The organism is Shewanella sp. OMA3-2, from assembly GCF_021513195.1.
Lineage (GTDB): Bacteria > Pseudomonadota > Gammaproteobacteria > Enterobacterales > Shewanellaceae > Shewanella.
Map to the genome: position 1 here is coordinate 2451510 of NZ_CP090974.1, position 230686 is coordinate 2682195.

General features: G+C 40.1%; 185 protein-coding genes, 6 tRNA genes and 9 pseudogenes (2 of these 200 only partly in view). 97 read left to right on the forward strand and 103 right to left on the reverse strand.

Annotated features, from left to right (window positions below):
• The 4 genes and pseudogenes from L0B17_RS10915 to L0B17_RS10930 all read left to right on the forward strand — a co-directional run.
• Nucleotides 1-433 (forward strand): annotated as a pseudogene (locus L0B17_RS10915) (tRNA-uridine aminocarboxypropyltransferase); it begins 328 nt to the left of the window's first position.
• 83 nt (nucleotides 434-516) lie between these two features.
• Complete coding sequence (locus tag L0B17_RS10920) at nucleotides 517-885, forward strand: hypothetical protein (RefSeq protein ID WP_235084766.1); 369 nt, start codon at nucleotides 517-519, stop codon at nucleotides 883-885.
• Between the two features lie 24 nt (nucleotides 886-909).
• Nucleotides 910-2868 carry a RecQ family ATP-dependent DNA helicase gene (locus tag L0B17_RS10925; RefSeq protein WP_235084768.1) on the forward strand — a complete coding sequence of 653 codons (1959 nt, stop codon included), beginning with the start codon at nucleotides 910-912 and terminating at the stop codon, nucleotides 2866-2868.
• Nucleotides 2865-3140 carry a hypothetical protein gene (locus tag L0B17_RS10930; RefSeq protein WP_235084771.1) on the forward strand — a complete coding sequence of 92 codons (276 nt, stop codon included), beginning with the start codon at nucleotides 2865-2867 and terminating at the stop codon, nucleotides 3138-3140. Before L0B17_RS10925 ends, L0B17_RS10930 begins: the two co-directional genes overlap by 4 nt.
• Before the next feature lie 180 nt (nucleotides 3141-3320).
• Here the strand turns inward: L0B17_RS10930 and eco are convergent, their stop codons facing one another.
• Nucleotides 3321-3869, reverse strand: a complete 549-nt coding sequence (eco, locus tag L0B17_RS10935) for a serine protease inhibitor ecotin (RefSeq protein WP_235084774.1) — start codon at nucleotides 3867-3869, stop codon at nucleotides 3321-3323.
• Nucleotides 3870-4106: 237 nt separating this feature from the next.
• Between eco and L0B17_RS10940 the strand changes: the two genes are divergently transcribed.
• A complete protein-coding gene (locus tag L0B17_RS10940; RefSeq protein ID WP_235084777.1) occupies nucleotides 4107-5141 on the forward strand; it encodes a GGDEF domain-containing protein in 1035 nt (344 codons plus the stop codon).
• A gap of 7 nt (nucleotides 5142-5148) precedes the next feature.
• Here the strand turns inward: L0B17_RS10940 and L0B17_RS10945 are convergent, their stop codons facing one another.
• On the reverse strand, nucleotides 5149-6123 hold the full coding sequence (locus L0B17_RS10945; RefSeq protein WP_235084779.1) for a GGDEF domain-containing protein: 975 nt from the start codon (nucleotides 6121-6123) through the stop codon (nucleotides 5149-5151).
• 292 nt (nucleotides 6124-6415) lie between these two features.
• Between L0B17_RS10945 and L0B17_RS10950 the strand changes: the two genes are divergently transcribed.
• Nucleotides 6416-7072: a glutathione S-transferase gene (locus L0B17_RS10950; protein ID WP_235084781.1), complete on the forward strand. Its 657-nt coding sequence runs from the start codon at nucleotides 6416-6418 to the stop codon at nucleotides 7070-7072.
• A 237-nt stretch (nucleotides 7073-7309) separates the two neighbouring features.
• A complete protein-coding gene (locus tag L0B17_RS10955) occupies nucleotides 7310-8734 on the forward strand; it encodes a LysM peptidoglycan-binding domain-containing protein (RefSeq protein ID WP_235084783.1) in 1425 nt (474 codons plus the stop codon).
• Between the two features lie 102 nt (nucleotides 8735-8836).
• Here L0B17_RS10955 and L0B17_RS10960 read toward each other — a convergent pair whose 3' ends face one another.
• Nucleotides 8837-9280, reverse strand: a complete 444-nt coding sequence (locus L0B17_RS10960; protein ID WP_235084784.1) for a SirB2 family protein — start codon at nucleotides 9278-9280, stop codon at nucleotides 8837-8839.
• Between the two features lie 516 nt (nucleotides 9281-9796).
• On the opposite strand from L0B17_RS10960, the gene hsdR reads away from it, so the two are divergent.
• Nucleotides 9797-12259 (forward strand): EcoAI/FtnUII family type I restriction enzme subunit R, encoded by a 2463-nt coding sequence (gene hsdR / locus L0B17_RS10965; RefSeq protein WP_235084785.1) that lies wholly within the window; start codon nucleotides 9797-9799, stop codon nucleotides 12257-12259.
• 67 nt (nucleotides 12260-12326) lie between these two features.
• On the opposite strand, the gene L0B17_RS10970 is transcribed toward hsdR, so the two are convergent.
• Nucleotides 12327-12659 (reverse strand): hypothetical protein, encoded by a 333-nt coding sequence (locus L0B17_RS10970; protein ID WP_235084788.1) that lies wholly within the window; start codon nucleotides 12657-12659, stop codon nucleotides 12327-12329.
• A 79-nt stretch (nucleotides 12660-12738) separates the two neighbouring features.
• Between L0B17_RS10970 and L0B17_RS10975 the strand changes: the two genes are divergently transcribed.
• Entirely contained in the window at nucleotides 12739-12888 is a 150-nt protein-coding gene (locus tag L0B17_RS10975; protein ID WP_235084791.1) for a hypothetical protein, read from the forward strand.
• Between the two features lie 10 nt (nucleotides 12889-12898).
• Entirely contained in the window at nucleotides 12899-13024 is a 126-nt protein-coding gene (locus tag L0B17_RS18115; RefSeq protein ID WP_259397000.1) for a hypothetical protein, read from the forward strand.
• Nucleotides 13025-13088: 64 nt separating this feature from the next.
• On the opposite strand, the gene L0B17_RS10980 is transcribed toward L0B17_RS18115, so the two are convergent.
• On the reverse strand, nucleotides 13089-13496 hold the full coding sequence (locus tag L0B17_RS10980) for a hypothetical protein (protein WP_235084793.1): 408 nt from the start codon (nucleotides 13494-13496) through the stop codon (nucleotides 13089-13091).
• Nucleotides 13497-13748: 252 nt separating this feature from the next.
• On the opposite strand from L0B17_RS10980, the gene L0B17_RS10985 reads away from it, so the two are divergent.
• The 5 genes from L0B17_RS10985 to L0B17_RS11005 are packed head-to-tail and all read left to right on the forward strand — an operon-like array spanning nucleotide 13749 to nucleotide 19886.
• Nucleotides 13749-15254, forward strand: a complete 1506-nt coding sequence (locus L0B17_RS10985; protein ID WP_235084794.1) for an N-6 DNA methylase — start codon at nucleotides 13749-13751, stop codon at nucleotides 15252-15254.
• On the forward strand, nucleotides 15254-17149 hold the full coding sequence (locus L0B17_RS10990) for a restriction endonuclease subunit S (protein ID WP_235084796.1): 1896 nt from the start codon (nucleotides 15254-15256) through the stop codon (nucleotides 17147-17149). The genes L0B17_RS10985 and L0B17_RS10990 overlap by 1 nt, the downstream gene beginning before the upstream one ends.
• 32 nt (nucleotides 17150-17181) lie before the next feature.
• Nucleotides 17182-18798 (forward strand): deoxycytidylate deaminase, encoded by a 1617-nt coding sequence (locus tag L0B17_RS10995; RefSeq protein WP_235084799.1) that lies wholly within the window; start codon nucleotides 17182-17184, stop codon nucleotides 18796-18798.
• A 52-nt stretch (nucleotides 18799-18850) separates the two neighbouring features.
• Nucleotides 18851-19402 (forward strand): type II toxin-antitoxin system antitoxin DNA ADP-ribosyl glycohydrolase DarG, encoded by a 552-nt coding sequence (gene darG / locus L0B17_RS11000; protein ID WP_235084801.1) that lies wholly within the window; start codon nucleotides 18851-18853, stop codon nucleotides 19400-19402.
• A 31-nt stretch (nucleotides 19403-19433) separates the two neighbouring features.
• Nucleotides 19434-19886, forward strand: coding sequence for a hypothetical protein (locus L0B17_RS11005; protein ID WP_235084803.1), 453 nt, complete (start codon nucleotides 19434-19436; stop codon nucleotides 19884-19886).
• A 518-nt stretch (nucleotides 19887-20404) separates the two neighbouring features.
• Here L0B17_RS11005 and L0B17_RS11010 read toward each other — a convergent pair.
• Nucleotides 20405-21703, reverse strand: coding sequence for a tyrosine-type recombinase/integrase (locus L0B17_RS11010; RefSeq protein ID WP_235084806.1), 1299 nt, complete (start codon nucleotides 21701-21703; stop codon nucleotides 20405-20407).
• 704 nt (nucleotides 21704-22407) lie between these two features.
• Nucleotides 22408-22860, reverse strand: coding sequence for a hypothetical protein (locus tag L0B17_RS11020; RefSeq protein ID WP_235084808.1), 453 nt, complete (start codon nucleotides 22858-22860; stop codon nucleotides 22408-22410).
• 269 nt (nucleotides 22861-23129) lie between these two features.
• Between L0B17_RS11020 and ccoN the strand changes: the two genes are divergently transcribed.
• From ccoN to ttcA, 11 genes are all read left to right on the forward strand, one after another.
• On the forward strand, nucleotides 23130-24563 hold the full coding sequence (ccoN, locus tag L0B17_RS11025; protein WP_235084809.1) for a cytochrome-c oxidase, cbb3-type subunit I: 1434 nt from the start codon (nucleotides 23130-23132) through the stop codon (nucleotides 24561-24563).
• A 12-nt stretch (nucleotides 24564-24575) separates the two neighbouring features.
• Nucleotides 24576-25190: a cytochrome-c oxidase, cbb3-type subunit II gene (ccoO, locus tag L0B17_RS11030; RefSeq protein WP_235084811.1), complete on the forward strand. Its 615-nt coding sequence runs from the start codon at nucleotides 24576-24578 to the stop codon at nucleotides 25188-25190.
• Between the two features lie 9 nt (nucleotides 25191-25199).
• Nucleotides 25200-25376, forward strand: coding sequence for a cbb3-type cytochrome oxidase subunit 3 (locus tag L0B17_RS11035; protein WP_235089761.1), 177 nt, complete (start codon nucleotides 25200-25202; stop codon nucleotides 25374-25376).
• A 5-nt stretch (nucleotides 25377-25381) separates the two neighbouring features.
• Nucleotides 25382-26350 (forward strand): cytochrome-c oxidase, cbb3-type subunit III, encoded by a 969-nt coding sequence (ccoP, locus tag L0B17_RS11040; protein WP_235084812.1) that lies wholly within the window; start codon nucleotides 25382-25384, stop codon nucleotides 26348-26350.
• Nucleotides 26351-26466: 116 nt separating this feature from the next.
• Nucleotides 26467-26946, forward strand: coding sequence for a FixH family protein (locus L0B17_RS11045; protein ID WP_235084814.1), 480 nt, complete (start codon nucleotides 26467-26469; stop codon nucleotides 26944-26946).
• Between the two features lie 15 nt (nucleotides 26947-26961).
• Nucleotides 26962-29358, forward strand: coding sequence for a heavy metal translocating P-type ATPase (locus tag L0B17_RS11050; protein WP_235084815.1), 2397 nt, complete (start codon nucleotides 26962-26964; stop codon nucleotides 29356-29358).
• Complete coding sequence (gene ccoS, locus L0B17_RS11055) at nucleotides 29355-29576, forward strand: cbb3-type cytochrome oxidase assembly protein CcoS (RefSeq protein WP_235084817.1); 222 nt, start codon at nucleotides 29355-29357, stop codon at nucleotides 29574-29576. Before L0B17_RS11050 ends, ccoS begins: the two co-directional genes overlap by 4 nt.
• The gene (locus tag L0B17_RS11060; RefSeq protein ID WP_235084819.1) at nucleotides 29573-30259 is read left to right on the forward strand and encodes a sulfite exporter TauE/SafE family protein; all 687 of its coding nucleotides are present in this window, start codon (nucleotides 29573-29575) and stop codon (nucleotides 30257-30259) included. The genes ccoS and L0B17_RS11060 overlap by 4 nt, the downstream gene beginning before the upstream one ends.
• Nucleotides 30260-30296: 37 nt before the next feature.
• Nucleotides 30297-31049 carry an electron transport transcriptional regulator EtrA gene (etrA, locus tag L0B17_RS11065; protein ID WP_235084820.1) on the forward strand — a complete coding sequence of 251 codons (753 nt, stop codon included), beginning with the start codon at nucleotides 30297-30299 and terminating at the stop codon, nucleotides 31047-31049.
• A 99-nt stretch (nucleotides 31050-31148) separates the two neighbouring features.
• A complete protein-coding gene (gene uspE / locus L0B17_RS11070) occupies nucleotides 31149-32078 on the forward strand; it encodes a universal stress protein UspE (protein ID WP_235084821.1) in 930 nt (309 codons plus the stop codon).
• A gap of 89 nt (nucleotides 32079-32167) precedes the next feature.
• A complete protein-coding gene (ttcA, locus tag L0B17_RS11075) occupies nucleotides 32168-33112 on the forward strand; it encodes a tRNA 2-thiocytidine(32) synthetase TtcA (RefSeq protein ID WP_235084822.1) in 945 nt (314 codons plus the stop codon).
• 138 nt (nucleotides 33113-33250) lie between these two features.
• On the opposite strand, the gene L0B17_RS11080 is transcribed toward ttcA, so the two are convergent.
• The gene (locus L0B17_RS11080; RefSeq protein ID WP_235084824.1) at nucleotides 33251-33886 is read right to left on the reverse strand and encodes a DUF2987 domain-containing protein; all 636 of its coding nucleotides are present in this window, start codon (nucleotides 33884-33886) and stop codon (nucleotides 33251-33253) included.
• Nucleotides 33887-34040: 154 nt separating this feature from the next.
• Between L0B17_RS11080 and yvcK the strand changes: the two genes are divergently transcribed.
• A complete protein-coding gene (yvcK, locus tag L0B17_RS11085) occupies nucleotides 34041-34982 on the forward strand; it encodes a uridine diphosphate-N-acetylglucosamine-binding protein YvcK (RefSeq protein WP_235084825.1) in 942 nt (313 codons plus the stop codon).
• Nucleotides 34983-35021: 39 nt separating this feature from the next.
• Here yvcK and L0B17_RS11090 read toward each other — a convergent pair whose 3' ends face one another.
• The 4 genes from L0B17_RS11090 to dnaQ all read right to left on the reverse strand — a co-directional run bounded on the left by L0B17_RS11090 (nucleotide 35022) and on the right by dnaQ (nucleotide 38795).
• Nucleotides 35022-36215 carry an amino acid aminotransferase gene (locus L0B17_RS11090; RefSeq protein WP_235084827.1) on the reverse strand — a complete coding sequence of 398 codons (1194 nt, stop codon included), beginning with the start codon at nucleotides 36213-36215 and terminating at the stop codon, nucleotides 35022-35024.
• A 303-nt stretch (nucleotides 36216-36518) separates the two neighbouring features.
• Nucleotides 36519-36595: transfer RNA gene (locus tag L0B17_RS11095), tRNA-Asp, on the reverse strand.
• Between the two features lie 98 nt (nucleotides 36596-36693).
• Nucleotides 36694-38058, reverse strand: a complete 1365-nt coding sequence (locus tag L0B17_RS11100) for a TIGR03503 family protein (protein ID WP_235084828.1) — start codon at nucleotides 38056-38058, stop codon at nucleotides 36694-36696.
• An 8-nt stretch (nucleotides 38059-38066) separates the two neighbouring features.
• Entirely contained in the window at nucleotides 38067-38795 is a 729-nt protein-coding gene (gene dnaQ / locus L0B17_RS11105) for a DNA polymerase III subunit epsilon (RefSeq protein WP_235084830.1), read from the reverse strand.
• Nucleotides 38796-38866: 71 nt separating this feature from the next.
• Between dnaQ and rnhA the strand changes: the two are divergent.
• A pseudogene (rnhA, locus tag L0B17_RS11110) lies at nucleotides 38867-39339 on the forward strand (ribonuclease HI).
• Nucleotides 39340-39349: 10 nt separating this feature from the next.
• Here the strand turns inward: rnhA and L0B17_RS11115 are convergent.
• The gene (locus tag L0B17_RS11115) at nucleotides 39350-40045 is read right to left on the reverse strand and encodes a class I SAM-dependent methyltransferase (protein ID WP_235089769.1); all 696 of its coding nucleotides are present in this window, start codon (nucleotides 40043-40045) and stop codon (nucleotides 39350-39352) included.
• 126 nt (nucleotides 40046-40171) lie between these two features.
• Here L0B17_RS11115 and gloB point away from each other — a divergent pair, with 126 nt between their 5' ends.
• Together gloB and L0B17_RS11125 are read left to right on the forward strand one after the other, a co-directional pair.
• Nucleotides 40172-40957: a hydroxyacylglutathione hydrolase gene (gene gloB / locus L0B17_RS11120; RefSeq protein ID WP_235089777.1), complete on the forward strand. Its 786-nt coding sequence runs from the start codon at nucleotides 40172-40174 to the stop codon at nucleotides 40955-40957.
• Nucleotides 40958-41111: 154 nt separating this feature from the next.
• Nucleotides 41112-42665, forward strand: coding sequence for a LysM peptidoglycan-binding domain-containing protein (locus L0B17_RS11125; RefSeq protein WP_235084831.1), 1554 nt, complete (start codon nucleotides 41112-41114; stop codon nucleotides 42663-42665).
• A 71-nt stretch (nucleotides 42666-42736) separates the two neighbouring features.
• On the opposite strand, the gene L0B17_RS11130 is transcribed toward L0B17_RS11125, so the two are convergent.
• The 3 genes from L0B17_RS11130 to L0B17_RS11140 are packed head-to-tail and all read right to left on the reverse strand — an operon-like array spanning nucleotide 42737 to nucleotide 45609.
• Nucleotides 42737-43267, reverse strand: coding sequence for a BsuPI-related putative proteinase inhibitor (locus L0B17_RS11130; RefSeq protein WP_235084833.1), 531 nt, complete (start codon nucleotides 43265-43267; stop codon nucleotides 42737-42739).
• Nucleotides 43267-45075 carry an AsmA family protein gene (locus L0B17_RS11135; protein ID WP_235084835.1) on the reverse strand — a complete coding sequence of 603 codons (1809 nt, stop codon included), beginning with the start codon at nucleotides 45073-45075 and terminating at the stop codon, nucleotides 43267-43269. The genes L0B17_RS11130 and L0B17_RS11135 overlap by 1 nt, the downstream gene beginning before the upstream one ends.
• 51 nt (nucleotides 45076-45126) lie before the next feature.
• Complete coding sequence (locus tag L0B17_RS11140; RefSeq protein ID WP_235084836.1) at nucleotides 45127-45609, reverse strand: putative 4-hydroxy-4-methyl-2-oxoglutarate aldolase; 483 nt, start codon at nucleotides 45607-45609, stop codon at nucleotides 45127-45129.
• A 242-nt stretch (nucleotides 45610-45851) separates the two neighbouring features.
• On the opposite strand from L0B17_RS11140, the gene L0B17_RS11145 reads away from it, so the two are divergent.
• Nucleotides 45852-46175 carry a hypothetical protein gene (locus L0B17_RS11145; RefSeq protein WP_235084838.1) on the forward strand — a complete coding sequence of 108 codons (324 nt, stop codon included), beginning with the start codon at nucleotides 45852-45854 and terminating at the stop codon, nucleotides 46173-46175.
• A 380-nt stretch (nucleotides 46176-46555) separates the two neighbouring features.
• Here L0B17_RS11145 and pgm read toward each other — a convergent pair.
• Both pgm and seqA read right to left on the reverse strand, forming a co-directional pair.
• Nucleotides 46556-48210: pseudogene (gene pgm / locus L0B17_RS11150) on the reverse strand (phosphoglucomutase (alpha-D-glucose-1,6-bisphosphate-dependent)).
• A gap of 22 nt (nucleotides 48211-48232) precedes the next feature.
• The gene (seqA, locus tag L0B17_RS11155) at nucleotides 48233-48949 is read right to left on the reverse strand and encodes a replication initiation negative regulator SeqA (protein WP_235084840.1); all 717 of its coding nucleotides are present in this window, start codon (nucleotides 48947-48949) and stop codon (nucleotides 48233-48235) included.
• A 307-nt stretch (nucleotides 48950-49256) separates the two neighbouring features.
• Between seqA and L0B17_RS11160 the strand changes: the two genes are divergently transcribed.
• The 9 genes from L0B17_RS11160 to L0B17_RS11200 all read left to right on the forward strand — a co-directional run bounded on the left by L0B17_RS11160 (nucleotide 49257) and on the right by L0B17_RS11200 (nucleotide 57188).
• Entirely contained in the window at nucleotides 49257-50021 is a 765-nt protein-coding gene (locus tag L0B17_RS11160) for an alpha/beta fold hydrolase (RefSeq protein ID WP_235084842.1), read from the forward strand.
• 109 nt (nucleotides 50022-50130) lie between these two features.
• Nucleotides 50131-50352: a DUF2788 domain-containing protein gene (locus L0B17_RS11165; protein WP_235084844.1), complete on the forward strand. Its 222-nt coding sequence runs from the start codon at nucleotides 50131-50133 to the stop codon at nucleotides 50350-50352.
• An 8-nt stretch (nucleotides 50353-50360) separates the two neighbouring features.
• On the forward strand, nucleotides 50361-50633 hold the full coding sequence (gene ybfE, locus L0B17_RS11170; protein ID WP_226415722.1) for a LexA regulated protein: 273 nt from the start codon (nucleotides 50361-50363) through the stop codon (nucleotides 50631-50633).
• A 51-nt stretch (nucleotides 50634-50684) separates the two neighbouring features.
• Nucleotides 50685-51212, forward strand: a complete 528-nt coding sequence (gene fldA / locus L0B17_RS11175) for a flavodoxin FldA (RefSeq protein WP_235084846.1) — start codon at nucleotides 50685-50687, stop codon at nucleotides 51210-51212.
• A 154-nt stretch (nucleotides 51213-51366) separates the two neighbouring features.
• Nucleotides 51367-52275, forward strand: a complete 909-nt coding sequence (locus L0B17_RS11180) for a hypothetical protein (protein WP_235084848.1) — start codon at nucleotides 51367-51369, stop codon at nucleotides 52273-52275.
• 59 nt (nucleotides 52276-52334) lie between these two features.
• Nucleotides 52335-53501 carry an elongation factor P maturation arginine rhamnosyltransferase EarP gene (earP, locus tag L0B17_RS11185; RefSeq protein WP_235089787.1) on the forward strand — a complete coding sequence of 389 codons (1167 nt, stop codon included), beginning with the start codon at nucleotides 52335-52337 and terminating at the stop codon, nucleotides 53499-53501.
• 46 nt (nucleotides 53502-53547) lie between these two features.
• Nucleotides 53548-54108 (forward strand): elongation factor P, encoded by a 561-nt coding sequence (gene efp / locus L0B17_RS11190; protein WP_235084850.1) that lies wholly within the window; start codon nucleotides 53548-53550, stop codon nucleotides 54106-54108.
• Nucleotides 54109-54345: 237 nt separating this feature from the next.
• Nucleotides 54346-55560, forward strand: a complete 1215-nt coding sequence (locus L0B17_RS11195; protein ID WP_235084851.1) for a pyridoxal phosphate-dependent aminotransferase — start codon at nucleotides 54346-54348, stop codon at nucleotides 55558-55560.
• A 206-nt stretch (nucleotides 55561-55766) separates the two neighbouring features.
• Nucleotides 55767-57188 (forward strand): TonB-dependent receptor, encoded by a 1422-nt coding sequence (locus L0B17_RS11200; protein WP_235084853.1) that lies wholly within the window; start codon nucleotides 55767-55769, stop codon nucleotides 57186-57188.
• A 1447-nt stretch (nucleotides 57189-58635) separates the two neighbouring features.
• Here the strand turns inward: L0B17_RS11200 and L0B17_RS11205 are convergent.
• Nucleotides 58636-59133 carry a hypothetical protein gene (locus tag L0B17_RS11205; protein ID WP_235084855.1) on the reverse strand — a complete coding sequence of 166 codons (498 nt, stop codon included), beginning with the start codon at nucleotides 59131-59133 and terminating at the stop codon, nucleotides 58636-58638.
• A gap of 20 nt (nucleotides 59134-59153) precedes the next feature.
• Nucleotides 59154-59567 (reverse strand): hypothetical protein, encoded by a 414-nt coding sequence (locus L0B17_RS11210; RefSeq protein WP_235084857.1) that lies wholly within the window; start codon nucleotides 59565-59567, stop codon nucleotides 59154-59156.
• Nucleotides 59568-60229: 662 nt separating this feature from the next.
• Here L0B17_RS11210 and ltrA (L0B17_RS11215) point away from each other — a divergent pair.
• Nucleotides 60230-61579: a group II intron reverse transcriptase/maturase gene (gene ltrA, locus L0B17_RS11215; RefSeq protein ID WP_235084858.1), complete on the forward strand. Its 1350-nt coding sequence runs from the start codon at nucleotides 60230-60232 to the stop codon at nucleotides 61577-61579.
• A 90-nt stretch (nucleotides 61580-61669) separates the two neighbouring features.
• Here the strand turns inward: ltrA (L0B17_RS11215) and L0B17_RS11220 are convergent, their stop codons facing one another.
• The 4 genes from L0B17_RS11220 to L0B17_RS11235 form a co-directional block, all read right to left on the reverse strand.
• Nucleotides 61670-62116 (reverse strand): SMI1/KNR4 family protein, encoded by a 447-nt coding sequence (locus L0B17_RS11220; protein ID WP_235084860.1) that lies wholly within the window; start codon nucleotides 62114-62116, stop codon nucleotides 61670-61672.
• Nucleotides 62117-63161: 1045 nt separating this feature from the next.
• Nucleotides 63162-63491, reverse strand: coding sequence for a DMT family transporter (locus tag L0B17_RS11225; RefSeq protein ID WP_235084861.1), 330 nt, complete (start codon nucleotides 63489-63491; stop codon nucleotides 63162-63164).
• A gap of 199 nt (nucleotides 63492-63690) precedes the next feature.
• Complete coding sequence (locus tag L0B17_RS11230; RefSeq protein ID WP_235089789.1) at nucleotides 63691-63990, reverse strand: 2OG-Fe(II) oxygenase; 300 nt, start codon at nucleotides 63988-63990, stop codon at nucleotides 63691-63693.
• Nucleotides 63991-64967: 977 nt separating this feature from the next.
• On the reverse strand, nucleotides 64968-66983 hold the full coding sequence (locus L0B17_RS11235) for an NADPH-dependent 2,4-dienoyl-CoA reductase (protein ID WP_235084863.1): 2016 nt from the start codon (nucleotides 66981-66983) through the stop codon (nucleotides 64968-64970).
• A gap of 163 nt (nucleotides 66984-67146) precedes the next feature.
• Between L0B17_RS11235 and sppA the strand changes: the two genes are divergently transcribed.
• Together sppA and ansA are read left to right on the forward strand one after the other, a co-directional pair.
• The gene (gene sppA, locus L0B17_RS11240) at nucleotides 67147-68988 is read left to right on the forward strand and encodes a signal peptide peptidase SppA (protein WP_235084865.1); all 1842 of its coding nucleotides are present in this window, start codon (nucleotides 67147-67149) and stop codon (nucleotides 68986-68988) included.
• A 124-nt stretch (nucleotides 68989-69112) separates the two neighbouring features.
• Nucleotides 69113-70126, forward strand: a complete 1014-nt coding sequence (gene ansA / locus L0B17_RS11245; RefSeq protein WP_235084867.1) for an asparaginase — start codon at nucleotides 69113-69115, stop codon at nucleotides 70124-70126.
• Nucleotides 70127-70460: 334 nt separating this feature from the next.
• Here ansA and ruvB read toward each other — a convergent pair whose 3' ends face one another.
• The 6 genes from ruvB to L0B17_RS11275 all read right to left on the reverse strand — a co-directional run bounded on the left by ruvB (nucleotide 70461) and on the right by L0B17_RS11275 (nucleotide 78539).
• Nucleotides 70461-71465, reverse strand: coding sequence for a Holliday junction branch migration DNA helicase RuvB (gene ruvB / locus L0B17_RS11250; RefSeq protein ID WP_235084869.1), 1005 nt, complete (start codon nucleotides 71463-71465; stop codon nucleotides 70461-70463).
• A 20-nt stretch (nucleotides 71466-71485) separates the two neighbouring features.
• Entirely contained in the window at nucleotides 71486-72103 is a 618-nt protein-coding gene (gene ruvA, locus L0B17_RS11255) for a Holliday junction branch migration protein RuvA (RefSeq protein ID WP_235084871.1), read from the reverse strand.
• Nucleotides 72100-72621 carry a crossover junction endodeoxyribonuclease RuvC gene (ruvC, locus tag L0B17_RS11260; RefSeq protein WP_235084873.1) on the reverse strand — a complete coding sequence of 174 codons (522 nt, stop codon included), beginning with the start codon at nucleotides 72619-72621 and terminating at the stop codon, nucleotides 72100-72102. The genes ruvA and ruvC overlap by 4 nt, the downstream gene beginning before the upstream one ends.
• A gap of 8 nt (nucleotides 72622-72629) precedes the next feature.
• Nucleotides 72630-73376: a YebC/PmpR family DNA-binding transcriptional regulator gene (locus L0B17_RS11265; protein WP_235084875.1), complete on the reverse strand. Its 747-nt coding sequence runs from the start codon at nucleotides 73374-73376 to the stop codon at nucleotides 72630-72632.
• 157 nt (nucleotides 73377-73533) lie between these two features.
• Complete coding sequence (aspS, locus tag L0B17_RS11270; RefSeq protein WP_235084876.1) at nucleotides 73534-75312, reverse strand: aspartate--tRNA ligase; 1779 nt, start codon at nucleotides 75310-75312, stop codon at nucleotides 73534-73536.
• A 398-nt stretch (nucleotides 75313-75710) separates the two neighbouring features.
• Complete coding sequence (locus L0B17_RS11275) at nucleotides 75711-78539, reverse strand: transporter substrate-binding domain-containing protein (protein ID WP_235084878.1); 2829 nt, start codon at nucleotides 78537-78539, stop codon at nucleotides 75711-75713.
• Nucleotides 78540-78844: 305 nt separating this feature from the next.
• Here L0B17_RS11275 and cmoA point away from each other — a divergent pair, with 305 nt between their 5' ends.
• The 8 genes and pseudogenes from cmoA (at nucleotide 78845) to L0B17_RS11315 (ending at nucleotide 86683) form a co-directional block, all read left to right on the forward strand.
• Nucleotides 78845-79576 carry a carboxy-S-adenosyl-L-methionine synthase CmoA gene (gene cmoA / locus L0B17_RS11280; protein WP_235084880.1) on the forward strand — a complete coding sequence of 244 codons (732 nt, stop codon included), beginning with the start codon at nucleotides 78845-78847 and terminating at the stop codon, nucleotides 79574-79576.
• Entirely contained in the window at nucleotides 79573-80565 is a 993-nt protein-coding gene (gene cmoB, locus L0B17_RS11285) for a tRNA 5-methoxyuridine(34)/uridine 5-oxyacetic acid(34) synthase CmoB (RefSeq protein WP_235084881.1), read from the forward strand. Before cmoA ends, cmoB begins: the two co-directional genes overlap by 4 nt.
• A 25-nt stretch (nucleotides 80566-80590) precedes the next feature.
• A complete protein-coding gene (locus tag L0B17_RS11290) occupies nucleotides 80591-81367 on the forward strand; it encodes an ATP-dependent zinc protease family protein (protein ID WP_235084883.1) in 777 nt (258 codons plus the stop codon).
• Between the two features lie 8 nt (nucleotides 81368-81375).
• Nucleotides 81376-82879, forward strand: a pseudogene (locus L0B17_RS11295) (inactive transglutaminase family protein).
• On the forward strand, nucleotides 82879-83835 hold the full coding sequence (locus tag L0B17_RS11300; protein WP_235084884.1) for an alpha-L-glutamate ligase-like protein: 957 nt from the start codon (nucleotides 82879-82881) through the stop codon (nucleotides 83833-83835). Before L0B17_RS11295 ends, L0B17_RS11300 begins: the two are co-directional and overlap by 1 nt.
• Nucleotides 83798-84844 carry a hypothetical protein gene (locus L0B17_RS11305; RefSeq protein ID WP_235084886.1) on the forward strand — a complete coding sequence of 349 codons (1047 nt, stop codon included), beginning with the start codon at nucleotides 83798-83800 and terminating at the stop codon, nucleotides 84842-84844. Before L0B17_RS11300 ends, L0B17_RS11305 begins: the two co-directional genes overlap by 38 nt.
• Complete coding sequence (locus L0B17_RS11310; RefSeq protein WP_235084888.1) at nucleotides 84838-85584, forward strand: hypothetical protein; 747 nt, start codon at nucleotides 84838-84840, stop codon at nucleotides 85582-85584. The genes L0B17_RS11305 and L0B17_RS11310 overlap by 7 nt, the downstream gene beginning before the upstream one ends.
• Nucleotides 85568-86683, forward strand: a complete 1116-nt coding sequence (locus tag L0B17_RS11315) for a DUF3541 domain-containing protein (protein ID WP_235084890.1) — start codon at nucleotides 85568-85570, stop codon at nucleotides 86681-86683. The genes L0B17_RS11310 and L0B17_RS11315 overlap by 17 nt, the downstream gene beginning before the upstream one ends.
• A gap of 89 nt (nucleotides 86684-86772) precedes the next feature.
• Here the strand turns inward: L0B17_RS11315 and grxD are convergent, their stop codons facing one another.
• Nucleotides 86773-87114: a Grx4 family monothiol glutaredoxin gene (gene grxD / locus L0B17_RS11320; protein WP_235084892.1), complete on the reverse strand. Its 342-nt coding sequence runs from the start codon at nucleotides 87112-87114 to the stop codon at nucleotides 86773-86775.
• A 242-nt stretch (nucleotides 87115-87356) separates the two neighbouring features.
• Between grxD and sodB the strand changes: the two genes are divergently transcribed.
• The 8 genes and pseudogenes from sodB (at nucleotide 87357) to L0B17_RS11360 (ending at nucleotide 101778) form a co-directional block, all read left to right on the forward strand.
• The gene (gene sodB / locus L0B17_RS11325) at nucleotides 87357-87938 is read left to right on the forward strand and encodes a superoxide dismutase [Fe] (RefSeq protein WP_235084893.1); all 582 of its coding nucleotides are present in this window, start codon (nucleotides 87357-87359) and stop codon (nucleotides 87936-87938) included.
• Between the two features lie 296 nt (nucleotides 87939-88234).
• Nucleotides 88235-90168, forward strand: a pseudogene (locus L0B17_RS11330) (PrkA family serine protein kinase).
• Between the two features lie 65 nt (nucleotides 90169-90233).
• Entirely contained in the window at nucleotides 90234-91502 is a 1269-nt protein-coding gene (locus L0B17_RS11335) for a YeaH/YhbH family protein (RefSeq protein ID WP_235084895.1), read from the forward strand.
• A gap of 10 nt (nucleotides 91503-91512) precedes the next feature.
• Nucleotides 91513-93036 carry a SpoVR family protein gene (locus tag L0B17_RS11340; protein ID WP_235084896.1) on the forward strand — a complete coding sequence of 508 codons (1524 nt, stop codon included), beginning with the start codon at nucleotides 91513-91515 and terminating at the stop codon, nucleotides 93034-93036.
• Nucleotides 93037-93434: 398 nt separating this feature from the next.
• Nucleotides 93435-94502, forward strand: coding sequence for an efflux RND transporter periplasmic adaptor subunit (locus L0B17_RS11345; RefSeq protein WP_235084898.1), 1068 nt, complete (start codon nucleotides 93435-93437; stop codon nucleotides 94500-94502).
• 12 nt (nucleotides 94503-94514) lie between these two features.
• A complete protein-coding gene (locus tag L0B17_RS11350; RefSeq protein ID WP_235084900.1) occupies nucleotides 94515-97772 on the forward strand; it encodes an efflux RND transporter permease subunit in 3258 nt (1085 codons plus the stop codon).
• A complete protein-coding gene (locus L0B17_RS11355; RefSeq protein ID WP_235084901.1) occupies nucleotides 97769-100834 on the forward strand; it encodes an efflux RND transporter permease subunit in 3066 nt (1021 codons plus the stop codon). Before L0B17_RS11350 ends, L0B17_RS11355 begins: the two co-directional genes overlap by 4 nt.
• A gap of 47 nt (nucleotides 100835-100881) precedes the next feature.
• Complete coding sequence (locus L0B17_RS11360; protein WP_235084903.1) at nucleotides 100882-101778, forward strand: MBL fold metallo-hydrolase; 897 nt, start codon at nucleotides 100882-100884, stop codon at nucleotides 101776-101778.
• Between the two features lie 258 nt (nucleotides 101779-102036).
• Here L0B17_RS11360 and L0B17_RS11365 read toward each other — a convergent pair.
• The 3 genes from L0B17_RS11365 to L0B17_RS11375 all read right to left on the reverse strand — a co-directional run bounded on the left by L0B17_RS11365 (nucleotide 102037) and on the right by L0B17_RS11375 (nucleotide 103960).
• Nucleotides 102037-102122, reverse strand: a tRNA-Leu gene (locus L0B17_RS11365).
• A gap of 42 nt (nucleotides 102123-102164) precedes the next feature.
• A tRNA-Gly gene (locus L0B17_RS11370) sits at nucleotides 102165-102240 on the reverse strand.
• Between the two features lie 280 nt (nucleotides 102241-102520).
• On the reverse strand, nucleotides 102521-103960 hold the full coding sequence (locus L0B17_RS11375; RefSeq protein ID WP_235084905.1) for a glyceraldehyde-3-phosphate dehydrogenase: 1440 nt from the start codon (nucleotides 103958-103960) through the stop codon (nucleotides 102521-102523).
• Nucleotides 103961-104163: 203 nt separating this feature from the next.
• On the opposite strand from L0B17_RS11375, the gene L0B17_RS11380 reads away from it, so the two are divergent.
• Together L0B17_RS11380 and gap are read left to right on the forward strand one after the other, a co-directional pair.
• Nucleotides 104164-105000 carry a DUF2989 domain-containing protein gene (locus tag L0B17_RS11380; protein WP_235084906.1) on the forward strand — a complete coding sequence of 279 codons (837 nt, stop codon included), beginning with the start codon at nucleotides 104164-104166 and terminating at the stop codon, nucleotides 104998-105000.
• A 192-nt stretch (nucleotides 105001-105192) separates the two neighbouring features.
• Nucleotides 105193-106203 carry a type I glyceraldehyde-3-phosphate dehydrogenase gene (gene gap, locus L0B17_RS11385; protein WP_235084908.1) on the forward strand — a complete coding sequence of 337 codons (1011 nt, stop codon included), beginning with the start codon at nucleotides 105193-105195 and terminating at the stop codon, nucleotides 106201-106203.
• Nucleotides 106204-106440: 237 nt separating this feature from the next.
• Here gap and dauA read toward each other — a convergent pair whose 3' ends face one another.
• The 7 genes and pseudogenes from dauA to astE form a co-directional block, all read right to left on the reverse strand.
• Complete coding sequence (gene dauA / locus L0B17_RS11390) at nucleotides 106441-108162, reverse strand: C4-dicarboxylic acid transporter DauA (RefSeq protein WP_235084910.1); 1722 nt, start codon at nucleotides 108160-108162, stop codon at nucleotides 106441-106443.
• Between the two features lie 301 nt (nucleotides 108163-108463).
• A complete protein-coding gene (gene nadA / locus L0B17_RS11395) occupies nucleotides 108464-109531 on the reverse strand; it encodes a quinolinate synthase NadA (RefSeq protein WP_235084912.1) in 1068 nt (355 codons plus the stop codon).
• Nucleotides 109532-109644: 113 nt separating this feature from the next.
• Nucleotides 109645-110349: pseudogene (locus L0B17_RS18280) on the reverse strand (2-oxo acid dehydrogenase subunit E2); the annotation flags it as partial.
• Between the two features lie 116 nt (nucleotides 110350-110465).
• Complete coding sequence (locus tag L0B17_RS18285; protein ID WP_443019887.1) at nucleotides 110466-111239, reverse strand: biotin/lipoyl-containing protein; 774 nt, start codon at nucleotides 111237-111239, stop codon at nucleotides 110466-110468.
• Nucleotides 111240-111247: 8 nt separating this feature from the next.
• Complete coding sequence (locus tag L0B17_RS11405) at nucleotides 111248-112225, reverse strand: alpha-ketoacid dehydrogenase subunit beta (RefSeq protein ID WP_235084914.1); 978 nt, start codon at nucleotides 112223-112225, stop codon at nucleotides 111248-111250.
• Nucleotides 112226-112228: 3 nt separating this feature from the next.
• A pseudogene (locus L0B17_RS11410) lies at nucleotides 112229-113406 on the reverse strand (thiamine pyrophosphate-dependent dehydrogenase E1 component subunit alpha).
• A gap of 166 nt (nucleotides 113407-113572) precedes the next feature.
• Nucleotides 113573-114616 (reverse strand): succinylglutamate desuccinylase, encoded by a 1044-nt coding sequence (astE, locus tag L0B17_RS11415; RefSeq protein WP_235084916.1) that lies wholly within the window; start codon nucleotides 114614-114616, stop codon nucleotides 113573-113575.
• A 204-nt stretch (nucleotides 114617-114820) separates the two neighbouring features.
• Between astE and msrA the strand changes: the two genes are divergently transcribed.
• Together msrA and trxB are read left to right on the forward strand one after the other, a co-directional pair.
• Nucleotides 114821-115300: a peptide-methionine (S)-S-oxide reductase MsrA gene (gene msrA, locus L0B17_RS11420; protein ID WP_235084917.1), complete on the forward strand. Its 480-nt coding sequence runs from the start codon at nucleotides 114821-114823 to the stop codon at nucleotides 115298-115300.
• 202 nt (nucleotides 115301-115502) lie between these two features.
• Complete coding sequence (gene trxB, locus L0B17_RS11425) at nucleotides 115503-116456, forward strand: thioredoxin-disulfide reductase (RefSeq protein ID WP_235084919.1); 954 nt, start codon at nucleotides 115503-115505, stop codon at nucleotides 116454-116456.
• A 99-nt stretch (nucleotides 116457-116555) separates the two neighbouring features.
• Here the strand turns inward: trxB and L0B17_RS11430 are convergent, their stop codons facing one another.
• The gene (locus tag L0B17_RS11430; protein ID WP_235084921.1) at nucleotides 116556-117182 is read right to left on the reverse strand and encodes a GNAT family N-acetyltransferase; all 627 of its coding nucleotides are present in this window, start codon (nucleotides 117180-117182) and stop codon (nucleotides 116556-116558) included.
• A 166-nt stretch (nucleotides 117183-117348) separates the two neighbouring features.
• On the opposite strand from L0B17_RS11430, the gene L0B17_RS11435 reads away from it, so the two are divergent.
• The 5 genes from L0B17_RS11435 (at nucleotide 117349) to L0B17_RS11455 (ending at nucleotide 126092) form a co-directional block, all read left to right on the forward strand.
• On the forward strand, nucleotides 117349-118545 hold the full coding sequence (locus tag L0B17_RS11435) for an efflux RND transporter periplasmic adaptor subunit (protein ID WP_235084923.1): 1197 nt from the start codon (nucleotides 117349-117351) through the stop codon (nucleotides 118543-118545).
• 2 nt (nucleotides 118546-118547) lie between these two features.
• On the forward strand, nucleotides 118548-121724 hold the full coding sequence (locus tag L0B17_RS11440; RefSeq protein ID WP_235084924.1) for an efflux RND transporter permease subunit: 3177 nt from the start codon (nucleotides 118548-118550) through the stop codon (nucleotides 121722-121724).
• Nucleotides 121725-122051: 327 nt separating this feature from the next.
• Nucleotides 122052-124754: a bifunctional acetate--CoA ligase family protein/GNAT family N-acetyltransferase gene (locus tag L0B17_RS11445; RefSeq protein ID WP_235084926.1), complete on the forward strand. Its 2703-nt coding sequence runs from the start codon at nucleotides 122052-122054 to the stop codon at nucleotides 124752-124754.
• A gap of 64 nt (nucleotides 124755-124818) precedes the next feature.
• Nucleotides 124819-125418, forward strand: a complete 600-nt coding sequence (locus L0B17_RS11450; RefSeq protein WP_235084928.1) for a pentapeptide repeat-containing protein — start codon at nucleotides 124819-124821, stop codon at nucleotides 125416-125418.
• Nucleotides 125419-125570: 152 nt separating this feature from the next.
• Nucleotides 125571-126092 (forward strand): DUF1993 domain-containing protein, encoded by a 522-nt coding sequence (locus tag L0B17_RS11455; protein ID WP_235084929.1) that lies wholly within the window; start codon nucleotides 125571-125573, stop codon nucleotides 126090-126092.
• Nucleotides 126093-126184: 92 nt separating this feature from the next.
• Here L0B17_RS11455 and L0B17_RS11460 read toward each other — a convergent pair whose 3' ends face one another.
• The 7 genes and pseudogenes from L0B17_RS11460 to L0B17_RS11485 all read right to left on the reverse strand — a co-directional run bounded on the left by L0B17_RS11460 (nucleotide 126185) and on the right by L0B17_RS11485 (nucleotide 132132).
• Nucleotides 126185-127510, reverse strand: a complete 1326-nt coding sequence (locus L0B17_RS11460; RefSeq protein WP_235084930.1) for an IS4 family transposase — start codon at nucleotides 127508-127510, stop codon at nucleotides 126185-126187.
• A gap of 147 nt (nucleotides 127511-127657) precedes the next feature.
• Nucleotides 127658-127939: a YeaC family protein gene (locus L0B17_RS11465; protein ID WP_226409982.1), complete on the reverse strand. Its 282-nt coding sequence runs from the start codon at nucleotides 127937-127939 to the stop codon at nucleotides 127658-127660.
• Nucleotides 127936-128253 (reverse strand): zinc ribbon domain-containing protein, encoded by a 318-nt coding sequence (locus tag L0B17_RS11470; protein ID WP_235084932.1) that lies wholly within the window; start codon nucleotides 128251-128253, stop codon nucleotides 127936-127938. Before L0B17_RS11470 ends, L0B17_RS11465 begins: the two co-directional genes overlap by 4 nt.
• Before the next feature lie 24 nt (nucleotides 128254-128277).
• Entirely contained in the window at nucleotides 128278-129402 is a 1125-nt protein-coding gene (locus L0B17_RS11475) for a M14 family metallopeptidase (RefSeq protein WP_235084934.1), read from the reverse strand.
• Nucleotides 129403-129560: 158 nt separating this feature from the next.
• Nucleotides 129561-129689 (reverse strand): hypothetical protein, encoded by a 129-nt coding sequence (locus L0B17_RS18290; RefSeq protein ID WP_443019888.1) that lies wholly within the window; start codon nucleotides 129687-129689, stop codon nucleotides 129561-129563.
• Entirely contained in the window at nucleotides 129683-130165 is a 483-nt protein-coding gene (locus tag L0B17_RS11480; RefSeq protein WP_235084935.1) for a response regulator transcription factor, read from the reverse strand. The genes L0B17_RS18290 and L0B17_RS11480 overlap by 7 nt, the downstream gene beginning before the upstream one ends.
• A 177-nt stretch (nucleotides 130166-130342) precedes the next feature.
• A pseudogene (locus L0B17_RS11485) lies at nucleotides 130343-132132 on the reverse strand (DUF885 domain-containing protein).
• 511 nt (nucleotides 132133-132643) lie between these two features.
• Between L0B17_RS11485 and L0B17_RS11490 the strand changes: the two are divergent.
• Nucleotides 132644-133315: a Crp/Fnr family transcriptional regulator gene (locus L0B17_RS11490; RefSeq protein WP_235084937.1), complete on the forward strand. Its 672-nt coding sequence runs from the start codon at nucleotides 132644-132646 to the stop codon at nucleotides 133313-133315.
• 325 nt (nucleotides 133316-133640) lie between these two features.
• Here L0B17_RS11490 and tsgA read toward each other — a convergent pair whose 3' ends face one another.
• From tsgA to L0B17_RS11530, 8 genes are all read right to left on the reverse strand, one after another.
• Complete coding sequence (tsgA, locus tag L0B17_RS11495; protein WP_235084939.1) at nucleotides 133641-134810, reverse strand: MFS transporter TsgA; 1170 nt, start codon at nucleotides 134808-134810, stop codon at nucleotides 133641-133643.
• A 77-nt stretch (nucleotides 134811-134887) separates the two neighbouring features.
• Nucleotides 134888-135595 carry a purine-nucleoside phosphorylase gene (gene deoD / locus L0B17_RS11500; RefSeq protein ID WP_235084940.1) on the reverse strand — a complete coding sequence of 236 codons (708 nt, stop codon included), beginning with the start codon at nucleotides 135593-135595 and terminating at the stop codon, nucleotides 134888-134890.
• Nucleotides 135596-136351: 756 nt separating this feature from the next.
• On the reverse strand, nucleotides 136352-138178 hold the full coding sequence (locus L0B17_RS11505; protein ID WP_235084941.1) for a PKD domain-containing protein: 1827 nt from the start codon (nucleotides 138176-138178) through the stop codon (nucleotides 136352-136354).
• 754 nt (nucleotides 138179-138932) lie between these two features.
• On the reverse strand, nucleotides 138933-139298 hold the full coding sequence (locus L0B17_RS11510; RefSeq protein ID WP_235084943.1) for an MliC family protein: 366 nt from the start codon (nucleotides 139296-139298) through the stop codon (nucleotides 138933-138935).
• Nucleotides 139299-139322: 24 nt separating this feature from the next.
• Nucleotides 139323-140051: a sulfite exporter TauE/SafE family protein gene (locus L0B17_RS11515; RefSeq protein WP_235084945.1), complete on the reverse strand. Its 729-nt coding sequence runs from the start codon at nucleotides 140049-140051 to the stop codon at nucleotides 139323-139325.
• Nucleotides 140052-140111: 60 nt separating this feature from the next.
• Nucleotides 140112-140804 carry a pirin family protein gene (locus tag L0B17_RS11520; RefSeq protein WP_235084947.1) on the reverse strand — a complete coding sequence of 231 codons (693 nt, stop codon included), beginning with the start codon at nucleotides 140802-140804 and terminating at the stop codon, nucleotides 140112-140114.
• Between the two features lie 140 nt (nucleotides 140805-140944).
• Nucleotides 140945-141847, reverse strand: a complete 903-nt coding sequence (locus L0B17_RS11525) for a LysR family transcriptional regulator (RefSeq protein ID WP_235084948.1) — start codon at nucleotides 141845-141847, stop codon at nucleotides 140945-140947.
• 446 nt (nucleotides 141848-142293) lie between these two features.
• A complete protein-coding gene (locus L0B17_RS11530; protein ID WP_235084950.1) occupies nucleotides 142294-143166 on the reverse strand; it encodes a pirin family protein in 873 nt (290 codons plus the stop codon).
• Between the two features lie 282 nt (nucleotides 143167-143448).
• On the opposite strand from L0B17_RS11530, the gene L0B17_RS11535 reads away from it, so the two are divergent.
• Both L0B17_RS11535 and L0B17_RS11540 read left to right on the forward strand, forming a co-directional pair.
• Nucleotides 143449-143892, forward strand: a complete 444-nt coding sequence (locus L0B17_RS11535; protein ID WP_235084951.1) for a DoxX family protein — start codon at nucleotides 143449-143451, stop codon at nucleotides 143890-143892.
• A 140-nt stretch (nucleotides 143893-144032) separates the two neighbouring features.
• Nucleotides 144033-145201 (forward strand): IS3 family transposase gene (locus tag L0B17_RS11540; RefSeq protein WP_235084953.1). Its coding sequence is split into 2 segments (ribosomal slippage): nucleotides 144033-144279 and nucleotides 144279-145201, totalling 1170 coding nucleotides; the frame shifts between segments, so codons are not numbered across the junction.
• A gap of 570 nt (nucleotides 145202-145771) precedes the next feature.
• Here L0B17_RS11540 and L0B17_RS11545 read toward each other — a convergent pair.
• The 6 genes from L0B17_RS11545 to L0B17_RS11570 all read right to left on the reverse strand — a co-directional run bounded on the left by L0B17_RS11545 (nucleotide 145772) and on the right by L0B17_RS11570 (nucleotide 151352).
• The gene (locus L0B17_RS11545; protein ID WP_235084955.1) at nucleotides 145772-146533 is read right to left on the reverse strand and encodes a hypothetical protein; all 762 of its coding nucleotides are present in this window, start codon (nucleotides 146531-146533) and stop codon (nucleotides 145772-145774) included.
• A 24-nt stretch (nucleotides 146534-146557) separates the two neighbouring features.
• Complete coding sequence (gene tnpC / locus L0B17_RS11550) at nucleotides 146558-148132, reverse strand: IS66 family transposase (protein WP_235084956.1); 1575 nt, start codon at nucleotides 148130-148132, stop codon at nucleotides 146558-146560.
• Nucleotides 148133-148215: 83 nt separating this feature from the next.
• On the reverse strand, nucleotides 148216-148515 hold the full coding sequence (gene tnpB, locus L0B17_RS11555; protein ID WP_235084957.1) for an IS66 family insertion sequence element accessory protein TnpB: 300 nt from the start codon (nucleotides 148513-148515) through the stop codon (nucleotides 148216-148218).
• Nucleotides 148516-148556: 41 nt separating this feature from the next.
• Entirely contained in the window at nucleotides 148557-148880 is a 324-nt protein-coding gene (tnpA, locus tag L0B17_RS11560; RefSeq protein ID WP_235084959.1) for an IS66 family insertion sequence element accessory protein TnpA, read from the reverse strand.
• Nucleotides 148881-149053: 173 nt separating this feature from the next.
• The gene (locus L0B17_RS11565; RefSeq protein WP_235084960.1) at nucleotides 149054-150553 is read right to left on the reverse strand and encodes an AAA family ATPase; all 1500 of its coding nucleotides are present in this window, start codon (nucleotides 150551-150553) and stop codon (nucleotides 149054-149056) included.
• Between the two features lie 115 nt (nucleotides 150554-150668).
• Nucleotides 150669-151352, reverse strand: a complete 684-nt coding sequence (locus L0B17_RS11570; RefSeq protein WP_235084962.1) for a hypothetical protein — start codon at nucleotides 151350-151352, stop codon at nucleotides 150669-150671.
• Between the two features lie 1906 nt (nucleotides 151353-153258).
• Between L0B17_RS11570 and ltrA (L0B17_RS11575) the strand changes: the two genes are divergently transcribed.
• Nucleotides 153259-154614 carry a group II intron reverse transcriptase/maturase gene (ltrA, locus tag L0B17_RS11575; protein ID WP_235084963.1) on the forward strand — a complete coding sequence of 452 codons (1356 nt, stop codon included), beginning with the start codon at nucleotides 153259-153261 and terminating at the stop codon, nucleotides 154612-154614.
• Nucleotides 154615-154706: 92 nt separating this feature from the next.
• On the opposite strand, the gene L0B17_RS11580 is transcribed toward ltrA (L0B17_RS11575), so the two are convergent.
• The 5 genes from L0B17_RS11580 to punC form a co-directional block, all read right to left on the reverse strand.
• Nucleotides 154707-155177 (reverse strand): hypothetical protein, encoded by a 471-nt coding sequence (locus L0B17_RS11580; RefSeq protein ID WP_235084965.1) that lies wholly within the window; start codon nucleotides 155175-155177, stop codon nucleotides 154707-154709.
• 3 nt (nucleotides 155178-155180) lie between these two features.
• Nucleotides 155181-155783: an SHOCT domain-containing protein gene (locus L0B17_RS11585; protein ID WP_235084967.1), complete on the reverse strand. Its 603-nt coding sequence runs from the start codon at nucleotides 155781-155783 to the stop codon at nucleotides 155181-155183.
• Between the two features lie 830 nt (nucleotides 155784-156613).
• Nucleotides 156614-158029, reverse strand: a complete 1416-nt coding sequence (locus L0B17_RS11590) for a site-specific integrase (RefSeq protein ID WP_235084968.1) — start codon at nucleotides 158027-158029, stop codon at nucleotides 156614-156616.
• A gap of 98 nt (nucleotides 158030-158127) precedes the next feature.
• Nucleotides 158128-158217 (reverse strand) — tRNA-Ser (locus L0B17_RS11595).
• 88 nt (nucleotides 158218-158305) lie between these two features.
• The gene (punC, locus tag L0B17_RS11600) at nucleotides 158306-159574 is read right to left on the reverse strand and encodes a purine nucleoside transporter PunC (RefSeq protein ID WP_235084970.1); all 1269 of its coding nucleotides are present in this window, start codon (nucleotides 159572-159574) and stop codon (nucleotides 158306-158308) included.
• A gap of 113 nt (nucleotides 159575-159687) precedes the next feature.
• Between punC and punR the strand changes: the two are divergent.
• The 6 genes and pseudogenes from punR to L0B17_RS11630 all read left to right on the forward strand — a co-directional run bounded on the left by punR (nucleotide 159688) and on the right by L0B17_RS11630 (nucleotide 163106).
• Nucleotides 159688-160591, forward strand: a pseudogene (gene punR / locus L0B17_RS11605) (DNA-binding transcriptional activator PunR).
• A gap of 396 nt (nucleotides 160592-160987) precedes the next feature.
• Nucleotides 160988-161647, forward strand: coding sequence for a Bax inhibitor-1/YccA family protein (locus L0B17_RS11610; protein ID WP_235084971.1), 660 nt, complete (start codon nucleotides 160988-160990; stop codon nucleotides 161645-161647).
• 58 nt (nucleotides 161648-161705) lie between these two features.
• Entirely contained in the window at nucleotides 161706-162095 is a 390-nt protein-coding gene (gene tusD, locus L0B17_RS11615; RefSeq protein ID WP_235084973.1) for a sulfurtransferase complex subunit TusD, read from the forward strand.
• Between the two features lie 14 nt (nucleotides 162096-162109).
• On the forward strand, nucleotides 162110-162466 hold the full coding sequence (gene tusC, locus L0B17_RS11620; RefSeq protein ID WP_235084975.1) for a sulfurtransferase complex subunit TusC: 357 nt from the start codon (nucleotides 162110-162112) through the stop codon (nucleotides 162464-162466).
• On the forward strand, nucleotides 162463-162759 hold the full coding sequence (tusB, locus tag L0B17_RS11625; RefSeq protein ID WP_235084976.1) for a sulfurtransferase complex subunit TusB: 297 nt from the start codon (nucleotides 162463-162465) through the stop codon (nucleotides 162757-162759). The genes tusC and tusB overlap by 4 nt, the downstream gene beginning before the upstream one ends.
• Nucleotides 162760-162776: 17 nt before the next feature.
• The gene (locus L0B17_RS11630) at nucleotides 162777-163106 is read left to right on the forward strand and encodes a TusE/DsrC/DsvC family sulfur relay protein (protein WP_235089790.1); all 330 of its coding nucleotides are present in this window, start codon (nucleotides 162777-162779) and stop codon (nucleotides 163104-163106) included.
• Between the two features lie 95 nt (nucleotides 163107-163201).
• On the opposite strand, the gene lolE is transcribed toward L0B17_RS11630, so the two are convergent.
• Genes lolE through L0B17_RS11645 form a run of 3 tightly spaced genes read right to left on the reverse strand, consistent with a single transcriptional unit; the run spans nucleotide 163202 to nucleotide 166402 of the window.
• On the reverse strand, nucleotides 163202-164443 hold the full coding sequence (gene lolE / locus L0B17_RS11635) for a lipoprotein-releasing ABC transporter permease subunit LolE (protein ID WP_235084977.1): 1242 nt from the start codon (nucleotides 164441-164443) through the stop codon (nucleotides 163202-163204).
• Complete coding sequence (gene lolD / locus L0B17_RS11640) at nucleotides 164436-165158, reverse strand: lipoprotein-releasing ABC transporter ATP-binding protein LolD (protein WP_235084978.1); 723 nt, start codon at nucleotides 165156-165158, stop codon at nucleotides 164436-164438. Before lolD ends, lolE begins: the two co-directional genes overlap by 8 nt.
• Nucleotides 165158-166402: a lipoprotein-releasing ABC transporter permease subunit gene (locus tag L0B17_RS11645; protein WP_235084980.1), complete on the reverse strand. Its 1245-nt coding sequence runs from the start codon at nucleotides 166400-166402 to the stop codon at nucleotides 165158-165160. The genes lolD and L0B17_RS11645 overlap by 1 nt, the downstream gene beginning before the upstream one ends.
• 156 nt (nucleotides 166403-166558) lie before the next feature.
• Here L0B17_RS11645 and L0B17_RS11650 point away from each other — a divergent pair, with 156 nt between their 5' ends.
• Genes L0B17_RS11650 through L0B17_RS11660 form a run of 3 tightly spaced genes read left to right on the forward strand, consistent with a single transcriptional unit; the run spans nucleotide 166559 to nucleotide 171802 of the window.
• On the forward strand, nucleotides 166559-167179 hold the full coding sequence (locus L0B17_RS11650) for a hypothetical protein (protein ID WP_235084981.1): 621 nt from the start codon (nucleotides 166559-166561) through the stop codon (nucleotides 167177-167179).
• 28 nt (nucleotides 167180-167207) lie between these two features.
• A complete protein-coding gene (gene mfd, locus L0B17_RS11655) occupies nucleotides 167208-170717 on the forward strand; it encodes a transcription-repair coupling factor (protein ID WP_235084983.1) in 3510 nt (1169 codons plus the stop codon).
• A 47-nt stretch (nucleotides 170718-170764) separates the two neighbouring features.
• Nucleotides 170765-171802: a peptidoglycan binding protein CsiV gene (locus L0B17_RS11660; protein WP_235084985.1), complete on the forward strand. Its 1038-nt coding sequence runs from the start codon at nucleotides 170765-170767 to the stop codon at nucleotides 171800-171802.
• 459 nt (nucleotides 171803-172261) lie between these two features.
• On the opposite strand, the gene L0B17_RS11665 is transcribed toward L0B17_RS11660, so the two are convergent.
• Complete coding sequence (locus tag L0B17_RS11665; protein WP_235084986.1) at nucleotides 172262-172954, reverse strand: hypothetical protein; 693 nt, start codon at nucleotides 172952-172954, stop codon at nucleotides 172262-172264.
• A 361-nt stretch (nucleotides 172955-173315) separates the two neighbouring features.
• Between L0B17_RS11665 and L0B17_RS11670 the strand changes: the two genes are divergently transcribed.
• The 3 genes from L0B17_RS11670 to L0B17_RS11675 all read left to right on the forward strand — a co-directional run bounded on the left by L0B17_RS11670 (nucleotide 173316) and on the right by L0B17_RS11675 (nucleotide 175477).
• The gene (locus tag L0B17_RS11670) at nucleotides 173316-174173 is read left to right on the forward strand and encodes a cupin domain-containing protein (RefSeq protein ID WP_235084988.1); all 858 of its coding nucleotides are present in this window, start codon (nucleotides 173316-173318) and stop codon (nucleotides 174171-174173) included.
• Nucleotides 174130-174243, forward strand: coding sequence for a hypothetical protein (locus L0B17_RS18295; RefSeq protein ID WP_443019889.1), 114 nt, complete (start codon nucleotides 174130-174132; stop codon nucleotides 174241-174243). Before L0B17_RS11670 ends, L0B17_RS18295 begins: the two co-directional genes overlap by 44 nt.
• A gap of 343 nt (nucleotides 174244-174586) precedes the next feature.
• A complete protein-coding gene (locus L0B17_RS11675) occupies nucleotides 174587-175477 on the forward strand; it encodes a hypothetical protein (RefSeq protein WP_235084990.1) in 891 nt (296 codons plus the stop codon).
• A gap of 24 nt (nucleotides 175478-175501) precedes the next feature.
• Here L0B17_RS11675 and L0B17_RS11680 read toward each other — a convergent pair whose 3' ends face one another.
• The 4 genes from L0B17_RS11680 to L0B17_RS11695 form a co-directional block, all read right to left on the reverse strand.
• A complete protein-coding gene (locus tag L0B17_RS11680; protein WP_235084992.1) occupies nucleotides 175502-175681 on the reverse strand; it encodes a hypothetical protein in 180 nt (59 codons plus the stop codon).
• Nucleotides 175671-176498 (reverse strand): MDR family NADP-dependent oxidoreductase, encoded by an 828-nt coding sequence (locus L0B17_RS11685; protein WP_235084994.1) that lies wholly within the window; start codon nucleotides 176496-176498, stop codon nucleotides 175671-175673. Before L0B17_RS11685 ends, L0B17_RS11680 begins: the two co-directional genes overlap by 11 nt.
• The gene (locus L0B17_RS11690) at nucleotides 176495-177166 is read right to left on the reverse strand and encodes a glutathione S-transferase family protein (RefSeq protein ID WP_235084996.1); all 672 of its coding nucleotides are present in this window, start codon (nucleotides 177164-177166) and stop codon (nucleotides 176495-176497) included. The genes L0B17_RS11685 and L0B17_RS11690 overlap by 4 nt, the downstream gene beginning before the upstream one ends.
• Nucleotides 177167-177294: 128 nt before the next feature.
• Nucleotides 177295-178227, reverse strand: a complete 933-nt coding sequence (locus tag L0B17_RS11695; protein WP_235084997.1) for a hydroxymethylglutaryl-CoA lyase — start codon at nucleotides 178225-178227, stop codon at nucleotides 177295-177297.
• A gap of 216 nt (nucleotides 178228-178443) precedes the next feature.
• Here L0B17_RS11695 and L0B17_RS11700 point away from each other — a divergent pair, with 216 nt between their 5' ends.
• Both L0B17_RS11700 and L0B17_RS11705 read left to right on the forward strand, forming a co-directional pair.
• Nucleotides 178444-179628: a CaiB/BaiF CoA transferase family protein gene (locus L0B17_RS11700; RefSeq protein WP_235084999.1), complete on the forward strand. Its 1185-nt coding sequence runs from the start codon at nucleotides 178444-178446 to the stop codon at nucleotides 179626-179628.
• Nucleotides 179629-180107: 479 nt separating this feature from the next.
• The gene (locus L0B17_RS11705) at nucleotides 180108-180905 is read left to right on the forward strand and encodes a sulfite exporter TauE/SafE family protein (RefSeq protein WP_235085001.1); all 798 of its coding nucleotides are present in this window, start codon (nucleotides 180108-180110) and stop codon (nucleotides 180903-180905) included.
• Between the two features lie 335 nt (nucleotides 180906-181240).
• Here L0B17_RS11705 and leuD read toward each other — a convergent pair whose 3' ends face one another.
• Nucleotides 181241-181759 carry a 3-isopropylmalate dehydratase small subunit gene (gene leuD, locus L0B17_RS11710; protein ID WP_235085003.1) on the reverse strand — a complete coding sequence of 173 codons (519 nt, stop codon included), beginning with the start codon at nucleotides 181757-181759 and terminating at the stop codon, nucleotides 181241-181243.
• Nucleotides 181759-183162 carry a 3-isopropylmalate dehydratase large subunit gene (gene leuC, locus L0B17_RS11715; RefSeq protein ID WP_235085005.1) on the reverse strand — a complete coding sequence of 468 codons (1404 nt, stop codon included), beginning with the start codon at nucleotides 183160-183162 and terminating at the stop codon, nucleotides 181759-181761. Before leuC ends, leuD begins: the two co-directional genes overlap by 1 nt.
• Before the next feature lie 680 nt (nucleotides 183163-183842).
• On the opposite strand from leuC, the gene L0B17_RS11720 reads away from it, so the two are divergent.
• Nucleotides 183843-184604: a GntR family transcriptional regulator gene (locus L0B17_RS11720; RefSeq protein ID WP_235085007.1), complete on the forward strand. Its 762-nt coding sequence runs from the start codon at nucleotides 183843-183845 to the stop codon at nucleotides 184602-184604.
• A gap of 229 nt (nucleotides 184605-184833) precedes the next feature.
• Here the strand turns inward: L0B17_RS11720 and L0B17_RS11725 are convergent, their stop codons facing one another.
• From L0B17_RS11725 to L0B17_RS11750, 6 genes are all read right to left on the reverse strand, one after another.
• The gene (locus tag L0B17_RS11725; protein WP_235085008.1) at nucleotides 184834-186138 is read right to left on the reverse strand and encodes an FAD-dependent oxidoreductase; all 1305 of its coding nucleotides are present in this window, start codon (nucleotides 186136-186138) and stop codon (nucleotides 184834-184836) included.
• Complete coding sequence (locus L0B17_RS11730) at nucleotides 186135-186641, reverse strand: FAD-dependent oxidoreductase (RefSeq protein WP_235085010.1); 507 nt, start codon at nucleotides 186639-186641, stop codon at nucleotides 186135-186137. Before L0B17_RS11730 ends, L0B17_RS11725 begins: the two co-directional genes overlap by 4 nt.
• Nucleotides 186642-186908: 267 nt before the next feature.
• Nucleotides 186909-187640, reverse strand: a complete 732-nt coding sequence (locus L0B17_RS11735; protein ID WP_235085011.1) for a GntR family transcriptional regulator — start codon at nucleotides 187638-187640, stop codon at nucleotides 186909-186911.
• Entirely contained in the window at nucleotides 187641-189038 is a 1398-nt protein-coding gene (locus tag L0B17_RS11740) for an aldehyde dehydrogenase family protein (RefSeq protein ID WP_235085012.1), read from the reverse strand.
• A 2-nt stretch (nucleotides 189039-189040) separates the two neighbouring features.
• Nucleotides 189041-190120 carry a nitrilase-related carbon-nitrogen hydrolase gene (locus L0B17_RS11745; protein ID WP_235085014.1) on the reverse strand — a complete coding sequence of 360 codons (1080 nt, stop codon included), beginning with the start codon at nucleotides 190118-190120 and terminating at the stop codon, nucleotides 189041-189043.
• A 2-nt stretch (nucleotides 190121-190122) separates the two neighbouring features.
• On the reverse strand, nucleotides 190123-190416 hold the full coding sequence (locus L0B17_RS11750) for a DUF1330 domain-containing protein (protein ID WP_235085015.1): 294 nt from the start codon (nucleotides 190414-190416) through the stop codon (nucleotides 190123-190125).
• Between the two features lie 1009 nt (nucleotides 190417-191425).
• On the opposite strand from L0B17_RS11750, the gene L0B17_RS11755 reads away from it, so the two are divergent.
• From L0B17_RS11755 to L0B17_RS11765, 3 genes are read left to right on the forward strand one after another with little or no spacing between them, the layout of a single operon-like run.
• The gene (locus L0B17_RS11755; RefSeq protein WP_235085017.1) at nucleotides 191426-191935 is read left to right on the forward strand and encodes a DUF3598 family protein; all 510 of its coding nucleotides are present in this window, start codon (nucleotides 191426-191428) and stop codon (nucleotides 191933-191935) included.
• 20 nt (nucleotides 191936-191955) lie between these two features.
• Entirely contained in the window at nucleotides 191956-192921 is a 966-nt protein-coding gene (locus L0B17_RS11760; protein WP_235085018.1) for a VOC family protein, read from the forward strand.
• 12 nt (nucleotides 192922-192933) lie between these two features.
• On the forward strand, nucleotides 192934-194514 hold the full coding sequence (locus tag L0B17_RS11765) for an FAD-binding oxidoreductase (protein ID WP_235085019.1): 1581 nt from the start codon (nucleotides 192934-192936) through the stop codon (nucleotides 194512-194514).
• 230 nt (nucleotides 194515-194744) lie between these two features.
• Here the strand turns inward: L0B17_RS11765 and L0B17_RS11770 are convergent, their stop codons facing one another.
• The 9 genes from L0B17_RS11770 to L0B17_RS11810 form a co-directional block, all read right to left on the reverse strand.
• Nucleotides 194745-195923 carry a Bcr/CflA family efflux MFS transporter gene (locus tag L0B17_RS11770; protein WP_235085021.1) on the reverse strand — a complete coding sequence of 393 codons (1179 nt, stop codon included), beginning with the start codon at nucleotides 195921-195923 and terminating at the stop codon, nucleotides 194745-194747.
• A 5-nt stretch (nucleotides 195924-195928) separates the two neighbouring features.
• Nucleotides 195929-196762, reverse strand: coding sequence for an MFS transporter (locus L0B17_RS11775; protein WP_336246502.1), 834 nt, complete (start codon nucleotides 196760-196762; stop codon nucleotides 195929-195931).
• A complete protein-coding gene (locus tag L0B17_RS11780) occupies nucleotides 196690-197172 on the reverse strand; it encodes an MFS transporter (RefSeq protein WP_235085023.1) in 483 nt (160 codons plus the stop codon). The genes L0B17_RS11775 and L0B17_RS11780 overlap by 73 nt, the downstream gene beginning before the upstream one ends.
• A gap of 691 nt (nucleotides 197173-197863) precedes the next feature.
• A tRNA-Val gene (locus tag L0B17_RS11785) sits at nucleotides 197864-197940 on the reverse strand.
• Between the two features lie 27 nt (nucleotides 197941-197967).
• A tRNA-Val gene (locus L0B17_RS11790) sits at nucleotides 197968-198044 on the reverse strand.
• Between the two features lie 253 nt (nucleotides 198045-198297).
• Nucleotides 198298-198477, reverse strand: a complete 180-nt coding sequence (locus tag L0B17_RS11795; protein ID WP_235085025.1) for a Trm112 family protein — start codon at nucleotides 198475-198477, stop codon at nucleotides 198298-198300.
• Nucleotides 198478-199521 (reverse strand): tetraacyldisaccharide 4'-kinase, encoded by a 1044-nt coding sequence (gene lpxK, locus L0B17_RS11800; protein WP_235085026.1) that lies wholly within the window; start codon nucleotides 199519-199521, stop codon nucleotides 198478-198480.
• 12 nt (nucleotides 199522-199533) lie between these two features.
• Nucleotides 199534-201336, reverse strand: a complete 1803-nt coding sequence (gene msbA / locus L0B17_RS11805) for a lipid A export permease/ATP-binding protein MsbA (RefSeq protein ID WP_235085028.1) — start codon at nucleotides 201334-201336, stop codon at nucleotides 199534-199536.
• 36 nt (nucleotides 201337-201372) lie between these two features.
• Nucleotides 201373-203991, reverse strand: a complete 2619-nt coding sequence (locus tag L0B17_RS11810) for a DNA internalization-related competence protein ComEC/Rec2 (RefSeq protein ID WP_235085030.1) — start codon at nucleotides 203989-203991, stop codon at nucleotides 201373-201375.
• 31 nt (nucleotides 203992-204022) lie between these two features.
• Between L0B17_RS11810 and L0B17_RS11815 the strand changes: the two genes are divergently transcribed.
• Nucleotides 204023-204526, forward strand: a complete 504-nt coding sequence (locus L0B17_RS11815) for a DUF2062 domain-containing protein (RefSeq protein ID WP_235085031.1) — start codon at nucleotides 204023-204025, stop codon at nucleotides 204524-204526.
• Nucleotides 204527-204797: 271 nt separating this feature from the next.
• Here the strand turns inward: L0B17_RS11815 and L0B17_RS11820 are convergent, their stop codons facing one another.
• Complete coding sequence (locus L0B17_RS11820; protein WP_443019948.1) at nucleotides 204798-205304, reverse strand: GNAT family N-acetyltransferase; 507 nt, start codon at nucleotides 205302-205304, stop codon at nucleotides 204798-204800.
• Nucleotides 205305-205737: 433 nt separating this feature from the next.
• Between L0B17_RS11820 and L0B17_RS11825 the strand changes: the two genes are divergently transcribed.
• Nucleotides 205738-207327, forward strand: coding sequence for an ABC-F family ATPase (locus L0B17_RS11825; RefSeq protein WP_235085034.1), 1590 nt, complete (start codon nucleotides 205738-205740; stop codon nucleotides 207325-207327).
• A 285-nt stretch (nucleotides 207328-207612) separates the two neighbouring features.
• Nucleotides 207613-209853, forward strand: a complete 2241-nt coding sequence (locus L0B17_RS11830; RefSeq protein ID WP_235085036.1) for a peptidase U32 family protein — start codon at nucleotides 207613-207615, stop codon at nucleotides 209851-209853.
• 184 nt (nucleotides 209854-210037) lie between these two features.
• On the opposite strand, the gene L0B17_RS11835 is transcribed toward L0B17_RS11830, so the two are convergent.
• Together L0B17_RS11835 and L0B17_RS11840 are read right to left on the reverse strand one after the other, a co-directional pair.
• The gene (locus L0B17_RS11835; protein ID WP_235085038.1) at nucleotides 210038-210724 is read right to left on the reverse strand and encodes a pseudouridine synthase; all 687 of its coding nucleotides are present in this window, start codon (nucleotides 210722-210724) and stop codon (nucleotides 210038-210040) included.
• Nucleotides 210725-210855: 131 nt separating this feature from the next.
• Nucleotides 210856-211734: an alpha/beta fold hydrolase gene (locus L0B17_RS11840; protein ID WP_235085039.1), complete on the reverse strand. Its 879-nt coding sequence runs from the start codon at nucleotides 211732-211734 to the stop codon at nucleotides 210856-210858.
• Between the two features lie 291 nt (nucleotides 211735-212025).
• On the opposite strand from L0B17_RS11840, the gene L0B17_RS11845 reads away from it, so the two are divergent.
• Nucleotides 212026-212814 (forward strand): substrate-binding periplasmic protein, encoded by a 789-nt coding sequence (locus tag L0B17_RS11845; protein WP_235085041.1) that lies wholly within the window; start codon nucleotides 212026-212028, stop codon nucleotides 212812-212814.
• A 286-nt stretch (nucleotides 212815-213100) separates the two neighbouring features.
• Here the strand turns inward: L0B17_RS11845 and L0B17_RS11850 are convergent, their stop codons facing one another.
• Both L0B17_RS11850 and acnA read right to left on the reverse strand, forming a co-directional pair.
• Nucleotides 213101-216517, reverse strand: a complete 3417-nt coding sequence (locus L0B17_RS11850; RefSeq protein WP_235085043.1) for an EAL domain-containing protein — start codon at nucleotides 216515-216517, stop codon at nucleotides 213101-213103.
• 302 nt (nucleotides 216518-216819) lie between these two features.
• Nucleotides 216820-219540, reverse strand: a complete 2721-nt coding sequence (gene acnA, locus L0B17_RS11855) for an aconitate hydratase AcnA (RefSeq protein WP_235085045.1) — start codon at nucleotides 219538-219540, stop codon at nucleotides 216820-216822.
• A gap of 84 nt (nucleotides 219541-219624) precedes the next feature.
• Here acnA and L0B17_RS11860 point away from each other — a divergent pair, with 84 nt between their 5' ends.
• Nucleotides 219625-221001, forward strand: a complete 1377-nt coding sequence (locus L0B17_RS11860) for a lyase family protein (RefSeq protein ID WP_235085046.1) — start codon at nucleotides 219625-219627, stop codon at nucleotides 220999-221001.
• A gap of 236 nt (nucleotides 221002-221237) precedes the next feature.
• Here L0B17_RS11860 and L0B17_RS11865 read toward each other — a convergent pair whose 3' ends face one another.
• Together L0B17_RS11865 and L0B17_RS11870 are read right to left on the reverse strand one after the other, a co-directional pair.
• Nucleotides 221238-221618, reverse strand: coding sequence for a VOC family protein (locus tag L0B17_RS11865; protein WP_235085048.1), 381 nt, complete (start codon nucleotides 221616-221618; stop codon nucleotides 221238-221240).
• 116 nt (nucleotides 221619-221734) lie between these two features.
• Complete coding sequence (locus tag L0B17_RS11870) at nucleotides 221735-222145, reverse strand: SRPBCC family protein (protein WP_235085049.1); 411 nt, start codon at nucleotides 222143-222145, stop codon at nucleotides 221735-221737.
• 695 nt (nucleotides 222146-222840) lie between these two features.
• On the opposite strand from L0B17_RS11870, the gene L0B17_RS11875 reads away from it, so the two are divergent.
• Entirely contained in the window at nucleotides 222841-223815 is a 975-nt protein-coding gene (locus L0B17_RS11875) for a DUF1852 domain-containing protein (RefSeq protein WP_235085051.1), read from the forward strand.
• Nucleotides 223816-223889: 74 nt separating this feature from the next.
• Complete coding sequence (locus L0B17_RS11880) at nucleotides 223890-224942, forward strand: methionine synthase (protein ID WP_235085053.1); 1053 nt, start codon at nucleotides 223890-223892, stop codon at nucleotides 224940-224942.
• Nucleotides 224943-225133: 191 nt separating this feature from the next.
• Here the strand turns inward: L0B17_RS11880 and L0B17_RS11885 are convergent, their stop codons facing one another.
• The 3 genes from L0B17_RS11885 to L0B17_RS11895 all read right to left on the reverse strand — a co-directional run.
• Nucleotides 225134-227074 carry a sensor histidine kinase gene (locus L0B17_RS11885; protein ID WP_235085054.1) on the reverse strand — a complete coding sequence of 647 codons (1941 nt, stop codon included), beginning with the start codon at nucleotides 227072-227074 and terminating at the stop codon, nucleotides 225134-225136.
• 14 nt (nucleotides 227075-227088) lie between these two features.
• Nucleotides 227089-229317, reverse strand: coding sequence for an EAL domain-containing response regulator (locus L0B17_RS11890; protein WP_235085055.1), 2229 nt, complete (start codon nucleotides 229315-229317; stop codon nucleotides 227089-227091).
• A 320-nt stretch (nucleotides 229318-229637) separates the two neighbouring features.
• Nucleotides 229638-230686, reverse strand: partial view of an amidase gene (locus L0B17_RS11895; RefSeq protein WP_235085057.1) — the 3' portion only. 658 nt of this gene lie beyond the right edge of the window; 1049 of the gene's 1707 nt are visible here — the last part of the coding sequence; its start codon lies beyond the right edge, outside the window; the stop codon is at nucleotides 229638-229640.

Consider the following 230686-nt stretch of genomic DNA (forward strand, 5'->3'; position numbering starts at 1 on the left):
ATCAGCCTTATTTGATTTTTCCCCAACAGTACATTGAAAGTCATCAGCCGGTTATTAATCACGTTAACACACAGCAATTAGCCGACAAGCGCCCTTTGTTGGTCATGCTTGATGGCAGTTGGCGTGAAGCGATAAAAATGTACCGTAAAAGCACTTACCTTCACACTATGCCAGTATTGTCTTTCTCTCCTGAAATACTGGCAACTTATGCACTTCGCAAAGGCAGTCATGACTTCCAGTTAGGCACCGCAGAAGTGGCAGCATTAGCACTTGAAGCTGCCAGGAGCCTTTAAATGGTACTGTGCTGCAGAAATGGTTCGATTTATTTGTTGAATCATCATTACTTGGTAGAAATCGACGCGCAAAAGACACATTAACGCCAATTAATGATTATCAACAGCAGTATATAAATGCTTTACATGCAGCTAAATAATGCTCATTTTATTCGCGATCTATATTGATAACCAGTAAGATTATACAACTGGGTCAATACAGGTATATTAAGGATATGTCTCAATGAGTGATGGTGTTACTGAACATAGTCAAAGCATAGTCAATAGTAAAATGGTGATACTGTATCGTTTAGAGCCAGGTTGCTTAGGACCAGACGGTGTGGATCATATTGAAATATTTTGCTCTATTGCAGCGCGAGCATTACAGTCACTCAATGCCGATATCTGTCAATGGCAACTCACCCCCAGATTTGATAAAAGTTTAGATGAATTACAGTACAGCCTAGCGGGAAAAACACTGACAAAAGAGAAAGCCGCTAAATATGTCTTGGCCTGTGACGCTGATTTAGCCCAACTTGAAGAGTTTTTTGAAGATAAGTTAACTCAGCTGATTAATAAGTATATTGCCAGGAAACTTCCCGCAGAAAAATAGCATCACAACGCTAGGAACATATCGATGACCGACCCTCATAGTGAACCATATTTGTATCATCAATTAAAACAACAATTCGGTTTTGATACTTTTAGAGATGGTCAGTTAGAGGCTATACAGCAGGTTATACAAGGGCAGTCTACGTTAGCGATATTTCCAACCGGATCGGGTAAGTCGCTTTGTTATCAACTCAGTGCAATTAATCTACCTCATCTTACTTTAGTTATCTCCCCTCTACTTGCGCTAATACAAGACCAATTAATTTTTCTAAAATCAAAAGGCATTAATGCAGCAAGTATTGATTCAAGCCTTAATCAACAAGATATTCAATCTGTCATGCACTCGGTAAAGCAGGGTGAATGTAAAATTCTAATGGTGTCGGTTGAACGGTTTAAAAATGAAAGATTCAGGCAGTTCCTTGCACAAGTAACTATTTCTCAACTTGTGGTAGATGAAGCCCATTGTATTTCAGAATGGGGTCACAATTTCAGACCTGACTATCTTAAAATACCGCAAATATGCCAAACGTTTTCTATTCCACAAGTATTGTTGTTAACCGCGACAGCAACTAAGAAAGTTAAACTGGACATGTGTGACCGCTTTCGTATTGAGGCCCAGCATGTCATTCAAACTGGATTTTATCGCCATAACCTTAATTTACAGGTTGTTCCCGTTGCTAAGACGGTTAAAGATCGACAATTAACCTCTCAAATACAAGCCTTATCAGGCAGTGGTATTGTATACGTGACATTGCAACAAACCGCGGAGCAAGTGGCGAATACGCTAGTCAGTAATGGTATCAATGCGCGGGCCTATCATGCAGGTATGGATACACAGACTAGGCAGTCAATCCAACAACAGTTTATGGGCAACCAAATTCAAGTTATTGTTGCCACTATTGCATTTGGTATGGGCATAGATAAATCTGATATCCGTTTTGTTATTCACTATGATTTACCCAAATCAATCGAAAACTATAGTCAAGAAATAGGCCGTGCGGGTCGAGATGGGCAAGCATCGACCTGTATCACGTTAGCCAATTTAGATGGTTTAAATACCATTGAAAATTTTGTTTATGCTGATACGCCAGATTTGCAAGATATTGAAAAACTACTCACTATTATCAAAACAGAAACCGATGACACGGGTAAATGGGAGATGCAAGAGCTGGCATTATCCAAGGCTTGTAATATTAAAACACTCCTTTTAAAAACGCTATTGGTTCAACTTGAGCTGCAAGGCATTATCCAACCTACATTTGCTTATTTTGCAGATTTTAAATACCAACTTTTAATTGACAAACAGGCTTTACTCGCTCGTTTTGACCCATCAAGAGCCGCTTTTATACAAAAGATACTTGACCATACGCAGTTCAAAAAAATCTGGGGACAACTTGATTTTGATACATTATATCAAGCCACAAATGAGCCCAGAACAAGAGTTGTTGCCGCGCTTGAGTACTTAGCCGAACAAGAATTAATTATTTTAGAAACAAAGAAAATGACACAGGTCTTTTATGTTAATATGACAGCTATTGTCGCGCATTCTATTGCTCCACAAATGCATTCATATTTTAAAGATAAAGAGACTAAAGAAATATTGCGTATTGCCCAGTTAGTCCGTTTCTTTGAGTTAGGTAAGTGTTTGTCACGAAACTTAGCCTGCTACTTTGATGATATGAACGCGCCAATTGAATGCCATCATTGCAGTGTGTGTGATGGTAGAGTGGCAAAGTTACCCGTCACACTAACAAGTCAAAAGATTGAACAACACCAACTTGCTCAATTTATAACAGAATTAAAACAGCAAGTTAAAATTAAAAATATTACTATCACTCATTCTACGTTAATTAAGTTTCTTGCGGGTATGAGTGTGCCAATTCTGGCCAGATTAAAAGTAAAAAATCTTGCTGGCTATGGTGCATTAAGTGAATGGCGCTATCAAGATATCGTAAATGTTGTAAACACTTTGGAGGATAAATGACTACTGACAGTGATGAACTACTCAAAAAACATTCCAACTTAATCCACAGTGAAGGTGTGAAGGTTGAGTCGCATACTCAGCGAGAGCAGGGTGAATGGGTGTTACAAACCTTAATGATTGAAGGTTATGATGTTCCTTTTAAATATCGCCGTAATAAAAAATTTAAAAGCTTGGCTGGTCAAAAAGTAAATTTAACTTATTATCCACGAGAGCAGACTATTGCGGGCTTTAAAGTTGAAACAATGCAAGTTGTTCGAGTAAGACGATATTAGCAATTTAAAAGCAGGAACGTAATGGATTTTAATGCTCGGCTATTATTCAATGTAAGCTAATGCCTGTTAATATGTGCACAACAATTAATACAATACTAGTATTGTCATACATTGTAACAACCGAGCTTAATTTTAACGTTAGGTTAAAATTTTATTATTTAAATACAATATACTGCAAGATTATTGACCACTAAAGTTAAAAGGGGTTTCTGCGCGCCAAACACGGTATCTCAACTGTGTATCGTGTGGTAAATAATATATTTTTGGTAAACGGCTATCATAATTTTCTTTTATACTTTCCCCTAACATAACAAACTGAGTCGTTTTAGGTTCAGTACACATCATCATAGTGCTTGGCCCAGTCATTATTTTATCTACTTGAAAATACTCGTACCCCCAGCCTTCCACCGTTTTTTGCACAATCTCACCCATGAGTTTATGTCGATTACAATCGACTAATTTATTCTGGCCAATCTGGATCTCGAGCATATACTCATCTTCATTTGATAGCGACGGCAGCGTTATAATATGCTGTTTCATATTTTCATCAGGCATAGGAAACATCTTAATTTGATCTGAAGATACATAATCACTTGCATTAAACACATCAGTTTTTACTGGTAGGGTATTGAGCTGTTGTTGCGCAACGGGACTTGTCGCCATCGCATTAGCTGAAATGGATAGACCAACAGACAAAAGTGCAACCGATAAGCGTGATACATGATTCATAATAACCTCTTTGACGTCCAATTAATTAACTAGCATATCAGTGTAAACGGAGCGAGATAAAAAAAGGGTTAAAAATATAATTAAATTTAATCTTTAACATAATACTAAAAATGACAGATGTGACCAGTAACAAATTAACACCGATTTGGATGTAAATAATTGTTTTTCTGCAACAAGTGTGACATAACATAAAGGTAATTATTAACACTTATCATAATGTCATTAGGGTAGTCGTAGATGATACAGCATAACCAAAATATAGAGCAAACCGCAGATATTCTTAGACTTGCCGTACCTAAAATGACAGCGCTTAATATTCCAGTGACGCCTGAAAACTATGCAATTTGGTATGAATACTTTGCCGAATCGAACCTTAATTTAAAAAGAGCCATCGATGGTTTAATTGCAAACAAAGTCGTTTTCACCCCCAGTGTTACTTCTGGCCTTTATAATCGTTTCATTGAAGAGCGCAGTCCTGAAATTATTGAAAATGTGCAGATTGAAACCCATATACTAATCAAAAGTTTATTTAATAAAATTGATCATATGACCGAAGGCACCACCTCATTTGGTGAGAATTTAACTCAGTTTGGTGATCAGTTGCAACAAAACCCTTCGCCAGAAATGTTGACCGATTTAGTGCTCAATATTGCCGCAGAAGTAGAGCAGGTTGTCGCTGATAATAATAGAATGAAGTCAGATCTTGTCACTCTAGCTGAGGAACTGCTTAACTTAAAAGGTGAAATGGATAATTTAAGTAAAGTGGCTATGACAGATGAATTAACCTCATTAAATAATCGTCGCGCGTATGAAGCTTTTGCATTAGAACAACTAGCCTCTTTTCAAGAAACGCAAACAGGCTGCTGTTTATTATTGATCGATATCGATAACTTTAAAGTCTTCAATGATACTTATGGTCATCTTATCGGTGATAAAGTATTGGCTTATGTCGCCTTAGCCTTGAAAAATGCCGTTAAAGGTGATGATTTTGTTGCTCGTTATGGTGGTGAAGAATTTATTATTATGTTGCCCGACACCAAAATAAGTGATGCTGTCATAGTGGCAGAAAAATTAAGAGCGCGAATATCAGCTAAGCAGTTAACGATTGGTAAAGAAACTAAGCAAAATCTAGGTCATGTGACAGTATCTATAGGTATTTCGACCTTTAAAACGGGAGATGATGTTGAAACATTACTTGCACGGGCCGATAGACAACTTGACCTCGCAAAATCGGATGGTAAAAACTGCGTCAAATATTATATACAAGATTGATGCTGTGTTAATTTAGGGGGACAGGAATAGAGCGGTTACGGCCTAACTTTTTAGCCTCATAAAGATATCTGTCAGCGTGATTAATTAACTGATCTAAAGTGAGTTGAGAATGGTATTCTTCTATTCCAATACTTATTGTTATGCGAATGTCTTCTTCCTCTAGACTAAAAAGATGTTGCGCTACGGCACATCGAATTCTTTCCGCAACATCAAAAGCTGTTATTTTATTCGTATTATCTAATATAAATAAAAACTCCTCTCCTCCCCAACGTGCGACATAATCCAAATCTCTTAGGTTACTATTAAAGACCGCTGCGATTTCAACTAATACCTTATCCCCCACATTGTGACCATATTTATCATTGACCAGCTTAAAGTAGTCAATATCGCATAATAATACCGAAAAAGGCGACGAATCGTCCGCATTTTTTATGTGTTGTTTTAGTACCTCTTGAGCATTTCTGCGATTATGTAAATCTGTCAGTTCATCGAAATGGGCAAGGTGATGTAATTTAGCGTTAAGCTCTAATGCATTGTTATACAATTCATTTCTAGAAAACTCATATAAGGCTGATAAAAAAGTAATTGTTAGAAATGAATACAATAATCTCAGTTTAAACTCAATGGGATAAACAGCGTTGGAGTCAAAACTTTGTGGCCAAAACATGATGAGAAAGCTTATCACCACAAAAATGAAAATGTTAATTAAGCCAAGCCTGAGACCATGGATATACAGAGACACAGAAGGAACAATAAAAATCCACAATGGCCCTGTTAAAGCAACACCACCAGAGTAAACTAAATAAAACATCAATAAGTAAAGGGAATAAATAATAATGTATGAACTTAACTTAACATGCTTTTTCCAAATAACCAGATAATAAGCAGAAGCGTAAACGCCACTAGAAAACAGTAAGGTTAAAGACAGTGTTAAGTTATTACTAATGATGGCAAAAATCGCCATGACAAAAGTAATTGACATGCCGATCAGGGAAAATAAAGCAATAACACGAGTTTGCTGTAACTCGCCAAAGCTTTTAAGTGTATTGTTGGTGTTATTTATAAAATATTATCCTTTTTTGATTAAAAATAATCCCAATTAAATAATAACACCACAAGTGATATACGCAAGAAATCTAATTTAACGGCATTTACTGAATCTAGAAATACAATAATGAGGCATGAGGCTGGGCAGCGTTGGTTGCTTTCAGGGGTAGTTTAACCAATGTGCTACAATGAGTTTTATATAAATATGTTACTGATGAAATAATTTCATGTCATTACCTGTTCTTTATTCTTTAAGAAATTGTCCTTACGCCATTCGGGCTAGATTAGCGATTTATGCCTCTGGTCAGAAGGTGTATTTACGCGATTTAGTATTGAGTAACAAACCCGCGGAAATGCTTGCTGTATCGCCTAAAGGGACAGTTCCTGTGTTAGTCACACTTGATAATGCGGTGATTGATGAAAGCGTATCGATTATGCAGTGGGCATTCTCACAAACCGACCCTGGTGACTATCGCCATAACTCAGCACCCAATGCCTTAGCTGAAATGTTATTTCTGATTGAAAGGTATGATAATGAATTTAAGGGATATTTAGAGAAATACCGCTGTGCTAAACGTTACCATGAGACTTCACTTATTAATGACAGGCAAAAGTGCGAACCTTATCTAGCAGAACTTGAAATGCGACTCAGTCAGCATCAATATTTAATGTCAGATAAACCCAGCCTGGCAGATTTAGCGTTAATGCCGTTTGTACGTCAGTTTGCTAGGGTAGAGCGGCAATGGTACTTGCAATCTCCATATCCCAAGTTGCGGCAGTGGCTTAATTGTTATTTACAAAGCAAAATGTTTAGCAAGGTAATGAGCCAACATTCAATGTGGTTAGACTTAAAAGAAGATGTTGTTTTTGGCCGCAGCGTTTAGGTTTAGTGACGATAGGGAAGTCATACTTAATTAACTCAATCTTGTTTTCTATTAGCAACGTCTTTGTAAGACTGATTTATTCAGTATTCATTTGAACTTAATATCGTTTATGCACAAGAGAATGTTAAACATATGGATAGAAAAATAAAACTAAATTACAATGCCAGACTTTTTGTTTAAAAAACTTGCGATCTGATAACTAAAACATCGAACGCCATTGCCAAGGAACATCTTTAATTGAGAGCATCAATTTTTGTTATTACTGCAGGTCTTACCCTGTTAAGTGGTTGCCAAACCGTTACGGTTAAAGATGTCGAAACAGAAAAAATCACTCGCCATGCTAATAAAACCACATTAACAAAGGTGCCCAAGTCTTTAGCCCGTCGCCAATATCAAGACAGTGGTGATGTGTGGGAGCGTATCCGTTTTTCAATGGATATACCTATTCCAGACGAACAGTTAGTTAATCAATATCGACAATGGTATATCAACAACCCACAGCATCTTGAACGTATTTCACAACGCGCTAAACCATTTTTATATTTAATTGTTGAAGAGTTTAATGATAGAGACTTACCCATTGAGCTAGCGTTATTACCTATGGTAGAAAGCTCTTTCAATCCCTTTGCTTATTCCAGTGCTGATGCATCAGGCTTGTGGCAGTTTACTTCTCCCATGGCCAGCCATTTTGGCTTAGAAATGAATTGGTGGTATGACGGCAGAAGAGATGTGCCCGCAGCGACAACGGCAGCATTAGATATGTTGGAATACTTGTATAGAAAAACGGATAACTGGTTATATGCATTAGCCGCATACAATGCCGGTGAAGGGCGGTTGCGTGAGGCAATTAGATACAATGAAGCCAGAGGCTTAAGCACTGACTTTTGGTCGTTACCTTTACCTAAAGAAACTCGTCAATATGTGCCGCAATTACTGGCTATAGCTGATGTTATAAAACATTCCAAACGCTATGGCATCAATCTTGAGTCAATTCCTAACAAACCGTTAGTTGAAGTTATTAATATTGGAAGTCAAATTGATATCGCTGTTGCAGCCGATCTGGCTAATATTCCAATTACCCGATTACAAGAGTTAAACCCTGGGTTTAATCGCTGGGCAACCTCACCTGATGGGCCACATCAACTGATTGTGCCAATAAATAAAGTAAAGCAATTTAAAAAAGCACTTGAAGACACCGACATCAGCGAAAGAGTTAAATGGTTTAAGTATCAAATAAAACCAGGTGACAATATCAGTTCTATTGCTAAACGTCATCAAACCAGTGTGTCTAAAATTCAACAAATGAATGACATCAGTGGTGATAAAATTACGGCGGGTAAAATACTTTATATGCCACATACAGCATCACAAGTGATATTAGATGTTGAGTTGGCGGCTGCTAAGTCAGCTCAAGCATTATCGCAAAAACCAACAGTGACGAACACGGTAAGATTGCCAGTCACCATGCCGACAGATAAACCAGCGGTTAACACTAATCATACAGTGCAGTACGGCGACACACTTTGGAGTATCGCTAGGGTGTATAAAGTAAGCGTCGAGCAAATCACTCGCTGGAATAATATGACCGATAAAGACAGATTAAGTGTTGGTAAAACGCTGACGTTCTACCATCAGCCATATAGCAAACAACAAACCCAGTAATAAATAGATAACAAGCAGCATAAAAGCTTATACAGAATTGTTGCAATACAGATATTAAATAGCTGCATCACTCGTTGTGCAGCTATTTAATATAATATCCAGCTAAGCGATTGCAGCAAGCATCGACTGACTTAAATCCAAATAACCACTGGTATTGTCAACAACACCTTTAGTCTTAAGATGATCTGCAAAACCTAATCGAGCAGTCATCAGCAACCAAAATATCGCACTCACTAAACCCGCTATACGCCATAAGGTTGATTTTGCCCACTTAAGAGCAAGCGTAATAGACAATACATAAAATACAAAGCCTGCAAGTTTAGATGATGCCCAGCCGTTTACGAATGGGTATAAGCTCAGTGGGTTAACCACAACAAGATAGATAAAGCTACAGATAAACAGTGTGTATAAGACATGTGGGCCCACTTTTAGTAACTTATTGTTGACCTTGTCAGAACCTCTCATGGTTAACACAAAACTGATGAGAAACAATATAAACGTCAAAGCAATTATTGTCAGATGAGTGTGTTTAACTATCATGTACATGGTGTTATTCCCTAAAAAGTAATGTTGATTAAAACTTATGTTATCAATGTATCATTAAAAGCAAAGTTAACTTAACGTTCAAAAGATATGACAACAAAAATCAATCTTAACAATAAGTCCTTTTTTCAATATTAATAAAGCACTGCTAGGTACATTTTGGCCACATCTTTTCAATGTCGATTAAGTAACAATGTCTATTTATGATGCTTATGTCAGCCAATTTTTATTAAATGCCTTAAAAAGCTAGCGTTTAAATGGCTTTCATTTAGTGGTAGATGAAGCAGATAAAATATTGATAAAACACTCCACTCAGTTAATTAACGAAACAAAAGTTGATGACATAATTCTATTACCACTACATTTATAAACTATTGGAAACTAGAGGCCCTATTGACTATATGACCAATAGAGCCAATCTTTATTGTATCTGCATGTAATCATTGGTGATTGAAGTCCTTTGTGGCAAACTAATCCCAATTGCAGTTTGTTGTTGTGCTAGAAGGACCTAAATCTCAAATGAGCATCAATAAAGCCAAGCTTTCCGAAACCGATATCATTAGCAAATTCATCATGCCAGCCATTAAAAGTGCGGGCTGGAATGATATGTCACAAATTCGCCAGGAGGTGAAATTACGTGACGGTAAAGTGATTGTTCGTGGCCAATTAGGCGTGCGTAAAACGGTTAAATCTGCTGATATTGTGCTGTATCACAAACCCAGTATGCCACTTGCGGTAATTGAGGCTAAAGCCAATAAACACGAAGTCGGTAAGGGAATGCAACAGGCGCTTGATTATGCTCGTTTGCTCGATGTACCTTTTATCTTTGCCTCTAACGGTGATGGTTTTATCTTTCATGATAAAACCAAGCTCGGAACTAGCGAAGCACACCAACTCGAAACAGAAATCCGTTTAGAAGATTTTCCAACGCCAAAAGAGCTTTGGACTAAATACTGTATTTGGAAAGGTTACACCGAGGCTCAGTTACCGATTATCAATCAAGAATATCATGATGATGGCACGGGTAAGCATCCGCGCTATTATCAACTTCAAGCTATCAATAAAACCATCGAAGCCATTTCATCTGGCAAAGACAGGGTATTACTTGTGATGGCGACCGGTACGGGTAAAACCTACACCGCATTTCAAATTATTTACCGCTTATGGAAGTCCCGCGCCAAGAAGCGCATCTTGTTTTTAGCCGACCGTAATATCCTGGTTGATCAAACTAAGACTGGTGATTTTCAACCTTTTGGCTCTGCAATGACCAAAATTACTGGGCGCACGGTTGATCCTGCATTTGAAATTCATTTAGCGCTTTATCAAGCATTAACCGGTCCAGAAGAGCACCAAAAAGCCTTTAAACAAGTCGACCCAGACTTTTTCGACTTAATCATTATCGACGAGTGTCATCGTGGTAGTGCTTCTGAAGACAGTGCCTGGCGCGAAATTCTTGAGTACTTTAAAAGCGCCGCCCAGGTTGGACTTACTGCAACGCCCAAAGAAACCGATGAAGTCTCTAACACAGATTATTTTGGTGAGCCGGTTTATACCTATTCCCTTAAAGAAGGCATTGAAGATGGCTTTTTAGCACCCTATAAAGTGGTGCGTGTCGATATCGATGTTGATTTACAAGGCTGGCGACCCACAAAAGGCCAAATAGATAATAACGGCGAAGTGATTGAAGACAGGATCTACAACCAAAAAGATTTCGACCGTACCATGGTGATTGATGAGCGCACTCAGCTTGTGGCCGAGACAATCACTAACTACCTAAAACGTACCGATCCTATGGCCAAAACCATAGTGTTTTGTAACGACATCGATCATGCAGACCGTATGCGCCGTGCACTGGCTAATCTCAACCCTGAGCAGATGGCTAAAAACGAAAAGTACGTGATGAAAATCACCGGTGATGATGAACTAGGTAAAGCCCAGCTTGATAATTTCATCAATCCTAAAAAAGCCTATCCGGTAATCGCCACTACGTCAGAGTTGATGTCCACCGGCGTAGACGCTAAAACCTGTAAGTTAGTGGTGCTGGATCAAAACATTCAGTCGATGACCAAGTTTAAACAGATTATTGGCCGTGGAACCCGCATCGATGACAGATACGGCAAACTGTGGTTCACCATTTTAGATTTTAAAAAAGCCACCGAACTGTTTGCCGATGAACGCTTTGACGGTACACCAGAAAAAATAATCAAAGTTACACCCGAAGATATCGAAGATGAGAATATCGATATTGATGCGGATGATGATGAATTTGCTGGTGCTGATGGGGCAGATATTCAAGGCCAACATCCAGATGAAGATGATAGTAATCAAACTGACACCATCAATGAGCCTCAAGGTGATGGCAGCTTTAGCGACGGTGAATGGGATGATGGCGAAACCCGTAAAATAAATAAGTATCGCGTATCTGGCGTCACCGTCAGTAAAGTGGCTGAGCGAGTGCAGTATTACGACAGTGACGGCAAGTTAGTCACCGAATCATTTAAAGATTACACCCGTAAAACCATGGCCAAACAATTCAGCTCACTCGACGAGTTTGTTAAACGCTGGAACGACTCCGATCGTAAACAAGCCATTATCGATGAGCTCGCACTAGAGGGTATTATTTGGTCGGCACTAGAAGATGAAGTTGGTAAAGACATGGACCCATTCGACATGATTTGCCATGTGGTTTACGACCAGCCTCCACTCACTCGTGCCGAACGGGTAAATAACGTGCAAAAGCGCAATTACTTCACTAAATATTCCGCTACTGCACAAGCAGTACTGCAAAATTTACTGGTAAAATATGCCGATGTCGGCGTGCAAGAAATCGAAAACATGCAAGTGCTTAAAGTCGCGCCATTTACCGACTACGGTAATTTGAGTGAAATCGTTAAAAAAGGCTTTGGCGGCAAGCAAGAATACGAGCAGGCCATTAGTGATCTAGAAGCGCAAATTTATCAAATACATCAGCAATCAGCCTAGTAGAAATAACAAAAGTATGCTGTCCACCGACTAGCTAGTAAAATTGGTCGTTAGAATAGTTGTTTAGCTAGTTGTCTAGTTCAGCTGATAGCGACCTGAGACTCATTGTAATGTCATCATTTAAGCAGCTATGACCAACATATTGGCTGCGAACTTTATCAAGGTTGAGGGCTTGATAACTGGGTAGTTCAACCAATATATCAAGGTATGAATCTAACACTTCCTCTTTGGTTGTTTTTCGCTGTAACTGTTTCTTAATGTTCTCTGCAAGCTTTTTCTCTGCTTCATCATCATTGTCATCATAAAGAGCTTCATAAACTAAGCCTGCAAATTTGTTAATACTAAGATTTAGCTTTTGCAGTAACTCTTTTATTTGTTTCTGTTTTATTTCTGTCCCCATAAGTCCCCACCCCTTATGTCATTCTGTGCCTGTCTTAGCGAAGACACTAATTAAATTAATCAGAAAAAAGGAATTAAACATGACTAAAAGTAAAACTCCAATGACACCAGAAGCCGCTGCTCGTATTCAGTCTTCTGAAGCAATTAAAAATGGTGGCAAAGTCGAAAAAGGTACTTTTGCACCCCGAGTGCAGCGCGCCTCAGAAACTAACCAAAAGTCAGGCAAATAAGGAGACTACCTTGAGTAAATCAACACCTACTTCAAAAGCACCAGCAACACCACGTCCAAGTAACAATCCCAATTACCCAAGCACGACGGGTAAACCTTCTGGTAATGGGCGAGGTAACGTTCCAAAGAGTAAATAAAATAATTTAACGTTAAATTCGGCGAAAGCGGTCCCTGAAAGTGACCGCTTTTTTACGTATGAAATTATCGACAGTTGTTAGTAGCATACTGACGAAAAATAGGAACAAATCCTTTCACATCATTTTTATAATCAGAGTAGGGATAATCTTCTTGCGCTCCTTTAAGAGCACATAAGCAAACATCACGCTTACTTCGATAAAGGTTTTCAGAAATAGAATTATTACTTCCATTAATACAACTGTCTAACAATGCATATTCAACAGCAATCGGGTAACGATCACCGTAGCCTTTCAACTCGTCGCGATAGGTATGAACACCAATATAGGTTAAAAGCGCGAGGGCAGTTCCTGTTATCATTTTTCGTTTGGAAAACTCATAACCTTTGTAATCTTTCTCGCATTTTTTACAGCGTATATTTTCAGCATATTCAATTTTATTATCTTCGCTGCAATGGGGACATTCAATAATCATGGGGCACCACTAATATTCATCCTTGCTAATTAGTTGTAATAAAAAATATTTAACCATAAATATGCACATTTTGCATAACCAATTTCAACATAGTTAGATAAATATTAACCATTTAAATTCTAATATTAAACTTAACAGGTTCAGCAAACAGTATTTTGTTTGGCATTCTAGATAATTATGGATTTATATCAGTGTATTAACATAATGATTTTGCTACTATCAACGCAATATTTTTGTTTTGAGAATCAGTTTATGTCTATCAGTTCAGCAATCAAATCCATCCAAGATATTATGCGTAAAGATGCCGGCGTTGACGGTGATGCTCAGCGATTAGGGCAAATGTCTTGGTTACTCTTTCTTAAAGTGTTTGATGCACAAGAAGAAGAGTTGGAGCTTGAACTAGACGATTACCGCGAGCCAATTCCTACAGAGTTTTTATGGCGCAACTGGGCAGCTGATAACGAAGGTATTACCGGCGATGAGCTGCTTGAGTTTGTAAATGATGAGCTATTTCCTCAGCTTAAAAACTTAACCGCACCAATCGATAAAAATCCACGTGGCTTTGTGGTAAAAGCGGCATTTTCAGATGCGTTTAACTACATGAAAAACGGCACGCTACTGCGCCAGGTGATCAACAAGCTTAATGAGATTGATTTTACCGACTCAAACGAGCGACATTTGTTTGGTGACTTGTACGAGCAAATCTTAAAAGACTTACAAAGTGCGGGTAATGCAGGCGAATTTTACACTCCGAGAGCGATTACTAAATTTATTGTGGCGGTCACTAATCCACAACTTGGTGAATCTATCATGGACCCAGCCTGCGGAACCGGCGGCTTTTTAGCGTGCGCATTTGACCATGTTAAAGCCAATTCCGTTAAAACCAGTGACGACCACCAAACCCTACAACTGCAAATACATGGCGTTGAAAAAAAGCAGCTACCGCATTTATTGTGTACCACCAACATGATGCTGCACGGTATTGAAGTCCTGGTACAAATCAAACACGGCAATACGCTGAACAAGCCGCTTTCAAGTTGGGATGAAGAAATTGATGTCATCATCACCAATCCGCCCTTTGGCGGCACCGAAGAAGACGGTATTGAAAAGAACTTCCCCAGCGAGTTTCAAACCCGTGAAACTGCCGACTTGTTCTTGCAGCTCATTATTGAGGTGCTGGCAGAGCCTTCAGCCGGTAAAGAGGGCGGGCGCGCAGCAGTGGTATTGCCAGACGGCACCTTATTTGGTGAAGGCGTTAAAACCAAAATCAAAAAGATGTTAATGGACGAATGTAACCTCCACACCATAGTGCGTTTACCTAATGGGGTGTTTAACCCCTACACTGGCATTAAAACCAACATACTGTTTTTCACTAAAGGCACGCCGACCAAAGAGGTGTGGTTTTACGAGCATCCATACCCAGTAGGGGTTAAAAACTACAACAAAACTAAGCCAATGAAGTTTGAAGAGTTTGAGACAGAACTTGCCTGGTGGGGCAACGAAGCTGATGGTTTTGCATCACGAGTAGAAAACGAGCAAGCCTGGAAAGTGTCAATCGATGACATTATTGCCCGCAACTACAACCTCGACATTAAAAACCCCCATGTCGGCGAGGTTATTAGCCACGATCCACTCGAATTGTTAACTGATTACGCCAAGCAACAAGCAGATATTCAAGCGATACGCGATCAGCTAAAAGGCATTCTCGCCGCTGCACTTGCTCCAACACCTTCAGCAAAGCGTGAAGGTGACAAGTAATGGCTAAATCTCTTGAGTTGAAAACAAACGTAAACGCAGAAAGCCTTAGCTCTGAGCAATTAATAACAGGCCACATTGATATTTGGACCTCAGCCATTGAGCAAAAGTCGTCAGCAGGCCGTGGCACATCGAACAAGTTTTCGTTATACGGCATCAAAAAACTGCGTGAACTGATTTTAGAATTGGCCGTGCGTGGCAAGTTAGTGCCGCAGGATCCAAACGACGAAGCTGCGTCAGTATTGCTTGAGCGAATTGCAGCTGAAAAAGCGCAGTTAGTTAAAGAAGGTAAGCTTAAAAAACAAAAGCCGTTGCCTGAGATTGATGAAGATGAAAAGCCGTTTGAATTGCCGGAAAGGTGGGAATGGAGCAAGTTAGGTTCCTTATCAAGTGATATACACTATGGGTATACTGCTTCTGCGATGCACAACAGTGAAGGACTTCGGCTTCTTAGGATTACCGATATTCAAAATGATAAAGTAAATTGGTCTACAGTTCCTGCTTGTGATATCTCCCTCGAAAAAGCTAAAAACTACTTACTTGAAAACGATGATATTTTATTAGCTCGTACTGGTGGGACAATTGGAAAATCGTATCTTGTAGAAAATATTAATGTAGAAGCTATTTTTGCTTCTTATTTAATCAGAGTCCGTAGAATTGAATCTATGTATGCTTCCTATATAAAAGTCTATTTAGGTAGTCAACTTTATTGGCGGCAGCTCTATGATAATGCGGCAGGAACAGGTCAACCTAATGTTAACGCAACAGCATTAAAAAGCTTATTGTTTCCTATTCCTCCCAAAGAAGAACAACACCGAATCGTAGCCAAAGTCGATGAGTTAATGCTCTTGTGTGATGCCCTTGAAGCGCAAACCGAAGCCAGTATTTCGGCGCACCAAACCTTAGTCGAAACCTTGCTCAATGCACTACTACTGCCTAATACAACCCCACAAGCGCCGACAAATGCGAGCAACACTTTAGCTGACAGCCTAGAACCAGCTTTCGACAATAGTGATGCAAACAGCCCTGAGCCATCTTTGGCAAACAGCTTTGAAAAGGCCTGGCTACGCATAGCCGAACATTTCGACACGCTATTCACCACAGCAGCCAGCATCGACACCCTAAAACAAACCATCCTCCAACTCGCCGTCATGGGCAAACTCGTACCACAAAATGTGAACGACGAACCAGCCGCCAAACTACTCGAACGCATCGCAGCCGAAAAATCTCAGCTGATTGCAGATAAAAAAATCAAAAAGCAGAAACCACTAGTTGATTTTGAAGGACTTGGTGAAATGAAGAAGCCTCTACCAAATAGCTGGGAATGGATTCGATTAGCTGATACTGCAGACTTAGTTCGAGGCGGTTCACCGAGACCCGCGGGTGACCCACGGTTTTATGGCGGTGATATTCCATTTTTAAAAGTAGGGGATATCACTCGAAAAAGCTCGAAATTTGTAGAAGGGTTTAATTCCACGATTACTGAAGCAGGCCTTCATAAAACAAGACTCATTGAAACAAGAACTGTTCTTCTTTCAAATAGTGGCGCAACACTTGGTATTCCTGCAATTTGCACATTCCCTGCCACTTTTAATGATGGTGTTGCTGCGTTTGTAGAAAGATCACAATTTATTTTTGATGAGTATCTATATTTATATTTATCCACACTAAGCAAATGGTTTTTAGACATAGCCTCTCGAGGTCAGGGTCAGCCTAACTTAAATACTGACATAATCAAAGCAACTTGGTTTGCTCTTCCTCCACACGAAGAGCAACATCGCATCGTCGCCAAAGCCGATGAACTAATGGTACTTTGTGACCAACTCAAAGCCCGTTTAAGCGACGCCCAAACCAACAAACTTCACCTCACCGACGCCATCGTCGAACAGGCTATTTAACAACTAACTAGATAATTTAAAAGAGAGCTTACATGGACGAACCTCAAAATATTATGAAAGAATTACTCAGTCAAAGAAGTGATTTTATTCTTCTTGGATTAACTGGCCGAACAGGAAGTGGCTGTACAACAACGGCGAATATTCTCTCGAGTAAATCGCCAGAGTTTCCAGAAATTAAAGACCTTAGTAATGATGATGCTCAATTTTTTAAAGGGATGGATGCTCATCGTTATGAAATCGTTAAAAAATATGCTAATGAAAAATTCCCTCAGTTTTACGCTATAAAAGTTAGTGACTTTATCTCTGCTAGCTTCATGCGGACTCCAGAAGATGATTGTATAAACTTTTTTATGAAGATTTTAGGTGTTGAAAAAGACAAGGCAGATACATTTTTTAAAGAATTTGATCTTTCATCATGGACTTCAAATTTGAAAAGATATAATGAAGTTATAGGTTACATTTTTGATCAAGAACTGAATAATATCCCAAGTGTTGATGAGGCTGAGTTTCGTGCTTTACTGTTAAAGTACAGTACATTTTCTAAAAAATTCAAGGAGCTGATTGATAAGCACTTCGGAGTAGGTTCATATGTAAAGCTCTATCAAGCAGCAGGTAATTCAATCAGAAGGACTGGTGAAATATCTATTGGGTTTGAGAGCAAGGCATTCAAGATTAAATTTCTTCATTACCTACCAGAAATAATAAATAGAGTGGTAAAAGTTCTTCGACGGTCACAAAAAAAGACAAATAAATCTACGTGCATCGTCATTGATGCTATCAGAAATCAATATGAAGCAAAGTATTTTCAAGATCGATATGCTTCATTTTATTTAGTTTCAGTGAATGCGCCAAATGAAGACCGTACTAATTATTTAAGAAAAATACATAAATTTACTGATGATGAAATTAAAAGTATAGATAGCAAAGAGTCTGGTGATCTAGGAAAAGGACCCGTGTCAAAGTGTGGTGAATGTGGCTCTAAAGCTAAAACAGCTACAAATGAAGTAGAAAAACTATTTACTCAAAACGTCAAAGCATGTTTAGAGATATCCGATATTCATCTATTCAATCCAAGAAAAGAACCTCAAAATAATAATATTTTAAGGGCGCAATTGGCTTGGTATATCAGTTTAATGCAGCATCCTGGCATTGTTACTCCGACATCTACAGAGCGAGTAATGCAAATTGCTTATTCGGCAAAATTAAATTCAGGTTGTATCTCTAGACAAGTAGGTGCAGCAGTTACAGATTCTGACTTTTCAATAAAATCTATAGGTTGGAATGATGTTGCTGATGGCCAAGTACCTTGCAATTTGAGGTCTTTAAATGGCTTAAAGTCTAACTTTAACCCTACTATTTATAGTAAATATGAAAGAACCGATGAAACGTTTAGAACTATTGCGTTACAAAAGCATAGTGATTTTGAGAAAAGCCTGGCTAAAAGTGGTAATGCATTAAAAGGTTACAATTTATCATATTGTTTTAAAAGTATTCAAAATGAAGTTGAAGGTGAGAAGAATCAGGTTCATACACGATCACTGCATGCGGAAGAAAATGCATTTTTACAATTAGCAAAAAATGGCAGCATGGGCATTAAAGGCGGTAAATTATTTACAACAGCAAGTTCATGCTATTTTGCAGCAGAATAAGATAAACTTACCCGTAGTGATAATGAAAAACTGGTACTTTTAGGACAATAACATGGCGATTAAATCAGTAGAAGGTGACTTACTACTGCAACAAGATGTTGATGCCATTGTTAATACAGTTAACTGTGTTGGCGTAATGGGAAAAGGTATTGCGCTGCAGTTTAAGAAAAAGTGGCCCGCAAATTTCAAGGCTTATGCAACCGCTTGTAAGGCGGGTGAAGTCAAATTAGGACAAATGTTTACCTTTGAGCTAGGCGCGATGGCGTTACCTAGATTTATCATTAATTTCCCTACAAAAGGTCACTGGCGCAGTGCTTCACGACTTCAGGATGTAGAAAGCGGGCTTAAGGATTTGGCTAAACAGATCAAACTACACGATATTCGTTCAATTGCTATTCCGCCATTAGGCTGTGGTAATGGTGGCCTTGATTGGGCTGAGGTTAAACCGCTGGTTATTCAATATTTATCGACGATAGAGTCACTTGATGTTCGTATATTTGAACCCACAGATCTAATCAAAGCAACATCTTTAGTGACTAATAGCTCAAGGCCAAAAATGACACCCGGGCAGGGCAGCCATACTTGCACTGCTAGAAACCTATAAAAGTGTTGATTATGGTTTATCCAAAATTGAAGTGCAAAAGCTCGCCTATTTTCTTCAAGTTGCTGGACAAGATTTAAAACTCAATTTTGTTAAACATCACTATGGTCCTTATGCAGATTCATTAAGGCATGCGCTAGAACGTATGGACGGCCACTATATTCAAGGTGTTGGAGATGGTGTTGTTGAGGCTGAAATAGCGCCTGTAGATGAAGCCTTAATTGAAGCTAAGCTGTTTTTAGGCAAAGCAGATTCGACGATAAATTCACAAATTCAAAGTGTGGCTGATTTAATTGAAGGCTATCAATCACCTTATGGAGTGGAGTTATTGTCCACAGTGCATTGGGTTGCTAAAAATGAAGGCGCAAATACGCAAGAGCAAGCTTTCGAATTAATTCAACATTGGAATGACCGTAAGAAACAGTTGATGACAATGCAACATGTCGAATCTGCGTGGGTACGATTAAAGCAACAATCTTGGATTTAATAACTGTATATTTACGTGCTGAGGCTGAATGACAAATGTGGTTCAGTTCAGTTCAGTAGCAGTAGTTGATCATATGAGGTTCCTGATATTAAATTATGCTGATACAAGTTTCTAAGTCTAAGTCATTTAAAAGTATCTTTGTCTTTGAAATTCTTAATTCTAAGACTTTTTGACTTTAAATGTATTTTTCTCAAACATACTGCCTTTAAATGTTCAGTTTACTGATAGGTAGTTAAACTATAAACAGACACTGGCTAAAAACAGCAATTTAGCCAAAACTCATTTGGCATGAGAAACCACAAAAGGCGGCAAGTTAGTTAGATTACACAAATACTCTATTTAACATAATATACATTGTACGCAGTTGTGTTTATATGTGACTGATGCATACATTCGGCATTATGTTCCATATTCGCTTGTCTAGTATGCTAATTTATTTATGCATATAGAGGTCAAAGCTGTATTTAATATCGTACTGAGATTGCATGCTTTTACTTTTTACGGTCAATGCCTGCCAATTATTTAATCTCAGCAAGATGATTTAATGGTTTGTTGAATGCACTTTGATGAAGCTCTGTTTGCGTGGTGTGTAAATACTGTGATGTGGTATCGATACTTTCATGGCCTGCATCAGCTTGTACATGTGATAACGGTCGACGGTTAATATTGATGTCGTGTGTTATTCCGGTGTGGCGAATATTGTGCGCGCTAAGTTTTCGCATAAGTTGGCTGTCATGTTCAAAGCCATCTTTGGCTGCATTGTCTGCAGCTAAGTTAATCAGCTTATCTATTTCATCACGGATTTGCCGAATACCAAGATTGGCGTTAATGACACCAGATTCACGTCCATGGGCTGCGGCTTTGTGACGGACAAATATAGGATGTTGATCGTTGATGTTGGGTAAATCACTGAGACGCAAATAACGTCGATAATCAACTAGTCCAGCCAGCAAAGCTTTAGAAATAGCGACATTACGTGCTTTGCCACTTTTAGAATATGGCACGTGAAAATACCAAACACCTGAATGTGGGTTTTGTCTGAATTGACTCATAATGGGCGCGTAACCTGCGCGCGCACTGATTTCAGAGATACGTAAGTAGCAGCTATATAATAGCGTGATTAAAAATAAGCTGCGTTGATGTTGTTCAGGTTGCTGCTGTGCTAATTGCTCGACAGTGCTGACAACATAGGACCATTGCAGCTCGGTAAAAGCATGATGATTGTTGTCTTCATCTAACGTAAATTTACGTTTAACCGCAAACCGGCTGTGCTTAAGCCATAACTGTGCAGGATTACGCTCTGTGTATTCTTCGCTAATTAAATAACCATAAAATGATGATAATATTGCTATTTTAGTCTTCAGCGCATTGTCACTTAATTGATATGGTAAACATTTACCAAGTTGCTTTTTACCGATAAATGGCCGCCATTGCACATTGGGTATTCGTTCGCCACTGGCTTTGTCCAGTTTAAACTGGGCGACATTAAAATAACCTATCAAGTGTTGTGGCGGCGATTGGCAATAGTCGATGAATTTAGCAATGTCTTTGCGTGTGACAGCAATTGGTGATAATGACACAACATCAAAACACCAATGTAAATATGTGGTTAGCTCGCTGCGATAGGCTTTATAGTTGTTTTCTGACTGTTTTTGTTCAAATAACCAATCAGCACAGTGTTCTATTACTAAACCTGCATCGGTAACTTTATCGATTGAAATACGAGTAATGTGATTATTTATAAATGCATTACCTTGCAATACATATTCTGCTGCATCAAAAAGAGGCAAAACTGGAGGGAGTTGATCTGTTGTCATTGCGATTGGCATATAATTCAGACTATTGATTATATGGGTATTATAGCTGTTTTATGCTTAATGCCGATAACGTTATTTATCGGCACCAATATATGAGGTTAATTGGTACAATGATATACAGATTGTGTATGGCGAATGCTTTTGTCATATATTGTTTGCTGAGTTGACCTCTGTTGGCTAGATAAATTACACGCTTGCTGACATTGTGCTTTTTGACAACCGATGCGGTTTTGACAACTTAACAGGCATAATTGCCATAAGGTTTGTTTACTTTCCCTGGTCTAAGCACTGTAAATCTGCTGCACATAAGTGCCCTGCTTTTATCAGTTGTGCCACTTTGCTACTCTCAATAGCGACATTGACTTTGGCCATATAGCCTCCTTGTACACTTCAATATACCTATATTACATTGTTGAGAATGATTATCAATTAGATTGTGAGCTGCGAGAAATTAATAGTCACTAAATCAGCCATCTGCCGTTTATTAGCTCTCTCCCCTATTGTTACATCGTTTACTTACAGTGAAGTACGCGTGTTTAAAGTGACCAAAAATCACTTATCAGTTCCCCTCTACGATTTGTGCTTTCAGAGTGACTACAATAATGCTGGGTTAATGCACCAATCTCCTATCTTGTCGGTTAAGCATCATTAAAGGTTATTTTCGAATAACCAGAAAAATACCTCTCCATCCACTGTTTAACGTTTTACTGTCCAGGGTTATCTGCCAAAAAATCATAAATCAGTGTGCGCGGTTGATTGTTATAATCGAATGTGACGAATGCACGCCATACCATATAATTGCTACTGCAGGATCCAAATATAAGTGTGCCATTGGCTTCATTATCTTCCACAGAAGACAATGAAACCGGTATTACCCCCATAAACATATCCCGCCCTTCTATTCGCATTGAAATATTAGTGATTGCTTGTGATGATGTGAGCGTAATATTAAGCGGTTTTTCACTTGGTGTATGAACTGGATTTATCATCAATTTGACCGTTAAGTCAGCAACTTTTTTATGACATTCCCCCGCTGAAAACTGACATAATGTTGGATCGGTTGGAAGTGTAGTTTTTTCGGTTGTTTTTGGATTATCACAGGCCACTAAAAACGTTGAAGAAATTACTAAAATAGTTATTTTGATTATTTTATGCACTAGGATTAACCTTTACCGTTCAATTGATAACATTATTTTGGAGTGCTTGATCTAGATCAACTTTGATGCATGTTGTGAAGTATCTTTTTTGACTCAGCTCAAGTATCATTACACCGCCTCGTGTTAGAGACAACAAAAACGAGGTAACACCTTGAGAAATAGTTGTAAAAATAACCTTTCGGGTTCATTTTATAACCATTTGTCAACTTAACAGGTAAAGCTCGCTTTACTAAATATTAAAAGTCTAAGTAATAAGCCGTGGAAGCATTATGATGAACCATTCCCAGTCTACAGGCGCTGATTACAATTACACTATTGTCCGCCAATTTGCCTTAACCACAGTGTTGTGGGGTATTTTTGGTATGTCAGTGGGTGTATTGATTGCTGCTCAGTTAATCTGGCCGCAACTGAACTTCGACACGCCTTGGTTAACGTATAGTCGTTTACGACCACTACACACCAATGCCGTAATTTTCGCGTTCGGTACTTCAGCTCTTTTCGCTACATCCTACTATGTTGTACAACGTACCTGTCAAACCCGTTTATTTGCGCCTAAATTAGCCGCATTTACTTTTTGGGGTTGGCAACTTGTTATTATAGCCGCTGCTATATCTCTACCATTGGGGATGACCCAAGGTAAAGAGTATGCGGAATTAGAATGGCCGATAGACATTGCTATTGCTGTGATTTGGATAAGCTATGCAATTGTTTTCTTCGGTACTATTGCTAAACGAACCACATCCCATATTTACGTGGCGAACTGGTTCTTTGGTGGTTTTATTCTGACAGTTGCTGTATTGCACATTGTGAATTCAATGGTTGTACCTGTGAGTTTGACTAAGTCATACCCTATTTATTCTGGTGCTGTAGATGCAATGGTTCAGTGGTGGTATGGTCATAATGCAGTGGGCTTCTTACTGACAGCAGGCTTCTTAGGAATGATGTACTATTTCGTGCCTAAGCAAGCAGGTCGTCCTGTTTATTCATACCGCTTATCTATCGTGCACTTTTGGTCTTTGATTGCACTATATATATGGGCTGGCCCTCATCATTTGCATTACACCGCTTTACCTGACTGGACTCAGTCTTTAGGTATGGTGATGTCGTTAATTTTGTTTGCACCATCTTGGGGCGGAATGATTAACGGTATTATGACGTTATCAGGCGCATGGCATAAACTGCGTACTGACCCAGTGCTTCGTTTCCTTGTTGTGTCATTGTCTTTCTATGGTATGTCTACCTTCGAAGGTCCAATGATGGCAATTAAAACCGTCAATGCTTTATCTCATTATACCGATTGGACTGTTGGCCATGTTCATTCTGGTGCCTTGGGTTGGGTTGCTATGGTTTCTATTGGTTCTTTGTATCATTTAATCCCTGTGTTATTTAACCAAGGCCGCATGTACAGCACTAATTTAGTGAACGTGCATTTCTGGTTAGCAACTATTGGTACTGTGCTATATATCGTGTCTATGTGGATTTCTGGTGTGATGCAAGGTTTGATGTGGCGTGCAGTTAACTCTGACGGTACATTGACCTATAGCTTTGTTGAAAGCTTAGAAGCATCTTATCCTTTCTACTTTGTTCGCTTTATTGGTGGTGTATTCTTCTTAACAGGTATGTTTATCATGGCATACAACGTGATACGCACTGTTAAAGCACCTAAAGATTCATTGCCAGCACTCGCTGAAGCAAAAGCATAAGGAGCAGATACGATGAAATTTAGTCATGAGTTAATTGAAAAAAATGTCGGTTTGCTCGGTATATTCACAGTTATCGCCATTAGTTTTGGTGGTTTAGTGCAAATTACCCCGCTTATCTTTCAAAAAGATACCACTGAGCCAGTAGAAGGATTAATTCCTTATACGGCTTTGCAGATTGAAGGTCGCGATATCTACGTACGTGAAGGTTGTTATAACTGTCACAGCCAAATGATCCGTCCTTTACGTGCTGAAACCGAACGTTACGGTCACTATTCTGTTGCTGGTGAGTCTGTTTGGGATCACCCTTTTCAATGGGGTTCTAAACGTACAGGACCTGATCTTGCACGTGTTGGTGGTCGCTATAGTGACAAATGGCATGAAGTGCATTTAATTGATCCTCGTGCTGTCGTGCCTCAATCCAATATGCCTGGTTTTCCTTGGCTTATGGACAATATCTTAGACGGTAAGTTGACCCAGAAAAAAATGGAGATTTTAAGTAATTTCCATCCAGACGATCATCTTTATACCGATGAAGAACTGGCCGGTGCTCAAAAAGCAGTTGAAGGCAAAACAGAAATGGATGCACTAATCGCATACTTACAATCTTTGGGTCATGCACTCAAGTAGGAGGTAATGATGGATTACGGCACTTTTCAAGGTATTTTAACCATTATTGTAATGGTGACTTTTGTAGGTATTTTTTTCTGGGCATACAGTAAGCACAGCAAGTCAAAATTTGATGAAGCGGCAAACTTAGTATTCGCAGATGATGAAAAAACTACAAGGTCGCAAGACTCAGGAGAGCAGAAGTAATGATTATGAGTAACTTCTGGAGTATTTGGATTACCGTACTCACACTAATCGTGATTGCTGGTTGTTTTTTCATCCTTCGTAAAATGTCGCAAAATAATACTGGCATTGAAGAAGGTGAATCAATGGGCCATAGTTTCGATGGTATTGAAGAACTAAATAACCCGCTGCCTAAGTGGTGGTCTTATATGTACTACATTACCATTGTATTCAGCCTTATTTACTTAGCAATGTACCCAGGTCTTGGTAACTACAAAGGCTTATTTGGCTGGACGAGTTCTAACCAAAGCATTGGTACTGATCAAGGTATAAAAATTGATTCTGCCGCAGCGTTAGAAGCTGCAAAAGCTGAAAACCGCTTGTCTCAGTATGACCGCGAAGTGGCACATGCTGACGACAAATATGGTCCGATCTTTGATGCTTATTTAGCAACACCTTTGGAAGAGCTAGTAAAAAATAAAGAAGCACTGAAAGTGGGTGGTCGATTATTTTTACAAAACTGTGCGCAATGCCATGGTTCTGATGCACGTGGTTCAAAGGGCTTCCCTAACCTCACGGATAAAGACTGGTTATATGGCGGTGAATTAACCGACATTAAGACGACATTGATGAATGGCCGTAACGGCATGATGCCTCCTAAAGGTGGTTTACCCATTGAAGAAAGCGAGTTTAAAGGCTTAGCTGAATATGTGGTTAAATTGTCTGGTGGTGAACATGATGCAGCACTTGCAGCACAAGGCCAAGGTTCATTTATGAAGGGCTGTTTTGCTTGCCATGGCATGGATGCTACCGGTAATAAATTCATGGGTGCACCAAATTTAACTGATGATATTTGGTTATATGGTAGTAGCCGCGGTTCAATTATTGAAACGATACAATACGGCCGTGCGGGTGTAATGCCAGCATGGAAAGATATATTAGGTGAAGAGAAAGTTCACGTAATTGCAGCATACGTATATAGTTTATCAAACAAATAGTTACATAACCGTAATAGTAAAGGCCTCGTGTTAAACGAGGCCTTTTTTTTAAGTGATAATTAAGCTGTTAACCTGTAAAATAACGCGATAGAAATAAGACAACCTTAGGAATCCCCATGTCAGATATTCAACCCTGGTATAAACAATTTTGGCCTTGGTTTTTAATCATACTGCCACTATGTGCGGTTGTTGCCAGTATTAACTTATTGCTTATTGCTTTAGATACTTCTGACTCATTAGTGGCAGAAGAGTATTACAAAGAAGGTAAAGCCATTAACCAGGATTTACGTAAGATAAATCATGCTAAAAAAATTGGCATGCAATACTTGGCCAAAATTGATGGCAGTATGATTGAGATCACTCAACATGGTGGCCCCGCCTATACAGCGGCTTTAAATATCAATTTTTATCACAGAACACTTAAAGCACTAGACATTGATTTAAAAGTCACTGCCGATGGTTCAGGTATTTATCGTATCCCCTTGGATGAATCGATTAGAGGTCCTTGGGAAATTCGTATTGAAGGTTTTGATGCCGAATGGCGCATTCAACAACGTATAGATATTACCGATAATGTTGAGTATTGGCTAAATTAACCTGGGCTGTGCCTAATGACATCATGTTTTCATTGTAATGAACCCGTTTTAACCGCTGATAAATTTACCACAATCATCGACGGGCAAGCACAATTGATGTGTTGCCCTGGTTGTCAGGCCGTTTCTCAAGCGATTATCGATGCAGGATTAATTAACTATTATCGCTTTAGAAGCGAGCCTGGTAATAAGCAAAGTGCACTGATCCCCGATGGATTAAATCAGTTTAGTGCTTATGATTTACCTGAAGTACAGCAAGATTTAGTACACCAACAAGGTACGCTTAAAAGCTTGTCTTTATCTATTGATGGTATAACGTGCGCCGCGTGTGCCTGGTTAATTGAGCATAAAGTTAAAACTTTATCAGGTGTTGCCAGCATTAATGTTAACTCAACGACTCAACGTGCCATTGTCGCTTGGCATTCTGATGATGTAGCGTTAAGTCAAATATTAAAACAAATCAGTGATATTGGTTATCAAGCCGCGCCTTATCAAGTAGATGACCAAGAAAAACTCAGTAAAGCTGAAAGCAGAAAGTTTTTACTGCGTTTAGGTTTAGCGGGTTTTGCTACCATGCAGGTCATGATGTTTGCCCTCGCCTTATATTCAGGCTATTTTTCCGCTTTAGACATAGAACTTAGAGACTATTTCAGATGGGTAAGCATGATATTCGCCGCACCAGTAGTGTTTTATTCTGCGCAACCTTTTTATTTTAGCGCTATTCGCAGCCTACTTTTAGGTAAGTTGAATATGGACTTATCTGTGTCGATTGCCATTGCAGGTGCTTATATAGCGAGTTGTATTGCAACGGTTAATGGCAATGGCGAAGTCTATTTTGAATCTGTTTCTATGTTTACTTTCTTTTTGTTATTGGGGCGCTACTTCGAGCAGCAAGCAAAACAAAAAGCCTCTGTGAGTTCAAGTAACTTACATAAGCTGGTTCCTGTTACTGCACATATTATGCAAGACGGACAAGCCATAGAAGTTGCCGCTAAAAGGCTAAAAATAGGTGATATTATTTTAGTTCGCCCTGGTGATATAGTTGCAGCAGATGGCATAGTTATCAAAGGTTTATCAAGTCTTAATGAATCTATGCTCACTGGTGAGCAAATGCCAGTGCTGAAGCAAACTAATCAAGCAGTTTATGCAGGAACAATTAATGTCGACCAACCACTTGAAGTAGAAGTCACCGCTTTAGGCCAAGATCAATTAGTTGCTGAAATTATCCGCTTACAAGAATTTGCTTCAAATAATAAGCCCAATATAGCTTTATTAGCCGATAGATTAGCCCGTTATTTCTCTGCCACTATTTTAACTATTGCTACCCTCACCTATTTTATTTGGCTACAAATTTCCCCTGAAGATGCATTTTGGGTCACTCTATCAGTTTTAGTTGCTACCTGCCCATGTGCCCTTGCACTAGCCACTCCAACAGCGGTGACGTGCGCCACAGCCATTTTCACTAAATTAGGTATTATTACTCGAAAGTCAGGCGTGTTTGAAAAGCTGCCTAACATCAATCATGTGGTATTTGACAAAACAGGCACATTGACATGCGGTAAGTTGTCATTGGGCACAGTACAATTATTTGCAGATATTGATCAAAGCACCGCTTTATCTTTAGCCGCTAATTTAGAGCAAGGTTCATTGCACCCTATTGCGCAGGTGTTTATTCCTTACCATGATCTCAATCAAGCCATCGATGATGTACGTCATGAAGTGAGCCAAGGGGTTCAAGGGTATTTTAAAGGTAAAATCATTAAGCTAGGGTCACTAGCTTTTTGTTTGCAGCAATCTGAACGTCTGTCTAAACATAAAAATATTGAGCATCAACATGTTTATTTAAGCATTGCTAATGTGTTGGTCGCTTCATTTGAATTGATTGATGACATTAGACCTGACAGTCAAACAGTGATCCAAACTTTAAGAAATCAATCAATAGGCGTCAGTATGGCGACAGGTGACAGTTCTGGTCATGCTAACTTCTTAGCCCAACGGCTTAATATTACTGATGTGCACTCAGGCTTAAGTCCACAATCAAAGCTAGACCTGATAAACCAGTTACAGCAAACCAAACAAGTTGCCATGTTTGGTGATGGTGTAAACGATGCACCTGTGCTAGCGGGTGCGAATATTTCGGTCGCTATGGGGAGCGGCAGTGCTATAGCTAAAAACAGTGCCGATCTTATTTTACTTGGTGATCATCTTTCGCGCTTCAATGATGCGATTACAGTATCCAAATATGCTAATAGAATTATTAAACAAAACTTAGCTTGGGCTTTTGGATATAATGTGATTATTTTACCGCTAGCGGTAACCGGACATGTCGTGCCTTACATAGCTGCCATTGGCATGTCGGTAAGTTCTATCATTGTTGTCAGTAACAGTTTACGACTGCTAAGGCTTAAATTATGAGTATTATTTACGTATTAATTCCAATCGCGATGTTATTTGTATTAATCGCAGTCATTGTATTTTTCTGGGCTGTTAAAAGTGAGCAATTCGATGACTTGGACAGACAAAGCGTGTCGATTCTATTTGACGATGATAGCCAACAACAGGCTAAATCATTATCGAGCTCAGGTGATGCAAAGTGTACCAGCAGTGATAAAAAGTCTGAGACACCTTTGTGATTGAATTTAACTTTGTCGGTGCTTTTCTAGTCGGCTTGATGGGCGCAGCACATTGTTTTGGCATGTGTGGTGGCTTGATAGGCGCATTTTCCGCTAACCTTCCTAATCGTGCAGGGAATCAGCTTGCGCATCAATTAAGTTTTTTACTCAGTTATAATCTTGGTCGCATAACAAGCTACACCCTTGCAGGATGTATCGTTGGCGGTAGCACTGCGGCACTTGGGGCTATGTTTGCTGTAGATGACTATCTTTTATATTTACGTTTTTTTGCCGGCATTATGATGATCATCACCGGTTTATACATTGCTCAAATTTGGTTTGGGATTGTTTATATTGAAAGAATAGGTAAAGGTTTATGGAAACTAATACAACCTTTAACGAAACGTATTTTACCGATTCAACACCCTAGTCAAGCCATTCTTGCCGGTATGGTGTGGGGCTGGTTACCTTGTGGCTTGGTTTACAGTACGCTTACTTGGTCTGTCGCTTCAGGTAGCGCACTTCAAGGTGGGCTAATTATGCTATCCTTTGGCTTAGGTACCCTACCGGCATTGTTAATGGCAGGACTCGCGGCAAAAAAATTAGCCACTTGGGTACAGAAAAAGTCGGTCAGAATAATAAGTGGCTTATTACTGATTAGTTTTGGTTTACAGACTATCTATGTGGCTATTTATCAACTTTAGTTTACCATGATAATACTGATATGATTTAGGAACAATTATGCCAAGTGAGCAACACAAAGTTAGCCGTCCAAATACGGGCGGGAATGCGATTCATTGCCATGACTGTAGCATGTCGACACTTTGTATTCCTTTCACATTGAATGATGCTGAACTTGATAAACTTGATAATATTATCGAGCGAAAAAAACCGGTTCAAAAAGGCGATCAAATATTTAAATCCGGTGACAGCCTACGTTCGTTATACGCTATTCGCTCTGGCACAGTTAAAAGCTATACTATTACCGAACAAGGTGATGAGCAAATAACCGGGTTTCATCTAGCGGGTGACGTCATTGGTTTTGATGGCATCCACTCGCTAATTCATCAAAGCTTTGCTCAAGCATTAGAAACATCTATGGTATGCGAAATCCCCTACGATACTTTAGATGAATTGTCTGGAAGTATGCCAAGATTACGTCAACAAATTATGCGTTTAATGAGCAGTGAAATCATGGGCGATCAAGAGATGATTTTACTGTTATCAAAGAAAAATGCTGAGGAACGCTTGGCGGCCTTTATTAATAATTTAGGCAATCGTTTTGGTAGTCGAGGCTTCTCACCTAAAGAGTTTAGACTCACCATGACGCGTGGCGATATTGGTAATTATCTTGGTTTAACTGTTGAAACCATAAGCCGTTTATTAGGCCGTTTCCAAAAATCAGGTCTTATTGAAGTTAATGGTAAATACATTTCAATCGTTGATCATCAAGCATTAGGGGTATTGGCCGGACATGCGCGAATAGCCACTTAATGGTGATTATTTGATCTAGTTCAAGTTATATTAATAAGTAATAGGTGATACTAATATATATATCACTAGCTTACTAAATTAAAAGGCTTTGGAGGTTATATGAAGGAATATAAAAAAATACTGGTTATTATTAACCCTACAACAGACCATCAAGCAGCCCTCGACAGAGCCATTGAGCTGGCATCAAAAAGCCAAGCTCAAATCACAGCTTTCTTATCTATTTTTGATTTCTCCTATGAAATGACTTCGATACTCTCCGCCCAAGAAAGAGAAGCCATGCGACAAGGTGTTATTGATCAACGTACCGCTTGGTTAAACGAGCTAATTTTACGAACAAACAATCCAGACATCATGATTAATAGCCAGGTTGTTTGGCATAACCGCCCTTTTGAATCAGTGATTAATTATGCCATTGCTGGGGATTTCGATTTAATCGTAAAAAGCACCCACGCACACGACAAACTAAAGGCGGTTATTTTCACCCCTACAGATTGGCATCTTATGCGTAAAGCCCCGCAACCGGTATTAATGGTAAAGGAACACGCTTGGCCAGTTTCTGGAAAAATTTTATGTGCTATAAATGTTGCATCAGAAGATGAAGATCAACAAAATTTAAACGGTAAGATTATCCGTTATGCACAAGACTTAGCGGTTAAATTTTCAGCCAATGTACATCTGGTTAATGGCTATCCTGGTACACCCATTAATCTGGCTATTGAATTACCTGACTTTGATGTTAATGCTTATAATGACAATGTCAGAGTTCAGCATGAAGAACGAGTTCGCTATATTGCGCAGGAATATAATATTCCATTTGAAAATTGCCATGTAGAAGAAGGATTACCTGAGGATGTCATTCCAGAACTTGCCGAAAAACTCGACGCTGAATTAGTTATTTTAGGTACAGTAGGTCGTACTGGTTTTTCAGCAGCCTTAATCGGTAATACAGCTGAGCATGTTATTGATAGCTTGAATTGTGATTTACTAGCACTCAAACCCGATGGTTATAAGTCACCTTTAGCTGAATAACTCGGGCTATCTTTGAGTTCTACTTTACCCAGTAACATATTACTGGAATAATACGCGCCCTGAAACACACAGTTACTGGGCGCATTTTTATGTCTGAAGTAGAAAAACTCGATCAAGTTAAACAAAATATCACCCGCATGACCAAACTGGAAAAACGCTTACGCAGCGAAGTTGGTAGCGCAATTGCCGACTACAACATGATTGAAGAAGGTGATTTAGTCATGTGCTGCCTATCTGGCGGTAAAGACAGTTATGCTATGCTTGATATCTTAATTAAGCTTCAGAAACGTGCACCAATTTCATTTAACATTGTTGCCGTCAATCTAGACCAAAAACAACCAGGTTATCCTGAGCATGTATTACCTGCTTATTTGGATAAGCTAGGCATTGCCTACCATATTCTAGAAAAAGACACCTACTCTATCGTTAAAGATAAAATCCCTGAAGGTAAAACTACCTGCTCATTATGTTCTAGATTACGTCGTGGTACCTTGTATGGTTTTGCCCAGCGTATTGGCGCGACTAAAATTGCATTGGGGCATCATAGAGATGACATCATAGAAACATTATTTTTAAATATGTTTTATGGCGGTAGAATGAAGTCTATGCCGCCTAAGTTACTTTCAGATGACGGTGCTAATATGGTTATTAGACCCTTAGCGTATAGCCGCGAAAAAGATATTGCTGAATATGCGAGTTTGAAAGAGTTTCCTATTATTCCGTGTAATTTATGTGGTTCACAGGAAAACTTAAAGCGCGGTGCAATAAAAGACATGCTCAGTCTTTGGGACAAACAGTATCCTGGTAGAATTGAAACTATCTTTACTGCGATGCAAAATACTGCCCCTTCACAGGGTGTTGATCGCGAACAATTTGATTTTTTAAGCTTAGAACGTGATGCCAACGCACCATTAAAAGGTGATGTCGCTGAGTCTGATTTACCTGCATTTGATTTTTTAGATATTAGTAACAATGGCCATATTGATCTTGATGCAGCACAGCGCATTAATATTGTAACGACATTTAAACCGTAAAGAATATTCGCTGAATAAACAGCCCTGTGATTACAGGGCTTTTTTCTGCTATATGTTGCATACAGTTATAATTGGCAATATTTCATTGAAAACGTCAATCAATTCGGCACCTAACATAATAGATAAGTCATTTTGATATTAATTAACCCAAGGGCTAACTACGTTTGGTTTCTCTGAAAAGGTTAAATGTATCAAAGAAGCAATTTTTTCACTGTTTAAAGTGAAGTGTTTAGTAATCTGCTGGGTTTCACCGTTCAACGTCATAGTGATAGGTTTATCATCAGCAAACTCAAATGTTAAACCAGAAAGGGGTTTTCTAAAATACTTCATTGGAAAGCCTTGTAAAGAATCAAGTAGACCATTCATGTCATTTAACACTAATAACAATTCATTATCGCGATATTCGCTAAGTGCTTCACGCGCTCTGACCTGCATTGCGATACCACACTGACTCGAATCCCCCTGTACTTCAATATTAATGAGGCCGCGGTTTGACTTTAAATCCTCATTGTATGGAATATATATGCGTTGTGCTGGAGTATAGGTTAGCGGAAAAGATTGTGATTCGGTGGTAATATTTCCCGAAATGATTTTGCAATCATCTGATTGTGGGACACTAAATGCTAATTCGACACTCGGATAACTGCCTTTATTCACCCGTTTAAGCGGATTATAAAAGCTATTATATTCTAACGAAACAGTGTCAGACATCACATTAAAGGCACTAAATGAATATAATGTGAGCCCCAAAAAAACTAACTTACGCAATAACATATTAACAATCCCGTTTGAACAATAATCATCTATCAAATATGGCATAAAACACATGTTTATAGCGTGTATTGCCGTAATGTATAATACAATAAAAGCGCGATTATTCTATCACAATCAACCGGTAAATTTCTCATGGAAAGAGACAAGTAATTATATGTTAAATCAACGTTTATCAAGCTATAACAAAGTTGTTGCCATCGGCGGTGGCCATGGATTAGGACGCGTACTGGCTTCGTTATCTTTTTTAGGCAATCGTCTGACTGGCATTGTTGCCACCACAGATAATGGGGGGTCTACTGGACGTTTAAGGCAAGATCAACAAACTATTGCGTGGGGTGACTTACGCAACTGTTTGTCTCATTTAACCCCTCGTCCGTCATTAAGTGCCTGTCTTTTTGATCATCGTTTTACAGGCTCTAATGAGTTAAGTGGTCATAACTTGGGAAATGTTATTTTGCATGCCCTTGACCAACTTTGTGTCAGACCATTAGATGCAGTTAATTTAGTCCGTACCATACTTAAAATAAATACTTCTATTATTCCTATGTCCGAAGCATCGACTCATTTAACGGCGTTAACTTATTCTGGCACTAAGGTATTTGGCGAGCTTAATGTAGATGAAATGATAGAGGCACCTGTTGCATTAAGTTTAGAACCGCAAGTTGAGGCAACCATTGAAGCATGCTTAGCGATTGAAACGGCCGATTTGATTATTCTTGGGCCTGGTAGTTTTTTGACCAGCATTCTACCTCCTTTATTGCTACCTAAAGTGGCTGAGTGTATTAGAGCATCACAAGCCAAAGTGATATTTATTGATAATTTAACTAATGAATATTCGGTAGCAAATCAATTTAGTATTGAAGAGAAAATTCGCTGGGTTAATCAAATTATTGGAAAGAATATCATCAGCGATGTGATCCAGCATTGTGATATAAAATCGCGGGATTTGACCTTGAAAACCTGTTCACGCAATAAGGTTAACTATCATCAATTTAGTTTAGTCAGTTCACATCATAAAGGGTTACACGACAAAATTGCCTTAGGTGATGCTATATGCAATGTCAGTAGATTTAAAGCATTAAAAAGGACTGCTTAGCAGTCCTTTGTTTATTGCAATGTCAGCGATGACAAGGTGTTATAAAACCTGTGCAATGGCTTTACACACGCCAGGTATATTGTCTTTGGTGAGCCCCGCAACGCTAATTCGACCGGAACCAACAATATAAATAGCAAATTCTTCACGAAGGCGATTAACTTGATCTTTACTTAAACCTGAGAAACTAAACATGCCATTTTGACGTGAAATAAAGCTAAAATCCTGCGTGACCCCTTCTGCCTTTAGACTTTCAACAAATAAGAGACGCATTTCACCAATACGCTGTCTCATTGCGGTTAATTCACCTTCCCATTCTTGACGTAAATCTGCATCAGCTAAAATAGTACTGACAATTAAGCCACCGTGTGCTGGCGGGTTTGAATAGCTTGCACGAATAGTTCTTTTGATTTGACTAAAGCTACGCACTGCGGTTTCTTGGTCTTGTGCAACTAATGTAACGGCACCAATACGCTCATTATATAAACCAAAGTTTTTAGAAAATGAGTTAGCCACTAATAGCTCAGGCACAACAGCTGCAACGGCACGTAATCCTCGCGCATCTTCCTCAATACCAGTACCAAAACCTTGGTATGCAAAATCAAATAAAGGCAGTAATTCTTTTTCAAGACAAAGCTGTGCAATGACTTTCCACTGCTCAATGTTTAAATCAATGCCTGTCGGATTATGGCAACAACCGTGTAATAATACGATGTCGCCTTGGGCTGCTTCAGATAAATCAGCAACCATTGCATCAAAATCCATATCATGGGTTTGAGCAACATAATATTGATATTGTTTAACAGTTAACCTGGCTGTTTCAAAAATATTTTGATGATTTGCCCAAGTTGGATTACTGATCCAAATAGTCTTAGATGTGGTATTAGTCGATAAAAATTCAGCGGCTACACGAAGCGCCCCTGTTCCACCCGGAGCTTGTGCAGTAACTACGCGGTTATCTGCTACAAGTGAGTTTTGCTCTCCAAATAGCAATGCTTGGACTGCTTTGTTATAGGCTTGTACACCTTCAATTCCGAGATAATTTTTACTTTTCTCTACTTCTAGCAGCTTGGCTTCTGCTTTTTTAACAGATGTGAGTACTGGAGTTTGACCTGATTCATCTTTATAAATACCTGCACCTAAATTAACCTTATGAGCACGAGGATCTGCTTTAAAAGCATCAGTTAAACCTAAAATGGGATCAGCAGGAGCTTGAGATACTTGAGAGAAAATCATTACAACATTCCTAAAATAGTGACGTACATGATTGAGTACTGATTCGAGTACTGGATGGTTTGATATTTATACCACTGCTATTGAGTTCTGAGTAGTGAGAATTTTGAATGTTGGGATAAAAAAGACACTTAAATGCGAATGCGGCAAAATATTGTTTAATTATTACTGAATATAAAATTAATCTCGTAAGTCAATTATATAATTGAATGAAAGTGGTGTTTAAAAGTCGCCTACATGAGTCGTAATTTGTTTTTTATATTTGCATAAAAAAAGCCTCATCTTTGGATGAGGCTTTTTTTAATTTGGCGGAGCGGACGGGACTCGAACCCGCGACCCCCGGCGTGACAGGCCGGTATTCTAACCAACTGAACTACCGCTCCAAATTCTTTTAAATCTATGCAGCGAATAATAAAGTTGTCTCTTTATGTCGTCAACAAATTTTTAATCAATTAAATCTGTTTAGCTAAAAAATAACCAATTATTTTTTGTCATCAGATAATGTCAAATCAATATCATCTAGATCTAAATCCAAATCCAAACCTAGACTATCATCATCTTTCTTTTTACCCGAGCTCTGCTCTTGTTGCTGTAATCTAATTTCTGCAGCAGCTAACGCTTTTGATAAAGCGTGTTTCTTACGCCAAACGATAAAGCCTATGATCCCAAGAATAAATAACACACCATTTATTACAGCAATAAAAAAAATAGCATCCTCTCTGGCCTTTTGTTCTTCAGCCCTAGCGATAACAGCGGCTTTTTCGGCTAACTCTTCAGCACTTGGCGGTGGCGGTGGCGGCTCAACCAAATTAAAAAACATTTCAGGAATATTGAGCAGAATTTCTCGACCACGAATTGTCGTACTCGCGACAGTCCCTTTTACACGATAACTACCAAACGCTGAAACAGTTGGTAGAGGTAACATATACTCTGGCGTTGGTACTCCCATTAATACCACAGGTACTTGCAGGCCAGCAGGACCGACAAGCTCAAATTGAATATGGGTTTGAGACAATAAGATTTCCGCTTCATTGACCGATATCGCTAAATACCAAGTGCCCGTAAGCGGATCTTCTGGGGCGACCATTTTTACCTTTATTGGCTGTCTTGACAGTAAAAAAGGCATACTAAATTCACGTTCAAATATATTATTTCTGGCGGTAACACTTAATGTATAATGCCCAGAGGGTTGCTCTAAATTTGTACTGCCAGTAAAAATTCCATCATCAGGTCGCTCGTCTAAATCTTCGCCATTATCTTTATATGCGCCGACTATTATAGTCCCTGTCGCAAAATTATCATCAGTAGCTAAATGTTGGCTAGTGAACTTTGACGTCCACTCAATCATGAACTCTAACCCTGGCATCCGCATAGTTAAATCATCAGCGGTTAATCGAGCAAGCACTTTTAATCGCTCACCTTGATATAAAGGTTGTGGTAATGGTTCAACATCAATATTGATTTTGGATACTTTTTCAATCTTCGAACCAGGTAAAACATCGCCAAGTAACTGCCATGGGCCTGGAGTTGGATTGGCTATAGATATAATATCTCCGGTAATACCATCAACCCACTTTACCGACTCTGGGTGTCTAGATGAGTACCATTTACTGCCATCAGGCTGCACAATAACCACTGGCGAAGATCCATAGTTACGTTGAACAATTAACGTCACCTGCTCCACTTTATGATCAATTCTGAACCTGTTTTTCAGTTCCATCGCATAGGGCGCAGGTACATAATTGCTAATAGTCGTTGTATTAGCGACCACCGCATAGCTACCTGTTGACATAGCCCAACAAAGGCCTGCAAGTATGGTTAACGTGTAAACACCCATTGATTTCATTAAGTGAATTATCCTCTCCAGAGGCATTTACCCGATTTAGCAACTAAATCAAGTCTTTGTTCATGTAGTACTATTTCATCGGCCGATGCGTGGATCACTTTAAGATTAAACGCATTTTGGTCAATCCTTTTAATGCCGCCAGCCTCTTGTCCGGCCTTTTCACTGGATAAATTAAACTTGATCTGCCCACCGGTCATGATCAAATAGACATCGGCTAAAATCTCAGCATCGAGCAGTGCGCCGTGATAGGTTCTGCGAGTATTATCAATACCATAACGGCGACAAAGCGCATCAAGATTATTCTTTTGACCAGGATGCAAACGCTTAGCTATTGCTAAGGAGTCGAGAATTTGGCAGATATCTTTTGTTTTAGGGCCTACCGGATTGAGTTTAGAAAACTCATGATCCATAAAGCTAACGTCGAAGTTTGCGTTATGCGCGACTATTTCAGCCCCATCAATAAAGTTAATAAAATCCTGTGCTATTTGATGAAATCTAGGTTCTCCGGCAACACGTTCATCGGTAATACCATGAACTTGAATAGCTTCGGGATCGATGGTTTGCCCAGGATTAATATACTGGTGATATATACGCCCAGTTAAACGACGGTTTATCACTTCAACACAGCCAATTTCTATAATTCTGTGACCAATATAAATCGGACCACCTGCTTGATTCATACCGGTTGTTTCAGTATCGAGAATAATTTGTCGTGGTGCTGAAGAAATGATATTCATTTATGTAGTCAACTTAAGGTTATGCGTATACTAGCGCCAAATTTTTACTTATTAGTAAGTGTATCAATTCAATGACTGAACTAAAACAACTTCATATTTATACTGATGGTTCTTGCCTTGGGAATCCAGGCCCTGGCGGTTATGGTGTTGTAATGATCTATAAGCAAAAAATAAAAGAATTGTCAGCTGGTTTTGAGCTTACCACCAATAATAGGATGGAATTGTTAGCGCCGATTGTGGCATTAGAATCACTTTTTGATGCTTGTAACATTATTTTAATCAGTGACAGCCAATACATGCGTAAAGGTATCACACAGTGGATCCACGGTTGGAAAAAAAGAATTGGAGAACCTCTGCTAACGAGCCGGTTAAAAATGTTGATCTGTGGAAACGTCTTGATGCCGCCAGTCAGAAACACCAAATTGACTGGCGTTGGGTTAAAGGACATTCTGGCCAAATTGAAAACGAGCGATGTGATGACTTAGCCCGAAATGCCGCTATGGGTAAAAATCTACAAAAAGATATTCATTATCAAGCAAGTTAACCTCAACTCGCTATTTAACTTTTAAACCTGAACGTCCTGCTGAAGGTGCTGTAGACCAGTTTGGGGCTTTAATTTTTTGTTTATCGCGTATTGGTGTATAAGGAGAATCAAGTTTTCGAGCAACAATCAAATACATACCGCCAGTACTAGGTAGCCAGTTTTGAAGACGATTATGCCAGCCAAATTTACTGGGGCATTGGGTCAATAAATGGTGATATACCAAACGTTCATCGGTTAATACTTGATAGCCTAATAAGCCCAACCAATCCTTTACCCTTGATGGCATATAAAAATGGCCACTCCAAGGCAATTGGGATTGATACTTTGGAATTAACTTACCAAAAAAAGCAGGACTAATAGGGTTAAATCCAGCAATGATCACATATCCTCCCGAGACGATTACCCTGTCGACTTCTCTTAAAATTTGATAGGGGTCAGACTCATATTCCAGTAAGGCCGTCATTAATACTGCATCAATACAATTCTGTTGTATCGGTAGGTGTCTAGGGCAAGCATTAATTGATGCTTCTGAGTCTTGATACACACTAAAATGATAATTTATTTGGCAATGCAGACTATTAATAGCTGAGCTTAAAGGGCCTAACTTCAATAAATGATAACCAAAAAGCCTTGGCCACCAAGATTTAAGGGCTAAATTGAGTTCAGATTCAATGTAATCACCGCATGCAAAGTCTTGCCAAATCATAGGCACTTTTACGTCATTAACATCTGTTCCACTTAGCAAATTAAGCTCCTAAAAAGCGCATATTATTGAACAAAGTCGCAGATATGTTTACTCTACCAAAACGAATGATGAAACTCGAGAATGATAATGTATCAAATCCACCGTATTGCCGCCTTCAATGATAATTATATTTGGTTAGTTCAATATAACTCAAGTCATGCATATGTTGTTGATCCTGGTTGTGGCCAAACCGTAATTGATTACCTTGCTGCAAACAAGATTCAGTTATCTGGCATATTCATTACACATCACCACCATGACCATACTGGCGGCATCGCATTATTACAAAACTATCATCAGGATAAGTTAACCGTTTTCGGCCCTTATAATGAATCAATCGTTGGATTAACTCAGCAGATAAAGTTAGCTGAACATCAAACTGATACACTGCACATTAAGGATTGGCATGCAGACATAAAGGTTGTTAGCGTGCTGGGTCATACACGAGGACATATCGCCTATATTATTGACGATAATTTATTTTGTGGTGACACATTATTTAGTGGCGGTTGTGGTCGATTGTTTGAGGGAACCGCTAAGCAGATGTCTACTTCACTTTCGGTATTAGCCAAGTTACCTGATGCGACAAAAGTGTTTTGCGCCCACGAATATACCCAATCAAACCTCACTTTTGCAGTTGTTGTAATGCCCGACAATAAATTTTTGAAGAATTACTTGGCTGAAGTGAACACCTTGCGAAAGGATAACCAAGCGACTATTCCAACCAATATGGGCTTAGAAAAACGGATTAATCCCTTTCTTCAATGTGAAAATTTGGCGATTAAATCGGCAGTTTCATTATATTCTAATGAAGATGTTAATGATGAAATTCAAGTATTTAAAAACTTAAGGTTATGGAAGGATAACTTTTAATCCTAGATAAACAGAGTTTAATAAGACATTAAATATATTTTCTTTTACAATGTTTAATTCGGCTTTTCTAGACTGAGAAAATCTATCTCAAACAAAATAGAATATAATCATATCAAATCAAGGTGTTGCGCCTTTATTTCGGGATATTTATTTAATGAAAACAAAGTTAACATTGCTTGCAGCTAGTATTATATTAGTTATAGGCTGTCAATCAGTAAAACATGATATAGATACCGATCCTGTTATCAATCCAGCTTTAGTGAAAGTCCCGACAAAAACAAGCCAACAACCTACTTCCCTTGAAGATATTGAAGATGATTTAGCACAAGCCAATGATGTTTGGCAACGCATTAGAGATGGCATGCAGTTACGCATTGCTGACAAAGAGTTAGTAGATTATTACCGTCAAAAGTTTATCGAAAATCCACAACACTTAGAAGTGGTAACTCAACGAGCAGAGCCTTTTCTATATTTTATTCTTGAAGAAATTGACAAGCGAAATTTACCCACAGAACTAGCCCTTTTACCCATAATTGAAAGTGCATTTGATCCCACAGCAACCTCAAGCAGTGATGCATCGGGTTTATGGCAACTAACATTACCTACTGCGGCAGCGTTTAAAGTCAAAACCAATTGGTGGTATGACGGTCGACGTGATATTAGAGCCTCGACAATCGCAGCTTTAGACTTGTTAGAATACCTTTATGCCAAAATGGGTAACAATTGGATTTATGCACTTGCTGCCTATAACTCAGGTGAAGGACGTGTATTAAACGCTATAAAGCATAATAAAAATAACGGCACAGAAACAAATTTTTGGATGTTAAAGCTACCAAAGGAAACAGCCCATTACGTACCACAGTTACTGGCTCTTGCTGATATAGTACAAAACTCATCAGAATTGGGGATTCAATTAGCAGCAATTGAGAATAAGCCACGTATTGAAATGGTGAATATTGAAAGCCAACTAGACCTTAACTTAGCGGCTGAAATGGCCAATATTTCGGTTGAGGAGCTTAAACAGCTTAACCCTGGATTAACACGATGGGCTACCGCGCCAGAAGGTCCGCACTATTTAACTATCCCTGCTGATAATGCCAAAGGCTTTAAACGTTCTCTCGCGTCTTTAGACCCTAACTCGCGTATTAACTGGGTGAGATATAAGATTAAACCTGGTGACAGTATCAGTGAAATTGCGGCTCAATTTGAAACTTCGCCAACAATGATCCGCAGCAGTAATGGTATTAAAGATAATAATATTACCGCTGGAAGATTTTTGATTATACCGATAGCAACTAAAGATGCAGATATAGAGAGTTTACATGCTGATCAACAACTTGCACGTAAACCTGTAGTAAAATCGAGCACGAAAAGACAATCCTATTTGGTCAAATCCGGAGATAACCTCTGGAACATTGCCCAAAATAATAATATTTCAGTCGCTCAGATAACCAAATGGAATAAGCTTAGTAAAGACCAACCGCTTAAAATAGGTCAAAACTTAACTTTTTATCCTAATGAAGTTACCCAAACAGTTGGTTTATCTGAAAAAGTGGTCAACTATAGAGTGAAATCAGGCGATTCCCTTGCCCGCATAGCCGCAACCTATAAGGTTACAGTGGCAGACTTAATTGAATGGAATAGTTTGCAAAAAAATAAATACTTACAACCGGGTCAAATGTTAAAACTGTTAATAGTTAATAGTTAATATAAGTTATTAGACAATAAAAAAGCGGGTTAACTTAAGTTAGCCCGCTTTTTTTATTGCCTACAGTCCACCTAATCAGCTAATAGTAACTCAACAGAAATAGCATTTATAACCGGTAAGCGGCTTTCAGACGCTAAACCTTTAAACTTAGGTTGCAATGTAAAGCCTGGTTTATTGACACCCGCTAAAATAGCGCTAGGGACATTAAATTGGGATTTGAATGATTTACCGGCCCCAATACGAATTTGCTTTATGGCCTGGGTAAACATCATGTCATCTGACCAAGCCCAAACTTTTTGTCCCTTAGGATCAAGCAACCATAGATCAGCTTGCATTCCAGAGTTAAATTGTAAATCAACTCCGACACTGTTTGAGTTTGTTACGGTTAACTCTACAGCCATTGATTTGGCATCCTGATAAAATGGACTGATAGCTAACTTGGCATCCAGTAATGCTTCTTGCATCGTTTGTATTTCACCTCCGGCGGTTAATACGACTTTAGCGTTAAGTTGATTAACATGCTTAGCATGCACATCAGAATTAACACCACCAGTGCAACCAATTATGGTCATTAAGCTGATTGCGCCTAATATCTTATGCATTAAAGTCCCCCTAGTTTTTTAAATAAACGATCTTTTAACTTATCTTTTTCCTGATCTAATCTGCCTTTTAATAAAGCATCAGTATCTAAACCAAACTTAGGATCTTGAAAACTACCACTAATGCTCAATGGAATATCCACTCCTTGTAAACTATCTTGCTCACTACCTTGGCCAGCAAGTGAACCCACTACTTTGGTGTTCAGTTGATACTCAATTTGTTGACTGATTATATTAGCAGTACCTTTACCATCTAATCTTACTAATGGTGAGGACATTGATAAGTCAGAATTATTTATAACACCTTCTAGTAAGTTAAAACTGCCGGTTAAACTGGTGAAATCAGTTTTAAGCTCTTGGTCATCTTGGGCGGATAAATCGCCAGTCATCTTTTTCTGAGCACTGCGGATCATTTGCGGAATGTTGACACCATATAAAGATCCATCAGCAATTTCAAATTGGCCATCGGCTATAAGCTGTTGTTTAAACTTACTGGGTATGAGACTTGTCCCTTTACCTTTAACCGAGAAGTTAGCTGTTCCTGATATCAAATCGATTGCAGCCAAATCAGTTAGTAATGGTCGTATTTGCACCTCAGTTACATGATTATCAAATTGGTATGTTGGCACGTTTTTGCGTGCATCAATTTTGGCTGTAACTGTGATATTACCGGTATAAAGGTCGGCTGATAATTTTTTCAAATTAACAACCCCCTGCTTAATAACAGTATTCATTTGCCAGTTCTGTGTCAGTAAATTATTCACTTTTATCGATTTTGCTTTTAAATTAACCGTTAAATCTACTTGCTTAAGTGCTGATAAATCAGGTTCTTTGTCACTTTCTGTACTGACTGCTTCGGCTCCATCTTCAGTCGTCTTTGCAGACTTGGGGAGTAAGCTGTCTAAATCGATATCACCAAGTTCAATATCAAGCTTGATAACAGGTACCGTGTTTGCATAATTTAGTGCGACTTTTGCATTGGCCTCAATATTATCAAGGGTTAATTCGCTAATAGTCAGTGTCATGTCTTTATTATTAAGCGAGATAACAACATCGGTAACTAAATCCGCTTGTAACGATTTTTTCGGTAACGATTCGCCTTTAAGGTTATTGCTAATTGCAAACTGGTTAATTTGAATGCTATCTAATTTATCAGACACTTTAACTTGCCCTTTACCTGTTGAGCTAAGTTTTATTTCAGCTAAATCAGCTTCAAACTCATAAGCAATATCAGCAAACTGTCCAAGTGAAAACTGACCTAAAGTAAATGAGTTTAATGTAAAATGCTGCTCAGTCTTGGCTTGTTGATCAATAATATTCACTTTCATATTAGTAATAGATATCCCACCTATATTGAGGCTGGATAAAGCCATGGCATGACCATTTGAAGTTTGTGTATCTGTGATAGTTGTTTGTTTATCTTCACCTAAACCATAAAAACTCGTTTTACCTTTGTTATCGGTCACTAAATTAACTGTCAAACCATCTAGGCTTAGCTGATCTATTTCTATCTCTTGCCTCAATAATGGCATTAACGCAACATTGGCAATAGCTTGGTTAATCTCTAACATTTGCTGAGGCTGAAATGAGTCGGGGTTACTAAATGAAACGGCACCAACCTTGATGCCGATAGAGGGATAAAAACTCCAACTTAAGTCTTGATTGATCGTTAAAGTACGACCAGTTTGTTTTTTCACCGCATCAACAATTTGTGGTTTAAAATCATTAATATTAAAAAACAATGTTAAATACAGCACTGCACATATGCCAATAGCGAGCATAGAAATTACTAACCATTTAATTAATTTCATAACCTTCCCTTTGTCCGTTATTACTAAATTTTTAATCTAATCGTGTATGTCTTATAAACTTAAAGCAGAGTCACTAATGGCCACGCCATTTAAATCCGCGTACAGCATCATACCATCAACAATTTCGATTGAATTAATTTCAAGGCTTACACCTATATCTCCTAAATCTCGCTTATCTGTTTTTATTGGGTTAACCCCTAGCGCTTTTACGCCAATATCCATAGTATTAATTGTTGCCACATCTCTTATGCAGCCATAAATTACAATACCCTGCCAACCATTATCAACAGCGCTTTGTGCAATCAAATCGCCCAATAATGCTCGCCTCATTGAACCGCCACCATCTACAACCAACACTTTTCCATCGCCAGGCTCAGCTAGAACCGATTTTACCTTTGAATTATCTTCAAAGCACTTAACCGTGACTATTTGACCTGAAAAGACATTTTTTTGCCCAAAAGAAAGCCAAGGTAAATTGAGTAATCTAAGTTCTTGAGGATATTGGTCAAACAGATCTGGAAGTAAATCGAGCATAATGCCTCCGTGCGACATAAATGAATAAACACCCAGTAAGCCTACTGAAAAAGTTATTGATGAACAAGTTGTTAAGCTTACTCATGGTATAAATTTAATATAGAAAAGCTTTGTTGTGCAGTAGTCAATTACTGCATTACAGCCAAGAATACAGATTATTTTTGTCATTATTTACATTCGGCAGTGACTAATTAATGATTGTTATTTATACTGTTTTTTTTGAACAGATCCACAGATATCACATGAAAAATGATGTAGACCTAAAACGAGTTATTGATGCTTTTGATGAGCTTAAATATGAACAACGTACAACCACTAGTCTTGAGAGTGCTCGTAATCAACAACAAATGAGTACTTATATTCAAAGTTTAGATTACAGTTTACGCCGTTTAAAAATATTACAGCAAACAGTTAATGAATTAGTCGAAGCCAAGCAACTTGACGCGATTAAACAAGAGCATGTTCAAACATTCAAAACAAAAATTATTAATTTATCTCGACAATACAATATCAGTTACCAAGATATTCTGAATATCATGGCGCAGTTAAAACAATCACAATCTTAATCACAAGAGCCATATTTTGGCAAATGGATGACTGCAGAGTGATACCGTAAAATTTATGCTTAAACTAAGCTATCAGGTTTATTTTAAATACTGATATGGTGAGAGATCCTATCACCATAAAATACGAAATCTATTGCCGATTTCCACAGTGATAGGCCATTAAAGCTGTTTTCGCGACTAGACTTAAAATATGCCTGTCGAAAATTGTGCCTGACAATTAACCCATGATAATAAGATATAATAATACCTGTTAGTAAAGTCGCTCATATTTATATTAAGGTGGTGATAATTTTTTACGTAATGTCATTCAACCTCAGCAAGCTTTAGTGACAGGCATTATTTAGCAATAAAAAAATAATGCCATTGAGCATATGTAATGCTTACCCTTTTAGTGCGCTATCAATCATTTGTTGCGCTTGGTTAATGATGTTGTCCAAATGTTGCTGACTGATAAAGCTTTCTGCGTATATTTTAAATAATGCTTCTGTACCAGATGGACGCGCCGCAAACCAACCATTTTCAGTGGTCACTTTAATGCCGCCTATAGAAGCATTATTTCCGGGGCATGGGACAATATTGCCGTTATAGGTTCACCAGCTAATACCGTATCGGTGAAGCTTTCACTGTTTAATAACTCAAACTTAGCTTTTTTCTTGAGGCTAATTGGGCTGTCAATTCGATTGTAAAAACTTTCACCAAATTGCGCGGTTAATTCCTGATAACGTTGTGCTGGTGTTTTTCCGGTAACTGCGGTTATTTCAAGCGCTAATAGTGCTAAGATAAAGCCATCTTTATCAGTACACCAAGTGCTGCCATCGCGTTTTAAGAACGCTGCGCCGGCGCTTTCTTCGCCACCAAAAGCAATCGTACTATTCGCTAAACCATCAACAAACCATTTAAATCCAACCGGCACTTCTAAACAGGTACGGTTTAAACTAGCACATACGCGGTCAATCATGGCACTGGACACCAGTGTTTTACCAATAGACAGCTTTTCAGACCATTGCGGACGATGGCTAATTAAGTAATCAATGGCAACTGCCAAATAGTGGTTTGGATTCATTAAGCCAAAACCTGGGCAAACAATGCCATGGCGATCATAGTCAGGATCGTTACCAACGCATAAGTCATAACTTTCACTGTGTGCAAGTAACCCCGCCATAGCATAAGGTGACGAGCAATCCATGCGAATTTTGCCGTCTTTATCTAATGTCATAAAGCTAAAGGTCGGATCGACTTTTTCATTGACTAAGGTGATATCTAAATCATATTTTTTAGCAATATGTTGCCAATAATAAATACCCGAGCCCCCTAAAGGATCGACACCTAAACGCAAATTAGCTTTTTTAATGGCATCAAAATCAATAACGTCAGCTAAAGAGTCAACATAAGGTGCAATAAAATCAACTTCTTTGACCCAGCCTGATGCTAATGCAGCACCAAAATTAACTTTTTTAACGCCACTGAGTTGTTGGCTTAAATAAGCATTGGCTTTGTCTTCAATGATTTTAGTAATTGCGCCTTCGGCTGGACCACCATGGGGCGGGTTATATTTAATGCCACCGTCTTGCGGCGGATTATGTGAAGGGGTAATAATTAAACCGTCAGTTAAATGAGTAGAGTCATCTGTATTAGCACAATGATTAGCAGATACGATTGCCTGTGACACCACAGGTGTTGGTGTAAAACCATCATTAGCTTGTATATGCACTTTAACTTGATTGGCGGTTAACACTTCAATAACTGACATAAACGCGGCATAAGATAAAGCATGAGTATCATAACCAACAATCATAGGGCCGGTGATATTGGCCGATTGACGATAATCAATAACCGCTTGTGTAATCGCCCAAATATGATTTTGATTAAAGCTACAATTAAATGCACAACCACGGTGGCCAGATGTGCCAAAAGTCACCTTTTGCTGCACATCGGCAACATTAGGGATCATTCGGTAGTAATAACTCATTAATTTAGGAATATTCACTAAATCTGATGATAATGCTAACGTCCCTGCACGATCGTGAATGGCCACGACACTCTCCTTTAAATTGAAGTTAAATATATTGCGCAATAGTGGATGCAGTAACATCATTGCACCCTAAATGGATTAACACTTCTGATAATATAGTTTGTTTTTTAGCGGTATTATTATTAGTGGTTACCCAGTAGCCACTGTTGCCGATTTCTTTCGGGTTAGCGGATTGACTGGCATCTAATAGCGCTTGTTTAGACTTAGCAAAATATAAACGCCCTTTACCTTGAACTTGTAACACTCTGTCAAAGTCTTTACCCGCCTGTACCGCTAATACATCGAGTAAAAACATGAACCGACCCACTGCGCCTTTTTGTTGAGCAATTAAGTGCTCATTAACTACCGCATTAAAATCTATAGTTTGGGCTGTTGGACTTAAGGTAGTCGGTGCGTCTACTACTGAATGTGGAGCACCTGCTGCGGCAGGAATTTCAGCTTTTACTACTGAAGGTTCAACAGCCGTTGGCGCAATAGCTTCGGTAGGCTCTGTGCGAGTTTGGGCACGATGATTGACTAATTGCTCAACGATGGTCTTAGCTTTGTTAAATAATGCATCTCTTGTATTGGCATCAAGTGCATCTAAACCAGGTTGGCTAACCGATTCTGGGCGTTGATCTGTCACAGACTCAACAGGAAGATCCAATAAACGACGCAAAATTTCTGAAGCGCTTTCGCCAATTCTTTCTGTCTTACTGGCAATCAAGCGATAAAGTTCTTCATCAATTTCAATGTATTTCATTTCAATCATCCTTTTGCTTATTGGAATGTATAACCCAGTATGCAAACTCATTTATGCAAGCTTAGTTATATTCGGATTATTTAGTTATTATTCTTGATCAAATGCGATCGTTTATCGCCCCAGTTTAAGCTAAGGCTCTGTTAAGAATAAAGCCCAAAATCAATAAATTGATATAAATTAAACGTAAAACATACTCTTTAACGGAAATTGTTGCCCAACTTGCTGCTTTAGTCACCAACAAGACTTGATTTGAACACGGCTATCACGCAAAATTCGCCGCAATAAAAGTCACACCTTAGGTAACAGCATGCATTACGTCATCTCAGGCGCTGGTGAACCGGTTATTTTAATTCACGGTTTGTTTGGAAATTTAGATAACTTAAAGTCATTAGGTGCGTCACTTGAAAGTGATTTTCAAGTCGTTCGGGTCGACTTACCAAATCATGGTTTAAGTGAACATTGGTCGACAATGGATTACCCAAGCTTATCTAAATCAATCATTGCATTGATAGATGAACTAGGCTTTAACTCAGTTAAAATTGTAGGTCATTCAATGGGTGGGAAAATCGCTATGGCGACTGCCCTATTATATCCTGAGCGCGTAAACAGTCTTGTGGTCGCCGATATTGCCCCAGTGACTTATCAGCCTCGTCATCAAACCGTGTTTGCCGGCCTAAGCTCATTAGTGCTAGATAAAGATACCAATCGTAAAGCAGCATTGGTGCATTTAATCGATTCAGGCATTGATGAAGGCACTGCGCAGTTTTTACTGAAAAACTTACAAAGAACCGATGACGGTTTTGAATGGAGAATGAATTTAACTGGGCTAATTAATTGTTACGATCGTATCATTGGCTGGCAGTTAACCGATGATAATCGTCCACTTGCTTACGATAAACCTTGTTTGTTTATTCGAGGTGGTGAGTCTAACTATGTGATGGCTGAACATCGTGACGCTATCGTGGCGCAATTCCCTCAGGTTACGGCAAAAACAATCAATGGTGCAGACCATTGGTTGCATGCGCAAAAGCCTGAAATATTTAATCGTATAGTGGCAAATTTTTTACGTTAAAGGCATGGCTATTTTTGCACCATTTACACAGTGACAGATAGCCGTTGTGACTCTGATGTGATATATTCGCGCCTCTTTTTTGCAATCTAAAGAAGTCTGAAGGTAAAGTATGCTCAATCAATATATGGAACAAATTGAAACCTTAGGCTTAAACTTCTTTTTTGCAGCAATTTTCTTTTTTATCGGCATGGCTATTAGCGATGTGCTCAAGCAAGGCAACGTACCCAAATTTGGCCGTTATGTTGTATGGAGTGTATTGTTTTTAGGCTGTGCAGGTTTTGTGGCAAAAGGCATTATTCAAATGACCTGGGAAGGCTCAGGTATTGGTTAATAAGAGACATGGCAAAAGAAACAGCAGATAGAACAACCATTGATCTTTTTGACAGCGAAAGACGGCGTGGAAGACCCAGAAGTAATCCATTGAATCGTGAACAGCAACTGAAGATCAACAAACGTAACCAAATTCAGCGTGATCGCGCTAACGGGTTAAAGCGAATAGAGTTAAAGGTGTCACAAGACTTATATGACGCCTTGAACCAGCAGGCTTTGGCCAGTAACATTAGTCGTAGCCAGTTAATCGAACATATTCTGCAACAGCAAATCGACAACTGATTCGTTATTTGAACATCGCACTAAGCGAAATTGATATTGAAAGGATACCCCATGGCAACTGTAGGTCTATTTTTCGGTAGCGACACAGGTAATACCGAAGCTGTCGCCAAGATGATCCAGAAAAAACTGGGCAAGCAAATGATCGATGTTAAAGACATCGCCAAAAGCACTAAAGAGCAGATAGCTGAATATGATTTACTACTATTCGGTATTCCAACTTGGTACTACGGCGAAGCGCAATGTGACTGGGATGATTTTTTCCCTGAACTTGAGCAAATTGACTTTAACGATAAGTTAATCGCAATTTTTGGTTGTGGCGACCAAGAAGATTATGCTGAGTATTTCTTAGATGCTATGGGCATGGTGCGTGACATAGTAGAAGCCCGTGGCGGTATTATTATCGGTAATTGGCCAACTGAAAGTTATGACTTTGAAGCGTCTAAAGGTTTAGCAGATGATAATCACTTTGTTGGTTTAGGCATTGATGAAGACCGTCAGCCAGAATTAACAGAAGAACGTGTTGATGCATGGGTTAAGCAAATCTATGAAGAAATGTGTTTAGCGGAATTAGAAGACTAATTATATAAAAGACCCAATAAATAGCAGTTTATGTGTTATACCAATCCGCATTATAATTGGTATTAATCAGCTTCTATTAAAAATGGTCTATAATAACCTTCACTAAAAAGCGGCCTAAGCCGCTTTTTTATTATGTAAATATATGCGGTATTTTATGTTAAAGCTGAATATTGAGACCCGTGAAATTATTGATAATGTGGTGATGAAATACCATATATTTGATGTTAATCAACCTATTATGATTACCTTTCCACCGGTATGTCAAAGCATACAAAATATCGATGCTGCCACAAATGCGCCAGTGTGGAGCTTCGATTACTTCGCTAATCGTAAACTGAATATTATTGCATTTAATCATATCGGTGAAGGCAATTACTTTGACAGTGCAATCTTTATCTCATATTTAGATACGCTTAAACACGCCATTGCCATATTTCCAAGCAAAGTTGGTTATGGCACAAGTTTAGGTGGATTTGCCCTTAGTTTACATGCTGACCGATTAGGGTTAGATAAAGCCTTATTGATGATGCCGCAAAGTACTTATTGCAAATCAATCGCCCCTTGGGATCCTATAGTAGTCAATGCTCAAGACAGCAAGGTCAGTGATATGACGACTCTAGACGGTAAAGGCTGTAAAACCCCGCTAACAGTAATATATGACCCATTGTCAATTGCCGATAGACTACATGTAAAACGGTACGAACAAGCATTAACTACATTAAAAATATACGCTGTGGGTCACCGTGTTCCCCGCGCATTACAGCATTTAAATATGCTGTCAGATGTTATCCTACAGTTTAGACTCGGCAGTATTGATCAAGATAGCTTTTATCGTGGCTTAAGGGGCAGACGAAACTTAAGCTATTACTTTAGAGATGCGATAAAAAAACCAAACAACAGCTATACCAATAAGCGTATCGCCATCATTTACTGGCATAAAACAAAACAAACTATCACTCATTTTAAATTTGAACCCAGTAAAATCAGTGAGCGAATTACCACGAGTTGTCATAAGCGCATCATGAAAATAAAACTCAAATTACAGAAAATCCTTTCCCGTTAGACATTTGGTTGAGAACAGCATTGAACACTCAAGTCACCGCCGATCATTTAGTTCATCAAATCTTTCCTGAACACTGGGATATTTTCTGTGTGGTGGTAGATAATTATGGCGATATTGGTGTCACCTGGCGATTAGCTCAGCAACTTGTGGCTGAATACGCAATTGAAGTTAATTTATGGGTGGATGATTTAAAAAGTTTTTCGCATATTTTGCCGCTATTAAACCCTCTACATAATCAACAACAATTCAATGGCGTTAATATTATTCACTGGAATAATGAAGCAGAAATGGGCTTTGTTGCAGGCAGCGTATTAATCGAGGCTTTTGCCTGTGAATTACCTTCATCAGTTATCAGCGCACTTACCCAACTCAAACACACCCATCCAAGTCGGTTACCTGTTTGGCTAAACTTAGAATATTTATCCGCTGAAGATTGGGTCGAGGGCTGTCATGGTTTACCCTCAACTCAGCTATCGGGTTTACACAAACATTTTTATTTTCCAGGCTTTACAGTGAAAACCGGCGGACTAATTTGTGAGCAAGATTTGTTTGCACGGCGAGATAGTTGGCAAAGTGATAGTGGCAATAAACAGGCATTATTCGAAAAGCTAGGTCTTAGTGGTATTGAAGCACACCATACTGTCATTTCGGTATTTAGTTATGAAACAGATGCCCTGCCCGCACTCATTCAGTATTGGCAAACATCGCCTACACCAATTCATCTACTTGTCCCAAAAGGCAGAAGCTTAAACAGCATTAGTGCGTTACTGCCTTGCTCTGTCAATGAGTTAGCTACAGGACAACAAATTCTGCTGGATTCTGTCACCTTGCACATTTTACCTATGACAGATCAACAGGGTTATGACCAACTGCTATGGAGCTGTGATTTTAACATTGTCCGCGGTGAAGATTCCTTTTTGAGGGCACAATGGGCAGCAAAACCGTTTATTTGGCATATATATCCGCAAGAAGATGATTATCATCTAATAAAATTACAAGCTTTTATGCAAGTTTACTGCGATAATCTAGCGCCTGATTTAGCCAAGCCTTGGTGTGAATTGAACTTGTCGTTTAACCAAGGCGATCAAATTGACACTGTCAATCATTGGCAAAAACTCGAATTTAATCATTTGCCTTTATTGCAACATGCTAAAAACTGGCCAATGACCGCATTAAGTGATGCAGATCTTGCTACTCGACTCGTTCAATTTGTGAAAAGTCGCTAAGATACTGCTCGAAATAAGACATCTATAAATTATAGGAAATAATGTAATGAAAACTGCTCATGAAATCCGTCCTGGCAACGTGATCATGTTAGATGGCAGCCCATGGGTTGTTCAAAAAACTGAGACAACTCGTTCTGGCCGTAACGCTGCAATTGTTAAGCTAAAATTAAAAAACTTGTTGCTAGATTCTGGTACTGAACAAACCTTTAAAGGTGAAGACAAGTTAGATGATATTATTCTAGAACGTCTAGATTGTACCTACTCTTACTTTGCTGATCCTATGTATGTATTTATGGATGAAGAATTCAACCAATACGACGTAGAAGCGGATAACTTAGGCGATGCTGCTGCATACATAGTTGACGGTATGGAAGATCAGTGTCAGGTAACTTTCTACAACAGCAAAGCAATTTCTGTAGAATTACCGGTTCACATTGTACGTGAAGTGACTTATACCGAGCCTTCAGCACGTGGCGATACTTCTGGTAAAGTAATGAAGCCAGCAACTATTACAGGTGGTGGCACGGTTACTGTTGCTGACTTCGTAAAAGTTGGCGACAAAATTGAGATTGATACTCGTACAGGCGAATTCAAGAAGCGTGTTTAATCACATCTTGTAAATTGTCTAAAAGCCAGCTTAATTGCTGGCTTTTTTGTTTATAGGCAGCACAAAAATCCAAAATAACACTCCTGCGCCCCATAAAATAAGATATAAACGCTGATTAACGTTTATTAATTAGAATTATTCACTGAAAATCTTTAATTAAATCTCATTCTGACACTTCCACTCTACCGATAAATTCGTTATGGTTCGCTTACTTAGTAGTATTTTATAGAGAGTAGTATGCGTCCAATCATCAAATCGAATAAATTAGATACTGTGTGTTACGACATTCGTGGACCTGTACACAAAGAAGCCCGTCGTTTAGAAGATGAAGGACACCGAATATTAAAACTGAATATAGGTAACCCTGCACCATTCGGATTTGAAGCCCCTGAAGAAATTGTCCGTGATGTGATTTTAAACCTGCCCAGTGCCCAAGGTTACTGCGAATCAAAGGGGTTATTCTCAGCACGTAAAGCCATTGTGCAACACTATCAAGCACAAGGGATATTTGGTGTCGACATCGAAGATATCTACATAGGTAATGGCGTGTCCGAGCTAATTGTAATGGCCATGCAAGGGTTATTAAATACCGACGACGAAGTGCTTATCCCCTCGCCTGATTATCCATTATGGACAGCCGCTGCAAATCTTGCCGGAGGCAAAGCGGTTCACTATCGCTGCGATGAAGATGCTGATTGGTTTCCAGACTTAGACGACATAAAAAGTAAAATAAGCAGCCGTACTCGTGCGATTGTGATCATTAATCCTAATAACCCAACAGGAGCAGTTTACAGCAAAGAATTACTGCTACAGGTTGTTGAGCTCTGTCGCCTACACGATTTGATTTTATTTGCCGATGAAATTTACGATAAGATTTTATATGACGAAGCCAAACATATTCCTGCGGCGAGTTTATCTGATGACATTTTAACAATCACCTTCAATGGTTTATCTAAAGCGTATCGTGCGGCAGGATTTCGTGTCGGTTGGATGATGTTATCTGGGAACTTAAAAGCCGCAAAAAGCTACATTGAAGGCTTAGAAATGCTCGCCTCAATGCGGTTATGCTCTAATGTGCCTAATCAACATGCTATTCAAACGGCTCTTGGAGGGTACCAATCCATTAATGAACTTATTCTGCCTAATGGTCGCCTGACAGTGCAACGTGATGCTTGTTATGAATTATTAAATTCAATACCGGGTGTCAGTTGTAAAAAACCTAAAGGAGCCCTTTATGCGTTCCCTAAGTTAGATATGAAAAAGTTTAATTTACGCGACGATGAGCGTTTAGTATTTGAATTACTTAAACGAAAAAGAATCTTATTGGTACAAGGTACGGCATTCAATTGGCCAGAACCAGACCATTTACGGGTGGTTTTTTTACCTCATAAAGAAGATCTCACTAAAGCCTTACAAGAGTTAGGCAACTTTTTAGAAGATTATCGCCAGTAAATTAATCCTAATATACACATCCGATAGAAATGACTGAGGGCTGATTAATTCAGCCCTCAGTCATTTCTACTGCGCTGACACGCTTATTTCCGTAATATCATTGTCTAATTCAGTTTAATTATATGAACACGTATTCAAAGCATTTAAAAAAGGTGTGATTTACACTATGATTAGCCAGCTAATTTATTATTCAGATCGGAAGTAATATGGACAAGCAAGTCAGTTCTCGCAGTACCAAAGAAAAAGCCCTTAGACTTAATTTGGATGACAAAAAATACGGCACCATAGTTGAAATTGGTGCAGGCCAAGAGGTGGCGCGTAATTTTTTCGTTGCTGGAGCCGCAGCGGGCACTATTGCTAAAACGATGTCGGCCTATGACATGAAGTTTTCCGATGCTATTTATGGCGTACAGCAAAATGGCAGATATGTCAGTAAGGGCCGTGTACTTGCTATGATGGAGCAAGAATATGATTTAGTTGTAGAACGTGTTGCTGATGTACGTTCACGCTCATCTCGTTACTTCAGTTACGCCGCAACGGTTGCCGCAAAAAGTTTTAATAAAGACAATGAATGCCATGCGTGGTGTGGCGTTAGAGTGCAAATGTACCCAGGTGCCGAGCCATCAAATATTGTGGTCCATGTACGTATGTTTGATGACAATGCTGAAGACCAGCAGCATGCACTGGGTATTATTGGTGTGAATTTAATTTATGGCAGCTACTATTATTTCGAAGATCCAAAGAAATTAATTGATTCATTAACCGATAATATGAAAGCCAATCGAGTTGAAATAGACTCTATTGAATTTCAAGGCCCTTACTTTGAAGACATCGACAATAAAGCCAAAAATATCCATCTAATTCGCAGCTGGAAAACCCGTGCAGTGATGTTCAAACCTGATGGCTCTATCGGCGTTCCAGCTGAAATGCTTTACAAGAAGAACGTACTCACGATTCGTGGCTCATTTAAACCCGTCACTAAACTCAATGTTGATATGATTGAGCAAGGCCAAAAGGCTTTTGCTGAGCATGAGGGTGTAGACAAAGACAACACTATTTTGATCGCTGAAATATCTTTAAATGATTTGCAGGGTAATGATGCAAATATGTCTGAAAAAGACATTCTTGAACGGGTACGGCTCTTAAATCTATTGGGCTATAACGTGCTAGTGTCAGATTATACCCGTTATTTCTCATTAAGAGCTTACTTCCGCCAATTTACCAACCTGCAAATCGGTATTGTTGTTGGCATGGCTAATATTAAACAAATTTTTGATGTGGAATTCTATCGTGGTCTTGAAGGCGGTATTCTAGAAGGTTTTGGTAAATTATTCCCAGACAATACCCGGTTATTCGTTTATCCAGAATTAGATGACAAAGGGGTATTAAACGATTTATCTAATGTAACCGTGCCTGCCAACCTTCGTTACCTATATCGTCACTTGCTTGATAACGGCTTTATCAAAGGCATAGAGACTAGCAATATTGAGCTATTTAGTATTTATTCCCGTGAGATCCTCAAGCAATTGGCTCGTGGTTCGGATGAATGGCAACAAGCCTTGCCCGATATCGTAGCAGAGGAAGTCATTAAACATAACTTATTCGGTTATAAAGCCTCAAGAAAATAACCCCCCTCGGCTTGGGTTAACAAGCACTGAATAGCCATTTAGCATCTTGTATTACGCGACTCCAGACGCTAAACATGTTGATTAAAAAGCCATTAACATTGTGTTAGTGGCTTTTTTATTTAACTTTAATAGCAATAGACTCATTAATTATACAAGTGGTCTTTATACGCCTATACCACAGTTTGCCATTCAAACCTGCCATATAAGCTTGCTGCTTAATCTGTTGCCATTGCGATGTGCCATATCTATCTAGGCATTGATTAAATTACCAGATAAAACTACTAGCCTGCATTTCAGTTCCATCATCATTAAATACCCAACCATTTTCATCATGTTTGACTGTATCTTTTAACCCGCCTACACCATGGACTAATCAGGGTCTACTTAGGCGTTACAGCTGTTGTTTAAATATACAAAATTAGCTTAAAAGATGACTCCATGTACAAATGATCCAGCGAGACGCCGGCTCTTGGTTTTAAAATCAGCATCTATGTGGGCTTAACCAAACCAATAACATCTATGTTAAACAGCCAGTTCGGCATCCATGCCTCTCGCTCAGAAATGTTTCACGTAGTGAAACTTCGCCCTGTTTTGGATACTCGCTGGCTCATCAGTACCTGAGTTTTTGCCTCTTCGATTTAGCTTCATTTTTGGTTGTCACAAAACGATAAACACAAGAAATCAACTTGTTCTTGGACAAAAGTGAGCTTGCTTAAACTCTATCTACAGGCTTACCTAGCCTTACATTTGGATAAAAGCGGGTTGGCAGGTTTCATTTTATAAAAGTGTAACCAGATCCAATTAAATACTCATAGACCTTATATTGACTTCAAGTGCAAATGATCCAGCGAGACGCCGCAAGCACATCCATGTGGGCTTAACCAAAACATCCATGTTTTGGATACTCGCTGGCTCATCAGTACCTGAATTTTTGTTTCTTCGATTTAGCTTTATTGATGATTGTGGCAACACTAGATAAACACAGTAGTTAACTCGTTACTGGACAAAAGCGGGTTGGCAGGTTTCATTTTATAACAGTAATTAAACCCTCATAGACGTCAGATTGACTTCAAGTGCAAATGATCCAGCGAGACGCCGCAAGCACATCCATGTGGGCTTAACCAAAACGTCCCTGTTTTGGATACTCGCTGGCTCATCTGCACCCGAATTTTTGTTTCTTCGATTTAGCTTCATTGATAGTTGTGGAAAACAATAAACATAAAAAGTTAGCTCATTTCTGGACAGAAATGTGTTAGGTGCTTTGCTTGATTAGCGCTTGAAGGATTACTTTATATATGGCAAAACTTCTAAACTAGTGGCCAAACCCACTATGCCACTACATAGTTAGGTGTTCTAAATGAACCGCCCTGTGCGGAGCCGCATGCAGGGTGGTGTGGGGGCTGGAGGCTAGATACCTCCGGCTACCCGATTATGTGATTTTTGCACGTTACTCAACACCCTCTAGCTTTGGAATAACATCTTCGAAAAACTGTGCCATATCTCTGATTATCGATAGGTTTTGAGGGAAAAGGTCTGGGTTTGAATAACTATATCTTGCAGCTTCAAATAAGCCATTAAGCTCGTTGAGTAAGCTGCCAATTTTGGGATACTTTGAATACATGTCTGTTTTCTGATATTCCCCTTTGATCTTTGCTTTTCTTTTATCAGATAGCTTGCCAAACAGGTCAGTCAGGTTGTGGGTCTTACTTTCATCTTTAACATCTGATTTTACGTATCTGAAGCATGTTGTTGTGTCTTCACATTCGTCAAGTTGAAACTGAAATTCGGAGTATTTATCTTCGGCTAGACACGATTTCAAAAAAATCTCTATTGAGAAAGATGCGTTCGCTATAAACGGACATACCCAATCGAAATCCTTTGGGGATTGATTAAGTAGAGTTTCCGCTGTTCTTTTAAAGCCAACAGCAATGTTATAAACATGCACTTGTTATGCTTAGTTTCCAATTAAGTAATTCCATACATATTGATCTGTTTTAAGTAACTCTTGATAATTACTAATAACCCATTCCTTTGCACCGGTTGAGCAAGCACCTGATCTCTTGCCAATATATATGAGTCAAATATTTCATCAGGATCGAATGGGTCTAAGTCTCCGCGTCCGATATCCATTTGAATATTGTCGCCAACAATATAGAGATGCACTAAAACACAACAGTCTTCAGAATCCACGCCTTCCCATTGACCTGTAATAAAGCCTATCCATACATGTCGAGATTCATCGTGCTCTACTAAACATGCTGTGTAGCCAACAAAACTATCATCTCCATAATAGAGCATACCATTGATAATTTCGGCATCATGATCACTTGTGCATTTACATTTGCGGACTCTAGAACTTCTAGACTCAATTCTATTCATAATTTTGATCCATCAAGAGCATAACGCCGTTAGCAACGGCAGACTTGTTGATGGTATTTTTGTGCAACAATGGCGAAGCCATGCACAAAAAGCACAGCAGCAAGGCTGTCAAAGGAGCGCAGCGACTGATGTTGCCTAACCTTGTGTACGCCCAGCATGGGCATGAACTAATGAGGTGAAAGTCCTCTGTAGGAAGGTCACCGTTTAAATAACATACTGTTATTAAACGTTAACTACTAGCGAATGGCAAGGGCTTAATCGCGAGGTTAGGTCCGGAGGAAGCCGCTAGCAAATTTGCGAGCTGATGAACAAGAACATCATATGAGGCGTAGGCTAGAGGTGAGTTGGCACAAGACGACGAAACCACGTGATCTAATGGCCACCGTAAATGATGCAGCAGTGCAAAGAAAGTTCATGTTCTTATCTGGGGAGATCTGCTTAACACGCGATTGGTCATTAACCAGTAAGGCTCTGGTTTATTAAGTGCCTTGGCTTTTCAATTTCATCGACTGAAAAGAGCGAATCAGATGGAAACCGATAGCGCATGACGAGGTAACTTGACATGTGATTAAGCAGAAGTCAGCAGACGGCATAGTAGCCCAACGCCCATCGTAATGGTTGGGACATGGTGAAGGCCTGAACATTTAGAAGAAGGAGGAGTCTTGTCAAACTTGTCGATACCCACTACGTCGCCAGACGATTACTATCGGCAGCGTATTGATATGCAACCGGCCTTCAACCGCGATCTATTTCAACAACTGCTCGAACCTGAAAATCTACACCGAGCTTGGCGTCAAGTTAAAGCCAATAAAGGTGCAGCGGGCATCGATGGCATGACCATCGAAGCCTTCCCGCTCTGGATGCAACAAGGCGGCTGGCAACAGTGTAAATCTCAATTAGAGCGAGGTGAATACCAACCCTCAGCGGTCAGGCGCGTAGAGATCGACAAACCCGATGGCGGTAAACGCAAATTGGGGATCCCTAACGTCATTGACCGTGTGATACAGCAAGCTATTGCACAAATACTCACGCCACTGTTTGACCCATTCTTCTCGACTAATAGCTTTGGCTTTAGGCCGAACAGAAATGCTAAACAAGCGGTACTGCAAGTCAGGGATATCATCAAACAGAAACGCAAATTTGCCGTTGATGTTGATCTGTCTAAGTTCTTTGACCGAGTTAATCATGATCTCTTGATGACTCAGCTGAGGAGCAAGGTACAGGATAAGCGTCTGTTGGCGCTTATCGGTAAGTACCTACGAGCAGGGGTGATGGTCAATGACCAATTTGAAGCAAGCTTTGAAGGTGTGCCTCAAGGCGGTCCACTCTCGCCATTACTCTCTAACATTATGTTGGATAGTCTGGATAAAGAGCTGGAAAGCCGAGAGCACAAATTCGCCCGCTACGCGGACGATTTTATCATATTGGTAAAATCTCAACGCGCTGGCGAACGGGTACTCAAGAGTATTACTCAATACCTTGCCACTAAGTTAAAACTGGTTGTAAATGAACAGAAAAGCCAAGTGGTTAAGGTCGCTCAAAGCAAGTTTCTTGGGTTTACATTTAACCGAGGCAAGATCCAGTGGCATGCTAAAACATTACACATTTTCAAACAAAAGATGAGACGACTAACGAACCGAAATTGGGGCGTGAGTATGAGTTATCAGCTATTTAAAGTGCGTCAATACATGCAAGGCTGGATCAATTATTTTGGCATCGCTAACGCTTATCAAGGGTGTGTCGATTTAGACCATTGGATCCGACGTCGTGTTCGTATGTGTTACTGGCGTCAGTGGCGAAAACCACGGACTAAGGTACAAAACTTACTTAAGCGTGGCGTCAGGATCCAAGTGGCTGTTGGTTGTGGGATCACAAGCAAAGGTCCATGGCGAAGTTCGAAAACACCAGGGATACAGCAAGCGCTGAGTAATGAGTACCTGAAGAAAGCAGGATTATATTCACTAAGAGATGGATGGATCGCAGTTCATTATCCTAACCCAAAAGTGAGTTAGGAGTTCTAAATGAACCGCCCTGTGCGGAGCCGCATGCAGGGTGGTGTGGGGGCTGGAGGCTAGATACCTCCGGCTACCCGATTAAGTCTTTTATTCGCCAACACAAAGCTCCTCAAGAAACACTGTAAGTGACGGTGACAATTTAGTCATATTGTATTCCCAAGGCTCACCATCATAATTGGCCTGCTCATGATCCCAATGAAATAAAGCACCTTCGGTTGGTTCTTTTAAAGATATACAAAATACATCGCCACCTGGGCTTTCACCAATCGGTAGATAGCCTTTTGGGATCATATCTTTGTATTCTTCAATCTGACGAAGCAAGTCATCATGATACATTTCGCCACGAATAGCATAGAAATGTCCTACGAAATCAAAGTGCTCATTTTCATAACGCACACCATCCAATACTGGCCTGCCGCCATTATGCTGAAGCAAGAATAATTTATATTCGACAGGTAGCTGGTAACCAATTTTTTCTTCGATGATTAGTAGGTCACTTTCGCTAATCGAATTATATGACTCTATGAGTTCCATTCAAATACCATGTGAGACTTAACAGCTTATTTAATAGCAGCACGATAACGTTCCAGGCTGCTCAATTCATGTAGAAAAGATACCATCGCTAAGTTATTGTTGTAAATAGAATATTTTTACAAATACTTTAGCAATGCTTAAAGTACCGCTGGAGAAAGAATGCGTCTTTGTTTACGAGGTCTATACAACATTTTTTAACTTTCTTCAGTGTATTGATATATATGCGTTTTCTCGATTGTTACAAAGTTATCGATGCGTAGAAAGCTCATTTTTCGCATCCTTTGACCTCCCAATTATCTCAATTTGAAGCAATTCAGTTATACCTATATAGATAACCAGTCTTTTTTGCGACAAGTAAAGCCGTTAAAAAAGATCACAAAAAGTAAGACTATATTGATTCGTTCTAAATAGCCTCGTTGCTACCGCTGACTAGCAATGGGGGCAAAACCAAGTCAGTGTTAAAAATAATCTTATTCTACTCAATCTTTAAAACCAGCAGATTAAGAAAATACTGGAAAGGTTCATTGTGGTGATTTGCGAGCCGACCATCCGACCCAGGGATGGGTCGGCTGAGCTACAAGGACGTACTTGCGCGTGTCGGTGAGTAAATGCCATGCTGAACCTTCATCGACAAACTTCACGTATATTCTTTGCTATGATCGAAGCTGCATATTTCCAAACAAACCTTGGGGCAAAACCAAGTCAGTGTTAAAAATAATCTTATTCTACTCAATCTTTAAAACCAGCAGATTAAGAAAATACTGGAAAGGTTCATTATGGTGATTTACGAGCCGACCATCCGACCCAAGGATGGGTCGGCTGAGCAACAAGGACTTTTTTATTTCAAAAGAATGCTGCGTGTCGGTGAGTGAATGCCATGCTGAGCCAATGCAGATAAACTTCATGATACATTCTTTGCTATGGGCGAAGCTTCATGTTCATAGTGGCCATAGGCCGTACACCTAACCTTGGGGTAAAAATGCGTTTGCCCGCAGCAAGTGGTAGGTAAACTTAGTTACCCATTTTAATTAACTCGATTCTATTTTTAATGGCTCGCTGTTTTTGAAAACACATTAATAACTACAACACCCGCTAATATTAATAACATACCTATAATTGCTGGTAAGTCAGGCATTTGCTTATAAATCACTGCACTTATCGATGCAATTAATACAATCCCCATGCCCGCCCAAATAGCATATGCGATTCCTACAGGAACAGTTTTAAGTACTAATGCTAAAAAATAAAATGCAACGGCATAACCAACAACACAAATAGTACTCGAGATTGAGTGAGAGAAGCCGTCTGAAACTTTAAGTGCTAATGTTGCTATAACTTCAGCACCAATAGCTATTGCTAAATACCAATAACCCATAAACCGATCCTCAATAAAAATATAACAGCGTATTAGACAACATTTAGCACCATGATAATTTCATCGAATTCATCTTGATCAACGACATTAAAATCGAAGCGTTCAAAGAACGCCTTTCATTACATCAGTAATCATAGGTGGCAATGTTATTTATAAGTTTTAAAACTTAAACAATTAATTTTCTTCGTAATAAAACTTACTAGATGTTGAGCGCAAAGCTCAGCAATACCCGTCTACCATCAAGTATTTTAGATACGCTGTGTTCGTGTTTATCGGGTCTAAATAAATACACACGGCCACCGAAATTTAGAATACATTTTGCACAATTAAATACACCACCTGCTTGGGCTTTTTTAAGCACAACATTTAGCTTGTAGTAGCGCCCCTGTTGCACAGGATCGATATGCTTCATTACCTGATGGTTAGTACCATAGCTTACTAAGTTAATTGCAAATACTCGACTACTAAAAATAGCTCTATTTTTTACTTTGGCAATAATAATGACTCCCATTTTATGTGACAGACCGAGTTTATGGGGGAACTAACAGTAAACGAAGTCACTCATTTTAATTATGCATAACCTAACACCTTTCACTTTGATTACGATAACATTTACCACGATTTAAATGTAAAAATTGAACGGGGATTTTCATTAAAGTAAGTATGTTGCTGAAAAATGAGCAATGCTGCTGATTAAAAGCACCATTGCTCACTTGATATCAAGCTAGATATGAGGTTATTTCTAGATAATAAGCTTTAATCGCACAGCCGACGCTGGTAGTTTGACGCACCTAAATACGACTATGCGGACAATAAACAATCGCTTATAGTCCCTTATTATGTAGACTTTTGATGTAATTGAATAAGCCTAGATACCGATTTAATAGCAAACCACAAACTGTATATTGCTGTGATTAAACCAAGTTGAATAAAACTGTACCCGTGGCTAAAGCCTTTGGCTCCAGAAAAAATTTGAGAGGTTCCTGTATTCCAATCCATGTCATCCAGACACCTATTAATACAAACATTGTAAATAATAATATCGATCCAATTAGCGACAGAGTACTGATATATGGATCTGTCTTGTTATAACGGAATGGTGAGGTATATAACTTCATGCCATAAATTAAAAAACACGTTATAAGGAAAATCATAATATCCATAATAGATACAGGGATCCCTGTTTGCAGTCTAATTATTTCGGATATGATAATAACAAGCACAATAATAATAAATGTTTTTACTTTAGCCCAAGTCACCAATGTCCCCTCAAAATATACGAACGAATACAGCATATAAATCGACATCATGAGGGTCATCCCCTGCGCCCACATATGAAATACTTAAGGCAAACTTTAGTATACACACATACCTGCTGACTGACTTAACAAACATAAACTGTGACCCAGGATAAATAAAAAAGCCTAACACAGAATGTTAGGCTTTTAAAAATAGAGACTTGTCCCCATTCTAGGGCTAAATTGACATAGCCAATTCAGCACCTTGTCTTATCGCACGTTTTGCATCCAATTCAGCGGCAACATCTACACCACCAATAAGATGAACCGGTAGCCCTGTCGCTTTCATTTCATCAACTAAGGTACGGTTTGACTCTTGTCCTGCGCACAACACCACATTATCAACCGCAAGAATTTGAGACTCTTCACCCACTTTAATATGCAGCCCTTGTGAGTCAAATTTTTCATAACTCACACCGGTCATCATATTAACCTCATGTTGTTTGAGCACAGATCGGTGGATCCAACCAGTTGTTTTGCCTAAACCTTTACCCATTTTAGTGGTTTTACGTTGTAGCAAATAGATTTCACGGCTTGGATGATGCTCCGCTTCTTCTGTTAACCCACCTCTATTTTGATATTCTTTATCAATCCCCCACTGCTTTAGCCATTTATCCGGTTGCAATGTAGAAGACTCTTTCTCACATAAGAAATGCGCCATATCAAAACCAATACCGCCAGCGCCGATTAATGCCACTTTTTGACCAATTTCAACTTCGCCATTAAGCACCTTTTGATAATCAACCACACGGGGATCATCAAAACCTTCTAGCTTAAGATTACGGGGTACCACACCTGAAGAAATAACCACTTCATCAAAGTGTTCTTGCTTTAATACTTGGGCATCTAACTTAGTATTTAAACGTAAATCGACTTTAAGCAGTTTGATTTTGTTAGTAAAATAGCGAATGGTTTCATTAAACTCTTCTTTACCAGGTATTTTACGCGCCAAGTTAAACTGGCCACCGACTTCACTTTTAGCTTCAAACAACACCACATCATGACCGCGAGTGGCTGCATAAACAGAAAAAGCCATGCCAGCAGGACCTGCGCCCATTACGGCAATGCGTTTTTTAGTTTGGGTTGGTATGAAATTAATTTCAGTTTCATAACACGCACGGGGATTGACTAAACAGGTGGCGCGTTTCATCGAAAAAGTATGGTCAAGGCAAGCCTGATTACAACCAATACAGGTGTTAATTAATTCGCTTTGATTAGCCGCGGCTTTATTAACAAATTCTGCATCAGCTAAAAACGGCCGTGCCATTGACACCATATCCGCTTGGCCTGAGGCAATAATATGCTCTGCTATTTCTGGAGTGTTAATACGGTTTGTCGCCACCAAGGGTATGCTAACTTCTGATTTTAATCTTTCGGTAACCCATGCAAAGCCACCTCTTGGCACACTGGTGGCAATAGTTGGTACGCGCGCTTCATGCCAGCCAATACCTGTATTAATAATACTCACGCCGACAGCTTCTAATGATTTAGCCAGTTCGACCACTTCATCCCAGCTTGAGCCATTATCGACTAAATCCAGCATAGATAGACGGAAGATGATAATGAAGTCTTTACCTACTTTCTCACGAATAGCTTTAACTATCTCTAAGGGAAATTTGACCCTATTTTGATAACTGCCACCCCATTCATCAGTTCTTTTATTGGTACGCGAACTGATAAATTGATTGATCAAATACCCTTCAGAACCCATCACCTCAACACCATCGTAACCGGCTTTACGGGCTAACTTAGCGCTGCTGGCATAATCTTTAATAGTGTTGTTCACTTGTCTTGGCGACATAGCTGAAGGTGTAAAAGGCGTTATAGGCGACTTCACTTTACTCGGTGCTAAGCTAAAAGGATGGTAACTGTAACGACCGGCATGCAAAATTTGCATACAGATTTTACCGCCAGCGTCATGCACTGCATCGGTAACAATTTTGTGTTTACTAACCTGCCACGGAAAACTTAATTGACATGCATGAGGTGCTAGACGTCCACGCATGTTAGGGGCTATACCGCCAGTAACAATTAAACCGACTCCGCCTGCGGCTCGTTCTTTATAAAACGCTGCCAGTTTCTCAAATCCGCCTTTTTCTTCTTCTAAGCCTGTGTGCATAGAGCCCATTAACACACGGTTTTTCAACTGCGTGAAGCCTAGATCTAAAGGTTCTAGTATGTGTGGAAACGACATTCAAACATCCTTTTTAAACAAGTGATTGAAAACAGCATAACCTTAACTTTGATAAAGCTCAATCATTGACGCAGCGGATTGTCAAAAACGTTTACAATTGAATTTACCATTTAAATCCATTTTCAGTTAGGATGAGATTATTGGAATGTTATAGGAGTGGTAAATGTCCGCTAAACCCCCGTTTTTAAAAAGGTTGTTCACCTTGTTATGGAATACAGTGAACACCATAAGAAAATTAATTATTAATTTTATTTTTTTCAGCATATTGGCAGTCATCATTATTGCGGTCATGACTTCAGAAGATGAAATTGTACTCGATAATCAAACAGCCTTGGTGCTGGACTTATCTGGTCATATAGTTGACCAAAAACGTTTTGTTGATCCATTTGAAGCCGTGTTAGCACAAGGCAATGATAATCCTGATGCAGAGATCCTGTTAGCTGATGTGCTTTATGTGATTCAAAATGCCACCCAAGATACGCGAATTAGCACCATAGTGCTGAATCTGAGTAACTTACGTTCCGCAGGTGTCAGCAAAATGACCGATATTGGCGATGCATTAACCGAGTTTAAAGCCGCCGGTAAAAAAGTCATTGCGATGGAAAATGGTTACAGTCAAGACCAGTATTTTCTCGCCAGTTATGCGGACACCTTATTTTTAAATTCTAAAGGCATGGTCAGCCTTGATGGGTTAAGTCGTTATCGTCTTTATTATAAGTCTGCACTGGAAAAGCTCAAAATTAACACCCATGTTTTCCGTGTTGGTACCTTTAAGTCCGCGGTAGAACCTTTTATTCGTGATGACATGTCTGAAGCAGACAAAGCGGCGAGTAATGAATTGCTGGACGATATTTGGCAAAGCTATTCTGCTACAGTAGCTAAAAATCGCGGGATTAACCCAGATCAACTGGTGCTTGATACCGATGCATATTTAGCGCAGTTAGATAAAGCCAATGGTGACAGCGCATTAATGGCCATGAACATGCATTGGGTTGATGAGCTTGTTTCAGCTGAGCAATTTCGCCTTGCCATGATAGAACTCGTCGGTAGTAATAAAGAAGGTGATTCATACCGTCAAATTGGTTTCAACGATTATCTATCACTCACCGCACCACTACCTCAGTTTATTGAGAATGACTCAGTCGGCATTATTGTTGCCAAAGGTAACATTCTTAATGGCGCTCAACCAGCAGGACAAATTGGTGGTGAAACTACCTCGGAGTTTCTGCGTAAAGCGCGCCTAAACGATAAAGTAAAAGCGGTAGTATTACGGGTAGACAGCCCTGGTGGCAGTGCGTTTGCGTCAGAGCAAATACGCCAAGAAGTATTGGCGCTTAAAAATGCTGGTAAACCTGTTGTTGTCAGCATGGGAAGTCTAGCCGCATCTGGCGGTTATTGGATTTCAGCAAGCGCTGATTATATCTACGCAACCCCAACTACAATTACAGGCTCTATTGGTATTTTTGGTATGTTTGCCACTTTTGAAGATGCGCTCAGCCATTTTGGTGTTAACACCGATGGTGTAGCAACATCTGATTGGGCAGGTTTATCAGTTACTCGCAGTTTAAGCCCTAACATAAAAGCCGTTATTCAACGTCATATTGAACGGGGCTATCATGAGTTTATTTCTTTGGTTTCGACCGAACGCAATATGACTCTTGAACAAGTTGATAATATTGCCCAAGGTCGTGTTTGGACCGGTAAACGTGCTCTTGAATTAGGCCTTGTTGATGAAATTGGCGATATGAAACAAGCTATCGCTAAAGCAGCCGAACTGGCTAAAATTGACAAGTTTGACACTAAATTAATTGAACATGAACTGACAACCGAACAGCGGTTTATTCGACAGTTAATGGGTGCTTCAGCGGCTTATATACCCACATCGATACACAAGTCATCTATACTTGAAACCATGTTATCCCAGTGGAGTCGTGTGATTGAAGATTTTGCTAAGTTTGATGACCCACAGGGAATGTACCTTTACTGTGAGCAATGTGACTTCTAGTTTTTAGCACGGAATAATTAAATCTGTAAAAAAAGCCTGCTTAGCAGGCTTTTTTATATCGATTCGGCAATATAACTCGTATAATTTACATATTATGTAAAATAAATCTAATTTGAGTAAATTCATGACTAAACGCGCTATTTACGTTGCCTATACGGGCGGAACGATCGGTATGCAAAAAACAGCTAATGGCTTTGCACCTGTTTCCGGCTTTTTAACCGATTGCGTTCAGTCCATGCCTGAGTTTTATCATCAAGAAATGCCCAGTTTTGTGATCCAAGAATATAGCCCTTTAATCGACTCTTCAAACATGGCACCTACGGATTGGCAACTCATCGCCAATGACATTAAAGCCAATTATGAAAAATACGATGGGTTTGTCATATTGCATGGCACTGATACTATGGCTTATACCGCATCGGCTTTGTCATTTATGCTACAAGGGCTATCAAAACCTGTCATAGTCACTGGCTCTCAAATTCCTTTGGCACAGCTACGTTCTGATGGGCAAACAAACTTACTTAACTCACTGTATATCGCTGCCAACTACCCCGTTGCCGAAGTCTGTTTATTCTTTAACAACAAATTATTTAGAGGTAATCGCTCAACTAAAGCCCATGCAGATGGTTTTGATGCTTTTGCCTCGCCTAACTTCCCTCTTCTGCTTGAAGCCGGGATTAAGATTAATATCAAGGAAGGCAAAATCTGTGAACCGACAAACTCGCCTTTAACTGTGATCAATATAAAACCGCAGCCTATTGGCGTAGTCACACTCTATCCTGGTATCTCGACGCAAATATTTAAGAATATTTTACAGCAACCCGTTAAAGCATTAATCCTACTCACATTTGGTGTTGGTAATGCGCCACAAGATCCTCAATTATTGCAAGCGTTAAAGCAGGCGGATGAACGTGGCATTGTGCTAGTCAATCTCACTCAATGTTTTCAAGGTAAAGTCAATATGGGGGGATATGCGACAGGTAACTCATTAGCTAAGGCGGGTGTGATAAGTGGTATGGACATGACAGTCGAAGCGGCATTAGCAAAACTACACTATTTACTATCTATTAATTTAACACCTGAAGAAATTAAAATTTCAATGCAAAAGAACCTAATTGGTGAGCTGTCTGCCGACTAGTCATTTAATAAGCAAATGCCTAAAACTGCGACTACATTTATCTCCAAATATCTACAATCCCTAATATAATGTATTTGAATTTCAACTGGGATTATATTGAAAAAGAGCTAGCATGATCTTCTTTGCTAGCCTTTCTTAACTAGAGCAACCATATCTTCAAAAAGTAGCCTCAAATAGCAAATTGATATTTTGCGCTAAAAGAGCCAATTTATTCATGCCAATAAATCCTTTTAAAAGCTAAAAGGGTGAGACATCAAGCCCTTTTTTTATAGATTAAAATATAACAATACATCACATAGAAAATTATAATTCATAATCTAACTTATATAATTCCCTATTCGGGTTTGATGATATTAAAGTGCAGATAAGCTCTTTGGGTAGCGATACGACCTCGCGGAGTACGCTGAATAAACCCTTGTTGTATTAGAAAAGGCTCTAAGACATCTTCAATGGTATCTCTATCTTCCCCTATTGCTGCCGCAAGGTTATCAAGCCCAACAGGACCACCCATAAACTTATCTATGATTGCCAACAACAGCTTTCTATCTAAATAATCAAAACCTTCAAGATCGACATCAAGCAAGTCAAGTGCTTGTTCTGCGACTTCCTTCGTGACTACCCCATCATGCTTCACTTCTGCATAATCCCTTACTCGGCGCAAAAGACGGTTTGCAATTCGAGGTGTACCGCGGGAGCGCCGTGCAATTTCAACCGCGCCTTCAGGGGCTATCGATAAATTCATCACGTTAGCTGAACGTGTCACAATAGTGGTTAAATCCGTTACATTATAAAACTCAAGTCGCAAAGGAATACCAAAACGTGCTCGCAGTGGTGATGTTAGTGCGCCTGCTCTGGTCGTTGCGCCCACTAAAGTAAAGGGCGGTAAATCCAATTTAATTGACCGCGCAGCAGGTCCCTCACCAATCATAATATCTAATTGATAATCTTCTAAAGCTGGATATAAAATCTCCTCAACTACGGGGCTAAGACGATGTATTTCATCAATAAACAGTACATCCCCCTCTTCTAAATTAGTCAGCAGTGCAGCTAAGTCGCCAGCTTTTTCTAAAACAGGCCCTGAGGTTGATTTAATATTGACCCCCATTTCATTGGCAACAATCATTGCCAACGTGGTTTTACCTAATCCTGGTGGACCAAATATAAGCATATGATCAAGCGCTTCTTTTCGATTAAGCGCCGCTTGAATAAACACCTTTAGCTGTGCTCGTGTATCATCTTGCCCTGTATACTCATCAAGCATTTTAGGACGCATCGCCCTATCTACAACTTCATCATGCATTTGAATTTCAGGTTGTATTAATCGATCCGCTTCAATCATGGTGCTATTGTCCTTTTACCTTAAAGCATCGACTTGAGTGCCGCTTTTATCAATATTTCTGATGTCATACCAATCTTGAAATTAGCTGAAACAGCCTTACTGGCTTGAGCTGGTTTGTAACCAAGTGAAATCAGAGCAGAAATAGCATCTTCTTCGGCACTTTCAGCAGCTGGTACAGGGGAATAATTAGATTGCAGTACAAATTCGCGCTCTGATCCCACCGAGGCCTCAAGTAAAGATCTCAACTTATCTCGCATTTCAACAATCAAGCGCTCTGCGGTTTTCTTACCCACACCAGGTAATTTAACTAAAGTGACAATATCATCCCGCTCAACACAAGCCACAAACTCACCAGCATTCATGCCTGATAAAATGGTTAATGCCAATTTAGGGCCTACGCCATTGGTTTTAATTAACAAACGAAATAAAGCCCGTTCCTGCTTGGTAATAAAACCATATAATAATTGCGCATCTTCACGCACCACAAAATGGGTATATACCATCGCAGGCTGATTAAGTTCAGGTAACTCATAAAAACTGGTTAACGGTACTTGAAGCTCATAACCCACACCATTAACATCGAGTACGATTTCTGGCGCATGTTTCTCAACTAATATTCCATTTAAACGACCAATCATTTATATCTTCCATATGTTCTTGTATTTGCACGACCGCTTAACGCGGCTAAGCTTTGGCTGGTGTGATAATGACATATCGCCACAGCCAAAGCATCTGCCGCATCAGCTTGCGGCGCTGCAGGTAATTTCAATAATTGAGTAATCATATGCTGCACTTGAGTTTTTTGGGCTCTTCCTGTGCCAACCACTGCACTTTTTATTTGTGTTGCACTGTATTCTGCAACAGGTAAGTCTGCACATGTTGCAGCGACAATAGCTGCACCGCGTGCCTGACCTAACTTGAGTGCTGAGTCGGCATTTTTCGCCATAAATACACGCTCAATGGCAAACTCATCGGGTTGATATTGTCTAATAATTTCAGATAAACCGGCATAAATCTGCTGTAATCTAAGGGGAAGTTCATCAGATTGTGTACGAATACAGCCACTGCCTAAATACTGCTGCTGCCTACCGACACACTTTATTACACCATAACCGGTGATCCGTGAGCCAGGGTCAACACCTAAAATAATTGCCATTAATTGAGTTAGCCTAATTGTTCCATCACATCATCACTAATATCAGCATTATGATACACTTCTTGTACATCATCATGATCTTCTAATGTATCGATTAATTTTAAAAATTGTTCAGCATTTTCAAGATCAAGATCCGCTTTGGTCGATGACACCATAGTGACTTCTGCATTGTCGCTCGTGAACCCAGCGTTATCTAACAAATCTTTCACTTTGCCAAAAGCGTTTGGTGACGTATACACATCAATAGATCCATCATCATTCACTACAACATCGTCTGCACCGGATTCTATTGCAGCCTCCATGACACTATCTTCATCTAAACCTTCGGAATAAGAAATAACACCAAGTTTGGTAAATAAGTATGCCACAGAGCCATCAGTGCCCAAATTGCCGCCATTTTTACTAAAAGCATTGCGAACACCTGACACGGTACGATTTCTGTTATCCGTCATGGTCTCTACCATAACCGCACTACCACCTGGGCCATAACCCTCATAGATAATAGTTTCAAGTTGTTGGCCTTCCATTTCACCTGCGCCACGCTTTACCGCGCGCTCAACTGTGTCACGCGTCATATTATTTGATAAGGCTTTATCAATGGCTGCTCTGAGCCGTGGATTAGCGTCAGGATCCGATCCCCCTTCGCGTGCAGCAACGGTCAACTCTCGAATAAACTTAGTAAATAACTTGCCGCGTTTAGCATCTTGTGCCGCTTTACGGTGCTTAATATTGGCCCATTTACTATGTCCTGCCATGAAAACTCCTTTGTATCTATTTGAAACACTGTCTATTTTTTAATAATACTTATTGTTCAATAAAAGCCGGTTTTTTCACTCTACTAAAATGGCGCCCTATAAACACAGACCGAGGCATAAGCCTCGGAATGTGGGTAAAACTGAATCTAACAGTTAATTACTCTGCGTCAGCTTTAGGCTTCTCAATCACTTGAATACCTAGCTCTACTAATTGTTGTGGATTAGCAAAACCTGGGGCATTAGTTAGCGGGCACGCCGCTGTGGTCGTTTTAGGGAACGCCATAACATCACGAATAGAGCTTGCACCTGTCATTAGCATGATAATGCGATCTAAACCAAATGCTAAACCAGCATGTGGAGGTGTGCCGTATCGTAACGCCTCTAATAAGAAACCAAATTTTTCTTTAGCTTCTTCTTTCTCAATACCTAATAAATCAAACACAGTACTTTGCATTTCGGCATTATGAATACGCACTGAACCGCCGCCTAACTCACAACCGTTTAAGACCATATCGTATGCATCAGATACTGTGTTAGCGGGATCAAGTTTTAATTGCTCTGCGCTCACACCACGTGGCGCGGTAAATGGATGATGCACTGCGTGCAAGCCGCCTTCAACCTTTTCAAACATTGGGAAGTCAACTACCCATAATGGACGCCACTGGCCTTGCAGTAAATTAAAGTCTTCACCGGCTTTTAAGCGTAATGCACCTAGCGCCTCAGCGACAACATTCGCTTTATCGGCACCAAATAAAATGATGTCACCTGTTTGAGCGCCTGTGCGATCAATTATTTGCTTAACGATGTCTTCATTTAAGAATTTAAGCACAGGTGATTGAATACCGTCCATGCCTGCATCAACATCATTTAGCTTCATCCAAGCTAAACCTTTGGCACCATAAATACCGGCGTATTTAGTGTAATCATCAATTTGTTTACGTGATAACGAAGCACCAGTAGGGATACGCAGCGCAGCAACACGACCTTCGACGTCATTTGCAGGACCATTAAATACAGCAAACTCAACCTCTTTGACTAAATCGGCAATATCGACTAATTCAAGAGGATTTCGTAAATCAGGCTTATCAGAGCCAAAACGGCGCATTGCATCTGCATAGGTCATTCTCGGAAAATCACCTAAATCGACATTTAACAAATCTTGGAATAAGCCGCGCATCATTTGCTCAGTTTTTTCCATCACTTGTTCTGATGTCATAAAAGATGTTTCGATATCTATTTGAGTAAACTCAGGTTGGCGATCAGCGCGTAAGTCTTCATCACGGAAACACTTAACAATTTGATAATAACGGTCAAAACCTGACATCATTAATAGCTGTTTGAATAGCTGTGGTGACTGCGGTAATGCAAAAAATTGACCTTTATAAGTACGGCTAGGGACTAAATAATCGCGAGCTCCCTCAGGGGTTGCCTTGGTCAAAATAGGTGTTTCTATGTCTAAAAAGCCATTTGAGTCGAGAAAGTTACGCACATAACTGGTGACTTTGGCGCGGAATATAATCCGTTCAGCCATTTCAGGACGACGTAAATCAAGGTAACGATATTTTAAACGTTGCTCTTCACTATTATTTTGGTAATTGTCCATGCTCAGTGGCAGTGGCGCAGATGCATTGATAATCGTTAAGCCTTTACCTAAGATTTCAATCTCACCCGTTTTCATTTGTGCATTTATTTGGCTGTCTGGACGAGCACGGACTATACCAGTTACTTGAACACAAAATTCACCGCGTAAGGTACTGGCGACATCAAATACATCTTTTAAGTCAGGATCGTAAACAACTTGAACTAATCCTTCACGATCACGTAAGTCTAAGAAAACCACACCGCCTAAATCACGGCTACGATTAACCCAACCAACTAAGATAACTTCTTGACCTAAATGAGACTTATTAATGTCTCCACAATAATGGCTACGCATTGAACTCTATCCTTTAAATAAAAGCGATTTTAGCAAAGCAAACGTTCGCATATCAAAAATGATAAAAACGGCATTATATACCCAATCAAACCCAAGATGCTCGTCTCTAGCAGAATTTATTCATCCTAATTGAGCCTATATTACTCGGCTTTTACTATTAAGACTTAAATAGCAAAATGTAGCGGGCATCATTAAGGATAGCTGGATATATGCCGTAATCAGAATATGACAGGCAGTATCAAGGAGAATGAGTTAATTAACCAGAGTAGAAATGGTTATTTACAATCAACTGAATAAAAAAACAACACACTATCTCTATTTGGGAAAGTTGTGCTTCAATATATCACTGCTTTCGATAGAAAAAACTGTAATATTAGCTACATACTGAACATTTTTATTTAATGATTGATTCGATGTTGATGACCACCAACCCTTTTCGCTTGATACATTAAACTATCAGAATGCTTCATTAATTCTTCAGCAGTAACGCCATCATGTGGATACACTGCAATACCGATACTGGCAGATATTTGAATTGATTTACCTTCAACATTATCAATTTTAGCGAGTTTGCTAAGTAAGGTATTAGCCACTTTCTTAGCTTGATCTACTGTTTCTAATTGGTTAATAATAATGACAAACTCATCGCCACCGAAACGAGCCACAGAGTCGGTATCTTTAATAATCGATTTAAATACCTCTGCAACCTGAGCTAACAAAATATCACCTATGGCATGGCCATGAGCATCATTAACAATTTTAAAGCCATCCAAATCAATAAATAACAAGGCAAACTTTGATTTCGTTTTTTGATGAATCTCAATTTCAACAATCAACTGTTCATCGAGTAGCGTCCGATTAGCTAACCCGGTCACACTGTCATGATTTGCTAAAAATACTAATTTATCTTCCGCATTTTCGCGACGTTGAATCTCAACTTTTAATCGTCTGTTCACAACCAAAACCGTTACAGTGATCACACTTATTACCAATAACCCAATAATAAGGGAGTTCATCCAACGCTGATAAAAGCGATCATCGGTATTCAACTTAACATCGTTCCACTTCCGATAGAGATGTTGTTGAGCGGTCTTATCAACTGTACTTATCACTCGATTAATCAGTGGCATCAGCTCCTCAAGGCCGGAAAATATACCAATTCGACTCTGCTCATCGGCTAAATCGGCTAGCAGTGACAGTTTTAAACTTGGAAAATCCCCATTTTTTAGCACGTCAGCTAGCGAGGTGACTTTCTCGATAAACATATCTGCATGACCATTAATGACGGCATTCAAACCAGAACGAGTATCTGGCACTAGCATTAATTTAATTTCAGGATATTGCTGTCTAAATTGTTCAATTAATTGATAACCTTCAATGACGGCAATGACCTTATTATCTAACTGATTTATATTAAAAATGGGCGGTTGAGTAAGATCGCTGGCTACCGCCCAGGGTGAAGGCCAATAAGGTTCACTAAATAAGACACTATTATCGCGTTCATGATTATAAGCAAGACTCGCAACAAGCTGAATTTCACCGCTGCGAAGTTGCTGCATCATTTGTTCAAACGTATCAAATGCAATGGGGATAATCGACACCCCTAATTGATTCACAAGAAGTGATTTCACATCAGAGTTGACCCCTAAAAACTCGCCGTTTTTACCTTGAAACTCCATCGGCCGCCAATCTTTAATGTAACCCATTTTAATGGCGCCTAAACTCGCTAGATATGTTCTATCTTGGCTAGATAAAATAATTTTTTGATTCTGTCCCGAAAAATAACGATCATCAGGATTAATAAGCCATTTTCGCTCAATTTGCAGACGCTCTTCAGGGGAAATTAATTCAAAGCCAGCACGAATTCGCTCCTCCAAACCACTGTCTTCCATACGGATCAAACTATAAATATCAGTAAAAAATTCGATATTAAAATATTGAGTAAAATCTGCCCAAAGCTTATTGCCTAATAAATAATGAGAAGTGGTCGCCGAAGAGGCAATAAAACCAATAATCTCACCTTTAAGTGCAGCATCAACCATAAGATCGGTCGATTCATAAAAACGTAATTGTGCATTTGGGTATAAAGCATGGATTTCAGAAATGTAGGGTGCTGTAGGAAACACTCCGATTCGAATATTGCCCAGTAAATTTAAGTCAGTAATATTCTTTTTTATACTAAAAAAGCGGCTTTTCACTGACGTAATATGCCAAGCTTGTTTAAGACCAGTATTCATTTCATTGCTTTCAGGATACCCAATATGCACATCAGCAAAACCACGCTTGATATCTGCAATAGAACTGTTCATATCACCTACAACAAAATCAATACTAATACCGCTTTTACTTGACCATAACTTCCATAAATCCACAAATAACCCACGGGGTAAACCATCGCTACCAATATCAACAAAAGGTTCAACATCGCTTTGCATAGCAATCAACAGTCCGTCATTTTGACGGTTGTAACCTAACCAACGACGTTCGATACGTTTAATTTGTTCTGGATCAACTTTTTGAAACCCCTGATTGATTCTATTCAATAATGAGGCATTTCCTTTTTTAACTGCTGCAACTAGCGTTACTTTCTCTATTGGTAGCCGAGTTGAACTGTAATAATCATTGGCAATGTTTTGCTCCAATGTCATATCACGTTGATAGCCTTCAATTCCGGCAAAGACCAACACCTCGCCATTCATGGCTCCAATAAGTAAAGCGTCTCTGCCGCTATATTTACGAAAATTAAAGTTTGGATTGATAGCGAGAAGCGATTGTTCATGGGATGACCCCTCAACAATCCCAATTTGATAGGGTATTAAATCAGTAAGCTGATGTTTTTTCCCAATCGATTTATGAATAAACAAATAAGTTTCAAGTGATGTGATCGGATTAGAGAAATCAAACATAGCTTGTCTAGAAGCATTAGGCACCATACCGATATGTATATCGACATCACCCGACTGCAGGCGGTTTAAAGATTGTTGCCAATTCTGAATATGGAATTCAACTTTAGTATTTGTAACAAGTGCCCACTCTCGCCAAAGGTCAACTAAAATACCCGCAGGCTGCTGATTTTCATCAAAATACTGAAATGGATAGGTATCCTCTCCCATTACAATTTTCAATGTAGCACCTGTAACAGCGGTGTTTTGTGAACTTGCGATAGCATTTGCTATATTGGTAATACTGATTACTAAACAGAAAAGTAATCCGACGATTAATTTCAAGTGTCATCCCTATCTACTAGATATACTAATCATTATTAATGGAAATTAAGCGAGGCTTATTGATGATATTTCCACTAAAAACTAACAAAACTGAACATCCTTAATGTCGTAACTTACCTCAGAACGCGTTACTTTTCTAATAAATATTGTCTTGTTAGCGATTAGTTTTCCAAGGTTTCTGCATCAAACTGTAAATTAAGTCATCACACACAAGATAATAAAATTTAATATATTTTTAACCAGCACTTGCTGGTCATCACTATGATTAGCTAAAATGTGCTTAGAATTTTAAAACCTGTTATCACATGCACTCAGAACTAGACAATATTTATGCTTCAGCGACTAATAAGGTTGCTGATTTTGTGTTTGATCAAAAAGTCGCTGGCGTGTTTAACGACATGATACGTCGATCTGTTCCTGGTTATGGTCAAATTATTAATACTATTGGTGACTTTGCTAGTACTTATGTAACTAAAAAATCAAATGTTTACGACCTTGGCTGTTCACTCGGGGCTGCGACCTTGAGTATTCGACGTCAGATTGATCAACGTCAATGTAAAATTATTGCCGTTGATAATAGCCAATCTATGGTTGAACGTTGTAGTGAAAATCTTTCAGCCTATGTCAGTGATACGGACGTACAGCTGGTGTGCGGTGATATTCGAGACATTGAATTTGAAAATGCTTCTATGGTGGTGCTAAATTTTACCCTGCAGTTTTTACCCGTATCGGATCGTGACACATTAATTAACAAAATATATCAGGGTATGCTACCTGGGGGCATTTTAGTTATATCAGAAAAATTACGTTTTGAAGATGAAACAATACAAGTCTTACTTGATAAACATCATTTAGATTTTAAACGTGCAAATGGCTACAGTGAATTAGAAATAAGCCAAAAAAGAAGTGCTCTTGAGAATGTGATGCGCCCAGATACACTCAACCATCATCAACATCGCTTTGAGAAATGTGGCTTTCAACACTTTAACGTGTGGTTTCAATGTTTCAATTTTGCATCGATGGTGGCAATCAAATGATTAGTTTTAGTGCATTTTATAAAGAAATTGCAGATTCTAACCTGCAACATTGGTTAGAAACACTACCGTCTATTTTGGGTAATTGGCAGCGTGAACACAAACATGGCAATTTACCTAAATGGGAAAAAGTGCTCAACAAACTGCACTACCCCGCGCCTGATTTAGTTGATTTCACATCCAATGTCACCATTGGCAGCGGTAAACAGCTTACCGATGGCCAGACTGAAAAGTTGTCTAATTTACTCGGTTTATTTCAACCTTGGCGTAAAGGCCCCTTCTCTATCCATGGCATTGATATTGATACAGAATGGCGAAGTGATTGGAAATGGGATAGAGTTAAGGCTCATCTATCGCCTTTAAAGAACCGAACAGTATTAGATGTTGGCTGCGGAAGTGGTTACCATATGTGGAGAATGTTGGGTGATGGCGCAAAATGCGTTGTAGGAATTGACCCTTCTCCGCTATTCTTATGTCAATTTGAGGCTGTAAAACGTTTAGCTGGTAACCAACATCCAGTTTACTTATTACCATTAGGTATAGAAGAACTTCCACCTTTAGATGCTTTTGATACTGTATTTTCCATGGGCGTACTTTATCATCGTCGCTCACCGATTGATCACATTATGCAATTACGTGACCAATTAAGGATGGGAGGTGAACTGGTTTTAGAAACGTTAGTAATAGAGGGTGATGAAAACGCTGTACTTGTCCCTAAAGACAGGTATGGAAAAATGAATAATGTGTGGTTTTTACCCTCAGTGGCCGCATTAATCTTATGGCTTGAAAAGTGTGAATTTACCAACGTCAGATGCGTTGATGTCGATACCACTTCATTAGCAGAGCAGCGCAGTACGACTTGGATGAAAAATGAATCACTTGTTGATTATCTTGACCCAAATGATGTCAGCTTAACGGTTGAAGGTTATCCCGCGCCTAAAAGAGCCATTATTATTGCCACTAAGAACCAACCAAATTTAGATTTAATTTAACTCATAATATTCAACAGGAATTGACATGTTTAAGCAGGCACTTGTACTAACTACTGCATTATTGATTGTTTCAGGTTGTACAGCAACCCAGCACTCACACGCGCCATCAATCTCAAATGCTGATTTAAGCAGCACGCTGCAAACATCCCAAGCACAAATTATTACTGCTTTTAATGATCAATGCAGCCAACAATCAAATGATATTACTGAATTATCGACAGAGTTACGTAAATTAAAAACCCAGGTTAGTGAAGCAATGGCACAGTCACAAAAACTTGCAGTCGCCCCTGTTGCTGTACCCGCACCTCGACCAGTATTTGTGCCATCACAATGCCCTGAGTCACTTGTGGGTGAGAAATTCTTACTGGGCGAAGCAGAAAGTGTTTATATGGATGAAGTTAAAACCACATTCGCTACCCGTATCGATACAGGCGCCGAGTCCTCTTCTTTAGATGCTCGAAATATTGTCCTTTTTGAACGAAATGGTGAAGAATGGGTGAGATATGATGTGATGACAAACGGGCCTGAAAAAGCGGGCAATACTTTTGAATCTAAAGTTGAACGTTTTGTTCGCATCAAACAAGATGCAGCCAGTGATGACGACCGCCGTCCAGTGATCCACGCACACCTTAGAATTGGTCAATATTCTGCTGAAACAGACTTAAATTTAACTGACAGAAGCCATCTAGATTATCCGTTACTTCTTGGCCGTAAGTTTATGAAAGATATTGCCATCGTTGATGTAGGACAAATCTACATTCACGGTAAAGATAAAAACCAAGTGACCACACTCATTAAATAGGCGACAAAATGCACTCTCGTAAACCGTTTTATATATTTGTATTTTTACTGTTTTTTGTCGGTATTGGTGCCAGCATCTATCGTGGTATTGAACACAACGTACCATTTTTACCGGTGAGCAGGTTCAAAGTTGGGCTATTGATGCAAAAGTCAGTTTTAGTGGTCGTAACCAACCTGCTGAAGTGCAATTCTCATTACCTAATGATCCGGCTTTTGACATTCTGGTCGAAAACACAACCTCCCTGGTTACGGTTTAACTATTACTGAAGAACAAAATCGTAAAGCGATTTGGTCGATCAGAGAAGCGTCAGGGCCACAGTCTTTATTTTACCGAGTGACATTGGTGCCAACGGGTAAACTGGAGATTGAATCCGATCAAGAACCTACTGATACAGAACTTTATCTTTGGCCAGCTACTGAGAAAGCCGCAGCTGAACAAATTGTAGAAGAAGTTTGGCTACGCAGTGCAACCAATTTATCTTTTGCAAAGCAACTGATGGAATTGATCAACGATGATAATCAAAGTCAAAATATGTCGTTATTGCTGTCGACCAATACTTCGACTAAATTATTCTTGCAAATGTTACATACTAAAGGTGTTCCTGCACGAAATGTAAGTGGCTTATTGTTAGAAGATCAACGTCGTCGTCAAACGTTAACTACATATGTTCAAGTTTATCAAGATGGTTTATGGCACTTATTTGATGTCATAAATGACAAACAAGGTCGAGATAATAATCTTGTATTATGGGAATATGCTGGCGGCTCTGTATTAGAAGTGATGGGCGGTCGTAGCTCACAAGTTAGTTTTTCGATGCTACAAGATACGCGTTCTGCATTAGCCACCTCTATTGACATGATGATGACGGATGATGCATTAGATTTTTCTTTGTACCAACTTCCACTTGAAGAGCAAAGTTTATTCAAGGGCATTTTATTAATCCCTATCGGTGTCATGGTAGTTGTTTTCCTTCGCGTCATTGTGGGTATCAAAACATCTGGTACCTTTATGCCAGTATTGATAGCAATGGCCTTTATTCAAACCACCCTATTAACCGGTTTAATTGGCTTTCTATTGATTGTGGCTTTCGGCTTAATGATCCGCTCCTACCTCTCCACACTCAATTTATTATTAATATCCCGAATATCCGCGGTGATTATTGTCGTGATCTTTATCATCGGCTTGTTTACGTTAATCTCATTTAAACTGGGATTAAGTGAAGGGCTAACGGTAACCTTTTTCCCAATGATTATTTTAGCTTGGACAATCGAACGTATGTCTATTCTGTGGGAAGAAGAAGGCCCTAAAAAAGTCTTTATTTCAGGTGGTGGCAGCTTGTTTGTTGCAACAATAGCTTACCTCGCTATGAGCAGTGAATTAGTACAACACTGGGTATTTAACTTCTTAGGCATCCATTTGGTTATCTTAGGTTTGGTGCTGGTAATGGGTCAATACACTGGTTATCGTTTAACCGAGTTAAAGCGCTTTAAACCCTTAGTGGGAGAGAAGTAATGAAGTATGCCTGGCCTTGGGAATTAAGCCGCGCAGGCGTGCTGAACATGAACAAGCGTAATATCGGTTATATCGGTAAATATAACCCACGTAAACACTATAAACGTGTGGACGATAAGTTAATTACCAAGCAATTAGCATTGGCAAATGGCATAGCTGTACCTGATTTAATTGGTGTTGTTCAAGAGCAACATGATATTGAACTGATACCAGCGATGGTAATAGATAGAACCGGTTTTGTTATCAAACCCGCTAAAGGCTCTGGTGGCAAAGGGATCATGGTTATTACTAGAGTTGAGAATGGCCGTTACTACAAGGCTAATGGCGACGAAGTGACCCCTAATGAAATATACCGTCATGTATCTAATACGTTAAGTGGTTTATTTTCGCTGGGTGGCAGACCTGACGTTGCTATTGTTGAAGGCTTAATTGTATTTGATCCCGTTTTCAATGGCGTCAGTTATGAGGGGGTACCGGATATACGTTTAATCGTATTTAAAGGATTCCCTGTTATGGGCATGCTGCGTTGTTCAACGGCCGCATCTGACGGCAAAGCTAACTTGCATCAAGGTGCTGTTGGGATTGGGTTAGATATCGCCACAGGCAAAAGTTTACATGCGGTTCAATTTGATGTTCCGGTTGATAAGCATCCTGATACTCATTTCCCTTTATCGGACATTCAAGTGCCGCATTGGGAAACATTACTTCATACAGCCTCAAGGGCCTATGAAATGTGTGAAATGGGTTACCTTGGAACCGACATGGTATTAGATAAGAATCGAGGACCATTATTGTTAGAGCTTAATGCTCGTCCAGGTTTAACCATTCAAATTGCAAATGGTAAAGGCATTCTCCCCCGCCTTAAACACGTAGAGTCTTTAAAAGGCGCGACAATGTCAGTAGATCAACGTGTAGAATATGCGAAAAAGCATTTTTGCGATCAGCCTAAGTTTTAATTTATTGGCCACGGCATATGCCGTGGCCAATCCTTTAAGCCTGTTTGTTGAGCAGTGTTTACAATTTGATGCTAAAACTCAGATTGCAATTCCTACTGTATGGCAATCATCAACTGCTTACTCATCCGCAACACAATCAGTATCACTAAATGAATTAATTGAGTTTGAGTCGTCCCTGCTGTCACTCAATAATTTAAATGATCGCAATAATTATTATCGCCAACTAACTCAAAAAACTGAATATCAGCAAAACCTGTTGATGTGTCAAGTTCATTTAGCGGATGAGCTATCATGGTTACTCAACCAAATCGATCCACAATTATTACAAGCCGATAAAACCAGGCTCAAGCTATCACAATCTGATAAATCTTATTATTGGTTACTAACCAGTATTCAACAATTAAAAAACGCCCAGCTTAATGTCGACGGTAAGTCTTTGCTGCACGGTCTACAAACCAGTATAGAGCACTACTTAAGGCAACAGTATTTATTCGATGCAAGCGCAGAATGTGCGCTAGACACTTCTTCAGAATCAACAAAAAAATCGATCCATAATCTTTCTATTTCTACTACTGCACAGAATATTGCTCGTTATCTGGTTTTGCAGCCGAAAGCATCGTGTAGGCAACAAGCGTGGATTGCTTATCAAGGACGAGCTAAAGAAGTTAACCAAACAAGTTTACTTTCTATTCATAAAATTAAGACAATACAAGCACAACAAAACGGTTTTATTCATTCTGCTGACTTTCAATTAAAAAACAGTGAGTTAACCTTTAATCAATTAACACTTTTTTTAAACAGTCAAACAAAAAATATTAATATTGCACCTTGGAATTTACCACAAGCATTAAAAACACTGCCAAAAGTTGAAGTGAAAATTCAAAATACTGCACATTTTATTGAAACAGCATTTAAACAATTTTCGCTATTTAATTTGTATTTTGAACAAATTCCATCAAGCACACCCCCCCTAATATTTATCGCGTTTGGCATAAAAAAAGATTGTTAGGTGAAATTTATCTCAATATTGATGCTGGCATTACCGCTAAGCCAGTAAACGTTGACTATTACAGCATAAAACAGGCTGTTGTAGGACAGCAATTAGGGCAATATGCTTTGAACGTACCTTTTGCATTAACCAAGGTAAAACAATATGACGATCTGGTATTTGCACTCAGCGATATTGTGAATCAGTTAGCAAAGGGAAGTCCGTTTTATTATGTTAATCAGCAGAATGTTTCACCACTTAATCAGCAGTTAGGTACCTATTGGTTAGCGACATGGTTAACATCAAGCTTAAAACTGGATCATGGACAACATCCAAGAAATAAACTCATTAATGCTTTTAAAAAACAACAGCAAGTATTTCGTTCCAAAGTTGCCCTGCTCTTTTATCAACAACAAGATCTGTCTATATATGCTTTACACCAACCCCTTTTAAACCGAATATTGTCTCAATCCTTTGAAGACAGCTTTGGCGTCCCTTATTTAACAGCTTCTGATGCGATATTTAGTTATCTTGCCATTGCTAATCAAGGGATTAGTTATTATCTTCTTCTGTGGCAACAAGCACTCGCACAGTTAATTTACAGTGAAACACTTTCCGCCAGTCAAGCTCAGGAAATATTCGACTTAATTGTTGTAAATGAACATCACCAAAGTCTTTATGACCAATTGTCGGCCGTTTTTAAACACCCAATGGATTTTGAACACCTATTATGGAGAATCAATTATGTCGGCACTAAGTAAGAGTATACCCCTCTCATTATTGGCATTATCAGCGGCGTTATTAACCAGCGGTTTATTTGCCAAAGAATCATACGTTACACCGGCTCACAATTTAACGGGTCAACAAATATATCAGCAAATCAAAACAAATTTTGAAGCGAACCTTTATACCTTACCGCCAAGGGTCCAGGGGCATTACGCTATTCGTCAATACCGTATGACTGGTGATACAAAGTATGCTAACGGCTCACTAATTGATTTACTCACCATCGCAGAGGCGCAAGCTTACTTTGCTTGCAACCTCGATAAACCCAACTTTATTAAACTAGAGTCAGCCTTAGCAGGAGATCAGTTAGGCAATAAATCAAGAGGCATGGCACGTAAAGCGGCCATAGTGCCTTACCCAAAGTTTATGCTATTTACTGATTTATTGCGTTTTTCAAGTCGCATTGATGAATTTGGTTTTACTGGCCCTTGTCATAATTTGTTGTTGGACACATTAAAGGCGCATGATTTTGCTCCAGCCTTTACAGATAAAAAGATGATTGAGTCTTGGGCTGCACAGCTTATTAACTATGTATTTTGGGCTAAACAAGTCGGTGTAGGTGACTATTACCAAGCTTATAAGACCGCTTTTATTAACACTTATCCAGACAGTAAAGATGCGTCTCTTTCTAAAGCACAATACAAAAATAAAATTTATGGTATGACCCATTTTATTTTTGCTGCTAGTGGATATTATCAAAATCAAGTTGATCCGAAAGAGTTTAAGTGGATCCTAGATTATTTTGAAAAAAATCTAGATAAAATTATTGCCGATACCACGGAAGATATTATTACAGAAGTGGGTATCAGCTTCTTGATAACAGGCCATAAAAATCATCCTGTAACTCAAAAAGTGAAACAGTATATAATTGCAGCATATAATCCTGAAACTCAAATGATACCGTCTCCTAGCGGTGTATCTGATTTATCATCGGGAGAGCACAGAAATGTACTTGCCATGATGCTACTAGATTGGCCTGAAACCCTTCACCCTGGCCCGTATCTAGGCAATATCGCTAACACGAAGAAAAACCTTCCGCGTTTAGTGAAAATTAAACCAGCAAAGATCAACTGACACTAGTAACATCGATCTTACCAAGTCTTAGATACAAAAAAACCCAATGCATGCATTGGGTTTTTTATTAAGCTAACATTACAAATAATTTATTCCGCTGCGTCTTCAGTACGGAATTTATCAGCAGTTGCTTTAATGATTGGCTGTAATTCACCTTTTTGGAACATTTCGGTAATAATGTCACAGCCACCAATTAACTCGCCTTCTACCCACAACTGTGGAAAAGTCGGCCAGTTTGCAAATTTAGGTAACTCAGCACGAATGTCTGGGTGCTGTAAAATATCAACAAAAGCAAACTGTTCACCACAGTTAATCATCACTTGTGCGACTTGAGAAGAAAAACCACAACTAGGCAATTTAGGCGAACCTTTCATATAAACAATGATTGGGTTTTCACTGAGTTGCTGCTTAATTTTGTCTACAGTTTCCATTTTAATTCCTAATGGTAGATAAAGTGTTTATGCCTATATTGTACGACACCTTAAGCCATAACAAAATGCCACAGTTTGTAAGGGTATAGATAAATTCTTATTATGAATCGTGATTATCGATATTATTCAAGAAACAATGATTCACATCACAAAAATAATCAGTACAATAGCTGCAGAGCAATGTACCTACTTAGATATTATTAGGTATAAAAACGATAACCTAACTCCAAGGAGAGAGACTAATGGCTTTCGAATTACCAGCATTACCTTATGCAAAGAACGCACTTGAACCGCATATTTCTCAAGAAACGATTGAATACCACTATGGTAAGCATCACAACACTTACGTTGTAAAATTAAATGGTTTAGTTGAAGGCACTGAGTTTGCAGGCAAAAGCTTAGAAGAAGTCGTTAAAACTTCTACTGGTGGCATGTTCAACAATGCAGCTCAAGTTTGGAACCATACTTTTTACTGGAACTGCCTAGCACCAAATGCTGGCGGCGCAGCAACGGGTGCTATCGCAGCAGCTATCGATGCTTCTTTCGGTTCATTTGAAGAGTTTAAAGCTAAATTTACTGACTCAGCAGTCAATAATTTTGGTAGCGCATGGACTTGGTTAGTAAAGAAAGCTGATGGTTCATTAGCAATCGTTAACACCAGCAATGCCGCTACACCACTGACTGATGAATCAGTGACACCTTTAATGACTGTAGATGTTTGGGAACATGCTTATTACGTTGATTACCGTAATGCACGTCCAGAATACTTAAACCACTTCTGGCAGTTAGTTAACTGGGAATTTGTGAACAGCAACTTCGCTTAATCACAACCCGTGTTATCTTAAAAAGAGCCTTAGGGCTCTTTTTTTATATCTATAATTTATCTTATTGACGAATTAAAACGCGTGAAAACTTAACCCAGCCTATAAATGCAACAATTGCAATTGCTACGTTCCCCCTTGTTTTATAAACAATAATTTATAAAACAGTTGCGCAATGTCACACTTTCTAGCCTAGACTTATTTTGTAGAGGCCAAAAAGATTCATTGGCAACAACGCCAATATAACTTGATTCCTCGCCATTGTTGCCATCCTGGCACAGACGTTTTAGGGGGTTATTATGGGCATTTTCGAACACTACCAACAACGTTACGAGAAAAAACTCGATGAGGAATATACCTTAGAGCAGTTTCTTGATATCTGTAAGCAAGATAAAGGTGCCTACGTTTCAGCTGCTGAGCGATTATTAATGGCTATTGGCTCACCTGAAGTAATCGATACCTCAAAAAACTCTGTCTTAAGTCGTATATTTTCGAATCGTCTTATTTCTCGCTACCCTGCCTTTAAAGATTTCTATGGCATGGAAGAAGCGATTGAACAAATTGTGTCTTACCTGAAACATTCTGCCCAAGGTTTAGAAGAATCAAAGCAGATATTATATTTATTAGGCCCTGTGGGTGGCGGTAAATCATCACTTGCAGAAAAGCTTAAGTCACTTATTCAACATATGCCTATCTATATTTTAAGCGCTAATGGCGTACGAAGCCCTGTTAACGACCATCCATTCTGTTTATTTGATCTGGATGAAGATGGCAGTATTTTACAACAGGAATATGCTATACCACATCGTTATCTGAAAACCATAATGTCACCTTGGGCTGTAAAACGTTTGCATGAATTTGGTGGCGACATTAGCAAATTTAGAGTGGTTAAAGTCTACCCCTCAATTCTTGACCAAATAGGAATAGCAAAAACCGAACCTGGCGATGAGAATAATCAAGATATTTCAGCACTCGTGGGTAAAGTCGACATTCGTCAGTTAGAACACTTTTCCCAGGACGATGCCGACGCTTATGCTTATTCAGGGGCATTATGTCGAGCGAATCAAGGCTTGATGGAATTTGTCGAAATGTTTAAGGCACCGATTAAGGTGCTCCATCCATTGCTTACCGCAACACAAGAAGGTAACTACAACGGGACTGAAGGCTTATCGGCATTGCCTTACACTGGCATTATTTTAGCTCACAGTAATGAATCCGAATGGACAACATTCAGAAATAATAAAAACAACGAAGCATTTTTAGACCGAGTTTATATTGTTAAAGTGCCCTACTGTTTACGTGTGTCTGAAGAAATGGAAATTTACCAAAAGCTGCTATTCAATTCTGAACTATCTCAGTCTCCTTGTGCACCAGGCACACTGGAAACATTGGCCCAGTTTAGTGTGTTATCCCGTATTAAAATACCTGACAACTCCTCTATTTACTCAAAAATGCGGGTCTATAACGGTGAAAGCTTAAAAGACACCGATCCCAAAGCCAAATCATATCAAGAGTATCGTGATTATGCGGGTGTAGATGAAGGAATGAACGGTCTATCTACTCGTTTCGCATTTAAGATTTTATCCAAAGTGTTTAATTTTGACCATACAGAAATAGCCGCTAACCCTGTGCATCTATTTTATGTATTGGAAAAACAAATAGAGCAAGAACAGTTCTCCAGTGAGATAAGTGAACGTTACCTCGAATTTTTAAAAGGTTATTTAATCCCTAAGTATGTTGAATTTATTGGTAAAGAGATTCAAACAGCCTATCTAGAGTCTTATTCAGAATACGGCCAGAATATATTTGATCGTTATGTGACCTATGCGGATTTCTGGATCCAAGATCAGGAGTATCGAGATCCTGAAACCGGGCAACAGTTTGACCAGGAGCACTGAATGCTGAATTGGAAAAAATAGAAAAACCCGCAGGTATAAGTAATCCTAAAGACTTCAGAAATGAAATCGTGAACTTTGTATTACGTGCCCGCGCTAATAACGAGGGCAATAATCCCCTATGGACCAGTTATGAAAAACTGCGGACCGTGATTGAAAAGAAAATGTTTTCCAATACTGAGGATTTACTGCCGGTTATTTCGTTTAATGCCAAAACATCGAATGACGACCAACGTAAACATGATGATTTTGTTAATCGAATGATGGAGAAAGGCTATACCAAGAAGCAGGTTAGATTACTATCAGAATGGTATTTGCGCGTGCGTAAATCATCATAAGCCAACAGTTTGGCTTTACTGAACTATAGTGATGTAAAGCCTGCATTAAGGCTTTGGAGGCGCGTATGGCTAACTTTATAGATAGACGACTCAATGCTAAAGGCAAAAGCACGGTCAATCGCCAACGATTCATTGAGCGATATAAAACTCAAATAAAAAAAGCGGTTAGCGATGCTGTAACAAAACGCAGTGTCACCGATATTGATAAGGGAGAACAAATCAGTATTCCAACCCGCGACATTAGTGAACCCTCATTTAGGCAAGGTCAAGGCGGCAGCCGCGAAAGAGTTCATCCTGGTAATGACAAGTTTAATCGCGGAGACAAAATTGCTCGCCCTCAAGGTGGTCAAGGCGGTGATGCAGGTGACGGAGATGCCGCGAATTCTGGCGAAGGTCAGGAAGATTTTGTGTTTCAAATATCAAAAGATGAGTATCTTGAACTGTTATTTGAAGATTTAGAACTGCCAAACTTACAAAAAAACCGCCTAAATAAATTAGTTGAATACCAAACTTATCGTGCAGGTTTTACCAACGATGGTGTGCCCGCCAACATCAATATTATTCGCTCATTACGTTCATCTTTAGCCAGAAGAATCGCCATGAGTGGCAGTAAAAAAAAGCAACTAAACCAACTTGTGCAACAGCTTGCTGAACTTGAAAATACGCCAGGAGCAAAGGCGGAGCTTATTTTGGATTTAAAAGAGCAAATTGACAGGCTAAAACAACAAATTGCTAAAGTCCCTTTTATCGACACCTTTGATTTACGCTTTAATAACTACGCCAAGCGCGAGAAACCATCCAGCCAAGCGGTTATGTTTTGCTTAATGGATGTCTCCGGTTCAATGGATCAGGCAACCAAAGATATGGCCAAGCGTTTTTATATATTGCTGTATCTTTTTTTAACCCGCACTTATAAAAACTTAGAAGTGGTTTATATACGCCATCATACTCAAGCTAAAGAAGTGGACGAACAGGAATTTTTTTATTCCCAAGAAACTGGCGGCACCATAGTATCAAGTGCTCTCAAATTAATGCATGAAATACAGCAAGCTCGATATCCCGCCAGTGAATGGAATATTTATGCCGCCCAAGCATCAGATGGCGATAACTGGTCTGATGATTCACCTGTGTGTAAAAACTGGCTTAGTCAGCATATTTTACCTTTGGTCAGGTACTTTAGTTACATTGAGATAACACACAGACCTCATCAGAGCTTATGGCAAGAGTACCAACAATTACAACAAAGCTTCGACAATATGGCGGTACAAAATATTATGCAAGTTGACGATATTTACCTGGTATTTAGAGAGCTGTTTAAAAAGCAAGCTGTATAGGAGAGGCGCTATGGATAAATCAGCCCGTTCACCTTTAAGTGATGGACCTGAGTGGACCTTTGACTTGTTACAAGCATATTTGCATGAAATTGAAGTGGCGGCTAAATTTTTTAAAATTGATGCTTATCCTAATCAAATTGAAATTATTACCGCAGAACAAATGATGGATGCCTATGCCGGTATTGGTATGCCTATTGGGTATACCCATTGGTCGTTTGGCAAACGCTTTATTGAAACAGAACAAGGTTACCGACGCGGTCAGATGGGGCTGGCCTATGAGATAGTGATTAATTCAGATCCGTGTATCGCCTATTTAATGGAAGAAAATACCATTACCATGCAGGCATTAGTGATGGCGCATGCCAGTTTTGGCCACAATAGTTTTTTTAAAAATAACTATTTATTTAAAACCTGGACAGATGCCAGTTCAATTATTGATTATTTGGTTTTCGCTAAAAATTATATTCATCAATGTGAATTAAAACATGGGGTTGAGCAAGTAGAGTTAACGATTGATTCGTGTCACGCTTTAATGAATTACGGGGTAGATCGTTATAAACGTCCTTCTGAAATATCCTTTAGTGAAGAACAAACAAGACAGGAAGAGCGTGAAGCTTATTTACAAAGTCAAGTAAACGACCTCTGGCGCACTGTGCCCACCAGCAAAAATGGACAAACCGCTAAACAAAACAAACAATTCCCCTCGGAACCTCAAGAAAACATTTTGTACTTTCTTGAGAAAAATGCTCCCCTGCTTGAGCCCTGGCAACGTGAAATAGTGCGTATTGTAAGAAAGATGGCGCAATATTTTTATCCGCAAAAACAAACCCAGGTGATGAATGAAGGATGGGCAACATTTTGGCACTACACCATTTTAAATCGCCTGTATGATACTGGCAAAGTTACCGACAGGTTTATGTTGGAATTTTTACGCAGCCACACCGCGGTAGTCGCACAGCCGGCCTACAATAGCGCTTATTACAATGGTATTAACCCTTACGCTTTAGGCTTTAGTATGTTTGTTGATATTAGGCGTATTTGCGAAAAACCTACCGATGAAGATAAACTTTGGTTTCCAGATATTGCTGGCAGCGATTGGTTAACTACCCTGCATTTTGCAATGAAAAACTTCAAAGATGAAAGCTTTATCAGCCAGTATTTATCACCAAAAGTTATCCGTGACTTTAAATTATTTGGCATATTAGATGATGAACAACACACAGAGCTAAATGTTTCAGCAATACATAATGAACAGGGTTATCAAGAAATTCGGAATATGCTATCGCAACAATATAACTTAGCTAATATTGAGCCTAATATACAAGTACAACATGTCGAAATTAATGGTGACCGGTCACTGACTTTACGTTACACACCGCACAATAACGTACCTCTAGCCAATAATCATGCCGAGGTATTGAAGCATTTACACCGATTATGGCAATTTAAAGTTATTATCGAGCAAGTTAATAAAGATAACCAAATATCAGTTCTATCTACTTGCCCCGATCCCAAAGCGGTCGCAGAAGCTTAAAAAGTCACTATGGTTACCTAAATTGCAAGTTAACCAATCACCAGCCTTGTCAACAATTTCAAGGCTAACCCCCCTCATAGCAGTAATGAATTTAATTTGTGTTGTTATTGGCCGCCACGTTAAAATTAACAAATGTTAGTCATTCTCACTACTTATTTAACATTGCGACCATTATCACTCATCAACAACAAGTAAAACCTCGCACAAAACACCCATAACCCCTTGTAAATAATATATTTACCACTTTGGCATAATTAGTGCTTGGTAAATATATAAACTCATTATTAATTGTTACAAAAGTCAGCGTGACGGCAGCCATTATTGGCGTAGTCTTATTATTAAGCTACGACTAACTTAATCGCAACGTAGCACTTGGCTTCACTATAAGGCAGATATCCATGGACAGGTTTCAATCGGTTAAAAATGTTGTTATTCCTTTTTGTTGTTTGATGATGTTAGCAGGTTGTACTGGAGAAGAAGATCAAGCAAAAGAACAAGAAAAATTTGCTGTTCCAGTAGAAACAACCTTTGTAGAACAAGGGGATGTGGCATCGTTTTACAGCACTACAGCCACCTTAGAGGCACCACAAGAAGCCCATGTCATGACCCGCATTTCTGGCTTAATAAATACTATCAATGTTGAAGAAGGCGATCGGGTGATTAAAGGGCAAGTATTAGCGGTAATAGATGCAAAGCGCCAGCAATATGATTTCAATCGCTCTCAAGCTGAAGTGCAAATTATTGAACAAGAATTAAATCGTTTACGCAAAATGGACAATAAAGAGTTTATCAGTCAAGACACTATGGCAAAATTAGAGTTTAATCTGCAAGCTGCTGTTGCCCAGCGCGATCTTGCAGAACTACAAGTACAAGAAAGCCGTATTGTCTCTCCCATTGATGGTGTAGTCGCCAAGCGTCATGTAAAACAAGGTAATACCGTTAAAGAGTTCGATGAACTTTTCTATGTGGTTAATCAAGATCAGTTATACGGCATAGTCCATTTACCAGAACAGCAACTACCCAACTTACAATTAGGACAACATGCCAGTGTTCGTCAAAATCAACACAGCACCAATGTTGTCGATGCAACTGTACTTCGTATCAGTCCCATTGTTGATGCCCAAAGCGGTACCTTTAAAGTCACCCTAAATGTTCCTAACAATAATGGCCAGTTAAAAGCGGGGATGTTTACCCGAGTTGAAATTAAATACGACACCCACAACAATGTCATTACCGTGCCTTATAACGCCTTAATTAATCAAGATGACACTCAAGCTATCTATGTCATTAAAGACACTGTAGCGGAGCGACGTGAAGTCAGCTTAGGGTATCGTCAGGATAATACCATTGAGATCACCTCTGGGGTGATATTAGGCGAGCAAATCGTTATTCGTGGTCAGCAAAACTTAAAAGATCAATCACTGGTCGAAGTGATCAATCCCCTAAACGTAGCTGCTATCAAATAACGGAGCAATACCATGTCTATCATTAATACTGCTGTCAATCGTCCAGTAACGGTATGGATGTTCATGCTTGCGGTAATGTTATTTGGTATGGTCGGTTTTAGTCGACTTGCGGTAATGTTATTGCCAGACTTAAGTTATCCCAGCGTCACCATTCGCACTGCCTACGATGGCGCTGCCCCCGTTGAAATTGAGCAATTAGTCTCTAAACCGATTGAAGAAGCTGTCGGCGTGGTTAAAGGCTTACGTAAAATTAGCTCTATTTCACGTTCAGGCATGTCAGATGTTGTCCTAGAGTTTGAATGGGGCAGCAATATGGACATGGCTAGTCTTGAAGTGCGTGAAAAACTCGACACCATTGAACTGCCATTAGACATCAATAAGCCTTTACTACTCAGATTTAACCCCAATCTTGACCCTATTATGCGGTTAGCTTTTTCTGTGCCTGATGCGACAGATAAAAATTTAAAGCAAATGCGCACTTTTGCTGAAGAAGAATTAAAACGCCGCTTAGAAGCCTTATCAGGAGTCGCTGCCGTTAGGTTGTCTGGAGGGCTTGAGCAAGAAGTTCATATTCTCCTTAATCAACAAAAGCTTAGTCAATTAAACTTAAATGCTGATGATATTAAGCAAAGGATCAATCAAGAAAACATTAACCTGTCAGCGGGTAAAGTAATACAAAGTGACAAAGAGTATTTAGTTAGAACTTTGAATCAATTTAATTCACTGCAAGAACTGGGTAATATCATCATCTACCGTAATGGCCAAACCCTGGTTCGTCTTAATGAGGTTGCTGAAATTAATGACGCCTATAAAGAGCGCAGTGATGTCACTCGCATTGGCCAAGTCGAATCTATTGAACTCGCTATTTATAAAGAAGGCGATGCCAATACTGTTACCGTGGCTAAAAAGCTCCAAGCTGAACTAGCACTAATTAACAAGACTGATGAAACCAAGCAACTGAATATTATCTATGATCAGTCAGAGTTTATTGAAAGCGCTGTTAATGAGGTTACTTCATCGGCATTAATCGGCAGCGTGCTTGCCATGTTGGTGATTTACCTGTTTTTACGCAATATTGTCGCCACGCTGATCATTTCTATATCTATCCCCTTTTCAGTTATAGCCACATTTAACATGATGTATTTTGCCGATATTAGTCTCAATATCATGTCATTGGGTGGCATAGCGTTGGCCATCGGGCTATTAGTGGATAATGCCATTGTAGTATTAGAGAATATTGACCGCTATCAATCGCAAGGCATGAATAAAATTCAAGCCGCCGTTACCGGATGCAAAGAAGTCTCTGGTGCAATATTTGCTTCCACATTAACCACACTAGCGGTATTTGTACCTTTAGTATTTGTCGATGGCATTGCAGGGGCATTATTCGCCGATCAGGCTCTTACCGTAACCTTTGCTTTATTAGCTTCATTATTTATTGCGTTAACCGCAATACCTATGTTGGCTTCTCGCCAAGGATTTAAACGTTTACCCACTCCCACAGCAACAGCAACACCCGTAAAAGCTATCCCACAAACAACACTAGGTAAAATAGCTTATTACAGTCTTGCGGTTATCTCGTGGCCATTCAAGCTGTTGTTTAGTTATTTACCCGCAGGTTTATTAACCCTGGGGTTAGTCGCTATCCGCTTTTTCAGTTGGTTAATTGGCTTGGTCATGCGACCACTCGCCAGTGCCTTCAATGTTGTTTATGGCGCCTTAGCCAAAGTGTATGACGGTTTACTGAATAAAGTGCTCAAACAAAAAGGGATTACGTTGCTTATTGCCCTTGCTATTACTTTAGGCGCGGGAAGTTTACTGCCTAAACTGGGTATGGAACTTATCCCGCCGATGAATCAAGGTGAGTTCTATGTGGAACTACTATTACCACCAGGAACTGAGGTGAGTGAAACAGATAAAGTATTACAACAACTCGCAATAAGCATTAAAGATAACTCCGATGTTAAGCACACCTTCAGCCAAGCAGGTAGTGGTGGATTAATGACATCAGATACCGCCAGAGGAGGCGAAAACTGGGGGCGTTTACAAGTTGTATTAGCCAACCCTAGTGCATTTGATACAGTGACTGATATTTTAAGGCAGACCGCTAAAAAAATACCTGAATTAGACGCGAAAATTGAACAACCCGAGTTATTCAGCTTTAAAACACCGTTAGAAATTGAGTTGGCAGGCTATGATTTAGATCAGTTAAAACAGAGTGCCGATAAGTTAGTGAATGCATTAAGCCAGTCCGCACGTTTCACCGATATCAATACCACATTGCGTGATGGTCAGCCTGAAATCAGTATTCAGTTTGATCATCAAAGACTCGCCGCTTTAGGAATGGACGCACCGACGGTTGCACGCCGTATTGCCCAACGTGTTGGTGGAACTGTCGCAAGCCAGTACACGGTACGCGATCGTAAAGTGGATATTATAGTCCGCAGCGAACTATCGGAACGGGATCAAATTAGTGACATTGACTCATTAATCATTAACCCTAACAGTAACCAACCTATTCCACTTAGCGCAGTTGCAGACATTCAACTACAGGTTGGCCCATCAGCAATTAACCGCATTAGTCAGCAACGTGTGGCCATTGTGTCTGCAAACTTAGGTTTTGGTGATTTGAGTGATGCTGTAGAAGAAGCCAAGCAGATTTTAACTCAGCAACAATTCTCCTCTTCAATTCAATCCTCTTTCGGCGGCCAAAATGAAGAAATGGAACATTCGTTCAACTCACTCAAAATAGCCTTGGTATTGGCGATATTTTTAGTCTACCTAGTCATGGCGAGTCAATTTGAATCACTGCTACATCCATTATTGATCTTAATTGCTGTGCCTATGGCGGTTGCAGGCAGTATTTTAGGTTTATTCATCACCAATACCCATTTAAGTATCGTGGTATTTATTGGCTTAATTATGTTGGCCGGTATTGTGGTTAATAACGCGATTGTACTCGTCGACAGAATTAACCAATTACGCCGTGAGGGAATAGAAAAAATCAGCGCCATTGAACAAGCGGCTAAATCACGTTTGCGCCCTATTCTAATGACCACATTAACCACAGCGTTGGGATTATTACCGATGGCAATAGGTATGGGTGATGGCAGCGAAATCCGTGCTCCTATGGCAATTACGGTTATCTTTGGTTTACTGGTATCTACATTCCTAACCTTGTTGGTAATTCCATGTTTATATGCTTTGTTTGACCAAAAAACATATGTTACACAACCAGAACTGACCTCATCTGCAGAGGTGACGCTATGAACCTGACCAAACTAGCGTTAAAACGCCCTGTCACCACTAGCATGTTCTTTTTGGCCATTATGCTATTTGGTATGGCGGCCAGCAGAATGTTGCCATTAGAGATGTTCCCTGGCATCGACATTCCTCAAATAATGGTACAAGTGCCCTATAAAGGCTCAAGTCCAGCTGAAGTCGAACGAGATATCACTAAAGTACTCGAAGAAGCCTTAGCCACCATGGGAGGCATTGAAGAGTTACACTCCGATTCCACCCAGGATGGCGCTTTTATCCAAATAAATATGAAATGGGGGGAAACCGTTGCAACCAAAAGCTTAGAAGTTCGCGAGAAAATTGACTCGGTTAGGCACCTTTTACCCGAAGACGTTGAACGCGTGATGATCCAACAGTTTTCCACGGCCGACATGCCAGTATTAACTATCCGAATATCCAGTGAAAGCGAGCTGTCTAACGCATTCGACTTACTTGATAAGCAACTTAGAAAACCCCTTGAAAGAGTTGAAGGAGTGTCAAAAGTCACTTTATACGGTGTTGAACAAAAGCAAATTGATATTCGCGTTAATGCCAACAAGTTAGTTGCTAGCGGTATCAGTAATCAACAGCTACAAAGCAGCTTATCTGCGCAAAACTTTGTCATTAATGCGGGCACATTAAGAAGCAATGGCACTGTCTTTCAAGTATCGCCTAAAGGTGAGTTTACCAGTTTAGATGACATCAACCGCTTGGTGCTTATTCCAGGGATCACCTTGGGAGACATAGCCACAGTCAACTTTGCCTTACCAGAAAAAATTGAAGGTCGTCATTTAGATCAAAAATACGCCGTAGGCATAGATGTATTTAAAGAATCAGGCGCTAATTTAGTCGAAGTGTCAGATCGTGTTATGCAAGTGATTGAAAAAACCAAGCAAGATAAACAATTTAACGGTATAAAGCTGTTTATCATGGAAGATCAAGCTTTTGGCGTTAAATCATCCTTAGAAGATTTACTGCTATCGGGTTTATTAGGTGCGCTATTATCTTTTGGCGTACTGTATTTATTCTTACGCAATTTAAAGATGACATTAGTGGTTGTCTCTTCGGTGCCAATTTCACTATGCATGACCTTAGCCGGAATGTACTTTTTTGGTTATAGCCTTAATATTTTATCTATGATGGGATTACTACTTGCAGTTGGCATGCTAATTGACAATGCGGTTGTGGTCACTGAAAGTGTATTACAAGAAAAGCAAGCTGGACATATAGATGACACCCAACAAATTAAAGCCAATGAGCGCGCGGTATTAGCAGGGGTCGATAAAGTCTCTCTTGCGGTATTAGCGGGAACACTAACAACGGCCATTGTATTTTTACCGAACATTTTTGGCGTAAAAGTGCAGTTAACTATCTTTCTTGAACATGTGGCCATCGCGATTTGTATTTCACTTGCGGCCTCATTATTAGTGGCCAAAACACTTATCCCGTTAATGTTAAATACCTTCCACTTCGACCTTAAAACCGATGACAAGCAAGGTAAAATGGCGGCTTTTTATCAACGCAGCTTGTCTTGGGTATTAACCAGACCTAAACGCTCGGGTGTTATTGCTCTGCTCATTTTAGCCTCAACGGCCTTACCGCTCAGTATGGTTCAACAGGATCAAAATGATGGTGAAGGCAGTGACCGCCTTTACATTAACTATCAACTAGAGGGACGTCATGCCCTTAGGGTAACCGAAGCGCTGGTCAGTGAAATGGAGGCTTATCTATATGCCAATAAAGATAAATTCTTTATTGATGCCGTTTATAGTTACTATGCCCCCCATGATGTGCAATCGACTATTATTTTACAAAAAGACATTCCAATTGACACATCTGAATTGAAAAAGATGATCAGAGAGGGTTTTCCTAAATTCTCAATTGCCACCCCGCAATTTGGATGGGGCAATGAGCAAAATGGAATACGTGTCACCTTAACGGGCCGCTCAACTTCAGAACTGATTAACTTGAGTAATCAAGTCGTGCCTTTACTTAATGGCATTAAAGGATTAGTAGACGTTCGCTCGGAAGTGAATAGCGCCCAACAAGAAGTGATAGTGATTATTGATAGAGAAATGGCTGCTAGACTCGATGTTAAATTAAGTGAAGTGGCGTCCAGTATTGCATTGGCATTAAGAGGTACGCCTCTGAGATCATTTCGACACGACCCATCAGGGGAACTGCGAATTGAACTGGCCTACGATAAATTATGGCAGTATTCCCTTGAACAGTTAAAGCAGTTACCCGTACTTAGACAACAAAACCGCGTTTATACCCTAGACAGTCTTGCACAAATAAAAATAGTGCCCCGCTTTGATAGCATCAAACATTATAACCGCCAAACAGCATTATCTATTGGTGCCAACCTAGATGATCTCACCACAGAAGAAGCGCAGCAAAAAATCAGCCTCATAATGGATTCGGTTAATTTCCCCTACGGATACGGCTACTCTTTACGAGGAGGCTTTGAGCGTCAAGATGAAGATCAATCTATCATGGCGGTCAATATGATTCTGGCTATCGTAATGATTTATATCGTTATGGCGGCATTATTCGAGTCATTATTACTGCCTACGGCAATTATCACCTCGATACTATTCTCTATTACTGGCGTGTTTTGGGCGCTGTGGTTTACCGCAACGCCTATGTCAGTCATGTCAATGATAGGGATCCTTATCTTAATGGGGATAGTCGTAAATAATGGCATCGTGTTAGTAGACCAAATTAATCAAATGACACCCGCGCTTGATAAATTGTCTGACACCATATTAAGCGTCTGCAGCACTCGTTTACGCCCTGTACTAATGACAGTGGCAACAACAGTGTTAGGTTTAGTGCCATTAGCTATGGGCGATACCCAAATTGGTGGTGGCGGTCCACCTTATTCACCTATGGCAATAGCCATTATTGGTGGGCTAACCTTCTCCACTGTCACCAGTTTGTTTCTTGTGCCACTGTGTTATCAAGGACTTTATAGGATACGCCACAATGCAGCCATTAGATTAGGTCTAGCTGACAAGTTTGCCAGAAAGCTGCTACCTTGGACTCTGTAACATTAATTTGTAAACAATACTTTAATCGATTACGTTAAGGAAAAATTATGCCGTTAAGAGCTATAAACCAACAAACAAAGCGTAAACCCATTACCAACTTACTTGCATTAACCGTGCTTGCAAGTATGACGCTTACCGGACAAAGCTTTGCCGATGACCAATTTAAAGACATCACTATTACGTCAAAACAGCTTACTGATACCACCTTTATGTTTACTGGCTCAGGTGGCAATATTGGCGTATCGGCCGGCACTGACGGCATATTAATTATTGACGACCAATTTGCCCCGCTGGCGCAAAAAATTACCGCGTCACTGAATGATATTCAGCCAGGTGCGCCTAAATATATCGTCAACACTCACTACCATGGGGATCATACCGGAGGTAATGCTCATTTTGGTGAAAAAGGCACTATTTTAGCCCACCATAATGTATTGAAGCGTTTGGCATCAGATAAAAATACAGCCGCAAGTGCTTTACCTGTGATCACTTTTTCTGACAGTATCTCGATACATTTCAATCAAGATACCTTAGATGTGATCCATTTAGGTTCTGGTCACACTGATGGTGACAGTGTAGTGCATTGGCAAAAGGCTAATGTGATCCATATGGGCGATTTATACTTTAAAGATAGATTTCCTTTTATTGATCTAAAAGGAGGCGGCTCTGTTCTAGGTTATCGCGATAATGTTGCGATAATTTTAGATAGAATAGATGACAAAACTCAGATCATTCCAGGTCATGGCGATTTAGCCAATAAAACTGAATTACTCGAGTTTAAGCATATGTTAGATAATTGTATTAACTGGATGAGATCGGAAAAAACCCAAGGAAACACCTTAGCCCAGATAAAGAAAATGGGTGTACCAAAGGAATATAAACAGTGGAGTTGGACATTTATCACTGCAGATAAATGGATCGAGACGCTTTACAACGACCTATAACAAGCGTTAATCAATTTTGTGTCTAAAGCGGCTAACTTATTCATTAGCCGTATTTTTTATCAATTTGACCCTAACAAGTCTTATGGCGCCATACCGATACCTAAATCACTACCAACAAGTGTAAAGCTCTGCATCACAGCGCGTACAAATGCAGCTCAGCCAAGCCAAAATGTGTACAAATAAAAAAGCCTCGACGCAATGTCGAGGCTTTTTTATCCATCACTCTAATTTAATTTTGACATTAAAAGAGTCTAATAATGGTACCCGAGGCCAGACTTGAACTGGCACGCTTATTCAGCGAGGGATTTTAAATCCCTTGTGTCTACCGATTCCACCACTCGGGCAAAACATTTATTTAAACTGCAACAGACAATTTAAACTAAATTTGGAGCGACATATCGGGTTCGAACCGATGACCTATACCTTGGCAAGGTATCGCTCTACCAACTGAGCTAATGTCGCATTTTGCTACTTCATAAACAATCGCACATAATGTCTACGGTATGACATATAAATTAAGGTTCACTTGCCTTACGGCCTAGTTCCCCTTAGTGCGGGTTCGCATTCTACCTTTTTCACTTTCAGAGTCAATCAATAAAATAACATTTATTGGTTATTTCTATTTAACTGCCGAATAAATACTCACCCATGCTTAAAAGTGAATTGATTACCTTAAAAAGAAAAAAGTACCCTAAGGTACTTTTCTCAATACTCGATGCCTTCTTCGTTAAACAACGTTAGGCTATTGGCTATTTGGTAAAGATAACGTGGTTAATCCAAGCATCTTTTGCATTACACCAACAACCTGGCAGCTATATCCGAACTCATTGTCATACCAAACGTATAAAATGGCGCGTTTACCTTCTGCAATGGTTGCTTGAGAATCAATAACACCAGCATAACGTGAACCGACTAAATCACTTGAGACAATTTCTGTTGATTCTGTAAAATCAATTTGATTCTGCAACTCAGACAATAAAGCCATATCTTTTAAGTATTCATTTAGCTCATCACGATTGGTTTCAGCATTTAAATTAACACTGATGATCGCCATAGACACGTTAGGTGTCGGTACACGAATCGCATTACCTGTTAATTTACCTTCTAAGACTGGCAATGCCTTAGCCACTGCTTTGGCTGCACCCGTTTCGGTGATAACCATGTTAAGTGGTGCGCTACGGCCACGACGATCTGCGCTGTGATAGTTATCAATCAGATTTTGATCGTTAGTATAAGAATGAATGGTCTCTACATGACCATTTTCAATACCATATTTGTCGTTTAACGCCTTAAGCACTGGCGTAATAGCATTAGTAGTACAACTTGCGGCTGAAACAATGGTATCTTCAGGCAAAATATCGTTGTCATTAACACCATGAACGATGTTCTTAATCGCGCCACTTGCCGGTGCCGTTAATAACACTTTCGCCGCACCAGGGCTTTTAAGGTGTAACCCAAGGCCCGCTTCATCTTTCCAAATACCTGTATTATCAACAATTAATGCATTCTGGATGCCATATTGTGTGTAATCAACTTGATCTGGTGAATTGGCATAAATTATTTGTATATAAGTACCATTGGCAATAATGGCATTATTTTCTTCATCTACTTCAACAGAACCATTAAAGGGACCATGTACTGAGTCACGACGTAATAAACTTGCACGCTTCTCTAAATCGCCCTTTTTGCCACCACGTAATACAATCGCGCGCAAACATAATTTATTGCTCTTACCTGTGCGTTCAATCAATAAACGCGCTAATAAGCGGCCAATACGGCCAAAGCCATATAGGACAACATCACGCGCAGGTGTGTCATCACCGTAATTAATCCCAGCAGATAACTCGGTAGCCATATAAGCTTCTATTTGGCTAGCATCACTGTGATCTCGCCAATAATTAACCGCTAACTTACCGATATCCACTTTACACTGCTTGACAGCAAGCTTGCTAAGAGCTTGAATAAATGGGAAGCTTTCACGTAGTCGTAATTTATCACCTACATGACGACGAACCAAACGGTGCGACTTAATGATTTCAATGGTTGATGCGTTTAATAATGGCTTACCATAGACCACAACTTCGACACCTTGGTTACGATATAACTTACCAAGTAAAGGTTGCATGGCCTCAGCCATTTCAAAACGTTCTTGCCAACTTTGTAGATGTTTATCTGCGCTCATGTAGGGTTCCTTTATCTCACTTTTCTTTAAATATTTTTAGAAAGGTTTGAGTAACAAAAAGAAAAGACCAATAATTAGTTCATTGATGGGGGAGTATCCCCGCTAGGTCGGCGTCATTGTAATGAAATCAGCAACATTTCGCCAGTAACTAATTTTCGCTAAACCTGTAATTTTATTAGACAATTACTCGCCAGGAGCCTCTTTTGAAGCAAAATCTAGTAATAATTACATCATTTAGTATTTTTATGGGATTTTTAGGCCTTTTAGGCTGTGAAAATGACCGAAATAGTGACGTAATTTGTAAAAATAATTCTGAAATTTGTGCTGATCTACACCAAGATAGTTGGTGTCGGTTTGAAAAAACCAATCTAATCCGCCACAGGCTACAATTAAAGCAAACCGAAACCCCAAGTGGTCAACAACTTTACCAACAACTCTTACATCTGGAAAACTACAGTAACTGTGTCGAATTAGCCGCTGGGGTTCAGCACATATTAAATCCGCAGCGCACCCAAGACCGTGTAAGAGCCTATGCTGTCAGTACCCAAACTTTGAGTGAATTACGTGATTACACTAATGACAACCCTGATATTTACTTGGCTTATTACCGCTGGATACGTTTCAACGATAAACCTTCCCAAGATATTGTTATCAAACACTATCAAGATGGCACTATTGACGATCCAGAAATACTGAGTCAATTAGCTGCCTATTATGTTCGGGTATCTCCGCCCGATGCCAAACGTATATACCGTTATTTATTTACATCCGTTAATGCAGAGCAATTTAATCCTGACTGGTTGTTAGGTTTGGCCAGTATTTTTCAGCAACAACAAAATTTTGAATACGTATATCTGTTTACCAAGGCCAATTCGCTAATGACAGATAATCAAGTTGATCAAAAGCAACTCAACGGATTAATCAATAGTAATACTGAATTAGCGACAGTTTTAGATACACAAGCGCAAGTCTTAATCAGCGACATACAAAGCCCAAATTTTGCCAATTCAATCAGTGCTCAGTTATTAGAAGACAAATAAGTAATCCATAGGTACTTTCAAATTTTCGTTTAAAAATGACACCAAATACGCAAACTGGATATAAATTACGACATTTTTAGGCCTAATAACGCATTTCAAACCGATTTAACTTGACGAAAGCCGTCAATTTGGTAATTTTACAACCAGGCGATTTACCTGCCATCAAATTTATTTTCAATTGAGGGATATGCTATGACTATCCGTGTTGCAATTAACGGTTACGGCCGTATCGGTAGAAATGTTTTACGTGCACTTTATGAAAGCGAAAAAGACTACCCAATCGAAATCGTTGCGTTAAACGATTTAGGTGATGCGTCAATTAATGCCCACTTAACTAAGTACGATACTGTACACGGTCGTTTCAACGCTAAAGTTGATCATGACGATGAAGCTATCTACGTTAATGGCGATAAAATATTAACTTTCCAGGAACGTGACCCATCAAAGTTACCTTGGGCTGAGTTGAAAATTGATGTTGTGTTTGAATGTACCGGCATTTTCACATCTAAAGAATCAGTACAATCACACCTAAATGCAGGTGCTAAAAAGGTCCTTATTTCTGCACCAGGTAAAAATGTTGATGCAACTGTTGTTTACGGCGTAAACAATGAAGTGATAACCGCGGACATGACAGTGGTTTCAAACGCATCTTGTACGACTAACTGTTTAGCGCCAATTGCTAAGCCGTTAAATGATGAGTTGGGTATTGAGTCAGGTTTAATGACCACAATCCATTCATACACTAACGATCAACGTTTATCTGATGTATATCACACAGATTTGCGTCGTGCCCGTGCCGCTGCTATGTCAATGATCCCAACTCAAACCGGTGCTGCTGCTGCTGTGGGTTTAGTGGTTCCAGAGCTTCAAGGTAAATTTGACGGTTTAGCAGTACGTGTACCGACCATTAACGTATCTTTAGTTGATTTAACATTCTTAGCATCTCGTGAAACCACGGTAGAAGAAGTTAATGCTATCATCACACGCGCTTCACTAAAGGCACCAATGTCTGAAGTGCTAGCCATAAATGAAGAGCCATTAGTGTCTATCGACTTTAACCATAACCCTTTCTCTTCTAATTTCGACGCAACACAAACACGTGTTAACGGCCGGTTAGTGAAAGTGATGTCTTGGTATGATAACGAATGGGGTTTCAGTAATCGCATGTTAGATAATGCAGTCGCATTAATGAACGCTAAGTAATCTATCTTTAGATTAGGGCCTGTTAGTCTTTCAAAGTTGTTTTTGTAGCGAAAACGTTTTACTCGAACATCATTCAACCAGCAAAGATCAATAGCCCCTACTATGCTAGATTTAATTTAGAAGCCTCACATATGTGAGGCTTTTTTGTAATTTATTAAAAAATGGATCTTGTTAAAATCACTGCTTGTATCGATAACGCATCAAGCATCACTCATATCTCAATCCAATTGGTCATCTTTATTTAACCACGTCATTTAGCGCATCGACTAAAGTTGAGTAAATAACACACTGAACACCATCAGGTTTGAAACCCGCTTTAGCTAAAGTTTTAAGTGGTTGAAATTGAAAATCAGCTAGTAATACTCGAGTATTGTTTTGCTTACATTGAGCAATAAATTTATACAGCGCAGCCACACCACCAGAATCCAGAATAGACACACCGTCAAAATACAGCACCACCCCCTCTTGCTCGACACTTAAATGGGTTAGTTCAGCAAACACACTGTCAGCAGCGGCAAAAAATAGTGGCCCATTAATTTTAAACACTTTCCAGCGCGATGGTAACTCAACATGAACATGCTTGTGTTGCTTGCTAATATCTTGCACCTTGGTCATGTCGGCGACTTGTTTCATGAACAGTAAAGATGCCAAAATAATCCCAGCACTAATAGCAATCACCATATCGAAAAAGATAGTCAATAATAAGCACACCAATAAAACTAATACTTCGCTGGTTGAAGCTTGTTTGACTAAATGTATTATCTTAGGCGCTTCGCTCATATTCCATGCCACCATGATAAGCAAAGCCGACATACCTGCCATTGGGATGTACGCCAGAATAGTACTGAGTGATAATAAAGACACTAATACCACCAACGCATGGATTATTGCTGCAATAGGGCTTACCGCCCCCGCTTTATAATTAGCGGCAGAGCGAGCAATTGCAGCCGTTGCGGTAATTCCACCAAAAAATGGCGTGATAATATTGCCGATCCCCTGGCCGAGCAATTCACTATTAGCACTGTGTTTTTTACCTGACATACCGTCGAGCACCACAGCACACAATAATGATTCAATAGCACCTAACATAGCAATCGCAAAAGCGGCAGACAGTAAGTCGCTAACCAATTGCCAAGTGAGTATTAATGGCGTTTCACCCAATTGATTACGTAGCCAAGGCCATTGAAAGTCAGGCAGCATGGATGGAATCCCCATACCAATTGAGCCATCCGCTAAGGTGAAGCTAAACGTAGAGTCTATAGTCGCGACATGAAAACCGAATTGATTTAATACTAGCGCGACAATACTGGCGATAATCACAGCGGGAAGATGGGCTGGCACTGGTAGTTTAAGTTTAGGCCATAGAATAAACACCACTAAAGTGCTTAATCCTACCAGTAAGGTTGGCAATGAAAATGTGGGTAACACTTGAGTTAATACAAGCACTTTACCGACAAAATTTTCAGGCATTTCAGTAATACTTAAACCCAAAAAATCTTTAACTTGCAGCACCACAATCACCACCGCAATGCCGCCTGTAAAACCTAAAGTAACAGACTCAGGAATATATTGAATAAAACGCCCTAGCCTAAGTAAGGCCATAGCGATGAGGATCACCCCAGACAAAATACTGGCCAGCAATAAGCCTGACAAACCATATTGCTGCACAATGGGATACAAGATCACCACAAACGCTGCGGTAGGACCTGACACGCTGTAACGTGAGCCACCGGTAAGCGGGATAATAAATCCGCCAATAATAGCGGTATATAATCCGTATTGCGGTGCAACACCGATAGCAATAGCAAGTGCCATTGCTAGTGGTATGGCAATAATGCCAACGGTTAAACCGGCTAGTAAATCTTTATAAAATACATTGGCTTTATAGGGAGCCTCTTTTAGGGACTCTCGAAGTGCATGACCAATACGAAGTGAGAATAAATGTGTGCGGTATTTCATTGCGGCGATCCCATAACCTAGTACGGCGTCAAGATACCCCTCATTATAGGCTGATTACCTTATAGTACAATCAAATTGTATTAACATCTGATGATAATACAATTACCATGATGAGATAATAAAAAGCTTAACCTAAAGTGATAGGTCATGCTAAGTTCTATTGCAGTTTTTCTCTTTGCCAAAGCAAACTTATCTTTAAAATAACTTCATTATTAAAGTAACCTCGTTACTAACATAGCAACTACAATAAAAAAGCCGACATGATGTCGGCTGTTTTTTCTAACAAACTTTAACGAAACGTCTAGGCGTTGCCCTTCACTTTCATGTTTAATTCTTTAGCAAAATCTAACATTCGGGTGAGCGGAATGAGCGCTTTAATACGTAACGCTTCATCTACAAATATCTCATGGTTTGTTTTATCCATGTCAGATAACGAGGCTTCAATCGCTTGTAGACCATTCATCGCCATCCAGGGACAATGGGCGCAGCTTTTACAGGTCGCACCGTTGCCGCCGGTTGGGGCTTCAAGTAGTGTTTTACCTGGGGCTGCTTGTTGCATTTTATAAAAAATACCGCGATCGGTCGCCACTATAAACTTATCGTTTGGCATTGTTTGCGCAGCTTTAATTAACTGACTGGTAGAACCAACCGCATCTGCGAGTTCAACGACACTCGCTGGTGATTCTGGATGAACCAGAATTGCAGCGCTTGGATGCTGCTTTTTAAGCTCACGCAATGCTTTGGCTTGAAACTCATCATGAACAATACAATCGCCCTGCCATAACAACATATCAGCGCCGGTTTGCTTGTTAATATAAGCACCTAAGTGACGGTCAGGTGCCCAGATTATTTTCTTATCTTGGCTGTCTAAATGTTCAACGATTTCTAATGCAATACTTGACGTCACGACCCAATCTGCACGAGCTTTCACTGCTGCTGAGGTATTAGCGTAAACCACTACTGTATGATCAGGGTGCGCATCGCAAAAAGTATTGAACTGCTCAATAGGGCAACCTAAATCTAATGAACAGGTTGCCTCTAACGTTGGCATTAAAATGGTTTTTTCTGGGCTTAAAATTTTAGCCGTTTCGCCCATAAATTTAACACCAGCAACAATTAATGTTTTCGCTGGATGATCACGACCAAAACGTGCCATTTCTAATGAGTCAGATACACAACCACCGGTCTCTTCAGCTAAAGCTTGAATTTCAGGGTCGGTATAATAATGGGCAACTAATACCGCATTATGATCGATCAGTAATTGCTTAATGCGTGCTTTATAGGCCTGCTTGTCTGATGATGACAAAACTGCAGGTTTAGGCGGAAATGGATAATTAATCGTTTCAATTTGGGGGGCCGACAAGCTCATAACGGTTCCAATAGTAATGTGACTCTTGGGCGGATTATACGAAAACTAACCCTAAAACAAAAGGACGCATTACGCGTCCTTGGTTAATTAAATAGCTAATCTGTATTAATTGATTAGCGCATTGCCATTATCATCTCTTGTGGTTGCTCTAAATAATGCTTCCACAGGTTACAGAATCTCGCAATAGTGCCGCCGTCAATAACACGGTGATCGCCAGACCAGCTTACTTGCATGATCTTACGCGCTTCAACTTCGCCTTTAGCATTAAAACGTGGCAACACTTGTAACTTACCTAATGCGACAATCGCCACTTCAGGTTTGTTAATAATTGGCGTGGCTACTGTGCCACCTAATGCGCCGATATTCGAAATAGAAATAGTGCCTTCTTTCAAATCCGCAGGTGACACTCGGCCACTTCTTGCATCTGTGGTTAAGCGGGTAATTTCAGCAGCAATATCTAAAATAGACTTTAACTGTACGTCCTTGACGTTTGGCACCAATAAACCCACTTTTGAATCAACAGCCATACCAATGTTATGACGAGACTTGTAAGTCAACTCTGTGCAATCTGCATTGACTTGGCTATTCAAAATAGGGAATTGGGTTAATGCTAATGACATTGCTTTCATAAAGAAAGGCATCATGGTTAGCTTAACTTCATCGGTAGAATAACGCTGTTTCATCGTTTCACGTAATGCAACCAGTTCGGTTAAATCAAACTCTTCACAATAGGTAAAATGAGGGATAGTCGATACTGATTCAACCATCATCCGTGCCATAACGGCTTTAACACCTTTAATTGGCTCAACACGATCTGCTGCACTCGTATTCGCTGCAGTTACAGGGCATGAAGCTGTCTTAGAAGGCGTCGATGTTAAAGAGTTAGTCGTAGACACTGGCGTTGACTGAGCCGCGCCACCTTGCTGATGACGCTCTACATCTTCTTTGTATACCGGCCATGTTTACCAGAACCTTGTACTTGGGCAATATTAATGTCTAAACTGCGCGCTAGACGGCGAACTGCTGGACTCGCTAACGCTTTACCTTGAGTAACAGGTTCAACTGGTGCACTTTGATTTGAACTTGCCGTTTGATGAGTATCTTGTTGTCCCGTTTCAGCCGCACTTGTATTAACAAATTCACTGTCAACTTCAATGGCAAACAAAGGCGAATGCACTTTAGCTAACTGACCTTTACGATAATAGTGTTTAACAATTTTACCGGCTTTCATTGCCGGTATTTGCACTAACGCTTTATCTGTCATCACATCAGCAATCGGTTGATCTTCGACAACCATTTCACCTTCCGCGACTAACCAATCGACTAACTCACACTCAACAATCCCTTCACCAATATCAGGTAATAGGAAATCTTCAATTGTTTTGCCTGATGCGCTGACAACAGCAACATTGCTGGCAGATGCATCCTGATGCTCAGGAATAATATCAGCAGAGTCAACATTTGAATCATCGGCTATTCTGACTGAATATAAAGGCGCATGCACTATGGCGATGTCGCCTTTAGCATAATAAAGCTTAGTAATAACGCCAGCGTTAGGTGCTGGTATTTGTACTAACGCTTTGTCTGTCATCACGTCTGCAATTGGTTGGTCTTCTACCACAGTGTCACCTTCGGCCACTAACCAATCCACCAATTCGCATTCAACAACGCCTTCACCAATATCGGGTAAAATAAAATCTTTAATCATGACCACTCCTAAAATGCCATTGTGGCTTTGATGGCTTCAAATGTTTTCAGCTCATCTGGCATATATTCTTTTTCATGAATGAGTGGATAAGGTGTATCTAAACCACAGACTCGATTAATGGGTGACTCTAAATGTAAAAAGCATTCTTGTTGAATAGTCGCGGCAATTTCTCCAGCAAAACCACCCGTTAACGGCGCTTCGTGGTTTATGACTAAACGGCCTGTTTTCTTAACAGACTTAGCAACAGTGTCGATATCCCAAGGCGCTAAGGTGCGTAAATCGATAATTTCGCATGAAATACCTTCTTTAGCTGCCATAGCGCAAGCTTTCTCAACGATTTCAACCTGAGCACCCCATGCTAAAACAGTCACATCTGTACCCTGCTTAACGATGTCAGCTTTACCCAGTTCGATAATATAATCGCCTTCAGGTACTTCGCCGACCGATGCACGATATAAACGCTTTGGTTCAAAGAAAATCACAGGGTTAGGGTCACGTATTGCCGCTAACAACAAGCCTTTTGCTTGCTCTGGATTACGCGGTATAACCACTTTTAACCCTGGTGTTTGAGTAAAGTAAGCTTCAGGAGATTGTGAGTGATAATGACCACCAGCAATACCGCCACCATAAGGAGTACGGAAGGTTAATCCACCTACATTAAATTCGTTACCACTGCGGTAACGAAATTTTGCCGTTTCATTAACGATTTGATCGAATGCTGGAAAAATATAATCAGCAAACTGGATCTCAGCTACTGCGGTCATGCCGTGTGCCGCTAAACCATTGGCAAAACCAGCAATACCTTGCTCAGTTAATGGCGTATTGAAACAGCGGTCACGACCAAACTGCTCTTGTAATCCAGAAGTTGCTCTAAAAACACCACCAAAGTGGCCAACATCTTCCCCAAAAACTACCATGTGCTCATCGGCTTTCATGGCAATTGATAACGCCTCATTGATGGCGTGTAACATATTCATTTGAGCCACGGCTTATAATCTCCCTGCACTTTTTGGATAGGCTTTAGGATATTTATTGATGTGTTCCTTCAACTCTTTAAGCTGCTTTTTCAGCACTGCGGTTGGTTGATCTAGCACATCTTCAATAATTTCATCTAAACGAGGAACAGGTATCTTTTCAGCTACTTTGACCGCTGCAAGAACTTCTTCACGGTATTTTTCATGGGCTTTAGTGTCATCAGCTTCGCTTAACCAACCTTTATTGATTAGCCATAGCTTAAAACGTTTTACCGGATCATGTTGTTGCCATTTCACTTCTTCATCTTTAGAGCGATAACCCGATGGATCATCTGATGATGAATGCGCACCAAGACGATATGTCATGGCTTCAATTAACACTGGGGCATTGTGCTCTAATGCATAAGCACGCGCTTGTTGCGTTGCGGCAAGGACCGCCAACATATCGTTACCGTCAACTCGAATGGTGTGCATACCATAACCCACACCGCGACTTGCAATACCGTTACCGGCAAACTGCTCTTCGGTCGGCGTTGAAATAGCATAACCATTATTACGGCAGAAAAAGATAACCGGGGCTTTTAACACTGCGGCCATATTTAAGCCTGCATGGAAGTCGCCTTCTGATGCAGCACCTTCGCCAAAATAACAAATAGTAACATTACGCTCACCTTTTAGCTTTTGCGCATAAGCAACACCGGTAGCTTGAGGTATTTGAGTGGCTAAAGGGGATGAAATAGTATGGTAATTAAGGGCTTTACTACCATAATGGATTGGCATTTGACGGCCTTTACCCAAATCTTTTTCATTACTGAACATCTGATTCATAAATTGTTCAGTGGTAAAGCCACGATAACGCAGTGCAGCATGCTCACGGTACTGAGCTAAAATAACATCACCTTGGTCTAACGCAGCAACACTACCAACAATGGCCGCCTCTTCCTGGTACAAGTCATATAAAAACTGATACGACCTTGGCGCTGTGCACCTAACATACGTTCATCTAAAACGCGGGTAAATATGCAGGTGTCATAAATTTTCGCCGCTAAATCTTGATCGATCACGGGTAACACTGCATTTTCGTAAGTGGTGCCATCTGCCTGTAATACACGCAAAATGGGAATGTGCAATGACGCCTTGTCGAGAAAGCTGACACGATGCACTGTTTCGTTGCTCAGTGGTGCGTTGCTCATAATGTGCTCTTGTTCTTGTGAGATGCTACCTCAAGAGTAGCAGTCTAATTATAATTTGCCGACAAACATTACGTTAACGTAAACTTCCATACAATAGTTTAGCTAGGCCATTAATGAATTCTTAGTCTACTAAATTGTATAATTTGCTTTACGCTAACTCAGTAGCCTACTGTACATCTTCATTTGGTGCTGGCACTAGACATAATACGGTTCGCTGCCCGATGGGCACTTTCGCATTAGGAAACACTATTGCCTCTACTGCGTGTTGCACTTTTATCTCATCACCCGCTTCAGTCGCTAAGGTTTCACCTTGGTTAAACTGACTAAAGTTTGGTGCATCACTAGCAAAGCTGAAACTGAAATCGTCGGCATTTTTATTAATTGAGCGCGAGACTTTATATAAATTTAATGATGCTGAATTGTATTTTGGCAACTTGACCACATCTTGGGTAATTAATGCGGTTAACATTTTATTGGTATCTTCAAAACGGCTCATATCGTTTTCACCAAAAGGCATCACTTTGCCTAGCTCGACGGTAAATGCATCTGCCTGGAACTGTTCAGAAGAATAGTAGCTAAAGGTGGTAGTTGGCTCATGGTGAAACAATATAGTGTCAACCCCACAAGCAGCCAAAAACATCATTTGCTCACCACTAAAAGCTCGACCTGGTCGATAAGGATAAATAGCAAATTTTTCATGTTTTGATGGCCGTATTGCAGTATGCAAATCGTAATGAATACGTTGACTGCCTGATGCACCTTTATTAAAAAAGTCGGCTACATACCCTTCTAAAGCTTTAGCTCGAATTCGTTCAGCATTGACTAAGCCTTGTCCTTTTGAGTGGGCGCCGCTAAATAAACGGTTCATATTTTCTTCAATAAAACGGGTTTTGTTCAAAATTGCTAAAGGATTACCAATTAAAAACAATAGTCGATGTTTAGTGATAATAGTTTCACTTAATAACGACTTAATCAGTTGATTACAAATCTCAATAGGCGCGGTTTCATTACCGTGTACAGCACACGATAATACAATATCTTTTTTAGCCGTGGCTGTTTGAGATAATGGGGTAAATACAATCACACCGGTATCAAGTATATCGACTTGAGTGTGGGTGCTTAAATGAAAATGGTATTGTTGAGGTAATGATACTGGGCTTGATAAAGTGAAAGCTAAAAAATCTCGGGTGTCCATAAGCGGTAAAGTCAATTTAAGCTCCTTGTTGTTTTTATTTTGCAAATCTGCACAGTTTGCTCGTATTTCCTGGCGATAATTCTACCACAAGCCAAACGAAATGAAATTGATCACCGCCAAACTCATCTTTAAGGTGAATCAGTACTTGCAATAAAATCGAAACTTAATCACAATTATAGCCATCTAGACTTCTATTTATTTAATGTGCAAGGGTATATTATGGCGTTAGCAACTTTTGGTGCTGGTTGTTTTTGGGGTGTCGAATATTTTTTTCGTGAGATTAACGGCGTAATTAATGCTACCTGTGGGTATATGGGTGGAAAAGATAGCGCAACAACCTATAAAGAAGTAAAAACTGGTTCAACCGGACATGCAGAGGTCGTTCAAGTCGAGTTTGATCCCGCCGTGGTCAGCTTTGACGATTTATTAACTGTGTTTTGGCAAAATCACAACCCAACCCAGCTTAACATGCAAGGTGGTGATATTGGTAATCAATACCGCAGTACCATTTTCTTCCATGATAAACAGCAGAAAGCTGAGGCTGAAGCCTCTAAACTGGCATTTGCACGCAGTGGCCGCTGGGGACAACGCCATATAGTGACAGAAATAGTGCCTTTACAAACATTTCATGTCGCTGAAGATTATCATCAAAATTATTTAGAAAAAAATAACCTGCCTTCATGTCATATTGCTTATTAATCACATAACAATATCAAGGTGTCTGTTGATTAATACATCACTGACACCATTTATTGACAGATTAGATTGCCTCAATCGATTATCAATCATAACTGTGCCCTTTACCCGCTTTGGTAAATTCCCTACAATCTTCAACAATTGCATTTTGTTTATTGCACTTTTTATTTATTGCGCAATGTATTATCTAATTCGGAGAATTAACATGAGTGAAGCTCGTCATAGTAACCTATTGATTTTAGGTTCTGGCCCAGCGGGTTATACCGCAGCAGTTTATGCAGCGCGTGCCAACCTGAAACCTGTCATGATTACAGGTATGCAACAAGGTGGTCAATTAACCACGACAACTGAAGTTGAAAACTGGCCAGGCGATGCTGAAGACTTAACCGGTCCTGCACTAATGGAACGTATGCAAAAGCATGCAGAAAAATTTGATACTGAAATTCTTTTCGATCATATCAATGAAGTGACGTTAACTGAACGTCCATTCCGTTTAAAAGGCGACAATGGCGAGTACACTTGTGACGCATTAATTATTGCTACCGGTGCATCGGCTAAATATTTAGGCTTACCTTCAGAAGAAGCATTCATGGGCCGTGGCGTATCAGCTTGCGCTACCTGTGACGGATTTTTCTATCGTAACCAAAAAGTAGCTGTAGTCGGTGGCGGTAATACTGCGGTTGAAGAAGCACTTTATTTAAGTAATATCGCCTCAGAAGTTCACCTTATTCATCGTCGTGATAGTTTCCGCTCTGAAAAAATCTTAATTAATCGTTTAATGGATAAAGTGGCTAACGGCAACATTATTCTGCACTTAGACGAAACATTAGAAGAGGTTGTTGGTGACAACATGGGTGTCACTGGCCTAAAGAAAAAGAGTACCAAAGACGGTTCAATCACTGATTTAGAAGTAGCTGGTGTATTTATTGCCATAGGTCATAGCCCTAATACCGGTATTTTTGCTGGTCAATTAGAAATGAATCACGGTTACTTACAAGTGAACAGTGGTTTACAAGGTAATGCGACCCAAACCAGTATTGAAGGTATTTATGCTTGTGGTGATGTGATGGATCAACATTATCGTCAAGCCATTACTTCTGCAGGTACAGGTTGTATGGCAGCATTAGATGCAGAGCGCTACCTAGACGCCCTTAAGTAGTCGTTTTTGCTAACTTTCTAATACCATTAACGTGCATAATCAACAATGCCAATCGAAAGATTGGCATTGTTATTTGTAGAGCCACATTGTCACTGTGATTTACTTAAGTGAAAGGCTATAAAAAACCACATGCTGATTGTCAGGTACATCTGGGTGAGCAGCTTTTTTAACAAAGGTCATGCCCAACTTCTTCATAATATTAATTGAGCCAGTGTTAGCTTCATCGGCTATCGCACTCAAAGCGGTCACTTCACTATGGCTAGCAATAAGATCGGCAACAGCTTTTGCCGCCTCAGTGGCGATCCCCCTTCCCCAGGTAGATTGTTTAAAACGCCAGCCTAGCTCAATATCATGTAAATGAGGATGGTCTGTAAAAAAGAACATCGGCCTGACTAAAATCCAACCTAAAAACTGCCCCGCCAGCTCTGCGATAGCGCAGTTGTCCTCAGTAATAGCAGACACGTCTTTACCGATAACCTTCCATAAGCCATATCCTTTTAAGGGATTATGATAACGACGCAGTCTTGGCATAAACCTTTGTTCAATATCTTCCATAGTGGTTTTTCGCCCACCATTGATATAGCGCATCACTGCTTCATCCTGATCAAGCTCAAACAGCAAGTCCTGTTCATGTAATGACATCTGTATCATCGTCAGCCGCGCTGTTTCAATAATCGTAGGGACATGCATAACGCTGATAGGCTGCGAACCATGATTATTTTCCATTCACATTCCGTATTTATGAGCTCATCGACACACAAGTTTACACATTGAAATAACACATAAACAACATATAGATTAATATAACCTTAAATCAAGCCTAGATGTGCAGCTGCAATCTGGCTAAAAATATCAAACTGACACCTATAAACAGACAAATAAAGGAACAGTCGTGGCGACAAAAAAACAGATCATATTACCTATCGTTGTTTTAGGGCTAGGTATTGGCGCATTAACAGGGATTTCTGCTTTAAAAAAACCACCAGAAGAAAAACCAACATTGGACACAACTCCTTTAGTTTCGGTGGAAGAAATTCAATTTAAGCCAATGATGTTCAACGTATCGTCATACGGTGTCGTCAACCCCAAATACAATACCAATTTGGTCTCACAGGTAATGGGTGAAATTACATACTTGTCTGAATCATTTGTTAAAGGTGGTTTTGTTAAAGCCGGCGACATTTTGGCTAAAATTGATGCCAGTGACTATGAAGCTGATTTATTAGATGCACAAGCCAGCATTGCTTCAGCAAAAGCGGCATTGGTGCAAGAGCGTGCTAACGCGAAAGTGGCGGAAAAAGAATGGGCTCAAATTAGTAACGGCACACCAACAGACTTAAGTTTACGTAAGCCACAGTTAGCCCAAGAAATAGCAAGACTTAAAAGTGCTGAGGCGGGGTTACACCGTGCACAACGCAATCTTGAGCGCACCGTTATTCGTGCACCATATGATTCATTAGTGTCTAGCCGTGAAGTGGGATTAGGCTCTTATGTCAGTAAAGGAACTGCTGTGGGTGCGCTACTGAGTACTGACATTGCAGAGGTCCGTTTGCCGCTAGCCGACAAAGAAATTCAATATCTTGAGGCTAAAGGTGTCAACGCTACCGTTTCCTTAGTAGGCAACTTTGCTGGCAGCAAGCAAGAGTGGCAAGGTACAATAGTTCGCAGTGAAGGCGTTGTTGACAGTAAAAGCCGCATGACTTACTTAGTCGCAGAAGTTGTTGACCCCTATGGATTAAAAGCTGATAAACGCGAATTACGATATGGCACTTATGTTACTGCTAATATTAGCGGAGCCAGCGCTGGAGAAGTCACTATTGTTCCTCGTCACCTGATTGTTAACGGCCAAGTTGCTGTTATGGACAATGAAAAATTATTACGCTACAAGGATGTCACTATGCTACGCCAGGAAGGCTCTAAAGTGGTGATATCTTCAGGTCTTGAAGATGGTATGAAACTTATCACCTCAGCATTAGATTATCCTATCGAAGGCATGAAATTAGCACTGCCAGAAGACAGAGTACAGCAACAAGAGTCACAAGCTGAAACAACACAAAGCGCTGACTTAGCAATGGATAGTGAGGATTAATCATGGAGGATACCAATAAAGGACTAATTGCCTGGTTTGCGCGTAACTCTGTTGCCGCTAACTTGTTAATGATCATTATTATCATCGGCGGATTACTCACCGCCAACTCTATCCGTAAACAGTTTTTTCCTGCGGTTGAAATTAACTGGATTGAATTCAGTGCGGTTTACTCAGGCACGGCACCACAGGAAGTAGAAGAAGGTATTACGGTTAAAATTGAACAAGCACTTGAGCGAGTTCAAGGCCTGAAAAGAATTATCACCTATTCAAATAGAAACATGGCCAATGGCTATTTTCAAATTGAAGATGAATACGATCCACAGGTTGTGTTAGAAGAAGTTAAATCTGAAATTGACTCAATTTCGACCTTCCCTGCAGGCATGGAACCGCCAAAAGTCGAGCGAATTAAAATTCGACAAGAAGTAATGTATCTCAGTTTGTATGGCGATTTAAATCAACGTCAGCTAAAAGATTTAGGCGAGCGAATTCATCAAGAAATGATGCAACTGCCTGGGGTTAATATTACCGAATACTATGGTGGTTTAGCCTATGAAATTAGTATTGAAGTCAGTAAAGACCGTTTACGTGAATTTGGCCTAACCTTTAATGATGTTGCTGAAGCCGTACGCGGCTATTCTCGCAATATGTCAGCCGGACAAATTAAAGCTGAAAACGGTTATATTAACCTACGGGTAGAAAACCAGGCATATGTCGGTTATGAGTTCGAAGACCTACCTTTACTCACGCTTGAAGATGGCACTACCGTATTAGTTGGTGATGTAGCAACCGTTACCGATGGTTTTGAAGATGGTATTCAATACTCTAAGTTTAATGGTAAAAACTCAGTCACCTTCTTTATTGGCGCGGCGCGTAATCAAAGTATTACCGATGTAGCGGAAACCATTCGAACCTACGTAGAAAAGAAACAAAAAGCGCTACCAGCAGGCGTTAAGTTTGAGCCTTGGGTTGATATGACCTACTACTTAGAAGGTCGTTTAGACTTAATGCTAGACAGTATGAAAAGCGGTGCCGTGTTGGTGTTTCTAATGCTAGCGTTGTTTTTACGCGTCCGTCTCGCCTTCTGGGTGATGATGGGGTTACCTGTTTGTTTCTTAGGTACACTGTTATTCATGCCATTGTCGTTTATTGATGTCACGATTAACGTCATCAGTTTGTTCGCCTTTATTCTGGTGCTGGGAATAGTCGTTGATGATGCCATTGTCATGGGGGAAAGTGCCCATACAGAGTGTCAAGAAAACGGTCAAAATATTGAAAGTGTTATCCGTGGGGTACAACGCGTGGCAATGCCAGCCACATTTGGTGTATTAACCACTATTGCGGCATTTTTGCCAATAACACTCGATGACGGCCCATCAAGCGCTTTTGGTCAAGCCATTGGTTTTGTTGTTATTTTATGTTTAATCTTTTCATTGGTAGAGTCAAAGCTGATTTTACCGTCGCATTTAGCTCACATGAAAAAACCCAAAGTAGTCCAGCCAGGGTCTAAAAATCCACTCGATTGGTTACGCAATGGGGTTAACTATGTGCAATCGCACGTTGATACGGGTCTTAGCTGGTTTATTGAAACCGTTTATCGCCCTAGCCTAGAAGTCGCGGTTAAGTACCGCTATACAGTGATTATGGTGTTTATCAGCTTAATCCTGATCTGTGTTGGCTTATATGCTGGTGGCTTAGTCCGATTTATCGGCCAGCCTAAGATCCCTCACGATTTTCCACGTGTGAAAGTGGAAATGAACGTGGATGCCTCAGAAAAAGCGACCCTAGACACGGCTTTAGCTATTGAAGCGACCTTATATAATGTCGATAGACAGTTAGTTGAGAAATATGGTCAAGGCATGATAGCTGAAATGCAGGTCGATCTTCGTGGTCGTACTAGCGCAGAAATTATGACTAAGTTAGTCGACCCAAGCATACGCCCTATCAATACTTTTGAAGTGGCTGAGCTGTGGCGTCAAGCTATGCCGCATATTCCGGGGGTGAAGTCCTTCACCATTCAAGACAGCTTATTTGGCGGTGGCCGAGAAGATGGCGATATTAGCTTCCGCTTAGAAGGTAAAGACGAGGCACAATTAGTTGCAGCATCATTGGCCTTAAGAGATAAACTTGCCTCACTAAAAGGGGTTAGCGACATCAATGACAGCCGTCAATCAAATGCGAAAGAAGTACAGTTTCAACTTAAGCCTTTGGCCCATAGTTTAGGCCTGACTTTAGCCAATATTGCAGGCCAAGTCGGTAGCAGCTTTTATGGATTAGAAGCCCAGCGGATTATTCGTAATGGTGAAGAAATCAAAGTGATGCTTCGCTACCCTGAAGAGCAACGTAACTCAATTGCATTAGTACAAGAAGTATTGATCAAAACCAATCAAGGTGCTGAGCTTCCGTTGTCTGAAGTGGCTGAAATTTCAGTGGTGCAAGGTGTTAACAGCATTCGCCGTGAAAACGGCAACCGAACCATTAACGTTTGGGCTTCTGTTGACGCAGAGCAAGCCGAACCATTCAAGTTAGCCAAAGATATACGCGACAACTTTATTCCTGAGTTATTAGCTAAATATCCGCGGGTTAACAGTGAAGTATCAGGCAGTATTCAAGAGCAATTAGACAGTGCTGACACGCAAACCCGTGACTTTATTATCTCTTTGTTAGTGATTTATAGTTTACTGGCTATTCCGCTGCGCTCGTATTTACAACCTATTATGATCATGTCCGTGATCCCATTTGGGGTGATTGGCTCTGTACTTGGTCATATTATATTAGGGATAGACTTAAGCGCCTTATCAATATTCGGCATCATTGCCGCCGCAGGGGTAGTGGTTAACGACAGTCTGGTGATGGTGGATTATGTCAATAAATCCCGCCTACAAGGGGTGCCAATGAAGTTGGCGGTTTTAAATGCCGGCTGCCGCCGCTTTAGAGCCATTATGCTGACATCATTGACCACCTTTATAGGCTTGGTACCCATTATGGCTGAAACCAGTATGCAGGCTCAAATGGTTATCCCAATGGCTGTGTCACTGGCCTTTGGTGTACTGTTTGCCACGGTAGTGACCTTATGTTTAATCCCCTGTTTGTATATTGCTATAGAAGACAGTAAAAGCATGATGGGAAAACTTATCGGCCTGTATGTGCCGGAAAAAAATAGCCAGCAAGCTTCGACTTAATCCACTCGCATGAGTACTTTACATAAATAGAAAATGCCAGCAGATGCTGGCATTTTTATAACTGAATCAATATCTCAAAATAAAATAATAAAACAACAAATGGAATATGGCTTATGCCTGTTATAAGATTGACTCCGGTCAATGCTTCAATTGTTGTTTCATTCTAGGCTAGGGTCTGTATTGAGAAAAACAATCACAAAGAAATAGCGCCCCAATCAATTTTACTTTGGCAAACAGACGGTTATTAGTGACTATTTTTTCACCACGATATTACCAATAACTTCACTACTTACAAAGCTAACATGTTTGATTTCAAAGGAGCATTAAATGAGTCAACGAAGTATTCTTGCATTGTTCAAGCCTACATCCGTAGCTGTAATTGGCGCTTCTGACTCGCCTACCCGTGCTGGCCGTGCGGTAATGCGTAATTTATTATCCGGCGGTTTTTCTGGCCCTATTATGCCTGTTACCCCCAAATATACTGCGGTGATGGGCGTATTAGCTTACTCCAGCATTGAAGCTTTACCGGTAAAACCCGATTTAGCCATTATCTGCACAGCAGCGCATCGGGTGCCTGCTATTGTCGAACGTTTAGCCCAATTTGGCTGTCAAGCCGCCATCATTATGGCCAGCGGCATGGCTGACACCTTTGATGAACAGGGGCAAAATTTATTACACCTTACCCTACAACATGCCAAACGTTACGGCATGCGTATTCTTGGCCCCAATAGTTTAGGCATGATCTTACCCACTATTGGCCTCAATGCCAGTTTAGCCCACGCCAGTGCCAAGCAAGGTAAAGTGGCTTTTGTGTCACAGTCATCGGCAATTTGCACCACGGTTTTAGACTGGGCAAATAACAAAGATATTGGTTTTTCGTCGTTTATATCTCTGGGCGATGGCTCAGATATTGATTTTGATGAACTACTGGACTATCTCGGTCGAGACAGTAAAACCTCAGCGATCATGCTTTATATCGATTCGATTAATGATAAACGCCGATTCTTATCTGCTGCTCGAGCTGCATCACGTAATAAACCGATATTTGTAATTAAATCAGGTAGAACCCATGAAGGTTCAAAAGCGGCCATGATCCACACTGGAGGCGTACAGGGTAATGATGCGGTATTTGATGCGGCGTTTAAGCGGGCGGGTATGCTACGTGTAAACGATCTAATTGAATTATTTGCCGCGGTTGAAAGTTTAGCCCATGCCAGTGTGTTAAAAGGTGAGCGTCTTGCCATTATGAGTAATGGCGGCGGCCCTGCTGTACTTGCCGCTGACGAACTGATTATTAAAGGCGGCAAGTTAGCACAGCTGTCACCAGTGTTAATTGATGATTTACATCAACAACTGCCAAGCACCTGGTCAAAACAAAACCCTATCGATATGGTCGGTGACGCTAATGCTAAACGTTATGGTGAAACCCTTAAACGCTTGATGGATGAAGATAATATAGATGCTATTTTAGTGCTACATTCTCCGTCAGTCTTACAACAAAGTGAACTCATCGCACAAAGTATCATTGATACTTATCAGCAGCATCCGCGTAAAAATAGATTAAATATTTTAACCAACTGGAGCGGTGAAGATTCAGCGTATCTTGCTAGAAAAAAATTCAACAAGGCCAGTATTCCCACTTATCGAACGCCAGAAGGTGCGGTGCGCGCTTTTATGCATATGGTGGAATATCGTCGCAATCAAAAACTGCTTCAAGAAGTGCCACAATCGATCCCAGATAATATTCCTACAGACAGCGTAACGGCTAGAAAACTGCTACAACAAGCACAACAACAAAACCAGTTAGTGCTAGGCACCTACCAAGTCAGTAATATACTCAAAGCCTATGGCCTCAATACTATCGATACCTGGTTTGTAAGTGATATTGAAGATGCCGTGGCAACAGCCGATGCGGCTGGCTATCCGGTTGCTTTAAAAGTGCAATCACCTGATTTACAATATAAATCAGATGTTCACGGAGTCATGCTTAACTTAACCAGTGCAGAGGAAGTCAGTCAAGCTGCCCACTCTATAATCGATCGAGTACACCAAATTAATCCTGATGCTCGTATTGAAGGATTAGTAATTCAAAAAATGGCATTAACCTCAGGGGCACAAGAAATTCGCGTATCGGTCATCAACGACCCTGTATTTGGGCCAGCCATTTGCTTAGGGGAAAGCGGCACGCTGTGGGACCCAACCCAAGATGCAGCCGTGGCATTACCACCATTAAATATGGCATTAGCGCGTTATATGGTGATCCAAGCGTTAAAGGCAAACAAGCTACGCGACAGACACTTGCCGCTTGGACTGAACATGAATGCGCTGTGTGTGATGTTAACCCAAATATCACACTTAATTATTGACTGCCCTGAAATTGCCGAATTAGATCTCAACCCTGTGTTAGCCGCGGGAGACAATATCACCTTATTAGATGTCGACATGCGTTTACACCCACAAGGTTATGATACCAGTAACCGACTGGCCATTTTACCCTACCCTAAAGAATTAGAAGAAACACTGATCCTCAAAAATGGTCTAAAAGTCATGTTACGACCAATCCTACCTGAGGATGAGCCTAAACATATGGACTTTGATAATTCGTTATCTGAAGAAGATCGCTATAAGCGCTATTTTGGTGTGAGGTCTAAAATGACCCATGAAGAAATGGCAGTATTAACGCAAATAGATTACTCCCGTGAAATGGCCTTTATTGCCACCACCGTATTAGCTAATGGCCAAGAGTTAACTCTAGGCGCGGTTAGAGCATCAACAGATCCTGATAATACCGAAGCAGAGTTTGCTATGGCCGTTCGCAGCGACTACCAAGGTATTGGGTTAGGTAAGCGGTTATTGGAAAAATTAATCCACTATTATCGCAATAATGGTACACCTGTATTAACCGGATTTACTATGTTTGAAAATCGTAACATGGCCAATTTAGCCAAATCACTGGGTTTTGAAGTCTCGTTTGATATGGAAGAGCACTTAATAAAAATGCACATGCCTTTCGAACCAGAAAGTAAGTGATTGGTTTACAAACTGCAATATACAGTACCGAATTTAACACTAACACCATAAAATAGAGATAAAAGTGATTAAAATACAAGACCATCAACAATATTATAATCAAGTATTTAACGACTTAAATATTGGCTCCTTACTTATTTCTGAGGCAGAGTTTGAAGAATGTGAATTTAGCAGTTGTGATTTTTCTTCTGCAACCTTAGCTCACTGTAAATTTGTTAACTGCAATTTCAACCACTGTAACTTCAGTTTAGCCAAAGTGAATTACTCGCAGTTTACAGAAGTGAGTTTTATAGAATGTAAAATGATCGGTATTGATTGGACAAAAGCTAATTGGCCAAAATTTATTGTTAATCCTGAGTTATCTTTTATTCGCTGTATTATGAATGATAGCTCCTTTTTTGGATTAACCTTACATGGAGTGATCTTAGAGGAATGTAAAGTGCATGAAGTGGACTTTCGCAGTGGTGACTTCTCTAATGCATGTATGACTTATTGTGACTTTAGCCAAAGTTTATTTATGCGTACCAATCTGCAAAAAGCAGACTTGACGGAGTCGACTCACTTCACTATCAATGTACTTGAAAATACCATTAAACAAGCCAAATTCTCACGTTATGAAGCATTAAGCTTGCTAGACAGCCTAGGTATTGAATTAGTCGATTAAATGATTAACATCACTCAGGATAATAAATCCTTACCAAACAGCTAGCGAAATTTTGCTTTAGTTTTAAAAAATTTTACGGGTTTAGCTGCTTTTGTGTTATCACTAACAACCTATATGCTGCCAGTATGCAGCTCTCATTGAGGACGCCCCCCATGCTTTACGATTTAACCGTAGTACAATTTAGCAAAATGCTTAATAACTTAAACCACATTCTTGATAAAGGTGAGGCATTTGCAGCGCTTAAGCGTGTCGATATCGCTGTATTATTGAACTCACGTCTAGCGGCTGATCAGTTTAACTTAATCCGTCAAATACAAATTGCCTGCGACACGGCTAAAGTGGGAGTCGCTCGATTAACCGGACAACTAGACTCTGCGCCTAAGCATGATGACAGCGAAACGACCTTAGCAGAGCTGCGTCTACGCATTGCTTCTGTGCTTGAATATCTTGAGGGTTTTAGCGAAGCAGATTTTGAAAATGCTGCCACCATTCATATCTCTCAACCACGTTGGGAAGGTAAATACCTTACCGGTTACGAGTTTGCTATCGAGCATGCCATTCCTAACCTGTACTTTCACATCACCACGGCTTACGCAATATTACGCCATAACGGTGTTGAAGTAGGTAAAAAAGACTATTTAGGTGCCATGCCTTACAAAGCGCCAATCCTTTAAATAGCGAATAAGTGTCGAATTTAGCTAAGTTGATAGCGAATGATTAACTTAGTTAAAGCCATAAAAAATGCGAGCATATTGCTTAATGCCGTTCACTTAAGGTGAGCGGCATTTTTTATTTTTGCGACTGGGTAGCCATTTTTACTGACTTTTAAGCACCTTGGATGACTTCTTTCTCGTTTTCCTTCCAACTTAAACTGCTTGGCATTTCTCTCTATATCTAAAATAAACCTCGGAACATTTCCTGGTGCATATAACGGCATATTAGTGAGTTGATTGATAATATGAGATGAAGCATCTCGAAAACTCAGCTGATTTGGAAATACATTTTTAAGCGATTTCGCCATTAAAATCATTTTATAACGTATTAAATTATAAGCTAATAATAGTCCCCATAGCTCTTGATTTATTAACTCTGGAAGATTGCTTCTCAGCGTAAATCGACTTTCTAACATATATTGTTTCATTTCTCGATAACCCAGCTCTATCTCCCAGCGATGTGTATATAAATCAACTATTTCTGCACCCGGATAGGCCATAACATCAAGCATTGAACTCAGAATGTTGACCTGTTTACCTTTTATCTGACGAGTGGTTAATCTGGCTTCTATTGTTAATGGTAATTCAGGGCGTTTCTTTCTCGATTGAGGCGTTGTACTTAACCTGACAAGCTTATCGTGCTTACCTAAACTGCGGATTGTTTCATATTGAGTGCCTTTTTTTAACGGTAATAACCAATGGGTGTTGACGCCTTTAGCCTGCCAATCGTGTAATAAGCCTAGCGAGTAAAAGCCTTTATCAAACAAGGTTAAGCTGTTGTCGGGTACACTTTTGATAAGCTTAGCCGCTAAGTTCATTTCATTTTCAGCCACACTGTCAAAGACGCTATCAACCAGTAAATGACTACTCAGTTCCATCATACAAACCATGCGCACTTGAGGGTAACCAGACTCACTTGATTTGTTTGCTGTGCGCGCAAAAGCTGCACTATTCTCTTTCGTTTCAGGCGTTCTCCAGACTACGCCATCAACGCCAAAGAGGTTCAAACCGCACCAATGAGGATGTTCAGCACGTTGATGCCATGTGGCCGCTGAGCGATGAAATATATCGCGAACCACATCACTGCCAAGCTTTTTTCTGGCCTGTGTGACAGCACTTCTCGCCACATAATCAACCTCTTGTGGCAGCACAATATCAAGCTTGTTAATCAATTGACGAACGGATTCAGTGCGGAATAAAGACATCCCAATAACAGCCCAAACCATAGCGTCCATGGGGAGTTTTCGACGTCTTAATGTGGCAACACCATTGGAGTCTAGACAAGATTGAATAATATCGGGTTCAAGGACATCAGCAAGAGATGAAAATTCGGTGAGTCGGTTAATTGAAGTGCGAGCAAGTGCTTCTGAAAGTTCCATAAAAAAATCCGATAATAAAGATTATCGGATTTTGGCAGACTAAAAGGATCGGTCAATAGATCGGTATATTTTTTATCACTTCAGTTCTTAACTGATCGGCATTAAGCATATTGCTCGCATTTTTATTATTAAATCAAGTATATATAATTACATTTCAGGTTCTTTAAACTCAGCGATGGCTTCGCCCTTAAACTGCTTTTTCAATTCAGTTTTAGACAATTCATTAATCGCCCCGCCAGCACCAATTGTAAAGTGGTCTGTCTGTTTCAGCTTACGCGCTTGGTAAAGCATAACCACTTGTAATGTTGATTCACGCTGAGCTTCAGATAACACAGTACCATCTTCCCACTTACCCAATTCAGTGGCAGACACTAACCTGTGGTAAACCTCTTCTGGCATTTCATCAATGACTTTGTTGATATCGTTCATACTGATTTCCGTTTATGTAGCACGAGCCTAACTCGAGTAATAAAATAACCCACAAAACCAACAACAAAACAAGAAACAGCCACAACGGCTTGTATTCCTTGTGCTTGCTCCCCACCCCAAAACCAAGCCACTGCGCCGGCAATAAACAGCGATAAAAAAACTAAACTGTGATTCATCAATTTATTCGATTGCTGAATATGGCTTATTTTAGTTAATGACTCAGTACTACCTGCCAAACTCACTTTGCAGTGCTGACATTCCTTAGCCTGGCTAGAAATGCGTTTTTGACACTTAGGACATTCAATTAATGCCATGAATGAAAACCCTTCTGCTACCGTTTACAGATCGTCTACTACAGCTAACATCGCTAATAAAGACGCTTCGCCTAGATAAATACTGCGCTCTGGTGACCAGCCCACAAAAGGGTCTGACAAATTAGCATTGTCTTTAAAAGGCATTTCTAAGGTATTTGATAAACACTTAAAGGTATTCGCTACCCAATTAGAACCAACAGTTAAATTAGCCTTGCCAGGTTCATCTTTTGCATAGCCATATTCGGTTTGAAAATCAGCGCTAGCAATTTGTAGCGATGAGACAAATTTACTTTGAAGTTGCGCCATTTTATCTGTGTAATTAGGCACGCCTTCACAACCGGCTAAAAATACGTAAGGCAGACCTTCGTCACCATGAACATCGTAAAATAAATCAACACCGGTTTCTTTCATCTTATTGACGACATAAAACACCTCAGGGCTTTTTTCTAAGCTAGGTGTTTGCCATTCACGGTTTAGGTTAGTGCCAACCGCGTTAGTGCGTAAATGACCGCGCACGCTGCCATCTGGATTCATGTTGGGCACAATATAAAAATTAGCTTTATCTAATAATGACTTAGAGGTTGGATTGTCACTGTCTAATAACTGACTAATCAAACCTTCAACGAGCCATTCTGCCATGGTTTCGCCAGGATGCTGTCTTGCAGTAATCCAGATACTTTTTTTATCTTCGTCATCATCACCAATTTTTAACAAGGTCATGTCACGGCCATCAAGGGTTAACCCTAAGTGTTCTAAACTCACTGATGGGTGTAATTGGACTTCGCTGATTAAGTCTAAATGACGTTCATAGCTGTACGGTGCAAAATAAGCTATTTGAATCGCTTCACAATCTAAATCGACTGTAATAGTTAATTTACCATCTTGATAAGCTGTAGGAACACGGAACCAGTGTTGACGATCATAACTTGCCACTGCTTGGTAGTCTTCCCAACCTTTCGGATAAGATGCTGTACCAGCATTGTTGATATGCATAGTATAAGTTTGGCCAACAGAACCTTCTAAACGAAAATTAAACCATTGGTAGAACTCACCACCAAAATCGGGTTTTATAGCAAGCTGAATATCATCGTGTTTATCAATGTTAACCACTTCAATATTGCCGCCATCAAAATTTGCACTGATCCGCATAGGGTATCCTTTAGTAAGTTGCTGTCGCATTTTGTCTACATGTAAATGACATTATTAATTTCATGTAAGCTATTTTTATCGCCACAGTTTACCAAATACCGCTATTAGTGGGAACCGTTAAAAACTAAAGCTATATCCTTGTCCCCTCACTGTATTAATTAACTCCTGGGTAAATTTCGATTGGCTAATTTTCTACGGGTATTACTAACATGCATGTCTAAATTACGGTCAAATTTACCTAATTGCTTATGCAATACACGTAACTGTAACTCTTGCTTGGTTACCACCTCCCCTGGCGTTCATATAGATATTTAAATAAGCGATATTCGGTATTGGTTAAAGTGATTTTATGACCATTACAATTTAATGAGTAGCTGGGATCATCAAAACGGATCGTTATTGGCTCGTCTGCATTACTGGCTAGGTTACTACGTCGCTTTATAACGTTAAGTCTTAGTTGTAACTCGCGAAGATTAAAAGGTTTTGATAAGTAATCATCTGCACCAAGCTCTAGTGCGTTAATTTTTTCAAACTCATCATTTTTACTTGCAAGTGTAATGATAGGTGTCGAACATTTTCCGGTTACAAATGACCAAAATGATTCCATTTTAGGCACCGACAGATCAACTAATACAGCTTCAAATAACTGAGTTTCTAAATTAACTCGCGCTTGAAATGCATTATTAACCACAATGACCTGATAACCGATTTCAGTTAATTGTGCCGTTAAATCAAAACTCATTTCGAGCTGTTGATCGATCAATAATATTATTCCCACAACACACCACAAATGATAACTATTTGCATTAAGATTAACATGTCAATAGGTGTTAATCTACTTTTACGTTCAAATGAATTGGTGATGTGTTCTCTATAAACTCTTTCAAAATAAAAAGCCTGATCACTCAGGCTTTTTATTGGCTACGAGTTAAATTATCAGCTATTTCATCAATTGGCGTATGTACTTCACCGGTGCACTACCGTAACTTAAAAACTGTTCATGGAACTGTTTTAAATCAAAGTCTGCACCTTTGTCAGCTTTCAACTCTTCTCTAAAATCGTAAATTTCGCGGTAACCTGAATAGTAACTGGTTAACTGCACCTGGCTTAATGTTGCCTGGCGCCACTTCCCTTCGGCTTCAGCACGCTGCTGGAAGGCTTCATTTTCCATTAGGGCGATAGCATCTTGCTCGCCCATGCCTTTCACTTGAATACTGTAATCTAGAATGGTGTTAGCAATAACACGTAAATTCCATTTGTAATACATTAACCACATTTCAGGTTCAAAATTGCCATAACCTTCCTCAAGCATCATACGTTCAGTATACACAGCCCAACCCTCGACCATTGCACCGTTACCGAATAAGCTTTTAACTAAACTAGGAGATTGATTTGAATACACAAGCTGGGTGTAATGACCTGGTATTGCCTCGTGAATATTCAGCACCTGTAAAATCCAATGATTGTACTCGCGCAAATAGCTTTCGGCCGATTCATCACTCATATCATCAAGCGGCGTCACGTTATAATAAGTGTTACTACCCTTTTCGTAAGGCCCTGGAGCACTAATTGAGGCACCGGCAAATCCCCGCATGTATTCAGGTGTTTCACGCACCACTAACGGCTGTTTAGGATCAAGGCTAATCAGTTTTTTATCGTTAACAAACTTCACTAATTCAGGAATTTGCTTACGTACATCATCAACAAAATCTTCGCGCTTAACATGCTTTGACGACAGTACGTCAATGAGTTGTCTGATGGCTATTTTGTCATCAGTCGGTTTAGCGGTTTCAATATGCTTAGCCCAAATGTCAGCCGTAATTTTAGCCATTTCTGCTTGAACACGATTCTTATCTTCAACGGCTTTGTCATATAGTTGTTTAGCTGTCATGCCCGCTTGAATATCTAAGGCAAACTTTTGCTCATACAAGTCTTCACCAATTCTAAAGTCACGGCCACCATTGGCGACTAGATCTGCCTCTAACACCGTCAACCAATCAATAAAGCATTAATCGCTTGCTTGGCGCTGTTGAAGCGGCTGGTAAACAAGGCTTTTTGTTGAGCATTTAAGCCAGACTGAGCAACCTTGTTAGCTAAATCGTCATTAAGTACAGAGAACGCACCACGGTTTTGCTGAATCGCTAACTGAGTATGTGTCAATGTTGGCTTACTAATATTTTCTTGAGCAGCTTGATAATAGGCCGGCACACTTTCTAAACGCGCAATAACCGATATAAGACGCTCATCCAACGGGGCAAAATCTTCATTAATAATTTGTGCAAACCCACCGGCAACATTATAACTTGAAGGATCCCACTGCCATGATTTGAATGTGCTCACTTCCCACTCAAATTTATTCAATAGATTTTCAAGTAATTTATAATCAATAAGCTGATTAGCAGATAAAGTGTCTTGATTAAAGGCGCTTAATAAGGCCTTGTGTTTGGCAACAAATGCGAGGGTTTTGTCACGACTTGCTTGGTTAGGCACATCAAGATAGCCATCGTTAATATGCTTACCGTTGTACATTGCCCAAGTTGGCGCTAATAGCCATAAATCATCAATAAAATGCTGCGAAAAATCAGCAAACGATAACTGGCTAGCTTGTTGAGATGATGCCTGGGTCTGGGTTGTCTCTACTGTATTTTTATTTGAATTTACAGGGTCTTGACAACCTACTAGCCCAGTAAGTGCAGCCGCTACAGAAAGTGAAATTAACGCCTTTTTCATATAATGCCTTTATTGTTTTAGTTAACTTAAGAACGATTTATGTCGCTGCTAATAATGTAACGGCTATTAATTAAGGTGCATTTACAGCTCGTTTACTATTGGATATTTGTTAAATAGTTAACCATTTTTCAAAACTATTTGCAGTACAATTTATCCTTTTGACACTTCTTGTCACACAATTATTTATGCCATAAAAAGCGACTCTTTTTACCGTTTATCTAGGTATTCCAAAGGTACGAGACATTACTGATAGTAGATAGTTAGCTACACTTTTACAAAACAGAACACCAACTGCCATTATAACTATATATATCAATTTATTAATGTAAAATTACGGCGTGATAAACTTGTCGAAATTATTGATTTACTATGGCTATCAAGTGTCATTCTGTTCAGCTGCTGGATTAATACTCTGCTAAGCTTTACTTCAACAGCACATTGTTAACTTTTTTGTTAATGGATCAAAGATTGGCTATAATTAACTTTAAAGCCGTTAAAATCGATTAAAATTATGCAGTTAAAACCGCTTGCTAAAGGACGTTTCCATACCATGTGGGAACAAGAGTATAGTACGATTGAAGCTATAATTAGAGAATGTGTCACTGACACTAAGACAGTCCCATCGCAATATAAGTTAATGCGGCAAGGCCAAAAGGTAAACTCGCTTATCCTGGTACCCCATGGTCACATTTCGATGAGTTACACAGCTAAAAATGGTCGCCGTTTTCAACTAGGTACCATGAATTGCGATTCACAGCTTTTTGGTGAAATGGAGTTTTTTACCCAATATTTTTGCCAACTAGATATTATCACCGAAGAACCATTAGACATTGCAATTATCAATGGCGACAAGTTACAGCAAGCAATGCTTAAAACCCCTAAATTCGCATTATTTTTTGCCAGTGCTATTGCCATAGATTATCAGGAAACGGTTGATATTTTTGCCCGTAGAATGCTTTATCCAATTGCGTATAACATAGCTTATGAACTTTATAATAAGCATTTGAATGTTCAGTGTGTTGAAGGATTTTCTAAATGTTATTTAGAAGCTGAGCGATTCGCGACTACTGACAGAGTATATCGCCGTGCAGTCAAAAAGCTTGAAGATTTAGGACTGATAAAAAGAGACAAAGAAGGTTTGGTCATTTGTGATTTACCGGGTCTCAAAGCATTCATTGAATAAGCACTAACGGTCTAATGTCAATCCGTTAACACACCGATTAATTAATCAATTGACCGCTCTTTTAAAGCACCTCAATCTTATATTAGAAGTGGTGTTGGATATTAGGTCTTTAAAACACGCTGTTTTACAGCGCCTGTGAATATCACTAAACAGTAACAAATTAGACCTAGACTAAAACAGCATAAGCTTAACAAACTGCTACTGGGTTTTAGAAAGGCGGCGTTTGCTCTAGGCAAATTAAATCAAAATCTAGCAAGTATCCATATAGAAAAAATGCCAGTCAGTTTAACTAACTAGCATTTTCTAGGCGATTAACTTTTTATTTTCAATTAGAAGCCTTGGTTAGCTTGCTATTCTGGCGACTTGAAAACACCAACATTATCATAATCAATGCATATATCACTGGAATAGCATACATGACTATTTGTACGCCTATGATGCTTTCAAATAGTGAACTAATGGCTGGGCTAAACATTGCCCCCGCGCTACCACTGATTAATATAAATGATACGTTACGACTACTTGCAGTTTTGACAAATGAAACACCATAAGCAATAAAGGCGTTATATAATGCTGCGCAAGCGAAACCGTAACCGTAAGTCAAATAGCCAATCGAGTCTAGATTATTAGTCGTAACAATCCAGCTAGTAATGATTAACGCTAAACAAATCATACCCATTACAAAATGCTGGATTTTGACTCTAGATACAATCACTGTTGAAACCAATGCACCAATAAGTGCAGCTGACCAGTATTGGGTAATGATATTACCGGCCTCTTCGAATGGAATATTGAATTTGGTTTTAACAAACATCGGCGCCCATGTAAGGAATGTATACAGCGCCAACATACCGAGGAACAACCCAATGCCACCGCTTATTATGCCTAAGTTCCATTCGGACTTATCTGTTAGGCTTGCTGAGTCATTGGAGCTTTCACACAAAGAAAAGTTAGTTAACAACGCGACTATGGCAGTTCCCAAGGCCACTACGCCCACTGCCATATAACTGTAACTCCATGATAATGCATTACTTAAAGCATAGGTGGTAATTAATGGAAATACCACGCCAGCAATATTGAATGTAGCATCTTGTACTACAAACATTGTACTTTGAATTTTATCTTTCCAAATTGAGACGACAATTGTTCCAGCAACACAGAGTCCTATGCCACCGCATAATCCAATCACTGTCATGGTTATCATCACTACACTTAATGAGTCAGTTAAATGTATTGCTGCTGCGCAGCCAGCAATAACAAAATAACTTAATAAGGTAATTCGTTTTAAGCCGATCCTCTCAATTAAGAAAAATGCCGCAATGGTACCTGCTAGCGCTCCGCCGTTAAGTAACGAGAAAATGGATGCAACTTCGTTAACATTGGCTGAAAATTTCTCAGCAATGGGCTCAATTAACATACCAAATTGTGTTGCAAAGCCAGCTATAACAAAATTGGCTAAAAAGCTAAGTAAAGTTAAGGATATTTTATTTTTCATTTTTGTGTCCTGATTTGCTAAAGCAACTCGAGATAGAGAAGGTTTCAGCACCATAATGGGAGGCTTTAGGCAATATTTTAGTCTAGATAAGCCGTCTCTAATGCGAGCTTTATCATGTGATTAAATGTAAGCTGGCGAGCTTCAGCACTCGTTTCTTCACCCGTTAAGCAGTGGTCTGAAACAGTTAAAATGGCTAATGACTCTATTCCTTGATGATGGGCTAATCCATATAACCCAGCAACTTCCATATCTATGCCGAGTACCCCGAAACGTTCTAGAGCAGGTATCATGTCTTCGTCTGGATCGTAGTACATGTCGCCACTGAATATGTTACCCACCTTCACGCTAATCTGCTGTTGTAGGGCGATAGTATATGCTTTATGGAGTAGGTCAAACGTTGCTGAGGTCGCCATTTGATATCCGCTGCTGCGTTTTGAATTCGTCGGAGAGTCGGTACCAGCAGCCTGAGCTAGAATGACATCGTTGATTTTAATATGATGCTGAGTAGCACCAAGACTACCCACCCTAATAATTCGTTTAACATTAAACTCAGTCACGAGCTCGTGAGCATAAAGCACCATTGATGGGATACCCATTCCGTGGCCCATTACCGAAATACGTTTACCTTTATAAAAGCCGGTATACCCCAACATGTTACGAATATTGGTTATCTCTTTCACATTATCTAGAAAGTTTTCTGCGATATATTTCGCACGTAGTGGATCACCTGGCATGATGACTGTTTCAGCAAAGTCGCCTGCTGTTCCGTTAATATGTGCAGTCATGAATACTCCTATTTGAATGATTTTCATCATAATAAGGAGCGGAACATAATAGTTATAGGACTTAAGTCCGCATTAACAAAATATATTCAAATAGGTTATTGTCTTATATTTGGGCCCTTATTTGGGGTAATTTATCAAGCCTGCAAAACTTGAATAAGGCTTAATGTCTTGCTTAAGTCTGCCAATTTTATATCACTCAATGTGAAATAACGTCGTTGGTTTTAAATACAGCTGCTCTAGAGTGCTGATAAAATGGTAAGCGTATAGAAACCTTCAAATGCGAGTGGCAGTAAATCAGATATAAATTAGGTAGTTACGCAGAATCAATTACAGGGTCGAATTTTGATTTAAGCAACCAACTATAGCCGATTTAAAGCGATAAAAAAGCGCTAGGTTATTACATCCAAGCGCTAACGGGTGAGATAAAGGGGCAAGCTAACCCAAAATACACAAGACTTCACTGTTGCATACTACAACTTTTCGTCGCTATTTATGCCGGCTGCATAAATGCTTCCTATCTCTTCCAGCGACAATACTGGTGTGGCTCCAGCAGACTGTGCCACCTTACGAATCACTCGATAGCGGCAGTGATTGTAAGGCGTATATTCTAGACTAACGATTAACTGTCTTGGTCTTGCTATCCTTCATTATCTATAGTCAGTAAAGATAACTAAACATAAGGCCAAGGCTTAAATATTCATCAATAATTATGGCTAATCATGTTGGCATATAGACATGCCAGATACCAAGAAAACACTATGAACAAGCTCCCCAATGAATACCATTGTCACTGCATTGCTGAATGCTAGTATGATTACTTTGCTCTGTTAATCGAATCCATTTCAGTACTCTTGACGCTGCATCATAATACTTGTCAGTCGTTACTCTATACTGTTGAGAATCGTCAGTTTTACGTTTATGCCAATTGAAATTAGCATCAACAATATTACTGTCATCTGTAAATGTATAACCATAATCAGTTAACAAGGTAATCAATTCGGTAGTTGAATATTCAGCTGAACGATCCGCTAAATTAACCCAATGATTAAGCGTAGGAAACATATCGTTGGTTTTAAATTGTGAAAACTCCAATAAGTAACTAATTTTATTTTCACTATAGTTAACGCTATAATGACGTTCGTAAGCTTGCGCAAAAATATCAGCCGTAAATTGGCAAATACCACTGTTTATCGCATAATTATTACTGAGTTTGAATTTGACAGGGCTTAGGCCTACATCATGTGTTATTTCAACAGCTTCACTGTTAAAACAAGTCTCTAACTCTCCACTAGCAATATTTCGCTCATCATAATTGGCGATATATCTACCGTTATTACCCCAAGAAAATGCACTATTATTACGGCGATAATAAACGTAAAGAACCTCATCAGTTACATTATCGTTGCCATCCGTTGCCATTCTTGCTGACTCAGAAAAAAATTGGCTGTTGTTCGGATAAAAAATCGCAATATCTCGATACCAAACAGGCTCAGTAATCTTTTCTGCGGCAGGTGCTTTATCAAGGTAATGAATCACTCGAATATAACTTGCGTCTTTATATTTCTCATCAGTGAGTAGTTCTGCTTTTTTCTTCAAGCTTAAGGCTAATCCGATCACGTAGCTGCGGGCAGTATTTTGAAGCTGCTGATTATCAGTTTCGATAAAATCACTGAATAAGTCATCTATAGGTATATTCGACTTTCTTGTAAAATCATCAATAGCTTCATTAATCAAAGAGACATAATTTAATTGAAGATGAGGATTCTCAATTAAATGCTGACAGCTAGCTTGAAGTAACCCTGTATTTTGATGATCGCTATTGACCTTAGGATTAGACGATAGCAGATCCCAAACAGCTGAAGTAAGGGGGGTAATATATGTCGCTTGTTCAGGATTAAATTGGCCATAAAGCGGAGGGTAAATCAGTTGATAAGCAGAGGTAACCTCACCTTCACTCTCATCTATAGCGCCAACAGGTACATTAACTCTCACAGGCACTAACGTGGCACAAATTTGTTGTTCGGCATTGTATTTTAATGAATACTCACCACCAGCAACTGTTACATCGTTTGGCTCATCTTCATCAAGCTGACCATTGTTATTAATATCTAACCAAACAGTCGCTCCGATAAGATACCCATCAATAACCTGGCCTTGATGACCTTGTTGAAGCGGTACAGGCGAAATAGTCATTAATATATTTGCACTGTTACTCGCCCCTTCATTATCCATAACAGTTAATTTAAAGCTCAATTCAGTATCTTGCTGTACTTCAGGTGCTATAAAACTGGTAACAGACTGCGTAGCATCCGAAAATATAATCTTTGGCGAACCATTATCAATTTGTAACCATTGATATGACTGTATTTGCCCATCGGGATCAATACTATTACTGCCATTAAGTTGTACCTCTGTCATCGAAATCACCGATGGAACAGATACTATATTAGCTACCGGAATTTTATTTACCGGAGGCGGATCCAGTGATATATCTTCAGAACCATCATCACTTCCACCACCACTTCCACCACACGCCGCTAAATTCATTAAGAGCGTTAATGTTACCATCCGATGCAATTTCACTGTATATCCTTATATGGCTGTATTTAAATTTTATTAACCTAAAATAAATGTTAAAAAAATGCACTATTATCGTTAATTACTAAAAAATGTTATCACTAAAGATTGTTTGATCCAACTAAGATCATATTTTTTATAGATAAATATATTTAACGTCAATTTTAAGATGTTAACAACATAGAAAGACAAACCCCATTTAGCGCATTAACCTGAATTATCTTCCCTTAATAAAGCGCGTACTCTACTTTATCAATCAGGGTTTGCGTGTTTTCACATTATATTGCTTACCGTATCGTCCATAGGTTGTTGTGGTTGAGTGTAGTGATAAACGTGTCCAACAATCTGTGCCACTACAATTACTCTATTTGCAGTTGCTTAAACACATCAATAAAGGTGTAACGGAATGAATAGGCTGTAGCTCGGTTACCTGCGATAAAGTGTAGTTGGTTGAGTAGTTTGCCAAACTCTCGGTAAAAGGTGTGTAACCAAACACCTTCATTACTAGGTTGATAATGAATAATGGACTTCTTGTTAAATGACTGTTTTTTTAATAGGTTGTTTTTAAAATGAATGGTTTTTGATGTTCGGTCATTAATGGTTTGAACAAAATCGATAAAAAAAAGCTCAATGAGCTTTTGTTGTAGCGTTTTAACACCCCACTAATAAAGTGCAGATCGTCAAGATAACAAGAAATCGTATTAATTTTACTCGTGCTTTCAGCAGTCGTAAATATATTGGCAACTTTCTATATAATAATTTAATTTAGGTGGCACGATACACTTATTGTCCTATCAGGGCTTAAGGTGATACTCAATAATGCAAAATCAGCTTTAGTGTGCCACTCATACTCTACAACGTTATTTTTTTTATTAATATAACGAGCGCCAGAGCCAGATATAGCCTGATTAAGGTGTATATTTTTGACATCGATATGCTGCGCTACCAATTTGATGTCTAAGATAGCTTCACTACCATCTGCTGAATATAATGCGCTAATGGTCCCACCTTGATCACAACTAAAAGTCGCATTTTGAGTTGCTTCACTAGTATGAATATCATCTGTTTTGCTTGCGCAGGAAAGTACGGCAAAGCCGCAAAGTACACCTATAAAAATATGTTTCATTGAACACCTCATTTATTTTTTTAATCAATTGATTATTAACCATAGGCCTAATAACAATAGTATGTAATTCATAATTTTTAAAAAAAGTATTTTATTGAGCCTCTTGTTAATGTGAACTCCTATCCAATTGCCTAAAAATGCCAAAGGTAAAAACGCCAAGGCAGATAATATAATGTCTAGACTTAGTAATCTAAAGCTTAACGCCCCAATTAACTTACCAATATTCATAATTGCAAAAAATGCGGTAGCTGTTGCTACAAATTTAGCTTGTGGTAATTTTATCGCGGTAAAGTACATGATTAGAGGTGGGCCACCTGCATGTACAAGCGTGCTACTAATCCCTGAACTTGCTGACATTAAATAAGCACCAAATGTACTTTTGAGAAATGCTAATTCAATATTTTTGAATATAATGTTTTTCAAGGCAAAAACAAGACAAAGTAGCGCAATAATACTGCGTAAATAACTTGGGTTAATACTATCAATAATGAAATTGGCGAAGATAACGCCCAATATAGCACCAGGTATTAAGCGCTTTAACAACATCACATCCCATTTTCGCCAAAAGCTTCTTATACTCATTGCGTCGGCAATGATAAGCAAAGGAAGCATAATAGCGATAGCCTGAGTAGCGGGTAATTTAAGCATTAACAGCGGCACCGCGAAAACACCAAGTGCCCCAGCAAATGCCGATTTAGAGATGCCTATCAGCAACACAACAAACGCGATGAGTAATAATACTGATAGTTCCACTATATTCGTTCCATAAATCCTAGCTCTGGTTTAAATAGCCCACAACCTTTGTAAAAAAGTTTATGCATTAGGTAAATTAAACCATAAAGCTTCAAGTGGCTCATCCGCTTTTACGTTAATTGTATAATCGGCTCCAACAGCAAATGCATCGCCCTGCTGAAAAGGTTTGTTTTCAGCGGTTAGTTGTCCTTTAATAATGTGCAAGTAACCAATTCGGTTTGCAGTTTGTAAATCAATGTCCTCACCTTTATCCAAGACTAAACGAGATATACTAGCATCTTGATTTATCGATAAAGAACCATCTTCACCATTAGAACTCACTAGCGTAGTCAACTTACCTTTTTGCGGCAAGCTTTTCTGCTCATAGCTAGGCTCTATCCCTTTAATGTTAGGTTGTATCCAAATTTGAAGAAATTTAACTCTCTCGGTATCAGAAGCATTAAATTCAGAGTGCATCACACCACGCCCTGCGCTCATGCGCTGAACATCACCAGCGGGTACTACATAGCTGTTGCCAGTGCTATCGTCGTGCTTAAGCGCGCCCTCCATTACATAAGAGATAATTTCCATATCTCGGTGGCCATGTTTACCAAAGCCTTGTCCTGGCATAACCATATCGTCATTGATAACGCGAAGTGCCGAGATGCCCATATGTTTAGCATCGTAATAATTACCGAAAGAAAAACTATGCTTACTCTCTAGCCAACCAAAGTTTGCAACGCCTCTATCTTCTGCTTTTCTAATATATTTCATAATTAGGTCTCCTATTTAGTTGATGAAGACCATTTTATATTTTCGTTTAAACGATTGAAATTTCTAAATTCAGCACTTATCGTTCTATTTAAAAGAACTTAAATAAGTTTAAATCTACCTAAATTGATTCAGCATATTTGCTATTTTTGAACCGAACTATCGCAAAGTCTTCTTAGCGCTTCTAAAAAATAATGGGCCACAGGGCCAAGGCTGTCTATATCTTTATATGAGAGATATAGTTGGGCAGTACGTTTGTTATTTTTATCTAATGCTAAGTGCTTTAAGCGGCCATCATTTATGTGATCCGTAATTAAGCTAAGTGGTAACCAAGCAAACCCCATCCCTTTAATGATCATATCAATGGAGCTTTGCATATGACTAACAGTCCAGCGCTGATTAGCCTCAAGCCAACCTTCGTTCGCTTTATTCTTCTCATTTAAGCGAGATGAGTCTCTAACCACAATTTGTCGATAGCTTTTTAAGTCTTCTAGGGTAAGCGTTCTATTAATATTATGCAGAGGGTGCTCGGGGCTTGCCACCGCACAAAACTCTATGTGGCATAAACTTTCGCTCACTCCTGCGCCCAAAGAACTTGGTGCTATAGCTATCTCCGCATCATCGTTAGTTAGCATTTCGTTAGCACCACCTAAAATAGACTCTAGTAGCTCTATTTGAACTAGTGGAAATTGCTTCGACACGGTTTCTAAAGCTTTATAAAGTCGATCACGAGGAAAAATCTCATCAACAGCAACTTTTAAACGACTTTCAATACCTCGACTTAAAGTTACACCAATGGCTTCAACCTTTTTAGCCTCCTCAACCAGGTAATTTGAGCGGCGCAGAATCATTTTTCCAGCATCAGTTAGCACCGTTTTTCGGCCCTCTACCGAAAAGAGCTTTACCCCTAAAGATTCTTCTATTTTACCTACTGCGGTGTGAATGCTTGATTGACTTTTAAATACGCCCTGCGATGCTTGATTAAAGCCCCCGTATTCCACCACCGCATGAAACATACGCCATTGCTCTAAGGTTATTCGTAGCATGTTAACTTTCCTTTCGTTGTATAGTTACATCCAATAACTAAGCAGATGCTTTATCCTCAATATTATACGTTTATAATGCATTTTTATTAGCAACGTTTATAAGAAAGTACTTTCAATCTTTTATGAGCTATTTAGTCGCAGCGAATATGACTTTTATTATTCCATCATAATAAGTAGCTAAAAATCGTAGAAGTGTAGTCGGTACGTGGAATTGCAGGTCATATATGCGTGCTTATTTCATCAATTTACAGGCAGGTGCTTATCTTTAGCAAGGGCGACTAATTTTAAGTAGGATAACCAGCTCAGCTTAAAATAAGCAGCTATTGAAATTTACGTGATAATTACGTGATAACTTGTATACAGACAAGCATACGTTAAGGCTTATAAAGTAGCGCTAAATATATACAATAGCGCTACCTTTCATCTGGTACACTTGCTCTGCATGATTACGATGTAGGAACTCTCGTTTTCAACGGTATATACTCTTTGTTATCACCAGGCACGCTCGGAAAATTACCATTTTCCCAGTCACTCTTCGCTTGCTCAATACGCGCTTCGCTAAATGAGACAAAGTTCCAGAACAAGTGTGGAACAGGATCAAACTTATCCCCGCCAAGCATAATAAAGCGACCACATTCAACTACGTTGATAACAGTGTCACTTTCATCTAATAATACAAACTCGCCTTCACCGTATGTAACACCGCCCACTTCTACTTTACCGCTTATAGGAAATATCGCGGTTTCTTGCGTCGGGTGTGGTCTATCAATTTGATTGCCTTCACTTGCCGCAATATCGATGTAAAACATCGGTGAATAATTTTTTATCGGAGAGCTCATACCATAGGCCTCACCGACAATCAGTCGCATCATTACGCCTTCATGTATAAAGTGTGGTAAATCATTCTTTTTAACATGCGTAAATGAAGGTTCAATCTCTGCCATATGCTCAGGCAGTGCAATCCAGCATTGCAACCCATTAATTCTATGCGCATTAGCTCGTACTTCAAAAGTTTCACGCTCTGAATGCGTAATGCCTTTACCTGCGGTCATCCAATTAACATCACCGGGATGTATTTCTAAGTTATTCCCGAGTGAATCGCGGTGTAAAATGCCGCCTTCGAACAGATAAGTCAGTGTACATAAGCCAATATGCGGATGGGGTCTTACATTAATTCCCTTTCCTGCAGGAAAGTCACTTGGTCCCATCTGGTCAAAGAAAATAAAAGGGCCTACCATCTTTTTCTCTTTATTAGGTAATACTCGCTTTACAAATAAGCCACCAAGATCATGCTCTACACCGTTTAATACTTTCGCCATAATTTTTATACCTATTGTTTTAAACTAATCATCTAGAAAAATAACACTCTTATACCTTAATAGAAATAGCAAAAAAAATAACAAGTCATTCGTTTAATCAGAATGAGGTTGTGAGTTTTATACCTAAAATTATCCACTATAATATTTGTTCGTTTTTATAGAATGCTCCATACTAAATTAACAAATTTCATCTTTCTGCCCAATAATGAATAATAGGCTCAACTTCTTCGAAAGAAGATCTTAATTAACTAATTACTATATTTTGGAAAAAGGAAGCACATCATGAAAGCATTACTAAAAAATCTTGTTACGTCTCAAGCTGGATTTAGCGCACTAGTACTACGTATTCCCGTAGGTATTATTTTTATGGCCCACGGCGCGCAAAAATTATTTGGTTCATTTGGTGGATATGGACTTGAAGGAACAGGGCAATGGATGGAGTCAATTGGTTTAGCGCCAGGATTTTTAATGGCCTTATTGGCAGGCAGCGCTGAGTTCTTTGGTGGTTTGTTCTTACTTCTAGGGCTTCTTACTAGACCTGCCGCTATTGCATTAGCTGGTACGATGGTCGTGGCAATTTTTTCCGTCCATTTAGAAAATGGTTTATTTATGGCTAATAATGGCTATGAGTTTGGCTTAGCTTTGCTTGCTGCTAGTTTGTCTCTAGGTTTTTCAGGTGCGGGTAAAGCGGCAATCGATAATCTTATTAGCGATAAGCTTTCATAACCGCCAATTAAAAATTTAACAGCAGCAATGTCAAAGATACCGTTAGTGATACTTGATTTAAGCTCATGGTGATAAGCTGACGTGGTTTAATTGATACGACTAACCCAGTTAAGACATAATTGATTTAACTGGAGATTCAAATGAAAACACGTAAATCCTATTCAAAAGAATTCAAGCTTGATGCCATTACACTGGTAAGAGAGCAAAATTACAGTATTGCTGAAGCCGCTAGAAATTTAGAGGTGACTCCTCAACTGCTCGGCCGCTGGATAAAAGAAGCAGAAAATGATGATGGTCATGCATTTAGAGGCAACGGCAAGCTGACACCTGAGCAGGAAGAGATCCGCAAGCTAAAGGCACAAGTAAAGCGCTTAGAAATAGAGCGTGAAATATTAAAAAAAGCGACGGTCTTCTTTGCCAAAGAAACGAAGTGAAATACGCGTTTATTACCCAAAATAAGAAGATCTGGCCTGTGATATTAATGTGTCACGTGTTGGGTGTGAAAAACAATAATTACTACAGCTATCAAAAGCGGAAGTCTCAGTCACCTGTTGATACAGAGCATCAAGAGATGTTGCAGTGGGTTAAGGATATTGCCGAGTTTAGCGATAACACCTACGGACAAAGACGCATTCAAAAGGCATTGAATTCCCTTGATTACCCTGTTGGGCGTAGGAAAACATCGCAACTGATGAAAGAAGCAAACGTTTGGGTGCGCTATAAAAAGAAGTACAAAGCAACAACCAACAGCGGCCACAAGAAGCCTATATATGAAAATGAGCTTGAACAGGATTTTGATGTTCAATGCGCCAATCAAGCGTGGGTTCAAGATATTACGTACATATGGACTGCCGAAGGATGGCTGTATTTAGCCGTCGTAATCGATCTCTATTCCCGTAAAGTTGTTGGTTGGAGTATGGGCAGCAGAATGAAGGCACTACTCGTTTGTGATGCGCTCACAATGGCTATATGGCAACGAAAACCTAAAGCTGGATTGATAATACACTCAGATCAAGGTGTTCAATATGCGAGCCATCAATATAGACGAATACTGAGGCTGCATAAGTTTGTCGGCAGTATGAGTAAAAAAGGATGTTGTTGGGATAATGCAGTAGCTGAAAGCTTTTTCGGAAGCTTGAAGCAGGAACGAGTTCATTGGCGCAATTATCGAACACGCTACGCAGCTCAACAAGATGTCTTGAATTACATCACTATGTGGTACAACAGCCAACGGATGCATTCATACCTTAATTACCAAAGTCCCAATGAATTTGAGCGTACGGATAAGCCGTTAACAGAAGTGGCGTAACGAACTTAACTAGGGTGACCGAATTCAGTTGACCAGGTCAAGCACAACTATTCGCGTTTTACAAATATACGTTCCACCTCATCACGCGGTGGTCTGAAGAAGAATTTTCTTCCAAGCAAAACAGGTATTCATTTTCGGGATCTAACAGTGGTAAGGCCTTACCACTATACGTTGTTGGGTGCTCAGCTCATGTAAAAAATGGATACATTGACTGAGTCAATCCTTATAGAGAGAACCTCAAACGCCAAAAACAAAAAAGCCGTTGATAATCAACGGCTTTTCTCGAATTTAAAGTGGCGGAGGGATAGCCTGCTTGTAATAAAGAGGAACCCAGGGTTTAAAGCCCTTTCTTTCGCCCAAATAAAAAGGCTCATCATTTCTGATGAGCCTTTTTATTTGAATGTGGCGGAGGGATAGGGATTTGAACCCAAGAAACCAGCCACAAAATAAAACTAAAATTCATTATAATCAATAACTAATCGAAAATTCACATCTCAGAAAGTGAACATTCGTAGTCGATGTATGACATTTAAATATTTATCGGTTAGATTGTCAATGATTAACGCCTTGCTATGCTGCCGATGCCACATTGATTTTTTCTTGTAATTGACCTGAAAATTGCTTGATCTCATTGATTACTAAAAGCAAATCTTCCGCACTAACATGCACATATTCACCGTCTATAGTACGGCCATTTCTATGTGCAATATCGTGTCTTAACTTGGTGATTACTACTACTTTAGAAATATCAATATCAAGAGTAATACTTAACACTTGTTGAAACATTTCAATTACATTAGGAATATTGTGAAACAATACCTCACTAACCTTTTTAATTACTAATGAATTAACATCTAAGTTAGTATCAGATAACTCTGATAATTTAACACTTTTCAGAATCTTAAAATTGCTAATAGCATTATTCAAAAACAGATCATTTTCAGAGATTATAGTTTTTAAGGTATCACCTAAAAAAGACTCTAATAAAGTAACAGCATATGTATAAGACATTTTAAAAAAAGGAGCTGAGTGCAATTGAAATAAAATTGCAGATTGCTCTGCTAAGTTAGTTTCAACCATTAATTTCAAGGCATCTAACTCTGCAATAAACCTACTATGAATTATGGATGAACCGTTTTCCTTATACCACTTTAATTCAGCGTTCCACTCCGCCACTTCAGTTAAATGATCTTGGTAGTTTGAATAGTCATTAGCTAAATCTTGATATTCTTCAGAATTTTCATCCAAGCTATCATCATTTAACCTTTCCCTAATCCACACGTCAGCCTGTTGACTTTGAATATCAAAAAAGTGTTCCTTAATAGAACTCAAGATAGAACGTGAGCGTCCGGCGAACTAAGCCTTGCCTAGATTAACGCGCCAGGGCAATAAGCTATTGAGGTCGCAGTTAGGGTGAGATAATTTATCTAAACAGTGTTCAATGTAATCGAATGGCGTTAGCCCATTTGCTTTGGCTGTTTCTATGATGCTGTATAAAATAGCACTGGCCTCAGCACCACGATGGTTGTGGTTGAACAGCCAATTTTTACGCCCTATCACGAACGGTTTTACTGCGCGTTCAGCACGATTGTTGTCTATATTGAGTCGGCTGTCCTCTACGTAACGTCTGAGCTTTGACCATTGATTGAGACTGTAATGTATGGCTTTGCCTAGAGGGCTTTGCTTTGACACTTGCTGCGCTGATTTATCCAGCCATTGCTTAAATTGCATCAACTGGGCAGCTGAGTGCGTGCGCCTAAAATACAGTCGATCTTCCAGGCTCAGTGATTGTATTTGGGTTTCAATGCGATACAGCTTGGCTATCATGCTCAGTGCCATATCTGCTTTACTGACTTTACCTGCTTTGGCTTTTCCTTGTGCCACTAGCGCTTCTTTGAACTTGCGCCGTGCATGGGCCCAACAGCCCACAAGTTTATTATTGGCCTGTTGGTAAGCCGCGTAGCCATCGACCTGTAAATAACCATTAAATACCGTTTGCTCGGTGGCAAGAAAACGGCTCACGCAAGTGCCCGCGCGGCTACCGTCTTGATAGTCGTACAGTACGATGCTGCGCAAACCTTGATATCGAGGCTCGATACTTGGTCCATCCGCGCCAGTGCAATACACCCACATATAGGATTTCACCCGCTCATCGTTAATCACGTTGAGGGTGGTTTCATCGGCGTGGAGCACACCTTGCGTTAACAGATGTTGGTGCAATAAATCGTATAGGGGTTTAAACAGAGCCGCCGATTTCATCATCCAATCTGCCATGGTTTGCCGACTTAAGGCGATACCATGTTGCTTGAACAAGGTTTCTTGCCGGTACAGTGGTAACGCATATTGGTATTTGCTAGTAATAAGTTGGCTTAATAGACTTGGGGTGGCAACACTTTTAGGAATAGGGCTGGCTGGCACCGGCGCTTGTTTGATATTGGCTTGCGTTCCTTTGGTTTCGCAATGCTTGCAGCTGTATTTGAGTCTAACGTGCTCAATCACGCTGATTTGTGCCGGTATAAACTTAAGTTTCTCGCTGCTATCTTGGCCCATTAACGCCAGCTGATGTCCACAGCAATCACACTGCTTATCTTCATCACTGATGTCATGGATAATAATTTCACGTGGCAGGTCTTTGGGCAATAATTTACGCTTGGCCCGTTGTTTAGGCGGTACTGACACATCAGCATCTGCCGTTAATTCAACGGGCTCATCAACCGTGACTTCAGCTTCGTTAAACAACTCACCTTGATAATCATGGCTTTCACTGCTGGCACCGAAGCGCTGTTGTTGTGCGAGGCGAAATTGCTCAAGTAACCGTTGCACGGATTGTTTTAACTCCGCTATTTCAGCCTCTTTAGCCGCCAACGTCTCAAGCAATAATTGCTTAAGTAAATCAACGTCGTTGGGTAGGTTATCAGGGCTTAATTTCATGGTGTGATTATACCAAAACGCTCCTTAGATAAGGTCGAAACAGTGATCTAATTATGGGAAACAGCATACGTAATGGCGATCAATTAACTGTAACTCAAGCCCTTAACATGCTGATGGCCTAATACGTCAAATCCTGAAAGTAGCCAATGAAACTGCTGCTCAGATAATCTCATACACTCATCTTCGCTTTGAGTCGGCCACTTAAACTTATCCTGTTCGAGGCGTTTATACCAAAGCGCAAAACCGGTGCTATCCCAGTAGAGGATTTTTAATTTATCACGGCCTTTATTACAAAAGACAAACACGCTGCCGTCGGTGACCTGTAAGGATAATTGTTGCTCAACGATGATGGCCAAGCCATTTATTGATTTACGAAAATCCACGGGTTCTCGATGCAGATAAACACAAGGAAGCTGTTGAAACATCAACATGCTTGCAGGCCTTTTATTATTTCAAGCAGATAACTTGCAGGTAACGAGCAGGGAAAAGTCCATAAACCTGTTTGATGCTGTAAGCAGATAGTCTGTTGAGGCTCGCCAGGTTGAGCTTGGGTTATAACCGACGTTGGCGTTGCCACTGTGGCTTTAACAAAAGGCGTAACCGATTTTATTTTAGCCTTGTTAGCTTTACGGGCATAAAAGGTACTGTTACTGAGCTTATGCTGACGACAAAAAGCGGTGATAGTCAAGCCGCTAGCGGGCTGCTGTTTTATCAAAGCAGCCCAATCTTTACGCGAACGTTTAGCCATGTTAACTCCTGATGTAATGGTCAGTCGTTAAGATAAAGGTTCCATGAGTTCTACTGAAGATGTACTTGCCCGGACGGTTACGATAGAACCTCCATACAAAACTTAAGGGTAGCGTAACGCTCAACTCAACTGAATTTTGGGAGCATAAGCGAGTAAAATCAGTGTGTGGCTTGTTATGCGACTGCCAGCTCCTCTCTCATTTTATCTTTTTTAGAGCTAAGCCACGCAAAAACTTCACTAACATAGTTATCCCATTCACTAGATGTGGCAGCAAGGTCAATTATTTTTGAAAGCCCTATTGCTCTTTCCAATCCAAGCCTTTGAATAATATCACTAATAAACTTATGATCATTATCAACAGCTATAATTTCGGCAGCCACTTCAATAATTTCATTAAATTCATCATTGTCAGTTTCCATCATTTTAATCAACAAAGAATGGAGATACTTTTCAGGCGGCACAGCATCCGGCAAAATAAACTGCTTAATAATGGAGATTGCGATCGATTTGGCCTGTAGAACATTTTGATCATGGCCAGTCAGCACCCTATCAACTGCGGTAACTTTTGCCTCAGGTGTTCGATAGACATCTCCATCTAATACGAAGAGAGAGTTATCACAAGTTTCACCACCAAGTAACAATCCTCCTACAGTTGTAAAGCAATTGGTTGCTGCGCCGTATCTTCTTACCGACGTGTATTTTGCAATCCTAAGCTTAGCTGCAACTTTCTTCACGATAGTAGCCGCAAGGTCGTCTTCTACGAAGACTTCTATAGGTGTCGGCTGAACTCCTGTAAGCCTGTTAATTGCGTCAGGTTTAGTTTCATTAAAACATAAAGTTTTGTTCGCTCGGCAAACGATATGCCTTATATTTATCCTATCCTCAAGCTCCAAAATACTTTCTCGATGAGTAGTGAAAATAACTTGAAGTTTCTTTTCATTACATCGCTCTAATATCACACTAACAAGTTTTTTCATTGCCTGGTCGTGTAGCAATAAGTCAAGTTCGTCAATCAAGATAAGGGAGTATTTATTCGCTCTAAATATTTTTTCAAGAATATAAAATACTTTCTGTTCACCAGCACTCATGCTGAGAGCAGAATATCTGAGACCGTCAACAACGACTCCGATAAATTCCTTTCCGGATGCTGTATGGACGTTGTAACCAGAATAATTTCGATTCAGCACCACCGATGCTTTTTCAAGGATGATGTTAATAATATCTTCGTTTACTTCCTTGGTTGAATAATTTATTTTTGCCTGTTTTTTTTCTGATTCTATCATCGGAACACACTTATCAATCCCAATGTAAAATACGTCTCGCTTTGGCCTATTAGCGTATCGTGGAGTCCACCGAACCTGTGTTTTCTTATATTCTCTCGGTACGCTCTGATGTTCTACTTGAGCATCTCTAAAACTATGAATAATACTTAGTTCACTATCATTCCATAGAGCATCAGTGCTGGGGAGAAAAAACCAGCTAAACTTATAATTTTCGCCAATTTCATTTGGTGAGAACGAACACGCTAAAGCGTGTAAAATAGTGGACTTCCCGTTTCCATTTGGGCCTAATATTGCAGTAACGGGAGACCCTTCAAAAGAGATTTCAAGGTCCTTTAAGTTTTTTAAGGACTTAACCTTCATCAAGTGCAAAACTTGTTGCGATACTGCCATATATTCCTTCTTATTCTTTCACAGTAAAATTAATGAGGGCGTTGACACTTGGCTTTTCGGCGTACCCAAGCGTCAGCGGAAGTGCATCCGACAACAGCCACTTTATCGTTGATAGTCACGCAAGACGTAGAAATTTTTTACCAATCCGTGGATGAATCATATGTCCATGAACGGAAATAGGTGGTGTATTTACATAATACAAAATTTTTATCGGAACCTTTCCGATGATGTAATACCAAGTAGCATAAACAACCTTCTTAGGGCACCCATATTGAATGACTTGTATAGGGCTGGTAGCTGCATAATTTTTATTATTTAATTTTATCTTGTTATCCACAGAAAAATATAGATCTGGGTGCGCTTTCCCTGAAAGAATACACTCTGCAAAGCCGGACAGGTCAAAGGGGACCTTGTCATCAATGATCTTACAACCAAAAGCCTTTACCAGATAAAGATGGCAGTAGAGAATCCCTTGTTTAAAATCGCATGAAAATATTTTTCCTGCATTTATAGTTTTACAGCTTCCTATAATGGACTGATTTTTCAAAAGATAGTCAGCTAACTCGCTCCAAGCCTCATCATATTTTTGAGTTTGAGTTGTGTTACAGTGATGACAGATTTTCGCTGAATACTTCGCAAAGTTACTCTTCACGCTTTGGAGAATCTTAACGGTACCATCCTGTTTTGTGTACAGTGGAGACTGCTGCGTAACTACCCCAAAAATCGAACGTAGATCAGATGCTTTAACACGATGCTCTCTGGTAGTGGCTTCTCTACCGCATATCCAGCAGATATTCATCTATTCCCCAAACTATAACGTTTTAATATTTATGTGCTATTTTCAGCGCATAAATCATTTGTTGGACTTGGTCGATGCCTAGTCTGAATTAATTGGCAGGTTTTATGCTATAGGAATTTGATTTTTTTGATACAGGCTCTGGGGTACAGAACAGTTTTGAGTCAATACATATCGAATAATGGGTAAGTTTTTCATTGAAATTCCTTTTCATTGTATTGTTCTATCATACATCTTTGTGCTTAGCTGATTCAATGAGGATTATATACTCAATTTAAGCCTCTGTTGGCTCTGCTCAGCGGCTTAGTCCAACAGTGTATTAAAGTATGTGCCTAAAAGGTAAAAACAAAACGAGCTTGCGCGTAAAGTAGAATTTGTGCTCACAGCACTAAAAATTAAAGACAACAAAATCAGTACATGACACAGAAAAATGTGCGTGCTGATTTTATCTTTCACGCTTTTGATTTTTAACATGCGAAGCATGTGTCTTTGGGGTTCAAAGGGGAGTTCCCCTTGCCCGAGCTTGTATCCGACCTTTTTGGAACAAAAAGTGGGATACAAGCGTACGAGTTTCGCTGTAGTCCCACTTTTAAAGTGGGCTGCTTTGGCTTCGCACTCACTGAGTGCGAAGCGGTTTAAATTGCATTCTTTAAGTGAACAGTTACGTGAAAAGTTTCATCAAATTAACGCGAAAAAAGGTGAAAATTCGATTTTTCAGCAAGATTTATTATCAATTTACGCCCGTAGGATTTGATAAGTGCTGCTGAGAAATAATGTCGTTGGTTCGTTTCATCATTTCTCAGACTGGTTATTGGCGCTGTGAGAGTAAGGATACTTTGATGTCGGCAGCGAAGCCTTTATCACGCAGAGAAGCTAACAACACCATACGGTGTGTTTTTATTACTAGCTACACTAGCTAGTTACAATTTGTGGCTCAGCTTTTATCTACAAAAGCCAGGTACATATGTCTCAGTCATCCGTTTTGGGTCTGAGAATATGATTTTTCAAATGCTAAAAAGCAAAAAAGCCATTGATTATCAATGGCTTTTTCACTTTAGAATGTGGCGGAGGGATAGCCTGCTTGTAATAAAGAGGAACCCAGGGTTTAAAGCCCTTTCTTTCGCCCAAATAAAAAGGCTCATCATTTCTGATGAGCCTTTTTATTTGAATGTGGCGGAGGGATAGGGATTTGAACCCAAGCAAACAGACACAAAATAAAATTAAAATTCATTATAATCAATAACTAATCGAAAAATCACATCTCAGATAGTGAACATTCGTAGTCGATATATGACATTTAAATATTTATCGAGTAGGTTGTCAATGTTTAACGCCTCAAGAAGAGGCGCGCATTAGCGCGTCCTTCTTGCTTGACTTGTGTACGCCCAGCATGGGCATGAACTAATGAGGTGGAAGTCCTCTGTAGGAAGATCACCGTTACTCTTTCTAAAAGAGAATAACATACTGTTATTAAACGTTAACTACTAGCGAATGGCAAGGGCTTAATCGCGAGGTTTGGTCTGGAGGAAGCCGCTAGCAAATTTGCGAGCTGATGAACAAGAACATCATATGAGGCGTAGGCTAGAGGTGAGTTGGCACAAGACGACGAAACCACGTGATCTAATGGCCACCGTAAATGATGCAGCAGTGCAAAGAAAGTTCATGTTCTTATCTGGGGAGATCTGCTTAACACGCGATCGGTCATTAACCAGTAAGGCTCTGGTTTATAAGTGCCTTGGCTTTTCAACTTCATCGACTGAAAAGAGCGAACCAGATGGAAACCGATAGCGCATGACGGGGTAACTTGGCATGTGATTAAGCAGAAGTCAGCAGACGGCATAGTAGCCCAACGCCCATCGTAATGGTTGGGATATGGTGAAGGCCTGAACATTTAGAAGAAGGAGGAGTCTTGTCAAACTTGTCGATACCCACTACGTCGCCAGACGATTACTATCAGCAGCGTATTGATATGCAACCGGCCTTCAACAACGATTTATTCCAACAACTGCTCGAACCTGAAAATCTACACCGAGCTTGGCGTCAAGTTAAAGCCAATAAAGGCGCTGCGGGAATCGATGGCATGACTATCGAAGCCTTCCCGCTCTGGATGCAACAAGGCGGCTGGCAACTGTGTAAATCTCAATTAGAGCGAGGTGAATACCAACCCTCAGCGGTCAGGCGCGTAGAGATCGACAAACCCGATGGCGGTAAACGCAAATTGGGGATCCCTAACGTCATTGACCGTGTGATACAGCAAGCCATTGCTCAAATACTCACGCCACTGTTTGACCCATTCTTCTCGACCAACAGCTTTGGCTTTAGGCCGAACAGAAATGCCAAACAAGCGGTACTGCAAGTAAGGGATATCATCAAACAAAAACGCAAATTTGCCGTCGATGTTGATCTGTCTAAGTTCTTTGACCGAGTTAATCATGATCTCTTGATGACTCAACTTAGAAGCAAGGTGCAGGATAAGCGTCTGTTGGCGCTTATTGGTAAATACCTTCGAGCTGGTGTGATGGTCAATGGCCAATTTGAAGCAAGCTTTGAAGGCGTGCCTCAAGGCGGCCCACTCTCGCCATTACTCTCTAACATTATGCTGGATAGTCTGGATAGTCTGGATAAAGAGCTGGAAAGCCGAGGGCATAAATTCGCCCGCTACGCGGACGACTTCATCATTTTGGTAAAGTCTATTCGAGCAGGAGAGCGGGTACTCAAGAGCATTACTCAATATCTGGCCACTAAGCTAAAACTGGCCGTTAATGAACAGAAAAGCCAAGTGGTTAAGGTCGGTCAAAGCAAGTTTCTTGGGTTTACATTTAACCGAGGAAAGATCCAGTGGCATGCTAAAACATTACGCATTTTCAAACAAAAGATGAGACGACTGACGAACCGAAATTGGGGAGTTAGTATGGGATATCAATTGTTTAAAGTGCGGCAGTACATGCAAGGCTGGATCAACTACTTTGGCATAGCCAATGCTTACCAAGGATGTGTCGATTTAGACCATTGGATCCGTCGTCGCATACGTATGTGCTACTGGCGTCAGTGGCGAAAACCACGGACTAAGGTGCAAAATTTACTTAAGCGTGGCGTCAGGATCCAAGCCGCTGTTGCTTGTGGTATCACAAGTAAAGGCCCTTGGCGTAGCTCTAAAACACCAGGGATACAGCAAGCACTGAGTAATGAGTATCTGAAGAAAGCAGGATTATATTCACTAAGAGATGGATGGATCGCAGTTCATTATCCTAACCAGAAAGTTTAGTTAGGGGTTCTAAATGAACCGCCCTGTGCGGAGCCGCATGCAGGGTGGTGTGGGGGCTGGAGGTTAGATACCTCCGGCTACCCGATTATATTTCAATTGTACTGCGCCATGAATGAATCAGAAAAACGCCTCCAAAGCGGCATTAGGTTTTCAAAATTCAGTTTGTCATCTAACAATTTAGCTTGACACTGCCAGTGATCTTTTAGGTGCACAGGCTTCTTTGGCGTTGGATATCGCCCGTCCCAAATGACATACTCTGACAAGACTCTAAGCATGTGTTTTTCATCTTTTGATATAGATATGCTTGCTGTATGGGCTAAGGCCACTAAATCATGAGTAGAGTTGAATTCTACATCCGCACCGACACATTGTGCTTTAAACACAAGTTCAAAAGACATACCCATGAGCATTTTATAAGTTGCCCAGCAATTAACCTCTAAATTCTTATTTTCTTGCATCGCCTTCCATAAGATACGAGCTGAAATTAAGAGATCGTGTGACTTATTATGCCAATATGCTGGAGTTTCCTGCCGAGTATCAAATTGAGCTTGATATGGATCCATACTTTAATTTCTCTTTAAAAGCTTGGTTCTGGCTTCGTTAAACTCCACTTCAGAGATGTGACCATCTTCTTTGAGCTTCGCCCACTTTGTTAGCTCATCAGCTACAGAGTATTGTTTTAATTTTTCTCCTTTAATTATGTCTACCTCTGACTGAATGCTCGAACTTTTCTCTGATTTAGGTTTTGTTGAAAAAATCCCATTAATCTCTACCCACTCTTTATGCTGGCTCAAAGGATTAAAGAATAGTTGGGATATAAACACCAAATACAGTATTGGAACCGAAGTTGCAAATAGGGATGCGTAAAACTCATCATCATATTTTTCCCACGAATACATATCTTCAGTGTACTCGGTAGTTATATGCAGAAAGCCAAAATATATGGCAAACCCACCACAGATTAACAATGCTAAAAATGTGTAACCCCTAAAAACCTTTACAGCCGTTTCAATATGATTGAAATCTTCATTTTTCTTCATCATGAAAATTCCAAAAATCAGGAATATTGCTGGTATTACACCAACACCAAAAAATATGGAAGGTAAAAAAAGCAGAATGAATATCACAATCTTGCTGTGATCACCGCTAGTCAATGGTTGATTTGTCACCAAACTCTCCTTTTGAAATATAACGCTTATTGAAGGGCAAATGAAAATTAAAGTCGCCCTTTAACTTATTGATTATTATCATCCTACATTTGCTATCTTATTGAAGTAAAGAAATTAATTGTGTCTAACAGACAAAAACAAACCGAGCTTGCACGTAAAGTAGAATTTTGGCTCAGTACACTAAAAATTAAAGCCAATAAAATCAGATGATTACGGTTTTTCTATTTTTAATACGATACAACTAAAGAACGATTTTAAATCGTTTTTTAGTTGTAAATCGATGAAATCCCATTATAACTGTACATAAAAACAGTACGTACCATATAAAAGTGTCCCAGCTGATTTTATCTTTCACGCTTTTGGCTTTTTCACATGCGCAGCATGTGGCTGTTGGGGTTAAGGGGTTCACCCCTTGCCCGTAGCTCCTATCCGATCTTTTTGGAACAAAAAGTGGGATAGGAGCGTACCGAGTTACGTTGTAGTCCCACTTAATAAGTGGGCTGCTTTGGCTTCGCACTCATTGAGTGCGAAACGGTTTAAATTGCATTCTTTAAGTGAACAGTTACGTGAAATGAGCGTGAAATTAACGCGAAAAAAGGTGAAAATTCGATTTCTCAGCAAGATTTATTATCGATTTACGCCCGTAGAATTTGATAAGTGCGGCTGAGAAATGATGCCGCTGATAGGCCCCATCATTTCTCAGGCTGATTATTGGTTCTGTGAGAGCAAATTTTGGCGTATAAAGTCACTCAGGATTTACTGACTGTTGTCATGATTAACGCTCTACGGTTGAACTTTTCAGCAAAAATCCTCTCATATAATCCCACTTCTTATACTGGTAGAAATAAATTCAATGTGTAACTGACTTTATCCACCACTGGTTTGAGTGTTTTCACATCATATTGCTTGCCGTATCGTCCATAGGTGATGTTGTGATAAACGTGTCCAACAAGCTGTGCCACCATCGACTCTTCTGTTTGCAGTTGTTTCAGTTCATCAATAAAGGTGTGACGGAATGAGTATGCTGTAGGTCGTTTACCTGCGATAAAGTGTAGTTGATCGAGTAATTTGCCAAATTCACGGCAGAACTTATGTGACCAAACGCCATCACTACTAGGTTGGTAATGAAATAACGGGCTGTTTGTTAAATGACTATTTTTTAACTGACAGCTTTTTGATGTTCGGTCAGTAATGGTTTGAACGAAATCAATAAAACCAAGCTCAATGAGTTTTTGATGTAGCGGAACAGTTCGTTTTGACTGAGTTGTCTTGAGTTGTTGGCTCGTGCCTTCATTGGTCACGTGAATGACGCTGATGCCATCGATTACGGTTATATCATTGCTGTGTAGCTGACAAGCCTCTGAAGGCCGTAAACCTTGATACAGCATCAATAGTGTTATCCATTTAAAGTCAGGATGCTTATCGATAAAGTCTTGTGATTGCAGTACGTGTTTTAGTTGCTCTGGTTGCCAGCGCTGACGCGCTAAATCATGCCCAGCTTGGTTACTTGGTTTTGATAGTTTCACTTCATCAAACGGGTTGGCGCTGGTGTAACGCATCAGTTTGCACCACTTAAAGAACTGCGACACCGCTGCTAGGTAGTCTTTGTTACTTTTGTGGCTTCTGCCCTCTTCAAGTAAACAATCCTTGTATTCCATCGCCTCAGCGCTGGTAATGTCGAATACATCATCTAGGTGAGTTCTTTCAATAAAGTGGCCTATACGTTGATTTAGCTGCTTTACCGTTAAGACTGAGACAGACTGCTTTTGTTTGGAGTTAATAAACTTAATTAGTGCATCCGTTAATGTGACGTTAGCGACTGAATTTGTTTGCTTTTTACTACCCGAACTTTTTGAAAACACCAAGTTTGTTGATGAGGGATAATTGTCATATGTCGCACTATTATGGGCTAATTGCGTTGGCCGAGTGGGAATAAACTGAATGATTTCCCGCACTGGCTTAGCCTTATCATCAAGCGTATCTGTTGCCCCAACAAAGCCTGCACGGGCATCATTAATCAATTGATTGACGTGTTCCTTAAACGCATCGGGCTGTGATTGTGGGGTTAAGTTGCTGATTAATGGTCGTAAGATACCCGCAACGACAAGGTTACGGCCTATCGCGATTGAGCGCTGTTTAGTGAGCAAGGATACTTTGATGTCGGCAGCGAAGCCTTTATCACGAAGATTAGCAGGCAATACCATGCGGGTGTAATAGGTACAATTTGTGGCTCGAAATAGGTACATATGTCTCAGTCATCCGTTTTGGGTCTGAGAATATGATTTTTCAAATGCTAGAAAGCAAAAAAGCCATTGATTATCAATGGCTTTTTCACTTTAGAATGTGGCGGAGGGATAGGGATTTGAACCCTAGAACGGGATAAACCGTTGCCGGTTTTCAAGACCGGTGCATTCGACCACTCTGCCATCCCTCCGAACGCGGCGAATAATATGACAACCTATTGATGCTGTAAAGTCCTAATTGAAAAAAATGCTCAACTGGCTACTTTAAGATCACTTTGGCTAATCTTCATGCTTTTTAAGGGCAATTCTGGCTGGATCTGGCATGGTGAATGATTCAAGCCAAGTGTTCCATGAAGAATAGCGGCTGGTGTAATACGCGCCAAATACCATGACTGAACAGATTAAAATGCCTAAACCGATTGCCTGCTCACCTGCCCCGGCAAATGCTGCCACAACACTTGATGCGCCAAACGCGACACTGATTTGAATAAAGTTCTGTAACCCAGCGGCTTTGGCAGCATCATCTTTAAATGTTTGTAAGGCGTTATTCACCACAATAGGATAAATCGCACCATTTGCAGCAGCCATAAATGCAAATACTATCAATAGTGGGTAGATGGTTGTCATTTCAAAAGCAATCGTCAAAATTGAAATTAACAGCGTTGTGGTAAAGAAAAGACCTAACTGCACTTTCAATGCCATTTGACTGCCAAAACGTTTAATCAGTATTTTACCGCCATAGCCCCCAACGATGAACATAATAGTTTGTGGAATAAAGCTTAAGCCAATCGCTGTTGCATCAAAGCCAAACTTATCCATCACCGCTGGCCACAGGGTTAAATAAGAAAAGAATGCCCCAGAACAGGCGGCAAATATCATCACATTTCCGACATAGAATGGATTTGCTAACATTTGCTTGAATGTCATCGCTTTATCTTTATCAGCTTTAATCGCCTCTGCGCTAGGTTTGTCGGCTTTGACAAAAATTTGAGTCATCAAAATCAGCAGCACACCGAGTAACGCTAAACAAACAAATATGCTCTGCCATCCCCAATATGATAAAAAGAAAGCTCCAATTAAGGGTGCTATAGCAGGAGATAAAGCGACTAATGGCATAATGTTTGACAGCACGTGCTGAGACTCTTCTGCATCATACTTTTCAATTACCAAGGCTTGCCAAATAACACTGGCACTACACACACCAATAGCTTGAATGAAACGGCCAATATTCATCATCACAATATTATCGCTAATAATGATAAGACCAGTTGCCATAACAAATAGCACTAAACCCAGTAGTAGCGAATTTCGCTTGCCCCATTTTTCAACAAGCTTGCCATAAAGTAATTGGCCAAAAGCTAAACCCGCTAAGAAGGTCGTTAGTGACATTGCCACATCAGCAGAAGATGCATCTAGTGAGCCTTCAATCGATTTAAAAGCAGGTAAATACATATCTGTGGCAATAAAACACAGCATACTGAGAATGGTCAAATAGAGAAAAAAGCCAGCTTTCTCAATAACACCAGGGGATTTTTGTTGTTTACTCATACCTAATACTCAAATTATTTTTCATTAGACATAGTTTAATTATTAGAAATTAATCTGTGAAACGTTTATATTTGAACACAGCCATCAAAAAATATCACAGCAAAGGTTACCCTATGCTTTCAGAGCAAACGTTACATATGATTGATATCGTCGCCCGATTAGGCAGTTTTACTGCGGCGGCGAATGAATTACATAAAGTGCCATCTGCGGTGAGTTACGCGGTCAAGCAAGTAGAAACTGATATTGGTGTGGTGTTATTTGAGCGTCACCATAGATCGGTAACCTTAACTCAACCCGGTGAGCATTTTTTAAAACATGCTCGCGAGTTACTCAGGCAAATGGGTGAGCTGAAACGTGAAACTCAACGGGTGGCAAATGGCTGGCAACCCACTTTATCTATTGCGTTAGACAATATTGTCCGAGGCCGACAAAATCAGTTGCTTAATTGCAGACTTTTATCGCCATTTTGATGATGTAGAGTTAATTATTCAAATTGAAGTATTTAATGGTGTGTGGGAGTCTTTGGCCAGTGGTCGCAGTATGGTAGCCATTGGTGCTACCACAGCAATACCTGTGGGTGGTGTATATCAATATCGAGATATGAAAGATATTGAGTGGGCATTTCTGGTCAGTAAAAACCATCCACTAGCCGCAATTGATAGGCCGCTTGAAGACGATGAGCTTAGGCAATACCCAGCAATTTGTTTAGAAGACACCTCAAGAGAAATCCCTAAACGCACCACTTGGCTTTTAGACAATCAACGCCGTTTGGTGGTGCCAGATTGGATAAGAGCAATTAATTGTTTTCGCTCAGGTTTAGGCGTGGGTTATATGCCGATCCACCTAGCGCAGCCCTTTATTAGCGGTGGCATGCTAATAGAGAAGCAATTAAAAAACCCTAAACCTTCTAGCCCTTGTTGTTTAGCGTGGGATCAAGACCGTATGTCTCCGGCACTACAATGGGTACTAGATTATTTAGGTGACACTGAAAAATTACACAATGAATGGCTAGCTTAAGTGATTAAACTTATTGTATTAGCCTTATGTTTTACATTTTTGGCTTGGTTAAGCATAGTTTGACTTATATTTGGTATTGATTTTTTGAGGCTAACAAGTTGAATCTTCAGCTTTCGCCCTTATATCTATTATTATCAATACCCATAACGTTAAGCAGAATAATGTTAGCGTAAAGCTAACTAGAGCAATCATTTTTAATATTGGTTTAAGCTAGCTTGATAACAATGGCATTATATTTAAATTTTAGGGTTTAAATTACTGATTAACCCTTATTTATGATGCTATATCACTGTGTTTACTTTAAGCTGAGTCATCTAAATTTAACCAATTAATCAACTTTGTTGCGTGTGGTTGTTTATTGTTCAAAATACGCATTTTACTGTCTTGGAGACTATTATGAATCAACAAACTTTGTCGGGCCATCAAGCTACGACGGTGGAAACAAACAAACTCATTAAAAATACTTATATGCTGTTGTCGATGACTCTGGCATTTGCCGCGGTAATGGCTGGTGTGGCAATGGCGTTAAATATTGGTCCATTTATGTCTATCGGTTTGTCATTAGGCAGTATCGTAGTGATGATAGTGACCTTGAAAAAAGCCGATAACGCATCTGGTTTAGCGTGGATATTTGCTTTCACCGGTATGCAAGGTGCATCACTGGGTTACATTTTGAACCACTATGTTGGCTTAGCCAATGGCCCTGAATTAATCATGCAAGCCTTTGGTTTAACCTCAATTATATTTGTGTCGCTATCAGCTTACGCCATCACCACCAAAAAAGACTTCAGCTTTATGGGTGGTTTCCTGTTTGCGGGTTTATTAGTGGTTATCGGTGCATCACTGATTAATATGTTTGTGGGTAACGGCGTGGCATTTGTCGCTATTCAAGCTGCTGTAGCAATGTTGATGGTCGGGTTAATCCTTTATGATACAAGTCGTATCGTAAATGGTGGCGAAACCAATTATATTCGCGCAACCATTTCGTTATTCTTAAACTTCATCAACTTATTCATGGCGCTATTGCACTTATTAGGCATAAGCAACGACGATTAATCGTCATTGACAGTAATTTACGATAAAATGGCCCTAAATTAGGGCCATTTTTTTTATAATGAATAAATTTATTGTACAAGTTAACGGACCAGCCTACGGTTCTACCGCCAGCTTTAGAGCGCTTAAGTTCTGCCAAGCTGTGGTTTCTTCTGGTCATCAAGTTGTAAAAGTCTTTTTTTATCAAGACGGTGTATACAATAGCAATGCCCTTAACTGCCCTGCTTCTGATGAAGTTAACCTACAGCAAATGTGGTTAAGCTTTTCGCAAGATAACCATACTGCCATAATAAATTGTGTGTCCGCTGCACTGCGCCGTGGAGTCTTGTCTGAACAAGATGCGCTTGAAAATGGTAAAGCGCATTGGAACAGTAACGATACTTTTGTGATGGGTGGCTTAGGTGAGCTTGTTAGCGGCATCGAACATGCCGATCGCTTAGTGTGCTTTTAAGGACTGACCACAACATGAAACAGATTTGCATTGTATTTCGTCACGCGCCCTATGGCACAACTTATACCCGCGAAGGAATAGATTTTTCGTTACTCAGCGCCAGCTTTGAGCAACTGGTGTCGTTGATTTTTTGCGATGAAGCTGTGCTGCATTTATTGCCTGATCAACAAGCTGAATTGGCGGGTAGCAAAGACTACGTGTCGGTTTTTAAAGCGTTTTATTTATATGAAATTGAAACAGTAATGGCCTGTGAGCAGTCCCTTAATGCAATGGGGTTAACTGTGGCAGAATTAGCGATAGATGTGCAATCAGCAAGCGTTGAAGCCATTAGCGCCCAACTAGCACTGGCCGATGAGGTATTAGTATTTTGATTTTACATCACATTCAAACATCATCGACTAGTGATAACGCCTTAAGCCTGTGCTTAAGATACATAGCGGTTAACGACAGTATTATGCTGGCGGCTGATGCGGTAAACGCCCTACTCAAGCCGCAATTGTTATCGGCGATGCAAGCTTATAACGTTTATGTGTTAAACGATGACATTCAAGCCCGCGGCTTAACAGCAAAAATAGCCAAGCTGCAATATCCTAATATTCACCAGATTGATTACAATGAGTTCGTTAATCAAACATTGCGCCACACTAAGGTCATCACATGGTAGAGAAGTCATTTGAATTTATGTTTGAGTTTAACGGCAAAGCAATTGAAACAGACAAGCAAGGCTATCTTAAAAACGTGGATGATTGGCAGCTTGATATGGCGCCGATTTTAGCGGCTACTGAAAACATTGAGTTGTCTGAAGCACATTGGGAAGTGATTCATTTTGTGCGCAACTTCTATTTAGAATACAAAACCAGCCCAGCCATTCGGGTATTAGTTAAAGCCATTGGCCAAAGCCTAGGTGCGGATAAAGGCAACTCTAAGTACCTTTATACCCTATTTCCTGTTGGCCAGGCTAAACAAGCAACAAAAATAGCGGGATTGCCCAAACCCGCTAAATGTCTTTAATGGGGCTTTAGTTTAGGCAGTTTCAATTTAGACAGCACTGGCTTCTGCAATCGAACCGTTTAAAATAAGTGCCTTTAATGCTAAAGGCACTTTTTTTATCTGCCGGCTAATGCCGCTGCGGGAGCAATTTTAGTGGCTTTCCATGCGGGATAAATCGTGGCTAGCAAACTCATGACTAATCCAATAAAGATCACAAAAAGTACGTCATGGGTTTGTAATTGTGATGGCAAAAAGTCGATAAAGTAAATGTCTGAGTCCAATAACTGAATCCCTAACATAGATTCAAATCCCTTCGCTATCGCACTTAAATTAACCGCAATCAACATCCCTAAAACACCGCCTATCGCACAACCTAATAAGCCGTTTAGTCCGCCTTGCATGATAAAAATGGCCATAATGGCTGAGCGCTTTAATCCCATGGTCATTAAAATCGCAATTTCAGATGCTTTGTCGCGAACAGTCATCACTAACGTCGACACAATATTAAAACAAGCAACGGCGATAACTAACGCCAACACTAAATACATCACCATTCTAACCAATTGAATATCTTGATAAAGGTGACCCTGAGTTCGTGTCCAGTCATTAAGGTATAGGTATTGTTCCTGCGCATAGCCTAAATCACGGGTAATGCTAGGGGCGCTAAATACATTATCGACTTGTAATCTAACGCCGCTAACGCCATCACCCATACTCAGTAGATCGCTTAAGTATTTCAAAGGCACATAGGCTTGCGAGGCTTCAATTTCACCGCCTAAGTCATACACGCCACTGACCACGAATCTATGGCTTTTAGCCGCACTTAAGCGGTTGTTATTAGCAGCGGGCGTGTACATTGCCAATGTGTCGCCAACCTTTAATTGCAGTTTATTCAATAAGCTGCGACCCAGCACAATATGATTATCTGAACCTTGTAAAGACTGCCAGGCATTGGCATCCATATATTGGGCAATGCTTGATACTTGCTGTTCATATTCTACATCAATACCGTTAACCACTATCCCCTGAAAACCACCAGGCTTTTGCACGAGTCCCTGCAAGCGCACAAAGGGCGCAACACCGGTAATTTGCGGTATGTTTTTAGCGGTTTCAGCTATGGCTAACCAATCTTGAATAGGCTCATTCACACCAACCAACTCGCCGTGTGATATGACCCCCAGCAAGCGGGTTTGTAGCTCTTTTTCAAAGCCGTTCATGGCTGACAATACGATAATTAATACCGCCACGCCCAAGGCGATACCTGCGGTAGAGGCAAATGAAATAAAACCGATAAAGCCGTTATTCTGCCGGGCGCGATAAAAGCGCCAACCAATTAAAAAGGGTAACCATTTACTCATGGTCACTTCCTACTGGCGGGTTGTTAGTAGCAACTTGTAACACGCCATCTTTCATGGTTAATTGGCGATCCATTTTAGCGGCTAGCTTATGGTCGTGCGTTACCACTACAAAAGCCGTACCAAATTGTTGGGCTAACTCACGAATTAATTGATATACGGTTTCGCCACTGCTGGCGTCTAAGTTGCCGGTTGGTTCGTCGGCTAACACTAATTTAGGTTGATTAATTAACGCACGGGCAATCGCCACACGTTGACGTTCGCCACCGGATAACTGCGCCGGAATATGCTCCAATCTATGACCTAAACCAACCCGTTCTAATAACACTTTGGCATTAGCTAACGACTGTTGTTTATCTTTACCTTGAATAAAAGCTGGCATAGCAACGTTTTCAATCGCACTAAATTCAGGTAATAAATGATGAAACTGATAAATAAAGCCTAAATCTTGGTTGCGAAGGCTTGCTTGTCTTGCCGATGACAATTGATAGATATCTTCACCATCTAACATCACCTTGCCGTCGCTTGGGGTGTCTAAAGTGCCCATAATATGCAGTAAGGTACTTTTACCCGATCCTGAACTACCCACTATGGCTAACTGCTCACCTTTGTAAACCTCAAGATTAACATCAGTAAGTACTTGGGTGGTCACTTCGCCATCATGATAATGTTTACTGACATGGCTAATGGTTAATAAAACCTGTTTATTCTGGGTCATTATTCGTATCTCAATGCGGTAGCGGGTTGAACCTGTGCGGCGCGTAACGCTGGGTAAATTGTAGCAACTAGGGTTATCAACAAGGTGCCAACAATAATCACACTCAACTGAATGAACGATAATTGCACCGGCAATGTTTGACCAGCGCCTAGAATAGAAACGCCCAAGGTGGTTAAAATATCATTCAAGTTTAGGGTTAAAATAACGCCAATAAGGGTACCTAATCCTAAGCCTAACAAGGCATTTAACGAGCCTTGCACAATAAAGATGTTCATTACTGCGCTTGTGGTTAATCCCTGGGTTTTAAGCACCGCCACATCTGTAGTTTTATCAACTACCATCATGACCAATGCTGACACAATATTAAACGCCGCTACCGCCACAATAAGGCTGAGCATTAACGACATCATGTTTTTTTCCATTTTTACCGCGGCAAATAAATGACCAAAATCAGCTCGCCAGTCACGGCTAGTTGTATCAACACCTTGCTGTTGTAAAAGCTCGATTGCTAATGGTGCAATATTAGCAACATTGAATGGGTCGGTTAAATACAGTCGCAGCTCAGAGATAACATGAGGGTCTTGACGCATTAAACGACGGGCGTCTTGATAATGCACATAGGCAACAGAAGCATCAACCTGAGCGCCCATTTCAAATACCCCTGCCACGGTAAACTTACGCTGACTAGGCACTGGGCCAAGTGGTGAATACACCACACCATCACCACTTAGAATGCGGATTTGATCGCCAGTTTTTACCGCTAAGTTTCTGGCTAATTCGCTACCTAATACAATGGCGTAGCTGCCTGATTCTAGTGCATCAAACGCGCTTGAATAGGTATGAGAGATAATGCTCGATAAACCTTGTTCAAGTTCAGGATAAACCCCTAATACTTGCGCAGCGGCAATATTAGCACTGGATTGCAGCATACCTTGGGTTGTGGCACTGGGCACGACGCCAACAATGTCATTTTGCAGTTGTTTATGGTGTTGTAAAAAAGTCGCCTGAGCCTGCCAATCATCAAATCCTGTTTGATGAACTAAGGTTAATTGCGGCACAGCACCTAAAATACGGTTTTTAAGTTGCCCTTCTAGACCGTTCATCACCGAGCTGACCACAATTAACGCGGCCACACCGAGAAAAATACCGGATACAGCAAACAATGTGATAAATGACGCAAACGCATTGGCTTTTCGTGCTCGCCAATATCGAAACCCCATAAAAAAAGAAAATCCAAAATTCATATAAAATTTGTCATCCAATGCTCATATTCGAGCGTATATTGGTTATCGCTGAGTCAAAATTGACGCTAAAACCATTACAAAAAGCTTATGACTTGCTAAACCATCAAGTTGGGCATGATAATAGGGGTATTAGATTGATAAATAAAGAGGCAAACCTTGATAAACGATAGCAATTCTTATTTTAGCGTGCCTCACCAATTTAATGTTTATCTTACGCCCTGGGATAACCAGCGTCCGATCCCTGATGACACTCAACTCAGACAAATGCAATCCACTGGGCTTAAACTATTGTCAGAGGTTAAGGCACTCGAAGCAAACTGCTTATTGCAGTTACGCCAGTTAGACAGTGCGACGCAGTCTATTGTTGAATTTTTAAAGTTACAATCCCGTAAAGTCGATTTAGTATTACAGCATGTACTAGAAAAAGAAGCTCAATCTGGAGTGAAATATCAAGGGCATCAGTTTGGTGGCAGTGGCTTTAGTCTTTTTTCAGATAAACAAATGGATGTTGGCAGTATTTTTAGTTGCCATATTTATCTTCATGCCGAAGTTGTTGCAGTATTGTGTATTGGTGAAGTGACCGGATCATACTCAGTCGACACGGAAGAAGCCATTCAGGTTAGTCGCTCAACGACTATTGAACAGGCATTATGGCAAACTGACCTCGCCTTTATTCAAATTTTAGATGAAGATGTTGAGCAGCTAGTCAAAGCCAGTTTAACTGTGCAACAAAAAATGCTTAAACTGCGCAAACAGCAGCGTAAAGACAATCTGTAAGTTCTCTTAATACAAGTTAATCAATTAAATGAAACAATTTAGTGTAATCGCTCCGCCAAGTGTTAAAAAAGGCCAACAACAGCAAATTTTAACCACCCTAGGCGGCGTCTCCAAAGCGCTCACTGTCGCAAATTTAATTACCCAGCATTCAGGCACCAGTCTGATTGTGACCCACGACACCCCAAGTGCACTGACTTTAGAAGCCGAACTGAGCTACCTTTTGGTCAATGCTGGGGTCAATGTGTGTTTGTTTCCTGACAGAGAAACCCTGCCCTACGACAGCTTTTCACCGCATCAGGACTTAATCTCACAGCGCCTAGAGTCTCTGGCACAAATCAGCCAAAGTAATCATAACGTGGTGATTGTGCCAGTGAACACCTTGATGGTGCGATTGCCGCCAAAATCATTTTTAACCGCCAACGTGATGATTTTGAAAAAAGGCGACATCTATAGCCTTGATCAAGTGCGTCAGCACCTGACTGATACCGGCTATCATATTGTTGACCAGGTATATGAACACGGTGAGTTTGCCATTCGTGGCTCAATTATTGATATATTCCCTACCGGCTCTAAACAGCCACTGCGAATAGAACTGTTTGACGATGAAGTGGAAACCATCCGCTTTTTTGATGTCGATACCCAGCGCTCTGGCATGGCACTTGAACAAATTAGAATGCTGCCAGCAAAAGAGTTTCCAACAGATAGCGCTGCAATTGAAGGGTTTAGACAGCGTTACCGTCGTCGCTTTGAGGTTATCTCTAAAGAAGCTGAATCCGTTTATCAATCGGTGAGTCGTAATATCATGCCGGCGGGTATTGAAAATTATTTGCCATTGTTTTTTGATGAATCATCCAGCTTATTTGATTACCTGCCAGAACAAAGCCAACTGATCACCTTAGGTGACATTGATAAAGCCTGCGAACATCATTTACAAGAAGTGCACAGCCGTTATGAAGACCGCCGAGTCGACCCATTAAGGCCTTTATTAGAGCCTAAAGAGCTTTATTTACTCAGCGACCAACTGTTTGCCGCATTTAAACCTATGCCGCGCAGCCAAATCATTAATGCGGTGTTTGATGAACAAGGTCACATTAATCCTGACTCGCAGCCCAAAAGTGCTTTGCTGGTCAAAGCCAGCACCATTAGTGATATCAATGCCAATCACAAATTAAAACAGCCTTTATTAGCCTTACAGGAATACAGCCAACAACATCCACAGATGTTGTTTGTGGCTGAATCTGAAGGTCGACGCGAAGCGTTACTTGAGTTACTGGCAAAAGTAGGCATTAAACCCAAACTGTTTAAGCATATTGATGACTATGTCACCGCCAAAGAGTTTATCGGTTTAGTCGTATCGCCACTGTCACGCGGCTGTGAGTTAGAGCTAGGCTCTAAAGGTAAAGTCAGCATTATTTGTGAAACCGAATTATTCGGTCACCGTATTTCACAGCAACGTCGCCGTGAAAAACAAAAGCAAGTCAGTACTGATGTACTGGTTAAAAACTTAGCTGAACTTAAAGTCGGCCAACCTATTGTGCATTTAGAGCATGGTGTCGCGCTTTATCAAGGGTTAGAAACCTTAGACACCGGCGGTTTAGTTGCTGAGTATTTAAAGCTTGAGTACGCTGGCGGCGATAAGCTTTATGTGCCTGTGTCGTCACTGCATTTAATCAGTCGCTTTAGTGCGGGGAATGAAGAAAATACCCAACTTAATAAATTAGGTAATGAAACCTGGGCTAAAGCCAAGAAAAAAGCTATTGAACGTATTCGTGATGTCGCCGCTGAATTACTGGATGTTTATGCCCGCCGTCAAGCTCGACCGGGTGAAGCATTGGCACTTGATGAAGAAGAATACGCTGTATTTTCTCAAGGTTTCCCCTATGAAGAAACCGTTGACCAAGAAAGTGCTATTCATGCGGTATTAGCCGACTTACAAGCGCCAATGGCAATGGACCGGTTAGTGTGCGGTGATGTGGGCTTTGGTAAAACGGAAGTGGCCATGCGCGCAGCCTTTGTTGCCGTCAATGCCGGTAAACAAGTCATAGTACTGGTTCCTACAACATTATTAGCACAGCAACATTATGAAAACTTTACCGATCGCTTTGCTGATTGGCCATTTGTGATTGAAGTCATGTCACGCTTTAGAACCACTAAAGAGCAAAATCAAGTGGTGCAATCGTTAAGTGATGGCAAAGTCGATATTGTCATTGGTACCCATAAATTACTCTCGGCAGAGATTAAATTTGATAACCTTGGCTTACTGATTATTGATGAAGAACATCGTTTTGGCGTGCGTCAAAAAGAAAAGATTAAAGCCTTACGTGCCAATATCGATATTCTTACCTTAACCGCCACCCCTATTCCACGCACCCTGAATATGGCCATGTCGGGTATGCGAGACTTATCAATTATTGCCACGCCACCAGCTAAACGTTTAGCGGTTAAAACCTTTGTACGCGAGTACGATATTGCCACGGTGCGAGAAGCTATTTTGCGGGAGATTTTACGCGGTGGCCAAGTGTACTATTTACATAACAACGTTGAAACCATTGAAAAAGCAGCCCAAGATATTCGCGATCTGTTACCAGAAGCGCGCGTTGTGACCGCCCACGGGCAAATGCGCGAGCGTGATTTAGAAAAAGTGATGGCTGATTTTTATCACCAACGTTTTAACGTCCTTGTGTGTACCACCATTATCGAAACCGGTATTGACGTACCTAGTGCCAATACCATTTTGATCCACAGGGCTGACATGTTTGGTTTAGCACAGTTACACCAACTACGTGGTCGAGTAGGACGTTCACATCATCAAGCCTATGCCTATATGATGACACCGCATCCAAAACGTATGACCTCAGATGCGCGTAAACGACTAGAAGCCATTGATGCATTAGAAGATTTAGGCGCAGGCTTTTTACTGGCCACCCAAGATTTGGAAATTCGCGGCGCGGGTGAATTGCTTGGTGATGAGCAAAGCGGACATATCAGTAAAATTGGTTTTAGCTTGTATATGGAAATGCTCGAATCTGCCGTCAAAGCGCTTAAAGAAGGTAAAGAGCCGTCTTTAGCCTATATGATGAATGCGATTTGTGACATTGATTTACGTATTCCGGCATTATTACCCGAAGATTATGTTGGTGACGTCAATATGCGTTTATCGTTATACAAACGTATTGCCAATTGTGACTCTGAAACCATGATTGATGAGCTTAAAGTCGAGTTTATTGACCGTTTTGGTATGCTGCCGGATCCGACCCGTAATTTAATGGATATCACCTTATATAAACACCAAGCAACTGAGCTAGGATTACAGCGTATTGAGATGCACTCAAAAGGTGGCAGTTTAGAATTTGGTGCAGAACATAGAGTCGATCCGATGTTTATCATCGGTTTATTGCAAAAGCAGCCACAAATCTATCGAATGGACGGGCCAAATAAGTTAAAGTTCACCATTCCAGCTGAAACCAGTAAAGACAGGCTCGAGTTATTGAAAACTTTACTTGAACAGCTCGCTAAACATCAAACTGGAGAGCAGTAGTGCTTTTGAATATAACAGTGCTTTTTAAAATAAATGTGCTTCGCAAAATGTCAGCGTTACCCCGTATCGCGATAACAATGGCAACGCTTAGTTCGTTAACGTTTTCAACTCAAGCGCAAGCCGAATCCTGGTTTGAGGTTGAGGTATTTGTTTTTGAACGTGAAAGTTCATCATTAGAGCAATGGACAAATGCCGTAGCACCGCAAATTAATGAACGCGCGGTCGATTTCATCACCCCATTAATCAGCACAGATATTACCGGTGTAGCCGCGGGACTCAGTGGTTGCAGTGCTAATGATTGGTCTAGCGAGATCACCCCAGACTGTAACGACCCGCTAAGCAGCAGTACTGTGCGCAGCCATCCAAGCCAAGTGCCGTTTACTATTGCCGCACCGCGTGAACCGCAAGCCTATTTAGGTGCAGGTCCAATACTGCTTGCTGACAGCCAAAGCAAATTTAAAGATATTATCCGTACTGTTAGCCGTGAACGTAATGTCAAACCTGTTGTGCACTTAACCTGGCAGCAAAATATGGAGTCACAGCGTAGATCAAAACCGGTAAGGATATTTGGTGGTAAAGACTTTTCAAAACAATTTGATTATCACGGTCAGCAAGTCAGTGGACAATCTCAAACAGAAGCGTCGTATCAACTGTCAACGAATGACTTTTCGACCCTGGGCAATATGGCGACAACCCAACATAAAAAACCAGTATGGGAACTCGATGGCACCATCAATATTTATTTGAGTCATTATTTATATATTGAAAGTAATTTAGCCTTGCGTAAACCGATTCAGAAGTTAGTCGAGTCTAACCGTAGCGAGTTCAATCAATTTAATGCGGTCAATAATAAAGTAGAAAAGACCATGAAGCCGTTTTTACAAGTGATTCCATTAGCGCAAAACCGTCGGGTGCGCAGTGGCGAAATTCACTACTTTGACCATCCTAGAATGGGCATGGTAATGCAAATTCGCAGAATGGCGCAGCCAACCTCGGTAAAGCCAATTGATTTAGGTGCGCCTAGCTATCAAGGTCAACCTCATTCTCAAAGTCAATCTGGTGTAGTTCAACCCTATGGTCAGTAATCGCTAAGTGAGTAGTCTGTAGATGAATAATATCTAGGACAAGAACAATTAGATCAAGTATCTAATCTATTCGAATAAGCACTATTGTTTATATCTAAGTGTATAGCGACTGAGTATATAGAGCACTGAACGTGGATACGTTCGGTGCTTTCTTTTATCTGGAAGAATAACGTGTTTGATATCGGCTCGCATTTGCTTCAGTTTGTTCACTCGGTGCAACACAAGACCAAGTGTTATCTTCAGACTGAAGTGCGATATCCATCGAACTACACACTTCTTTGATAGACTAATAACGTATTATCCCCCATCCAAAACACTAACATAAAAAAATCCCCACCAGAGTACTGGTAGGGATTATTTTTCATCTGCAAGATAGGTCAAGAGCACTTAAACGATCGGCATTACAACTCAAGTTGAAGCTTTTTTATATTTGGTGCATCACTGTTTTATATAGCAACACTACAGTGGCTTAACCGCACCAAAGAAACCTACAGTTAAAATAATCACCCAATAGCAATACGCTAAACGACGACCAAATTGGATACTGCGCTCTAGTTGGTCTTCCACTTCTTGGCTGTCACCTTCTAGTGCTAATTTGCGGAAGAGTTCAGTCCACTCACGCATGATAAAACGCAACAATAAGCCAATAACAAGTGCTACTGAGAATAACAATATTTTAATCGAAAACCATTTCTGGCCATCTGCTGCATTAAACGGCCCTTCGCCCATTAATGACGCAATAGACGCAATGGCTAAAGCAGGTATAACAAAGTAACGAATAGACTCATCAGCTTTGGTTAATTTCAAACCTGTATCTGACTCACGGTAGATAAATGCTGACCAACAAAGCGTTATCCATAGGAAGAAGAATATCCACATCCCCATTAGCCATATACCACCCAAAGGCTGTACACCCCACAAGTTCCCCATATGGAAACCTAATGGGAAAAGCATTAAAATACCCGTGCGAGCCAAAATATCTATTCGATATGCGGTTTCCATATGCCGCTTACGTTCGCTCATTGCCAACTTACGGTTAATTACATTATATGATGTTTGGAATACTCCCCACTCACCACCTAGCCAGTACACCATAGCTACAATGTGTAGCCAACGTAGTATTGGTAATTCATACGTTACAAGAAAATCCATGATTAGGCCTTATTTAGATAATTTCCGTAACAGGATAAGCAGCGGTTATTGGTTGATCATTGACAGAAGTCAAAAGTGGCTTTTGGCAAACAGCAGAAACTGGGACCATTGATAAAAAGCAATTGCTTGGTAGATTGATTAGGGCCTGTTGATCTTTAAAGGTTATTTTTGCTGTAAATGGTTTTGCTTAGATGACTAGGCATCATTCCATGCTATTGGGTAATACGGCTGTTTAATTGACATTAATGCTTCTTGAGCCAAATAGCTTGTATCTAGGTGTTATTGATTATCGTCAATGATAAATTATTACTGCTGCGTAAACTGGTTTTTCTGGTTTATTACAACTGCATCTGAGGGTTTTATGTTGTCACGCGGCCATATCGAATTTATTCAATCACAACAGTTGCCATGGCATGTTATAGGCGGCGGTTTAGCACGCCCTAATGTAGATTACAAAATGCTAAGCCGAGATCCAGCTAACGGAGCATGCTCGATTTTAATGCGATATCCGGCCGGTTGGTCACGCAGTGGCGCTGAACACATTACCGCTGATGAAGAGTTTTACGTACTACACGGCTCCATTGAAATGGATGATCATGTGTACTATGAAGACTGCTATGCTTTTCTACCCGCGGGCTGGACACGGCATAAAATCAGCTCCAAAGATGGCTGCGTAATACTCGCATTTTATAACCGCGAGCCCAATCTTATAGATGCCGCTGGCGACGGTTCAGCCGAATTATCCCATAGAGCAATTCAGCATTTAGATGTTGCAGCCATGCCTTGGGACTTATCGCTTAACGATCCAAATCTTAAACACTTAGGTATTTCGCGAAAAAATTTACGTACCGATCCCGATACTGGAGAGCGTACCTTTTTATCCCTGATTTTTCCTCAAGCAACGCCTACTAATAACAAAGGCCCTCAAGAGAAACATCCTGTGGTAGAAGAGGCGTACGTCATATCTGGTTCGTTAACGGGGCCTCATGGCACTATGTATCCTGGAGCCTATTTTTGGCGCCCGCCACAAATAGCACATGGGCCGTTTGGATCACGCTGGGGTGGTGTATCGCTAATGCGTTTCGTCGGCGGCGAGCATGTCAATATATGGACTAAAGAAGAAGCACCTTTTTCATACAACACGCCATACCAGCCTATCCTACCTGACTATTTACGTGAATTTGAAAATAAGCCTTGGGTTCCGCCAGCAGAATATTAAACAAACCAAACGGACAAATGCAACAAAGCGAGCCTTAATAGCTCGCTTTAATATTGACCGTCCTAAATAAGGTTGACACTTGCCAACATCAATTTTGCAAAGTGCAATGAATACAACCGCGCAATAACTGCCTCTGTTTAAAAACGTCAGTCATCGAATGACGCTTAGTTTACTCATGCTTACACACGATAATAAGCTAATTCTGTCTATGCTTTGTGCAATCTTACGATATTTTGTACAAGACTTTTGGTCGCAAACTTCAGCAATTTGATATTCATAGGTAAGGCTAATAGTTGACATTTATCATGCGCTTCTAAAGTAATGAATGAGTAGTATAGGTCAACGTATTAGTTAATTTAGTGGCGGGTTAAATTGCGATGTATCAATACCGCTGCACTTCAAAGAGAAAAAATATGACACAAAGACAATTAGGGCCCGTTGTAGGGGCGACATTATTATGCCAAAACATTGATAAAGTGAGTCAGGCTTATCAAAACGGCCTTGGTTACTCTTTGGTAAGTGAAGGCGTGTTAGACGAGGCGCAAATACAATGCTGGAATACGCCTAAGCTGCGCCAGAACAAAACGCAAGTATTGGCATCATCTGATGGTCAAGCTTGGCTTCGGCTGGTAGAAGACAAAAACAGTCATAGCCATTTACCGCTTAAAACACACGGCTGGATGTCTCTTGAGACCAACGTTGCCGATGTGGATGTGATTCGAAATGAAATTGATACAAAGGCATTCACCATTATTGGCGAACCGGCTTATTTGCAAGTAAGCGATGCCATTAAAGCCATGCAAGTGGTAGGCCCTGCCAACGAAGTGACTTATTTAACCCATATTGAGCGCCCAGTGCCGCCCTTTGAATTACCTATGACTAGCGCGAGAACCTCGGGACTGTTTATTCCTGTATTGTGTACGCCTAGCCGAGACGATAGTTTGGCTTTTTACCAGTCTATTAATAAGGCTCAAGCAGGTTTGAAGTTTGATACAAAAATTACCATTTTAAATAGCGCGTGGAACAAAGACATTGAGCATCAATACCAAGTGGCTACGTTGCAGTTAGATGGCAAGTGTTTATTTGAAATAGATCAAGTGCCGCAGGCGCAACCTATTATTAATAATGAAGGATCGTTACCCTCGGGAATTGCGATGGTGACCTGTATTGTTAAAAATATAGACGAGATAGCAGCGCAGTTTAATGTAACGATTACCCAAACCAATAATGCTTATTATCCGGGCAGTAAAATCATTATGTTAAAAGGCGCAGCAGGCGAATTAATAGAGTTAGTGGGCGCATAAATTAACGCGTCCTTTGCGTCCAATTTAACTCACTTTAACCAGCGCTTTGCCCATATTAGCACCCTGCATTAAGCGGCAAAATGCTTCGGGTGCAGCCGCTATGCCTATTGCAATATCTTCGCGAGTCTTTACGCTACCGTTATTGACTAATGGCAAGCAGGCATCAATAAACTCTTGTCTGCGATATTCAAAGTCATATACCACTAAGCCGTATACCGTGGCGCGCGAGCGTATCCACAGTCCGAGGGGACGGCCCCCCTATTCTTTCTTTTTGATTATATTCAGCCATTAGGCCACACAGTATTACCCGTGCGCCTATGGCAAGCCTTGCCGATACCGTGTTTAGTATTTCACCACCAACCAAATCAAAATAAATATCGACGCCTTTAGGGCATAACTCATCTAGGCGGTTGGCTATATCTTCGGTGCGCCGATTAATACATTCATCATAGCCAAGTTGTTGTTTTGCATAGGCACATTTTTCGTCACTGCCAGCAATGCCAATCACTTTGCAGCCAAAGCTTTTTGCCAACTGCCCAGCCGTTGAACCTACCGCGCCGGTTGCTGCGGGGATCACCACAACATCACCAGCTTTGGGCTTAGCTTGCCAAACAAGACCAGCGTAAGCCGTAAGTCCAGGCATACCTAACACAGAAAGTGCGTACGATGATGGCGTTATTTTGTCACATACCTTAGTCAGTTCCTTTGCACTGTGTACCGAATATTCTTGCCACCCTCCCATACACCTTACTTTGTCACCGACTTTATAGTGTTCATCAAGCGACTCAACAACCTCACTTATGGTTTCACCCAAAAGCATGTCACCAGGCTTTATAGCCCCCGATATATGACGACCTGATATTTGACTGCGCATGTAAGGGTCGAGCGATAAATAGCGCGTTTTACACAACACTTGTTTGTCGCTTAATACAGGAATGGTTGACTCGGTTAAGCTAAAGTTACTGACGCATGGCTCACCTTCTGGGGTAGATTTGAGCCTAACTTGAGTGTTTTTCTTCATTTTTTTATTTCTTGTTTTGATTTTAAGAATGCATGAAACGCGGTATCCATTGATTGTGCAACGCTTAGCACTGCAGCGTTCTCATCCATCCATACCTGCCATTGCTTTATAACGGGCACATCAGCAAATACATTTTGCATATGAAACATGGGGATAATAGTTTTTACATACCAAATGATAGGAAAAAGCGCCATGTCGCCCAAGTCAATATTGGCTTTATAAAAGCCTTGACTGTTACTGTTGTTTATCACCAGCCAACGATCAAACTTGCTCAGTGTTTGACTCAGTAATTCAAATTGGACTTTTTTATCAAACTCAAACTCAGGCATTAGCAATGATTTAAAATAAGGCATTAATGCGGGCCACAGATGCGTGTCGGCGTAGGCCATGGTGACATGCATTTTTGCTTTATCCAGCGGATCTTCTGGCCTACATGTGGTTTGAGGATATATATCCTCAAGGTATTCCATAATTGCTGTCGACTCAGGCAAATAATCGCCATTGTCTAGCTCCAACAAAGGGATTTTACCTAGCGGGAACGTAGTTAAGAATTCAGGTGTGCGCAAGGCATATGAAGGTGCAATGATTTCTATCGGTAACTTTTTATGCAGAATTTGGATTTTAACCCTTGCCGCGAAAGCTGAATGATCCAAGTTGATAAAGCGCATTATACTTTCCTTTTTAATCGTTACTTTATCTAGTTTAATCGAGGTTATTTTATCGCTGAGGCCATTCTGTTCGCGGGCATTTAATGTAAGCAGTGCACGCTATCTAGTCGTGCACTGCTCATAAATGCTTATCGTGCGTATTGGAACCCTTTTGGTAAACCTGCATTTGGCGTAAAGCCATACAGAGGTTCATTCGGTAGCGCTTTTGCTAAAATTTGACGTGCTTCAAATAATTTATCAAAGTTAATACCCGTTCGTAGCCCCATGGCTTCTAGCATAAACACTAAATCTTCGGTAACTATATTGCCACTTGCTCCAGGTGCCGCCGGACAACCACCTATACCGCCCATTGAAGAGTCCACTGTGGTAATGCCGACCTCTATTGCGGCAAGGGCGTTGGCTAAACCTTGACCCCGTGTATTATGTAAGTGAATACCGCTTAGGTTTTCTTTACCCACTGCAGCCCACACCTTTTTAATCAATCTTTGCACTTGTGCAGGATTTCCTGAGCCTGTGGTATCCGATAAACCAACCTCGTCACAGCCTGCCTCCATTAGCGCAACCGCCAACGAAACCACCTTGTCTTCACTGACGCTGCCTTCTATTGTGCAACCAAATGCAGTGGCTAAGCCGCCTTCAAATTTAGGTCTGTTTTCAACTGGCAGAGATTTGATAAACTGGGCAATATTAGCAACCTCTTCTAACATTTGTTTGTGCGTGCGTTTCACGTTACGCAAACTGTGGGTTTCACTTACCGACAAAGGGATGCTCATTTTAGTCGGAGAGGTTTTTAAGGCATTTTGAGCGCCACGCAGATTCGGCACTAAAACGGCAATCGACAAGCCTTTATACTGCTTAGCATGTTCAACTAATTGATGCGTGTCGGCCAATTGAGGTAATACCGTTGCAGGAACAAACGAACCTACTTCTATTTCAGGAATACCGGCGGCGACCAAGGCATCAATCCAGGCTTTTTTGTCTGCGGTTGACATAATGGCAGAAATACTCTGCAAGCCATCGCGCGGACCTACTTCACTAATTTCTATATCGAATTTTGTCATCACTTTATTCCTATCACCTCTGTATTTTTTATAGAGCAACATTATCACGCGAATGTTGGCTACAAATTGACATTTAACAAATTGAAGCCTGTCAAATAAGCCGCTATTGATATAATGTTATGTCATTAAATTTCTAGGCAATGCAAACATAAAAGTTAGTGCCAATATTATTAGCATTGTTTAAACGTGACTTACACAACGAGGAATTATCCATTTATGAGCACAATAAAACAGTTGCCTTTAGCTGGACTTAAAGTGATTGAATTTACCCATATGGTTATGGGTCCTGCTGCGGGCTTAATATTGGCCGACTTAGGCGCTGACGTCATTAAAATTGAGCCGCTAACGGGCGACAACACAAGACGCTTAAAAGGTTCAGGTGCAGGTTATTTCTCAATGTATAACCGCAATAAGAAAAGTCTGTGTTTAGATATAAAATCTGAAAAAGGCCTAGAACTTGCGCTGTCTCTTATTGAAGGCGCTGATATAGTATTAGAAAATTTTCGCCCTGGAGCCATGGATAAACTAGGCTTAGGCTACCAAGACTTATCTGCATTAAACCCCAAATTGATATATTGCTCATTAAAAGGTTTTTTAAACGGCCCTTATGCACACCGCACTGCGTTAGATGAAGTGACCCAAATGATGGGGGGCTTAGCTTATATGACCGGACTCCCTGGTAAACCCATGCGCGCAGGCTCATCTGTTATTGATATTACCGGCGGTATGTTTGGCGCTATTGGCGTATTAGCAGCACTTGAAGAGCGCCACAAAACTGGGCGCGGCAAAATGGTGACCAGTTCATTATACGAAACCACCGCCTTCATGGTTGGTCAACACATGGCCCAGCAGATGGTGACCGGTGAGGCTCCTCCACCTATGTCAGTGCGCCGTTCGGCATGGGCAATCTATGACATTTTCAACTGTGCCAATAACGAACAAGTGTTTCTAGGCGTAGTCAGTGATACCCAATGGAGGGTGTTTTGTGAAGCCTTTGAATTGACTGAATTTGCCGCAGATAAATCTTTAGATGCTAACAATGGCAGAGTGGCTCAACGAGATAAAATACTGCCTGAAATTATTCGCTTATTTTCCACTATGGAAAAATCCGAACTGATGGACAGACTCGAGAAATCGGGTTTGCCGTTTGCGCCTATAAACAAGCCCTCAGACTTATTTGATGATCCTCAATTAAACGCTGGCGGCTTAATTAACGTCACATTACCTTGCGGCACCAAAACTAAACTCCCAGGGCTCCCCTTGGAAATGGATAATGAGCGTTTTACTCTACGAGAAGATATTCCGGGTGACAATGGCAATTCAATTGCGACATTGCAAAAAGCAGGTTTTGATCAAGCTCAAATAGATAAACTCATTGAGTTAGGTGTGGTGAGAGATTAAATTCACCAACTAGAAACCCAATTTACTCAGCCTGCAGCTGCAAATGCCGCAGGCACTCTACCCAAGCTACACAACCTTTTTGATAGAACATAATACGTTCCAACCATTATGCTCTATTCATAATGGTTGACAATATTGTCAACCATTATTTTTTTTCGAGTTTACATTATCATACACAGAAGTAAGTAATATTAAGCGCCGACTTTACAACGATTAGGCTTAATAATTGGCGCACTTATGCTTACAATCGAAATGAATATAATTAAATCTCATGCCGGCATTGCGTCAATAATTCTAACTAAGCAAACTAAAAGTCAAAATATGACTTTACAATACAGCGCCTTTACAAGGCAAACCTGACGCAAGTATTACCGAAAACCTTTATTCCATAAATTGAGTATACCCTACGGCGTTATCGATACGTCTGTATTTAAACAACCGCCAATAGAAGTGACCACTTTTGAATGTGACCATATTTAATGCTTGAATTAACCGCTATACAGTATGTGCTTATTGCGCTGGTATTTGTGTGGAGTGGCTTTGTTCGCTCAGGCTTAGGCTTTGGAGGGGCGGTTTTATCTTTGCCTTTCTTGCTACTAATCGACAATCAGCCCTTAGTGTATTTACCCATAATTGCGGTGCACTTGTTAATTTTCTCTTCAGCCACTATTGGTATTCGATATCTTCGTGGACAGCAGAACATAACGGTTCAAGGCAACCAAGCACGCACAAGAGAAAGCCACATTAATTGGCCTTACTTAAAGTACACATTAAGCATTGTTATTGTCCCAAAACTTATTGGGGTATTTGGTTTATTAACCCTGCCTACCGCCCTAATGTCGGGCATGATTTTTGTGATTGTATTTGCCTATTCTATTAGCTATATCTTAAACAAACCATTTGTGAGCAAAAAGCCATGGCTTGATGTGCTGTTTTTAATGCTAGGCGGCTATATTAGTGGAACCAGTTTAATTGGCGCGCCGCTAATTATTGCGGTGATGGCAAATCACGTGAGCAAGTATCAGCTACGCGATACGCTTTTTGTACTCTGGTTCGTGCTAGTAGCCATTAAATTATCTATGTTCGTTTACGTAGGGGTGGATTTACAGCTCAAACAACACCTGTGGCTGCTGCCTTGCGCTACTGTAGGTCATTTTATTGGTTTACATTTTCATCAGCGCATATTAGAAGGTGAGCAAGCGAAATTCTATCGCTTACTGGGCAGTGTATTGCTATTGATAAGTTGTATAGGCCTGTATCAGATTTCAAAAGCCTAGCAGGTAAATATAAAGCAGCTTAAATCAGCCAACGTAACTCTTGGGCAGAATGTCAAAATGACAATTTACTCGACAGATATCGCTATATCTTGAACATATGATGGCAATAGACCAAGGTTATTCTAAACAACCTTGGCCCGCAGATATCCGTTTACAAGTTCAGTCACTGGCGTGTCCAAAACGAATGCCTGAACTTGATGTCATAGCCACTTTAACGGATTTGTTTGTCACAAGGACTTAATTCAGCCAAGTATAAGTATTAACATACTGCTGCTGAAACGCACTTATTTCAGCGCTCAACTTCATCGTCAACGCGATTGCATCAAGCCCGTGTATCAGCATTTCCTTTTGCTCGGGTTTAATTGAAAAATCAAAAATATGCCTGGGCTTGCTGTTACTTGCTGTTTTTCTAAATCAATGTGAATACGATTAGACTGTGGATCAGACCAAACAAAATCTGTTAGCGCGGCAATTTCTTTTTCTGACAGCACCAAGGGTAACAGCCCATTGCGTATGCAATTATTATAAAATATTGAGCCAAATCCTTCGGCAATTATCACTCTTATACCGTATTCTTTAAGCGCCCACACCGCATGTTCTCTAGACGAGCCACAGCCAAAATTAGCGCCAGAGAGTAAAATGCTGGTGTTAACATATTCAGGCTTGTTGAGTACGAAGTTAGGGTTTATTTCTCGGCTACCGGGCAGTGTATAGCGCCGATTAGCAAATAAACCATCACCCAGTCCCTGCTTGGAAACACGTTTCATTTCGCGCGAAGGAATAATCACATCGGTATCTATGTTAGCTTGTAATAACGCGGCAGCAACGCCTAAATGTTGGGTAAATTTATCCATTATAGGTAATCTCTTGGGTCGGCTAAATGTCCGGCAATAGCAGATGCGGCAACCGTTGCAGGGCTGGCTAAATGTGATCGCGTTTCAGGCCCTTGACGGCTTTCAAAATTGCGATTGGTGCTAGTTACCACTCTTTTTTGATAACCAAAGTTTTCACCGCCGGCGTAAAAACACATCGAACAACCAGATTCACGCCATTCAAAACCCGCATCAATCAGTATTTTATCAATGCCCTCTTGTTCAGCTTGCTTTTTTACTAAGGTTGAACCTGGTACACAAATAGCCTTCACACCAGCTGCCACTTTGCGCCCTTTGAGTATTTTCGCCGCGACTCTTAAATCGCTTATACGGCTGTTTGTGCACGAACCGATAAAGGCTGCGTCTATGGCTAAGTCACTTAATCGCATATTAGGAGCCACTTGCATATAGTCCATGGCACGAATATAGGATTGGTCTTCTAAGCCATTTTCATTTAGCCTAATTTCGGGCACGACACCGTTAACAGAGCAGGTATGTTCAGGGCTTGTTCCCCATGTAATCGTTGGGCCAATGTCGGCGCAATCAATTGTGATGACCTTGTCGAATGTTGCTTGGCTGTCGGAATACAGTGTTTTCCAGTACTCTACCGCACGTTCCCATTGTTCACCTTTAGGGGCATAGGGTCTATTTTGCAAATATTCAACTGCTTTGGCATCGGGGGCAATCAAGCACGAAAATGCTGAAAATTCTACTGCCATATTACACAGTGTTAGCCTTGCTTCTATGCCTAAATTTTCAATGGCTGGGCCACAAAATTCAATCACGTAACCAGCTCCACCTGCCGCGCCATATTGTCCGATTAAATGTAGGATCATATCTTTAGCTGATACGACATCCGCTAACTCTCCTACAAATTCGACTTTCATGGTTTTTGGCTTAGTCACACGTAAGGTTTTGGTCGCTAAGGCGTGTTCAGCTTCACTTGAGCCTATGCCCCATGCAAGGGCGCCTAAAGCCCCTTGTGAACAGGTGTGGCTGTCGGGGCAAACCAGGGTACAGCCAGGCTGTACAATGCCTAATTCTGGTGAAATAACATGCACAATGCCTTGTTGTGGATCGTTCACGTCAAACAATTTAATGTTTGCCTCAACGCACGCTTCTCGTGTAGCAACAATAAAATCTTGGCCACTGGGCATTAAGGTGGTGTCATTACGCCCTTTAAATGTGTCAACTATATGATCCATGGTGCAAAAGACTTGATCAGAATTGACAACTTTGCGGCCGTCAGCGCTTAAGCTTTTAAGGGCTATCGAACCAGTGCGTTCGTGTAAAAACACTCTATCTATATACAACAGCGATGTATCACCTTCTAGATCTGTGACCACATGTTGCTGCCAAATTTTTTCAAATAATGTCTTAGCCATTTTACTCACCCACAATTATGAATTCATTTTATCAGTGTCGCTCAGCATGTTAGCCCCTAGACTTGAAGTTCGCGGGATCAGAACACTATGATTTTGAGGCTAACCTAACTGGAATATTCTGAGATAATCTGCATCGGATAGCCTATCAATATATTTGTTGAGTAAGCCCAATTGAGCATATGGGCTTACATAGCCTCAAACGCTCAAAATATTTATTCAAACCTAAGTCTTTGGAATTGGCGCCCTTAAGGTCGAGTACTTTTTTAAGTATCTTGAATAGCTAATATGACTTAGGCTTTGTAGCTAGTTTATATTGATAGAGCTGGCCGATTTACAGGTAAACGCACCCTATGTCTTTACATACTTTGCCAATTTTCAAACATATCGTAACCCGCACTTATTTTGTTTTAAGCTAAATAGGCACGATGGCATTCTATTCGTTTAGTCAAAAGGTATAATCATAATGTAATATCAATAGGTCTTTTAGTCACCCATTAACTAGCAATTAACATCTCCCATTCTGGGTATTTTTGATATATATCAAGCCCGCTGAGTAAGAAATAATGCAGGTTTAGAACTAAACCTCGCTAGTTGACTATAAAAGTGCTATTTATTAATGGCTTCTCTTAATATTCACGCGTTGTGCTATCTTATTCGTTATTTTGGAGTATTTTCTTTCCATGCTGCTAGACTCTCAATTCCCTTTTCTAATAGGTACTATGCTTAGCGAGTCGTCACCTACTCCGCTTTACTATCAGCTTTACAAGCTACTGCAGCAGAATATTGTAAGCGGCACGCTGGAAGATGGTATGAAGTTACCTACTGAGCTACAACTTTCAAAAAAGTTTGATATTTCTAGGATCACCGCTAAGCGCGCTTTAGATGAGCTTGCTGCCGACGGGTTAGTCGCGCGCAAACGAGCCAAAGGCACTCATGTTACGCATAAATATCAACCTAAACCCATCAAAGCCCCACTCATTGGCATGCTCCAAGAGCTTGAATTTCTGGGACAACACTCACATGCTAAGGTATTGGACACAGCTATTATTCTTCCTCCTAAGGAAATTGCGGCAGAATTCAATTTAAAGAACACTGACACACTGCTGCAAATGAAAAGAGTACGAAGTAGAGGCAAGCAGACATTCGCTTATTACACAAGCTGGAGTAAAGGTTTAGAAATAAATATCGATAAAGATATGTTAGAAAGTACCACTAGATTGCAAATTTTTAAAATGAACGGCATAGATATAAAACACGTCAAGCAAATGATAAGTGCGGAAGTGGCAAGTTTCGAGGTTGCAAAAGCACTAAACGTTGAACTGGGTTACCCGCTATTAACTTTAATTAGGCGCTCTTTTGATAACAATGAAAATTTAGTCGATTATTTATATGCTCGATATAACCCTGAACATTTCCAATATTATATGGATTTAACACCCTAGGCTTTCAGTGCAAATATTCTCGAACGTATCGCAATAATGATTAATAGCCCTTGAGTGCTAAGCTCATAGACATAATTAGCAGTATAAACATCAATAATGTGACAATAAAAAGCCCTCAAAATGAGGGCTTTAATCTGGCTTAAATAAGCTGACACTTTTCAATATCAGCTCTTAAAAGTGTAATAAATACAAAACTAAACACTAGGCAGTATCCGCCTTGGCTTATACGCTAAGGATTAACCTTAGCACTCGTCTGCGTCATTAAATAGTCAATCAATTGTTCAGTTTCTGTTTCTGTTAAAGTACTGCGGTATATCATGCGTGTGCCCGGAACCAGTTTGTCAGGTGTTGTTAACCATTCCCTTAAAGTAGGTTTGTCCCATACAAGCCCTGCACTTTTTAATGCTGGTGAGTAATCAAAATCTTCGCGATTTGCTGCGGGTTGGCCAAAGAAGCCATATAAATTAGGCCCCAATTTATGTGGTTCGCCTTGGTTTAAAGAATGACAAGCCATACAGGTAACGAATAAAGATTTTGGGTCAAGTGTTGCTGTCGCAACGCCATGTTTACTGTTATTACGCAATATTTCACTCACCACTCGCTCTGATGATTCCATTGCACCTTCCATGCCTGTGTTAGAGAGTGAGGTGTGTTCACCAGCAAAGTGCAAACGACCATGGGGTGGCGCAATAGCATTGCCAAATTCACTTATTTGTCCGGGTTTATATGCCGGCCAAGTACCCAGAATGAGTGGATCACTGCTCCAATCTACCACTTTCTCTAATTTGACTAAGCCTTCGGCTTTCGGGTAAATAGCATAGAAAGTATCTAACAAGGCCTTATCGCGAGCTTCGGTTTGCATGCCGCTAAAGTGCTCGGCATTCGCCCCCGTTAACCAAAAGGTTAAGTTAGTTACTTTACCACTTCCGTCAAGCGAGGTGGCAAATATGCGTTCGATTTTTGTGTCAGTCCACAGGCTTGGTGTCTGTTCGCCCCAGTATTCGCCAGTTACAGTCAACTGCACAATGAGAGTTTTGCTGTAATCAATTTCATTTATGGCGCGTTGTTGCAACGCCGGCAAAGCCAGGGTGATATTAATTTTACGCAATGCGGTTAAGGGAATTGAGGATATAACATAGTCGGCCTCATACTTATTGCCGTCACTCGTGCTCACCACAACGCCTGCATCGCTTAATGCTATTGAGCTAACAAATTTTTCTAACAAAACCGGATGCTTTAATTTCGCCGCCATGGCTTCTGGTAATCGCTGATTACCTCCTTCAATAGCACTTAGCCCTCCTTGAATATCAGCGGATTTGGCATAGCTTGCAGCGGTTCTATATAACGACAGTAAAGAAGTAGAGTCTAAAGTATCACCGTAACTATTGGTCTGATTAACTAACTGCTTACTGCGTTCGTCTAATCTCATCTTCTCAAAAACAGTCGCAACAGCTACATCGTATTTTTTATATTCTTCATTTAGCCAATCACTTGGCTGTTGTAACGGGTTGTCACGCAGTGCTGCAAATATCATGCTGCGGGAGGTACGCGCTTAATTGGGCCAGGAAAAGTATTACCTGAGAAAGTAGCCCAAGCCTGAGGGTCTAAAAACTGACCATCAACATACAGCTGCATAGTGCGCATGCCGCCTACTACATCGGGCGCAGGCGCTAAGGTTAAGCCTAATTTATTTGCTCGGTCTATAATGCGGGCATAATTTGCACTAATTGTATTGCCGCCCGCTTCTGGACGACCAGGCACATCATCAAGGGTGTAAATTCTACCACCCACTCGATTTTTGGCTTCCAAAACAGTGACTTTATAGCCTTGTTCTTCTAACAGCAACGCACTGTTTAAGCCCGATAAACCGGCACCAATAACAATAACGGTTTCAGTGTCTGTAGTAGGTGTAGCAGCTTGATTTTCAGCTTTGTTGTCGGAGCACGCGCTTATCAACACAAGCATGGCTACTAAGGCGGGTAAACGCCAAATACTTTGCTTACGTAAACGTAAAAATGAAGTCAAATTAATCAGCATAGAGGTATCCAGTTCTTATAGTTGGCATTTTCAAGTCAACATTTATCAAAATAGACAGCATAAAATGATAAGCCAACTTTTATAGGTATTTTTACTATAAGCAAACCGATTATTTCAGCATTGATAATTGTCAGTGAAATGTGTTTGAGTGATGTCTAACTGATTTTTGAATCTCGTCAGACTCTAACCTGTCTCAAATTGTGTTAGTGTGCATGTTCTCTGTCTCTTTGACACCAAGACATTGGGGCAAGCTTCCCATCTGTTACGCTAACTTTGCTCTAACACATTTGAGTAGGTGTAACGACTTGCAGGATAAATATTTTCTGCAATAAGAAGCAAGGTATTATCTTTACCGATATAACGACGAACAATGAGCATAGCTGCACTATGCATGGGCACACCGAGTTTATCGCAAAGCTCGTTTGGGATAATCGTCGCTGAGAAGCTTTGCTCTACTCGACCTATGGGTACTTGTTTCATTGAGTCGACAAAAGCATATAGCACTTTCTTTTTATTACTCATATCGGACTGGATATTGTGATCGAACTTAAATTGATTAATAACTGAATAACAGATAGGTTTTTTATCGTGGCTTTCTAATCTCACTCCAGCCAATTTAATAAACGGTGTTTCAGCGGCTATTGCATACGCCTCAGCTTGTTCTGTTGTAATTTTACGTGATTCGCAGCTTTCAACTTCAAAGCGAGTTTGCTCACCAAAATTAATTAAATCTTGTACTGAATGAATAAACTGATTAATTTTATTGGGTAATTTATTGCGTAATACCCGCGAGCCAGAACCTTGCCGGCGATCAACAAGGCCAGCGGTTTGCACATAACGCAAGGCTTCTCGAGCGGTATAACGGCTTATACTATGAGTTTGGCATAACTCTTTTTCAGTCGGCAGTAAATCACCCACTAAATATTGCTGCTGTAAAATAGCAGCAATTATTTGTTCGCCTAGTTCTTTATACTTAGCTTGTTTTATCGTTTTAGCCAATTAAAACCACCAAGGCGATCTCACCCCTGTATTTGTTAGTAATGCTTTTTTACGAATAAAGCGACGAATAGACTCTGCGCCCATTCTCGAGCCTCCAAGGCCAGATAAACCAAATGACTGTTTTTCCGCTTCATGCACAAAACCAGTTAATGCAGCATCATTAATACTAACACCACCGACGATTAACTGGTTAGCGATAGCATGTGCCTTGGCAATATCCTGCGAAAATACGGCTCCAGAAAGTCCATATTTAGAATTATTGGCTAACGTAACGGCTTCTTGCTCTGAAGTAAATTCTTCAATAACTAACACAGGTGCAAAAGTTTCTTCTGTGGCTATCAACATTTCTGCGGTGATGTTATCAATAACCGTTGGTTGACAGTAAGTACCACCACCTAAGTTGACTACTTCGCCGCCACATAAAAAACGAGCATTTTTTTGCTTAGCATCAGCAAACTGCTGCTCTATAACGGCAATTTGTTTATCCGAAATAACTGGCCCTACTTCGCCAGTGGTAATGGTTGGGTAGTTATGGCGTAACTTACTCACTTTTTCCACTAACAGCTGCTTAAACTCTTTAGCGACACGGCTATCCACATACACTCTTTCAATGCTCATGCACGACTGACCGGCATTCACCATACTGCCCCAGCAAATAGCACTGCTGGCGATATCTAAGTCGGCATCGGCACAAACAATAGCGGCATCTTTACCGCCTAACTCTAAAAAGGCCGGAATAAACAATTTTGCACACAACTCACCCACTCGCCGCCCTGTGGCAACACTACCGGTAAAGCACAAAATATCCACGTTATTGGTAACCGCTTGACCTGCTTCGCCAGCACCTGTCACCACAGCTAATACATTTTGCAGATGTGGCACTTTTGCTAATACATTGGCTAACACCTTAACAAAACGCGAGGTGACTTCACTGGGTTTAATTAATATTGCACAACCGGCTAACAACGCAGGAATGGCATCAACAAAAGATAATAGTAAGGGAAAGTTCCAAGGACTCACTACACCCACTAACTGAAAGGGGTAATACTGCTGCTGAATTTCTAAAAACGGAATACTGGCAGATCTTGCAGGTGCCACCTCTAACAATTTAGGCGAATCGTTACACCAACGGTTTATCGTTTGCACTAACGAATCAACTTCAATTTCAGATTCAGACCAACGCCCAGTATCTTCAGCAACCGCTTTAACTAACTCATGTTTTACTTTCACTATTTCTGCGGCAAATAACTGTAACTGTGTTATCCGATACTCTAATCCTGATTGCCACCAATCAGCTTGGTGCTGGCGTAAATCAGCCGCGACTTGCTGCACTTGTTCTGCCGAAAATTCAACCAGATCAAAGTCAAACTTACCGGTTCTTGGGTTTCTGATCTGCATGATTACTTCCTATGATCTGAATGATAAGTATTTGAATGGAATATACCTTTATTGATTAAATCGTCAATGACATTAACTTGAGTATCAATAAAATGTTGACGGTTTATAGGTTTTTGTTCATTAAGTTGCGCCAACATATTATTGGCTGGATAAACAGTTTGCTGATACGTCGGAGCAAATAATTCATTACGCTGACGGGCAAATAAATTAGTCATGGCAGGCTTTAAGCGCTGGGCACGTAAGCTGGAAATATTAAGCTCAGCATAGGCAACCATGGTTTCACCGATAGTGGACTCAGCGAGTACTCGTCCCTTAGTATCAATAATTTTTGACATACCATCAGCTGAGTTAACCGGTAAGCTAATATCGGCAATACCTGCAGAGTTCGCTGACACCACATAAGCCATGTTTTCAATGGCACGCGCCCGCTTAGCGATATCTTTTGGCGTTAAACCAGGCGAAGCAATTTCTGAGGTATTATGCATAAACACTTCAGCCCCCTGCATAGCCAAACAGCGAGCAATTTCAGGATATAAAATCTCTTCTGAAGCTATCGCGGCTAAATTACCTATTTCGGTTTTAGCGACTGGGAATACGGCATCATAACCGTAAATATCTAAATACGGTTGCCATACATCATGCGGTGTAGGTGAAAACATCGAAATGAGTCGGCGATAGCGCAGAACCGTATTGCCTGCAGGAGACAATATAAAGCAGGTTTGAAAGTATAAATCAGGAAAATGAGGATCGGCTTCGTACGCATTACCCGATAAATAAATATTATTATCTTGAGCAATTTTAGCTAACCGATTGTACTCTTCACCGTCAATATCTAGCACGGCTTTGGCTTTCCATTCTCCAATAGATTCACCCATTGGAAAACCGGTTAAAAAATACTCAGGCAACACAACTAAACGTACGGCCTCGCCAGAAAAGGTTTTAATAAATCCTAAGCTTGATTTTACTTGCTTAGCAACATGATCAATATTATTAAAAATTTGCTGACGTGCTGCCGGTATATCTAAGCCATTTACTGATCTGCATTGTACCTGCAGGGCTAATGCACTATATGTTAAATCCATACTTAAGCTCCTAAACTGTGTAGTAACATGACATGAAATTGTCCGCTACCCTGTCTTAATTGTTTCGCGGCGGCATACTCATCTGACTGCCAAAATTTCTGTGCGGCAGCTTCATCAGGCCATGTAGAAAGCACAACGCTACCTGGCTTGTGCTCTCCTTCTAGCAATACGTGGTTATTTTCCATCACCATGTATTGGCCTCCATATTTTTGCACTAATTGCGGTACCACTGCGGTATAACGCTTAAATGCTGGCATATCTTCAATTGTTGCTTGGATAAGTAAATATACTGCCATGAATAAAGCGCCTGTAATCCAGTTTGTGAGCGGCCCCAAAATTAGGCCATGAATGTCATAAATACCCTTGTATGTATTCACTGTTTCTAGGTTAATCATGTGGCGAATAACATAGAATTATCAGCTATACCATTACCACCATGCCTATCACGGCTGATACACGCGAGATCATGGTTGGATCCCAATGGCCGGTACAATTTTATGGCCAATTCTTAATGAATCTTGCAAGCAAAGGGGGATTTTGGTTTGCATGCAAGCTAATTTAATTTGAAGTAACTGGGTTTGTGCCAGCGGGTAATTATACTAATACTGTTTAAACGATACTAACATGATGCATACCCACACATTCTATGGCACCTAATATCCCCAAGAAAGATTGTCACACGCCATATTTCAACAGCTAAATAAGCCTGTAAGGCTAACGATGATTTACTGTTTAAAAGCGCCATCCACGCTAGCTTTTTTCAAGCACAGAAATGCAAGTTTTATTAACTTTCGCTTCGCTTTTAACCCACCACAAACTTAGTCTTTGCAGTTAATTTAACTCAATACTAGATGAAGGTAAGTTTACATTGGCTGATATTTGTCAATTCAGAACCATTTGCAATGCACGACTGTCGTTTTGCTACTTTAACGTTTAACTACAGTCGCAGTTTATGACAGCCCTGAATACATTTGTCACTTTAAACCGCAAGCAAATAACTCAGCAATGTAACCTAAGTGATTACCGCAGTGTGGGTTTCTGTATCGATTATGTGACTTAATAGAATCTTGACGTTCGACTGCATAGATACAATAAGGTGAATGACACCCGCTGCATGACCAGAGAACCATTGGGATGGGTATTAACGTTTTGCGGGATACAGCATAGTTGGAAAAGAGTGCTATCTGACTTGAGTTAATTCAAAAGTAAAGCAGATACTCAAATGCGGCTATTTGCGATTTATCAATGGTAAATTTCGTCAGCCGTTTAGCATCAAGAGTAAGATTAATAAATAGGTAAAGTACTATGGAACTGAAAGATAGAATGCCCGTCCTGTATCGTCACTTAGGTGTTTGGGATGGCTATTATCGTTATTTCGATAAAGATGGTGTCAAAATCGATGAGCACAAATCACGGTTACTATGTCGTTTCCCTACTGAGCACACTTATCATCAAACTAACTTTTATTTTTGGCAAGATGGTAAAAAAGAAACTCGCGATTTCCCAACCAGAATTGAAAATAACAAAATTATTTTTTATACCGAAGTCAGCGGTTGGGCTGCTGAAGTCCCATTAGATGAGTTTAACAGAACCGTCATGTTATATTGGGTACGAACCAATGAAGATAATTTGCACTTATATGAAATGATTCAAATTTCTGACTGTGGTAAATACCGTTCACGGGTATGGCAATGGTTTAAAGACGGCCGCTTAATACAGCGCACTTTGATTGATGAACAATTTGTCACCACTGACTGGCAATCATATGAAAATTTACAGCCAGAATATGCCGATATAGCGCAATTATCAGCTTAATTTAAAGAAGGTATACCACCATGTCATTTAGTGTTAGTCCATTTTCTGAAGCACTATGCAGTGTTGTTGATTTTGAGCCTTTTAGGCAGTTATTTTGTGATATTGCAGGTTGGAAGCTAATCCACCAAGGCCCTGTTGATGCTTCTGTTATCAAAGCGTATAAACTTGCCCCTGAAACCCAGGTCGAAGAAATGTTACTGGCTAACCCTAAAACGGATGCCGGCTTTTTACGCCTGTATAAATACAGTAACGTGCCACAGCAAGTGATGCGCAGTAATGACCAAAGCTGGGATACCGGTGGTATTTTTGACTATAACGTTCGGATAAAGTCTATGGCCGAATTGTTTCCTCAGCTACAAAAGCTTGGCTGGCGTGGTGTAACACCACCGGTCAGTTTTAAATTAGGTGAGTCAGACGTTATTGAGTGGATTGCCATGAATCACCATGTGCGCATTGCTTTTATTGAGCGAGTCGCACCAAAACTGGTAGGCTGGGAGCAAATAAACCCCGTAAGTCAAATGTTTAACTCTAGCCAAATAGTAACAAACTTTGATGAATCAATTGCCTTTTACTGCGACTTCTTAGGCTTTAAATTGGCGATTAAAGCTGGCAACTTAAATAAAGAAGCCGGTGCAAATCCATTAGGCATTCCCTTAAACCGCTCACATATTGAAGACTATGAACTGGCAATAGTGCAACCTGGCGACACCATGATAGGTTCAGTTGAGTTAGTGAAATTCCATTCTTTACAAGGCCACGACTTTAGCGCCAACAATCAACCACCAAACTTAGGTATGCAAGGATTGCGTTTTAAAGTCAGTGATGCCCAGGCATTATCAGACAAAGCCCAGCAACAACAGGTTACGATTCTTAGCCCGTTACAACAGGTTTATATTGCCGGTTTAGGTCAGGTAAAACTACTCACAGTGCAATCGCCCGATGGCGCTTGGCTAGAGTTTTATCAGCCACTAGATGCAACCATTTAAGAGTAAACACTTATGCAATTACTAAATAAAAATACGCTATCAGAACAATTGGTATCGGTTCTTGGGGCTAATGAAGTAAAAATAGATCAAGACTCTTGTGTTTTGTACTCTCAAGATGTTTATGCCAAAAATAAGCCCTGCGCCATTGTTATTCAGCCAAGCTCAGCGCAAACGCTGGCAAAAGCGGTAAAGCTTATTACTGACGCCGGTTACTCAGTGGTCGCTCGCGGTGGCGGAATGTCTTATACCGGCGGTTATGTGCCAAAAGAAGAACATTCCGTTGTGGTTGATATGTCGGCACTAAACAAAGTGTTAGAAGTGAACACCAAAGACATGTATGTCACAGTAGAGTCTGGCTGTAGCTGGGAAAAACTCTATACAACCTTAAAAGAACATAAATTAAGAACCCCCTTTTGGGGCACTTTATCAGGCCGCTTTGCCACTGTAGGCGGTAGTTTATCGCAAAACGGTATTTTTTGGGGCTCAGCTCAACATGGTTTTGCCGTTGACTCGGTTTTATCGTTAGACGTTATTTTAAGTGATGGCACAATCCTTACTACCGGATCCGCTGCGAAAAAAGGCACTCAGCCTTTTGCTCGACATTTTGGCCCAGATCTTACGGGTTTATTTTGCAATGACAGTGCAACTTTTGGTATCAAAACCAAAGCCACTATCCGCTTAATCCCTGAGGCTTTACACAAAGGTTCTACTTCTATTAGCTTTATGGCATTTGAGCATCAAGCTGAACTGATGAGCGAAGTTGCCAGACAAGGCCTAGCCAGTGAATGTTTTGGCTTTGACCCTTTCTTGCAAGCCCAGCGCATGCAGCGTGAAAGCTTAGGCAAAGATATAAAGTCACTGTTTGGCGTAATGAAAGCCGCTGGTGGCGTAGGTAAAGCGTTAAAGGCGGGTTCTAAAATTGCTTTAGCAGGGCGCGACTTTATTGAAAGTGAATGCTGGTCAGTACACTTTTTAGTGGAAGACTGGACAGAGCAAGGCGTTGAATTAAAGCTAAATAAAATTAACCAGCTCGCAAAAAACTTACAGGGTAAAGTGGTTGAAAACACGATACCCAAAGTGATGAGTGCGAACCCTTTTGGCCTGGTTAATAACATGGTTGGCCCTAAAGGCGAGCGTTGGGTACCTATACATGCCCTAGTGCCCCACTCTAAGGTAGAAGAAGCTTATTCAGCTACTGAAGCGGTGTTTAACAAGCATGCGGCGTTAATTGAGCAATATAACATTGGTATTGGTTATTTATTAGCGACAGTATCAAGCACCGTATTTGTTTTAGAGCCGGTGTTTTTTTGGCCAGAACAGCTAAACGAATTACATAAACATGCCCTTGAACCGGCCCACTTAAAACGCTTACCTGGCTTTGCCGCTAACCCAGCCGCCAGTAATGCAATGGCCGTAATTAGAGCAGACTTAATCAGTCAATATGCTGAATCTGGCTATATCCATATGCAGTTAGGTAAGTCTTATCAATTTAAACAAGTGCTAGATGCAGAGAATTACCAACTACTCACTGATATTAAAAAGCGCCTTGACCCCAACAATCGCTTAAACCCGGGTTGTTTAGGGTTTGATTAGCAGGTAATAGAGCTAGGTTTAAAAACCTAATGTCACAAAACAATAAAGCGGCTTAATAGCCGCTTTATTGTTTCTAGGTATAAATGTTAACAGCCAACAATTACAGCGTAATGAGTAAGTGATCATTGAACGCCATCCCTTCTTCTTAGCCTGTTTAATAAGCCTATTTGGTAAAAAAGCGCAACGTTATATATTGCGCGACTTGGCAGGTAAGTGGATTGAAGGTATCGCTAAACTACTGCTTTAGTCTGCTTAGTACGAGTTAATACGACTATAACCAGCGCGGTTAGCATTAACATGGCAAAGGGAAATGGTGTGCCATCGTGCAGCACTAACAGTAACGGCCCAGCTAATGCGCCAGAGCCAAAACGTAAGGCACCTATGGTGGCCGCAGCACTACCCGTGTGCTCTTTAAAGCGCATAAGCACTAAAGCATCGGAGTTGGTGGCGATAAGTGATAGTGAACTCATTAACGGCCCTAGTAGCAGCATGGTATAAATAAACGGCATGTTGAACCAGGTGACTAAACATAAAAGTACCGCAACACAGACGCCAAAAAACATACCATATCGCAGCATTTTAATTGGGCCAAACCGAACAGATAACCGACTATTAATAATATTGGCTAAAATAACAAATGACACATTAAATGCAAAATAAAATGGGAAGGTTTGCACACTCACGGCATAGTATTCTAAATACACAAAAGGTATGGCGGTGATATAACAAAAGAAGGCAAACGACGACAACATAGTGCCCATTAAAAACGGTCTAGCCTGCTTATTAGAAAATATGAGTCGATAGCCATCTAATATATCGCGTTTACGTCGACGGTGTGCTGGTTTAGGGGCATTGGGCAAAAAGTTCATCGCCAGTAACACCATTATCATGGCATACCCTCCCAAAAAGATAAAAATAGCCCGCCAGGAATGTGCCTGCAGTAAAATACTGCCGATGCCTGGCGCTAATAACGGCGCCATCATCATTATTAACGACAGATACGACATACCTTTAGCGGTGTTCTCACGATAAATTTGCTGAACGACACCAGGAATAACCACTGAAAAGAACGCACCAAAAAAAGCCTGCATACTACGAAAGACTAAAAACGATTCAATATTGTCGGTCATGGCCAGCATATAGCTAGAAAAGCTAAACCCTAGCAAACCAATGAAGGCTAAGCGACGTCGGCCAACATGGTCGGCCAACGGCCCTGCAATAACCAAAGAAATGGCATAGCAGAATAAGAAGATACTAATAGATTGTTGAACGTGACTAAGATCAGAGCCCAGTTGCTGTGCAATAACCGGCATTGCGGGTAAATACATATCAATGGCTAAGGGGGTGGTTGCAATAATAGCAGCCAATAAGAATATAAGTTTATTGGCTGCTAAGGAAGTTTTACTCATCCGATTTAAACGTGCTTTTTAACTTGGCTGATTAATAATAACGCGATAGTACAAAGTACCGCATAAATGATGAATGCATACTGATAGCTACCGTAAACATCAAATATGACGCCTGTTAAATAGATACCTAAACCCGCACCAATGGCATCTAGAATGGTAATAGTACCTAATATTTTACCAGATGCTTTTAAGCCAAAGTTATTAACCGCATTAAGCTGCAGTATGGTATAGAAACCACCCCAAGCAAAACCTATTAAGCCGATGCTATACATCACAGTAGCTTGTGAACTTACAATCAATGCCACTAAGCCAATTAGCATCATGATAATATTGCCGTAAAACAGCTTATTACCTTCAAATTTATCTGCAAAAACGCCGAATAAAAACTTACCGATTAAGGCTGGAATAAACAGCACACTTAAACCGGCCGAGGCCGACTGAATATCGAAACCTAAGTCTTGTAAATGCAGTACTAAGTTAGCTTGCAGTCCCATTAGGGTATAAAAGGTACACATAGCTATAACGGTTATCGCCCAGAACGAACGGGTTCTAATCGCTTCACCATACTCCAAACCATGATTTGATAAATCATCTTGTGACTGCTGAGAGTAATTCTCAGTACCATAAGGCTTTAAACCGATAACGGAAGGTTTGCTTCTAACTAAAAGGATTGTTAGCACTAATAATATAAATGGAATTACTGATGCATATTGAAATCCTTGACGCCATGAAATGCCTTCACTTAGCCAATAACCAAATAATGGCGCTAATACCGCCCCCCCAAAGATGTGCCTAATATAGCAATACCGATTGCGGTACCACGATGTTTCACAAACCAGTTTGAGACTAAAATTACGCCAACGTTAAGGCCGCAACTCACCATAACAATAGACAGGAAAATATGCAGAATATAAATATGGGTAATATTTTCTACATAACCATAAGCATAATAAGTTGGCATTAGGATTAAACAACCAACAATCATTAAGGCCCTTACACCGACCTTATCGATTAAAATACCAAATAGAGGTGCTAGAATACCCACACCAACTAAGGTGATGAGTTCACGTAGCTTTAAGTCGCCTCGACTCCAGTCAGGAAACTCAGCCAAAATAGCGCTGTCAAAAGCGGTAATACCGGTAAAAACCATGCCGTTTGAGAGCATTAAGCTTAGCATAGCGATAAAAACAATAATCCAATGCATTCGTTTACTGGATGTATTTTGCGGTGCGGTTGAAATTGATTGCATATATTTTCCTAGGGCATTTTATAATATTTATATCAACGTTTATAAACCTTATAACCGATAACGCAATTGATATTTGTCAACGATAAAAGTATCTTGAAAAATATACATTTTAATTATCAGTCACAGCTCGTTTAACCAAGGATAAGATGGTGAACATTTTTTTAGTCACATATTATAAGCAAATTTTAAGCTAAACCCTGACTTTAATTAATCCTCGACATATTCTATGACCTCATCAACCAGCCCCCCCAAATACTGACATAGTGAATCGAAGCCTTTAGTCGTTGTTGAATATTGATAGCTTGGATTCATCATCCTAGAGAGTGCTGTGCTGTTGATTCCAGCAGGATCAGCAATGTTGTAAACTTAAATGAAAAATCATGCATCATTTTAAAGCTAAATTTACACGAAAACTTTTGAGGTGGGGGTCATGGATTAGTGGTAATAAAATTGTTTGTGCCAACATGTTTGGCACAAAATGGGCACAAAACTCAAGTTTTCAGTTTTTTAACTCAAAATTAGGGTTTGAAATATTTAAGCAGTAGATGAGCAAATTTTCTAGCCGCAATGATCACTGTCGGTCAGTAATACGATTAGGCACGCATTTTTATTGATTTGGCACAGAATTGAGATTCAAAATTTAAGATAGATTTATTAAAGGAGTTTTAAAACAGAGAGTTACAACTAGAAATGGTACACCCGAGTGGACTCGAACCACCGACCCCTACCATGTCAAGGTAGTGCTCTAACCAACTGAGCTACGGGTGTATTTTAGGATGCTTGTGGAAATAAAATTGGTACACCCGAGTGGACTCGAACCACCGACCCCTACCATGTCAAGGTAGTGCTCTAACCAACTGAGCTACGGGTGTACTGAATTTGCTTTCCTAACAAAGCGGTCGTCATAGTAAGGGCGTTGGCTAACGCTTGCAAGTAAAAATTACCTTAACACTGCTAAATGGTGATTTGCTGTGCAACTTGCCGATTTAATACCAAAAAGTTCAAATGATATTTGCCTAACGCCCCCTTGAATTTTTAGCTAGATGCTAAAACTCAAGGGTTATAACTGAACAATCATATTTGGCAATAAATGACTTACTCGGCATAGTAAAAGCAATAGTAACCTTAATCAGCCGCCACTAACGGAATAGCACGATTCTCAAGTAACACTGGAATACCGTCATTAATCGGATAGGCTATTTTATCAAATTTACAAATCAGCTGTTGGGCATCTTTATCATAATCCAGTTTACCTTTGCACACAGGACAAGCGACAATATCAAGTAACTTTTTATCAAAAGCCATTTAGATTTCCTTTTTAAGTTGAATAAGTTGAGTCACTCGACTCATAAACTGACTATCAAATTGTTCACTTAGCTTTGCATTTACCGGCAAATACCACCAGTTTTGTAACGCAAAATCGCGACATTTAACCGCATCTTTTTCGGTCATTAATAATGGTGTGTGTGCTGATAGCTCAAATAGCTGTTGTTGATCGTAAGCTTGATGATCGGCAAAGGCGACAGTCTGCTTAAGTTGATAACCTTGCTGCACCAAACTATCAAAAAAACGCTGTGGGTTACCAATGCCTGCTATCGCAATAACAGGTTGTTCAATAATTAATGGCTCAGTACCTAATAATTCAGAAACCAAAGCCTCATCAGACGACTGCGGCTTAACTCGGCACAATGGCGCTGGCACTAATTGCATCAGCTGCTCTATTGGGCCTTGATGATTTACTAATAGCGGCCCACCATTATTAATAATCCAGTCTATATTGGCTAAACGCCAGAGACCTTCTCTTAACGGCCCCGCAGGTAATAAACATTGGTTACCATAACGGCGCGCACCATCGACTAAGGCTATTTCAATATCACGCCCTAAGGCATAGTGCTGTAAACCATCATCACAAATAATCACATCAACATCAAAATCAGCTAATAACGTTTGCGCCGCTAATACACGCTGACTGCCAACGACCATAGGCACTTGGGTGCGCATCACAATCATTAACGGTTCATCCCCCACATCAATCGCTTTACTTGATTGAGTGACACTGACTACACCGTCAATCTTTGCCCCATAACCACGGCTAACAACGCCAGGCTTTAAACCATTGGCTCGTAACAGATTAATTAAGTAAATCACGGTTGGCGTTTTACCGCTGCCACCCGCGGTGATATTACCTACCACCACCACAGGTACGGGTAATTGAGTGACTTTTTTGATACCTAAACTAAATAGCGCACGTCTGCTGCAGCTAATTAAAGCAAACACCGCAGACAAAGGCAGTAAAAGCCACTTTACCCAGTGGCCTTGATACCAAATTTGATTTATCCAGTTTTGCATTCGGGTAGAGACCTAGCTGCTAAATTGCATTTGATACAAACTGGCATAAACGCCATTTTGGGTAATCAACTCTTTATGTATGCCGCGCTCAATGACTTTACCTTGATCAATAACCAAGATTTCATCGGCTGACTCTATGGTTGATAAACGATGGGCAATAACCACTGAAGTTCTGTTATGGCGTAAATTATCTAAACCCTTTTGAATCGCTTTTTCAGATTCGGTGTCCAATGCTGATGTTGCCTCATCTAAAATCAATACCGGTGCATCACGTAACATGGCTCGGGCGATGGCAATACGTTGACGTTGACCACCAGATAACAACACGCCGTTTTCTCCTACTTGGGTGTCTAAGCCCTCTGGTAAGGTATTAATGAACTCCATCGCGTATGCAAGCTCTGCCGCATGTTCAATTTGCTCGCGGGTCGCTTCACCTGGATAGGCATAGGCAATATTATTAGCAATAGTGTCATTAAATAGCGTGACTTGCTGAGACACTAATGCCACTTGATTGCGCAAACTCTTTAATTGGTAATCATAAATACTGATGCCATCAAGTAAAATGTCACCATTTGATAAACCGCCATAAAAACGGGTGATCAAATTAGCAATAGTCGACTTTCCTGAACCTGAGCGGCCAACTAATGCGATAGTTTTTCCCGGTTTTACATCAAACTCAATTTGATTAAGGGCTTTTCTATCTTGTTCAGGGTAACTAAAGCTGACGCTATTAAATTGTAAATGGCCTTTAACACGATCCACACTATGGCGACCATGATCTGGCTCTACTGGTGTATCTAATAATTCAAAAATAGTGGTACAAGCTGCAATACCCCGTTGAAACTCAGCATTAACACGGGTTAAATTTTTAATTGGCTGCAACATGGCCATCATAGCGCCTAAAATGGCGGTGAAGGTACCGGCGGTTAGTTCAGTTTTCATGCTGTCCCAACTGGCGGCATACAACACAAAGGCTAAGGCGAATGAGCCAATCACCATAATCAACGGCTGGCTAATAGATTGTGCCACTGCTAGCTTCATATTTTGATGACGGTTAGTGTCATTCACTTTAAAAAAACGCGCTATTTCGGTTTGTTGACCACCAAATGACAACACATTTTTGTGGCCTTTAATCATTTGTTCAGTTGTTGCCGTCACCCCGCCCATAGCAGATTGAATTTGTTTAGACACTTTTCGAAAACGTTTACTCACAATACTAATCACTATGCCCATTAATGGGCCAATCACTAAAATACACAGAGACAATTTCCACGAAAAATAAAACATGATGGCTAACATGCCAACCACTGTCATTGAGTCCCGGACAATAGAAATGAGTGCACTGCCTGATGCTCTTGCAATTTGCTCTGTATCAAAGGTCACACGGGAAATAAGATTGCCGCTATTTTCACGATCAATATAACTCACGGGTAAATGTAAATAGTGCTCAAAAACCTGCTGACGCATGTCCATAATAAGTTGGGCGCTCATGTACGACACACAATAGGTCGACACAAAATTCGCCAAACCGCGCAGGGTAAACATACCAATTACCACAAAAGGCGCCATGCGCATAATGTCATTATCGGTATTAAAACCGCCGTGAGACGGGATTTCCACTCCAGCAACGGTAGTCGCTGTAGAGGCAAAGCCTTGGTCAATAAAAGGTTTAATAAACGCGATAAAACCGGCATCGACTGCACCATAGGTAAGCAAAGCCAATACCGCCATAATAAACATGGCTTTCATCGGTAAAACATAAATCATTAAGCGTTTAAAAACGCTCCACATTTCATTATCTGAGTATGACGACATTTATATAATTCTTTACTGACAAACATGCTCGACATTCTACTCTGGTTTAACTATCTGGCCAAATCTAAACAAACGGTTATACCAAAATGGCGCTAAATCGTTACGATAAGTGTTTACTTGATAACCAGTATGTTGAAATTTAATGCTGATCTGCCCTTGGTCCCCGCTAACCAAGGTATTTATACCACGCTGTTGGTAGCGCGCCATCACATCTAATTTAGGAAATCCGTATTGATTATTAAAACCTGCACTCACTATCGCCAATTGTGGTGACACGGCATCAATAAAGTTATCCGTTGATGAAGTGCGACTACCATGGTGGGGAACAAACACAATATCAGCGTTTATCTGTTGCTTATTCAAAATCAAGCTTTGCTCTCTTTGCGCCTCAATATCGCCCGTTAAGAGTACCTTGAAAACCTTAGTTGTTAGCGCACTTGAAGTGTCAGGATGTTGATAGCTTGTTTGTTCAACATTATTATCAAACTCTATATTCAGCATCATCACACAGGATTGATTGTTATCTTTATCTGAGCCTAAATTATCCGCTAAGCTCGTCATTGTCACTCTGCCCCATTGCCATAATCCAGGATAACAGTCACTGATATGAGGGTTATTTAAGTTAGGGCTATCAGTTAACAATTCGCTGCCATTATCAGCAATTAAGCGAGCATTGGGAAAAGCGGTTAGCATAGGTATTAACCCTCCGCTGTGATCATTATCATGGTGACTTATTACAATGTAATCTAACCGTGTAATGCCCCTCGCCCTCAGAAAAGGCAATATTGCGCGCTCGGCATAACTGAAATCTCCAAAGGCAGCGCCAGCATCATAAATAATGGCTCGATGTTGCTGCTGAAGCACAATGGCTGAGCCTTGGGCCACATCTAATACATGAAGGTAAATAGGTCCACTTAAGGGAGATACTTGAGCTTGATCATCAGAACTGTTCATCAATGAAATACGACTAAAAACTAATAAACTGATAGGTAAATTCAGCAAGATAGTTACCAGCAGTATCATTAAGTGACGCTGTCTTGCTTTAATATCAATCACTACACTGCGATTAAATGAACTTCGATTAAATGACCGTCTAAATGACCTTTTAAAGGTCCAGCTAAATGTCAGTAACAACGCCCACCCAAGTAGACTAAACACGCCCGCGCCAACCCACGATTCGCTGACATAAACAAGATTGTAACTAAAATCATCAGACCAAGTTAATAATTGGCTAAACGGTACCAGTAGTTTATCTGCCACAATGAAAAAAACACTTTCAAGATTCGGTTCATCGTCTGAGAAATATATTGATGCGCTTAGCATCAATGGACTTAGCATCAGCCAACACATAAAGCAGCAAAGTGCTATAGGGATAACCAATAAACTGAACCAGGGCACAACAATGAGGTTTATCCAAATACTGTGAATTGATAATGTCCCAAATAGTAGCGCTTGCAGCACACCTAGCCCTAAAGCGAGTCGCCACTGAATTGACCATAATGAAGCAATATAAGCGAATATTTTGTCTCGCCAATTAACGTCTGAAGATAATTGACTAACATGACCTGCTGAAATATCAACAAAACGCAAAATGATAGCGAGGGCGATAAAAGACAGCCAAAAACCTGCACTTAACATAGATAAAGGGTCGATAAATAACACCCTGGCCAAGGCATACATTAATCGTTGCCACACACTGTGATGCTGCTTTAACAAGCTAAACAGCACCAGAAAGAGCAACATAAATAGGGCTCGCTGTGTAGCAACGGCAAAACCTGCAAGGTAGGCATAACCTAATGCCGATAATACTGCTACGGTTAAGGCGCAATGCACAGCAAACATACCGTAAAGCAGGTTAAGTTTACCCATAACGGTTTGCGCAAATTTAACCCGGGTTAATATGACAAAACATAAGCCGAATACCAACCCAAAAACCACCGACAGATGTAATCCTGAAATAGCAATTAAATGGCCAGTGCCGGTTTGACGTAATTGCTGCCAGCGTTGAGCTGATATTTGGCTTTTATCGCCAAATAACAATGCCAACAATAGATCGCCATTGGCTATTTTAGGGCTAACAGTGGCAAACTCAGTTAACCAACGCTGGCGTAATGACGGTTGGTAAGACAATAAACTTGCCTGTTTAATTCGGCCTTTAGCCACAATATGACGATTAATATAATAACGCTGCTGATTAAACCCCCCTTGATTAGCTATGCTAGTAATCGGCTTTAACTTAGTTTCAAAGTGCCATATTTGTCCTAACTTAACTTTTGGAGCTTGTTGCCAGGTTAAACGGTAAATTGGGTCACCTGTTAGGGTTTTAAATAAACCCGATAGATTAATATTGGTTAATTTTGGCTCAATTACACGCACATCAAGGCTTATCCAGTCGCGGTTGTCATTGACTAGTGATACTATCTCTGCTGTAAATGTATTGTGAGTTTTTGGTGTGACATCAAACTGAAAGTCTAACGAATAGAAATAGATACTTACCCAGAAAACAGCAAAAAATGCACCACTTAATCTGGGTGCTTTAAAAAGGCAGACCAAAGCCAAGAGTAATAGAAACGGTAAACACCATTGCGATGGGATTACAGGCCAAAGTAATCCAATGAGGCTGCTTATACAGAAGCCGAATATAAATCGATTCATAAGCTACTAGTAAAGACAGTAATCACATAAGATGCCAAAAAAATTCATAAAAAGATTTATGCCTGACCCGAAAACACTTCAAAAGCATAAATATTTGCGAGTGTTTGGCAAATTATTAGATAAACCCAATTTATGGGTATTAAATCGCAAATCGGCTCCAGGGGCGTTCGCGGTAGGTCTATTTATTGGCTGGATGCCAATGCCATTCCAAATGGTTGCAGCAGCAGGATTAGCGATTTTATTTAACGTTAACATTCCGATTGCGGTGGCATTAGTGTGGATAACAAACCCTATTACAATGCCATTTATGTTTTATATGGCCTATTTAGTCGGTGTGAAATTACTCGGGGTTGAAAGGCTTCCTTTTGAGTTTGAGGTAAGTTGGCAATGGGTAGAAACATCAATATCAACTCTTGGCCCACCTTTTTTACTCGGCTGCTTGGTATTAGGCCTGGTATTTGCGGCAATCGGTTACCTAGTGATTAATAGCCTATGGAAATATTCAATATTATTTAAATGGCAAAAGCGCAAATAAGCGGTCTACTCATTAACGAGTGGCAGTGTAGTTAAGCCTTTGAACTTAAGCTTTTTGCCTTATATCAGCTTGTTTTTTATTTATATTTCCCTTTTCTGGAAAATGGCAGACGATGAGTTTAGCCTGAGAAACATTTTATAAATTGATAACAAGCTAAAAATAGCAGCTGCAATAACAGTCATAGACCAAAAGCGACACCTGAAACCGCTACCAACTTCGTAACACAATAGATCCATAACATTGATTGTAAGACATGCTAAAGCTTGTTTATTTAACGGTTAAAATCGCTGGCTAACATGGCATATAGGTATTCATCACCCCAACGTCCTTTAAACATCACATTTTGCTTAAAATGCCCTTCTCGTCTAAAACCAACTTTTTCTAACACCGCAACACTCGCAGTATTTAAGCAGTCAGTTATTGCAATAACTCGATGTCGCGATAACTCAGTAAATAAATAGCCCAGTAAACACTGCAGCGCCTCTGTAGCAACGCCTTGCTTATGGTGTTGTGGTGCAATGGTAAAGCCGACTTCAGCTTGATATTCATCAATAAAGTGCACTGCCATGTCACCAATTAATTGATCCGTTATGGCATCCGCGATGGCTAATTGATACCAATTACCTGACACAGCAAATTGTGCATAATTCGTTTGTGCGAAGAGTTTTTTTGCATCATCTAAACTGTATTCTGTCCAGCTTTGATATTTGGCAATATCTGCAACATTTCTATACTCTGCAAATTCGGTTAAGTCAGCGGCCTTAAAAGCACGGATCATAAAACGTGCCGATAAAAGAGTCGGAGCGTTTATGTGAGTTTTAGCCACTTTAGTAGCAGTCGGTTTAGTTGAGTTGTCTTGAGTCATTATATGGCACTTAGGCTTATTTAAAGTCGAAATAATATAAGATTAAACGCTACTACTAATAGAAACAAATTAATCCTACTAATTTGCCAAACTCAACCAATGCCAAACTCAACTTAAAAAGTTCGACTCGGCATAGTTAATCCGCGATAACTTTGTTTAATTATCTTAGTTAACTCATTCCTCCCATTTAACAGTACAAACTAGATCGGATTATAAATCGACAATTGACTACTTCCCTGTATAATTGCGCGCCTACTAATACACTCAAGTCAGTCTTATTCTCACTAAAGCCGATTATCGCTTTTTGTCGATCAATATTCTGTAATTACTCAATTGGATACATGTTTTGATTTCTACCGCAAATATTACTATGCAGTTTGGCCCAGAGCCGTTGTTTGAAAACATTTCGGCCCAATTTGGCCACGGCAATCGTTATGGCTTGATTGGTGCTAATGGTTGTGGCAAATCCACATTCATGAAAATTCTCAGTGGTGAACTGGCGCCAACATCTGGCAACGTTTCAATTTCGCCAGGTTTAAAAGTCGGTACATTGAATCAAAACCAATTTGCTTTTGAAAACTATAGCGTGGTTGACGCGGTGATCATGGGTGATGTGGCACTATGGAAAGTCAAACAAGAACGCGACAGCATTTATGCTCAAACAGAGATGAGTGATGAAGACGGCATGCGCGTCGGGGACTTAGAAAGCCAATTTGCAGAAATGGACGGTTATAGCGCTGAAAGTCGCGCTGGCGAAATCCTGTTAGAAGCGGGTATTGAAGAGTCATTTCACTATGGCCTAATGGCACAGGTTGCCCCAGGTTGGAAGCTGCGAGTGTTATTAGCACAAGCATTATTTGCCAACCCCGACATATTGTTACTTGACGAACCTACCAACAACTTGGACATTCACACCATTAGTTGGCTTGCCACCGAGTTAAACAAACGTAAATGCACCATGATTATTATTTCCCATGACAGGCATTTTTTAAACTCAGTTTGTACCCATATGGCGGATATCGATTATGGTGAGCTGCGTATTTACCCAGGTAATTACGAGTATTTTCTCGCACAATCAAGTTTACTACGTGAACAGCTACTGGCTGGTAACGCCAAAAAGAGCGCTGAAATTGACGAGTTACAAGACTTCGTTAACCGCTTTGGTGCTAATGCTTCTAAAGCCAAACAAGCCAGCTCTCGCGCTAAAAAGATGGATAAAATTAAACTTGATGATGTTAAATCATCAAGCCGTATCACTCCGTCTATCCGCTTTACTGAATGTAAAAAGTTACATCGCCAAGCATTAGTGTTAGAAGAACTGGGACATGGTTTTGATAACGTATTATTTGAACATGGCGATCTTATTTTAGATGCAGGTTCAAAACTGGCCATTATTGGTGAAAATGGCGTGGGTAAAACAACCCTATTACGTTGTTTAGTTGAAGAAATCAAACACAACCATGGTCGCATTAAATGGTCTGAAAATGCCGCCATTGGCTATTGCCCGCAGGACAGCAGCGCAGATTTTGATAATGACATGACTTTATTTGACTGGATGTCATTATGGCGCACACCTAAACACAACGACCTTATGGTACGTGGTATGTTAGGTCGTTTATTATTCACTGAAGACGATGCGAACAAAAAAGTACGTAACTGTTCTGGTGGTGAGAAAAACCGCCTGTTATTCGGTAAGTTAATGATGATGGACGTTAACGTATTGATAATGGACGAGCCAACTAACCACATGGACATGGAAGCCATTGAAGCACTTAACCAAGCCTTGAAATTATTTGAAGGCACATTAATTTTTGTCAGCCATGACCGTGAGTTTGTGTCATCACTTGCCACACGCATTATTGATGTTAAAGATAAAAAACTGGTTAACTTCCACGGTACATTTGATGAATACCTTGCGAGCCAACCACAGTTGTAAGCGACTCCCCCAAGGGTAAGCATCAATTGACGCGGCAAACTAAGACCTTCATTGTGAGTTATCTATTATGTGATAACCACAAGACTAATGAAGGTCTTTTTATTTACCTTCAGCTTGAGTGAACTGATGCGCTCTATAAGCTAAGTTAAATACGTTTATCCATTTTAATAAATTTTAGGCTAAACAAGATTAATAACATGGTCGCAAAACGATCAAAAACTAGCACTTAATTGACTTTAACGCCTGTTTCTTTTAAGCAATATCGACCCAAATAGCGAAAATATTATGAATAGAAAAATCGAATTATTAGCACCAGGCGGGGATGTAGATGCAATTAAAGCAGCGATTATTGCTGGTGCCAATGCCGTATATTGTGGTTTAGAAACCTTTAACGCACGTAACCGTGCCGCTAACCTTACCTTTGATGATCTTATTGGGGTGATTTCGCTAGCACATCAATATCAATGTGAAGTGTTTTTAACCATGAATATCGTCATTCTTGAAAACGAAATTCCTACTTTAGTTAAATTACTTAATCAACTGGTTAATACTGGTATCGATGGCATCATTGTTCAAGATTTAGCTTTATTTCACTTAGTTAATAAACACTTCCCAAGCTTACTTGTACACGCATCCACACAGTTAACCACCCATAATGAAGGTCAAATTGGCTTTTTAGCCAAAGTGGGCGCTACCCGTGTTAATTTGTCGCGTGAAATGAATCTAACCGAAATTAAAAGCCTGACCCGTTATGCACACGATTTAGACGTACTCACCGAAGTGTTTGTTCATGGAGCACTGTGTATTGCGTTTTCTGGCCAGTGCTATTCAAGTTCAGTCAGTGTGGGCAACTCAGGTAACCGTGGCCGTTGTAGCCAGGCGTGTCGAGATGAGTATGACATTACTGCGGCGGGTAATAAATTTCCACTTAACCTTAAAGATAATTCAGCTTATTTTGACTTGCCCGAATTAGTGGACGCTGGGGTTGACTCGTTAAAAATTGAGGGCCGCATTAAAGGCGCACAATACGTTCACACCGTTGTGGATAGCTGGCGTAAGCAAATTGATAAGTTTGTTGAATCAGGTAAATTGCTGTCAGATGACTCAAATCTTTATAAAGTATTTAACCGCGACTTTACTAACTCCTTTTTAAAGGGCAACCTGACCAAAGACATGTTTATCGACAATCCGCGCGATAATAGCTTTAAACATGCCAATGATAAAAGTAATGCCATTTCAGTGGTACAAATCCACGAAGCGCAACAAATGCTTTCTTCAGACAAAGATGCCATTGTGTCATTGGTGGCCGATAAAGTCAGTCAGCTCAGTATTGAAAAAACCGCCTTGTCACTGCGTTTTTCAGGTCAACTGAATCAACCACTAACCCTTACCGCAATTACAAAAAACAGCACGGTTGAAATTCAATCAACTGTAGCGCTAACCATAGCAACGGATTCACGCATTGATGAAGCGGCGATAGTGAAGCGCTTTAAAAGCCTTAAGCACAGTGAGTTTGAGCTGTTACCGTTTAACTTTGATGGCCTGGATAGTGACTTAAGCATTCCTTTTAGCCAGCTTACACAAATGAAAAACCAATTATTATTCAAGCTAACTCAAAGAGAATACATTGGCGCAGTAACCTTACCGGCATTGATTAACCACCCCAAAATCAGCAGTCAGCCAACTTTATCATTGCTTATCAGTGATGAAAAAGATGTTGATTTATGTGATGTCACAAACGCAGATATTTACTTTAAATTACCTGAAAGCTTTAAAGTAAATGACAACAAGTATATTGATATATTTCTGCGTAACCCTAGGTTAATCCCGTGGTTTCCAGCTGTTCTGATTGGTAAAGATTACCTTGAGTCCGTTAGATTGTTAGAAACGGTAAAGCCTAAGCGCATTGTCAGCAACAATACTGGCGTAGCATTTGTTGCCATAAACATGGGCATTGAGTGGATTGCAGGGCCCTTCCTCAACACCACTAACTCTTATGCCTTATTAACCCTACAAGAACAGCTTAATTGCGCCGGTGCATTTATTTCAAATGAAATAAACCGTAATCAAATTAAAAATATAGCCAGACCGAAAAACTTTAAAATGCTTTACAGCATTTATCACCCTATTTTGATGATGACCAGCAGACAGTGCTTCTTTCAACAAACTGTAGGCTGTAACAAGCCCAGTATTGAAGATGGTTGTATGCTTAAATGTGAAAAAGCCACTACCATTACAAATGTTAAAGGTATTTCATTTGCGGTTGATAAACAAAAAGGCGGTTACCCAAGTATTTACAACCACGAGCAATTCTTAAATATTGACGCGGTTGAAGACTTATCCTATATGTTTGATGAGTTTTTTATCGATTTAACCGATATAGGCTCAGGCTCTAAAGCTAAAATAGATAAAGTGGAATTAGTCAGCCACTTTGAAAAAGTATTACAGGGCATTACTGATTCAAAAACTAGCCTTAAACAGTTAGTTACTATTTCAACCAATGCTCAATATCAGCAAGGGTTGTAACCACAGGTTAGTTTTATTGCCTTTTGCTGACCCCGAAAGCGGCTGCATGGCTTAACCTCAGACCGGGATAATACATGCTTAGCAAAAAAGGCTTTACCTTCAGGTAAAGCCTTTTTGTTATCTAGTGTAAAATCATTTATTAGTGCTAATCCAGTTTGATTTACTGATAATTCAAAGTTGAGGCTTACTGAAAGGAACTGACTTCATCTGCTGTTAAGTCACGCCATTCACCGGCAACTATATCAAGACTTACATTACCTATTTGTTGACGATGCAGAGCGTTAACTCTATTACCTATGGCAAAAAACATTCTTTTAACTTGATGATACCGACCCTCTGTAAGCGATAACAACACCTCTTTTGCACTCATTATAATCAGCTCAGCGGGTAGTGTCGGTTTGCTCTCTCCTTGGAGCAATATGCCTTGTTTAAACAGTGCCACAGCATCAATATTAATCGGTTTGGCTAATTGTACTCGATACACTTTTGTGCAAACACATTCAGGTCGAGTAATATTATATGACCAACGGCCATCGTCAGTTATCAGCACTAATCCTGTGGTATCGGCATCTAAGCGCCCAACAATGTGCAGCTCGTCTTTGTGATTAATATCAATATTATTCAACAATGAAGGGTAATGACCATCGACATTTGAACAAAGTGTATCGGCTTGTTTATGCATCAACATATAACGAAATGGCCTAGTTACCAGTGTCTGACCATTTAATTGAATCACATTATCTTCATGCACCTGACTTGTTATATCAGTATTCACTGCACCATTTACCCTAATATGACCCAGACTAATTTGTTCAGTAACCTCTGATTTTGTACACAATGTACTTTTAAGCACAAATTTATCTAGCCGCATAAAATATCTACCCTACTTACATCTACCCTACTTACATCTACCCTACTTACATTTACGCTTTATATTAATGCGTTAATTTATAGTAATTATGCACAAGCAAACTATCAATAAAAGTCACTGACATAAGACGATCAATCCTGTGTTTGCTGAGTTAAAAAGGCTTTGAAAGCATTAACTGTTCTATGTGGATCTTCCTCTTGGGGCACATGACCAAGTTCATTAAAACGCACAAGCTGGCTGCCTATTATATCCCGGTGAAATCTATCGGCAATGTCAGGCGGAATAAGTCTATCCTGTTGCCCCCAAATAATCAGTGTCGACAGATTTAGCTCAGATATGCGCGGTACTAGCTGACCTGGACGTATTTGCTGTAACCGCTCGACTAGTGCCTGCCTATTGCCCGTTCGGGTTGTTAGATCAAAATACCTGCTGACTAATTCAGGGGTAACCGACTCTGGATTGCCATAAACATTTTTAACACTGCTTTCAACCATTCCCCTTGGTAACACTTGTTGCATGAGTTTATTTAATATTGGCGTGCTCGCAATGCTAAAGCCAATTGGAATCGATTTAGCTTCAAATGGATATCCACTCGAGTCAATCAACACTAACTTGGCTACGCGATCAGGATAAAATACTGCCGTAGCCCACGACACATAACCCCCAAGGGAATTACCAACCAAAATAGCGCGGTCAACCTTAAGCATATCGAGCACTTCGACAACAATGCGACAATAGTTTTCTATACTGTAGTTGCTGTCTACAGTGGGACCCGTTAAGCCAAAACCAGGTAAGTCAAATCGAATAACCTGGCGCTCATCCTTTAACGCATTAACCCAACCATCCCAAGTATGCAGCGATGAACTCGTACCATGCAAAAGCACAATTGGAGTTGGATCTTCACGGGGGCCTTCATCTCTTAGGTGGATCTGCAGGCCTGCAATTTCAATGAATTGTGATGGTGGTTGTGCCCATTTGGGTTTAAGTTGCTCAACAGATCGATCAGGCACACGATTGATTAGGATATAAATAGTCGCTGTAATCATAAGCAACAATAAAAGGCTACTGAACAATGTTAATATCAATTTCAATGCATACCTCTTATTAAAGGATAAATCAGTTATAGGCTCTGTACTTTATTGATTAAAAAATCAAAATTGCTAATGTTTTAGCTTAAATGAAACCATAGCATGTGTTAACTTGGTCATCATGCACTATTATTTAACTGAGCATGATTATTTAACAGGACTTAGAGAAATCATGGGTTAATGCAAATAGCTTAACTTGGAAAGGAGGACTGATTGAAACTTATTTGGCTAATATTATTGCTTACTTGCTTCAATGCATGGGCCGATTCTTCCACAAGTACACCTAAAGACATCGCTCTTTATACCTATCACTACATGCCGCCTTATGTCATTAATAGTGATACTGAAACAGGTTTACTTTATGATGTTGCAGATTTTTTTAACCGCCAACAGTCAAACTATCATTTCAGCGTATCTTACATTCCTCGAAAACGACTTAACCATTTGCTCGATACACAAAAATTTGACGGCATGATGATCGGCGTCAACCCCCTCTGGTTTAAAGACTCTGATCATACAACTTATTTATGGTCAGAACCTTTAATGCGGGATCAAGATGAAATTATTTCCCATTCAAATGCCCCCATCGAATTTAATAACACAGAGGTTTTTTACGGTAAAAGTGTCGGAGGGATTTTCGGCTTTCGCTATCACACTATAGATACATTAGTGGATAACGGAGTAATGATGCGTATCGATACCTCTAATGAATCACAATTAATTAATATGCTTATCAAAAAACGTTTTGATTTTGCCATTGTCTCTAGAGCAACAACTCTTTTCTACCAAACATTACTCGAACAAAACCAACAACTTTACTTTTCATCTAGGCCACACGACCAATATATTCGCTATATTATGGCCCCAAAAACACTTCAGACTGAATTTAAAGCGATTAATACACTGATTAAAAAGCTTAACAAGGATCCTGAATGGCAACAAAAAATGCTGAAATATCAAACCTTCTTGCAGCCCATTGAGCCTACATTGGAAAATAAATAACGCTTTACGCTTTGGCACCGAAATTAAGCAGCTAAACTCACTATTACCTCTTCATATTTACCAACAATAATCACATCACCTTCTACACCTGTTTCACACAAATGTAATTGAACATGTAAATTACCTATATCTGCCCTTTAAAAAGAGTCTGTTTTTGCCAGCGGTAACCCCTATGCCGAGTCGAGTAAGCCGCCACCAGTTTACCGCGAATGATAGGCAAGGCTATCTAGAGCGATAGCAAAAATGCTAACGATTGTTAGCCATGGATTCGATGAGTATTACCTGGTTAAAACTGAGTAGATGGGTCTTGTTCAGCAAACAATAATGTCATTGCTGATCCAGAGTCGACTGGTTTACTGTGGTAATAGCCCTGAGTTTTTGTTGCGCCAATTTTTTGTAATGCATGATATTGGGCTACTGTTTCTACACCCTCCGCGGTTATTTCAATCCCAAGTCGATTGGCTAGCAATACAATACTCTCAACAATGGCATGATCTTTTTCGCTGTTCATTAATCGACTCACAAAACTTCGATCTATTTTTATATTATGAATAGGAAAACGATGTAAATAGCTCAACGATGAAAAACCGGTGCCAAAGTCATCTAAATGAATATTAACTCCTGTAGCCTGCAGTTCATATAAGATTTTCATCGTCGTTTCTGGATCATGAATCAACACATTTTCAGTGACTTCGATATTGAGACAGTGTGCGGGTAACCCATGCTTATTTAACAGCGCTTTTAGCTTATCAACCACATGATAAGTTGAAATTAAGTCACTCGACGCATTACAACTCACGGTTAAATCATCTCGCCTAAACTGTTCACGCCATTGAGTAATTTGGCCCAATGCTTGGTCAATAACTAAATAGTCAATTTCAGCAATTCTTCGCATCTCTTCAGCTATGCTCAAAAACTTTATCGGCTCAATCAATCCTTTTGTTGGGTGTAGCCAACGAACTAATGCCTCAAAACCAGCTATACGCCCGGTAGTAGCATTAATAATTGGCTGAAAATAAACGATAAATTGCTTTTCGGTTACAGCCTGACTCAACTCGTTACGCAGCCTTAACTGATGTTTAGCCATCATATGCATATCTTCATTAAAGATTGCATAACCCCCACGCCCCTCACGTTTAGCGTGATACATAGCACTGTCTGCATCACGTAGGTATTCTTGCGCATCAAGTAACTCATTACTTGCCAAAACAATTCCAATACTGGCATTGGTAACGACAGGTTCATTATTTAAAATGAAGGGTTTAGTAAGGGCTCTATTAATACGCTCAGCAAGTTTAATCACTTGAGCTTCACCTGTAATACACTCCATTAATATACAAAATTCATCGCCACCAAATCTTGCTAGCGTATCTGAGTTGCGAATTTCATGACTCAACCTTTCGGCAATTGCAATGAGTAACTTGTCACCTTCTAAGTGTCCCAAACTATCATTCACTAACTTAAAACCATCTAAATCAAGAAACAACAAGGCAAAATTGTATTCAGCATCACGTTTATACTGCTTTACTGCTTTGGTCAAAAATTCAATAAATAATGTTCTGTTAGCTAAATGCGTCAAAGGATCATGAAAAGCTAATTGATTTAATTTCACTTCTGCTTGTTTTCTTAAACTGATATCAATGCACTGAATAAAAATATAGTCGGCTAGGCCATCGATATTTTTCTGAACATAAACATTAATGTAACAGCAGAGTTCTGTACCGTTTTTACACACCAAGGTTATTTCAGCATCATACGATTTAGCGTCTGCATCACGAATGAGCGCTAATTGTTTATAACCAAATTCACGATCATCAGGCTGAAGTAGATCAACATAACTCAGTAGATAAATTTCATCATTGGTATAGCCGAAGGTTTTACAGAGTGTCTTGTTCGCTTGTAATATTTTGCCATCCAGTCCCACCACAGCCATGCTAATCGTAGAGTTATTAAACACATTACGGAAAAGCTGCTCACTTTGTTTTTTAGCTTGTTCCGCTTTATATTGTTCACTGAGATCTTGTACTGTACCAGTCAAACGCTTGCCATCTTGCTCAACCTGTCCGGTAGAATGAACATAACAGCACTCATGCTTATCATTAATACTCATTAGCTCATGGCTCAGACTAAAAGCGACACCTTGCTCAAGAAACTGCTTAAACACGTCAGATATAGCTCCGTTATCATTTTGAGCCAAACAATTAAACAGTGCTTCAATATTAAAGGTGTCAACTTGAAATGGTGTCAGTTGAAGTAATTTAACTAGCTCTCTGGAGAGGGTTAATTGATGACTTACAGTATCATATTGCCAACTACCCAATCGCGCAGCGGCTTGTGCGTTAGCAAGGTTATTTTCACTTAACTGTATTTGATGCAATTGTACTTCAAGGGCTTTATTTGCACTTGCCAGCTGATTATCACGTTTAATTAAATTTTGATTCATAGTATTAAACGCACTGGCAAGACGCCCTAATTCATCGGTGCGAAGATTATCTAACTTTTCAGCTTGCTCACCTCTAGACAGTGCTAGTGTGGCATGATTAAGTTTTGATAAAGGCTGGGTAATTTTCTTTCTCATCACAAAAAATAATACAAATAATTCGATTCCAAGCGCAATAAACCCTGAAATAAATACAATCATTGCCGTACTAGAAGCGACATTGCTTACCACTGTTTTAGGGATGACACTGACATAATACCAACCTGGCCCTGAAAGTTTACTGACCATTAAATAAGAATCTATTTGTGCCAGCTCAATCATTTTTTGGTTTGGGTCTGCTGTTATGACCGCGTGGTAAATGGATTGCAGTGAATCGTCACCATCGCGGTCAATAATAAACTGCCCATTAGCTGCTTTAAGTTGATCAATATAGCTTTGATGTGCAATCAAACGACCATCGTGACGAAAAATAAGATTATAGCCCCCTTGCGGTGCTTGATTAATCGTTCTTGCAAACAACTCATCCAATGACATGTCGTTGCCAATAGTGGCAATATGTTGCTGCTGATAATAAATAGGCGTTTCTATTGATACCATCCAAATATCGGATTGTTTATCGAGGTAAACACCTGTCCAAACCGTTTTTTTAGCCGGATTATTTTGTTCAATTGAGATCGTAAAATATTCCTCCAATCGAATATCAAAATCAGCGGCTAAACGATAAGTAAAATCAGGAATTTCTGGCCAATATATTGCCGCAAAATTTTCAATACCATAAGCGTAAGTATTAATGAAACGATTTCGCCAGCTTTTACCATAGTCGCCCACCAATGTATTGAGCAAACCCGCACGGTATTTAAGCTCGTCAGTCAACTGCACATCTTTGGCAATCCAAACACCTGCACGCTGCTCTGCATCAAAAAGCTGCGGATTAAAACGTATCGCGTGGTCGTCTTGACGAATAAAATCTCTCTCGAAGAGAGACAGGGTTGCGGCTTTATTTTCAGGCTGATAAGAATTCAAAATATCTTGCTTAAACAGTTTGTGGTTATCCTCTGCAAGGGTAAAAATTTGGCTTTCTCTGGCAACTCTTTCCTGGGTGAAAGATTGAAACTCAGCTAACTTAGTTGACTCTATTTCGGAAAATATATGAAAATAACTGATGGTTGTTAATATGCTAATGACAAATAAAATTCGAACACCTACCGCCATCAAAGTGTGACTAACAATAGATTGGTTCAAACTGGCTAACAACTTTATCATTCATACTTCCTGAGTAAATAGTGCTAAAAATGTGGAAAAAAGTGCGTTCAAAAATTAGTCATTGATAATTTTATATTCAATTCATTCATGTATTGAGTAGTAACTCTAGCAGATTTGGTTGAATGTTAACAAATAGTTAAATAAAACAACTCTATTTTCTGCCATGTTTTAGCTACCTTTATATAAAGTGCAAAGTCGCATCTAAAAACATAATAAAGGCGCCTATATAAAATAAGCCCAGATTTTTCAATCTGGGCTTATTTATTATCTTTTTAAACAGCTACTTACCTTAAATATTACACTCATTTTACCAAATTACGTAATACATAATGCAAAATACCGCCATGTTGGTAATAACTGAACTCATTAGGGGTATCGATACGGATTTTTGCCTCAAACGAATGTTGCTTACCCGCTTTATCAGTTGCGGTCACCTTAACGGTTTTTTGACCGGCACTGACCGCAGGAATACTAAACTGTTCTTCGCCTGTGAGGTTAAGCGCCTCAGTACTGTCGTCTGGCATAAACTGCAAGGGCAAAATACCCATTCCAACTAGATTAGATCTATGTATACGCTCGTAACTTTGGGCGATTACCGCTTTTACACCTAACAGTGCAGGCCCTTTAGCTGCCCAGTCCCGCGAGCTACCAGTACCATATTCTTTACCTGCTAGCACAATACAAGGCGTGCCTTGTTGCTGATACTGCATCGCGGCATCAAATACCGTCATCGATTCACCGTTAGGCATTAAACGTGTCCAACAGCCTTCGGTGCCCGGTGCCAGTAAGTTTCTTAACCTTACATTGGCAAAGGTGCCGCGCATCATCACTTCATGGTTACCACGGCGTGAACCATAAGAATTAAAGTCCTTAATTGCCACGCCAGCTTGCTGTAAATAATCTCCTGCTGGACTGTTTGGTGCAATAGATCCCGCAGGTGAAATATGATCAGTTGTCACCGAGTCGCCCAATTTGAGTAAACAACGAGCGTTGTCTATGCCTGTTATTGTGGGCACTTCGGCAGTGATGCCGTCAAAAAATGGCGGCTGTTTAACATAGGTAGAATCTGGCCAGTTATATTTCTGACTCTGCACCACCTCTAACCCTTGCCAATCTGCATCACCAGTGTAAACATCGGCATAACGCGACACAAACATATCACTTTTTACCGCGCTGGCCATGACCTGTTGAATTTCTTGATTATCCGGCCAAATATCTTTTAAATAAACCGCATTACCATCTGCATCCTCACCAAGTGGCTCACTTGCTATATCGGCTTTCATGTTACCAGCTAGTGCATACGCGACCACCAGCGGCGGCGATGCCAGATAATTAGCTTGAATTTCAGGATGAATACGGCCATCAAAGTTACGATTGCCCGACAATACTGAACACACCTTTAACCTGCCCTGTTGTATGGCTTCACTGACAGGCTGAGGCAATGGGCCGGAATTACCGATACAGGTGGTACAACCGTAGCCAACTAATTGAAACCCTAAAGCATCTAAATCGACATTCAGACCCGATTTTATTAAATAATCTGTCACCACCTGCGAGCCAGGTGCAAAGCTGGTTTTTACCCAAGGTTTTACCTGCAAGCCTTTACGGCGGGCATTTCTGGCCAATAATCCGGCGGCGATGAGTACCGACGGGTTAGAAGTATTAGTACAACTAGTAATAGCTGCTATAACGACAGCGCCAGCTTCGAGGACAAAATCTTGTTCTCGATAACGGCAGGCAACACCATTATCGCCATCGGCAACTGGCACTTGCACCACTGGGCCGCCTTCACTTTCAAGCTCATCTTGAGCGTCAACTTGGCTAACCGGAATTTGGCTGTCTAACCATTGACGAAAACTGATACTTGCTTGCTCTAATGCAATTCTATCCTGCGGCCTTTTAGGTCCGGCGATTGACGGCACAATACTGCCCAAATCTAACTGTAAAGTGGCGTGATAACAGGCTTTGTTGTCGGACGCACTGGCCCACATCCCCATCTTTTCAAGATATGCTTTTATCAATTCGATACGTTCAGGGGAGCGACCAGTAAGCGCTAAGTAAGCTAAAGTTTGCTGATCAATCGGGAAAATACCACAGGTAGCGCCATATTCTGGCGCCATATTAGCAATGGTGGCTCTATCGGCCAGGGTCAGTTGATCAACCCCCGCACCAAAAAACTCAACAAACTTGCCTACTACGCCAAATGCGCGTAATTGCTCGGTAACCGTTAACACGAGATCGGTAGCAGTCACCCCTGCTGGTAATGTACCAGTAAATTCAAAGCCAACAATTTCGGGTAATAGCATAGTAACAGGTTGCCCAAGCATAGCGGCTTCAGCCTCAATGCCGCCTACCCCCCACCCCAGCACACCTAAACCATTAATCATGGTGGTATGAGAATCAGTACCAACCAGTGTATCGGGATACAATAAATTGTCTTCATCTTCTTTAACAAACACGACCCGAGCCAGATATTCTAAATTAATCTGGTGCACAATACCGCGCCCAGGCGGCACCACTTTAAAGTTGTCAAAGGCTTGCTGGCCCCAGCGCAAAAACTGGTAACGTTCACGGTTGCGTTGAATTTCAATGGCAGTATTTTTTTGCAGCGCGCCGGATTCAGCAAACACATCAACCATTACCGAATGGTCAATGACCAACTCGACAGGATTAAGTGGATTAATCGCGTCAGCATTGCCACCTAATGTCACAATAGCATCGCGCATTGCGGCTAAATCAACGACTGAAGGCACGCCGGTAAAATCTTGTAAAATAACTCTAGAAGGTACAAAAGCGATTTCGGTTTCTGACCAGTTATCTAAATCCCAACGAGCTAAGGTATCAATATCCTCTGGTTGAACAAATTCTGAATTTTCATAGCGCAGTAAATTCTCTAATAAAATTTTTGCTGCGAAAGGTAAGCGAGATAAATCGTAGTGTTCGGCTAGTCTCTCAAAGCTGTAGTACTTGAATGTGTTTCCATTACTTTCAAGTTGTTTCAATAATTGCATCGAATTTTTCATCACTGATCTCCCTATAAACGTTTAGTGCACTTCATGCTAAGGTTACCCTAACATATCCAAATCAAAAATCGAGAAGGAAATCCTATGAGCAAAATGCGTATAGAATATGACAGCATGGGTAAAGTTGAGGTACCAGAGGATGTTTACTATCAGGCGCAAACCCAACGCGCATTAGATAACTTTCAATTATCTCAGCGGCGCTTCCCAGCTCCTGCATTACTCGCCTTACTCGATATAAAATCAGCCGCTGCTCAGGCTAATTGCCAGCTTGGCTTACTAGACAAACCTATTGCCATCGCCATTCAACAAGCGATTACTGCCAGTAAACAGCTGGATTTTGCAAAGCATTTTCCACTAGATCTGTTCCAAACAGGTTCTGGCACCAGCTCTAATATGAATGTTAATGAAGTCATTGCCAGCCTAGCCAGCGATATTTTACAGGATAAAGTTCACCCTAATGATCATGTCAATATGGGCCAAAGCAGTAACGATGTGGTACCCGCCAGTATTCACATCAGTACAGTGCGACATTTAAAAGCGCTCTTGTATCCAGCCATGACGGATTTAAGTGATAGGTTAACCTACTTAGCCAAAAAGCATTCAGATACGGTCAAAACCGGACGAACCCATTTAATGGACGCGATGCCCATTACGTTAGGGCAAGAGTTGTTATGTTGGCAGCAACAAATGAATGCAGCTCAGGCTAAGCTTCAACAGGCAGAGTTAGGTTTACATCAGTTGCCTTTGGGCGGCACAGCCGTTGGCACTGGGGTTAATTGCGACCCGCGTTTTGCCAAACTGACTTGTGATTATCTACAACAGCAAGATAAGCTACCCTGGCAAGCCGCCCAACTACCAGCCTTGTATATGAGTAGCCAAGATCACACCTTAGCTATGGCATCAGCCTTAAAAGGGTTGGCAATCAGCTTAATGAAAATAGCCAATGATTTACGCTGGATGAACTCAGGCCCTATTGCCGGATTACAAGAGATTCGTTTAACCGCATTACAACCAGGCTCATCAATCATGCCAGGTAAGGTCAACCCTGTGATCCCTGAAGCGGTTGCCATGATTGCCGCAGAAGTTATCGGCAATGAAGCCACCGTAACTATCGCCGCTCAATCCGGTAATTTTCAATTAAATGTCATGTTGCCACTGATTGCCGACAAACTGTTATCGAGCATCGATTTATTAACCAACGCCTGCCAAGCAATGACAACTAAAGTGTTTGCTGAGTTTACGCCCAATATGGATAACTTAACTCAGGCATTAGCGAAAAACCCTATTCTGGCAACCGCACTGAATTCCGTTGTCGGCTATGATATGGCGGCAAAAATTGCCAAGCGTGCCGACAAAGAACATAAATCAGTCCTAGAGATTGCACTTGAGGAAACCGAGCTAACCGAAAGTGAGTTACAAGCAATACTCGATCCTTTGCATTTAGCTAAGCCTCACCAATAGTATCTGCCTAATTAATTTAACCACAACATATCAACATAAAAATAAGGAGCTTAAGCTCCTTATTAACCTTAATCAAATTGAGTAATGAGTTAAATCTGATGAAAGAAACTGATACACGAGAATATTTCCCAGGCTATTGCCTATGCCGCTGTTTAAATCTGGTACTTAATTAAGTTATTAGACAAGTGGCATAGTTATTTTGGCCACCTAATTAGTGGTGATATAATGAGTGGTGACTACTTTAATGAATGTAAGCCAAACATATTACTTTCAGTATCCATAGCTAATGTAATAAAACCATATTCACCAATAGACATCTTAGATCTTTGCACCCGTCCACCAGCAGCAACGACTTTTGACTCTTCGATTGCACAATCTTCACATGCAAAGTAAATCAAAGTGCTATTACCACCTGCCGGAAATCCTTCCATTTGAACCAATGCGCCTGTAGCACCATACTTTTCCATATCGGATGGAAAAGACAACATTTTTATATTGTCATCATTTGGATCACCCAAAACGTCAAAATTTATGCCTAAGACAGACTGATAAAATTTTCTCGCTCTCGCTAAATCATTGACGTAAATTTCAAACCAGCCTACGGGATTAGTATTCATAAATTATCTCCTGAGTGATTAACTGTTCATATAAAGCCCATTTAAGGAACGAATTATAATGTGATTCAATCTAGCGATAGCACAACATAAACTCGGCAAATCTATCTGCGCTTTGGTTATTTTTTATACTCAACATATTGCTTAAAATTCTCGAGTATCATCAACCAACCTTGTCGTTGTTGTTCTACTGAGTTTTCATCTTCTGCTTCGAATGTTTCCGCTATTGTGGTTTGACCTTGATACTCTGAGAACTGAATATCCACCTCTCTATTATCCTCTAGTGTGTAGCGGATATGGGTAAGCGGAGCAATAGCGGTAAACTCACCCTCAAAATCGAAACCCATTGAGCCATCTTTAGCCTCCATTCGATAATTAAATTTTCCCCCCACCACCAAATCAATCTGTGCAAAAGGACAGCACCAGTCGCTCGAAGCAAAATGCCAATTTTTAATCTCATCAGGGTTAACCCAAGATAACCATACTAAATTTAAAGGTGCATTAATTATTGTTTCTATAGATATTTTCATATAGATCTCAAATTTCAATATGGCTGATAGTCATTGATAGAGGTAATTATTTAACCGTAAATCTAACTCATATAGCGTTATAAGCTAGTCTCCCAGCAACAAGAACTCCTGCTAGCCACTAACACAATAAATTAACATAACGGTTTTTCACTTTAATTACGACACCTTTGCCACGATTCAAATGTAAAAACCGAATCAAGCATTGGACACAAGTAATCAATAGCGAAACGCTAAAGCTGCATTCGTGACTGGATATTAATCAAACTGATAATCAAGCGCTCCTGCTAAGGTTAGCAATACTTTGCCTTGGTCCAACCATCTTCAATGACCATTGTTAGAAAGAGTATTCAAACCCTGCTGGTATTGGGCTAGCTGTACGAATAACCATATAAACTATGCTGTAAATTGATGATGAATATGGCTCATGTTCGAAGTGAAATTAAACCGTTTTTGTTCATGTTCCGAACCCCGTATAACTGACTCAGCGCTAACGCTCTAAGCTCTCATAAATAGAGAGATAAAGAATAGACAAGCTTACCGTCGATTGTTAACTAGGCCATCGGGCACCAGCCAAACAAGACCGTAAGACAACTCACTGACCAATTCTGAACATGAAAAAGCCAGAGCATAAAAAATGTCTAAAAGCGCAAAGCATAAACTCAGGTTTGAAATCATAGAATGGATACTAGAAAGCCATGAATAATAATTTTACATTTTCAATTAACAGCATTTCTCTTGATGAGAATTACCATCCATCTGATAAAACTCGTATCACCACTAACTTTGCTAACTTAGCCAGAGGCAGTTATCGCCAGGCCAATTTACGCAATGCGTTGAAAATGATTGATAATAGTTTTAATGCTTTAGCAAATTGGGATAACCCAAAAGGCGATCGCTATACTGTCGAACTTGACATTATTTCGGTCAATATGGATATTGCAGGCAGTGGCCAAACTTTTCCTTCAATTGAAATATTGAAAACTAATATTATCGACAGAAAAACCAACAAGCACATTGAAGGCATAGTCGGCAATAACTTTTCCTCTTATGTACGCGATTATGATTTTAGCGTATTACTGCCAGATCATAATAAAGACCAGCCCCAATTTAGCATTCCAGATAACTTTGGCGAACTGCATGGCAAACTGTTTAAGTATTTTGTTAATTCAGATACCTATAAGCAGCACTTTACAAAGCCACCGGTTATTTGTCTCAGTGTTTCCGATAACAAAACTTATCATCGTACTGAAAATCAGCACCCAGTATTAGGGGTTGAATATCTGCCAAATGAATCGTCGTTAACTGAACAATATTTCCAAAAAATGGGCTTACAGGTTCGTTATTTTATGCCGCCAAATAGCGTCGCGCCGTTAGCTTTTTACTTCTTTGGTGATTTACTCAATGATTACACTCATTTAGAGCTGATAAGCACCATCAGCACAATGGGCACTTTTCAAAAAATCTATCGACCTGAGATTTATAATGCCAATGCCGTTGCGGGTAAATGCTATCAACCCAATTTGAAAAACCTGGATCACTCACTGACTCAAATTGTTTACGATCGCGCCGAACGTAGCCAACTCGCGGCTGAACAAGGAAAATTTGCTGCGGAGCATTTTATCAAACCGTATCAAGCGGTACTTGAACAATGGTCAGCTAATTATGCGTAATTAATATATTTATCAGCACGGTTTATCCGCTTAGCTTAATCGTTACGTTAGTCAAAATTTACGGTGTCAATATAATGAAAACATTAAAAAAACCAATACTATTACCCACTTCAACTGCAGGCAGTTTGCCTAAACCTTTATGGCTTGCAGAGCCTGAAACACTGTGGTCACCTTGGAAGTTACAAGGTGATGAGTTAGTTGTCGGCAAACAAGACGCACTGCGTTTGTCGTTACACGATCAACAGCAAGCAGGGATTGATATTGTTAGTGATGGCGAGCAAACACGCCAACATTTTGTCACCACCTTTATTGAACACCTCAACGGCGTTGATTTTCAAAAACGTAAAACCGTTAAAATTCGTGACCGCTATGATGCCAGCGTCCCCACCGTTGTTGGCCCAGTGAGTCGGCAAAAGTCGGTTTTTGTTGAAGACGCTAAATTTTTACGCCAGCAAACCACTCAACCAATAAAATGGGCGCTACCTGGCCCGATGACCATGATAGATACGCTTTATGATGATCATTATAAAAGTCGCGAAAAACTTGCTTGGGAATTTGCCATCATACTCAATCAAGAAGCCAAAGAATTAGAAGCAGCGGGAGTTGATATTATTCAATTTGACGAACCTGCATTTAACGTGTTTTTTGATGAGGTAAATGATTGGGGCATCAAGTGTTTAGAAAGAGCCATTGAAGGGCTTAAATGCGAAACCGCGGTGCATATTTGTTACGGTTATGGCATCAAAGCCAATACCGACTGGAAAAAAACCTTAGGTTCTGAGTGGCGTCAATATGAACAAGCATTTCCTAAACTGCAACAATCGAGTATCGATATTATCTCGCTTGAATGTCATAACTCCCATGTGCCAATGGAGCTACTTGAACTTATTCGCGGTAAAAAAGTCATGGTCGGCGCAATTGATGTCGCCAGCAACACCATAGAAACACCAGAAGAAGTGGCTGACACCCTGCGAAAAGCGCTGCAGTTTGTCGATGCCGACAAGCTCTACCCTTGCACCAACTGTGGTATGGCACCCTTGTCTCATCAAGTGGCAAGGGCCAAACTTAATGCATTAAATGCAGGCGCAGCGATCGTTAGACAAGAGCTTTTGGCTAAAAGTAGTTAGGCGAGTTATTCTAATATAATCTAAAACGACAACAATTTGTTTTTCAGCCAACAATAACCGTGTCGGTGATGGCCTCATTGGCGTAACCGACACTGTTGGTGCTAAAAATAAATCGTCTAAGATATAGGTTTACTTTTTTCACTATTATTTTAGCTCACTAGGTATGTCACATATTAATTTACTATAACCTCTCAATTTGTATTATTCACTTCGGGATTTTTCGAATTAACTGGTAGTAAAACGGTAAACTGAGTGGAGAATTTATTATCACCGTTTTGTTCAGAATTAAGCATTATTTGACCCTCCAAAAGTTTTGTTACCCATTGATTCACCATATATAAACCTAGTCCAATATTACCTTTCCCTCTTCCGCTTGTAACAAAGGGATCGAATAGATTATTTTGCAAAGTTGAAGGGATACCTGATCCGTTGTCAGACACTAAAATAGATATTTGACTTTCACTAAGCCTACGCGCTTTTATTTCGATGATACCTGGCTGTCCTGGAGCAAAACCATGTTTCAAACTATTAATAATAAAATTCTCTAGTACTTGGGAAATAATACCTGGACGAGTTAACAATGCTAAGTTGGCCTCAATATCTTCAACAAGAACAACTTTACTCTTAATAAATAAAGGTTGTAAGCTAACAATCAAGTCACTGACCACTTCATCCAACAAGCATTCTATATAGTCTTCATTCACGCGATCAATTGCTAAGCGTTTAAAGTGTTTTAAATGATTAACGGCTTTATCTAAATTAACTATTGCTAGGTGCAGACTGCTGTGAATTAACTCAACTGCGGCGCTAAACTGGCTTTTAGATAAGCCCTCTAACATAGATTTTTTCAACTTTTCATTAGCATTATCGGCACTAGATACGCAGATAATCGCACCGCCAATTGGTGTGTTAAGTTCATGAGCGACACCAGCAACCATTAACCCTAAAGATGATAACTTGTTGGCCTCAACCAACTCGTCCTGTAAGAGTTGTTGTCTAACAATATTTTTTGTTAAAGAATCATTAACGCGTTCTAATTCTTGCTGCTCGTTTTGTAGTTTCAATGAAAGTGCAATTAGCTTGCATTGATAACAAAACTCACGCCAAATGATGAAGAAACCACATACCGCTAAACTCAAAAATATGACTAATACAAAAAATAAGTACTGAGTCCTCGCACCTGACAAAAAGTTTGGATTACTGGTCGCATACAATAATAATTCGCTAGTATTAGCACCTGTTTCCGCACCTAGAAATATTGCTAAAGGAATAAAGCTACTAAGTACGTTGTCAAGAATGTAATCACCGCCTGTGGAATGTTCATTTTGATAGTGCCAAAACTCTGGTGACTCAGTTTTTAAATTTAACCTTGGCTGATCTAGCATAAAGCCCCACTCCTTATCGGGGTGTGGGTGTAGCAACCAATATCCTTCACGATTGATAATAGATATTTTAGCTTCCGGGATATTATGATCTCGGATGGTTGCCAGCAAATTATCTAATCTATAATTGATTATGAGCAATCCAGAGAATAGATGTGTATCTGATGATGTTTTGATTGTTCCTCTTATAACAGGTTCAAATGGTTTAATTACTTCACCGCGTTCAACATTCAGGTCAATAGGTGAAACATACATATTTGGCGCAGCGACTTGCATTCCTTGCTTAAAATAATAACGTGCCTGTTTGTTTTGTAGACTTGTTACTTGCGGCACCACAACTTCGCCGGCAACAAACTCGACTCTTACAACTTCCTGTCCATTGTGATCAAGCCAACGAATTTGTGAGATTTTAGACGAGCTTTTACCAAATTTAATAAAATAGTTCTGAACTTTTTGTTTTGATTGAAGTGTTAATCCTTGAGTCTGGCGACTTTGATCGTTTTTTGGAAAAAGAGCTTGGCTACTTGCCAGTAGAGTCAGTAAATCGCCTAAGCCGCTCAGCTCACGACTAAATAGGTTTGTTGCAATAAATAGCTTCTGACTTTGAATGTTTTTTAGCTCCTCCACTTTATTCTTATAAAGAAGTTGATAGGTCAACCATGCAAGTATTATTGAAAAAACCAGCACCAGTACAGACTTCAACAATAAACGGCGCTTTGGTATAGTTAGATTGGCGGTAAATAAAGACATAAATACAGTGCCTATTACTTGCGATATGCTGCTAGCCATTGGATCAAGTCTTGGATAGCTAATGGCTTAGAGAATAAATAACCCTGAGCAATATCACAACCTGCATTCTTAAGCCACATCTTTTGATATTCTGTTTCAATCCCCTCTGCCACTATGCTGAAATTGAATTTTTTTCCTAATTTCAAAATCATATTGATAACATGCTCACTGTTTTCATCTACTTCAAGCTGACTAACAAAGCTTCGATCAATTTTGATCGAATGGGCGGTAATGTGTGAAATATGTGCAAGTGATGAATAACCCGTTCCAAAGTCATCAATACTTATTTTTATGCCCAAAACCACAAAGCGTTGCAGAGATTCTTGAATGCGGTCGTAATCTGCAATTGCCTGAGACTCTGTCACCTCTAGCTCTAGTAACTCCGAAGGCAAGCCATAGCGAGTGATACAATTTGAGATAAAGTTAAAATAATCTGGGTGTAGTAAGTCAAAAGAAGAAGCATTAAAAGCGATGGGAACTCGGTAACCCATATCAACTAAGGTATTTAATGCTTCCATGGTTTTTTCAAATATCAGGCAGTCAAGTTTGATAATTAGTCCAGCGGCTTCCGCTATAGGTATAAACTCATCTGGTGGCACAAAACTACCGTCATCACGTTGCCATCTGGCTAAAGACTCAAAACCTACAATCTCTCCAGAGAATAAGCAGACTTTAGGCTGCAGCATGACACTCAACTTACGTTCACGAATGCTAGCACGTAATTCTCCCATTAAGCCGTAACGACGATTAATTAAGTCTGTTTCGTGTTGTGAGTGTTGGATATAGGCGATATTGTTTAAAGATGCTTGTTTAAGTTCTGATTCAGCCATACTGATTATTTTGATAGCTGAACTTTGATCAAGAGTATCAAGCGGCATATCGAGTAAAGTAAATGAAGATATATGTGCTACGCCGTCAACTTCAATTTCATTACAAGTCAGCTTATGAATTAACTCTGGAGTCAATTCAAAATTAATATCTAATAAAATAGAGAATTGTTTATGCCCCGATAAAGTGACTCGTGTGCTAATTGGTAAAATCTCATGTAAAACTTTATGCACATAAATCAATACACTCTGTGTAAATTCATAACCAAAAGTGAATTTCATTTCATCATAATACTTCACTTCTAGCATGATTAAGCGAGTTTTTTTCCATTCTAAAGAGCTCATATTCTGAATTTCTTTTTTTAACCAGTTACGATTAGGAATATTCAGATCACTATGGGTATAGGCAAGTTCAGTCACACGGTTAAGTAAAGCTATATTAGTAAAACCACTACTGATATTTTCACTAAATACTTTAAGTAAATTGATATGTGCATCTGTTAGAGGTTTAGATGAGCTTACTACAATCAAGTAGCATTTCTCATTTACATCTTTAGTTTCAAAGTAAAGCACTGAACGTAGTCTTGTAATAACATGACGTTTTTGATTAAGTGCCTGTTGTAAATCTGCATAAATTTCATTGAGATGCTCATCTGAAATTGTCAGCCCTTTCAGTTTTTCAAAACATCCCGTCGCGGTTACGACATGAGCATCCTTAATTAAGTTCAGGTTATTGCCCATACAAATCAAACCACCTTCGTTAGCACCAATAATATTGGCGATTTCAGCTAATACGGTTCGGGTAAAGGTGGATAGTTCATAACGGTTGCTTATACTTCTCGCGGCGTCGAGCACTATTTGCAGACTTTGACTGGCTTCGGCAAGCTCTGATATATAATTCCAGGTTCGAAAGTTACTGGAAACGATTGAGTGCAATTTATCTAGCTTTAAGTCAGCTTTATTCCAATACTCGTCTATATCTAAGGCATACATAACGTCTTTTTCAGGAGCAAATCCAGGTTGACCCGTTACAAGAACAATTCTAACTAAGGCGTTTCCAAGATCTTCTCGAATGGTACTGATTAAACGAAGGCCGGCATCGTCTTCCTCCATCACGACATCCAATAAAATCAGACCTATATCTGAATGAGTGTTTAGAATCGTTGACGCTTCAAAAGCTGAATTAGCCGTAAGTATTTGGAGTCTGGTGCGATTAGGTAAAATCAATGATTCTAAACTAGAAACAAGGGCTCTTTGGTAATCTAAATCATCTTCGACACTTAATATCTTCCATGTTTTATTAAGTTGTTCGATTTGTTCTTGATTGCAATCCGATTCTGCTAAAAAAATATATGATTCAGTTGACCGGCCCATCATAACCTCCTGTTATATAGAGATGTAACCATTTTTAATATTATTTTTAGCCCCAAATCAGTGATTTGTCAATTTTTATAGCTTACAAAACGATCACGAACCAAATGCTATTACATATAACCGACTCTAAATAGCAACCTCTTGCCTAAGCTAGCTTTAAAATACCTTGAAACTCTTACTTAAACGACCAATAGCATTTACTAAATATATTATGTTTCCATCATGCTTCAATGAAGGGTTAATTCATTTTGAATAAAAACGGGATTGGTATTTAAAACCAATCCCGTTTTTCACTTACTGAAACTTCAGCTTAGCTTTTACCTTTATTTACCCAGTGTAGGGGTGCGTGGTGGGATCATTCGTTTATTGCCTGTTGCCTCAAATGCACTGGCAAAACTTAACAAGTTGTTGTCGTCATAGGCACGGCCAGCGAACGTTAACCCGACTGGCATACCAATATCGGCCATTACGCCCATAGGCACAGTTACCGTTGGTACACCTAAGTGACGAATAGCCAGATTACCGTTAGCAACCCAAACGCCGTTACTCCAAGCTATGTCGGCAGACGCTGGATTGACGTGCGCATCAGCGGGGCCAACATCAGCCACGGTTGGGAACAACACGGCATCGAGTTTTAGCTCATCCATCCAGTCTTCTAGATCCAACTTGCGGGTTTTCTCTAAGCCGCGCAAACCATCGGGAATACTGTCGATTTGGTTATACGACTTAAGCCCTCTTTTGGCCATGTTGACGTATTCATCCATGCCTGCAGCTAAATCACCTTCACGATTTGGCAAGGTGCCTAAGTCGTGTGGGAAAATCAAATGACCATTAACATCAGCCAGCTTGTTCAGTTTAGGATCATTATTAGCACGCAAGAATTCATCTAAAGCCCAACCTGATAACTCCCACAGCTCGTCTTCAAGAAACTCTGGCGTGACAATACCGCGATTGTACACAGTCGGTGCACCTGGGCGATCACCCTCACAATTTGACACCAGCGGAAAATCAACTTCAATAACTTCTGCTCCAGCAGATTCCAGTGCTGTGCGCGCCGCTTCCCATAAGTCGATAACTGTCGCACGGGTATTGATACGCTGACCGGTTGGTCCGCCAATACCTGGGTTTTCGCTCGTACCAGCCAGTTCATCTTTATTGATGTACATACGCGGTACGCCGAAACGTTTGCCTTTAAGCGAGTCGGCTTGAGCCGCTAAATCCAAATAAGATTGTGGACGCACGCTTGATGCTTTTGGGATTTCAACCCAGGGTTGCAGGCGCCATAAATCACCACGGGTAATTGGGTCATCGGCAACGATAACATCAAGCACTTCTAACATGTCTGCCATAGTACGAGTGTAAGGCACGACCA

Coding starts and splice junctions, on each gene's coding strand:
- leuC (WP_235085005.1), bottom strand. CDS start 183,162: ATGGCTAAGACATTATTTGAAAAAATTTGGCAGCAACATGTGGTCACA.
- acnA (WP_235085045.1), bottom strand. CDS start 219,540: ATGAAAAATTCGATGCAATTATTGAAACAACTTGAAAGTAATGGAAAC.
- L0B17_RS11145 (WP_235084838.1), top strand. CDS start 45,852: ATGAAAAATGATGTAGACCTAAAACGAGTTATTGATGCTTTTGATGAG.
- ruvA (WP_235084871.1), bottom strand. CDS start 72,103: ATGATTGGTCGTTTAAATGGAATATTAGTTGAGAAACATGCGCCAGAA.
- L0B17_RS10940 (WP_235084777.1), top strand. CDS start 4,107: ATGATACAGCATAACCAAAATATAGAGCAAACCGCAGATATTCTTAGA.
- yvcK (WP_235084825.1), top strand. CDS start 34,041: ATGTTAAATCAACGTTTATCAAGCTATAACAAAGTTGTTGCCATCGGC.
- L0B17_RS11115 (WP_235089769.1), bottom strand. CDS start 40,045: ATGATTTGGCAAGACTTTGCATGCGGTGATTACATTGAATCTGAACTC.
- seqA (WP_235084840.1), bottom strand. CDS start 48,949: ATGAAATACATTGAAATTGATGAAGAACTTTATCGCTTGATTGCCAGT.
- L0B17_RS11675 (WP_235084990.1), top strand. CDS start 174,587: ATGACACAAAGACAATTAGGGCCCGTTGTAGGGGCGACATTATTATGC.
- L0B17_RS11375 (WP_235084905.1), bottom strand. CDS start 103,960: ATGAGCGCAGATAAACATCTACAAAGTTGGCAAGAACGTTTTGAAATG.
- L0B17_RS11865 (WP_235085048.1), bottom strand. CDS start 221,618: ATGAATACTAATCCCGTAGGCTGGTTTGAAATTTACGTCAATGATTTA.
- aspS (WP_235084876.1), bottom strand. CDS start 75,312: ATGCGTAGCCATTATTGTGGAGACATTAATAAGTCTCATTTAGGTCAA.
- L0B17_RS11440 (WP_235084924.1), top strand. CDS start 118,548: ATGGAGGATACCAATAAAGGACTAATTGCCTGGTTTGCGCGTAACTCT.
- L0B17_RS11695 (WP_235084997.1), bottom strand. CDS start 178,227: ATGACAAAATTCGATATAGAAATTAGTGAAGTAGGTCCGCGCGATGGC.
- lpxK (WP_235085026.1), bottom strand. CDS start 199,521: ATGCAAAACTGGATAAATCAAATTTGGTATCAAGGCCACTGGGTAAAG.
- ttcA (WP_235084822.1), top strand. CDS start 32,168: ATGTCTGAAGTAGAAAAACTCGATCAAGTTAAACAAAATATCACCCGC.
- L0B17_RS11360 (WP_235084903.1), top strand. CDS start 100,882: ATGCCGTTAAGAGCTATAAACCAACAAACAAAGCGTAAACCCATTACC.
- mfd (WP_235084983.1), top strand. CDS start 167,208: ATGAAACAATTTAGTGTAATCGCTCCGCCAAGTGTTAAAAAAGGCCAA.
- leuD (WP_235085003.1), bottom strand. CDS start 181,759: ATGGATAAATTTACCCAACATTTAGGCGTTGCTGCCGCGTTATTACAA.
- L0B17_RS11195 (WP_235084851.1), top strand. CDS start 54,346: ATGCGTCCAATCATCAAATCGAATAAATTAGATACTGTGTGTTACGAC.
- L0B17_RS11340 (WP_235084896.1), top strand. CDS start 91,513: ATGGATAAATCAGCCCGTTCACCTTTAAGTGATGGACCTGAGTGGACC.
- L0B17_RS11430 (WP_235084921.1), bottom strand. CDS start 117,182: ATGGAAAATAATCATGGTTCGCAGCCTATCAGCGTTATGCATGTCCCT.
- L0B17_RS11875 (WP_235085051.1), top strand. CDS start 222,841: ATGAATAATAATTTTACATTTTCAATTAACAGCATTTCTCTTGATGAG.
- L0B17_RS10950 (WP_235084781.1), top strand. CDS start 6,416: ATGTCATTACCTGTTCTTTATTCTTTAAGAAATTGTCCTTACGCCATT.
- L0B17_RS11520 (WP_235084947.1), bottom strand. CDS start 140,804: ATGAAATATATTAGAAAAGCAGAAGATAGAGGCGTTGCAAACTTTGGT.
- grxD (WP_235084892.1), bottom strand. CDS start 87,114: ATGGAAACTGTAGACAAAATTAAGCAGCAACTCAGTGAAAACCCAATC.
- L0B17_RS11685 (WP_235084994.1), bottom strand. CDS start 176,498: ATGAAGAAAAACACTCAAGTTAGGCTCAAATCTACCCCAGAAGGTGAG.
- L0B17_RS11810 (WP_235085030.1), bottom strand. CDS start 203,991: ATGAATCGATTTATATTCGGCTTCTGTATAAGCAGCCTCATTGGATTA.
- L0B17_RS11210 (WP_235084857.1), bottom strand. CDS start 59,567: ATGAATAGAATTGAGTCTAGAAGTTCTAGAGTCCGCAAATGTAAATGC.
- etrA (WP_235084820.1), top strand. CDS start 30,297: ATGCCAAGTGAGCAACACAAAGTTAGCCGTCCAAATACGGGCGGGAAT.
- L0B17_RS11035 (WP_235089761.1), top strand. CDS start 25,200: ATGGATTACGGCACTTTTCAAGGTATTTTAACCATTATTGTAATGGTG.
- L0B17_RS11225 (WP_235084861.1), bottom strand. CDS start 63,491: ATGGGTTATTGGTATTTAGCAATAGCTATTGGTGCTGAAGTTATAGCA.
- L0B17_RS11050 (WP_235084815.1), top strand. CDS start 26,962: ATGACATCATGTTTTCATTGTAATGAACCCGTTTTAACCGCTGATAAA.
- L0B17_RS11165 (WP_235084844.1), top strand. CDS start 50,131: ATGCTCAATCAATATATGGAACAAATTGAAACCTTAGGCTTAAACTTC.
- tusC (WP_235084975.1), top strand. CDS start 162,110: ATGAAACAGATTTGCATTGTATTTCGTCACGCGCCCTATGGCACAACT.
- L0B17_RS11755 (WP_235085017.1), top strand. CDS start 191,426: ATGGAACTGAAAGATAGAATGCCCGTCCTGTATCGTCACTTAGGTGTT.
- L0B17_RS10925 (WP_235084768.1), top strand. CDS start 910: ATGACCGACCCTCATAGTGAACCATATTTGTATCATCAATTAAAACAA.
- L0B17_RS11705 (WP_235085001.1), top strand. CDS start 180,108: ATGCTTGAATTAACCGCTATACAGTATGTGCTTATTGCGCTGGTATTT.
- L0B17_RS11760 (WP_235085018.1), top strand. CDS start 191,956: ATGTCATTTAGTGTTAGTCCATTTTCTGAAGCACTATGCAGTGTTGTT.
- dnaQ (WP_235084830.1), bottom strand. CDS start 38,795: ATGAATATCATTTCTTCAGCACCACGACAAATTATTCTCGATACTGAA.
- deoD (WP_235084940.1), bottom strand. CDS start 135,595: ATGACTGCACATATTAACGGAACAGCAGGCGACTTTGCTGAAACAGTC.
- ruvB (WP_235084869.1), bottom strand. CDS start 71,465: ATGATTGAAGCGGATCGATTAATACAACCTGAAATTCAAATGCATGAT.
- L0B17_RS11850 (WP_235085043.1), bottom strand. CDS start 216,517: ATGATAAAGTTGTTAGCCAGTTTGAACCAATCTATTGTTAGTCACACT.
- L0B17_RS11830 (WP_235085036.1), top strand. CDS start 207,613: ATGAATAGAAAAATCGAATTATTAGCACCAGGCGGGGATGTAGATGCA.
- L0B17_RS11490 (WP_235084937.1), top strand. CDS start 132,644: ATGCAGTTAAAACCGCTTGCTAAAGGACGTTTCCATACCATGTGGGAA.
- L0B17_RS11135 (WP_235084835.1), bottom strand. CDS start 45,075: ATGAAATTAATTAAATGGTTAGTAATTTCTATGCTCGCTATTGGCATA.
- L0B17_RS11690 (WP_235084996.1), bottom strand. CDS start 177,166: ATGCGCTTTATCAACTTGGATCATTCAGCTTTCGCGGCAAGGGTTAAA.
- L0B17_RS11350 (WP_235084900.1), top strand. CDS start 94,515: ATGTCTATCATTAATACTGCTGTCAATCGTCCAGTAACGGTATGGATG.
- tnpA (WP_235084959.1), bottom strand. CDS start 148,880: ATGGCTAAACGTTCGCGTAAAGATTGGGCTGCTTTGATAAAACAGCAG.
- L0B17_RS11315 (WP_235084890.1), top strand. CDS start 85,568: ATGTCGGCACTAAGTAAGAGTATACCCCTCTCATTATTGGCATTATCA.
- L0B17_RS11740 (WP_235085012.1), bottom strand. CDS start 189,038: ATGCAGATCAGAAACCCAAGAACCGGTAAGTTTGACTTTGATCTGGTT.
- sodB (WP_235084893.1), top strand. CDS start 87,357: ATGGCTTTCGAATTACCAGCATTACCTTATGCAAAGAACGCACTTGAA.
- hsdR (WP_235084785.1), top strand. CDS start 9,797: ATGAGCATCAATAAAGCCAAGCTTTCCGAAACCGATATCATTAGCAAA.
- L0B17_RS10970 (WP_235084788.1), bottom strand. CDS start 12,659: ATGGGGACAGAAATAAAACAGAAACAAATAAAAGAGTTACTGCAAAAG.
- L0B17_RS11580 (WP_235084965.1), bottom strand. CDS start 155,177: ATGGATCCATATCAAGCTCAATTTGATACTCGGCAGGAAACTCCAGCA.
- fldA (WP_235084846.1), top strand. CDS start 50,685: ATGGCAACTGTAGGTCTATTTTTCGGTAGCGACACAGGTAATACCGAA.
- L0B17_RS10975 (WP_235084791.1), top strand. CDS start 12,739: ATGACTAAAAGTAAAACTCCAATGACACCAGAAGCCGCTGCTCGTATT.
- L0B17_RS18285 (WP_443019887.1), bottom strand. CDS start 111,239: ATGATTAAAGATTTTATTTTACCCGATATTGGTGAAGGCGTTGTTGAA.
- L0B17_RS10980 (WP_235084793.1), bottom strand. CDS start 13,496: ATGATTATTGAATGTCCCCATTGCAGCGAAGATAATAAAATTGAATAT.
- L0B17_RS11570 (WP_235084962.1), bottom strand. CDS start 151,352: ATGAATATCTGCTGGATATGCGGTAGAGAAGCCACTACCAGAGAGCAT.
- L0B17_RS11355 (WP_235084901.1), top strand. CDS start 97,769: ATGAACCTGACCAAACTAGCGTTAAAACGCCCTGTCACCACTAGCATG.
- L0B17_RS11475 (WP_235084934.1), bottom strand. CDS start 129,402: ATGCGGATCAGTGCAAATTTTGATGGCGGCAATATTGAAGTGGTTAAC.
- tusD (WP_235084973.1), top strand. CDS start 161,706: ATGAATAAATTTATTGTACAAGTTAACGGACCAGCCTACGGTTCTACC.
- L0B17_RS11890 (WP_235085055.1), bottom strand. CDS start 229,317: ATGATGGGCCGGTCAACTGAATCATATATTTTTTTAGCAGAATCGGAT.
- L0B17_RS10930 (WP_235084771.1), top strand. CDS start 2,865: ATGACTACTGACAGTGATGAACTACTCAAAAAACATTCCAACTTAATC.
- L0B17_RS10985 (WP_235084794.1), top strand. CDS start 13,749: ATGTCTATCAGTTCAGCAATCAAATCCATCCAAGATATTATGCGTAAA.
- trxB (WP_235084919.1), top strand. CDS start 115,503: ATGAGTGAAGCTCGTCATAGTAACCTATTGATTTTAGGTTCTGGCCCA.
- L0B17_RS11080 (WP_235084824.1), bottom strand. CDS start 33,886: ATGTTATTGCGTAAGTTAGTTTTTTTGGGGCTCACATTATATTCATTT.
- L0B17_RS11880 (WP_235085053.1), top strand. CDS start 223,890: ATGAAAACATTAAAAAAACCAATACTATTACCCACTTCAACTGCAGGC.
- L0B17_RS11455 (WP_235084929.1), top strand. CDS start 125,571: ATGCTTTACGATTTAACCGTAGTACAATTTAGCAAAATGCTTAATAAC.
- L0B17_RS10995 (WP_235084799.1), top strand. CDS start 17,182: ATGGACGAACCTCAAAATATTATGAAAGAATTACTCAGTCAAAGAAGT.
- L0B17_RS11160 (WP_235084842.1), top strand. CDS start 49,257: ATGCATTACGTCATCTCAGGCGCTGGTGAACCGGTTATTTTAATTCAC.
- ruvC (WP_235084873.1), bottom strand. CDS start 72,621: ATGGCAATTATTTTAGGTGTTGACCCTGGCTCACGGATCACCGGTTAT.
- L0B17_RS11670 (WP_235084988.1), top strand. CDS start 173,316: ATGTTGTCACGCGGCCATATCGAATTTATTCAATCACAACAGTTGCCA.
- gloB (WP_235089777.1), top strand. CDS start 40,172: ATGTATCAAATCCACCGTATTGCCGCCTTCAATGATAATTATATTTGG.
- uspE (WP_235084821.1), top strand. CDS start 31,149: ATGAAGGAATATAAAAAAATACTGGTTATTATTAACCCTACAACAGAC.
- L0B17_RS11835 (WP_235085038.1), bottom strand. CDS start 210,724: ATGCGGCTAGATAAATTTGTGCTTAAAAGTACATTGTGTACAAAATCA.
- L0B17_RS10945 (WP_235084779.1), bottom strand. CDS start 6,123: ATGTCAATTACTTTTGTCATGGCGATTTTTGCCATCATTAGTAATAAC.
- L0B17_RS11290 (WP_235084883.1), top strand. CDS start 80,591: ATGTTTAAGCAGGCACTTGTACTAACTACTGCATTATTGATTGTTTCA.
- L0B17_RS11510 (WP_235084943.1), bottom strand. CDS start 139,298: ATGAAACATATTTTTATAGGTGTACTTTGCGGCTTTGCCGTACTTTCC.
- L0B17_RS11235 (WP_235084863.1), bottom strand. CDS start 66,983: ATGTCGTTTCCACACATACTAGAACCTTTAGATCTAGGCTTCACGCAG.
- L0B17_RS11730 (WP_235085010.1), bottom strand. CDS start 186,641: ATGCTGATTAATTTGACTTCATTTTTACGTTTACGTAAGCAAAGTATT.
- L0B17_RS11140 (WP_235084836.1), bottom strand. CDS start 45,609: ATGCTCGATTTACTTCCAGATCTGTTTGACCAATATCCTCAAGAACTT.
- L0B17_RS11565 (WP_235084960.1), bottom strand. CDS start 150,553: ATGGCAGTATCGCAACAAGTTTTGCACTTGATGAAGGTTAAGTCCTTA.
- L0B17_RS11590 (WP_235084968.1), bottom strand. CDS start 158,029: ATGTACCTATTTCGAGCCACAAATTGTACCTATTACACCCGCATGGTA.
- L0B17_RS11765 (WP_235085019.1), top strand. CDS start 192,934: ATGCAATTACTAAATAAAAATACGCTATCAGAACAATTGGTATCGGTT.
- L0B17_RS11795 (WP_235085025.1), bottom strand. CDS start 198,477: ATGGCTTTTGATAAAAAGTTACTTGATATTGTCGCTTGTCCTGTGTGC.
- L0B17_RS11610 (WP_235084971.1), top strand. CDS start 160,988: ATGAATCAACAAACTTTGTCGGGCCATCAAGCTACGACGGTGGAAACA.
- L0B17_RS11665 (WP_235084986.1), bottom strand. CDS start 172,954: ATGGATTTTCTTGTAACGTATGAATTACCAATACTACGTTGGCTACAC.
- efp (WP_235084850.1), top strand. CDS start 53,548: ATGAAAACTGCTCATGAAATCCGTCCTGGCAACGTGATCATGTTAGAT.
- L0B17_RS11220 (WP_235084860.1), bottom strand. CDS start 62,116: ATGGAACTCATAGAGTCATATAATTCGATTAGCGAAAGTGACCTACTA.
- msbA (WP_235085028.1), bottom strand. CDS start 201,336: ATGTCGTCATACTCAGATAATGAAATGTGGAGCGTTTTTAAACGCTTA.
- L0B17_RS11090 (WP_235084827.1), bottom strand. CDS start 36,215: ATGATTTTCTCTCAAGTATCTCAAGCTCCTGCTGATCCCATTTTAGGT.
- L0B17_RS11265 (WP_235084875.1), bottom strand. CDS start 73,376: ATGGCAGGACATAGTAAATGGGCCAATATTAAGCACCGTAAAGCGGCA.
- lolE (WP_235084977.1), bottom strand. CDS start 164,443: ATGAGTAAATGGTTACCCTTTTTAATTGGTTGGCGCTTTTATCGCGCC.
- L0B17_RS11045 (WP_235084814.1), top strand. CDS start 26,467: ATGTCAGATATTCAACCCTGGTATAAACAATTTTGGCCTTGGTTTTTA.
- L0B17_RS11445 (WP_235084926.1), top strand. CDS start 122,052: ATGAGTCAACGAAGTATTCTTGCATTGTTCAAGCCTACATCCGTAGCT.
- gap (WP_235084908.1), top strand. CDS start 105,193: ATGACTATCCGTGTTGCAATTAACGGTTACGGCCGTATCGGTAGAAAT.
- cmoB (WP_235084881.1), top strand. CDS start 79,573: ATGATTAGTTTTAGTGCATTTTATAAAGAAATTGCAGATTCTAACCTG.
- L0B17_RS11305 (WP_235084886.1), top strand. CDS start 83,798: ATGCGAAAAAGCATTTTTGCGATCAGCCTAAGTTTTAATTTATTGGCC.
- L0B17_RS11780 (WP_235085023.1), bottom strand. CDS start 197,172: ATGCAATCAATTTCAACCGCACCGCAAAATACATCCAGTAAACGAATG.
- L0B17_RS11125 (WP_235084831.1), top strand. CDS start 41,112: ATGAAAACAAAGTTAACATTGCTTGCAGCTAGTATTATATTAGTTATA.
- L0B17_RS11770 (WP_235085021.1), bottom strand. CDS start 195,923: ATGAGTAAAACTTCCTTAGCAGCCAATAAACTTATATTCTTATTGGCT.
- ccoN (WP_235084809.1), top strand. CDS start 23,130: ATGATGAACCATTCCCAGTCTACAGGCGCTGATTACAATTACACTATT.
- punC (WP_235084970.1), bottom strand. CDS start 159,574: ATGAGTAAACAACAAAAATCCCCTGGTGTTATTGAGAAAGCTGGCTTT.
- L0B17_RS11645 (WP_235084980.1), bottom strand. CDS start 166,402: ATGAATTTTGGATTTTCTTTTTTTATGGGGTTTCGATATTGGCGAGCA.
- L0B17_RS11820 (WP_443019948.1), bottom strand. CDS start 205,304: ATGATCCGTGCTTTTAAGGCCGCTGACTTAACCGAATTTGCAGAGTAT.
- L0B17_RS11745 (WP_235085014.1), bottom strand. CDS start 190,120: ATGGATTTAACATATAGTGCATTAGCCCTGCAGGTACAATGCAGATCA.
- L0B17_RS11200 (WP_235084853.1), top strand. CDS start 55,767: ATGGACAAGCAAGTCAGTTCTCGCAGTACCAAAGAAAAAGCCCTTAGA.
- darG (WP_235084801.1), top strand. CDS start 18,851: ATGGCGATTAAATCAGTAGAAGGTGACTTACTACTGCAACAAGATGTT.
- L0B17_RS11335 (WP_235084895.1), top strand. CDS start 90,234: ATGGCTAACTTTATAGATAGACGACTCAATGCTAAAGGCAAAAGCACG.
- L0B17_RS11815 (WP_235085031.1), top strand. CDS start 204,023: ATGCCAAAAAAATTCATAAAAAGATTTATGCCTGACCCGAAAACACTT.
- ansA (WP_235084867.1), top strand. CDS start 69,113: ATGACTAAACGCGCTATTTACGTTGCCTATACGGGCGGAACGATCGGT.
- L0B17_RS11460 (WP_235084930.1), bottom strand. CDS start 127,510: ATGGAACTTTCAGAAGCACTTGCTCGCACTTCAATTAACCGACTCACC.
- L0B17_RS11860 (WP_235085046.1), top strand. CDS start 219,625: ATGAGCAAAATGCGTATAGAATATGACAGCATGGGTAAAGTTGAGGTA.
- L0B17_RS11100 (WP_235084828.1), bottom strand. CDS start 38,058: ATGAAATCAATGGGTGTTTACACGTTAACCATACTTGCAGGCCTTTGT.
- lolD (WP_235084978.1), bottom strand. CDS start 165,158: ATGACCCAGAATAAACAGGTTTTATTAACCATTAGCCATGTCAGTAAA.
- L0B17_RS11130 (WP_235084833.1), bottom strand. CDS start 43,267: ATGCATAAGATATTAGGCGCAATCAGCTTAATGACCATAATTGGTTGC.
- L0B17_RS11660 (WP_235084985.1), top strand. CDS start 170,765: ATGTCAGCGTTACCCCGTATCGCGATAACAATGGCAACGCTTAGTTCG.
- cmoA (WP_235084880.1), top strand. CDS start 78,845: ATGCACTCAGAACTAGACAATATTTATGCTTCAGCGACTAATAAGGTT.
- ccoP (WP_235084812.1), top strand. CDS start 25,382: ATGAGTAACTTCTGGAGTATTTGGATTACCGTACTCACACTAATCGTG.
- sppA (WP_235084865.1), top strand. CDS start 67,147: ATGTCCGCTAAACCCCCGTTTTTAAAAAGGTTGTTCACCTTGTTATGG.
- L0B17_RS11180 (WP_235084848.1), top strand. CDS start 51,367: ATGTTAAAGCTGAATATTGAGACCCGTGAAATTATTGATAATGTGGTG.
- L0B17_RS11630 (WP_235089790.1), top strand. CDS start 162,777: ATGTTTGAGTTTAACGGCAAAGCAATTGAAACAGACAAGCAAGGCTAT.
- nadA (WP_235084912.1), bottom strand. CDS start 109,531: ATGAGCTTGTCGGCCCCCCAAATTGAAACGATTAATTATCCATTTCCG.
- L0B17_RS11300 (WP_235084884.1), top strand. CDS start 82,879: ATGAAGTATGCCTGGCCTTGGGAATTAAGCCGCGCAGGCGTGCTGAAC.
- L0B17_RS11700 (WP_235084999.1), top strand. CDS start 178,444: ATGAGCACAATAAAACAGTTGCCTTTAGCTGGACTTAAAGTGATTGAA.
- L0B17_RS11720 (WP_235085007.1), top strand. CDS start 183,843: ATGCTGCTAGACTCTCAATTCCCTTTTCTAATAGGTACTATGCTTAGC.
- L0B17_RS11535 (WP_235084951.1), top strand. CDS start 143,449: ATGAAAGCATTACTAAAAAATCTTGTTACGTCTCAAGCTGGATTTAGC.
- L0B17_RS11010 (WP_235084806.1), bottom strand. CDS start 21,703: ATGACAACAGATCAACTCCCTCCAGTTTTGCCTCTTTTTGATGCAGCA.
- eco (WP_235084774.1), bottom strand. CDS start 3,869: ATGAATCATGTATCACGCTTATCGGTTGCACTTTTGTCTGTTGGTCTA.
- L0B17_RS11530 (WP_235084950.1), bottom strand. CDS start 143,166: ATGGCGAAAGTATTAAACGGTGTAGAGCATGATCTTGGTGGCTTATTT.
- L0B17_RS11750 (WP_235085015.1), bottom strand. CDS start 190,416: ATGGCAGTATATTTACTTATCCAAGCAACAATTGAAGATATGCCAGCA.
- ccoO (WP_235084811.1), top strand. CDS start 24,576: ATGAAATTTAGTCATGAGTTAATTGAAAAAAATGTCGGTTTGCTCGGT.
- L0B17_RS11525 (WP_235084948.1), bottom strand. CDS start 141,847: ATGCTACGAATAACCTTAGAGCAATGGCGTATGTTTCATGCGGTGGTG.
- L0B17_RS10960 (WP_235084784.1), bottom strand. CDS start 9,280: ATGTACATGATAGTTAAACACACTCATCTGACAATAATTGCTTTGACG.
- dauA (WP_235084910.1), bottom strand. CDS start 108,162: ATGAAATACCGCACACATTTATTCTCACTTCGTATTGGTCATGCACTT.
- tnpC (WP_235084956.1), bottom strand. CDS start 148,132: ATGAAATTAAGCCCTGATAACCTACCCAACGACGTTGATTTACTTAAG.
- L0B17_RS11725 (WP_235085008.1), bottom strand. CDS start 186,138: ATGATATTTGCAGCACTGCGTGACAACCCGTTACAACAGCCAAGTGAT.
- ccoS (WP_235084817.1), top strand. CDS start 29,355: ATGAGTATTATTTACGTATTAATTCCAATCGCGATGTTATTTGTATTA.
- L0B17_RS11345 (WP_235084898.1), top strand. CDS start 93,435: ATGGACAGGTTTCAATCGGTTAAAAATGTTGTTATTCCTTTTTGTTGT.
- msrA (WP_235084917.1), top strand. CDS start 114,821: ATGGCGTTAGCAACTTTTGGTGCTGGTTGTTTTTGGGGTGTCGAATAT.
- L0B17_RS10920 (WP_235084766.1), top strand. CDS start 517: ATGAGTGATGGTGTTACTGAACATAGTCAAAGCATAGTCAATAGTAAA.
- tsgA (WP_235084939.1), bottom strand. CDS start 134,810: ATGAAAAATAAAATATCCTTAACTTTACTTAGCTTTTTAGCCAATTTT.
- L0B17_RS11470 (WP_235084932.1), bottom strand. CDS start 128,253: ATGGCATTAATTGAATGTCCTAAGTGTCAAAAACGCATTTCTAGCCAG.
- L0B17_RS10990 (WP_235084796.1), top strand. CDS start 15,254: ATGGCTAAATCTCTTGAGTTGAAAACAAACGTAAACGCAGAAAGCCTT.
- ybfE (WP_226415722.1), top strand. CDS start 50,361: ATGGCAAAAGAAACAGCAGATAGAACAACCATTGATCTTTTTGACAGC.
- L0B17_RS11465 (WP_226409982.1), bottom strand. CDS start 127,939: ATGAACGATATCAACAAAGTCATTGATGAAATGCCAGAAGAGGTTTAC.
- L0B17_RS11885 (WP_235085054.1), bottom strand. CDS start 227,074: ATGTCTTTATTTACCGCCAATCTAACTATACCAAAGCGCCGTTTATTG.
- L0B17_RS11870 (WP_235085049.1), bottom strand. CDS start 222,145: ATGAAAATATCTATAGAAACAATAATTAATGCACCTTTAAATTTAGTA.